The following is a 230,686-nucleotide window of genomic DNA, read 5'->3' on the forward strand; positions in this document are numbered from 1 at the left end:
AAACATCTCTTTGGCTGGTCTTTACCTATCACTTCAATGTTAAAGTCGTTCTCAATAAAAATTTGGGAAGGACTTTTCCCTTTATGATATTCCTTTACTGCTTTTATTTTGAAGTCAGGGTCATAAGAAATAGATCGATTTGAAACACGTATAACATTAGGATTCTTCTCTAACTCTTTAATCTGGTATTCGGTAAATAGATTCTTGCTCATTTTAAATCCTCCGTCCACAATAATTCTTTTATTATAAACGGGTTTTAATTCAGGGGACATAGAAAAACCCGATTAAGGGGCACTTTTTATTTAGTGTCCATTAATCGGGTTATAGTTCATAACAGGGCTTGACGCTTTTTTCTTAAACTTCATTATAGTATTCCTCAAGGGTGATACCTTTGTTCATAATCTCAAGTGCGATTTCTTTACCAACATAGCGAAGGTGCCAGGGTTCGTATTGATATCCTGTAATGCTCTCTTTTCCCTTTGGATATCGAATAATAAACCCGTATTCTGCAGCATGCTGTTCCAGCCATATTGCTTCTTTCGTACCTCCAAAACAATTTTCCGCGGCACATTTTCCATTTCCGCCAGTAACATCAATAGAAAGACCAGTCTCATGTTCGCTCGTTCCAGGCAGAGCACTATACGTTCGTGCCTTTTCATATCCATCACGGTTTACATAGTAGTTAAACAATGTCGTTTGCGTTGCATGAGATCGATAAGCGGATACCCCTAATAGGGAAATACCTTCTGCTTTTGCACCAGCAAATAATTGATTCACCGCCACTGCCGCTTCTTTTCTCATTTTTCGTTTTTCGTTTGTCACACCAGAAACAAAAGGAATTTCAGTATAAACAAGATCAGTAGGATTATAATTATCTGGCAGTTTATTTTGTTTATTAACGAGCACCGGAATGCTTTCTGGATTAAAAACAACCTGGATACCATCATGATTTTTTTCTGCTGGAGCTTCATGCTCCTGTGGTTTCGAGTTTTCGTCAGGTGTATTTTCCACCGGTTGTTCTGCCTGTTCGACATTATTCTGGTTTTGGTCATTTATATTATTAGTGTCCGGCGGTACCTCAGAGGTAACTTCAGACTTATTGGGATTGCCTTTGGCATTCAGAATTTTTTCTGCACAGCCTGATAATAGTAAAATCAGCATGACTAAACTCACAAATATAGAAGAATACTTTTTCACAATAAACATCCTTACTTTTAAAAATAGAATTGAATAACACATCTATTAAAATTAGTTCTAACAAAATTAGACGTCAATAAAATACATTATGTTACATCTTTCGCGATCCAACAACGATTTTTGAAAAAATAGGCTGAGCAGCCTATAGTAAATAAAGGATATGGAATTAAAGTAGGACCTAAGACTCTTTATTATTATGTGGTTGTATCATATAGTTCTATTAAACACATAAATCGTACGAAACGGCAAAACTATTGAAAAATGGTGACGCAAAACTACAGGGGCTAATGTTTTTTACAACGATGCCAGCCAGTTACCGAACACGATGCTCTGCGATTTATGTAGATAAATTGAGGAGGTTTTTTTGTGTTGCTAAAAAATATGTTATTAAGAGGTAAATACTATTATCACTTATTTCAGTACCGTCACATTGAGATGATGCAGTATGATTGCTTAAGTGACGAACTTAAGTGTGAACTCAAGGTGAAGTCTTTGTACCATAATAGTAAAGCATTAGAATTAGGTGCTAGAATATAGAAAAAGGTCTGGGATGCCCCAGACTTTTTATTTTTGTCATTTAATTGTGGATATGTTATTGAGAAATGTGAGTAAGTAATCAACAGTTGTGAATAAGTATGTTGATTCAGTGGATAAGTTTATGAGTTTTGTGGATAATTAAAAACTGAAAGAACCAAAAAACCACTAACCGTGGATAACCTTCAGCAATTTTTTATTATTGTTGATAACTTTCGCCGGAGATCGTGTACAAAAACTTGGACCTTCACTTGAAAAACACCGGAGAATTCCGATGGTTTTCGACAAAATTTAATGTGACATGGTTTTGCCGCCATCGTTCACGCTGTCTTTTGTTACTTTTAATAATATTCATAAGTGATTTAAGTAAAATAAGTATTACTAGTTAATATTCGTGTGGTAAGGAAAAGGAGATAAATAATGTTAATTGAATTTATTGCAGTTACGGCAGAGGATGCAGTATTAATTGAAAAATCAGGTGCTGACAGAATTGAATTAGTATCTGGATTAACAGAAGGCGGCATAACACCGAGCTATGGGTTAATCGAAAAGGTTGTTAATAGCGTTACGATTCCTGTCAACGTTATGGTGAGGCCGCATGGTCAATCCTTTTGTTATTCAGACGATGACTTTGCGATTATGAAAAATGATGTCCGTATGATTCAATCTTTAGGGGCAAATGGAGTAGTATTCGGAATGCTGGATCAGAAAGGGGACATTGATTACCGTCACCTTGAAGAGTTATTAACGGATGTAGGTACTATGGAGGTAACGTTTCACCGCGCCATCGACAGTTCAAATAATATAATGAAAGCAGCTCAACAATTAGATCAATATAAAGAGATTACTGCCATTTTAACCTCTGGAGGATACGGTGACTGGGAAACACGCTTGGAAATCCTGAAAAAAATGAAAGAATCTTGTAAACAAACAGAAATTCTTATCGGCAGCGGCCTGACAAAAGAAAATATCGTGCAGGTACATACACAGGTTGGAACAAATCATTACCACTTCGGTACAGCCATAAGAAAAGATAATAGCATCCTAAAAAGTGTTTCCTTAGAAAAAGCAATTGAAATCGTTCATACCTTGAAATAATTGGGCATATTAAAAATAATCTGACCAATGGAGGAAACCATGGAAAAAGAAAAAGATCAAACAAGCGAAGGACTCAACCAAATCTTCGAAATCATCAACGCCAAAGGTGACACAGGCGAAATAAAACAAATCGTTGAGAACAATGAAACAGAAGGCAATAACGAAAAATAGGTAAAAACGAGGGTGCAAACGAAGGTGCCTGTCACCACACGTGGACACTTTCCACCTCAGGCGGACAGTGTCCACGTAAAAAAGACCTCAAATTTTTAGTTTGAGGTCTTTTAATATTATTTAATTTCACAAAGTTATTTTATCTATTCACAACTAAAGACTCGACTTGAAGTAATTCCCCAGTATCATCTAGCTGTTTAATCATGGCGATAAACGGTTCAACGAATTGGGGGTCGAATTGTTTTCCGGAGCAGGCCCTTAGCTCTACAATAGCTTCCCCGAATGTTTTTGTCTTTTGATATGGGCGTTCGGTGGTCATTGCATCAAAAGAGTCGATAATGCAAAGGATTCGTGCCAGTTTTGGAATTGATTTTCCTTTTAGTCCATATGGATAACCGTTGCCGTCATAACGTTCATGATGAAGTTCAACTAATGGAATTAAATCTTCTAATTTTTTATTGGTCGAAATGATTTCCCTTCCCCATGTTACATGCTTTTTCATCATTTCCCATTCATGTGGCTCAAGTTTCCCCTTTTTATTTAAGATATCCCGAGGGATTTCAATTTTTCCGATGTCGTGGATTAATGCTCCCAGAATTAAGGTCTTTCGTTCGTAATCACTTAAGGATAGTAGCCTTGAAAAATCAACCGCATACTGATATACACGTTTACTATGCCTGTATGTGTAAACATCCTTTGAAAGAAAGATCCGTAACTGCTGTTCTGCTTCCTCTAATTCCTTTTCTAAGGAAAGGGACCGTTGGGCTGAATATTCGGAATACTGATTATAAATGTGAACAAGGTTTTTCCCTTGATCTTTAGCAGCGTACATCGCTTGATCTGCCTTGCTTAAAAGTTCAGATATGTTATAGGTCTCTTTTTCACATTCTGCAATTCCCGCTGAAAAGGATAAGCAGCCATAAGGAAGGCGTTCCACACCTTTATAGTAGGTATCGTTTGTTTTCTTCCGCAACTCATTCATAAAAGAAATAGCCTTCTGACAAGTAGTATTAGGCATTATGATCGAAAATTCTTCACCACCATAGCGGGCGACTGTGAAGTTTTCCGGTTCAGCTGCAGTTTTAATAAGTGAACCGAATTCCTGCAGTAGATGATCTCCTTCGATATGTCCATATAAATCGTTATATTTTTTAAAATCATCGATATCAAGAAGGACGACACATAACGGCTGCTCGTTTTCCTTTGCTGCCGCTACTTCTTCTACTAAGATCTCTTTAAAGTATCCATGATTATTAAGACCTGTTAAAAAGTCTTTGTTTGCTTTCTCAGAAACCTCTTTAAATAAATGGAAGTGCTGCTTAAACGCTAAAGAAAGCAAAAAGGCAATACAGGTAAAAAGGAAAAGTCCAAATATTCTGTCCGAACTCATTAATATAGCAAGTACTAACGACAGCATGAGTGTACTCAAATAAGGGGAAAGTGCCTCCTTAATAAGTTCTTTAAAAACACTTTCAAAGCTTTCAGCAGCTGCTAATATGAAGAAGGTCCCAACAAAAATGACATTCATGACAAAGTAAGAGCTAAAGGAAATTAAATAAGGAACCGAGTTATTGATATGAATGCTGCCGATGGAACCACCAGTTAAAGTGAATATATAAAAAGAACCAGTGATCATTAGTACATAGCTGGAAAAATTAAATATATGTTTCCACCAAACAATTTTTCTTTGTGTGAAGGCAAATAAAATTGAATTAATTAGCAATACTGCCAAAGTTAAGTCCAGTCCAAATAAAAAAAGACTAGCAAGGAATATAGAAGAATCCATAGAAAGTGAGTTACCCTTTGGGGGAAGGACTATAGGATGATGATTTAGAAGTAATATAGCTCCTGCCAGTGCAATAATGATAGACCATTCGGAATTTGAATAGATTTTAAAATCATAAATTGTGATAAAGGCGATGAAGCCCAACACCGAGACGAGAAAAAGGTATTTATTAGTAGTTGTTTTTAAAAACTGCATCTTTTTTCCATCACTCTCATAATAAGATTGGAGAAAGTGAAGAATCACTTCCCCCATTTTCATACAACTTATGGTTATATTAATCTAAATCCAGAAGTTAAAGCAACAATAACAGATCCAATAATGATTGCATTGTATAAAATACCAGTTAATTTAAGGCCATGTTTTTGGTCCTTTTTCATCTTTATTCACCTCCCTTCATTGAAAGGGGAGCTGCATTGCCTCTTTTTGCTAAAGGGTGTTTAACCATTAAATATTGAATAAAAAAGAAGATTCCGATATTCATAATGATATCGCCAATACTAATGATTTGTGTTCGTGGGTAAGGGTCACTAATTGGAATTACATCACCCAAAAATCCAAGATGTGTTGTAGACGTTAACATAGTATGCTTTGCGTACAAGCTTTCCTTTAAAGCTTGGATGTAACCAGGATCTAAAACTGCAGCAGCCTCTACCGAAACAGGCATCCTGCCACCATTGAGAACCATCACTATAAAATTTAGAAAGACACCAATGAAAATCAAGATAAAGCCTGGATTCTTACGATTTAGAAATAAAAAAATCAAACCGATGATATAGACACCGATATAAATAGAACCACTCAGTTGTCCTAAAAATTCACTATCGTTTTGAAGCTTAAATACAGCGAGTTGCACCACTAATAAGAGTGGGAATACCCAACCCCACTTAAGATTTAACTGAGAAAAAGCTCTTAAATTACCTTTCCTGAGTAGTCCTACAATAAACGAAATAAGTATGCCGTCAAAAACCATTAGTCGTACCTGCCTATGCTAGAATATAAATCTAATAAAAAAGAAGATTTAGTAAAGGGTAAATATTTCCACAATACCAATAATATTGTTGGATTTTGTCGAAATCAAGTATAATATGTGAAATATTTGTGTGTTTTTAAAAATTTTAAGGGTGCCTGTCACCGCTCGTGGACAGTGTCCACCTCAGGCGGACAGTAGCGCTCAAAAAGACCTCAAACTTTGATAGTTTGAGGTCTAGATATTTTTAATACATTTCACATAGTTCTTTGTAGTTGCATCGGTCGCATTTTTTGGTGGTTTTGGTTTTGGGGAATAGGTTAAAGTTTAAAGGCTGGTTTGCGCTGATGTCTTCTAAGTAGCGCTGCATTTGAATGACGCTCATGCCAAAGAGTTCGTGAACTTTTTTGAGATCAACTGCAGTTAATTGATAGGTTTTGTGTGTCCCGGTTATCAGATACTCATTTCGGATGATGATCTCATCAATAGAATTCACCTTTAACACTCTCATCAAATATAGGGCATATAATGCCAATTGGTGTCTGTCTTCGAAGGATTCCTTTCCGGTCTTCCAGTCCACAATAATCCATTTTCCTTCATTCATATCACGATACAAAAAGTCCATGACGATAAAAATCTTAACACCGTCGATAAACATAAACCGAAAGCGCTCGGCTTCAACAAATTGCATATCTTTATTCACTCTTACGTCTGTGAAGGTTTTACTCGACAAAAAATTCCCCATACTCACATTTAAGCGTTTTTGGATTTCATCCACTTTATCCTGTGGCAGTTCGCCATTATAGTAAATTTCATGAAGCATTTGAAAATGGTTAGGCCGTTCTCTCCATAGGCCGGCACGGAGCTTAGAATCCTTAAAGGCTGAGTTCAAACTACTTCGCAGGCGCTGAATTAATTCTGCTTCGGGCGGGATAAACCCTGTATTTAAAAAGTTTCCAATGACAGATAGAATCAGGTCATGGACCGCACTTCCAAATAGAATCTCTAAGTTTGTCATTTTCTTAAAACGATAGGCATCTTTTGCGAGAATATTGGAATCCCGCAGCCATCCATTATGGCTGATATAATATTCAAAAGCGTACTTTCTTGGGCATTCCATCAGCGCTTTGTGGCGGGATAATGACCAAGAAAATTCAGGGCAGGGCTTGACTTCAAACATGGATAACAACCCCTTTTAAGTCTACTAAAATCATTATACTACATAGAACTCATATCTCTTTCAAAAGTAAAAAAGCCAGTCACTCCGATAAGAAGGACTAGCGTGCTTTAAATTTTCCATATTTGAAACTATTTACAGCTCTTTATTGCTTTACAAATTGCTGATTCAAATATGCATACGTTTCCGACTGACCTTGATCCCCAAGCAGCTTTAGTGTATTATCCACTAATTTTGCATCAGACATTCCTTTTAATGCCAGGTCAGAACGCAGACTCACACTTCCATTTTCGGAAATCGGGCTGTATACCCACACAAACGATTCAAATGTTTGACTCAGTGCCATAATCACAATTTCCGGATTCCCGTTGGCGTCGAAATCGTATTCTGTGTGATAGAAGGAAAAACCTTCTTTTAGTACACCCTTTTCATCAAAAGCTGACACTTCTGAATCAATCACCAAATCAAATGGGGTTTCACTGTTTTGGCTGTCCGTCAATACTAGACTCTTGCCTCCCGTTGTGTTCGCCGACCCAAAGGTGATATTCTGTTGTTGTCCATTTACATTGAAAACAAAGGGTTCTTCACTAATCCATTCTTTAAATGGTTCTAAATCTAGGTTTTTAGCTGGCTCTGATGCTGCAGCTTTACTCGATTTTGAAACAGCTGCATTGTCCTTTTTATCAGTAAAGAGATCATAACCAAAATATAGTCCGCCTCCAACAGCAAGGGTAATGAGCAGCACGCTGCTTACTTGAACACCATACTTTTTAAAAAACTTACCTACTGGACTTACACTTTCACTCTCAACTTCTTTTACTAATTTTCGAAAGCTGCTCGTTGAAATCATACCCAGCTCTTTTCTAGCCATTTTATTCTTCCAAATTGATCTTGGATGTGATTTCAAATAAGCCTTTAGTGCCCGGTGGTAATGATGATCAAGCTGAAGGTTACTCGCCGTCCACTTGATAAACGATAGCATCACCTTCTCATCAGCGCTTTTACTCAAATAAGCAATAAGCTGTGGATAATGATAACTGCCATCTTCATCATCAAATGCCGCTAGTATGTGCTGGAAATAATCCTCAGAAATGTTATTCCGCAGTACATTTTTTAAAATCTCTCGCAGTTCTTCTCTGCTAGCAGGTGACAACTGTTGAAGAGTCACCCCAACAGAAACGACAGGTGTGTGAAATAGTTCCTGAAGGACCTTCAGAATTTTGTATTTGCTGACGATTTTTTTATCCTTAAGTTCCTTTTCATTAAGTTTACCTGTTGAAATGTGTGCATATGTATCAATATCCTTGAGAGTTACTTTCTGCAATTCAAGCTCATTTAATAATGCAGTTTCACAGTAAACCATCATTTTGTCTTTTATTTTTGAAAAATCAACTTCAGGGTTGGGCACCTGAAATGCTTTTACCAAACTAGCTGCTACAAATAAATCATAAGAATCGCCAACGGCATAAGCGGTCTTTTGGATAACAAGCTTCTGAAAATAACGATTTTTAAGTATAAAGGGTGAAGCTTCAAGTAGTTTATCAATTTGTGCTAAAATTTCTACGACACGGCTAAGATTGAATTTTTCATCCAGATATATTTTTATAAGATTTGTGTAGTCTTGATTCTGATTAATAAATTCGACTACCTGTTTATATGTATGACCCTGATTCTCCATCAATTTCCATAATCTATGAATTGCTGATTGCTCCTGATAATGTTCCAGCGTGTTTAGAACAAAGGCAAGCTCTTCATCCTTAAGGGCATCCTGGTTTGATTCCAGCACAGCTTTAAAAATGTCTATTATCTCTTCCTTATGGTTTTTCTCATAGTACTCACTCAATCCATGGTGTTCAAATGTAAACTCCTGCTGGCCAATTTTTTGTCCACTCAATGTGTTTGTCTCCCTTATGAGTTTCTACTATTATAATGTTTAAATTTAATAAAAAATAAAAAGACCCGTTCTGGTCTTCTTATTTTTCATTTTTAGAAATAGGAATAAACTTATTAAAGATACCGATGCAGGTGACCTGCCCCAAGCCGATCTCGGAAAAATCGGTTTTATAGACTGAAAAAATGAAGTAATCTGATTTCGTTGTTCCCATATCGAAAACCTTTTCCCCAGCTAACGATAGAATCCCTTTCTCAAGGATATTGGAAGACTGATCCATTGTCTCATGAGTAATCCATTCTACGTATTGCGAACGTCCAGGGTTTGTTTCTGATAAGACAAATACAATGACTATCAATAGGATAATAGAAATGATCTTTTTCACTTTTCAACCCCTTATCTAATAATTGTTAATTTTCACCTAATTTAAGTATAAAGCTGGAAGGATATGCTTGTAAATACAATTGGAGAGATTATCACTGGTGCTTATTCTCTATTAATATGATAAATTATTACTAATTACCTTTAAAGGAGATAAGCCCTTGTCAAGAAAATGGAAATGGATCATTGCGTGCTTACTTTTCCTGCTATTATTAAATGGATTTGGAATTTTAGCTGTACAGCTTTTTGGAAGGTAGGAGAGTACAGCCATTATAAGGGCAGGGATGATAAACGATGACAACTAACTTAACTGCGCCAATGTCGAAGCAGCTTTTGTTTGGACTTCTCACGATTACGATAGGGGTTGAACTAATCCTCTATTTAAGCGGCTACAGCCAATTAGCTGGTACCATATACGATGCGATTATGGTGTCTTCCTTTTTCATTGGACTGAAGCTTCATCAAAGACTTAGTAATGGAATTCGAAAAACTAAGGTACAGCATATACGACAATTTATAGGCGCTTTTTTGCTCTTTATTCTCGGCAGTACCATGATTAATATCTATTCATCTTACGCTTTTCAAGATTTTAGCAATGATTATGAGCAATATGTTGAGGCCTATACAGAAGTGGTATCGGATGACAATGATATAGCAGAGCCAAAACAGCCTATTGAACCTGTTGAAAAGATGTGGGAAGTTATCGATGAAATTGACACTGTGGGCTACGATATTTTTACGGATATCCTTGCTGGTCTTGAAGAAGTATGGCGATTGGCGTATATCATACTCATCCTGTTTGTTTTAAAAAAAGTCTTCCCAAAGCGCTGGGAAAAAGGCCGGCGTGATACTTTTGTCTTAATTGCACTCTTCGTCACCTCAGTGCTATTCGGTATTGATCATACGCTAAGCTCGGTTCAATCCTGGCCATATGAAATTGGAGCGATTATCACCTTTGCCAATATGGGTTTATTATTTGGATTGATCTTATTATGGACGAGAAATCTCTGGGTGACGGTGCTAGTACATTCGGTTTATGATATCCTTGCAACGCTTTCCTGGTATTACTTTGAATTTATTGTTGAAATCGCTGCTTTGGTTCTTATACCTGTTTATTTGGTTTTAATAGCAGTAGAAAAGAATCAAAAGACTAGCAACATTGTGGTTTCAGAAGATATAGCCAATTAAATTAGATGAGGTTACCTAATCAGGTGACTTCTTTTTTTTGTAGAAAAGTATTTTACTACTAAAACGGGAAGAGATCGAAATTAGACCCAAAATTTATAAAAAAGGGCATTAAGGATTATATGGGATATAGAAAAAACGAATAAAACGTAAGGATTATAAAAAAGTATCTGAACAGCTAATAGTGCTTTTACACATACATTTTGGTATTATTTAGATGTCTAAAGAGTATCAAAGGTTTTATCCGAGACAAGGATTTTCCATGTGAGGTTCTTATGAAGAACCCGTTAAAAGTAATAACTCTATTTGGGTGAATAATAAAGCTAACTCTTTATGGTTTGTGAAAATACGGAAAGGAAGAGGTATTATGCAAAAGGTAAGAAAGGCCATTATTCCAGCAGCTGGGCTAGGAACACGTTTTCTACCAGCTACAAAAGCAATGCCGAAAGAAATGTTACCCATTGTAGATAAGCCGACGATACAATATATAGTAGAGGAAGCCATTGAATCTGGGATTGAAGATATCATTATCGTGACAGGAAAAGGGAAAAGGGCAATTGAGGATCATTTTGATTATGCTTTTGAACTTGAACAAACTTTATTGGATAAAGGGAAGCTTGAACTTTTGGAAAAAGTTCAAGAACCATCAAGGATGGTGGATATACACTATATTAGACAAAAGGAACCAAAAGGGCTTGGACATGCAGTGTGGTGCGCAAGGAATTTTATCGGAAATGAACCATTTGCTGTTTTGCTGGGGGATGATATTGTTCAAGCCAAAACCCCTTGTTTAAAACAACTAATCAATGAGCACGATCGAACACATTCTTCTGTTATTGGAGTAAAAAAAGTACCTGAAAATGAGACAAACCGTTATGGGATTATTGATCCAATTCATCAAGATGGACGTTCGTATCAGGTTAAAAATTTTGTGGAAAAACCAAAGTTAGGAACAGCTCCATCGAATTTAGCGATTATTGGAAGGTATATTTTTACTCCTGAAATTTTTATGTTCTTAGAAAAGCAGGAAATTGGGGCCGGGGGCGAAATCCAGCTGACAGATGCCATTCAAAATTTAAATCATATTCAACGCGTTTTTGCCTATGAATTTGAAGGTGAAAGATATGATGTAGGAGAAAAGCTAGGTTTTATTGAAACTACAATTGAATTTGCTCTTCAAAAGGAAGAATTGAGGGAAGAATTAATAAAGTTTATGGCGAACAAGCTTGAAACTTTATAGGTAAAAAAATAACTCTCCGGTTATTGAACAGGAGGGTTATTTTTTTTTGTAAAATTTAGGTGTGAATTCATTGAAAATATCAATTAGTTTTTACTATATTGATGGTGAAAAATACTAATTACAAATATTGATAATTTATTACAAAAAATGACTAGTTATGATATCATACTACGTAGAAAGATAGTGTTATAGTTTTATCGCTCTATTTATTATGCTAGACTAATAGTAAGAATATATAAGATTGTCGTTTTAAGTAATAATATGAGTTTTTATGTATTCAAAATTTATATAATGGGAGTATGATACATGCGGGGGAAATTAGTTCTAACAGGAATGCTATTTATGGGTATTACTGTTCTTTCAGATGGATCTATAACTTATGCCATAGAAAATTCGGTTTCATCTTTAGTGGAAGAAGTAAAACCGGAAAAAATTAATGAGCAAAGTACAGTTGCAGCTGAAAACGAAAATGCTGCTTTAATGGAAGAAGCAGAAACAATTGATGAAAAGAGTCCTCCAACAGGAGAAGTTATATCTCCTAAAGAAGAACAAATAGTTGTGGAGGAAAATCCAACCCCAGTCAATGAAGAGGTTACTTCAGAGTCAGTGCAAACTTTTTCAACAGCTTCCATTCAAACTCCTTCTGTGTATTACACAACCCATGTAGAAGATAAAGGGTGGTTAACGGGTGTATCTGATGGGAAAATGTCAGGAACACAAGGTCAAGCAAAACGTCTGGAAGGCATAAAGATTTCATTAAATAATACTCCATATCCTGGAGGCATTTCTTACAAAACTCACGTTGAAGATTATGGCTGGTTAAATAATGTATCAGACGGAGCATTATCTGGAACAACTGGTGAAGCGAAACGTTTAGAAGCGATTCAAATCAATTTGACTGGTGAAATGGCACAACATTACGATATTTATTATCGTGTCCACGCAGAAACCTATGGTTGGCTAGATTGGGCTAAAAACGGTGCATCTGCTGGTACACAAGGACTAGCGAAGCGCTTAGAAGCCATTGAGATTGTCCTTGTGGCAAAAGGTGGAGCTGCACCAGGTGCGACAAATAGACCATTAGTTATTGATCCATCTGTTGTTTATTCAACCCATGTTCAAGATTATGGGTGGTTAGCGGGTGTATCTAATGGAAAAGTGTCTGGAACACAAGGACAAGCAAAACGCCTGGAAGCCATAAAGATTTCATTAAAAAATTCTCCTTATTCTGGTGGTATTACTTATAATACCCACGTTCAAGATTATGGCTGGTTAAAGAATGTATCGAATGGAGCAATTTCTGGTACTTCTGGTCAAGCAAAACGTTTAGAAGCGATTCAAATCAATTTGACTGGCGAAATGGAGCAACATTACGACATTTATTACCGCGTCCATGCAGAAACCTATGGTTGGTTAGGTTGGGCTAAAAACGGTGCATCTGCTGGTACACAAGGACTAGGGAAACGCTTGGAAGCCATTGAGGTTGTCCTAGTCACAAAAGGCGGAGCTGCACCAGGTTCTACTAATAACCCATTAATTATTGATCCATCTGTTGTTTATTCTACCCATATTTCTGACTATGGGTGGTTAACAAATGTATCTGACGGAAAAATGTCAGGGATACAAGGACAAGCAAAACAAATGGAAGCCATAAAGATTTCATTAAAAAATTCTCCATATTCTGGAGGTATTTCTTATAAGACCCACGTTCAAGATTATGGCTGGTTGAATAATGTATCAAATGGAACAATATCTGGAACATCTGGTCAAAGTAAACGTGTAGAAGCAATTCAAATCAATTTGACTGGTGAAATGGCGCAACATTACGATATTTATTACCGTGTCCACGCAGAAACCTATGGTTGGCTCGGCTGGGCTAAAAACGGTGCATCTGCTGGTACAAAAGGACTTGCAAAACGCTTAGAAGCCATTGAGATTGTCCTTGTGGCTAAAGGTGGAGCAGCACCAGGACCGACAAATAAACCGTTTATTGAGCCAGCTTTAACTCATGTAGCGAATAACTATAATATTACGTTAAGTGATGCACTAAATATGCAAATGAAGGTTACTCCGCAGACTGATAAATACAGAGATGCTCCTGCTTATGTTAGCAGTCAATATATCAATGTATTTAATGCTGGTACGATAAGTGGAAGCAGTGTAAACCTTAGAACTTCTCCAGATACAGTTAGTAAAATCGTAGCAAACGTTGGTAAAGGAACAGTATTCAAGCTATTGGATGGTAATGTTACGGGAGAAACGGTTTCAGGTAGTACAAGATGGTATAAAATTGAGTACAATGGAGAAATTTTATACGTGCACAGTTCGCTGGCAGCAGCTAATTTAAGAATGGGTGAAGTAACAGATGGTCCACTTAATATTAGAGCAGACAAGAGTGCAACTAGTCACAGTTACAGTACAGTAAAAACAGGTACTCTTTTAACTATTTTGGAAGAAGATAAGAGTGGCTGGTATAGAGTAAGCTGGGGCAGTTGGCGCAATGCGAAATCTGAAGATGTCGTAACTTATTTGGACCCGACTAAGTTCATAAATGATGAGAAGCAAAGATTTCAATTCATGGATCTTACAAAAGCTAGTGGGGTCTCAAAAGAGACTTTAAATAAATTCCTCGTAGGAAAAGGAATTTTAGAAGGTCAAGGTCAAGCATTTATTGATGCTGGACGTAAATATGAAATTAACGAAGTCTATTTAATGGCACATACTTTGTTAGAAACAGGACATGGTACTTCCACTCTTGCAAAGGGAATAGAATACAAAGGTAAAATAGTTTATAACATGTATGGTGTAGGAGCGCTTGATCATTGTCCAATGGAATGTGGAGCAGAAACAGCTTATGAAAAAGGTTGGTTTACTCCATACGATGCAATCGTGGGCGGTGCTGCCTTTATTGACGATGGTTATTTGGGTGGTAATAACACCTATAATGTAGTACAAAATACTTTATATGAAATGCGTTGGAATCCTGCAATAATGGCTGCTACAGGTGGAGCTGGGCACCAATATGCCACAGATATTGGCTGGGCTTATAAACAAGTTTCGACTATGTATGAAGTATATAAAATACAACCATATTCAATGATCTTGGAAATACCAGTATATAAATAAGATTATAAAGAAGAGCTGCCCTCATAAGTAATTTGAGGGCAGCTTTTTCTATTTTTCAACAATTTATTTGATTTTGGTTGGTTAGGCTGGGCGAAAAATGGAATGAAAGCTGGCTCAGAAGGACTTGCAAAACCTTTAGAAGCTATAGAAATAAAGTTAGTTTCCAAAGGGCAAGGTGCAACAGTCAATGCAAAATCTGCATTTAAGCAGCGATTGACAGTATTTTTAGACCCAGGACATGGTGGATCTGATCCAGGTGCAACTGTAGGTGGATATCATGAAGCGGACTTGAATTTTAACGTTGCGAAAAAAGTTCAAGCATTACTATTAAAACAAGGCTATAGAGTTTTTATGTCTCGAACTGCCGATACCTACGTAGAATTAATAGATCGTCCGCGAATGGCCAATGAATTAACTGCAGATATTTTCGTTAGTATTCATACAAACGCTACAGCAGCAGAACAAACGGCTACTAATGGGGTTGAGTCATACTACTATGAATTTGATCCAAATCACCCTTCAAAAATTAATGGGGATATGCATAATAATCCAGAAAGAATCTTAAAGAGTGTAACACTCACAAACCTAATTCAAGAAAATATTATTAGTTATACAGGTGCGAATGATCGTGGGACGCATGGAGAAACATTTGCAGTCATACGTGAAGCGGCTATGCCAGCAACATTACTAGAGATGGGTTTTATTAACAACTTTAGCGAACGACAAAACCTATTTAAAGATTCTTATCAAAATAAATTAGCAAAAGCCATTGTAGACGGAATACATGAATACTTTAACATTTATAGATAATTTACTAGTTAAATAGGACTAGAAATCAAAAGTTGATTTCTAGTCTTTTTTTGTAAAGTAAAAATCAAATATCCAAATTTGAAGTTTACAATTATTATGCAAAAAAATATAACAAATTTCTACAAAAAATGTTATAATAGGACCTTGGAACTCTATCTTTTAAAAAGGGTGGAATGAATGAATAGACAAAACGTTAAAAAAAAGAAAAGAAAGTCAAAATTTAAAAAAGTATCGTTTATTATTTTAGTCCTTTTTCTAGGACTTTCAGGTTATATATATTATCAATACTCACAAGGTTTACAACAGGCATCAGGTAAATCTACTGTATCGCCAGTTGATAAGGCAAAGACAGAATTTAATGGTGCAGATATAGAAAAAATGGATAAGGTTAATATCCTTTTGTTGGGTGTCGATTCCAGGGGTGAGGAAAAATCACGTACGGATACCATTATGATTGCCCAATATGACCCAGAAAATCAAAAAGCAAAATTAGTATCTCTTATGCGGGATATTTACGTAGAAATACCAGATAAACAAAATTATAAAATTAATACAGCTTACTTTCTAGGTGGTCCTGAGTTACTTAGGAAGACAATAAAGCAAAATTTCGATGTTGATATCCACTATTATGCAGTGATAGATTTTAAAGGATTTGAATCGGTTGTAGATACACTGGCTCCAAAAGGAATTGAAATGGAAGTTGAAAAAAGAATGTCCGAAAATATCGGTGTGGTTTTACAACCAGGTTTACAAAATCTAAATGGTAAACAGATACTAGGATATGCACGTTTTAGAGGTGATGCAACCGGTGATTTTGGCCGGGTAGAGCGTCAGCAAAAGGTAGTGAATGCGTTAAAGGATGAGATTATTAGTGTTAATGGTGTTACAAAAATACCAAAGTTAGTTGGTACCATTCAGCCATACATTGATACAAATTTAGAGGGACTTGACTTACTTGCTGTTGTTAAGGACTTTTTCTTAAATCCTCCAGCCGACATAGAAACCTTGCGTATTCCGGTTGATCAATCGTATACAATGGGAAGCTATGAACATGCAGGGTCCGTTCTGGAAATTGATTTTGATGAAAATAAACAGGCAATTAATCAATTTCTTAATGAAAATACTGTAATCTCACAAAATAATTCTGCGCAGCAACAGGAAGAATAAATAGACAAAAAACTTACTCTATAGAGTAGGTTTTTTGTTTTTAAAAGGGTTTAACCTACTGTTAATATTTACTATGTAAACGAACAAATCCTTGTGATAGACTTTTCATAAAAAGTAATAATAATACTATACTGCGATTCAACTAGGAGAAGCACAATGAATAAACAGTCTTTTCATCAATTTACCTTATTAACTATTGTAAATAGTATTTTGTCTTTCTTGGTGTTATTTAGTTATAAAATCTTTAGTGATGGTATTAAAATAAATGATTTTTTCCTCTGGATGCAGTTTGATACAAAGAAGTTTGCTATTTATTTATTTATTCTTTTTCTTGCCTTTATTTCCACAGCTAAAGGACAACGTAAGATTTATAACAAGTTAAAGGAAAAGTATACTTGGGTTTTGGTTTTATTAAAATATTTATTGATCTTTCTAATTTTATTGGGTGCTTCAATTTTTATAAACTTTTACTTCCAATATTTCCAAACATTAAAGGACCCGCTGTTAACACACCAATGGATTGGGGGTCACATCAAGCCTTTTTTTGCAGGAGTGTTGTATTTACTGATTATATACATTTTAATCTTTGCTTTGGTGGGAAACATCTATATTAGTACGTTAACTACCAGTTTAGTGTTATTGATAATTGGATTTATCCATTACAATAAGCTAAACCTAAGGGGAGAGCCTCTATATCCAGCTGACTATACTCAAATTAATCATCTAAAAGATGTAATCCCCATGGTGAAAGAATATATTTCAATGAATCAAGTTATTTTCCTTGTTTTAATAGTGCTTGTCGTTGGAACTTTAATAGTCTTTCTCCCTAAATTAAGAATTGCTCTTTGGGTAAGAGGATTAATTCTTGTTGCGGCCTTAATCATGATTTATTCTTATACCTATTTCCCTAATACTTTTATGAAAGCGTTTGTCGAAAAAAACAACATCGAAATCGTAAAGTGGAACCAAACTTATAATTATCAAACAAATGGATTTTTATTTGGATTTGTTTCAAATTTGCATGTTGAAGGATTTGAAGAACCAGAGGGATATACGAAACAAAAGGTTGAAGATACGGCTCGAAAATACTTAAAGAGCGCTGACAATTCTAGTGAAACGGGAAAGAAGCCTAACATTATCTATTTAATGAGTGAAACATTTTGGGATCCGACAAAGTTAAATATTTCTTTTAGTGAAGATCCAATTAAAAATGTACGTGAATTAATGACAAAGCATACATCTGGCCAAATCCTTTCCTCAAACTTTGGTGGAGGAACAGCTAATGTTGAATTTGAAGCGTTAACTGGATTTACGATGTCATTCTTAAATGAGGGAGCAATCCCTTACCAAGATTTAGTTCCACAAAAAAAGTTTATTCCAACGTTAGTAAGTGATTTAGAGAATAAAGGATATGAATCCTTGGCCATTCACCCAGGTAGTAAGGTTTTTTACAAACGAAATCTTGTCTATCAAACGTTAGGCTTTGATGAATTTTTAGATGAAGGCACGATGAAGCATACAGAGAGAACGGGCGCCGCACTTATAAATGATGAATCATTTACACAAGAAATATTAGACAATATTAAAAATCATGAAAAACCAATGTTTATTCATGGGGTATCGATTCAAAATCATATGCCTTACAATGAAAAAAATTATCCTGAATATCCAATTGAAGTTTCAGGCCTGCACCCAGATTCAATCTCGCAGGTAAAAGTATATACAGAAGGACTAAGAAGATCAGATTTAGCTTTTAAATATTTAGTAGATCAATTAGAAGAAATAGGCGAGCCTACAGTTGTGGTTTTTTGGGGTGATCATTTACCGGTTCTTGGAGGGGATTACTCTATTTATAAAGAAGCGGGTTATCATGATAAAGACCCAAAGGTTAGAGAATTAAAATATTTTGAAACACCTCTTTTAATCTACTCTAACTTTGAAACGGAAAAATATGATCTCAACACCATTAGTCCATATTATTTAGCTCCTGTTGTTTACGATATGATTGGTCAGGAAAAACCCGGCTTTTATCACTTACTTGATCAAGTTAGAAGTGAAATACCCGCAATGAAAGGTATAACCAAACTCGGAAATGATCAAGAATTACTAACGAAACTGACAAAAGAGCAGGAACAGCTATTGGACGACTATAAGCTGATTCAATATGATTTATTAATAGGTAATCAATATAGTATGGAATTGTTGTTTTCTAAGAAAAAATAGATAAGCACAAGAACTTAGTTCTTGTGCTTATCTTTTCGTTTAGGTACTATTTTACTCTTGACCGTATTCATGATTGTAACAATAAGCGAATCTTTAATCACTATCAATCCAACCAAGTAAACACAAACTCCAATGAATAATTGAATAAAAGTCACCAGCAGCGGGCTTATATTGATAAATTTATCAACAGCACTCACTGAAAAGAAAACAAGTATACTTAAGACGAAATACTTTATAAACATTCCTGCAAAGTTTTTAAATTCAAAATACTTTCTTGCAAAATACATTTGAATAATGGCGCCTACAGCTTCTGCCACTAACAGAGCTATCGTAGCAGCTGTACTCGCAAGATGCGATACAAATAGGAAATTTGTAATTAAACTTAGTATTGCACCAATTGTAATGGCAATCGCATATTTATTTTGCTGGTTTGTTGAAACCAAAATTTGAATGCCAAATATATTAGCTAAGCCAACGAAAAATATGACTGGGCTCATGATTATTAACAAATTAATTACTGCATTAAATTCATTGCCTAAGAACCATGTTACAAAATTGGGGGCGATTCCCATTAATCCCAATGTCATTGGTAATGTAATCAATAATACAAATTGAAGGGCATATTTAATGTATTTTTTCATGGATTCAGTATTGCCTTGAGAAAATTCATGTGCCATTCTTGGAAGTAAAACTGAACCTAGTGATGTAATAAATCCTAAAGCAATTCGCACCACTTTATCTGCTTGGTTATAATAACCAACTTCAACTTCCCCAGAGACGCGTCCTAATACGATTCTATTAACCAGCGTATATACTTGTATCATTATTTGCGGTAAAAACAAGCCAATGATCGGCCAAAAATGTATTTTTATATCACGATAAGCAATTCGCTTAAACGTGATTTCTTTTAATAAAGGAATCCACATAATCAATTGGCCTGCAAAAAGGGTAACGGCATTAATTGTTATATAATAAGATAAATCACCAATATCTTTTACAAGAGTAAAAACCAATACGATGCTGACCAATCTTACTAGTATATTTCGTGTTGTTACGCTCTTAATTTGCTCTTTTCCAATAAAATACCAAGATACATCTAAGGTGGTAGCGACTAGGGTGAAAATATGAATAAAAAATAGTGATTTGTATTCATTGGCAGTCAAAGCAAATAACAGATAGACCACTAAAGTAATAATTGAAATGAAAAGTTGTATGAAATAGATGGACCAGAATTCTTTTGACCGTTCTTCCACAGTTTGCTTTGTGGCAATTTGTCTGCTCCCATACATTGGAATGCTTAAAATTGCAAAAACTAAAAAAAGTTGAACAATAGATAATACATAGGCATCCGTACCAATACCCTCGGGTTTAAGTACGCGAGAGATATACGGCGTCAAAATAAATGGAGTTAATAATAATAATAGTTGGTATATTACTGTATATAAGTAATTCGAGACAAGTTTACCCATAAAATGCTTTCAAATCCTTTAGAAAAATTAATGTATTTATATCATTTTTTCATCAGTTAAGATTAGCATTAAATGTAACCAGAAACAACGTATAATTATGTTTTTTTAAAGAAAATGGCGAGGTGATGAAGATTAAGTGAGGCTGATTTAAATGTTGAAGTAAAAGCAAAGTTTAGGTATAGTACTAATTGTGTTCAGTAGGAGATTAGTTTTGTTCAATAGGGAGAAACGATATGGATCCTAAAATTAGCATTATTGTACCCGTGTTCAATGTTGAAAATTATATTCATGATTGTATGGAAAGTATTCTTAACCAGTCCTTTAAAGATTTTGAAGTTATTTTAGTTAACGATGGGTCTAGTGACCGAAGTGGGGATATTTGTGACGAATATGCGAAGAAGGATAAAAGAATAGCTGTAATACATAAAGAAAACGGCGGTCAATCTTCGGCAAGAAACAGAGGGATCGATATCGCTAAGGGAGATTATATTGGGTTCATTGATAGCGATGATTGGATAGACCTTGATATGTACAAAATCTTGTATGAAAAAGCAATAGAAATAGACGCGGATATAAGTACATGTAATATTGTTGAATATCAAAAAGACTCTTCAAAACGTCTTTTTTGTCTTGATTCGACGGATTGTATATTTGATCGAAAAGATGCAATCGGTGAAATCTATTTAAATGAGAGACTTACCTTTAGTCCATGTAATAAAATATATAAACGGGAATTATTCAATGGGTTGCGCTTTAAAGAAGGATATATTTTAGAAGATATGGATTTTGCATATAAAATCATACATCGATCTAATAAAATTTTTTACACAGGGAAGCCATTATACAATTATCGATATAATGATAAAAGCACGTTACGTAAGACCTTTTCCAAAAAGCGTATCGATGAATATCAAGTTAGAAAGGATATGTATACCTTTTATCTTGAAAATTATCCAGAGCACGCTAATGAGGTATATGCCGAATTGGTATTAAAGGGTTTAGAGTTATATATCAATGTTGAGAAGTATTATAGAAATGAAAAGAAGCAATATAAATATTTAATTGCTGTAGACCGGGAAAAATTAAAATCAGTAGTATCGAAAAAAGATTATAATAGGAAGAAAAAAATTCTATTAACGATTGGCCTTATTTCGCCTGAACTGTTAGTAAAAGTATACCGTTTTTATTGGGATAAAATTAAGCATGAGTTATAAGGATAAGTTCTACTAGTTGTACTTTGGAGTTGAAAAAATAAAATGATAGCCTTTGTTATTTTGAATTATAATACGTGGGAAATGACATTACGTTGTGTAGAGTCAATTTTTGAAACATGCAAACAAAATTACACCATTTATATAGTAGACAACGGTTCAACCAATGACTCCTATTATCAAATTGAAAAAGAATATCGAGGCAATGAGAAAGTCGTTGTGATTAAATCCGAAAATTTAGGATATGCAAGAGGCAATAATAATGGGATTAGACAGGCTATAAAAGATGGCTATGACATCATTACAGTTACGAATAATGATGTTATTTTTTTAGAAGATAGTATCAATCGTATGTATTCATTTCTTGGAAGTAATGAGGATACTGCTGTTGCTGCTCCTTATATTTTGTCACCAGAAGGAGTATTACATAACTTACCTTCATTAAAAAAGGTAAGAAACAGGGATTATCTGCTCCATCATACCAGACTAGAGAAGTTTTTATCGAAAGAGAGTAAGAGACAATATGACCAGCAATACAATTTAACGAGTAATGCTATAGGGAATGAACCGATACCTATCTATAAATTTTCTGGCAGCTGCTTTATGGCAAAACGTGAAATGTTAGAGGAAGTAGGATTATTCGATGAACATACTTTCTTATATTTTGAGGAAGATATTCTTTGTCAAAAAATGATGGATCTAGGCTATCTAGCCTGCTTCCTGCCAGATTCAAAAATCGTCCATCACCATGGTTTAACAACGGGTAAAGATAATTTGTTTGTTGATACCGAAATGTTAAAAAGTGAGATGTATTTTCTTGCAAGATATAACAAGATGAGCTCGTTTGGCAGGCTGATTGTCTATAGTGACCGTGCACTCACATCTTTAATAAAAATAATTAAAAAACGGTACCATCAGGCTTCTCTTAATGATTATATGGTTTTTTTGAAGAAAACGTGGAAACATTTTATTAAATACTCTAGAAGTGAAAAGAATGTAATATAGTAAAAAACACTGGACACCATCTCTTCTAATTATATAGATGGTGTTATTTATTACATCTAAAGGCTTGTGAAATGGGGGGGAATAAAATGAAAAAAAATTTACTACTCATCTTAAGCATGCTGCTCATTTTAAGTATGTTCCTTAGCATGGCGTACGTAAAACTATTTGGCAAGAATATGAATGCTGTCGAGGAGGATGTAAGTGGAAATGTATCACAGCACCTTAAAATAAATATCGGCAGAGAACCACTGACGTTACATCCTGGTCTTGCGAATGATTCAGTTTCAGAATCAGTGGTTTTACAATTATTTGAGGGTTTAACACGAACAGAATTATGGGGTCAGACGGTAAATGCTGCTGCCTCCATCGTAAAAATATCAGATGATCAAAAAACATATACATTTACCATTCGGGAAGCTAAATGGTCAAATGGCGACCCAGTCGTTGCGAAAGATTTTGAATATGCATGGAAATGGGTTTTGGACCCTAAAAATAAGTCGGCCAATGCTTACCAACTTTATTATATCGAAGGTGCCCAAGCATTTAATGAAGGAAAAGGCAGTATTGAAAATGTAGGGGTAAGGGCCGTTGATGAGAAAACATTAGAAGTAAGACTTGTCAATCCAACTCCTACTTTCTATAACATCGTATCATTAGGGGCATATTTCCCTATTAACAGTAAAATAGCTGAAAAAAATCCTGACTGGGCAAATGAGGTTAGTAATCAATACACGACAAATGGTTCTTTCCAATTAAGTGAATGGTCGCATGATAATAAAATTGTTCTTGAAAAAAATAAAAGTTACTGGGATACAAATATGGTGAAATTAGAGAAAATCTCCATGCATATGGTCAATGATCCAGCAAAAGAATTATCTTTATATGAAAATGGTGAACTGGATTTAATAAATTCACCTATTGAGTCCATGATGATTGATGATGAATTGTTTTATACTCAATCCTTAACGGGTACGTATTCATTCAAATTAAATACAAAAGCCGAACCGTTTACGAACAAAAATATCCGAAAAGCCTTGGCTTTAGCGATTAACCGTCAAGAAATCGTTGATAATACGAAGAATAAGAAAATACTTCCAGCTATGGCTGCTGTACATCCAGCGATTTTTTCTGAAAGTAAAAAAGGGTATTTTCAAGATAATGATGTAAACAAGGCACATGAATATTTACAAAAAGGATTAGAAGAGCTGGGCTATCAAGAGGTCTCCGAACTGCCCGCGATTACGCTGTCTATTACCACCAATGAAACGGATGTAGGGATTGCTGAAGCTATTCAAAAGATGTGGTCGGAAAACTTAGGTGTTAAGGTTACGCTTGATTCTTCAGATTGGACTATCCAAAATGAAAAAATTCAAACCCTTGATTATGACGTTGCTCTCATGAAATCATTGAGCTCTTTTAGGGATCCGGTTAACGTACTAGAATTATTTAGTCATGCGAATACTAGTAACAATGGGGCTGGATGGCAAAATGAAGAATTTGAAAATTTATTGAAGCAATCCAAGATCGAGACAGATACAAACAAACGCCTGGAATTATTAAAGAAGGCAGAAGGACTGTTGGTAGACGAAATGCCAATTATTCCAATTTACTTTTTTACAGATGAAGTAATCCAAAGCAAAAAGGTAAATAATGTGGCTTTTCCTTACCCAGGTCAAATTCAACTTAAATGGGCCTCTTTAGAATAACGATATAAATTAGAAATTTCCAAGGGCATAGCTTTTGGAAATTTTTAAGATTGAATGATAATTCATAGGAGGAAAACTAGTGATTGGGAAAGAGAAAGTGACCATTCTAGTACCAGCGTATAACGAAGAAGACGTGTTGCAGCAATTATATTCAAGATTGATAAATGTTTTTAATACATTGCCTTTATATAAATTTGAATTACTATTTGTTAATGATGGAAGCAAGGATGGAACTTTACCGAAAATCAAATTATTAAGAGAAATGGATAATAGAGTTTCATATGTCAATCTTTCTCGTAACTTTGGCAAAGAAACAGCGATGATTGCAGGTCTTGACTATGCTGCAGGTGATGCTGTAATCATTATAGATGCTGATTTACAGGATCCTCCTGAATTAATCCCAGAAATGATTCACTATTGGGAAAATGGATACGATGATGTTTATGCGAAAAGAAACTCTAGATCTGGAGAAACCTGGATAAAGAAGACGACCGCGACAGCTTTTTATAGGTTATTAGAAAAAGTTGCAAGAGTACCGATTCAAAGAGATACAGGGGACTTTAGGCTTTTGGATCGTCGGTGCGTTGATGCTTTAAGGCAATTAAGAGAGACTCAGAGATATACAAAAGGAATGTTTAGCTGGATAGGGTTCAATAAAAAGGAGATTTTATTCGATAGGGACCCGCGTGCAGCTGGAGAAACGAAGTGGAATTATTTTAAACTATTTGATTTAGCCATTGAGGGAATTACATCCTTTACTACTACTCCGCTTCGGATTTCTGCTCTATTTGGATGTATTGTCTCTTTTTGTGCCTTTATTTACATGATTTGGATTATCACAAAGACGATGCTATTTGGGGACCCTGTAGCGGGGTATCCTTCATTAATGACAGTAATCTTATTTTTAGGAGGTATTCAACTTATTTCATTAGGTATTTTAGGAGAATACATTGGCAGGATATTTAATGAAACGAAAAACCGGCCACTTTATTTCGTTGATGAATATAACAATGTTAAAATAAATAACTTTGATACCAATAAACTTCAGGCAGTTAGTAAGGAATGAACGTTCAGGAGGTAGTCTATGGAAAGAAGAAATGAGATTGTTATGTATCTCTTATTTGGTGTACTTACAACCGTTATCAATATTCTATGCTACGTTTTCCTTAGAGAATATCTACATATTGAATATATTTTATCAACAACAATTGCCTGGTTCATATCGGTGGTTTTTGCCTTTTTAACAAATAAAAAATATGTTTTTAAAAGTAATTTCACCGAATTAAATGTCGTCATACAAGAGTTTTTTTCATTTACCTTTTTTCGAGTGGTTTCGTTGGGGATGGATCTCGGCATTATGGTCGTGTTAGTAGAAATAATTAAATTTGATGATTTTATTGCTAAAATTGCTGCGAATATAGTTGTGGTAATTATGAACTATATTGTAAGCAAATATGTAGTTTTTAGGACGAAACGAGTCAATGAATAAATAAGTAAACATGAAAAAATCAGTTGGGTCTTCCTCCTCCCAACTGATTTTTTTACAGAAATGGTTTGAATCCCCACGCTAACCATTTAGCAGTCATCGAAATTAAATTAATAATCGGTATAATGGAATAACCCAATAATCCTAGCTTATTATCAAGCATTTTATGTTTAATTAGAAAATAGACAATGATCACGGAAAACAATACTGAACCTACTGTAAGTACTCTTCTGCCAGAGGCATAAATAGTAGGCGAAAAAAACATTACTGCTATTGATGCGATTAATGCCAGGAAACAAAGTAGGATAAAGAATCTATTTTCGCTTTTTCTCACTACTAAAATAATTAGTATTACGCTAAAGGCCGACCAAAAAAGGTATGGAATCAGTGCAATAATAAGTGAATATTTAACTTCCCATAAATAAGCGAAATTGGTGGTAATATTAATGCTGTTAATTTTACTGAAATTATAAAACAAATTCATTTCATTACCTAAAAATAGTGCACCCAATACGATTGCAAAAAGTAAGGCGAAAAATTTTGATAGCCATAATTTACGTAACTCACTATCTAGCAGATAGCCGGTAACCGTTATTGCAGCTAAGGTAAAAACAAGTATCCTCATTTCATTAAACATCTTATCGAAAAACCACACTACCCCAACATAAAGATGATTCAGAAAAGATAAGTCGTTAAATTCCGGATACCAACTGGCGATTTCGCTTTCCAATCGTACTTGGTTACCTGGAGAAATCAATAAAATAATGGTTCCCATCACCATAATGCCAGTGAATATAAAAAATTTAGTTTCTTGATGTTTATGTTGAAAAAATAGACATATGTGAGCTGCTATTGAAAAACATGAAATACATAAAGCTACCTGTTCATTACTGATAGAAGCTAAGAAACCACAAAATATAAAAATAATAAATGGAAGCCGAGCATCAGAGTTATTTTTATCCCTAAAAACTTTATCTGCTAAAGGTATCATGGCGAACAGACCCAAAGCTATGGGCCATAAGTAATTTAAAGAACCGGTGACCCAGAAAAAACCAGAACTTAAAACGCCTTGGTGTATATAGCCCAAGGTTAAGATTACCAATACTAGATATTTAGTACTTACATGGCCTTTTATAATACGAACGATTGAATAGGCTAATAATAAAATAATAAGCGGATTTAATATACGCCAAATCCATAATTTTCCATCTAATAAATAGTAGGAAAGGATATCTGGTATAAGGCGGCCTGACCATTCAAAATATCTAAATTGTATCCATTCTAAAATAGAATAATTTTGAGACGCTGTTTTATAAAAAAGATCATCACCAGGATAAGGTGACACTGCGAAATGAATTCCATATAAAATTAAAAACAATAAGAATATTAATGATAACTTAGACCGTTGAAATATGTACAAAGTACTTCACTCCAATTATGAATTTACCATGCAAAAATATTTTAGACTTTAAATATAACAGTATTATTTTTTAAAATAAATGACGAAATATGTTACAATACAACCTGACTGGAAATATCTCTGAAGTTTTTTCTGGCGACTTTATTTTAGCTAAGGTTTTTTAACAGGAGGAGTTTGCTATAAAGAATCAACGTTTTGTTCTATCGGTTTTATCTTCATTAGCCGTTTTTTCTTTTTTTCTGTGTGTATTTGCTATAACAAGACAAGTTCCGTTTTATCAACTATCAAAAGTCATCAGTCCGAGTCTCATATTAATTTTCGTTTTCTCCAGTCCCTTCCTGATAAAGGCGTTCTGGGAAAGTGCCAAAAAAATAAAGTACTTATTTATCCTTAATATAATCTGGTTAACGATATTGCTCGTCTATTCCATTGTAATTGAAGATAACAGTGTATCTTTAGCCATTCGCTTTTATGTTATCTTAATCTTACTCCTATCGGCGTTCTTTTTACCTCCTAAAAAAATATACGTTACGATTTTTATTGGATTGGCAGTTTTACATAGTGTTCTCTTAATTGGTTTTGAAACGTATATCGTTTTTTTAGGTGATCCTGATTTTTCAGGGTATATAAGATCAAAAGTAATGGAATATGGTTTTGGGGATATTTATACTTTTAATCAATATTTTTATCGAATTCAAATTAAAGGTAATCCGGTGCTGCCAATTGCTTTTTTAGTAAGTTTATATGCTATCCAATCCAAAAGACTAAAGATTGCGGCCGCTTCTCTTCTTTTTGTGGGAACGATTGTCGCCGGGAATTTTGCTTTTACATTAGCAATCGTTTTCTATTTAGGTATGTACTGCGTCATTTTATTCTTCTCAAACCAAAAAGTATCTGCCTATTTGAAGAACCTTTTTAATAGTCGAAAGCGAATACTCATGGTGGCAGGCTCCCTATTATTCGTATTGGTTCTAGTTGGTGCAATTGTATTTCCATATTTAAAGGAATTGTTCATATTAAAAATGCAAGTCTCCATTCCTACCCGATTTGATCAAGTGAACCACCTGATTGACAGCTTAACTGAAACACCCATCACTTTATTATTTGGACAAGGTCTTGGAAATGTAATCAGTGTTATATCGGACTACCGTGACTATAGAACTTACTACTACTTTGAACTACAAACCATCTATATTATCAACCAGGTGGGTATTCTATATTTCTTGGTGTTTTTATTTACAAAGATCACATATGTGATCAAATTTTGGAAAAACAAATATATCTACCTACTTTATCTTTCTTACGTTGTATATGCATTTACCAATCCCTATTTATTTGATACAACAAATATTGTGGTTTTAATTGTATTAAGTTCATTAGGTAAACTATATTTAAAAGAAGGTAACAATAGTGAATCAAAAATTTAAGGTTTGTGCGGTTATGGTTTGTTTCTACCCAAACTTAGAAGAGTTATCGAATAATATTAAATCGATAGTTGCGCAAGTAGATAAATTAATCATTGTGGATAATAGTGAACAACCAGTTACAAACAACTTTTTAACCGAAGAGGAACAAGTAAGTAAAATTGAATGGATTTCTTTAAAGGAAAATATGGGGATTGGAGCAGCGCATAATGTTGGAATAAAATTGGCTATCGAACAAAACTTTGATGGTATTTTACTTCTTGACCAAGACAGCAATCCCCCAGAAAACCTTGTAAGTACTCTGGCAGAAGGAGTTCAATTTCTACAAGACCAAGGGATAAAAGTTGCGTGCCTAGGTCCTGATATCTTTAATAAAAATACAAATGAAAATTATAAACCTTTAGTCAACAAAGGGATAGAATTAAACGAAGACTTTGTTGAAAAAGATGTTTTAATTAGTTCCGGTAAATTAATAGTCGCGGAGGCTGTTAAAGATGTTGGGATGATGGATGAGAGCTTGTTTATTGATTTAGTCGATTTTGAATGGTGCTGGCGAGCTAGAAAGGTTGGCTATCGAGTATTTAGCAGAAAGCGAGCTAGAATGGGCCATATGGTTGGGCAGAAAAACGTAAAAATCTTAAAAGTGTATAATTTATTAATCCCTTCTCCTATCAGGCACTATTATCAATTTAGAAATACACTTTTTCTCTTAAAACGAGACTATGTTCCAACTTACTGGAAATGTAAAGCGGTTGTTGAAAGAAGTATTGAGTTCTTTCTTTACCCTATTTTTATATCCCCAAGAATAACAAGAATTCGCTATATTATCAGTGGAATACGCGATGGCTTATTCAATAAGAAAGGGAAATTTACAAATGGCTGAGAGCATACTAACGAATCAAAACGTCTGCGGTATATTAGTTACTTATAACCCTAATATTGTTGAGCTTAAGGAAAATATAGAATCTGTTATTCACCAAGTAGGCGGGATTTGTATTGTAGATAATTCAACGGATGCTGCCCTTCAAAAAAAGGTATTCGATTTTCAACAGGAAAAATCCCTCCATGTTATATCGAATAGAGGAAACTTTGGTATTGCGGCTGCCCAAAATATTGGGATGAAATGGGCTTTAGACAAAGGCTTTGATGCATTTTTTTTCTTGGATCAGGATAGCAAATTAATGGAAGAAACGGTATCCAAATTAGTAGGGGAGTATAATCATATCCTAAGTCAAAATCAAAATGTTGCCTGTATCGGTCCATTGGCTTTTGATCGAGATAAAACGGAAGAAGATGTCTATCACAGCTATGGCAGTGGTGAAGAAAGAATCATAAAAGTTCAACAAACCTTAAGCTCAGGATCATTAATTCCTAAACATGCATTTATGCAAATAGGCGGTATGGAAGAAGATTTATTTATTGATTTAGTTGATTATGAGTGGTGCTGGAGAGCAGAACAAATGGGGTACTCGACGTATGTTACACAGGAAGTAAAGATGGCCCATCGACTAGGTGAAGATCGGTACCACTTTTTAGGGAAGAGCATTGGCGTACCTTCACCGATAAGACATTATTATCAATTTCGGAACACCCTTATCATGTTTACTAGGTCCTATGTGCCGTTAAGTTTTAAACTTAAATATATACCCATCTTATTGTTTAAGTTTTTCTTTTTCACTCTTTTTGTAAAGCCTAGATCGGTACGCTTAAGAATGATATCAAAAGGGATTAAGGATGCTTTAAAGGGTGTAAAAGGTGATATTAATGGGGAGAGACCTAATATGGTTTATGAATCAAAGTCATAACCATGAAAAATGGAGGTGAAATGATGAAATTTTCAGTTCTAATGTCGGTATATTTTAAAGAAAAGCCGGAGTTCTTAAAAGAATCCATTGAAAGTTTATTAAAACAAACATTAAAACCTACTGAAATTGTCATTGTTTTTGATGGTAAGCTCACTGATGAATTATATGGTTTATTAGATCAATATAAAAATGCTCATCCCGACCTTTTTAACTATATCCAACTCGAAAAAAATATGGGATTAGGTAAAGCGTTGGAGATCGGTATTACTAAATGCAGTTATGATATTATCGCAAGAATGGATAGCGATGATATCTGTCATCCAGAGAGATTTGAGAAACAAATAAACTTTTTGAAAAATAACCCAGATGTTAAAGTACTTGGTTCTTGGATTGCCGAGTTTGAAAAAAGTCCTGAAAAAATAGAATCGATCCGTAAAGTCCCCTCTACTTATGAGGAGATAAGAGAATATGCTAAAAGACGCTGCCCGGTAAATCATATGACTGTGGTTTATTGGAAGGAAGCCGTTTTAGAAGCAGGAAGCTATCAAACCTTAATGTGGAATGAAGACTATTTTTTATGGGGAAGAATGTTGAATAGTAATATTAAGTTTATGAATATACCTGAAGTTTTAGTATATGCTCGTGCAGGGGCAGATATGTTTAATAGACGCGGGGGATTAAAGTATTTCAATAAAGAGGTAGAACTGCAAAAAGAATTTTTGAAAATGAATTTTATTGATAGAAGTACATTCTTAAGGAATATTTTATTGAGAGGTTCTGTCAGAATTCTTCCCAACGCTCTAAGGGGTTTTATATATAAGAATATGCTTAGACGTTAATGATTTAACTTAAATGAATAAGTAAAGGAGAACTGAATATGAAGGGTATAATATTAGCGGGTGGCAGCGGTACAAGGCTTTATCCTTTGACAAAAGTAGTTTCGAAACAATTACTTCCAGTTTACGATAAACCAATGATTTATTATCCACTTTCTGTTTTGATGTTGGCAGGAATTAAGGATATCTTAATTATTTCTACACCAGAAGATATTTCACGGTTTGAGCAAATTCTTGGGGATGGAGCGGATCTAGGAATGAATTTTTCTTATAAAGTTCAGCCGCACCCAGGTGGATTAGCACAGGCATTTTTAATTGGTGAAGAGTTTATTGGAGATGACAATGTTGCCTTAGTTCTAGGTGATAATATTTTCTATGGCCATGGTTTAACGGATTTATTAAGAAAAGCTGCTTCAAGGGAAACGGGTGCATCTGTTTTTGGATATTATGTAAATGACCCAGAGCGTTTCGGAGTGGTTGAATTTGATGAGGAGGGTAAGGCGATTTCGATTGAAGAAAAGCCTTTAGTTCCTAAGTCAAACTATGCCGTAACGGGTCTGTATTTTTATGATAATCGAGTAGTTGAAATTGCAAAAAGCATCAAGCCTTCTGCGCGTGGTGAACTTGAAATTACAGACATAAATAAAGCCTATCTTGAGAAAGAAGAGCTCAATGTAGAATTACTTGGACGGGGCTTTGCTTGGCTGGATACAGGAACTCACGAGTCTCTCCTAGAGGCATCGCAGTTTATTGAAACAGTTGAAAAACGTCAGTCCTTAAAAATTGCCTGTTTAGAAGAAATTGCATATAAAATGGGCTATATTACAAAAGATAAGTTATTAGAATTAGCTGAGCCATTAATGAAAAATCAATATGGGCAATACTTAGTAAAAGTTGCGGCTCAAGGATTGAAATGAGGTATATGAAATGAATGTAATTGAAACGAAACTTTCAGGTGTAAAAATTTTAGAACCTAAGGTATTTGGTGACCATCGTGGTTACTTCATGGAAAGCTATAATAAAAATATTTTTGGAGAACTCGGCTTAAACTTTGATTTTATCCAAGACAATCAGTCCCTATCAGCTCCTGTTGGAACGTTGCGCGGGCTGCATTTTCAATTGAATCCTAAGGCGCAGACAAAGGTTGTCCGTTGTGTCACTGGGGCAATTTATGATGTTGCGGTAGATATTAGACAGGGTTCACCTACATATGGACAGTGGGTTGGTGTAATTTTAAGTGAACATAATAAGCGTCAGCTGCTTGTTCCAAAAGGGTTTGCCCATGGTTTTTGCACATTAGTACCTGATACCACGGTTGCTTATAAAGTAGATGAATATTATTCACCAGAACATGATGGCGGTATTCTTTGGAATGATCCTGAATTAGGCATTGATTGGCCTGCAACAAATCCAATTCTTTCTGATAAAGATACAAAGCACCCAACATTGAGTGCAGCAACTCATCTAAATTTTGTGTACGAGAAATAGGAGGCATTACAATGAAGTTATTAGTTACAGGCGGAGCTGGATTTATTGGCAGCAACTTTGTCCGTTATATGGTAAACAAATATCCTGAATACACTATCGTTAACTTAGATTTGTTAACGTATGCTGGAAATCTTGAAAATCTTAAAGATATTGAAAATGCAGCTAATTATAAATTCGTTCGTGGAGATATCGCAGACCGTGAATTTATCAATGGTCTCTTTAAAGAAGAGAAGTTCGATTATGTGTTGAACTTTGCTGCTGAATCCCATGTTGACCGCAGTATCACGGATCCAGGTATCTTTGTACAAACCAATATACAAGGAACTTTGGCGTTACTTGATGCGGCAAAGACATTCGGAGTTACAAAATACCTTCAAGTATCAACAGATGAAGTCTATGGTACTTTAGGTGAGACAGGCTATTTCACGGAAGAGACTCCTTTAGCAGCAAACAGCCCGTATAGTGCTAGTAAGGCTGGTGCAGACCTGCTCGTTCGTGCATACCACGAGACATTTGGTCTGCCTGTGAATATTACACGTTGCTCTAATAACTACGGACCGTTCCATTTCCCTGAAAAGCTTATTCCACTGATGATTATCAATGCTCTACATGATAAGGAACTTCCTATTTACGGAGATGGATTGAACATTCGTGATTGGCTTCATGTTGAAGACCATTGCCAGGCGATTGATCTTGTACTTCACAAAGGACGTAATGGAGAAGTGTACAATGTCGGCGGCAACAATGAACGTACAAACATTGAGATAGTAAAAACCATTCTAAAGCATTTGAATAAGCCAGAGTCATTAATGAAGTTTGTTACGGACCGTCCGGGTCATGACCGTCGTTATGCGATTGATGCAACGAAGCTTCGTACTGAACTTGGCTGGTCACCAAAATATAATTTTGATACTGGAATCGAACAAACGATTAACTGGTATTTAAATAACCGTGAGTGGTGGGAAAATATCATTTCTGGGGAATACCAAGATTATGTGAAATCCCAGTATGGCGACAGATTAGAGGTAGAATAATGAAGGTTGTTGTAACAGGTGCAGCAGGTCAATTGGGGCAGGATGTTATTTTGGAGTTAGAGCGAAAGAATCATCAAGCATTCGGAGCAGACCGGCAGCAATTAGATATTACCAAAGAAGAGGAAGTTCTTGCTTTTATTAGTGAAGTAAAGCCAGACGTGATTCTGCACTGTGCCGCCTACACGAATGTCGATGCTGCAGAAGAGAACGAAGAAGCTGCCTATCAAGTCAATGCAGCAGGTACAGAATATTTAGCTAAAGCAGCCAAGCTGAATGGCGCAAAAATGATGTATATTAGCACTGATTATGTTTTTGATGGTACAGCTAATGAGCCCTATGAGGTTGATGAGCCAACAAAACCCCTAGGTGCCTATGGAAGAACGAAACTCGCTGGTGAACAACTTTTACAAAAGCACCTTGAGAAATTTTTTATTGTCCGGACAGCTTGGGTGTTCGGGATTTATGGGAATAATTTTGTAAAAACGATGATTCGCTTAGGCAAAGAGCGGGGAGAAGTCGGTGTGGTTCATGACCAAGTCGGTTCACCTACCTATACCGTCGATCTAGCCCAGTTTATGGTTGAGTTAATGGAGACTAATAAGTATGGAATTTATCATGCTACGAACAGTGGTATGTGTTCTTGGTATGAATTTGCAGTGGAAATATTCAAGCAGGCTGATATGAATGTAACTGTGAATCCATTAACAAGTGACCAATTTCCACGCCCAGCTGCACGTCCGAAATATTCAGTCTTAAGCAAGAAAAGGATTGAACAGCAGGGCCTTAAACCTCTTCGTGATTGGAAAGAGGCACTTGCTGCCTATTTAGCCGAATCAAACAGATGATGTACTTAAATTGTAATGCCCCTTTCATAAAGAAGGGGTTTTTTTATTATGAAAAAATTTTGTGAATGAGGGAACATTCTTGTAACTTAATGAAATGGTTAACCGTCTATAACAGTGGAAGAAGGATTAAAATAAATGTTGTAATTTGTCATTCATGTGAGCTCTTTTCTAAGTGAAGAATTCGCTTTCATTACTATTACATTGGTGTTGTAGTATTTTTATTTATGTTTCAATCCTATTAAAAGGGAAATAATTGTCGTATAACCTAGTTTATTTCTATAATGGACTATGCTATAATCCATTAGGATATGTTTATCGTAAATGTTCATCATAATTAATCAAACTATTAAAATAATAAAAATATAGATACGTAAAACTTGGAGGGCATATGCTTTATATTACTCTAGCTATCTGTTTTTTTGCGTCAATATTACTCACTCCGTTAGTTAAGAAACTAGCCTTTAAGATTGGAGCAACAGATAAACCAAATCAAAGAAAAGTTCATTCACGTATTATGCCTCGTCTAGGAGGATTAGCGATCTTTTTAAGCTTCCTGATTGGTATCCTGATAACGAATCCTACTGATGAATTATTAGGTGAATACCATTTATCAATTGTTATTGGAAGCTTTATCATTATTTTGACAGGTATGTTTGATGATGTAAAAGAAATTTCTCCAAAAGTAAAACTGGCTGGACAGGTTGCCGCAGCCGCAGTGGTAGTCATTTATGGCGGTTTGAAGGTGGAATTTATTAACATCCCCTTTGGCGGTATTATTGATTTTGGCTACTTAAGTATTCCATTAACGATGATTTGGATTATTGGGATTACTAATGCCATTAATCTTATTGATGGTTTAGACGGTCTAGCTGGCGGTGTTTCCTCTATTGCATTAGTGGCAATTGCTGGAATGTCATTTATTACTGGTACTCCTTATGTTGCGATAATGGCGTTAATTGTTGCTGCTAGTACAACAGGTTTCTTATTCTATAATTTCCATCCTGCTAAAATTTTTATGGGAGATACAGGGGCCCTATTCCTAGGGTATATCATTTCTGTATTGTCATTATTAGGATATAAAAATATTACGTTTGTTTCGTTGATTATTCCTATAATCATTCTTGGTGTTCCGATTTCTGATACATTCTTTGCGATTATTCGCCGACTAGTGAACAAGCAGCCATTATCAGCACCAGATAAATCACATCTCCACCACTGCTTGTTGAAATCAGGGTTTACTCATCGTCAAACCGTCTTGTTAATTTACTTTATGGCAGCCCTTTTCGGCTTAGCTGCATTCATTTTCTCGCAAGCAACGGTTTGGGGTTCAATTATCGTCATCATAGCCCTGTTAATTACTATAGAGCTTGTCGTTGAGAGTATAGGACTCATTCGTGAAGATTACAAGCCTCTCTTGAAATTGCTAAAAGGTTTTAAAATAGTTAATGTAAAAAATAGGTAATGCTTTATCGTGGAAAAGTCTAAAACACTGTTTTAGGCTTTTTATTTTCTTGAAAATTCTTTTTAGTGTTGTTTCCTGTGTTTTACTAACATATGGTGTTTTCGAAATTACTTTTATGGACAAGATACTATCGAGGAGGTTCACTATGCTTTTTATAACCTTGATAGTATGTTTTACCATCTCAATTTTAATTACTCCAATGGTAAAAAAGTTAGCTTTTCTCATTGGAGCTACGGACAAGCCAAATCGCCGAAAAGTTCATCAATCAACAATGCCCCGTTTAGGCGGATTGGCGATTTTTATCAGTTTTATCATCGGTATGGTCATTTTACAACCTGAAAACCCAGCTTCAACTGCGATTCTAATCGGCTGCATCATTATTGTTATTACAGGAATTTGTGATGATTTATTTGAGCTTCCTGCTAAGTACAAACTAATTGGACAGTTAGCTGCTGCCTTTACGGTTGTTTTCTTAGGTGATCTTCAAGTGTTTTTCATTAATTTGCCTTTTGGAGGACAGCTTGAATTTGGTTATCTAAGCATTCCCTTTACGATTCTTTGGATTGTTGGGATTACGAATGCTATTAATTTAATTGACGGACTAGACGGACTTGCAGCTGGTGTATCCTCGATTGCTTTGGTCACCATTTCTGGCATGGCACTTATTCAAGGCAGCTTATATGTGGCCATTGTCGGGACAATTGTTTTAATTAGTACACTTGGATTTCTTTTCTACAACTTCCATCCTGCAAGTATTTTTATGGGTGACACTGGGGCACTATTTTTAGGTTTTGTAATATCTGTTCTTTCATTGCTTGGATATAAAAACGTCACATTTATATCCTTTATCATCCCGGTTATTATTCTTGGCGTACCAATTTCGGATACATTTTTTGCAATCCTGCGCAGGATTATTAATAACCAGCCTTTATCTGCTCCTGACAAATCACACTTGCACCACTGCCTGTTAAGGCTTGGTTATACACATAGGCAAACGGTGTTATTGATCTATGCAATGGCTGCATTCTTTGGTCTGGTGGCTGTTATTTTTTCTCAGGCAAGAATCGGCGTCTCAATCTTCTTAATCTGCGTGCTTATTTTATTAATGGAGTTTATTGCTGAAAAAATTGGTTTGATGGGGAACAACTTTCATCCATTATTAAAGATTTTGCGTATGTTTGGAATTACAACGGCAAAGGATCGATCCTAAAAAAGGTGACTGACTCAAATGGCATAAGCTGTGGCATTTGAGTCAGTCACTTTTTTTAAAGTAAAACTTCCAAGTAATCCGTTTGCCCTTTATTTAGGTCGGCCTGTCCGTTTGTAAGTTCAGTTAACCAATCGACAAACACCGTTACTTGGTCCTCGTTTACGTATACTTCCACTTCAACAATATCTAGATAATGAATTTCCTTGATGATATATTCAGACTCCCGGAGCTCTTTTTCAACTTTTCCAAGCCAAGTATAATCAATCTTAACGTGAATAACCTGTACAAGTCTTCTTTCAACGATTCCTGCTGTTTCTAGACCTTCTGAAGTAGCTTTCCCATACGCACGAATCAATCCGCCTGCTCCTAATTTAATCCCTCCAAAGTAGCGGGTAATGACAACTACTGTATCTTTCAACTTCTTTTTTTTCAACACCTCGAGAATGGGAACGCCTGCAGTCCCGCTGGGTTCACCATCATCATTGGCCTTTTGAATTTGATCATTTTCTCCTATTAAATAGGCCGAACAATTATGAGTGGCGTCCCAATACTTTTTCTTTAGAGTTTGGATAAATTCTTGCGCTTCCCCTTCATTTTCTGCTCTTTTAATATGGGCGATAAAACGTGACTTTTGAATGACAATTTCATGTTCGGAAACTTCTTTTCTTACTGTAAAATACCGAGATAGCATGGTTTCTCCCTCCATCATTCTGTTACAAAAATATAAAAAAAACATCGGTGTAATATAACTTTAATATAGAAATAATTTTCCCGTGTTATAATAAATAATGTTCAAATAGTGATAATCAATTTTCTTAAAATAGTAGTTTTGCTATTAAACATTATACTACTTAGGTACTATACAGTTGGGAAATTTTTTGGTTTAATGCTTAGAGATAGTAAAAACTTACAATTCGCGTTAAACTAGAAAAAAGGTCTCTGGAGGAGAGCATGGCGAAAATTCAGAAGATTAATGTGAAATCGATTGATGAAATCCGTGAAGAGATGATTGAAACGGTCACGAGCAGTAAAAGTGATATCTTTCAAATAAGTGAGCAATGCCGAAAAGACTACGAAAATATGACAACTGAATTACGCACCATTAAAGAAATGATGGTGAAATTGAATGCTGAAGAAGAACGCCTCGAAGAACTAGTACTTAAGGCTAGATTAACCCTTTCAGAGCTTAGTATGAATTTTAAAGCATACACCGAAGCTGAGGTTAGAGAAGCCTATGAGAAGGCACATCAGCTGCAAATGGACCTGTCCATCAATTGGCAGTATAAAAAACAGCTATTGGATAAACGAGCGGACCTGGAACGCAGGCTGCTTGGGCTGGACGAAACGATTGATCGAGCCGACCAGCTTATTTCGCAGATTTCAGTGGTCATGAATTATCTCATGAGCGACTTAAAACTTATGGGGGAAGAATTGCAGAATGCAAAAGCCAAACAGGACTTTGGCTTGAAGATCATCGAAGCCCAGGAAGAGGAGCGAAAACGCCTGTCTAGAGATATTCACGACGGTCCAGCACAAATGCTTGCAAATGTTATTATGAGATCTGATTTAGTTGACCGCGTTTATCGGGAGCAAGGGCCGGAGGAAGCTTTTAAAGAGATTGGAAGCTTTAAAAAAATGGTTCGTGCTGCACTCTATGAGGTCCGGAGAATTATTTATGACCTTCGTCCGATGGCGCTTGATGATTTAGGCCTAGTGCCTACACTCAAAAAATATTTACAAACCATCGAAGAATATCATAACCAGTCTAAAATTGAGTTTATTCCCGTTGGTATAGAACGCAGGCTTCCACCTAAGTATGAAGTAGGTTTATTCCGATTAATTCAAGAATCGGTGCAAAATGCATTAAAGCATGCCAATGCTTGTGAAATAAAAGTCAGACTGGAAATGACCAAAAATGAATTAACCGTTCTAATTAAAGATAATGGCTCTGGATTTGATACCAATCATAAAAAGCCTGAGTCATTTGGAATTATAGGTATGAGAGAAAGAGTAGAGCTTCTTGAAGGAAATATAACGTTTGAATCTAAAATAGGAAAAGGAACAGCTGTTTTTATTGTCGTTCCATTACCATCTTAAACGAAAATAAAATGCATTACATTGGAGCAGGAGGGGAAATAAATGATGACGAAGATTGCGATTATCGATGACCATCAGCTATTCAGAGAAGGGGTTAAACGAATTCTAGAATTCGAAAAAGCATTTCAAGTTGTTGCCGAAGGTGATGACGGAAGTGATGCGATAACGATTGTAAATGCCTATAATCCGGATGTAGTGATTATGGATATTAATATGCCTCAAGTGAACGGAATCGAAGCTACTCGTGAGCTTTCTGAAAAATTTCCAGATACTAAAATTATCATCTTATCCATCCATGATGATGAGAATTATGTAACTCATGCACTGCAAACTGGGGCAAGAGGATACTTATTAAAGGAAATGGATGCCGACGCACTTATTGAGGCAGTCAAGGTTGTGGCTGAAGGCGGCTGTTACTTACATCCAAAGGTTACTCATAATTTAGTAAACGAATATCGCAAGCTGACAGCGGGCCGTACTGGCGGTGGTGCATTTGTTCAAACACTTGAATTACGCCGTCCGCTTCACCTGTTAACACGCCGCGAATGTGAAGTACTGCAAATGCTGGCTGATGGTAAGAGTAACCGCGGAATTGGGGAAGCTTTATTTATCAGTGAAAAAACGGTTAAAAACCATGTAAGTAATATTTTACAAAAAATGAACGTTAACGATCGTACACAAGCTGTTGTAGTAGCCATTAAAAACGGCTGGGTTGAAGTTCGATAAGATTTATAGGGAGGGCATGCTCTGGAAATGAGCGTGCCCTCTGTTTTTCTCATTGTTTTTTAGATAGAATAGAACAAAACATATAATTAAGGATGGTCCCAATATGAAAACGGCAGTTGTTACGGATAGTACCGCTTACATACCCAAAGAAATACGCGATAAATGGAAGATTGAAATGATCCCGTTAAATGTTATCTTCGGCAATGAGGCTTATCAGGAAGAAGTGGATATTACAGCAGAGCAATTTTACCAGCAGGTGAAAGAGGAAGATCTTCCAACCACCTCACAGCCTCCAATCGGACAGTTTGTTGAGCTGTTTGAACGATTATCTAAAGAATATGACGCTGTCATCAGTATCCACCTCTCTAGCGGGATCAGCGGGACTTTTGCTGGAGCTGTAACAGCTAGTACGATGGTAGAACATATTAAGGTCTATCCGTTTGATTCAGAAACGAGTTGTATGCCACAGGGGTTATATGCGATTGAAGCGGCCAAAATGGCTTTAGATGGTGAAGATGCGGTTAAAATCATGTCCCGTCTTGAGGAATTGAAGAAAACGGCACGTGCCTATTTTATGGCGGATGACTTGTCCCATTTACAGCGTGGCGGACGTCTTTCCAGCGCACAGGCGATTATCGGCAGCCTGCTTCAAGTCAAGCCGCTGCTTCATTTTGAAAATAAGGTCATCGTCCCATTTGAGAAGATCCGTACTCGTAAAAAAGCCATGAAACGAATTGTTGACCTGTTAGGAGAAGACGCAGCCAGCGGCGAGCATTACCAAGCCGTAGTTATCCATGCTAACCGTGAAGAAGAAGCACTGGAATGGAAGTCTGAGCTCGAAACCTTGTATCCAAACGTCGAATTTACGATAAGCTACTTTGGCCCTGTTATTGGAACTCACTTAGGAGAAGGCGCCATGGGCCTCGGCTGGATGAAAAAATAATGTATGCGGAAGCCAGGCTTAGCCTGGTTTTTCAACTTTGCTTGTGCAATTTTCAAATAATTTTATTCGACAAAAAGCAGGTAATTTGACGATCTTTGTGGAACTTTCCTAAAAGGTAATTCAATCATAACAAAGAAAGGGTGCTGTTTTTGTGCGTTTTCTTGTAAAAGACAATTGTTTAATTCCTCTAAAAGATCGTCAAGACTCACTTCCCATCTCACAAATCAAAATCATCCCACAGCCATCATTAAACCCTAATTTCCCCTACAACCCTGACATACAGCTGCTTCTAACGGGCAAACAGCTTTTGCTGGATGACCTGCCATTCCCTATTGAAGAAATCCAAGATCATTATGAAAATGGCTATATCACTTATCGTAAAGGAATTGAATTTAGGAGAAACCAACCGATTTGTACTCGTTGTGGTAACAAGGCTGAGAATTGGTTTGCACGTTTTTCATGTGCCAGGTGTGGAGAAATATGCCTTTATTGCCGTAAATGCCTGATGATGGGAAGAGTCAGTGCATGCACACCATTACTTGGCTGGAACGGACCAGCACCAGATCACCATTTGCCTGAAAATATACTCGGATGGAAAGGGCAGTTATCGCCTGGTCAGCAAACCGCATCAAATAGAGTAGTAGAGACAGTTCAGAACATGACCGATCTGCTTGTATGGGCAGTTTGTGGAGCGGGAAAAACCGAGGTGCTTTTTGCTGGAATTGAATCAGCTCTTGCAGCCAAAAAAAGAGTTTGTATTGCTACACCACGGACAGATGTAGTCCTAGAGCTTACACCGCGACTGAAATCAGCCTTTCCTGGAATTAGTGTTGCTTCTCTATATGGCGGAAGTGAGGAGCGACACCTTTATGCGCCGCTTACGATTGCGACTACCCATCAGCTGCTCCGTTTTTACCATGCCTTCGATACGATTATTTTAGATGAGGTCGATGCATTTCCATATACAGCGGAGGAATCGCTCCAGTATGCTGCTGTTCAGGCAAGAAAGCCTGAATCAGCCATGATTTACTTAACCGCCACACCAAATGAAAAGTGGCAAAGAGAGTGCCGGACAGGAAAAAGAGCCTTTGCTACCATCCCAGCCAGATTCCACCGTCATCCACTTCCCATACCACACTTCACGTGGTGCGGCAATTGGCAAAAGCAATTAAAAAAAGAGAAGCTACCAGCAAATGTTCTCGCATGGATAAAAGAACGGCTTGAGAATCATAAGCAAGCCTTATTGTTTTTCCCGCACATACGCTTAATGGAAAAAGCCCTCCCTATCCTCCGAAAGTTAGCTCCAGAAATTGAAGCTGTCCACGCCGAGGATCCAGACCGTAAAGAGAAGGTTCAAAAAATGCGAAATAAAGAAATCCCTTTATTACTAACCACAACGATTTTAGAACGGGGTGTAACATTTCCCAACATCGATGTTGCTGTTGTTGGTGCGGAAGATGACATATTTACCGAAAGCGCACTTGTGCAAATTGCCGGAAGGGCAGGAAGGAGTAAGGACTTCCCCAATGGAGTAGTAACATTCTTTCATTATGGTAAAACGGAGGCAATGCTAAAGGCACGAAAACAAATAAATACAATGAATCTAGAAGGAGTAAGGAAGGGGTTAATCGACAAATGAATTTATTCTCTCAATCTCAATGTCTGATCTGCCATGAAATCATCCAGCCTAAAATGGGGTGGAAGGCTATTTTTTCAGAAGAAAAAGAGCTGATCATTTGTTCAGCTTGTGAGGGGAAATTTGAATTAATTGAAGGGGAAAGATGCAGGATATGCACCCGCCCGTTTCAATTTTTGGATGAAAGGTTTCGCCACGGTGATATGTGCCATGACTGCAAACGGTGGGAGGAGGATGACGATTGGAAGGGCTATCTTGACTCCAATCAATCCATATATCTGTATAACGATTTTTTTAAGGAAGTGATGGCTACCTTTAAATATCGCGGAGATTATGTATTGGCTATCATTTTTGCTGAAAAAATAAAGGATTTCCATAGAATGATCCAGCCTGACTTACTTGTACCTATCCCATTAAGTAAAGAGCGTCTTTATGAGCGGGGATTTAATCAAGCAGAAGCCGTATTGATTGAGTCAGGTTTAACCCCAACAATGCCTCTAACCAGAATACATTCAGAAAAACAATCGAAAAAATCTCGATCAGACCGAATTCATATTCCACAGGTTTTTATAGTCGACCAGCAAATAGAAATAGTAGGAAAAAACATTCTGCTGATTGATGATATCTATACCACTGGTTCAACGCTTAGGCATGCTGCAAAACTGTTGAAAGAATCGGGAGCGAAAAGAGTTCAATCCTTAACGCTCGCACGATGAACATTACTTATACTTCATCCTTAAGGCTTTTTGGGCATTTTCAATATCAAGTCCAAGCAAGCGTCCTAAATCATACGACGGATAAAGTCCATGTCTATACATATAATTAAAAATTCGTTCATGTCCTTTAATGCCCGCGTTTAATTGCTTGGTTAACACATTCCTTAAAGCCGGTGTGGCTGTTTCAGTAATGGCAACAGACAAGTTCCGGACTAACGCTTTGGAAAGACTTAAAAGGTCACCGGCATAAAAACCAACATCCTCACGAAGATCTTCGTCATCATCCCTGCCTGGGTAGCCCGGGGCGGAAGGATAAAACTTTAATAGCTCACTAAGGTTATGTTCAAGTTCGTGAATGCTTTTATTATAGATTTCCTTTAGCTCTTGATCAGGAACTTTTCTATACGATAATTTTAACTTCATTAAGCCTACAGATTGAAATGCAACCAGTTCATGAAGTTCTAATGTTTCATGCCATGCAAGTGTTTTTCTCTCTTGTTGTTCCATGCATACTCCTCCAATCATTTTTCATCTCAGTACTTTATTCCTAAAACATATAAGTGGTAAATTGTCCCTGATGATAATAGACTAAAGATGTAGGAAACTTTAAAAAGTTCTACCGGTGTCGTGGATTGGTTGTCACTATTTTCCCTGTGTTTTTGTCAAAATTCCGACAAAATTTTAATTCTGATTTAGCAGGATTATCAAAGGGGAAAATAGAAATGTAATACATAGGAATATAAAGGAGGAGTCCACAAATGAATTATAACGTTCGTGGTGAAAACATTGAGGTAACTCCAGCAATTAGAGATTACGTTGAAAAGAAAATTTCTAAATTGGAAAGGTATTTCACAGAAGCACCTGAAGCAAAGGTAAATGTGAATCTAAGATTCAATCAAGATAAAAGTTCAAAAGTAGAGGTTACCATCCCACTTCCAAATTTGGTTCTTCGAGCAGAAGAAACAAATGTTGATATGTATGCAGGCATTGACTTAATCTCAGACAAGCTAGAGCGTCAAATCCGCAAGCATAAAACAAAAGTTAATCGTAAATTCCGAGAAAAAGGTGATTTCCCGATTACGTTTGCAACTTCTGAAAATACTGAAGTTCTAGAACAAGATGAAGAAGACTTAGAACTGGTTCGTACAAAGCGCTTTGATCTTAAGCCAATGGACAGTGAAGAAGCTATCCTTCAGATGAATCTATTAGGACACAGTTTCTATGTGTTCAACAACTCTGAGACTAACCGCACAAACGTTGTTTACAAGCGTAAAGACGGCCGTTATGGCTTAATTGAAACTCATTAATAAGAACGTATCGCAGTTCCGGAAAATCGGGACTGCGTTTTTTAAATAATTGAAGAGTAAATAATATCCGATAGGAGGTTTTAATTTTGACGTTTTCTATCGTAGGTTATGATCCGATCGAAAAAGAATGGGCTATAGCGGTTCAATCAAAATTCTTAGGAGTAGGCGCGGTGGTGCCTTGGGCAAAGGCTGGAGCAGGTGCAGTAGCAACTCAATCTTATGCCAACACCGCTTATGGACCAAAAGCACTAGAATTAATGGAACAGGGTAAATCAGCCCAGGAAACACTCGATCTGCTGTTAGCTGAAGACCCTGAAAAAGAAATGCGCCAAGTTGGACTGATTGACGCTTCGGGTAACTCAGCTACTTTTACAGGAAAAGAGTGTTACGATTGGGCAGGCGGGGTGACAGGCACCCACTTTGCGGCGCAAGGGAATATTTTAGTGGATGAAAAAACTGTACAGGCAATGGCATTTATGAAAAGATCATAATATTTTTCCTCCTAATACTTTTTAGGAGGTTTTTTTATGCCATAAATACTATTTATATAATGGTAATATTGTTATTTTATTGAAATATAGTATAATAGTTGTAAATTTTAATCTAAGGAGGTAGGTACAAAGTGGGAAAGACTTATATAAAAGTAGCAAGTGTTTATTTTACAATTGGGGTTTTGGCCGGTCTTACTATGGGAATTATTCATGATTTCCGTTTTACATCCGTCCACACGCATGTTAATTTACTTGGCTGGGTATCGATGGCATTGTTCGGAATTATTTATCACTTTTATCCAAATGCTGCGAATTCAAAGCTTGCTAAAATACAATTCTGGTTACACAACATTGGGGTTCCGGTCATGCTTGGAGGGATTGCACTTCAAGTATTGGGTGTTTCCGCAGCTCTTCCACCAACCATCATTGGTTCATTAGCCGTGGTAATTGGGGTTATCTTATTTATGGTCAATGTTTTTAAATATGTGGGGAAAGATTCAAACTACAATTCTGATAAAAACGTATCGCTATAATTCATTTTTGCACACCTGGTTTCCAAATCAGGTGTGCTTTTTATATTCAAGTAATTCAAGTAAAGATTGTCGATACTGAAATATTAAGTATATTCGATACTAATCTGTCAAAAATGGTACTATTTAATAGATAGTAATAAGATACATAGAGGAAGAAAGGGGCGAGTGTTGATGACGGAAACGATAGGTCGGAACGAACCTTGTCCATGCGGGAGCGGGAAGAAGTATAAAAAGTGCTGTGGGGCAAAGGAAGCTGTGTCGATTACACATGTTATTGAAAATGAAATTGATGATTTGCAAAAGAAATTGCTTCATTTTGCTCTCGATCACTATGAAGAGGAACTATATCAGGGTCTTGATGAATATGAGGAATACTTTGATATTGAGGATGAGGAGCGCGAGTTTTACGAGTTTGTTTACACAGTATGGTTTTCGCTGTTTAATGTATTGGAAGATGGAGAAACCATTTTAGAAAAATTTATTTTATCAGAGGCTGTCAAAAATAAAAGACCAAAATTAAAACAGATTCTTCAATCTTGGACAGGAGCAAGAGCGATTGCAGGGGAAATTACTCATGTTGAAAATAATAAACTTATCGTGGTTGATGGATTTTCCGCTGAACAATTTGAAGCGATTGTCACAAATGCACGAAGATCGTTTGATATAGAGTCATTTTTTATTGGAATCCTTCTGCCATTTAACGAAAAGTATGTCTTTTTCCCAGCACCGTTTGATTTGCCCGAATTACCAGCCTATCAAGCGGTAGATTACATAAAGCAAAAAAGCCAATCTGCTGGGTATCATTCTCCACAGGAGTTTTTCACAGACTTTTTCATGGAAATCATGAGAGATCTTACTATGGTTGGAGGATTGGTTGATGCTGATAGCATGGAGTGGCAATCCCCTATTTATAAGGAAGTAGCGGAGTTACTAAAGAAAAACTTGGAATTACTTGGTGAACTGCCGCCGATTGTGGATTTAGGCATCATACTTTGGTTCCAATTTTGTGAGAAAAAGCCAAAGAAGATAAAAAAACCAAACCTATATGCAGCTGCACTGCATTATTTACTTTCAACTTTCAACCATTTGGTTTCTGGGCTTACTCAAAAGGAAATTGCCAAGCTGTATGATGTACCGGTAGGATCCCTTTCTTCCACCTATAGAGAAATGGATGACGAATTAGAGGAAGAGATAAATAAAGTTATTGAGATTGCATATGAAGAAGATGAATTAAATAACCCATTTACTGCACGCCCATTTAATCCGTTACAGGGGCCAATGCCGACAGAACAAGCTCTGCAGGAAGCGTTAGCAGAGATTCAGGACCAAAATCTTGAAACAGTTGACGAAATAAATGACTATCTTAATAGGAAATTAAATACTCCTGCCCCTAAAAAAGTACCACGAACGAATAAAGAACGGGCACAGCAATTGGTATATGACGCAATGGAAGTTCAAGGTCTTAAACGCTATAAACTTGCTGAGGAAGCGATAAACCTAGATCCGAACTGTGTGGATGCCTATGTTATTCTCATTGAAAATTCAACAAGCCTGCAAGAAGCTTTAATGCTTTCAGAAAAAGCAATGAAAGTCGGGGAGAAAGAACTTGGAAAAGCGTTCTTCGTAGAAAATAAAGGTCATTTTTGGGGCATGTTTGAAACGAGACCCTACATGCGTGCTAAAGCACAATATGCAGATGCCCTATATCAATTAGGGAAAATAACGGAGGCCATACAGCAATATGAGGAAATTCTTGTGTTAAATCCAAATGATAACCTCGGTGCTCGTTATATGTTATTTGCACTTTATTTGGACAAGGGAGAGTTGTCTAAAGCAGAGAAACTTCTGAATCAATATGAAGAGGAAACCGCCCCTGGACTTTACAACAAGCTTTTGCTGGAATTATTTAAAAAAGGTTTCAGTACAAAAGCAGGCAAAATGCTGAAAGAGGCAAAAAAGCAAAATCCATATGTGATTCCATTTCTAACAGGTAAAAAACGTCTGCCTAACCATATGCCAGAATATCACAGCTGGGGCGATGAAAACGAAGCTGTCATCTATGTAGACGAACATCTGCGTCTATGGAAGAATATTGAAGGAATACAAGAGTGGCTGATGAAGCATTAAAAATTGAGAGGGAAAACCTCTCGATTTTTTTGTACCTATAGTTATCGAAAAATGAAATGGAAAGAGGTTTCGGTAACATAGTATAGTAGTGAGTGCCAAAATGAAGAGGGACAGCAAATTGCTGTCCCTCATGATTTTATTTCCCTGCCCCATGGCAGTTTTTATATTTCTTTCCGCTACCGCAATAGCATGGATCATTGCGGCCGATGTCCATTTGGTTTACTTTTGGTTTCTTTTTAACGGCTTCTCCATCTTCTTTCGGATTAACAGCCTGACCTTTTGCAACCTCTTGGCGCTCGAGGTTATTACGGATTTCAGCTTTCATAATATACATGGAAGCTTCTTCTTCAATAGAGAGAATCATCGACTCAAACATCGCAAATCCTTCATGCTGGTATTCACGAAGCGGGTCAATTTGTCCATACGCACGAAGGTGGATCCCTTGGCGAAGTTGATCCATCTGGTCGATATGGTCGATCCACTTGCTGTCAACGGCACGCAGCGTAACTACTTTTTCGAATTCGCGCATTTGCTCTGGAGAAAGGATTTGTTCTTTTTCATCGTAACGTTCCTTCACTTTTGCAAAAATCGCTTCTGTCATTTCTTCTGGATCTTTCCCTTTTAATTGCTCGACCGTAATGTCACCTTCATGAAGCAGGTTAGCATTTACGTAATCAATAATACCCTGCAGGTTCCATTCTTCTTCATCCTCATGCTTATTCGCATGTGCTTCAACATTTCGCTGGATGGTTGAAAGGATCATTTTTTCAACAATTTCACGAAGGTTTTCAGATTCTAACACTTCGTCACGCTGCGTGTAGATAATCTCACGCTGCTGGCGAAGAACATCATCATATTGTAAAAGCTGTTTACGTGCGTCGAAGTTATTGCCCTCTACACGTTTTTGTGCAGATTCAACTGCTCTTGAAACCATTTTACTCTGAATCGGCTGAGTATCATCCATCCCAAGGCGTTCCATCATCGCTTTCATGTTATCTGAACCGAAGCGGCGCATTAGTTCATCTTCCATTGATAAGTAGAACTGAGTTACCCCAGGGTCTCCTTGACGTCCGGAACGTCCGCGAAGCTGGTTATCAATTCGTCGGCTTTCATGACGCTCTGTACCGATAACGGCAAGACCGCCTAAATCGAGAACACCTTCACCAAGTTTAATGTCTGTACCACGTCCAGCCATGTTGGTCGCGATGGTAACAGAGCCTTTATGACCTGCCTCAGCAATAATTTCTGCTTCTCGTTCATGGTTTTTTGCGTTCAAGACATTATGTTTGATTCCTTTTTTTAACAAATACTTAGAAATTAGCTCTGATGTTTCAATTGCCACAGTACCAACCAAAACCGGCTGTCCCTTTTTATTGCGTTCAGCAATATCCTCTACAACTGCACGGAACTTGCCATCCATGGAAGCATAAATTAAATCTGGGCGGTCATCACGTGCAATCGGTCTATTGGTAGGAATCACGATTACGTTCATATTATAAATGTTACGGAATTCTTCTTCTTCCGTTTTCGCTGTACCTGTCATACCAGCAAGCTTTTCGTACATACGGAAGTAGTTTTGGAAGGTAATGGTTGCCATGGTCATGCTTTCGTTTTGAACTTCCAAACCCTCTTTTGCTTCAATCGCTTGGTGCAAACCTTCGCTATAACGACGGCCCTTCATTAAACGGCCCGTAAACTGGTCAACGATGACGATTTCACCATCTTGAACCACATAATCAACATCTAAGTGCATGCTGACATTTGCCTTCAAGGCTTGGTTGATATGATGGTTTAAGGTTACGTGCGAAATATCAAAAAGATTTTCTATCCCAAAAGCACGTTCAGCTTTGTTGATACCATCCTCCGTGAGCATAACGCCTTTTGTTTTTTCATCATAGGTGAAGTCTTGATCTCTTGTCAGTGTACGTACGAATGCATTTGCTTGAATATAAAGAACGGCAGACTTTTGAGCAGAACCAGAGATAATCAACGGTGTACGGGCTTCATCGATTAAAATCGAGTCAACCTCGTCAATAACTGCATAGAACAAGGGACGCTGTACTTTTTGTTCCTTATAAAGGACCATGTTATCACGCAAATAATCGAAGCCAAACTCATTGTTTGTACCGTATGTAATATCACAGGCATATGCATCTTGTTTTTCTTCCTTAGACATGCTGTTTAAATTTAAACCAACCGTAAGTCCGAGAAATTGATATAACTGTCCCATTTCGTTGGCGTCACGGCTAGCCAAGTATTCGTTGACCGTAACAACGTGTACACCTTTTCCAGAGATAGCATTTAAGTAAACAGGCATAGTCGCGGTTAATGTTTTACCTTCCCCGGTCTTCATTTCTGAAATATTTCCTTCATGGAGAGAAATACCCCCCATTAATTGAACATGGTATGGATATAAACCGAGTACCCTGCGTGCTCCCTCACGAACAACTGCAAAGGCTTCTGCGAGCAGGTCATCAAGTGTTTCACCTTTTCGATAACGAAGCTTAAACTCTTCTGTTTTTTCACGGAGCTGGTCATCGCTTAATTTTTCCGTTTCTGCGGCCAGTGCCTCAATTTGATTTGCCATTTTGTCCAGCCGTTTCAGCTCGCGTTTATTAAGATCGAATACTTTATTTAAAATCCCCATCATATGATGAAACGCTCCTTTTATGTCTGATTTTCTTACCTAAGAAATTCGCTATATATACAAAAAATCCTATCAAAAACATCGATAAATATCCTTTATATCTTACCACTTCCATAATAGAGTGACAACATTGTTACCGTTTTAGCCATATTTACAAAAAGTGAATCTTTGAAGTCTATCAGTTCACAAAAATCTCCTATTTCAAAATTGTCAAATTTTTGTATGCAACTATCATTCATGTTTCATGACGAATGAGTCATGATGATGAATAAAAATAGCGTATTTTGTATAAAAATTAATTTTATAAGAGGTTTACAACTTGGTGATATTGTTAATTAAACCTTTAGTTATCAATGTTTATATGTTGTTTTTGGGAAGAAGGTCACGCCATAAAAGTATGAAAAAATATTCACAAATTGTACATTGGAAAATACTTTTACAATGTTAGATACTACCATTAGAGAGGTTAACTTAGATAAATATAGAGAGATAAAAATTTATAATGGGAAGGGTGAGTCAAGTGGCTTTTTGGGGGAAGAAAAAGAATAAAGATATAGATCCTGAAACGAGAGAAAATAAAAAGAAGCCTGGGCTTTTTCGCAGACTTTGGCAGAAAGTTAGAAACATAGACTGGAAGGATCCAGTAACTAGATGGAAAGCATTATTTGTCGGCCTAATTGGGTCTATTGTTATTTTTGGCGGAGGATATGGAGTTCTTTCCTTTACAAACTCGCCAACCTTCTGTGCTAATTGTCACGAAATGGCGCCGGAAGTAACAACATTTACCGCAAGTGCACACAGTGAAATCACCTGTGTTCAGTGTCACATCAAACCTGGTTTTGTAAACATGATGACTCACAAAGTGATCTCATTAAAAGAGGTTTATCACCACGTAATGGGGATACCGGAACAAATTGTTCAAACCGAACATGAGGCGGTTTCTGATGAAAACTGTTTACAGTGTCACTCTAAAAACCGACTTGTTACAGCGTCCAAAGATTTAATTGTTAATCATAAAGGGCATATCGAAGAAGGCGTTCCTTGTATTAGCTGTCACTCTGGTGTTGCACATGCCAAAATCGCAGCTCGTGGGATCAATACAGAAGAAGTTCGTGGTCACTGGACAAATGAAGTGGCACAGCAGATGATGGAACAAAAATATCTAGCACCAAACATGGGTACTTGTATTGACTGTCACGATAAAGTGAATAACGGTGAAAAACCATGGAAGGACGTAGCTTATCTCGTTCCGCCAAATCCAGAACATTTAGAAGAAGCAGCGAAAGAGGAAGAAAAGAGCACTACCAGTGAAGTAAAACATGACGCAACAACTGAAGAAGAAGCGGCAGAGGCAGTGATAGCACATGATGAAAAAACACAAGCGATTATTTTAGAAGCAGTAGGAAAACAACAAAAAGACGTAAAGCTTTCTATGGCATGTGAAACTTGCCATCAGCGAGTTAAAGTTCCACAAAATCACAGAGTTGCAAACTGGGGAGGCGATCACGGTGGTACAGCCCTTCAAGAGTTAGACACATGTGTCGACTGTCACCAGGATTCAAAGTGGATTAGGGACATTCCGAAAGAAGACCTAATGTCATTGTTAAAAATGGCCGAGGTTAAGGAAGAAGATAAAGAACACAAATATACAGCCAATATTAACGTTGTAAGAGAACAATCTCGAATCAATAAATTCTGTAGCACATGCCATGGTGAACGCCCTGAAAGCCACGTGGAAAGTGATGTTTGGTTAACTGCTCACGCTGATAAAGCACAAACTCCTGAAATGAAAGCAGAATGTTTTGTCTGTCACGATCGAGATGAACCAAAAGCTGATTCTACAGATGTTAAAGCACCAACAGATGTTTATTGCCAATACTGTCACAGAACTGGCTTTAAAGATGATGTAAAGAAATAATCAAACTTTAAAACTGGAGGGACGCTTTTATGGATGAGGAGCACAAAGAGCTGCCGGCCCCTCCCCGTTTCCGTAACCGAATATTTAAAATTATGACTCTTACTGTGTTGTTTTTAGGCCTGTTCTTTTTCGTAAGTTTTGCAGGCCTAAAAGGAACATCAGGCTCTGAGTTTTGCTCATCCTGTCATGAAATGAAACCAGAGTTCTATACATGGAAAGCGTCCTCTCACAGTGAGGTGGACTGCGTTAGTTGTCATATCGAACCGGGGTTAGAAAACCTAGCAAAAAGTAAAGCCGAAGGGGTAGTCGAGCTTTATAAAAAAACAACAAAACCCTATACAGCACCCATTCGAATGCCTGATGAAATCCCGGACAGTGCATGTGAAACTTGTCACAATGTATCGAAGCGTGAAGTAACAGCTTCTGGAGATATAATCATTCCCCACGACAAACATAAAACCGAAGGTGTTGAATGTATTCAGTGCCATAACGGCACAGCACATGGCAAAATTGCTGATCGTAAAATGACCTTCCAAGCAGATTATTTAAAGTGGGATGAAAAAGTCGGAACTGCTGCTATGTCTGAAATCAAATGGATTCGTCCTGATATGGATACCTGTATGGAATGTCATAAAGCACGAAAAGTTACGACTGAATGTACAGCATGTCATACGACTGGAATGGTTCCAGATAGCCATAAGAAAGAAGAATTTAAACTCGAAACTCATGGAAAACAAGCTAGTACTGATTTAAAAGATTGCGATGTATGTCATAAAGATATGTCATCAGAGCCTTTAACTGATTTTGAGGAAGTTTCTACATTAACCAAATATCTTAACACCAATAAAGAGCAGGTAAAGAAAAAAAATCATTATGATTATGCAAAAGCGAATACCTTTTGCCGGGATTGCCACAGCCTCAGACCACAAAGTCACGGGAGTTATTTCTTAAAGGAACACGGCGAATTAGCATCACAGAACAGGGAAAAATGCTTGGCTTGTCATGAAATCCAAAGGTCAAGTAACTCAGCTATTACACAAGTTGCTTGTGGTACTTGCCATCCAAGCAGTCATACAAGGAATAAAGAGTGGCGTAACAGACACCCTGTACCGGTTTCTGCTAATCAGAAATTAACAGAATCCTGCTTTACGTGTCATTCTGAAACTACCTGTAAAGCATGCCATCAAGATAAAAAAGATCCGGAATAGAAACATGGAGGAGGGATCATATGCAAAATCAAGAAGCTTCATTTCATAAAGAAAAAGAGGTTAGCCAGGAGACCGAGCAAAAAGGAAAGCTGCCAAAAAAGCCCAAAAAGGAAAAGTTCACATGGTGGCAGACACTCTTAATCTTATTTCTAACTTTAGGAATTTCAATTGGAGCCGGTTACTTCATTAGTGATAAATACTTCTGGTCTGGCTTTGACCAAAATCAATTAAAAAAACAGTTTGAGCACTACAAGAATCAAGTTGACGCTCAGCCAAATGATCCACAGCACCGAGTAAATCTAGGATACAGTTACTTCTTATTAGGAAAAAATGAAGAAGCTATTAAGCAATTTAAAGTAGCCCTAGATTTGGATAAAAACTTTTACGATGCTTATTTAAACCTTGGAATTGTTTATCTTGATGAGGAAAGGCTTGATGAGGGATTAAAAATGGCTACAAAGGCATCCGAAATTGCTCCAAGAGATTACAAAAGCCAATTATTAAAAGGGACAGCCTACCGAAAACTTAAAATGTATGATGAATCACTTGAAACCCTAAGTAAGGCCAATGAGCTGATGCCTGGAAATACAGATATTATCACAGAACTTGGTAAAGTAGCAGAAGATCAGGGTGATAAAAAGAATGCAGAAGAGCTCTTTAAAGAAGCGTTAAACTATGATCCTCTTTACAAACCAGCACTAGAGGGCCTTGATAGAGTGGCTGCAAAATAATTATAACAACACCTAAAGGGGTTGAAACCAGTGAAAAAAAGAAATGTATATATTCTGAGTAGCCTCATTGTGTTACTCACCGTTGCAGCTTTTATCCTCATTTATTTTCTAAACTTACAGGACAAAGTAAAAGTTGCAAGTCCCGTTGATCTTGATGGTGCTCCTGAGTTCAGTCATTTGATCTATGGTGACTTTGATAATGCTTTAGATAAGCCTATGGATGCAGCGAAAATTGGTGAATTCTTATACGTATCTGATACAAATAACAAACAAGTACAAGTTTTTGATACATCAGGCACCTTCATTTTCAAATTTGGAAAAGAGGGAGACGGTGAAGGCGAGTTTATGTTTCCTTATGGAATCACAGGAGATAAAAAAGGAAACATTTACGTAGCCGATCTATATAACGGAAATATCTCTATCTTTGATAAAAAAGGTAAATTTATATCTTACTTTAAGGAAACAGATGAGAAGAATTCAGTAATTAAAGCGCCAGGCGGGATACGTATTTTTGATGAAAAGCTTTACCTTGCAGATATCGAACAAAACAAAGTATTCATCTTTGATCTAAAAGGAAAGAAGCTGCAGGAAATTGGAACTCCAGGTACGGAGGATGGTCAATTACGAGCCCCCAATGCTGTGACGGTTGATAGAGATGACAATATCTATGTAGCAGACTCTGGTAATCAAAGAATCCAGATTTTCACGAAGGATGGAAAATATTTAAGAAATGTTAATGGTTCAAAAGATGGCACTGGCTCTTCCGTTTTCGTAAACCCAAGAGGAATTGCAGTAGATTCCCGCGGTATTTTATACGTGGTAAATAACTTAACTCATTTTGTTTACGGATTTAATGAAAAAGGTGAAAAGGTATTTGAATTTGGTGGTATGGGTGATGCTAACGAGCAATTCTACCTGCCGAACGGTTTATTCGTTGATCAGGATGACCAAGTCTATATTACTGATACATTAAACCAAAGGGTTGTAGTCTACCGCTAATTTTTAAAAATTTCTTTAGGAAAAAGTAAATGTGAAACTAGCATTCTCTGTTATAACAAAATCTACCTTTAAGGAGGTGGTGCCTCTAAAGAGATAGCTGTATCGTTTTTCCGCATAGTTAGAAAAAAAGAGAGAGAAAGAGAAAGAGAAAGAGAGAAGTACTTAGGGAGGTTTTTAGAATGTGTAAAATGAAAATTAGCGTTTCTACGTTACTAATGCTCATCGTCATGAGTTTGTTTAGTATGGTAGCATTCGCTGCTGCGCCTGATGCAACTACATCATTAAGGGCTACAATTGATACTAACAAATCTGTTAAAGTTTTTTGGTCTCAAGTCATTGGCGCTACTTCTTACAAAGTATATGTCGATGGAACTGAAGTTCATCAAACAGCTAATGGAACCACAGTAACTTATACCTATATAGCTGCCGACACTGCTGCAAAGCAATGGAACATCGAAGTTTCTGCAGTAAATGCTGATGGTGAAGGAGCAAAAGTTTCTTACAAACTTGCTACTGGCCCAGCCTATAACGCAGACTTTGGAAAAGCTTCTACAGACAAACAAAATGATAATGACATTACCAACGCAAACCAATCTGGTGGTGGCGTTGGTGGTCAAGCAGTAAACACTGGTGTTCTTCAATCTAACAACATGGTTGATAACAAAGGACATAAAGGTGCTCAAAGAACTCACGGTGAATACCAAAACAACACTAACTCTTGTGCAAGTTGTCACCAAACACACACCGCTGCATCTAAGAGCTTATTGTTTAAAGATGGTGTATACAGCACATGTACTGCTTGTCATGACGGTACATTAGGTTTCTATAACGTATTTGGAAATGGTGAACAAGCTTCTTCTGCTGGTACATTCGGTGGAACTCATGATGGTAACATGTCCGTTCACATGGCTGATGGAGCTGTTAAAATGAAAGCTGCTCCTGGTGGTAACCCTAACGGAACTGGTACTTGGGATAAAGAATTTAACTGTGCAAGCTGTCACGCACCACACGGTTCTTACTCTGACCGTTTATTGCACTACAGTCCAAACGGCATGGGATCTTCCACTCCCGCGGAGGGCGGAATTAAAGCTGGTGGATATAAAGCTGGTACTCAAGTTGCTGTTCTTGATTACGCTCAAAAAGAAACTGGAACTACAAGATTCATTGGCGTTAAAGGAACAAAAGCTCAACATGGTTTAACTGAAGATAAATATCCATATAACGAAATCGGTGATACTGACGTTGTTATCATGATTTATGAAAAGGCACCTGGTAAAACAACATACTCTAAGACAACTAACCCATGGATTTACGGTTACCCAACTCGTGGTTCATCTGGTAACAACCATCACTACTATACTCGTTTCTTTACAAAAGACCCTGCTACTGCAGGCTTCGTGAACGCAAATGGTACTTACCCTACTGCTCAAGCAGCTGATGTAATTGACCATTATGATTACCTTGCTGATACAGCACACATCAAATATGGTTACGGTTTAGTTTGGGGCGCCGCAGGCAGCGATGTTTCAAAAGCTACTTTTGCTGAAGTTTCTCGTGCTTATGTTGTAAAGTTAGACCTAATGCCAATCTTAGATCCTACAAAAGATACAACTAACATTGGAAAATTTGATCCAGGTGAAGAATTAACATTTGGCGGAGTTAAGATTACAACTGTTAACCAACGTGCTCTTTACGCTGGTGAAACAAATGAGTTCTCTACAAACATTAAAGATCGTTGGGGAGTTACAACTCCTGGTACTGACAAAGTATCTGGATGGGGTGTTGCAATGTCTGGCTACTGTTCATCTTGTCACACTGACTACTTAGCTTCAACAAGCAACAAAGCTGCAGGTACTGAAGGAGAAGGAACATGGGATAAGGCATTCCGTCACACTACAACTTCTGACTCTTACACTTGCGTACGTTGTCACTTTGCACACGGAACTGACGTTGAAGTTATGACTGATGCTCACTTACGTAATAAAGCTGAAGTCGCTACAGATCTAAAAGCTTATAACCCTGCTTTGACTGATGATCAAGCAAAAACTCTTGCAAATGATTACCTATTAGACAAAGGTGCATCTTCTGCATTAAAACGTTTCACAAACATGGCTGTTTGTTGGTCTTGTCATACAAGCTCAAAAGCTGAACAGTTAAAGAACACTGATTCCTACAAGTATATGGATGGAGATACAATGTACGATCCACGCGGCATTCCAACTACTGAAGGAACAACTAACTGGCCTAAAAAATAAAAAAAGCTACCAAATAGCCCCACTATTTGATAGCCCTGTACGGAATATGTAAATATAAAGATAGCAGCCTTGACTTACAGTCAGGCTGTTATCTTATTTCTATTTTAAGATAAGTTCACAAATTCGTCAATTATCCACTTCACGAATTTGTCAAACATTCCTCACATTTTATCTATTCAAATTAAGGTTGATAAGGACTATATTCATATTAGAAACAATTAGTTATTTATAGTATTATATTGAATTTTTAACTTTTGATTCTGTGACTTACTTCACTTTGCTAATTTATTAATAAATGTCTCTAAAAGGAAAAGAAAAGGATGACTAGTTATGAAGAAGCCCAGCTTAAAACACATTATTGCCAGTAACGTATTCCTTTTAATTTTATCTATCCTTTTTGTATTACCTATTCAAGTTGTGGAATCGGCCGGTGAAAACTTAACATTAGAAATCTCTTCTCCACAGAACAATTCTTCTCATAAAACCCCTACTGTGACTTTTAACGGGACAGTAAATAATGGGACTTCACCTATCTCGGAAATAACCCTTATTCCATTTATAGATGATCAAGAGGGTTTGCCTATTAATATTTCAACTGAAGGTAAATGGAGCTTCGATTTCCAATTTACTGATGGGCTACACAATGTTTCATTTAAAGCAACTGTCTCAGACGGATTACCAGTTGAAAAAACAATTTCCCTTATTGTCGATACTACTAGACCTATTATAAAAAGTATCATGATAGTTCCTCCAGGAATAACGGATGCAAAATATTATTTACCGGTGGAGGATATGACTGGAGTACCTTTAGAGTCTAAAATACTTGTAACTGTCGAAGAGAGTAACACATTAGATCTAAACGGACTTCTTTCAGCTATTTCTGAGAACGGAACTTCACTACAATTTATTGAAGATGAAAATAGTAGATTCCCAAACAGGAATGATAAAGGAGAATATGAAATTTTATATAAACCTGAACAATCATTAGTAAAAAGCACTACATATCACGTTTATGTAAATCCTTTTACTAGTGACACTGCTGGAAATTTTCTTTACCCAAAATACTTTAAATTTTCAACAAATAGTAACGAAAACCCTGAAGATGTACACGGAAAACAAATGGGGAATACCCAGGCCTGTGCGAACTGTCATAGTACTCACATTGCAAATAATAAAAGTTTACAAGGTGGTAAATATGGGGAAGTGTCAGCAACAAATTATTGCATGGCGTGCCACGATGGGACATCAGGTGCGCCTGTCATCCAAGATTTTAAGTCACACAAGCATAAGAATATTGGAGAGAAAACTGACACATGTACCAGTTGTCATAACCCACATCTATCCTGGTCAATGCAAAACCCTAATCGTCTAAAAGATCATTTTGTTGTTAATCACGAAGATACAACTATGGACCCACTAAGAGAGATAGACAGTGATAAAGAATTATGTGAATCTTGTCATGAATTTGGTGACCCGGCTAATGCTCAATTCAAATCTCATTATCGTATTTTGACTTATAAAAAGTCCTTAACTGCAACAGGAACTGTTGAAGATTACTCACTCTGTCTTCGTTGCCATGACGGTAATAAAGGAAGTGATATCAAATCCTTTTATTCTAATCCTACCTTCGTTGCCAACTCCGGTCATAATATCACTGCGACTGATGGCAGCCTATTAAACGGGCAGATGCCTTGTGCTGATTGCCATGTAACACATGGGTCCGATAACATAAAAGGTCTAAAGAAAAAATTGGGTCACTCAGATAGGGATGATGAGTTTATTACAACTAGCACTACTTGGACTGATGGGAAGGAAGAGCGTGAATTTTGTTTGAAATGTCATAATAATATTACTACCATGTATGGGAAAACAGCTGCTCTCTCTACATTAGATAGGAACGGTGAGGAAATTCCAGAACATCTTCCTGCTAATGAAACTGCTTGTTTTAGCTGCCATGGAACAGGTGAAACGCTTGAAGAAAAGGCAATTTCTGCTGCTCATGCACCGAAAAAGTAAACCCATGTGTAGCAACATAACTGTGCATAATATATAAGCAAAAGGCTTGTCAAACATGTCCTACTGACCCTATCCATCAAAATCAGCATTTGGATTGTATTACATGTCATAAGGAGCCACTGCCTAAAATTAACATCCCAGCACATTAGACTAGAGATTACTCAAATAAGCAATAAAAACGAGAGGATTCGTCCTCTCGTTTTTATGTGGATAAGTTTAAATTTTTTTTGAGATTCGGTGTTTAATTGTAGATAACTCCTGTTTATATGTAGATATGTGGATAAAATATTAAGAAAATTTTTAAAACTTGTAGATAACTTTACTTATCCACATAAGTAATTAAAAACTTTTTCCCTTAGTTGTGGATAAGTGATGTTGTCCACAGGATATATTGTGTAATCCTCGAGACTTTCCTTCATTATACATTCATTTTTGATATTCCCCCTCTACTCAGGCTATAATGGATAAGGAACATACGAACGCCCATGACATATGTTAGGTATAGACCGTAATTTTTATAGAGGTGAAGAAAAATGGAATTAGCAGAAATTCGAAATGAACTTGAGAAAACAGCTAAACGTTTAGCGGACTTTAGGGGGTCTCTTTGACCTTGAAAATAAGGAAGCACGTATAGCAGAACTTGATGATCAAATGCTTCATCCTGATTTTTGGAATGACCAGCAGGCTGCCCAAACCGTAATAAGTGAAGCCAATGCATTAAAGGATCAGGTGAATGAGTTTACCCAGATGTATGAAACATTTGAGAATCTAGAAGTGAGCTACGAGCTTGTAAAAGAAGAAAGTGATGCGGAATTACAAGCAGAGCTTGAAGAAGAATTAACAAACCTAACTTCGAGACTAAATGATTTTGAACTTCAGCTGCTTCTAAGTGAAGAATACGATAAACATAATGCGATTTTGGAGCTGCATCCAGGTGCTGGTGGAACCGAGTCCCAGGATTGGGGCTCGATGCTGCTGCGTATGTATACACGCTGGGCTGAGAAAAAGGGCTTTAAGGTAGAAACCCTTGATTATCTTCCAGGTGATGAAGCAGGGATTAAAAGCGTAACCCTCGCAATAAGAGGTCATAACGCTTACGGTTACTTAAAAGCTGAAAAGGGTGTACACAGATTAGTGCGAATTTCGCCGTTTGATGCTTCAGGACGCCGCCATACTTCGTTTGTATCATGCGAAGTCATGCCGGAGTTTAATGATGAAATTCAAATTGATATCCGTACAGAGGATCTTAAAATAGATACGTATCGTGCGAGCGGTGCCGGCGGACAGCATATCAACACAACGGATTCCGCAGTAAGGATTACTCATACACCAACCGGGGTTGTGGTTACCTGTCAATCTGAACGTTCGCAGATCAAGAACCGTGAAGCAGCCATGAAAATGCTAAAAGCGAAGCTTTATCAACGCGAAATCGAACAGCAGGAAAAAGAATTACTCGAAATTCGTGGTGAACAAAAGGAAATCGGCTGGGGAAGTCAAATTCGTTCCTACGTTTTCCATCCTTATTCGATGGTTAAGGATCACCGTACAAATACCGAAAGCGGAAACGTTCAAGGAGTTATGGATGGAGACTTAGATCCGTTTATTGACGCTTACCTGCGTTCGAGAATTTCATAATAAAAATAAAGGCCTTTGCCGGATGAGTCGGCAAAGGCTATTCTTTTTGGATTTTATTTACCGCTCATGGTGGGATGATTGAGGATTTTCGGGGTGGCTGCGTTACTCCGATAATTACGGCTACCTTTTACCACTCAGTTCCTCAGAGACCAATTCAAACATCCTGTCATGGTGGTCGAGCTTTTCTTCTATATGCCTAAAATGACTCCTAAACTCTGTAGCGTTATTTTCAACCGTTTCCTGAAGAGACTCAATTTTCGACTCTACATTATCAAATCGAAGATCCATCCCATCAAATCGACTATCCATTGCATCAAATCGACAATCCATTGCATCAAATCGACAATCCATTGCATCAAATCGATTTTCCATTGCAGCAAATCGAAGATCCATTTTTTCAAACTGTTTATTTATTTGCTCCATCATTTTCATTAATTGATGTTCCATATGTTCACCTCCTCTATTCGACAACTATACCATTTTTTAAAATAAATAATCCTATTCTTAGAATCCCTCATGAAAATAATTTTAATGACAAATACTATTAATAATTTATTCCTTTAATGCGTTATCTGAATGCCATTTACAGCAAATTATTGCCATGCTATACTCACTTCGGATAAGTAAGAAAATTATAGCAAAATGGTAATATAGAGGGGAATCGCACTATGAATAAAAGAAGAAACAATCAGCCTGCACCAAAATTAGCAAGTGCCTTAGAATACATAAATGTCCTAATCGGTTCAGCGATAATCGCGCTCGCCTTTAATGTATTTCTCCTGCCAAATCAAATTGCGTCGGGAGGCGTTAGCGGCATTAGTACGATTTTATTAAGCGTATTTGGATGGGAGCCAGCTTATGTACAATGGGCCTTTAACATCCCATTATTCATTGCAGGAGTTATTTTATTAGGAAAACAATTTGGAGTAAAAACACTTGTCGGAACAATATTTTTACCTTTTGTTGTTTTTTTAACAAAGAATGTTGATCCTTGGACAAATGATGCCTTGCTGGGAGCACTATTTGGGGGGATTGTCGTAGGTCTCGGACTCGGAATTGTTTTCAGGGGGAACGGATCAACCGGTGGTACCGATTTAGCAGCTCAAATAATTACTAAGTACACAGGGCTTACTCTTGGCACGAGTGTCGTTCTGATTGACGGACTCATTGTACTCTCAGCAGCCCTTGTGTTTGATATTGAACGAGGATTATATGCATTGATTGCCTTATATGTAACAAGCAAAACAATAGACTTAGTTCAGGTTGGTTTTGGCAGATCAAAAACCGCTATGATTATTACAAACAAGCAAGAAGAAGTACGAGAGGGAATATTGAATAAAATTGATCGAGGTGTGACAAAACTATCGGCTTATGGGGGTTTTACAGATAATGAGCGACCGGTGCTAATGTGTGTAGTCGATCAGCGGGAGTTCACAAAATTGAAACAATTGGTTAAATCCCTTGACCCGTCTGCATTTGTCGTCGTTATGGATGCATCTGAAGTGTTGGGAGAAGGTTTCAAAAGGGTGTAACACTGCTATACTATTCCTTGTATGGTATTTTTTTCTGAAGGGGGAGTAGTAATGAAGAAAAAGCTGCTAAAAATGGTATTGGGTACAGCTCTAGTAATGGGTCTAGCTGCATGTGGCGGCGGAGATGATGAAGCTGGAGGAGACACAGCTACAGCAGGGGATGCTGAAAAAATTTATTCACAAAAATGCTCCAGCTGTCATGGCGGTGACTTGAAGGGTGGTATGGGTCCTGACCTAACAGCAGTAGGAGCAAGCAAATCAAAAGATGAAATCGCCGGCATCATTAAGGATGGTACTGATGGCGGAATGCCAGCAGGCCTTATCGAAGGCGATGATTTGGACAAGGTTGCTGACTGGCTGGCAGCGAAAAAGTAATTATGTAAACGTTCTGTAAATTTTTGCAGAACGTTTTTTATTTTGTGAGTCTATGTTACTTTATTAAGATATTATTAATTTTTGTCGAAAAATCTTAGGGTAAATATAACAATTTATGTAGGTTTTGAAAAGAAACTGTAATATTTTTACCGCTTTTTTTACTTGTATAGAGTGTTATAATGAAATTGTGCGAAATCCTGCAGTATTTTGTCTAGGATTTTGTTTTTGTGTAAGAAAATAAGAGGTTATTGTCGAATCTTATTGTTTCGAAACTAACTTATAAAGGTGATCTAAATGATAGAAATGCAAGATGTATTTAAAAAGTACCCAAATGGGGTTACCGCGATAAATGGAATAGATGTACGGATTAATCAAGGTGAATTTGTTTATGTGGTTGGTCCCAGTGGTGCAGGAAAATCTACGTTCATTAAAATGATGTATCGTGAGGAGATTCCGACCTCAGGAACGATTACAATGAATGGGGTTAACGTTGCAAAAATAAAGAACAAAAAGGTACCGATCTTCCGACGCAACCTTGGTGTGGTTTTTCAAGATTTTAAACTATTGCCAACGAAAACTGTTTATGAGAATGTAGCCTTCGCACTGGAGGTTATTGAAGCGCAGCCTAAGTTTATTAAGAAACGCGTAATGGAAGTCCTTGATCTCGTTAACCTTAAGCACAAAGCAAGAATGCTTCCGACTGAGTTATCGGGAGGGGAGCAGCAACGTGTTTCGATTGCACGTTCCATTGTTAACTCGCCTAAGATTGTCATAGCAGACGAGCCTACAGGTAACCTTGACCCAGAGACATCATGGGAAATCATGAATATTTTTGAAGAAATTAATAACAGGGGTACCACAATCGTCATGGCAACCCATAATCGGGAAATTGTCAACACAATTAAACATCGTGTAATTGCGATCGAGGCTGGAAAAATCGCACGTGATGAACAAAGAGGTGATTACGGTTATGAAAATTAGAACTCTTGGTCGTCATGCGCGTGAAAGCTTTAAGAGTATTGGCAGGAATGGCTGGATGACGTTCGCCTCGGTGAGTGCCGTAACGGTAACGCTCATTTTAGTCGGTGTCTTTTTCGTTATTATGATGAATCTCAATAAAGTGGCCCAAACCATTGAAGAGGACGTACAAATTCGTGTTCACATCGATTTGGCTGCTAATGCAGAGGACCAGCAAAAGTTAAAAAGTGAGATTGAAAGTATTTCAGAAGTACAAAGTGTTAAGTTTTCATCCAAGGAGCAGGAGCTTGAGGAGCTAATTAAGAGCATGGGTGAGGATGGACAAGCATTTAAACTTTTTGAACAAGATAATCCACTTAACGATGTATTTATCGTAAAAACGAAAAATCCGCAGGATACAATGAAGGCAGCGAACCAAATCGGTAAACTCGAGTATGTCACAAAGGCTGTTTATGGCAAAGGAACAGTTGAAAAACTATTTAACTTTATAAAAGCAAGCCGAAACGTCGGTATTGTATTAATCGCAGGATTATTTTTTACCGCAGTATTCCTAATTTCGAACACGATAAAAATTACCATTATTGCAAGACGTAGAGAAATTAAGATTATGAGACTAGTAGGAGCAACGAACAATTTTATTAGGTGGCCATTCTTCTTAGAGGGATTATGGCTTGGCATACTTGGTGCCATTCTGCCGATTATCTTAATTTCGATTGCTTACTATAACGCTTATGAATATCTTGCACCAAAGTTAATGGGGAACTTTATTCAAATTCTTCCATTTAATCCGTTTGTTTACCAGGTATCTGGAGTCCTTATTTTAATGGGCGGCTTGATTGGAATTTGGGGCAGTGTTATGTCGGTTCGAAAGTTCTTAAAGGTATAAATTGATTTTTTCAGGAAGGGCAGTGAAAAGATGTCCTTCCTGATAACTGTTATGGATTCACTCGTACATAAATATGAATGGGAAGGAGAAATTGGACTTTGAAAAAACCAATACTAACTTTAGCAGCTGCAGGAGCGATTCTGTGGAGCAGCTTTTTTGGAGGATTTGCTCAAGCAGCTTCCATTTCAAGTTTAAAGGATCAGCAAAATCAAATTGAAAAAGAAAAATCTGAATTATCATCTACTATAAATGATGCCGATCAACAGATTAATAGTTTAAATGAGCAGCAGTCACATGTGAAAGAAGAAATGACACGCCTTGATTTTGCAATTGATGATACGCATAAAAAAATTAGTGAGAAAACAGCTGAATTGGAGGAAACCAAGGCAGAAATTACTAGACTTCAAGAGGAAATAAAAGTTACAAAAGAGCGAATTGAAAAGCGAAATGAGCTCTTGAAGGATCGCGCCCGCAACTATCAAGAAACAGGCGGAATGGTTAGTTACCTTGATGTATTAATGGGTTCACATAACTTTAGTGACTTTATTGACCGTGCAAGTGCGGTGGCAACGATCATGCAGGCGGACCAGGATATTTTAAAACAGCATGAAGCGGATAAAAAGAGTTTAGAGGAAAATCAAGCTAAGCTAGAAGAAGAGCTTGCGAGCGTCCAAACTATTCTAGCTGATTTAGAAAAAATGAATCAGCAATTGAATGCGCAAAGGGCTGAAAAGGATAGATTATTAGCTTCTCTAGAACACCAAGAAGAAGAAATTCATGAGCACAAAATGGAACTTCAAGAAGAGGCACAATTACTTGCTGCCCAATCAGCAGCCCTCCAACAAGCAATTGCACTTGAACAGAAACGTCAGGAGGAAGCAGCAGCAGCCGCGGCCGCTGCTGCTGCTCAGGAAAACAATAACTCTGGGTCAGGTAACGGCGGAGGGGATAGTACCCCGCCACAACCAACTGCACCTGTCTCTAGTGGGGCATTCACATTGCCGGCGAATGGAACTTTTACATCAGGTTTTGCTCCTAGATGGGGCTCATTCCACTATGGTGTGGATATAGCTAATCGTGCTGCAAACGTACCAATTTGGGCAGCTGCTGATGGTGTTGTTATTCAATCCTACTATTCAAGCAGTTATGGGAATGTTGTTTTTATTGCCCATTCTATTAATGGACAAACTTATACTACCGTTTCTGCTCATATGGAAACGCGATTTGTCAGCTCTGGTGCAGTAGTTAAAAAGGGTCAGCAAATTGGAATTATGGGTAACACCGGTGATTCTCAAGGGAAACATTTACACTTTGAGCTTCATAGAGGGGAATGGAATGGAAGCAAAAGTAACGCTATCAATCCAGTCGGAATTGTACCAATGCCATAATAGGAAAAAGGAAGAAGCCACGCTTCTTCCTTTTCTTTTTGCTTAAAAACTGGACTCAATTTTTGAGGCATAACTCGTCCAACCCTTACATAATAGTTAATAAACGGGCAGGAAAGAGACACTTTTTTCAATAATGATAGTCAATAGATGCTGCACATGAGGGGGAACGGGATGAATAGAAAATGGATTGCCCTAATGATGGTTGGATCGCTTCTTACAGGGGCGGGGGGCACATATGCGGGAATGCAATGGTTTGATCGAACAGAGGAAAACACAGCCCTTGAACAAACATTAACGAAAACGGAAACAGTTGTAACAGGTCAAGCTGAAATTGAGGACCTTGCTAAGGTAAATCAGGCCTATGAGTTAATCTTGAGCCGTTATGTTGAAAAGGTAGATAGTGATACCCTGGTGGAGGGAGCCATTCAAGGAATGCTCACCGTCTTAGATGACCCCTATTCCGTTTATATGAATAAGGAAACAGCACAGCAATTTAGTCAAGCTTTAGAATCCTCCTTTGAAGGCATCGGAGCAGAAGTGGGGATGGTGGATGGAAAAATTGTGATTATCTCACCATTTAAAAATTCCCCAGCGGAAAAAGCAGGACTAAAGCCAAATGATGAGATATTGAAAGTAGACGGCAAAAGTGTTGAAGGTCTTGACCTCAATAAGGCGACGTTAAAAATACGCGGTAAAAAGGGGACAAAGGTAAAGTTGGAAATCGAACGGAAGGGTTTGAAGGAACCTCTTACCATTGAAGTCACTCGTGATGAAATTCCACTTGAGACCATTCATGCCTCTGTGAAAAAACAAGGTGGGAAAAAGATCGGTTACATTGAAATTACCTCGTTCTCACAAGAGACAGCTGCTGATTTTAAAGAGGAACTAATCGATTTAGAGAAGAAAGATATTGAAGGCTTAATCATAGATGTACGTGGAAATCCTGGTGGATTACTCGTAAGTGTTGAGGATATCTTAAAAGAATTTGTTACGAAAGAAAAGCCATTTATCCAAATTGAAGAACGAAATGGGAAAAAGGAACGGCACTTCTCTACTCTTACAGAGAAGAAAGAATATCCAGTAGCTGTCCTGATTAACAAAGGCAGCGCATCCGCATCAGAAATATTAGCAGGAGCATTAAAAGAAGCCTCCGGTTACCAATTGGTCGGAGAGACAACATTTGGTAAGGGAACGGTACAACAGGCGGTACCAATGGGAGATGGCAGCAATATTAAGTTGACACTCTATAAGTGGCTGACACCAGATGGTAACTGGATACACAAAAAAGGGGTTAAACCGGACGTAGAAGTCAAACAACCAGCCATCTTTGATACACATCCGATTCAAGTTGATGAACCGCTTAAAGAGGATATGAACAATGAACAGGTCAAAAATGCGCAGGAAATATTGGATGGTTTAGGGTTTACTCCAGGACGCACAGATGGTTATTTTAGTGCTGAAACAAGCACGGCGGTTAAGGCCTTCCAGCAGAACCACGACCTGCAGCCAACCGGGAAAATTGATGCAAAAACGGCTGCTAAGCTTGAAGAAGAGGCAATAAAAGAAATGAAAAAAGAGAAAAACGACATTCAGCTGCAAACAGCATTGAGATTAATCTCAAAATAACAAGTGAACAGAGACATATGTCTCTGTTTTTCTTTGCGACAAAAAACCTAAGAACTAGTTGAATATGTCGAGAATTTCCATGGAAATATTGTTGAATACCAAAGAATTAACAGATAACCCGGATAAACTAAAATAAATGAACATCACTTTCTCCTGATCATTCGACATTTTTTTATTTTTTCAAGAAACTAGCAATAGGTTTTATTCCTCTATTTTGGTAAAATAATCATTAGAGCTAGAATAGTAGAATTTATGATAGAGGCAGGTGGCAGAAATTGTTGCAATTATGGCTTTTTGAGCTGATAAAAGGGACAGGAAGACTCTTTCTTCATCCTGTTTTTTACTATCTCATTTTCCTTTCCGGAATTCTGGGAGTTTCAAGAGTAAAACGAGAGCGAAAAAATTTCCATAACAGGACGTTTGATGCTTATTTTGAACTTCGGCAGTTTTTTCCGTTAGGATTGATTTTGGGTCTTGTGCTATCCATTGTCACAGTTACCGCTGGTCTAAGCGTTCCATTTGCAGCCATCCTTCTAATCGCTATCTTTACGCTATTATGGAGTTTAACAACTAATATACGGTTAATGTCACCAGTCTACACAGTTGGTGCAGCATTTTTCGGAGTTATTTTAATCGCTGAAAATGACTGGAATGTCCCATTCTTCAAAGAGGCATTTCAAGGTATAGATGAAAAGGTCTATCCTTCTATGGTGATCCTGCTGGCACTCTTATTAATTTCTGAAGGAATTCTTATTAATAGAAATGCCAGTAAAGGATCCTCTCCCAAACTTGTAAAAAGCAAGCGAGGGCAGCGTGTCGGTGCCCATGAAGTGAAACGACTTTGGATGCTGCCTGTATTTCTGCTGATTCCTGGGGATGTTCTGACGCTGCCATTTTCGTTCTGGCCAGTCTTTCGTATTGGAGCGGAGTCTTACTCGCTGTTCCTTGTTCCGTTTGCTGTCGGCTTTAACCAGCAAATTCAAGGCATGCTGCCAAAACAGTCGATTCAGCTGCATGGACGTAAAGTAATAACATTGGGAATCGTAACATTGATACTGTCTGTTATTGGTTATTGGTATCCGCTTATCTCTATTGTCGTGGCAGCCTTGGCGATTATCGGTCGTGAACTCATATCCCTAATGCAGCGATTGAAGGATGATAATTTACCGTTTTACTTTTCAAAGAAAAACAACGGTTTAATGATTATTGGAATTATACCTGAATCACCTGCTGATAAAATGGGACTTCAGGTAGGAGAGTTAATTTCAAAAGTTAATAGTGTTGCCATACGTGATGAACAGGTTTTTTATGAAGCATTACAAAAAAATCGAGCTCACTGTAAGCTTGAAGTTTTAGATATAAATGGCGAGGTTCGATTCGTTCAGCGGGCATTGTATGAGGGTGATCATTACGAGTTGGGCATACTTTTTGTACAGGATCAGAAAAAATATGATGAAAAAATTGGATAAAGAAGAATGAAGTCAAAGGATGATTTCCTTTGGCTTTTTTTCTCGATAATAGGATTCTAAATCATCGTATTTCCGTATAATTGGGGTCTGGTGAGTTAAACCTAAAATGGGAAATTCATAACCAAGAAAGGTGGTTTAGCCATATGATTAGTTTCTTAGATTTTTACACTCCTATGAATATTAACTTTGAAGGAGTTTCTGCCGTTGTTTTTTATTTCACGATTTATTCATTGATGGGGTGGCTGCTAGAAAATAGCTACAGTTATATTACCAAACGTAAATTCTTTAAACCGAATTTTTTTCATGGACCCTTTAAGCCAATGTATGGTTTTGCCCCTGTAATCTTGGTTTATTTAATAGGTCCTGAAACAAATTGGGGTATTGTCCTTTTGCTATGTTTTTTCATACCTACCTTCATTGAGTATATAAGTGGGGCATTACTTCAAAAGTTTTTTCAACGTCAATGGTGGGATTATTCGAATATGCCCATGCAAATACACGGACATATTTGTCTGCCATTTTCTCTATGCTGGATTCTGCTATCGTTCGCCTGTTTAAAGTGGGTTCACCCTGCAGTAGTTTCTTTTTACGGAGCAGCAGAATTATTGTGGACATGGATTTGGCCTGCGATTATTTTATATTTCATTGCTGAACTGGCTTTATCTATTCGCAGACACTCTACCCAAGTTCTCGATGAAGCAGAATCGCCTAATCCAATTCAATAAAAATTCAAACTCCTTCTGCTTAATAAAGAAGGAGTTTTTCGTTTAGTTATTTTTTTTTAAAAAAATAATAATGTTTGACATTCAAATATCGGTTTGAATATCATATAATCAAATAAAGATTTGAATGTATGAGGTGAAGGAATGAAGGAACGGGATATTTGCGAGGAAACTTGCGTTGATGACCATAAAACCACAAGATTGCAGCCGCAGGTTGAAAAGAGCAATATTTTTGAGGTAACCAAGATATTTAAAGCTTTGTCCGACGAAACGCGAGTGAAAATAGCTTATGCGCTTACACTTCAAGATGAACTATGTGTTTGTGATGTGGCCAATATTGTCGGTGCGACAACGGCAACAGCTTCCCATCATTTGCGTCACTTAAAAAGCTTGGGTCTTGCAAAATATCGGAAAGAAGGAAAGTTAGTCTATTATTCTCTTGATGATGATCATGTGAAACAGCTCATTCACATTGCCTTTGAACATCAACAAGAGGTGGCAGGTCGAGAGTAAATGATTGAAAAACGTATCTCAAAAAAGAGATATGAAAAAACTACAGAGACCACTCTAGTTGGGAGAGATATTTATGGGACACCATCATCACCACCATGGACATTCTCATGGGCACTCACATGGCCATGGACACGGTCATTCACATACAAGTAATAAAAAAGCACTGTTAAGTTCATTTATTTTGATAGCGGCATTTATGGTGGTTGAAGTCATTGGGGGCTTTCTAACCAATAGCTTAGCTCTATTGTCTGATGCTGGGCATATGCTTAGTGACGCAGCTGCGCTTGGTCTTAGCTTTTTCGCAATCAAGCTTGGGGAAAAACAGGTATCACAGGAAAAAACGTATGGATACAAGCGCTTCGAAATCATTGCTGCGGCATTAAATGGGATTACACTAATCGTCATTTCCTTATATATATTTTACGAAGCATTTCAGCGTTTCTTTGCTCCCCCTGAGGTTCAAAGTACAGGAATGTTAATGATTTCGATTACAGGATTAGTGGTAAATATTATCGCTGCGTGGATATTAATGAGTGGTGATAAGGATGATAATCTCAATGTACGAAGTGCCTTTTTACACGTGCTAGGTGATATGCTTGGATCCGTCGGAGCCATTGTAGCCGCCTTGCTGATTATGTTTTTCGGCTGGACGATTGCCGATCCAATAGCCAGTGTGATTGTCGCTGTATTAATCATTATTAGTGGTTTCCGTGTTACAAGAGATTCATTTCATATCCTAATGGAGGGTGCACCGACACAAATTGATATCCAGCAGGTTAAAGAGGCACTTAGTAAAATACCATTGGTAAAGGAAGTCCATGATTTACACATTTGGACGATCACTTCCGGATATCCAGTATTGAGCTGCCATATTACTATTTTAGATGAAGCGATCCATGACGAAATTCTCGCTAGGTCACAAAAAATCCTTCATGATGAATTTCATATCGAGCATAGTACAATACAAGTCGAAAAGGCTGAAGTTGGCTGCCCAAGCCCGCATGGCACATGTAACTAACCAGAGGGTGTCCCTCTTTTGGGACACCCTCTGGTTTTTCTAAAGGACCTTTACGCTAATCGGATAGAGATAAGGTTCTCTAGGCTCATCGATTTTCTTCCAGTTGGTTATTTTAATTATTGGATACTCGGTTCCATTATAGTTCGTGATATCCACAACGCCTTTCGCTTCAATCCAGGTATTTACTTCTAGTGACGAGGCTTCTGGTAACTCAGATATAAATCCAATAATGCCAGCATCTGCTACACAATGTGTTATCAAAAATCTTGCTAGCACAAGCTGGTTTTGTTCAAGCCCATCTTCTTTATAAACAAATCCTTTTAAAGTGATTTCTCTACCTTTAAATTTATCGAGGTCCATATGCATTTCTTCATAATAGGTTGAAAAAACATGATCGTTCATCTCAATAGTTGGACTTTGTTCTAATTGCTGTATTAACTGTTCGTATTCTTCATTTGTATAAACGTTGTCTTCGATACGTGAAAGATCTACAAGATCCTCATTAATAACTGGATCTTCCTGTTGATTATTGGTAGGTCCAACCTTTTCCTCTTGTTTCTTCTCTGTCTTTTGATTTGATAATACGGCCAAACCGCCTTTTTTATCAACAATTGAGGCGTCGAGAACCTTTGCTGGAAGCAGAAAACCCGTGACCAACGGAAAAACAATAACAAGATAAGAGATTAATTTTTTTGTATTAAAAGGTGAATCTCCATGATCGTGACTACAGGTATGGTCGTGAGAATCATCATGACATTGGTGATGGTGGTTGTTTTCCTTAACTGTCCATATTCTTGTCGTTTGGATAATAAATAATATAATAAATAATACAGCTGCTGACTGGCTTAGTCCTTCATATTTAGGATTAATAAACTTCGTAATTTCTCCGGTAAAATGAAGCTTCAAAAGCATGACTGAAAAAGCTAGTAAAATAAACGCTCTGACAGCCTGCTGAAAATGGAATCTCACGACGTTTCCCCCTTAAATAAAGCTTTGCGTAAGCATGATCGTAATAAAGATAATCGAAATAATTAGAGCCAAAACACTGAAAACAAACTTCGTGCGGAATACGCTCAGCATCATAAAGGTGTTTTTTAAATCCATCATTGGACCAAAGATTAAAAACCCTAAAATGGCTGAAGTAGGGAAAATATTACTGAAGGACGCACCGATAAACGCGTCTGCTTCAGAACAAAGTGATAAAACATAAGCTAATCCCATCATGACAGCTAGGGACGATACTGTTCCGCTTCCAGCTTCCAAGAGGGCTTTTGCCGGTAGATAGGTTTGTACAAATGCAGCTAAAAAAGCTCCCATTACTAGGTACTTACCCATATCAAAAAACTCATCAATGGAATGGGTTAACATCGACCAAAACTTTGTTGAAAAAGATTCCTTTTTTGTTAATGTGTCTAAAGATCTTGTATGAATAGAAGACTTTAATTGATTTCCTTTAAAAATGATGCCGACAACCAATGCCACCATTAAAGCGACAAAAAATCCTAATCCCATCCTTAATCCTGCAATCTTAAAATCATTGCCAAAAGCCATATAAGTAGAGGCAATCACAATTGGATTAATTAGTGGACCTGTTAACATAAAGCCAATAGCTGCAGGTATGGGTACTCCTTTCCCAATAAGACGACGGACGATAGGAACAATACCACATTCACACGCTGGAAAGAGGGCACCAATTATACAGCTCATGATTATCGCTAAAACCTTATTTTTGGGAATCCAGCGTTTAATATGTTCTTCGGTCACAAAAATTTGGATTATACCCGCGATAAGGACTCCTATCAATACAAAAGGGAGCGCCTCTATTAAAATACTTAAAAATATCGTGTTTAAATTTAATAAAGACGGAGGTAAATCGAATGTAACCTTTAAATTAGTGCTAAAAGAAAGCAGTAATAGTGCTAAAACAATGATAATTATACCCGTGAATTCTATGATATTGCTGCGGACAATACGATACATAAATACCTCCTGTTTCTATTAAATTAATTTGTACATTTAATAGAGTATGAATGAGAAATTATAAAAATACCTATTGCTAGATATGTAATGGGAAACCAGGCCACAAAAAATGGAGGGAAAAGTCTAAAATTTAAAGCTTTTTTTAAATAAATCGTAATTGTTTCGTTTTACATTCTAAAACATGTCTATGAGTTTGTAAATGAAAATATGAATCTTTTAAATACCAGATTTGGTCAAATTAAAAACCCTTTGGAATTAACCTAAGGATTCATTTATATTGTTTAACGGCATATATAGCAAGTTGGACACGATTTTCAAGCTCTAGTTTTTCTAATAGATTTTTGATATGATTTTTTACCGTATTTTCAGAAATGAATAATTGATCAGCAATTTGTTTATTGGAAATACCTTCACTGATTAAGAGAAGGATTTCCTTTTCCCTCCTGGTGAGTGAATTGGTTTGGGAAGAATTCTGCAGATCCTTTTCCCTAAATTGGTAGAGAAGCTTCCCAGCCAATCCGCGGGTTGCATCACTTTTTCCTTCGACAACGGAGTGTAGATATTGGAGCCATTCGTCGGGGTCCATATTTTTTAGAAGATACCCTTGAGCGCCATATTGAATGGCAGTAAACAAATCGGCGACATTATCAGAAACACTTAAGATAATTACTTTAATAAAAGGGGATGTGTCCTTAATTATTTTTGTTGCTTCTAAGCCATTTAAAACAGGCATGTCAATATCCATTAAAATAATATCTGGATGAAGCTGCTGACTCATTTCCACTGCTTCTTTCCCATTATGTGCTTGTCCGACGATGTCGAAATAGGGATCATCCTCAAGCATTGCTAATATCGCTTTCCGAGCATGTGGATGATCATCAGCAATTACTATCCTAAATGGATTTATCATATTCTTTATTACCTCGCAAACTGATTTTTGTTCCTCGATTCAATTGTGTATCAATCTCTAAGCTACAGTTCAACTTTTCTGACCTTTCCTTTAGCATGGCAAGTCCATAATGATTTGAACTAATTTCGTTTATGTTAAAGCCTCGCCCGTTATCTTCTATATTCATCTCCCATTCATTATTACGGGTATGCAGCTTGAAGATAAGAGTATTAGCTTCCGAATGCTTTCTAATGTTTATCAAGGCCTCCTGAACGACTCCAAAAAGCTGCACTTCTTCTGCAGTAGTAAAATACCCATTCTGTAATTGAATATCAGATTCTATGTCAATTCCTGATACCGTAATCCAGTCGTCTAACCAATTTTGGAGTCTGTTTGAAAAATTAACATGTTCAGCTGGGTTCATCCGTAAGTTAAAAATTGCTTGCCGTAATTGGGTATCGATTGAATTAACGAGAGAAGCAGCTTCTTCACTTTTCCCCTTTTTTAAATAGACTTTTAGTAAAAATAGAGTTTGTGCAATGCTATCATGTAATTCTTTTGCTAACCGTTCCCTTTCTTCATATATTGCCCGCATTTCCCTTTCGTTTGTTATTCTTTGGTTTTTCAGTTCAATCGTTTTAAACATCCACGAAGCAAAGGCATAGGAGATGATCAAAGTTAAGATTGTGATTAAATAGTTCCCAGTTTCCATTGAGAGAAGATGATGAATCACACTATGACGAAAGAATTCAAAACCGCCAATTAGAAGAGTTGGTATTAAAACGGTGAAGAGCTTCATTAGTCGGTATGACAAAGTGTTAATCTCCTTTAATATATTGCTTTTATCATTCTACATGATATATCCATCACTGTGACAGTTCTATGAACATTTTAGTCTAATATAAAAAAAAATAGCCCCAAAGGGTCATATAAAGAAGGTGTAAAAATCTTTAATTTTATAGGTAAGGAACTTATTAATGTAATAAAAAATTTTAAATGAATGGAGATATTAAAATGAAAAAATTATTAACTTCACTGTTAACAATGATTGTTGCTTTATCGCTTTTTGCTGGGATTGCTAGTGCTCATGTTACCGTCGGACCAAAGGAAACGTCACAAGGAAAATATGAAATGTTTACTGTAAAAGTTCCTTCAGAAAAAGAAGATGTTCTGACAACAAAAATTCAAGTGGTAATTCCTGAAGATGTTAACATTACTCGTTTTGAACCAAAGCCAGGATGGACCTATGAAATTCAAAAGGATGATTCTGATAAAATTACATCCGTTACCTGGACAGCTGAAGGTGAAGGCCTATCTGCGACTGAATTTGGTCAGTTTAACATGAATGGAAAAGTTGGCGACAAAGCAACAGAAATCGTTTGGAAAGCGATCCAAACTTACTCGGATGGAAGTGTAGTAGAATGGGTAGAAGCAGAAGAGGAAAATTATCCTGCTTCTGTAACGGTTGTCAATGCAGCTGCTGCTTCTGCACATGGCCATGGAGAGACAACAACTGATAAGGATAATTCGTCAGAAGAAAAAGTAACGGAAGAAGTGAAAGAAACGAGTGCATCAAACACAACGCTTTATCTTTCCATCGCAGCATTAGTAGCAGGATTAATAGCTTTAATAATATCTCTTAAAAAGAGAGGATAATTGCTTCGAAGACAAGAGTGTAGAATCTCTTGTCTTTTTTCTTGCAATTTTGAGAATAAATTTCTAAAATTAATAAACAGAAATGAATAAATGAGGTGGACCCATTTTGGAGATGGTTATTAGATATTTGTCTGCGCTTATTTTGCCAGGTTTACTCGTATTGCTATTTACCCGGGTCACATACAATCGTCTTATCGGGCTTGCCCTGACCGTCGGGCTCATTGCTGCCTCTGCTTTTAAAGGGTATACCAACACTTTACCGCTTATCGTTGTAGATGCCTTTTCGCTTACAGCTGGATTTTGGCTGGCTTCAAAAATGAAACAAAGAGTTTTCAAAAAAACGTAATCATCCATCTAGATATTAAGTCTGTCAAACCTAATGGCAGGCTTTTTTGCTTTTCGAGTAAAATAGGGAGTTTCGCGTATAAAAAGCTGAATTTTACGAGTAAGCTCTTACTTTTCGTGAGCAAAATCCAAATTCCACCAGAAAACAGAATGTTCGTTCGCATATTAGTGGTTTGTTTTGGAGGAATTGTGTTAGAATGATACTATTAGAATTTCAGAATACATTTTCTAGCACCATCCCGGTCAACTTGCACGTTTTTCTTGCTAGAAAGTGATTATTTATCGGGAGGAAAACCAGTGAAAGATCAATTTGAATTGGTTTCGAAATACTCACCTCAAGGCGATCAGCCTGAGGCGATTCGACAGTTAGTTCAAGGAATAAAAGAGAACAAGCGCTATCAGACATTGCTTGGAGCAACAGGAACAGGTAAGACGTTTACGGTTTCAAACGTGATAAAAGAAGTAAACAAGCCGACACTCGTTATTGCTCATAATAAAACGTTAGCAGGTCAGCTTTACAGCGAATTTAAGGAATTTTTCCCAAATAATGCTGTTGAGTATTTTGTTAGTTACTATGATTACTTTCAACCAGAAGCCTATGTGCCATCGACAGATACATTTATTGAAAAAGACTCCAGTATCAATGATGAAATTGACAAACTTCGGCACTCCGCAACATCCGCCTTATTTGAGCGGAAAGATGTTATAATCATCGCCAGTGTTTCATGTATATACGGTCTCGGTTCACCTGAAGAATACCGGGAAATGGTACTGTCACTTAGGACAGGTATGGAGATTGAACGTAACCAGCTGCTACATCGTTTGGTCGATATTCAGTATGAAAGAAATGATATTGATTTTAAACGTGGTACGTTTCGCGTTCGCGGTGATGTGGTGGAAATATTCCCTGTGTCACGTGATGAGCATTGTGTTCGCGTAGAATTTTTTGGCGATGAAGTAGATCGCATTCGTGAGGTTGACGCCTTAACTGGGGAAATTATCGGCGAACGTGAGCATATAGCCATTTTTCCTGCCTCCCACTTCGTAACGAGAGAAGAAAAAATGAGAATCGCCATCGAGAACATTGAACAAGAACTCGAAGAACGCCTAGAAGAGCTCCGTGAAGATAATAAATTGCTCGAAGCACAGCGCATCGAACAGAGGACACGATATGATCTCGAAATGATGCGTGAGATGGGCTTTTGTTCAGGGATTGAAAACTACTCACGTCATTTGACATTGAGACCTGCTGGTTCCACACCGTATACGTTGCTCGATTATTTTCCAGAAGATTTTCTCTTGATCGTGGATGAGTCACATGTTACCCTGCCACAAGTAAGAGGGATGTTCAATGGTGATCGAGCACGGAAACAGGTGCTTGTTGACCATGGCTTCCGTCTGCCATCAGCGCTTGATAACCGACCGTTGACCTTTGATGAATTTGAAAAACATATTCACAATGCCATCTTTGTCTCGGCAACACCAGGTCCATATGAGCTTGAGCATACTCCGGAAATGATTCAGCAAATCATTCGACCAACAGGGTTATTGGATCCAACGATTGAAGTACGTCCTATTGAGGGACAAATCGATGATATCATTGGTGAAATTCAGGAGCGAATCAAGAAGAATGAACGGGTGCTTATTACGACGCTGACAAAGAAAATGTCAGAAGACTTAACGGACTATCTAAAAGAAATAGGAATTAAAGTCCAATATTTACATTCAGAAGTAAAAACACTTGAACGGATTGAAATTATCCGCGAGCTGCGGCTTGGTAAGTATGATGTGTTAGTCGGGATTAACCTGCTTAGAGAAGGACTGGATATCCCTGAGGTTTCGCTTATTACGATTCTTGATGCCGATAAAGAAGGCTTCCTCCGTTCAGAACGTTCATTAATCCAAACCATCGGACGTGCTGCCCGTAATGCTAATGGGCATGTCATCTTGTATGCGGACAAAATAACAAATTCGATGGAAATTGCGATTAATGTAACGAGAGAGCGCCGCAAAATCCAAGAAGAATACAATAAAAAGCACGGAATTACGCCTATGACCATTCAAAAGGGAATCCGCGAGGCAATTCGTGCCACTCATGCTGCCGAGGAGCAGGAAGAGTACAAACCAGCAGCTTCTTTTGGTAAGATGTCGAAGAAGGAAAGAGACAAGCTGATTGCGACGATGGAAAAAGAAATGAAAGCAGAAGCAAAAGCGCTTAATTTTGAACGTGCTGCGGAACTTCGTGATTTATTATTAGAGTTAAAAGCGGAAGGATGACGTAACCATGGCGATGGATAAATTGATAGTTAAAGGCGCCAGAGCCCATAACTTAAAAAATATAGATGTCACCATTCCGAGAGATAAGCTTGTTGTTTTAACGGGACTTTCAGGTTCTGGAAAGTCCTCACTTGCTTTTGATACGATTTATGCAGAAGGGCAGCGCCGCTATGTTGAATCACTGTCTGCCTATGCAAGACAATTCTTAGGACAGATGGATAAGCCTGATGTTGATTCCATTGAAGGATTATCTCCAGCGATTTCAATCGATCAGAAAACAACAAGCCGGAACCCCCGTTCAACAGTAGGGACGGTGACGGAAATTTATGATTATTTGCGATTACTTTTTGCCCGTGTTGGCAGACCAACTTGTCCAATCCATAATATTGTAATCTCCTCGCAAACGATTGAACAAATGGTAGACCGAATCATGGAATATCCTGAGCGGACAAAGATGCAAATTCTTGCTCCTGTCATTTCAGGACGAAAAGGAATGCATGTTAAAGTTTTTGAAGATATAAAAAAACAAGGATTCGTTCGTGTTCGTGTTAACGGTGAAATGCTGGATCTTGGTGATGAAATTGTTCTAGATAAGAACAAAAAGCATTCCATTGAGGTTGTCATCGATCGTATTGTCGTGAAAGAAGGGATTACTGCGAGGATTGCTGATTCTCTTGAAACGGCCTTACGACTTGGAGAGGGAAAGGTGATCGTCGATGTAATCGGAGAAGAGGAACTTCTTTTCAGTGAAAACCATGCATGTCCTCTTTGTGGTTTTTCAATCGGAGAGTTAGAACCGCGAATGTTTTCGTTCAATAGCCCATTTGGTGCTTGTACTGAATGTGATGGACTGGGATCCAAGCTTGAGGTAGATGTTGATCTTGTCATTCCGAATAAGGAATTAACATTAAAACAGCATGCCATAGCTCCCTGGGAACCAACAAGCTCGCAATATTACCCACAGCTGCTAGAAGCTGTCTGTAATCATTATGGTGTCGATATGGAAATGCCGTTTAAGGATATCCCTAAACATCTTATCGATAAAGTGCTTTATGGTTCCGAAGGTGACAAAATTTATTTCCGCTATGAGAATGATTTTGGACAAATTCGTGAAGGTCATATTGAATTTGAGGGTGTTATACGGAATGTGGAACGCCGTTATAAAGAGACCAGCTCTGATTGGATTCGGGAGCAAATGGAGAAATATATGGGGGAGCAGCCATGCCACGTCTGTAAAGGTCATCGTTTGAAGAAAGAAACTTTAGCTGTGTTAATCTCAGGCCGTCATATTTCCCACGTAACAGGGTTATCCATTGAAGAAGCTCACCACTTTTTTAATGAACTAACCTTAACCGAGAAAGAACATCAAATTGCCAAATTAATTTTAAATGAAATTAATGAGCGCATCGGTTTCCTAATGAATGTAGGACTTGATTATTTAAGCTTAGGGCGTGCCGCTGGAACCCTTTCCGGAGGAGAAGCACAGCGGATTCGTTTGGCCACTCAAATTGGTTCAAAGTTAACAGGAGTCCTTTACATTTTAGATGAACCGTCCATTGGACTTCATCAGCGTGATAATGACCGCTTAATCGGAACACTTCAAAATATGCGTGATATTGGAAACACGTTGATTGTGGTTGAGCATGATGAAGACACCATGCTTGCGGCAGATTATTTAATCGATATTGGGCCAGGAGCTGGGGTGCACGGCGGGCAGATCATTTCAGCGGGTTCACCTCAAGAAGTAATGGCGGACCCCAATTCGTTAACAGGCCAGTATCTATCTGGTAAAAAGTTTATTCCGCTGCCTATCGAACGCCGTAAGCCAGATGGCAGGTATATCGAGATAAAGGGTGCTGCTGAGAATAATTTGCGAAATGTAAATGTGAAGATTCCACTAGGGATGTTTATCGCTGTGACGGGTGTGTCAGGATCAGGGAAAAGTACGTTAATCAATGAAATCCTCCTTAAAACACTAGCCCAGAAGCTTAACCGTGCCAAAACAAAGCCTGGTGAACATAAGGATATCTTGGGAATGGAGTATTTAGATAAGGTAATCGACATCGACCAATCTCCAATCGGCAGAACACCTCGTTCTAATCCGGCAACGTATACGGGAGTATTTGATGATATCCGTGATTTGTTTTCGACAACGAACGAAGCGAAGGTCCGCGGTTATAAAAAAGGACGTTTTAGTTTTAATGTGAAGGGCGGGCGCTGTGAGGCTTGCCGCGGTGATGGAATTATCAAAATTGAAATGCATTTCCTGCCTGACGTCTATGTGCCATGTGAGGTGTGCCAAGGCAAACGCTATAATCGTGAAACGCTGGAAGTGAAGTATAAAGGAAAGAGTATCTCGGAAATTCTTGATATGACTGTCGAAGCTGCAGTAGAATTTTTTGAGAATGTTCCTAAAATCAGCCGAAAGCTGCAAACCATTAAAGATGTTGGTTTAGGTTATATAACACTTGGTCAGCCTGCTACCACGCTATCCGGCGGGGAAGCTCAGCGTGTGAAGCTGGCTTCTGAGCTTCATAAACGTTCAAACGGTAAATCTTTTTACATTTTAGATGAACCGACAACAGGACTTCATGTCGACGATATTTCTAGATTATTAGTTGTCCTTCAGCGTCTAGTTGAAAATGGCGACACGGTACTCGTGATTGAGCATAATTTAGACGTGATTAAAGCAACGGACCATATCATTGATCTCGGACCAGAAGGTGGAGACAAAGGTGGTACCATTGTCGCTGCAGGAACACCAGAAAAGGTGGCTGAATTACCTGGATCTTATACAGGCAGATACTTAAAGCCAATCCTAGAGCGTGACCGGCTGCGAATGAAAGAACAAATACATGAAAAAGAAACCATCGTAAAAAGCTAAAACCTTGAGTTTTAGCTTTTTAATTTGTAAAAAAATTGAATCTTTCTCCCATTCCATACGTAAATAACGATTAAGGGGAGTGATGAAGGATGGATACTAGAAAAGTTCTTTCAGGATTATGTTACTTTAGTATTTTCTTTGCAGGAATTCTTTTTCCGCTTGTTGTGATGTTTGCTTCTGGGGATGATATAACAAAAAGTCATGCGAAAAAGGCATTCTTATCTCATTTAATACCGCTAATTCCAGCACCGCTGCTACTATTCGCTATTTTTAGTGATATAAACACCATTAACAATGAAGGAATACCTGTTTTTACACTCGTGACGGCAGGAATTTTGGTCTTAGTTAGTCTAATTGTTACTATCTGGAATGTGATAAAAGGCGTAAAAGCCTTGATGATGGAATAGGATTTTAATGAAAACTTTTATTGGGGTGGATATGATGAAGGAAGAACGTAAAAGGATTTTAAAGATGGTGGAAGAGGGAAAGCTGAATGTTGACGAAGCCTTGACTTTATTAGAGGAGCTTGAGAAATCTGGTCAAACGATGGAACAAAAACAGAAACAAATTGCTCAAGAAATTTCAACAGCTTTCAAATTTGAAGAAGCAAAAAAGGAAGAATCCGCTCAAAACAAAGCTCACTCAACAAAGGAAAAGATTTTTGATTTTGTCGACACAGCATTGAAAAAAATTAAGGATCTTGATTTTGATTTGAATATTGGTCAGTCCGTGGAGATTTCGCACATCTTTCATCAGGGCGATGTATACTTACGTGATATGGATATTGACCTCGCCAACGGGTCGCTTAAACTTGTTCCTTGGGACCAAAACGATGTCAGGATCGAGTGTCAGGCAAAAGTGTACCGTGTAGAAAACGCTGACCAAGCACGGGAAAATTTTTTGAAGGATGTAATGTTTGCGATAGATGGTCAACAACTGCGGTTCATGACACAGCAAAAATGGATGAAGGTCGACGCGGTGGTTTATGTTCCTCAGGCAGAATATGAACGGGTCCGAGTTAGAATGTTTAATGGTCCTATATCAGGTGAAGAATTAACAATTAGTGATCTTCGTATGAAAACGGCAAATGGAAAAATTGAGCTTTCACGCTTAAATGGAAAAAAGGCCGAAGTCGAGACAGCCAATGGCCATATTTCATTGCAAACCAGCACGATTGATAATCTTGAGGTAGAAACGATCAACGGTGCCATTAAGCTTGATGGTGATTTTAGAAAGGTAGAAACACAGACATTAAATGGGAACACTACCTATAACCTAACCGGAAATCGATGTGAATTAATTGCAGCGAAAGCGACTACAGGCGGGGTTGATTTATTTATTCCCGATGGAGTGGCTGCCAGTGGTGAGTTAAAGACAAATCTTGGCGGCTTCAATATTAAGCTTGATGGAATTCAGGTTCTTGAGGAAAAAAGTGAAATGATTCAAAAATTGCTTCGTTTTCAGTCCGTTAATCATCCTGACCGCATGTTAAAGATATTTGTCGATACAAAAACGGGGTCCATTACACTGCATAAATCCGATGAGGTTAACAATTAATAGGAGACTTGATAAATGAAATGGTTGATTGGAATCTTAATCAATGCGGTATTGTTCATGGCCATAGCGGGCTATTTTTCTGAGAGTTTTGTACTAGAAGGCTTTGTGGCTGCAGTTAGCGCAAGCTTCTTACTTTCGATCATTAATATCATCGTCCGCCCGATTCTAATTATTTTAACCTTACCCGCAACAGTTTTAACATTAGGATTTTTTCTGTTTGTCATTAATGCGATAACCCTAGAAATAACCGATTACTTAATGGGTGATTCATTCGAAATCGCAGGATTTGGCATGGCGCTGCTGGCAGCCGTCATCATGTCGATTGTCACGCTGGTTCTGAACAAAACAATACTTAAATCCTCCAAGGAAAAATAAAAAGCAAATGGCGGGGTGCACTGCACCGGGCCATTTGCTTTTTTACCGTTTCATCGTATGAACAAAGCGATATCGATCTGCCCGAAAAGTAGATTTAACCAATTCGAAAGGAACTTCATTTTGTAAATAAGATATTCGCTCAATCAAGAGGATTGGATCCCCGATAGTAATTCCCAGTGTTTCTGCGTCATGACTACTGGCAATAGAAGCTTCGATTTCCTGCGTCGCTTCACTTATCGAGAGTGATAGATGTTCCTCAATGTATTGATAGAGAGAGAGGTTGCTGTTTTCCTCTGTCAGTCCCGGAACAAGCTCAACTGGAATATAGGCTGTTTCCAGCGCCATTGGGGCACGATCGGCTAAACGAATCCGCTTGATTTTATAAACGGAGTCATTTTCTTTTATTCTAAGGTTAGAGGCTGTTTTTTTATCAGCAGGGATGATTTGAAAGGATAAAAGGGTGCTGCTGGGGCTCATTCCTCTTGAAAGCATATCCTCGGTAAAGCTTGTCATTCCCTGAAGTTCTTGTTCAACCTTTTTCTTATTTACAAATGTTCCTCTGCCTTTTTGCCTTGTTAGATAGCCTTCCGAAACCAAATTGTTGATAGCTTGTCTAACTGTCATCCGGCTTATTTGAAAACGCTCCGCATATTCCCTTTCAGAAGGAATGGCAGCCTCTTCCAGTAAAATACCATTCTCGATTTGTTGTTTAATGTACTCTTCAAGTTGATGATAGATGGGAACCGGTGAATTTTTATTGATCATCCAAACACTCCTTGCGAAAAGGACTAGATATATTTTAACGCATCTCTATCAGCAATGACAGTAACATTTTCATGGTGCTTTAGGGCAGAAGCAGGGAACTCTTCGCTAATTTCTCCATTCATGAACTTGAGTAGTGCTTCTGCTTTTTTTTCTCCTGATACAAGCAGAAGAATTTCCTTGCTTTCTAGTATGGTTGCAATCCCCATCGTTATGGCGTGTGCAGGCACTTCTTCAAAAGAGTTGAAAAATCTAGAATTTGCTTCTCTTGTATTTTTAGCTAGTGTGACGATATGTGTCCGGCTCGAAAAGGGTGTACCAGGTTCATTAAAACCAATATGACCATTTTGTCCAATTCCTAGAATTTGCAGGTCGACCCCTCCAAGCTCTTTTATTAGCTGTTCATAACGAAGACATTCCTGTTTTAAATCACTGGCGGCACCATTTGGAATATGCGTATGATGTTCACTAATATCCAAATGCTTAAACAAATTTTGCCTCATGAAATAATGATAACTGTTAGGATCCTGTGCTTTCAGTCCGATATACTCATCTAAATTAACCGATTTCACCTGTTGATATCTAGTCCCGTTCGTCCCATGATCCTGGATTAAATAATCATAAACACCTTTTGGTGTGCTTCCAGTTGCCAATCCCAGCGTAAGTCTTGGGTTAGACCGGATTTTATCAACGATGATTTTTCCAGCCTCTAAGCTCATTTCTGCATAATTTTCAGTCCGAATTAGTTTCACGTCATTACCCCTTTTTATATGCTATTTCTCCGCGGCAGAAGGTCATTTCAACCTGATATTCATTCGATAAAATCGTTATATCCGCATCTTTTCCTGCCGAAATACTGCCTTTTCGGTCATATACGTTTAATTGCTTGGCAGGATTCACACTTGCCATTTGAACAGCTTCGGATAGGGAAATATCTGCTGCTTCCAGGATGTTTTTTATAGAGTCGTTCATTTTCAAAATACTGCCCGCCAGTGTACCGTCGGCGAGAAGTGCCTTTCCATCTGCGACAGATACATCTTGTCCACCAAGATCATAGACCCCGTTTTTAAGGCATTTTGCCCTCATAGCATCTGTTATTAGTATCATGCCTGCTGTTCCTTTAGCATTGATAACTAGCTTCATAACCTCAGGACGTACATGTATGCCGTCTGCAATCATTTCAACCATTAGTTCTTTAAAAATAAGAGCAGACCCAGCGACACCTGGTTCGCGGTGGTGTATCCCGCGCATGCCATTAAACAAGTGTGTCACCTGTTTTGCACCTGCTTGAACGGCTTTTTCCATTTCCTCGTAGATTGCATCACTGTGACCGATCGAAGCAATCACACCAGTTTCATGTAAATAGCGGACAAAGTTTGTCCCATTCTCTAGTTCAGGAGCTACGGTTACCAACTTAATGCTGCCTTCTGCCAGCTCCTGCCAGTGTTGAAATAATTCAATATCAGGATCAATAATGTATTCCTTTGGCTGAGCGCCGGCACGTTTTTTATTAATAAATGGTCCCTCTAAATGAACACCGAGTACATCTGCTTTACCAGAGTCATTATGACCTTTAAGATACTGTGCTGCATTTTTTAAGGCGTATTCGATACTTTCATGTTTTTGGGTAATCGTTGTCGCTAAAAAGCTCGTCGTTCCTTCAGCAGGGAGTGCTTTAGCCATCGTTTCTAACGCCTCTATTGTTGCATCCATCGTATCCGCACCCGCAGCCCCATGAATATGCACGTCTATAAAGCCTGGAACAACAGTTTGATCCTCAGCAATTTCTATTTTTTTTACATCGTTTAAATGGGAAGGAAGGGCATTAATAGGGCCAATCTCTTGGAATTTTCCATTTTCTATAAAAATATAGATCGATTCTGCCACTTCATTTTCTAGTACTACCTTGCCATGAACCATTAAAAGTAGGCTCAATATTGTCATCTCCATTTCAAAAGGATTACCTCTATGGGATTATTATAACTTTAAGTGGAATAGTTGTCTATACCAGTTGTAAAACATACTCTTATTTATTTTCCCAATAAAAAAAGAATATATGAAAAAACGTATAACCTTCTATTTGGTTATGAAAATAAATTAAATAGTGCTAAAATAAGAAGAAATTAAATCAAATTTAGCATGATAACCGTCAAGCTGCTGCGCCTAGGGTGCTATTAGCTTTTCGATAAGGAGGAAAACTTTTGCCAAAGGTACGTACGAAGGATATTTTTGAAAGATTCCATCTGGAATTGATTAGCGGTGAAGAAGGAATTAATCGTCCGATTACGACAAGTGATATTTCCAGACCTGGAATTGAAATGGCTGGATACTTCGAATATTATCCCGCAGAACGAATTCAACTATTAGGAAAAACGGAGCTTTCTTTCTTCTCGGAATTACCAGAACATGAACGTATCTCAAGGATGGAGCGTTTATGTACAGACATCACACCTGCGATCATCGTTACTAGAGGTTTGGATATACCGAGAGAGCTCATTGAAGCCTCAGAGCGTGAATCTGTTCCAGTACTCCGTTCAAACATGAAAACCACTCGTTTTTCAAGTCGTCTAACGAACTTTTTAGAAAGTAAACTCGCACCAACAACGGCAGTTCATGGAGTGTTAGTAGATATTTATGGAATTGGTGTTTTAATTACAGGAAAAAGCGGCGTTGGTAAAAGTGAAACGGCATTGGAGCTTGTTAAACGCGGGCACCGCCTTGTGGCTGACGACTGTGTTGAAATTCGTCAGGAAGACCAAGATACGCTCGTTGGTACCTCGCCAGATTTAATTGAGCACTTATTAGAGATTCGCGGACTCGGCATTATTAATGTCATGACTCTTTTTGGCGCTGGTGCTGTCCGCAGTAATAAACGAATTACGATGGTCATCAATCTCGAAATCTGGGATGCAAAAAAGCAATATGACCGTCTTGGTTTAGATGAAGAAAAGATGAAAATTATTGATACTGATATTACAAAGATCACCGTTCCCGTTCGTCCAGGGCGAAACCTGGCTGTCATCATTGAAGTAGCTGCAATGAATTATCGCTTAAAAAGAATGGGTGTCAATGCAGCACAGCAATTTACAGAGCGTCTATCAGATGTAATTGAAGATGGAGACCATGATGAATAATTTAATAAAGGAGAAATGGTATGAATTCAACTATACAGCCGCTTGATCCGATTGCATTTAGCTTAGGACCGATTCAAGTGCACTGGTATGGCCTTATTATTGGCTGTGGTTTAGCATTGGCACTGTTTCTAGCTATTCGAGAAGGAGATAGGAGGGGGCTCCCAAAGGATACATTTGCGGATTTAATGCTTTGGGCGATCCCGATTGCTATCCTTTCTGCACGTTTATATTACGTTATTTTTGAATGGGGTTATTATTCCGAACATCCAGGTCAAATCATACAGATATGGAATGGAGGCATTGCGATCCATGGTGCTTTAATTGGTTCCGTCGTAACAGCGTACGTTTTTGCTAAAAAGCGCGGGATTTCTTTTTGGAAAATTGCCGATATTGCAGCGCCAAGTATTATTTTAGGTCAAGCCATCGGCCGCTGGGGAAACTTCATGAATCAGGAAGCCCACGGAGGCGAAGTAACTAGAACCTTCCTCGAAAATCTGCAGCTGCCTGAGTTTATTATTAATCAAATGTATATAAATGGTGCGTATTATCATCCAACTTTTTTATATGAATCAGTTTGGAATATCGCAGGCTTTATTCTATTAATTTTACTCAGACGTGTGAATCTGCGCCGCGGAGAGCTATTTCTATCTTATGTGATTTGGTATTCTATTGGACGTTTCTTCATAGAAGGCTTAAGAACAGATAGTTTAATGCTTGGAGGTCTTCGAATGGCACAGACGATTTCCATCGCATTGATTCTCGGTGCACTGTTCATTCTGATTTACCGCAGAAAAAAGAATTTAGCTGAAGACAGATACTTAGACAAAAACAATCAAGCTTTTACTCACTAAAGAAGGAGACTTATGGAGAAATGATTAACTCGATTAAAAAGGGTTTACAGGTGGGACTTAAGACAACATGGACCTTAGGGAAAATTATTTTTCCAGTAACCCTTATTGTAGCAGTGCTGCAATATACACCTATTCTGCCGTGGGTAATTGAGGCGATCGCACCATTTATGAAGCTGCTAGGCTTGTCAGGGGACGCTGCCATCCCACTCGTTTTAGGGAACTTCCTCAATCTTTATGCAGCGATTGGCGCTATTTTAACCCTTGATTTTACTGTGAAAGAAGTATTTATTTTAGCTGTTATGCTCTCATTTTCTCATAATTTAATAGTAGAATCGGGCGTTGCCTTGAAAGTGGGAGTAAAGCTTTGGCTGGTCCTCGTGACGAGGCTGGGACTTGCGTTTGCTTCTGCAATCGTGATTAACCTAGTTTGGCAGGGAGGCAGCGAAACGGCCAAATACGGGATGATTCAAGCACAAAGTGATGAACAAGTTTCAGGAATTGGTTCCATTTTACTCGCTGCGATTGAAAAAGCAGGTCTGGGAATTCTGCAGTTAGCAATGATTGTCATTCCGTTGATGATTGTTATTCAAATTTTAAAAGACTTGCAATGGCTTAAGAGGTTTTCAAATGGGATGTCTCCCATCACTAGGAGTCTGGGAATGAATGAAAATACTTCTACCACAATGGCAGCAGGCTTGTTATTTGGGCTTGCCTATGGTGCAGGTGTTGTGATACAGGCAGTGGAGGAAGATGGAGTAAGTAAAAAGGACTTAACGCTTGCTTTTATTTTTCTAATGGCCTGCCACGCGGTAGTGGAGGATACGCTTATCTTTATCCCGCTGGGTATTCCCGTCTGGCCGCTCTTTTTAATACGTCTGGGTACAGCCATTACCTTAACTTTGATCGTTGGATTCATCTGGAAACGGTCAGGCATCATGAGCAGAAAGGGAGCAGAACCAACATATGAAAAGTAATATTACTACCATTTTATTTGATTTAGATGGAACATTAATCGATACAAATGAACTTATCATTTCTACTTATTTACACACACTTGAAAAATACTTTCCAGGTAAATATACACGAGAGGATGTCCTGCCATTTCTAGGCCCAACCCTTCATGAAGTTTTTGGGAATATGGATCCCGGCCGTGTCGAGGAAATGGTGCTAGAATATCGTACCTACAATCTAGCGAATCACGATGCACTGGTGAAGGAATTTGTAGGAGTTATGGAAACCATAGAGACATTAAAGAAAAAGGGTTATAAACTGGCCATTGTGACGACGAAACGTGAGGATGTAGCTTTTAAAGGACTTCGCCTACTGAAACTTGATCCGTTTTTTGATGTCATGATTGCTTACGATCATGTGAAAAAAGTGAAGCCAGATCCAGAACCGATATTTTTAGCGCTTGAAAAATTAGGTTCAAAGCCAGAGGAAGCCTTAATGGTAGGCGATAATTTTCACGATGTACTAGCCGGGAAAAATGCAGGTACGAAAACGGCAGGGGTGGCTTGGACAATCAAGGGAAGAGAGTATCTCGCAAAATATGAACCAGATTACATGTTAGAGAACATGAAAGATTTGTTAACGATTCTCGGAGAGGGATAAGAATGAGGAACACGACCCGCTACCCTGTTGAAGGGGCAAACTCCTTGTGGCATGTTTATAAAACTGTTCCTTTCTGGAAGGTTGTAAAGAATTTTATTGTCATCCAACTTGCTCGGTACACCCCTTTTCTTGGGATGAAAAATTGGCTTTACCGTACTTTCTTAGGTCTGAAGATCGGCGAGCAAACATCTTTTGCCTTAATGGTCATGCTTGATGTGATGTTTCCTGAGAAAATCAGTGTCGGGCGTAACACGGTGATCGGCTATAACACAACGATACTGGCTCATGAATATTTAATAAAAGAATATCGCCTTGGTCCAGTTGATATTGGCAGTGAAGTGATGATTGGTGCGAATTCAACGATCCTGCCTGGGGTAACCATTGGTGATGGGGCCATCGTTTCAGCTGGAACACTGGTTCATAAAGATGTCCCAGCTGGTGCATTCGTCGGAGGCAACCCTATGCGGGTCATCTATTCAAAAGAAGAAATGGAAAAAAGATGGGCCGAGGACCCGATTTATGGGAAGACAAATAAAAATTAAATGGAGGCCTGGTTTTCGAACCGGGCTTTTTTTTACATAATCTAAGATATTCCGGTTGACGAATAATCCACGAAAAGGTAAACTTTATTTTATTAGCACATTAGCGAACTAAAGGATTCTGAAAATAAAGGATGATTGAAATGAGCCGTTTATTTATGTTTGAAAAGCCTTTAGGCATGAGAGATACGCTTCCGGAACTATATGAAAAAAAGCACCGTGTACGTACTTTGATGGAAGACGCGATTAAACAATGGGGATATCAATTTATCGAAACACCTACCCTAGAATATTATGAAACCGTTGGAACAGCCTCCGCGATACTTGACTCGGAGCTTTTCAAATTACTCGATAAAGATGGGCATACCCTCGTACTTCGGCCAGATATGACTTCACCGATTGCCAGGGTGGCAGCATCACGCCTGTTAGAAAATGATCTTCCGCTTCGATTAGCCTATGCCGGAAATGTATACCGGGCACAGCAGCGAGAAGGCGGCAGACCCGCTGAGTTTGAGCAGATCGGTGTGGAATATATTAATGACGATACTGTTTCAAGTGACGGCGAGGTAATCGCGCTGCTTGTCTCTTCGTTAAAAAAGGCCGGGCTGAGTCAATTTCAGGTTTCAGTAGGACATATTGGCTTTGCACAAGAATTATTTAAGCAAATCTTAGGAACCAATGGACGTGCCACCGCACTCAGAAGGTTCTTATATGAAAAGAACTTTGTTGGTTATCGTGAGCAAGTTAACTCTTATTCACTATCCTCGATCGATAAAAAAAGGCTGCTGCAGCTGCTGGAATTACGAGGCGGCGATGAGGTAATTGGGAAAGCACTTGATATTGTTGAAGATGGCTATGGAAAAGAATCACTTGTACAGCTGAAGGAATTGTGGGATGTGATCACGGATTATGGTCTTGAGGACTTTGTGAAATTTGATTTTACGATTGTCAGCCATATGAGTTATTATTCCGGAATTTTATTTGAGGCCTATGCTGGAAATGTCGGATTTCCGATTGGAAATGGTGGCCGTTACGGCTTGATCGAGAAATTTGGAAAAAAAGCCAGTGCCACTGGTTTTGCAGTTAGACTCGATAAACTTTTGGAGGCTATTGGCCCACAAGAGGTCAGCAATACTGTAGAGTGTATCTTTTTCAGCCAGGAACGACGAAAGGAAGCTTTTCAATTGGCCGAAACCATGAAGGCAGAAGGAAAGCAAACCGTTCTGCAAGACATTAATGGTGTGAAGAATCTCGATGCTTTTACAAAGAAGTTTGCTAATACCACCTTTTTAATCGGGGGAGCTTAAGATGAATACGAAATTAACGATTGCGATGCCAAAGGGGAGAATTTTTGAAGAAGCTCTAGAGTTACTCCGGAAAGCAGGCTACAACCTGCCTCCCGAATTCGATGATTCGCGAAAATTAATCCTTGATGTTGAAGCGGAGGACATACGTTTCATACTAGCAAAGCCTATGGATGTCGCTACATACGTTGAGCATGGGGTTGCGGATGTCGGGATTGCCGGTAAGGACGTATTACTTGAAGAAGAACGAGATGTATACGAACTGCTAGATTTAAGAATCAGTGCCTGCTACCTGGCTGTTGCCGGCCTGCCTGGGACAAAAATGAACGATGTTGCACCAAAAGTGGCAACGAAATATCCTAATGTGGCTGCTGCTTATTTCCGCGAGCAAGGTGAACAGGTTGAAATCATTAAATTGAATGGATCGATCGAGTTAGCGCCATTAATTGGATTAGCGGACCGAATCGTTGACATTGTTTCGACCGGAAGAACACTGGTTGAAAATGGGCTAGTTGAATATGAAAGAATTAAAGATGTTACATCAAGGCTTATCGTTAATCCTGTTAGTTACCGGATTAAAGATCAACGCATTAACGAATTGGTTACAAGGTTAAGCACCGTTGTCTCCTTGGAGGTAAAATAGTATGAAAATTGTAAAAGTGAACGACCTAATCTCTATAAAACGGTCAATTGAGTCGGGTACCACTGAACAATTAGCCGTCGTTAAAAATATCATTTCGGACATTCGCTCCTCAGGTGACAACGCCTTGCGTAATTACACTGAAAAATTTGACCGTGTAAAGTTAGATTCGTTTTTGGTTACGGAAAGTGAAATAAATGAAGCCTATGGGAAAGTTGACTCTGAGTTTATCTCTATCGTTCGAGAAGCAGCTGACAATATTAGAAGTTTTCATGAAAAACAATTGCGCCCTTCATGGATGACGACCGAGGAAAATGGCAGTATTCTCGGTCAAAAAATAACACCGCTTGATTCCGTAGGTGTGTATGTCCCTGGAGGAACAGCGGCCTATCCTTCCTCGGTACTTATGAATGTTATTCCTGCAAAAGTGGCGGGCGTTAAACGAATTGTGATGGTATCACCACCTGACAGCGAGGGAATTCTTCCAGCAGCTGTACTTGTTGCAGCGAAAGAAGCAGGTGTGGAAGAAATCTATAAGGTTGGCGGAGCACAGGCCATTGGTGCTTTAGCATACGGTACAGAATCAATTGCATCTGTTGATAAAATTACAGGCCCTGGAAATATCTTTGTAGCGTTAGCAAAGCGAGAGGTTTTCGGTGATGTGGATATCGATATGATTGCGGGTCCAAGTGAAATAGCAATCATTGCCGATGAATCTGCTCGTGCCGACGAGATCGCTGCTGACTTGTTATCGCAGGCAGAACACGACCCGCGTGCTTGCAGTGTACTTGTTACCCCTTCAATGAAATTAGCAGAAGAGGTGGCTGTGGAAGTCGAAAAGCAACTGGCTATATTGCCGAGAAAGGATATTGCCTCTCGGTCGATTGAGGATTTTGGTGTTATCTACGTGACTTCTTCTATAGAAGAAGCGGTAGAAACTGTTAATCAGCTGGCACCGGAGCACCTTGAAATCTTAACCGAGAATGGTATCGAGCTGCTTGGAAAAATCCGGCACGCTGGTGCTATTTTTATCGGACGTTATAGTTCAGAGCCAGTAGGCGATTATTTTGCGGGACCGAATCATGTCCTGCCAACCAATGGGACTGCACGATTTTCAAGTCCGTTGAATGTGGATGATTTTCAAAAGAAATCAAGTGTGATTATATACAGTGAAAAAGCGTTAAAAGATAATGGAGAAAAAATTGCAAAATTTGCCCGTATGGAAGGTCTTGAGGCCCATGCGCGTGCAGTTGAGTTAAGGCTTAAAAATCAATAATTTATTGCTAGGGGGCCCTTCCGTGGAAAGATACTCGAAGCTTGAACGAAAAACAAATGAAACTCAAATCAGTTTATCACTAGATATTGATGGCGAAGGAAAGTCTGAACTTGAAACAGGGGTTCCTTTCATGAGCCATATGCTCGATTTATTCACGAAACATGGACAATTTAACCTCACGGTAGATGCAAAAGGGGATATTGAGGTAGATGATCATCATACTACGGAGGATATCGGAATTGTTTTAGGACAGGCATTGCGAGAAGCACTTGGCGATAAAAGAGGGATTAAACGTTATGGAAATGCCTTTGTACCGATGGATGAAGCTTTAGCGCAGGTAGTTGTCGACTTAAGCAATCGGCCGCACCTTGAAATGAGAGCAGCGTTCCCGAGTGCTAAGGTGGGTACGTTCGATACGGAGCTTGTTCATGAATTTTTATGGAAGCTTGCTCTCGAGGCGCGTATGAACCTTCATGTCATTGTTCATTACGGACACAATACGCACCATATGATTGAGGCTGTTTTTAAAGCACTAGGCAGAGCGCTTGACGAAGCAACAACAATTGACCCTCGCATCAAAGGAGTTCCGTCAACGAAAGGGATGTTATAGATGATTGGTATTGTCGATTATGGTATGGGCAATCTGTTTAGCGTAAGTAAAGCCCTTGAACGGTTGAATGCGGCTTATTTTATATCAGGTGACAAGGAGGAGCTCCTGCGTGCAGATGCCTTACTGCTCCCGGGTGTTGGCTCTTTCCGGGATGCAATGGAAGTTTTACAGGCAGACACCATAAAGGAGTTTGCAGCAAGTGGGAAACCACTTCTTGGGATATGTCTTGGTATGCAGCTATTATTTGAAGATAGTGATGAGAATGGATTTACGAAAGGCCTCGGCTTATTGCCTGGTCATGTGCGGCGTTTTTCTGGTACAAATGCGGAAGGCGAAACATACAAGGTACCACATATGGGCTGGAATAAACTTGAATTTGTAAATTCATCTCCGTTGTTAAAAGGGTTAGAAGAAGATTATGTTTATTTTGTTCATTCTTACTATGTAAGTGCAGAAAACTCAGAGGTTTTACTGGCAAAAGCCAATTATCAGGAAGAAGTTTCTGCTGTTGTTGGCAAAGATAATATATTTGGAATGCAATTTCATCCTGAAAAAAGCAGCAAGCTTGGAATGGCACTGTTGAATAATTTTTTGAAATTGGTTGAAGAAAGGAAGGCTGTACGATGACACTGACATTATATCCAGCGATTGATATGCGCGGCGGGAATTGCGTACGCCTCCTCCAAGGTGATTATGATAAGGAAACCATTTATGGTGATTCACCTTTTGACATGGCTCGAGCGTTTGCAGCGGATGGGGCAGAATGGATTCATATGGTTGACCTAGACGGTGCTAAGGATGGCAAAAGGGTCAATGATCGCTATGTTATTGAGGCTGCGAAACAGTTAAAGTCAAAAATCCAGATTGGCGGGGGGATTCGTTCTGAGGCGGACATTCTTCATTATTTGGATAATGGAATTACTCGCGTGATTATTGGGAGTATTGCTGTTTCAAATCCAGAATTTGCGATTGATATGATTCAGAAGTATGGGAAGCAAATTGTTGTAGGAATCGATGCGAAAAATGGCTATGTGGCTACCCATGGCTGGCTGAATACCTCAGAAGTGAAAGCAGTGGAACTGAGTAAACGCTTTGCTGAGGCAGGTGCGGAGACCTTTATTTTTACCGATATTGCTACAGATGGGACGCTTTCCGGACCTAATATTGCTGCTGTATGTGAAATGGATGAAGTGACAGGAAAAACCGTCATCGCCTCTGGCGGCGTAAGCAGTTTAGCGGATTTGCGTGCTTTACATGCAGAAGGGGTTAAAGGAGCCATTGTCGGAAAGGCTCTTTACGAGAACCGTTTTACATTGAAGGAAGCGCTGGATGAGGTGAGAAAATGACACTGACAAAACGAATCATTCCTTGCCTTGATGTAAAAGAAGGAAGAGTTGTGAAAGGTATTCAGTTTGTACAGCTTCGGGATGCCGGAGACCCTGTAGAATTGGCTAGATTTTATGACGAACAAGGAGCGGATGAACTCGTCTTCCTTGATATTTCTGCATCTGTTGATGGCCGAAAAACGATGGTTGAAGTGGTTAAGTCTGTTGCTTCGGAGCTTGCCATCCCTTTTACTGTTGGGGGCGGGATTAATTCTTTAGAGGATATGAAACGAATTCTTCGTGCTGGAGCCGATAAGGTATCATTAAATACGGCAGCGGTAATGAATCCTGAACTTATTTCTGAGGGAGCAGGCTACTTTGGAACACAATGTATTGTCGTAGCTATTGACGCGAAATATGATGAAGAACTTGGAACATGGCGTGTTTATACACATGGCGGCAGGACACCAACGGATCGTAAGGTGATTGAGTGGGCAAAGGAAGCAGCACGACTAGGAGCAGGAGAAATTTTGCTGACAAGTATGGATAGCGATGGCGAAAAAAGCGGCTTTGACCTCAAGCTGACTGCAGCGGTAAGTGAAGCCGTGACGATTCCAGTGATTGCTTCAGGCGGTGCCGGAAACGCCGGTCATTTTAAGGATGCATTTGTAGATGGAAAAGCCGATGCGGCGCTCGCAGCTTCAATCTTTCACTATAAAGAAACTTCCGTCCATGAAGTAAAAAGTTATTTGCTAGAGAGAGGAGTGACGGTGCGATGAACATTCGTTTTGATGAAAAAGGGCTTGTACCTGCAATTGTCCAGGATGTAGAAACAAAAGAGGTATTAACATTAGCGTATATGAATCAGGAATCTCTGACAAAGACGCTGGAAACCGGGGAAACATGGTTTTACAGCCGTTCTCGTCAGGAGCTTTGGCATAAAGGCGCGACAAGCGGGAACACTCAGTCTGTCGTAAGTGTGAAGTATGACTGTGACCAGGACGCAGTCCTTGTGCTCGTTGAGCCAAAGGGACCTGCTTGCCATACAGGAGCCGTTAGCTGCTTCACAGAGGGTGTTGTGACGGAAAGAACTGTCTCTAGTCTTGCAGACTACCAGATTTTGCAGTCATTAGAGAAGTTGATTATCGAACGGGAAAAAGAGCGTCCAGAAGGGGCGTATACTACCTATCTATTTGAAAAAGGCGTAGATAAAATCTTGAAAAAAGTCGGTGAAGAGGCCTCAGAAGTCATCATCGCCGCCAAAAACCGCGACAAAGAAGAACTAAAATGGGAAGCCGCCGACCTCCTCTACCACCTGCAAGTACTATTGGTCGAACAAGGCCTTCCGTTTAAAGAAGTACTTCAAACATTAGAAGAAAGACACAAACGATAAAAACCTTTGGTGCCTGTCACCAAATATGCAAAAACACGCTGTTATGCAGCGTGTTTTTGCATATTTGGAATATCTTCCAATGTGCTGGAATTGGTTCTAAGCCTTCTCGTACGGGCTTTGGTTGTGGTATACTACATAAGTTAGTTTATTGTATAGATGGAGGTCTCGATGGTTAAAGACTCGAAAGCAAGAATTCAAAAGGGAAAGATCCTGTCATTTGTTCCGACTGGGGAATATTATTTCACGAAGGGTATTAAGGCATACCATCGCCGTGATTTTAAAAAAGCTAAAAAATATCTTCAACGGGCGATGCAGCTGGAGCCGGGTGAACCGATGATAACCTGTCAGCTTGCCATAGTTTCAACAGAACTTGGTGAGTTCGAAAATTCTAATCGACTCTTGCATTTAATCCTTGAAGATCTTGACGAAGAAATGGCAGAATGTCATTATTTTTTAGCAAATAATTATGCGCATATGGGTTTCTTTAAAGATGCGTATCATCATGCAAATATGTATTTGGAATTGGACCCAAATGGGGATTTTAATGAAGATACACACGACCTTCTAGAGCTTCTTTCGTTCGAGGCGGAGGGTTTAGAAGATGAGCTTTATGAACAGGACGATCTGATCATAAAGCAGGAACAGGCTCGTGACTTATTGGAATCAGGGTATTTTCCGAAAGCCATCGAACTGTTGAATGACGTTGTGGAAGCATATCCGGAATACTGGTCTGCCTATAATAACTTAGCTCTCGCTTATTTTTATTTAGGAAAAACAAAAAAGGCAGAATCGATTCTTGATGATGTGTTAGAAAGAAATCCTGGAAATCTGCACGCATTGTGTAATCGGCTCGTATTTGCCCATTACCAAGGTAAGACGAAAGCTGTCGCACGTTTAATGGATTCGTTAAAGAAAATTCAGCCTATGCTCATTGACCATCAATTTAAGCTAGGCGCAACCTTTGCGCTAATTGGTGAGTATGAGTCGGCATACTACTGGCTGAAAAAGCTGTATAAAAAAGGTTTTGAAGGTGACGGTCCTTTTTATTATTGGCTGTCCTATTCCGCTTATCATACTGGCCATGAGAACTTTGCACAAAGCATTTGGAAAATGGTCCTTGAGCATACTCCAGATAAAGAGGGGTTTGAACCATGGAATGTGGAAAAGCCGATTGCAAATGGGTTTGAAGATCACTCGGGTTCTATTTTTCAAAAACTAGAAAGTGATTACTTGGAAGAGCGGTTATTTGCTGTATTCCTAGCTTCTATCTCTGGAAAAATAGATGAAATTTCTACTTCCAAACGTTTTTATCAAAATCAAAAGCTTACAGCTTTGGAAAAAAATTATGTCTCATTAATAAAATCGGGAACTCCTTCAGCGATTGTCGACGCACAGGAAATTGCCGAGGTTCTTTATGAAAAACATCAGCCAATCGGAACGGTTGAATCAGGTCTATATTTAATGTGGTTTTCCGTGTTTGTTGAATTGTCTAAGTCTGAGATTAACTTGAATAACAAACGGGCTTGGGCAGGCGCAATGGAATATGTCTGGTATAAGGCAAGCAATGAAAAGGTATCACAGCAAGAAATTGCCAAACGCTACGATATCTCACCAGCAACCATTGGCAAATATGTAAAGTTAGTGACTAAACATCTAAATTGAGCAGATTTTTGGACTATATAGCAATTGTTTAATACGATTAAGTAGGTAATACTAAACTTAATCGTTTTTTTTATATATAAGGAGTGAAAACCATATGTCTGAGGAAAAAATTTATGATGTGATTATTGCTGGTGCTGGTCCTGCTGGGATGACGGCTGCTGTTTATACATCTCGTGCGAATCTTTCTACACTAATGATTGAACGTGGTATGCCGGGTGGTCAAATGGCTAACACGGAGGATGTTGAAAACTATCCTGGCTTTGAAAGTATCCTAGGACCTGATTTATCTACGAAAATGTTTGAGCATGCGAAAAAGTTTGGTGCTGAATATGCATATGGTGACATAAAAGAAATTATCGATAATGGTGATGTGAAAACCGTTGTTGCTGGCTCAAAGCAATACAAAGCCTATTCGGTTATTATTTCAGCTGGTGCTGAATATAAGAAAGTAGGGGTACCTGGCGAGAAGGAACTTAGCGGCCGTGGTGTATCCTATTGTGCAGTTTGTGATGGAGCGTTTTTTAAGCAAAAAGAATTGTTTGTCATTGGCGGCGGGGATTCTGCGGTTGAGGAAGGTGTTTATTTAACTCGTTTCGCTTCTAAGGTAACGATTGTACATCGCCGTGATGAGCTTCGTGCACAGAAAATCCTTCAAGACCGTGCCTTTGCCAATGAAAAAGTAGATTTCATTTGGAATCACACGATTAAATCGATAAATGATAAAGAAGGAAAAGTGGGAAGCGTCACACTTGTTTCTACTCAAACTGGAGAAGAACAAGAGCTGCCAGCAGACGGTGTATTCATTTATATTGGAATGATCCCACTTTCAAAACCTTTTACAAATCTAGGGATTACCAATGAAAATGGCTATATTGAAACAAACGAGCAAATGGAAACAAAAGTGCCGGGAATTTTTGCTGCCGGCGATATTCGTGAGAAAACATTAAGACAAATTGTTACCGCTACTGGTGATGGCAGTATCGCTGCACAAAGTGCCCAGCACTATGTAGAGGAACTGAAAGAAGAATTGAAAATTAAGAAGTAAATTTACAATTTCTTCATAAACGTAACCCGGTTTTAATTCTCTTGTAACAGTGGTGAAATATTAATAAGGTATTATGATTATAAGAATTGACCCCCTTTAAAATATTCACTTGGTGCACAGGCTGAAAATGCCTGTGCTATTTTTTTACATATTTTTAACAGAAGAAAGAAATCCGATTTCATTGTGACCGCTTACCAAAAGGAGTATAATAAAAAGAATAAATATACGCTATTTTACTACTATGAGCTTGTTATATAGATGAGAAAGACATATTTAACTTTGAGAATGGTCTAAGCTCCAGCATTAGGGGCTTCCGCTGTTCTTGTTAGAGGGTGTTTGTTGTGCAGCGAGTCACTAATTGTGTATTAATTAGAGACAATCAAGTATTAATGTTAAAAAAACCGCGCCGTGGCTGGTGGGTAGCACCAGGCGGCAAAATGGAGCCTGGAGAGTCAGTAAGAGATTCCTGTATCCGTGAGTACCGGGAGGAAACCGGAATCTACTTGAAAAACCCGCAGTTGAAGGGGATTTTTACATTCATTATGAAAGAAAATGACCAAGTTCTATCCGAATGGATGATGTTTACCTTTTTTGCAACGGATTCTGATGGGATGCGCTTCGACGAATCGGATGAAGGTAAGCTTGAATGGCAGCAGCTTGATCAACTTAAAAACCTGCCAATGGCGGCGGGAGACTATCATATTATCGATTACATGATTCATGGAAACGGGATTATTTACGGTACTTTTACTTATACCAAGGATTTCCAGCTAATCAGTTATCGATTAGATCCAAGTTAATATGAGGGGGAAAAATGATGAGTACCGGATCAACAAATGAAACACAAATGGTCATTATTACGGGGATGTCTGGAGCAGGAAAAACGGTTGCTATCCAGAGTTTAGAGGATTTAGGTTTTTTCTGTGTGGATAATCTGCCGCCGACGCTACTGCCAAAATTTCTTGAACTTATGAAGGAATCTGGGAATAAAATGAATAAAGTGGCATTAGTTATGGACCTAAGGGGAAGAGAGTTCTTTGATCATTTGTTTAAAGCGCTTGATGACCTTGCAGAAACTTCATGGGTAAGCCCGCAAATCTTATTCTTAGATGCTGACGATGCTACTTTGGTGCGAAGATATAAAGAAACAAGAAGATTTCATCCGCTGGCACAATCAGGTTTGCCATTAGAAGGAATCAAATTGGAACGGGAGCTTCTTGATGAATTAAAAGGCAGAGCCCAGCTTATTTATAACACTTCACAAATGAAACCGCGCGAATTACGCGAAAAGATTATAACGGAATTTACTACGAATAAAAAATCAATTTTTACTGTCAATGTCATGTCATTTGGATTTAAGCATGGAATTCCAATCGATGCCGACCTTGTTTTTGATGTACGCTTCCTGCCAAATCCTCACTATATCGATCACATGAGGCCAAAGACAGGATTGGATCAAGAGGTTTCAAGCTATGTTTTAAAATGGAATGAAACGCATAAATTCATAGAGAAGGTTACAGACTTGCTAAGCTTTATGCTTCCGCATTATAAGCGGGAAGGAAAAGCGCAGCTTGTGATTGCAATCGGTTGTACCGGAGGGCAGCACCGCTCCGTCACTTTGGCAGAATATCTTGCTAAATACTTTGAAAATGATTACAAGACACTGGTTTCACACCGTGACATTGAGAGGAGAAAGGAACAGACAACATGAGGGAGTTAGGACAGCCAAGAATCGTCATCATTGGCGGAGGAACAGGATTGCCGGTTTTATTACGAGGATTAAAACAGTATCCAGTTGATATTACCGCCATTGTGACGGTTGCTGATGATGGCGGCAGTTCAGGAAGGCTCCGTGACGACCTGCAAATCCCACCGCCTGGGGATATAAGAAATGTGTTAGCTGCACTATCGGATGTTGAACCGCTTGTGGAAGAGATGTTTCAACATCGTTTTAAGACCTCCAATGAATTATCGGGACATTCGCTTGGTAATTTGATTTTGGCAGCGATGACATCGATTACCGGGAACTTTGTTCACGCGATTCAAGAAATGAGTAAGGTATTAAATGTTCGCGGTAAGGTTTTGCCTGCAGCCAACCAAAGTGTTGTGCTTCATGCGGAAATGGAGGATGGGACAGTAGTATCTGGTGAATCGAAAATCCCTTACTCGGGTAAAAAAATAAAAAAAGTTTTTCTAACACCAGAGGTTATCACTCCTTTGCCAGAATCCATACAAGCCATTAGACAAGCGGATCTAATTATTATAGGACCTGGAAGTTTATATACGAGTATTCTGCCTAATCTGCTTGTACCGCGATTAGGTGAAGAAGTTTGCCGCTCACATGCGAAAAAGGTGTATATATGTAATTTAATGACACAAGCGGGTGAAACCCACGGATACACAGCAAGTGACCATGTAAAAGCCATTTATGATCATATGTCATGTGCTTTTATGGATACCATTCTTGTGAACGATAAAGAAATTCCTGAAGACATTCAGCTCCGCTACAATGAAGAGCTGGCTGATCCTGTCAATTATGATTTGGAGCGCATATTTGAACTTGGACTTGAAGTGGTTCATGCGGACATTGCCATCCAGGAAAATGGGGCACTGCGGCATGATCCGAAAAAAGTGGCAAAAATTTTATATAATTTACTTTTAAGTGAAACCAAACGGCGATATGAAGCGTAAATACTAATGCCCGTGCAAAAAGGGCAAAAGGGGGTGAAGGGATGTCTTTCGCTTCGGAAACGAAAAAAGAATTAACGAATTTGGAAATAAAGCCATGCTGCACGCAGGCGGAGCTCTCCGCACTTATTCGAATGAATGGTTCCATGTCCTTTTCTAACCGAAAGTTAATAGTTGATATCCAGACTGAAAATGCAGCGATTGCGAGAAGGATTTATACGTTAATTAAAAAAAGCTATGATGTTCCAGTGGAGCTGCTTGTTCGGAAGAAAATGAGATTAAAAAAGAACAATGTTTATATTGTCCGTTTGTCTCAGCAAGCTAAGGAAATACTAGAGGATATGAAAATCCTTGGTGAAGGATTTACCTTCATCCATGACATAGCTAGTGATCTTGTGAAAAAGAAATGTTGTAAACGTTCTTATTTACGTGGGGCGTTTCTTGCTGGAGGCTCCGTTAATAATCCGGAAACTTCATCTTATCATTTGGAAATTGCTTCACTCTACAAGGAACATAACGAGTCCTTGTGTGAATTAATGAATAAATTTGGACTTAACAGCAAGACACTTGAGCGAAAAAAAGGCTACATTACTTACTTAAAAGAAGCAGAAAAGATTACCGAGTATTTAAATATTATTGGTGCCGTCAATGCACTTCTTCGTTTTGAAGATGTGCGGATTGTAAGAGATATGCGAAATTCCGTTAATCGTTTGGTTAATTGTGAAACTGCGAACTTAAATAAGACAATTGGCGCTTCCATCCGGCAGGTTGAAAATATTCGCTATATTAACGACACGGTTGGATTGCATATTTTACCCGAAAAGTTAAGAGAAATTGCTGAACTCCGGCTCCACTATACGGATGTAACCCTAAAAGAACTAGGGGAGATGGTTGCCGGAGGTACAATTAGTAAATCGGGAATTAATCATCGGTTAAGAAAAATAGATGAAATTGCGGAAAAATTACGGATTGGTGATTTAGCTTCAAGAAAATAGAGGAAGAACATAAGGAGGATTTTGTAATGGTAGAGAAACAAGTGGAAGTTAAATTGAAAACGGGTCTTCAAGCACGACCAGCAGCATTATTTGTTCAGGAAGCAAACCGTTTTTCAGCAGATATTTTTTTAGAGAAAGATGGTAAAAAGGTAAATGCGAAAAGTATTATGGGTCTTATGAGCTTAGCTGTCGGCTCAGGAGTTTTAGTTAATATTGTTGCGGACGGCGATGATGAAGAAAAAGCAATTGATGCACTGTCTACATTTGTCCAAAATGAACATTAAAATAAAAAGAGTTTGACCTGAAATTGGTCAAACTCTTTTTACTATTACTTATCTTTTTTATCTTCTTTAAGGCTTCTTGTGATGATATGGTCAACGAGGCCGTATTCTTTTGCTCTTTCTGCTGTCATAAAGTTATCGCGATCAGTGTCCTTTTGGATCACTTCTAGTGGCTGGCCAGTGCGCTCTGCTAAGATTCCATTCAATTTTTCACGAAGGAATAGAATACGCTTAGCTGCAATTTCAATCTCAGTTGCCTGCCCTTGTGCTCCGCCTAATGGCTGATGGATCATTACTTCAGCATTTGGCAACGCATAACGCTTACCTTTTGTACCTGCTGCAAGTAAGAAAGCGCCCATTGAAGCGGCCATACCGATACAAATCGTTTGAACATCAGGCTTAATGAACTGCATGGTGTCATAAATGGCCATTCCAGCAGTAATACTGCCGCCAGGGCTGTTAATATAGATGGATATATCTTTTTCTGGGTTTTCTGCTTCTAGGAAGAGTAATTGTGCTACAATGCTATTAGCCACATGATCGTCAATACCACTGCCAAGCATAATAATGCGGTCTTTTAAAAGACGAGAATAGATGTCATATGCTCTTTCCCCGCGGTTTGTTTGTTCAATAACTGTAGGAATCAAATTCATGTTTCTTCCTCCTTTAAGTATGAAAGATTTTAATATGTATAGTTAATGATACACTGATGGTCAATTAAGGTCAAACAATTCGCCTTCATATTTGTTCGACAACTTTCCCTATACAATTCTAACCACTGAGAGTTTTTTTAAACCTATCTAGCTTGCAAAGTTTCATAAATTAGCATATAATATTAAAGTCGCATATATGCGCTCGTGGTGCAACGGATAGCACGTAAGATTCCGGTTCTTAAAATGGGGGTTCGATTCCCTCCGAGCGCGTCAATAAAAAATGCCCTCACGCTTTAAAGCGTGGGGGCATTTTTTATGTTTAGGAATTTGAACCATGAATAAAACACAAAGGAAAGGAAATACCTGGAAAGTAGTATTGGATGATCGTGGCTGGGCCCAACAGCCTCCAATAGCACCTAATCGAAAAGAACTTAAAAAAATGAAATGAGGATCAAAAATAAAGTCAATTTACTCAGATTTTTTCCATTCACCAAAACTGTTTTATCCTGTAAAATAGGGAAAGGGGGGTTATGAAATGGATTTAAAAGCAGGTTTATGGCAGCAACAATCATTGAAATTAGCTATGACGCAGGAATTGACCCAAGCCATTGCGCTCTTACAATATTCGGCACAAGAGCTTTCAGCATTTTTAGAAAACAAAGCACTTGAAAATCCCCTGCTCCAGGTTGAGAATAACCATATTCAGCCGATTAACCCATTAATCGACCGTAATCGGCGGAAACATACGAAAACTACAGAAAACGATTGGATTGAGCAAATTGCAGCAAAGTCATCTTCTATAGAAGAACAGCTGCTAAATCAGCTTAATCTTGGCAAATACTCTAGTATCCAATTAAAAATAATTAAGCACTTGATTGAGAACCTTGATGTAAACGGATACTTAACCTCTGAACCAAAGGAAATCGCAGATAAACTAGGAGTTCACTTAGAACTGGTTGAAGAGAGCATTATTGTGATTCAAACCTTGGAACCAGCTGGAATCGGGGCCAGGGATCTTCAAGAATGCTTGCTAATTCAGCTCGAACGGGAAAATTTAAAGGATGATTTAGCGCTGACAATTCTTACTCACTACTTCATCCCATTTGCGGAGAAGAAATGGAAGCAGCTTGCGAAGGAACTGCAAATACCCTTACAGAAAATTCAAGAGATATTTGATAAGGTACAGCAGCTTAATCCAAGACCAGGTGCAATCTTAGAGCAGGAAAATGCCTCCTACATTATCCCTGATGCCATTGTTGAACGCTTTGGGGATGGATTTTCTGTCAGACTGTGTGATGACATTCTTCCCAAAATAAGTTTTAACGATCATTATTATCAAAAAATGACTACCACGAGGGATTCGCAAGTATGCCGCTTTTTGCAGGAAAAAGTGCAAGATTATCAATGGATCATGAAAAGTATTGAGCAACGGAAGGAAACTTTAACGAGGGTTGTCAGTAAAATCGTGGAAAAGCAAACTCGTTTCTTTGAAAATGGTAAAGAATATTTAGTTCCGATGACCATGAAGGAGGTAGCGGGCGAACTTGAGATCCATGAATCAACGGTCAGCCGTGCAGTAAAAGAAAAATACGTGCAGACACCGATCGGTACTTTCCCGTTGAAGTCGTTCTTCACCAGTACTATTCAAACAGTGACAAATGAAAATACCTCCTCGAGTCAGGTGAAAAATGAAATCGCTTCGATGATTGAAAGGGAAGATAAACAACATCCACTATCAGACCAGGAAATCGTTGAGAAGCTGAAGATCAGTCAGGGCATCGTTGTTTCTAGAAGAACAGTTGCGAAGTATCGGGACCAACTAGGAATTCCATCCTCATCTAAAAGAAAAAGGTTTGATTGAAAGGAAACCAACAATGGCACAAACAATAATCACTTTATATACAAGGCAACGCTGTTCACTATGTGAAAAAGCAAAACAGGCCATCCTTGAACTTAAGGAAGACTGGAATTTTACATTAGAAGAAATTGATATTGATGAAAGCGATGAACTAACAGAACTATACGGAATCATGATTCCAGTGGTTCAAATTGACGGAGAAGAAGTGGGTTTTGGAATTATTAACAAAAATGACATAAGTAAACGTTTGCAAGAAAAATCGGAAAACTTTTAAGTTGAAATAGATTTACACTCCTGTTAAAATGTAAATTGTTAGCAGGGGTGATTTTTTTTCGATGAAGTGGGACATAATTTGTCTATGGTGGACATTTTGTGACCAGTTACATATAATAAAGGAGCAGGACGTTATGCAATCACTCATCGATATTCAAAAAAGATTATTACCTGATCTCCTTCAGGTTTTACATAAACGATATTCTATCCTCAGACATATCGGTTTTATGCAGCCAGTGGGAAGAAGGAGTCTTGCTTCCAACCTTGGGTACACAGAAAGAGTTCTTCGCAGTGAGGTAGATTTCCTTAAAGAACAAAATCTTGTTTCTATTAACAATATTGGAATGAGTTTAACTTCTGAAGGGAAGCATTTGCTAGAGGATTTAGAAGGACTAATCCGAGAATTAATCGGCATTGACGTAATGGAGCTGGAACTAAAACACCGGCTTAAAATTCAAAAAGTTATTATTGTACCTGGAAACAGTGATGAATCCCTTATGGTAAAAGATGATTTAGGTAAGGCCTGTGCCTTTTGTATGAAAAAATATCTTACTGGGAAAAATATAATCGCTGTAACTGGCGGCTCAACGATGGCTGCTGTCGCAAACGTACTTACACCCGAGCTTGGCAAAAAGGAATTACTCTTTGTTCCGGCACGCGGCGGTATTGGTGAGGATGTTCAGAATCAGGCAAATACGATTAGCTCGATTATGTCAAAAAATACGAAATCGAAGCACCGTGTATTCTACGTACCTGATCAGGTTAGTAACGAAATTTATCAATCCCTGATTAAAGAACCTGAAATTCATGAAGTCTTAGACTTGATTAAATCTGCAAGCATGGTTCTTCATGGAATTGGGGATGCTATTACAATGGCTGAACGAAGAAAAACAAAACCCGAGATTATGCAGAAGCTAGAAGCGAATGCTGCAGCAGGGGAAGCATTCGGCTATTATTTTAATGAAAAAGGTGAAATTGTCCACAAAGTTTTAACGATTGGACTTCAGCTTGAAGACCTTGCGCAGATTCCAAATGTGATTGCTGTTGCAGGCGGCGCCTCTAAGGCGAAAGCCATTAAGGCTTATATGAAAAAAGCACCTGCCTCGACGATTTTAATTACCGATGAGGGTGCAGCAAGAAAGTTATTAAAAGGTTAATCCCTTTTTATATAAGGCTGTTTTCTTAAGAAAGTTGTTAAAATCTTAAAGCCGATTTTAACGTGAAAATAGTCATTTTGTACTTATAATTTATTTTGTAAGCTCTTTTCTAAGAAAAGAGCCTAAATAAAAAAACCTTTTTTCAATACAAGGAGGAAATGAAAATGACAGTAAAAGTTGGTATTAATGGATTTGGTCGTATCGGCCGTAACGTATTCCGTGCGGCATTAAATAATGCAGATATGGAAATCGTAGCAATTAACGATTTAACTGATGCAAATATGCTTGCGCACCTCTTAAAATACGATACTGTTCATGGAACTCTTCAACAAGAAGTTACCGTTGACGGCGAATATTTAGTTGTTGGCAACCAAAAGGTAAAAGTAATTGCTGAGCGCGATCCAGCTCAATTAGGCTGGGGAGAACTTGGTGTTGAAGTAGTAGTTGAATCTACTGGACGTTTCACAAAGCGTGAAGACGCGGCAAAACACCTTGAAGCAGGTGCGAAGAAAGTTATCATTTCAGCTCCAGCAGATAACGAAGATATCACTATCGTAATGGGTGTTAACCAAGATCAATACGATGCGGCAAACCACCATGTATTATCAAACGCATCATGTACAACAAACTGTCTAGCTCCTTTTGCGAAGGTTTTAAATGATGAATTCGGAATCAAGCGTGGAATGATGACTACTATCCACTCTTACACTAATGACCAACAAATCCTTGATTTACCACACAAGGACTACCGTCGTGCCCGCGCAGCAGCTGAGAACATGATTCCTACATCAACTGGTGCAGCGAAAGCAGTTTCTTTAGTTCTTCCAGAACTTAAAGGTAAATTAAATGGTATGGCTGTTCGTGTACCAACTCCAAACGTATCAATCGTGGATTTAGTTGCTGAATTAGACAAAGAAGTAACAGCTGATGAAGTAAATGCAGCATTAAAAGCAGCTGCTGAAGGTCCATTAAAGGGAATCTTACACTACAGCGAACTTCCATTAGTGTCTACAGACTATAATGGCAGCCCAGCTTCATCTTCAATTGATTCATTATCTACTATGGTTCTTGAAGGTAACATGGTAAAAGTATTATCTTGGTACGATAACGAAGTTGGTTATTCTAGCCGTGTAGTTGACCTTATTGGATATATCGCTCAAAAAGGACTTTAATCTTTAGTTAGCTGAGGTTGGAAAATTCTTCATCAAAAGGCTATAATGATTTAGGGTATTCAAAGGGGAGCGGGGAACATTCCCCCCTCCTTTTTTTATGTAAATTAGGGTTTTATTACTAGCTTTTTATTAATTAGGAGGCTTCGCATGAACAAGAAAACATTAAAAGATGTAGATGTAAAAGGAAAACGCGTTTTCTGCCGTGTTGATTTTAACGTTCCTATGCAGGATGGAAAAATCACGGATGAAACAAGAATCCGCGCTGCAGTACCTACTATTCAATATTTAATCGAGCAAGGTGCTAAAGTCATCTTAGCGAGCCATTTTGGACGTCCAAAGGGTAAAGTAGTAGAGGAAATGCGTTTAACTCCAGTGGGTGTAAGACTTTCTGAGCTTCTTGGCAGAAACGTGCAAAAAGCAGATGAAGCATATGGTGATTCTGTTAAATCTATCATTGAATCTATGAATGCAGGCGATGTTCTTCTTCTTGAAAACGTTCGTTTTTACCCAGGTGAAGAAAAGAATGATCCAGAATTAGCAAAATCCTTTGCCGAACTCGCTGACGTCTATGTAAATGACGCATTTGGTGCAGCTCATAGAGCACATGCTTCTACAGAAGGTATTGCTCACCATCTTCCTGCAGTGTCTGGTCTATTAATGGAGAAAGAGCTTGATGTACTAGGAAAAGCTCTATCAAATCCAGAACGTCCATTTACCGCAATCATTGGCGGAGCGAAGGTTAAGGACAAGATTGGTGTTATTGAAAACCTATTAGAAAAGGTTGATAACCTAATCATTGGCGGCGGCCTTGCTTATACTTTTATTAAGGCACAGGGTCATGAAATTGGTAAATCTCTTCTTGAAGCAGATAAAATTGACTTAGCGAATTCTTTTATAGAAAAGGCAAAAGAAAAAGGTGTCAATTTCTATATGCCGGTTGACGCTATCGTTGCCGATGATTTCTCTGCGGATGCAAATTCTAAAGAGGTAGCAATCGAAGAAATACCGGCAGATTGGGAAGCACTTGATATCGGACCTAAAACAAGAGAAATCTATCGTGAAGTAATCAAAAAATCAAAATTAGTCATTTGGAACGGACCAATGGGTGTGTTCGAAATTGATAAATTTGCTGGTGGTACGAAGGCAGTTGCTGAAGCACTTGCAGAAGCAGAAGGTACATATTCAGTAATTGGCGGCGGAGACTCTGCGGCAGCGGTAGAAAAATTCAATTTAGCAGAAAAAATGAGCCATATTTCAACAGGCGGCGGCGCTTCACTTGAATTCATGGAAGGCAAAGAACTTCCAGGCGTTGTAGCTTTAAATGATAAATAATAAGAACTTTCTATTTTGAAAGGTTGTGTAACAATGCGTAAACCGATTATTGCAGGTAACTGGAAAATGAATAAGACATTTGCTGAGGCGAAAAGCTTTGCCGAGGAAGTAAAAGGTCTTGTTCCACATCATGAAAAAATGGATTCTGTTATTTGTGCACCAGCTTTATTTTTACAAAGTCTTGTGGAACAAACAGAAGGAACTGATGTCAAAATAGGCGCACAAAACATGCATTTCGAAGAAAGCGGAGCTTTTACAGGAGAAATCAGTCCAAAACCTCTAGCTGAAATTGGTGTTCAATATGTGATTCTTGGACATTCTGAACGTCGTGAAATGTTTAATGAAACCGATGAAAGTGTTAATAAAAAGACACTTGCAGCTTTTAAATATAACTTAACTCCAATCGTTTGCTGCGGTGAAACATTAGAGCAGCGTGAAAACGGTGAAACCAATGAACTAGTTGGTTCACAAATTCAAAAAGCTTTAGCTGGCTTAACAGATGAGCAAGTAAAACAAACGGTTATTGCTTATGAACCAATCTGGGCGATTGGAACAGGCAAATCTTCGACTGCACAAGATGCAAATGAAGTATGTGCTCATATCCGCCAAGTGGTTTCACAACAATTCAATGAAGAAGTTGCTAATGCTGTGAGAATTCAGTATGGCGGTAGTGTAAAACCAGAAAATATTAAGGAATACATGGCACAGCCTGATATAGACGGTGCACTTGTTGGCGGGGCCAGCCTTGAGCCAGGTTCATTCCTGCAGCTATTGGAGGCAGGCAGCTATGAGTAAGTCTCCCGTTGCCCTCATCATTCTCGATGGATTTGGATGCAGGGATGAACAAAAAGGGAATGCAGTGTATCATGCAAAAAAACCGAATTTTGATCGGTATTGGAGTACGTTTCCGCACTCGCATTTAACGGCTTCCGGTGAAGCAGTTGGTCTTCCTGAGGGACAAATGGGCAACTCCGAAGTAGGCCATTTAAATATCGGTGCTGGCCGGGTTGTATACCAAAGCTTAACACGTGTGAATATCGCCATTCGTGAAGGTGAATTTGTAAAAAATGAAACCATCTGCAGTGCGATGGACCATGTGAAGAAAAATGGAACAAACCTGCATTTATTTGGTTTATTATCCGATGGAGGCGTACACAGCCATATTAACCATATGTTTGCCCTATTGAAGATGGCAAAAGAGGAAGGCGTAGAAAAGGTATATATTCATGGCTTCCTTGACGGACGTGATGTTGGTCCGAAAACAGCGGCAACATATATTAAACAAACTTTGGATAAAATGAATGAGTATGGCGTTGGTGAGTTTGCTACCATCTCTGGACGTTATTATTCAATGGACCGTGACAAGCGCTGGGATCGCGTTGAAAAATCTTACTGCTCTATGGTTTATGGTGATGGACCAGCCTACACCAATCCATTAGACGTGGTAGAGGATTCCTACCAGCATGGAATTTTTGATGAATTCGTGATTCCATCCGTGATCACAAAGGAAGATGGTCAGCCTGTTGCGACAATCAAAGACAATGACGCCGTCATTTTCTATAATTTCCGTCCAGACCGGGCAATCCAAATTTCTAATGTATTCACAAACGAAGATTTCCGTCCTTTTGACCGTGGAGAGAAACATCCGAGGGATTTATTCTTCGTATGTTTAACACATTTCAGTGAATCGGTAAATGGATACGTTGCGTTTAAGCCTTCTAACTTGGATAACACATTAGGAGAGGTATTAGCGCAAAACGGATTGAAGCAATTAAGAATTGCCGAAACCGAAAAATATCCTCATGTTATGTTCTTTATGAGCGGGGGCCGTGAGGACAAGTTCCCTGGAGAAGAGCGCATTCTTATCAACTCACCTAAGGTTGCAACCTATGACCTGCAGCCTGAAATGAGTGCTTATGAAGTTACAGACGCGCTGCTTAAAGAAATTCAAGATGATAAATTTGATGCCATTATCCTAAACTTTGCTAACCCTGATATGGTTGGACATTCAGGAATGCTCGAACCAACGGTTAAGGCAATTGAAACAGTTGATGAATGCTTAGGTAAAATCGTTGATTTAATTCTTGAAAAAGGTGGTACGGCTATTATTACAGCTGACCATGGTAACGCAGATGAAGTGATGACTCTTGAAGGCGAGCCAATGACAGCCCATACCACGAATCCAGTTCCAGTTATTATCACAAAGAATGACGTGGAGCTGCGAGAAGGCGGAATCTTAGGAGATTTAGCTCCGACGATGTTAAAATTGCTTGGTGTACAACAGCCAGAGGAAATGACAGGAAAATCGTTAATTAAATAATTTTTATATTAAAAGGAGAGAAATTAAATGCCATTTATTGCAGATGTATACGCACGTGAAGTATTAGATTCCCGCGGTAACCCAACAGTTGAAGTAGAAGTTTTTACTGAATCCGGAGCTTTTGGCCGTGCTTTAGTTCCAAGTGGTGCTTCTACAGGTGAATATGAAGCAGTTGAACTTCGTGATGGTGATAAAGAGCGTTACCTTGGTAAAGGTGTATTAAAAGCCGTAGATAACGTGAACGAAATTATTGCTCCACATCTTGTTGGTGAAGAATTCAGCGTCTTAGATCAAGTTGCTGTTGACCAAGCTTTAATCGAGCTTGATGGAACTGAAAATAAAGGTAAATTAGGCGCCAATGCTATTCTAGGTGTTTCTATGGCTGTAGCTCATGCTGCTGCTAACTACTTAGATATTCCTTTATATCAATACCTTGGCGGATTCAACTCTAAGCAGCTTCCAGTTCCAATGATGAATATTGTTAACGGCGGAGAGCATGCTGATAACAACGTTGATATTCAAGAATTCATGGTTATGCCTGTAGGAGCTCCTAACTTTAGAGAAGCACTTCGTATGGGTACAGAAATTTTCCACAGCTTAAAGTCTGTTCTTAAAGAAAAAGGACTTAACACTGCTGTTGGAGATGAAGGCGGATTTGCTCCAAACTTAGGATCTAACGAAGAAGCACTTCAAACGATTGTACAAGCAATCGAAAAAGCTGGCTACAAGCCTGGTGAAGAAGTATTCTTAGCAATGGACGCAGCATCTTCTGAGTTCTATAACAAAGAAGATGGAAAATACCATCTTGCAGGTGAAGGTGTTGTTAAAACTTCTGCTGAAATGGTTGATTGGTACGAAGAGCTTTCAAGCAAATACCCAATCATCTCAATCGAAGATGGTTTGGATGAAAACGATTGGGAAGGACACAAGCTTCTAACTGAACGTCTTGGTAAAAAGGTTCAATTAGTTGGGGATGACCTATTCGTTACAAATACAAAGAAGCTTTCTGAAGGTATTGAAAAAGGAATCGGGAACTCAATCCTTATCAAAGTTAACCAAATCGGTACATTGACTGAAACATTTGACGCAATTGAAATGGCGAAGCGTGCTGGTTACACTGCAGTTATTTCTCACCGTTCTGGTGAAACGGAAGATAACACAATCGCTGACATCGCTGTTGCAACAAATGCGGGTCAAATCAAAACAGGTGCACCTTCACGTACAGACCGTGTTGCGAAATACAACCAATTACTTCGCATTGAAGACCAATTAGGTGAAACAGCACAATACAACGGTTTAAAATCTTTCTATAACCTAAAAAAATAATCAACTAAGAGAAGGCACTCATTGACGAATGGGTGCCTTTTTCCTGTCTGGAGTGGCCGTATGTTGATTGAAAAAATGGATTTGGGTCTATGCACTAGCACCGGGATGGAATGCCGTATTGGTTAAAAAGGTAAACTCCTAAAAGCTGACACAAACACTGGTATTGTTAAAAGGGTGAGAATATGGTACATTAAAAATACTGTGAAATGTACGAACTAACAGGAGGTGGCTTACATGCATGCATTGGTTGTAACATTATTAGTAATCGTGAGTATTGGACTTATTCTAGTTGTTTTATTGCAATCAGGTAAAAGTGCTGGATTATCTGGTGCCATTTCAGGTGGTGCAGAAACATTATTCGGTAAGCAAAAAGCACGTGGTCTTGATTTAATTTTACATCGTATTACTGTTGTATTAGCAGTTCTTTTCATTATTCTTGCTGTTTTAGTTGCATACTTCGAAGTTTAATAAAGAATGCTCAAAAACCTGGCTTATGTCAGGTTTTTTTTATGTACAAAAAAAACGAAGGCTTTTTTCTGGAATGTTACCCAATTGTTTGCTTAAACTAAGGTATCGGATTTTTTGAGTAGAAGGAGTTTTTATGATGAAAATTGCAGCACCTAAGCCCTTTACTTTTAAAGGAGGAAAACGAGCAGTTCTATTGCTTCACGGATTTACTGGTAATTCAGCTGATGTTCGGATGTTGGGACGATTTTTAGAAAAACGGGGATATACCTGTCATGCCCCCCACTATAAAGGGCACGGAGTTCCGCCAGAAGAGCTCGTACATACAGGTCCAGAAGATTGGTGGCAGGACGTTATAAATGGCTACAATTTCTTAAAAAACCTAGGCCATGAAGAAATTGCAGTTGGGGGACTGTCACTAGGCGGCGTATTTTCTTTGAAATTGGGTTACACTGTACCTATAAAGGGTATTATACCGATGTGTGCACCTATGTATATAAAAAGTGAAGAAGTGATGTATCAAGGAATTCTCGAATATGCCCGCGAATATAAAGTACGGGAAGGGAAAACGGATGAACAAATTGAATTGGAAATGAACGAGTTTGCTAAATCGCCAATGAAAACCTTAAAGGCGCTGCAATCTTTAATTTCTGACGTCCGCAACCATGTGGATATGATTTATGCTCCAACCTTTGTCGTCCAAGCACGCCACGACAAAATGATAAACACAGATAGCGCAAACATTATATACAATGAAGTTGAGTCCGTGAAGAAAGAAATTAAATGGTACGAGGAATCGGGACATGTGATTACGTTAGATAAAGAACGTGATCAGCTTCATGAAGATATTTACGCCTTTTTAGAAAAATTAGATTGGCAAAACTAATCCTTTGAGGAGGGATTTTATTGGAAGATAATATTCAACTGCACGTTGATAAACTATTACAATATATGAAAGATGAGGCTTACAAGCCTTTGACGGTACAAGAGCTAGAAGCAGCATTTGGAATAGCTGATTCAAGCGATTTTAAGGAATTTGTAAAAGCGCTCGTTCAAATGGAAGAAAAAGGACTTGTTGTCCGTACGCGCAGCAACCGTTATGGCTTACCGCAAAAAATGAATCTTATTCGCGGTAAGTTGACAGGTCATGCAAAAGGATTTGCCTTTGTGATCCCAGATGAACCGGGTATGGATGATATTTTTATACCGCCAAATGAGCTGAATAATGCCATGCATGGTGATACAGTTCTAGCTCGAATTGCTTCCGAGACTTCTGGTCAGCGAAGAGAAGGAAGTATTATTCGCATTTTAGAAAGAGGCGTGCAGCAAATCGTCGGTACCTATGTGGAAAGCAAAAGCTTTGGCTTTGTTATCCCGGATGATAAAAAATTTGCTAGTGATGTTTTTATCCCGAAGTCAGCATCTAAAGGTGCGGTAGAAGGCCATAAAGTAGTGGTTAAGCTTACTACCTATCCAGAGGGACGTAAAAGTGCTGAAGGAGAAGTTATCACTGTACTAGGCCATAAAAATGACCCGGGTGTGGATATTCTTTCTGTTATTCATAAGCATGGACTGCCAATGGCATTCCCAGATGAAGTATTAAAGCAGGCAAATGAAACACCGGATACGATTGATGAAAGCGAATTGGCGAACCGCCGTGATCTCCGAAATGAAACGATTGTTACGATAGACGGAGCTGACGCGAAAGACCTTGATGATGCGGTAACTGTAACGAAGCTTGAAAATGGCAACTATAAGCTTGGCGTACATATTGCAGATGTCAGCTATTATGTAAAAGAAGGAACACCAATTGACCTTGAGGCAGAAGAACGTGCTACAAGTGTTTATTTAGTCGACAGGGTTATTCCAATGATTCCACATCGTTTATCCAATGGAATTTGTTCGCTTAATCCAAGAGTGGACCGTTTAGTATTATCATGTGATATGGAAATTAATCCGGAAGGTCAAGTTGTTAATCATGAGATTTTTCAAAGTGTGATTAAAACAACCGAGAGAATGACCTATTTTGATGTAAATAAAATATTAGTTGATAAAGACGAAGAAACACGTACCCGGTATGAATCTCTTGTTCCGATGTTTGAACAAATGGAAGAACTAGCTCAAATATTGCGTGAGAAGAGAATGAGGCGAGGAGCCATTGATTTTGATTTTAAAGAATCTAAGGTCTTAGTCGATGAGGATAGTAAACCGACTGATGTAGTGCTTCGCGAACGTTCAGTAGCGGAAAGATTAATTGAAGAATTTATGTTGGCTGCCAATGAAACAGTGGCAGAGCATTTTCACTGGATGGAAGTACCGTTTATTTATCGAATCCATGAAGATCCAAAAGAAGATAAGCTAAGAAGATTTTTTGAGTTTATCACCAATTTTGGCTACATCGTTAAAGGAACAGCGAATGATGTGCATCCGAGGGCGTTGCAGGAAATTATCGAAGAGGTTCAAGGGAAGCCGGAAGAGATGGTTATTTCGACCGTTATGCTTCGGTCCATGCAGCAGGCAAAATACGATCCTGAAAGCCTGGGTCACTTTGGGTTATCAACAGAGTTTTATACGCATTTCACATCGCCAATTCGACGGTATCCAGATACCATTGTCCATCGTTTAATACGGACATATTTAATTGAAGGAAAGCTGGATGAGGCGACAAGGGAAAAATGGAATGCGAGATTGCCTGAAATCGCGCAGCATTCATCGAAAATGGAGCGCCGGGCTGTTGATGCAGAACGTGAAACGGATGAGCTTAAGAAAGCTGAATATATGGAAGATAAGATTGGGGAAGAGTATGATGGTATCATTAGCTCTGTAACTAATTTTGGGATGTTTGTCGAGCTTCCAAATACCATTGAAGGTCTCGTCCATGTGAGCTATTTGACAGACGATTACTATCGTTTCGACGAGCGTCATTTTGCCATGATTGGCGAGCGGACAGGGAATGTATTCCGGATTGGCGATGAAATTACCGTTAGAGTTGTAAAAGTTAATAAGGATGAACGATCTATCGACTTTGAAGTCGTCGGTATGAAAGGTACACGTCGCGAGCGTTCTGAGACTCCGAGAGTGTTTAAAACAGGCAGCGATACGAAAAAGCCACGTCGTAATAAACAAGAAGGTCGTAGCGGGCAAAAGTCAGAAGGATCTGGCCAGGGCTCAGGTACGAGAAAGAAAAAAAAGTTTTATGATAATGTTCCTAAGAATAAAAGCACTAAGCGGAAAAATAAGAAAAGATAATTTTGGAGAGGGCCTTCTACGAGGCTCTCTTTCAATTGTTATGAATACAGTTTTCTGCTAAAATTAACCCATAACGAGGTGAGAGACATGCCAAAAGGTGAAGGAAAAGTTGTTGCGCAAAATAAAAAAGCATACCATGATTACTTTATTGAAGAAACATATGAGGCTGGTATTGTTCTTCAAGGTACGGAAATCAAATCTATACGTGCCGGAAAAGTGAATTTAAAGGATTCCTATGCAAGAATTCACAATGGTGAAATGCATTTATTAAATATGCATGTAAGCCCATATGAACAAGGGAATCGCTTTAATCATGATCCTTTGAGACAAAGAAAGCTTTTGCTTCATAAGAGGGAAATTAGCAAGCTTTTTGGTGAAACAAGGGAAGCAGGTTATGCATTGATCCCATTAAAGATTTATTTAAAAAATGGATTTGCCAAGGTTTTATTAGGGTTGGCAAAGGGTAAAAAGAATTATGATAAACGTGAAGTCCTTAAGCAAAAAGAGGCTAAGCGTGATATCGAACGTGCATTCCGTGACCGCCAGAAAATATAATTACAAATACTTACAATTGAAAAATTCGCTCAGTGTGTTATAATAAGTTTGTCGCTAAGGAGCGATGATAACTTTTGCTCAAACTATTGTTGAGCATCCTAACGTCTGCAGCTTTAATCTTTAAGTAGATTTCAGCTCATTTTTAATGGGGGCGCTAAGGATTCGACAGGGGTAGTTCGAGCTTGGGTTGCGAGTCGAGGGGATCGGCCTCGTTAAAACGTCAACGCCTATAACTGGCAAAACTAACAACAACCTAGCTTTCGCAGCTTAATAACTGCTTAGCTGTTCGCCCCTCCATCGCCTATGTGGTAGGGTAGCGGACTCACTCTTAGTAGGCTACGCCGGAGTCCACCGTCTGAGGGCGAAGGAAGAGAACAACCAGACTAGCTGACCGGACGCCTGTCGATAGGCAAAAGGATCAGCGAAGCGCCAATATGTCGACTACACTCGTAGAAGCTTAAGTGCCGATATCTTTGGACGCGGGTTCGATTAATTATTAGTCGCCTTATGTGGTAACACATAAGTGAAAATTCGGCTTTATCGGTGAAACCTAAGTCGCTTAAATGGCGATAGGGCAATGCCGAGCGGTATGTGGAGTAATCCAACAGCCGTGTATCGACTTATAGGCTGCCACTTAAAAACAATGGTAGTACTAGGATGCGAAATCCTGCCTGCTGAAGGTAAAAATTATATTTCGCATAAGACGCCGAAGGACCTGTAAATTCAGGTTCAAGATATAGTCAGTGCCATGACGAAAGCATGGAAACGCACGTCCCGCCGCTTCCACCATACATAAGGTGGATTACAAGGCTAGCAGAAATGCTAGCCTTTTTTATATTGAAAAAAAAAGCTTCTTCAAATGCTATTTTTCTGTTTAGTAATTCTGTATTATATTTACCGTTCCGTGGGGTTACTTCGTCATACTTCTTAAGTATCAATTGAGCACGTTTTCTTTTTTTATCTACTCGCAGATAAGGGGAGATAAATTTTAGTAAAGATAACACAGCATCTTTTTTCTTAATATTTTATGTCCCTCCCAATTGAATTGATAAGACAGAAACGTATGTTCCTAAATTTATTATACAATAATCTAGTTCAGTTTTTAAAAAATAACAACAAAAAGCTATCCTTTCGAAATGAGAGGATAGCTTTTTTAAAGTGGCATGGTATTTTCAAATATTTCTTTCTGTTAAGGTGTTACTTTTTGAATACGGCCTTCTGCTTTGTATTCAAATGGTAATGGAAGTGTTTTTACATATTCAACCGTTGCTTCTAAGTCTTCAGGACCTACTTCTAATCCTGTTGCCAAGGCACCAATACCATAGCTGGCATTACCATACATGTAATTGTTTACTACAACCGAATATTCTTGGGCTGGATCGATTTTGCTTCCATCAGGTAAGAAGATGTCAACAACCTGACCTGTTTTTGCTGTATCATCCCAAGTGTAGGTGTATTTGAATCCAGCAATATGGTAATCAAGACCTTTTGGTGTAATTTGCTTGTTTAATACTTCTTTTAAATCTGCGCCACTAAGGTTAATTTTATTTAATACATTCCCAAATGGTTGAATGGAGAATAAATCCCCGAATGTTACTTCACCAGCATCAAGTTGTGCACGAACACCACCGCCATTCATCAAGGCAAAATCAGTGTCCATTGCTGCTTTCATACCATCAGCGATTAAGTTGCCAAGGCCATTGTCGGCAAACTCCCCAGCAGTTGACGGATATCCTTTAGCTAATGTAGTTGCGGAGTTACCTACTACTTCTGCCTTCATTGGCGCTACTAAATCTTCGTACTTTTTCATAATCGCTGAAACTTCAGGATCAGGAGTGTAATCTGATTGATATACGGTTACTACTTCTGCTTCTTTTTTGACAATATCTCCTGTTTCAGGATTAATTACTAGATCGACATCAGAGAATGCTGAACCATAAGAATAAGCTTGAACGATTAACTTGGTATCTACTACTTTATCATTGAAAACATGGTTATGAGCAGCAAAGATTACATCTACTTCATCATCTACTTTTTCAGCAATTCTTGAAGCGTCAAATCCATCAGTGTAGCCTTCTTGACTAGTAGGGTTATGCGCTAAAACAACGATTGCTTCAATACCTTGATTTTTTAACTCTGCTGTATACTTGTTAATTGCTTCTGCTTCATCTGTAATTTGAAGATTTTCGTTCCCTTTCGTCACGATCATATCAGGAGTTTCTTGTGTAACGACTCCAATAAATCCAATCTCTTGACCAGCAACTTCCTTGACTACGTATGGTGTACCTGTAATTAATTCGCCTGTTGATTTGTCAAAAGCGTTGGCCGCAATAACGGGGAAATCCATTCCGTCATAGCCTGTCGTGCCTTTTCCAAGTGGATGTTGACCACCATTGATCATGCGGCGTAATTCGGAAATCCCTTCGTCGAATTCATGATTTCCAAGTGTACCGACATCCATACCGATTGCTTCCATCACTTCCACCGTCGGCTCATCCTGGAATAGTGCTGACACTAGCGGGCTGCCGCCAATCATGTCACCAGCATGAACAACAAGAGTGTTTTCGTTTGTGGCTTCACGTTGCTTGATTGCTGCAGCTGTGTATTCCATGCTGCCAGCCAATACATCTTTTCCATCTCTTTTTACTTTTGTGTCAGTATCCAGCTGGCCATGTAAATCGTTTAAGCCTAGTAGCTGAATATTAACAGGAGTAAAACCAATGTCTAATTTAAAAATTCCAAAGCCAGAAGGGTCAGTTTTACCGGTATAAGAAATGTTACTTCCTTCTTTAAGATACTTTTCAGCTGCTGGTGATGTTGTAAAGGTAACGTTCACATCTCCAGGGATTGGAGCAATTGACCAGTTGTTATCAGCTGTTGGAGTGATTTCTTTTATCTCGGTAATATAATCCATCAAAATTTGACGGTTTTCATCAGCAGAGTCAACGACTATTTCGCTTCCTTTTACTCCTGGGAAGTTACCGCCGCCGCCAGCACGATAGTTATTGGTGACCACAATGAAGTCTTGATTAGGATCTACAGGCTGGCCATTATAAGTTAAGTTCACTACACGGCTAGAATCTGGGTTAATAAGATTTCCAGCAGGGTCATACTTAGCCATAGCTGTAACATCTATTTGATATTGAACTCCATCAATTACATCAAAGTTATATACTTGGAACTTTGGATTTAATAACTCTTGATCCTCAGTTTTATTAGGGTCGATTGTATTGAACTTCCCGGCAGTCATTTCAATCCATTCTTTAACTACAGAGCCTTTGACTTTAATCGCTTTCAATGTATTGTCATACAAGTATAAGTCTCCCGCACTGCGAATGGTTAAATCACCTGCTTGGATTTCAGTGTATTCTGCCACACCGTTACGGCCTGCTTTGAAAGGAGCTCCTACAGAAAGGATTGGCAGGTCCTGATATTCCGGCTTGCTTTCGGCAATATACTTTTCAACATACCATTTTTGTGCATTTGTCACTACTTGGATGGAAGGATCATCTTGTACGAGTGAGAAATAGCTGTGTATGTCATCAGTTGTTTTTCCAATTGGAGTATTTACATAGTCCACCGTTGCTTCGTGGTCAGCCTTAACCGCATCGACGATGGATTGAACAGGCTTAACTTGTGTTGGTGAAGATATCTCACGTGTTATAGATTGTGAGTTTACTACAGACCATTTCCCTTTTTCCTTTTTTAAAGATAGGTCAATAATTCCTAATGAACCGCCGCCGTATCCTGCTTGTACCGCTGGAACTCCATTAATGGTCCCTTTCGCGTTGTCTACACCAGGAAGTGGCTTACCGTCGGCACCCTTGAACAATCCATCAAGTGAAGCCTCGGTTTTTGCCGGGAACAATTTATGAGTATGCGAGAAAGTGATGGCGTCAATTCCTTGTACTTCACTTAATGCATAAATAACATCTTCTGAATTGTCTTTATTACCGCTAAATCCGGAGTGAGTCATAGCTACAATAACATCTGCACCTTCTTCTCTCATTTGCGGTATAAATTTCTCTGCCGTTTCAACAATGTTTTTTGTGATTACTTTACCGTCAAGATTTGCCTTGTCCCACTCATTAATCTGCGGAGGAACGAATCCGATAAACCCGACTTTGATTACATGTTTTTTTCCTTGTTTATCGACCACTTTTTTGTTGATAATTTTGTAAGGAGTAAATTTATTTACGTCATTATCGGGATTACTATCATGGTCATCCACATAAACGTTTGCGTTGATAACAGGAAAATTCGCGTCATCATAGGCCTCTTCTAGAAATTCGAGACCATAGTTAAACTCGTGGTTACCTAATGTAGCAATATCATAGTTCATTTGGTTCATCGCTTTAAATACTGGGTGAACTTCTCCATCTTCAAGCGGATCTATTTTTGCCTTATACGTTCCTAATGGAGTTCCTTGAATTAAGTCACCATTATCAACCAATACACTGTTCGCTGCTTCAGCACGGGCAGCTTCCACAAGAGCAGCTGTACTAGCTAAACCAACTTTCAGGTACTCTGCATTTTTGTAATAGTCATAGTTTAATAGGTTTGTATGTATATCTGTTGTTTCCATAAGCCGAAGATCCAAAACAGGGCTGTTGTCAGTTTTAGGTGCTGCGTTTACTTGAGTTGATGAAAAGAATGGAAATGCAAGAAGTGATACAGCTAGAGATGATGATACTATTTTCTTCGCATTACGTAATTGTTTCTTTTTCAACATGTTCACCTTCCTAGTAATATAGTATTTTTTTACTCAGAAAACTGCAGAATCCCCCCTTTAAAAGTTTAAAAGAAGGATAGGGATGTCTGTGTTCTCGGTTCAAAACAGAAAATTACAAAAACTACACACAACATATTAATTCGTTCTCTATTGAGTACAATCCTTCTTTTAAAAAAATATTTTTCTATAATATGGGGGCATTCCTTCCTAATAATAAGAAAATTATTTGTGTTCTGTAAGGGGAATAAGTCATAGGTAAAAAAGAGTGGAGATGGAATTTATTGTACGTGGCAGCAAATAAGTTCTTAAATGGAAAGAAGCCATCCTTCAAATTGAAGGATAGCTTCTTATTATTAATGCGGCATATTGTTGTTCATATTATTATTTGGCATTTGTCCCATTGGCTGTCCCATCATTTGACCTTGTGCAGGTGCGAATGCATTTCGGTAATTATTCATGTCTTGCTCAGCAAGCTGAGGCACTTGATAGTAATGGTGTTTATTTTGATAAATAGAGAGTTCATAGCCCATTTCTATACAATTTGGTATCGAATCTGCCAGCACACGGCGAACAACTGGATTCGTTGTTTCTAGTGCTGCCATCGTTTTCATTGAAGCACTAGCTTTACAAGAAGATAGCATACAGTGAGAAATGTATTCGTCATTAATTTCCGACACAGATTGGAAAGGCTTCTTCGGCTGAGAAGGCTTCATTCCATAAATAAAGTCATTTCCTTGGTTCATCATATATTTGGAAGTTGGATGCGATGGGTTTTGACCTGACTTAAAGCACTCTACCGTGATGTTATATTCGTCCTGCATAAATTTATATTGGCGGTCAAGAATGTCCAATAGTTCAGGGTCTTTTACATGTTGGCGTAATAACATGTAAGAATTCATGGTACCAATAGCTGCTCCTAAAACTTCATTTAAGTCTATTACCTCATGACCTCCATGATTAAGCTGTGGAGGTACATTCCCTGTATGCATATTTTCGTGCATTTGTCCTTGTTGACCTTGCTGGTTTTGCATCATATTCTCTTCTCCTCCTAATTGATTGATAATAGCCACTGTTATTATGTATCAATCGACCAGAGTTATTCACATAAACAATTTGTTCAAAAGATTGTAGGTTAAAGGTTTTAGAAAAACAAACAACGTCAATAATGACAGGTAGTGAGTATAGGAGGTGCGTGAAAAGTGCAAGAAGAATTAAGGATTTTTTATCAGATATTTACAACAACCAAAGATGCCATTGAAAAATTTATGAATATGCTTGACCCAGTCATTCAAAATGCAGCTGATGAACATGAAAGACTGTACTATCACCATATTTATGAAGAAGAGGAACAGCGTTTATCCCGTTTAGTCGTACTGATCCCACTTATTCAGAAGTTTCAACAAGTCAAAGATGAGAAAGAGTTTTCTCCAGCCAACAACGAATTCAATCGACTATTACAGGAACTCAACCTAGAAAAGTTTGGTTTACATAATTTCGTCGAACACCTTGATTTAGCGTTATTTCGCTTTACCGACCAAGAGCGAAGCAGTCTATTAAATGGATTAAGGGAAGTATCGTATAAGGATTACCAGCAAGTAAAACAAATGCTACTCGATATTAACAGTCGATTTGACACTAACTTTGTGGACCCGCATGCCCATCATGATGAGCACCATGATCATTTAGACCGAACAGCAGCAGCAACAGTAATTACCCATGCTCCTCAGACAAAACAAAGAAGAGGATTTACGGTAGGAAGCTTAATCTAAGGAAAAGAGAGGATAGACAATGAATAAAACACAATTATACCCTGATTCACCGTTATCAAGTCAGGAGTTTACACAATTGGATCAAACAGTGATCGATGCAGCACGAAGACAGCTTGTAGGACGCCGTTTTATTGAATTATATGGTCCATTAGGTCGTGGTGTCCAAAGTATCTTTAATGACATTTTTTCAGAAAACTTAGAAGCAAAAATGGATTTCCAAGGGTCCTTCGATACGGATATTGAAGCAAGTAAAAGGGTGAATTATACCATTCCATTGCTGTATAAAGACTTTGTATTATATTGGCGTGACCTAGATCAGGCAAAGGTATTAGATATCCCGATTGATTTTTCTGCAGCAGCTAATGCAGCCCGGGATGTAGCGATCTTAGAAGATCAAATGATATTTCATGGAACGAAGGAATTTGATATCCCAGGTTTAATGAATGTACCTGGCCGTTTAACACATTTAATCGGTGAATGGTATGAATCCGGAAATGCTTTTCAGGATATAGTAGACGCAAGGAATAAACTGCTTGAGATGAACCACAATGGACCATTTGCCCTTGTACTTTCCCCACAGCTATATTCTCTCGTTCATCGTGTTCATCGTGATACAAACGTCTTAGAAATTGAACATATTCGGGAGTTGGTTACGGATGGGGTGTTCCAATCACCTGTGTTAAAGGGAAGATCGGGCGTGTTGCTAAATACTGGAAAAAATAATCTGGATTTGGCGATTTCAGAGGACTTTGATACAGCTTACCTGGGTGTAGAAGGGATGAACCATCCATTCCGTGTTTACGAAACAGTTGTTTTACGAATTAAACGCCCTTCTGCCATTTGCACTTTGGAATCCATGGGGGATTAATGATTAATCGCGTATTAACAGTCGGATCCCTTATTCCAGGAAGGATGACTGTAAAACCTCCAGCGCCAGTACAAACGGAGAATAAAGAAGTCAAAACAGAAGGCATTATTGTAGAGCAAAACGGCAATAGGATGGAAATTCACCCTGTAAAAGGAAAGTTGTTGGATATTGCCCTGATTCAAGGGAAGCAAATAAATTATAAGTGCCGCAAAGGAACGTGCGGTCAGTGTACAGTCAAAGTCATAAAAGGTACAGGATTATCTGTACCGAACGAGCAGGAGCAGAAAAAGTTAAAGAATGAACTAATGAACGGGTATCGCTTGGCTTGTCAGGCAGAAATACTATGAAAAATTCCGATTAAAAGCAGGGTTTCGCGGGATTAAAAATACACTCCACATAAAAACGAGGTCCCATTTCGACAATAGGACCTCGTTTTTATTATGCTAATTTTACTACCTTGTCTTCAACAGGGAATGGCAGTGAAATATTGTGTTTGTTTAATTCATTTACACTAATATCCTGAACAAGTCTCAATGCTTCTTTTTTAAAGGTTTTTGTGACAAATCCAGCATTAACTTCACATAGCTTTTGTAAGTATTGTAGTGTATCACGAACGAGCATTTGTTTAATATATGTGTTATTCAACTGACAGATTAATTTATGCTCTAATCCTTTTATGACTGCAATTTGGTCAACATGGGTAATGATATTTTGTCCTTCTCCATCGATAAAACCAACAGAAACATATTGTCCTTTAGAGAAATCAACATTCGTAAACACGGGGTTTAAATAGGTTTCACCTGAAGAAAGACGGATAGAGTCTGCTTCTGCAGCACCGCCAATTTTACGTTGATTAGCAATAACTGTGTGAATATCCTTTAACCCAAATAGCATGTTAAACATAATGATGTTCCCCCATTTCCGAAGTAGTTTATACTGATAATTCTATAGATAATGAGAATCATTGTCAATGGAATTTATGGTCAATTTTTGACGAAAAAATGAACTCCAATTAATGGGAAACCCCTTAAAATATTCGTTTCAAAGAGATAATGAAAGGATCTTTATATGTGCTAATGACAGAATGCTAAGGAATGATAAACTGACAAGTATTGAAAAAGTAAGTCTTACCCATACTCTACGAATGAATGGAAAGAGAAAGGAAGCCAATAGACTAAACCAACTTATGACTGAAAAAATAACAAAGCCATCAAGAACGGTATGAGATGGTTGTCCTAAATAAAATAATCCACCTAAAAAAATACTCAGCACAAGCGGAATGAAGAAATCCAGACTCTTGCTCAGTACAGGGACACTCCCATGTTCAAGGGATTTTTTCGAGAGCAGCGGATAAATAAAATAAGGCAGTACGAATCCAAAGGCAATCCCGGTTATTAATCTCCGAAGATTATTGGAATCAAAAAGGTGTGTGTATGACCCTAAACCGTCTATTATTAATGGAACAAGAAATGACAGGAGTAAAAAGCTTATTTTAATAGAAGGTATCGTTACACTCTGTTTACGCTTAGAAAAATGTAAATAAATGATTGTAGAAAAAATACCTATATAAATCCCTGTATCTCTTGCACAAACTGCCAATGTCTCACCGGAAACTTGGAGCGAACGTTCTTCCAACTGGTGACAAATCGCCCTCCCGAAAAAATGCAAAACTTCATGAAGCAATCCAATCACTCCTAAAACTGAGAACCCAATTCAATCATATGAACTGGGTTCTGATCAAATTAGTACGTCATAAAGGCAGGGATCACTGACAGTGCAGAAGCGGCAAACCAGCAAATACAACTAAGGACAATGGAAACAATACCAACAATTAAACAGGTTTTTCCGATAGCTTTCTTTTCTAAGTCTTGATCATTCATCCAAACGATCCCCAAGATGATTCCAACAACAGGTATGATAAAGGACAAAATGTATAAAAGAGCTCTTTGACCTCCCGACAAATAGATCCCCTCCGTATAAAAAAATACCACCAACATTTAAATTCAGGCTCTTTGGATATGTATGTGAAGGGGAAGGATAATTTGCCTGTCTACTTTTAGAAATTTCTATAGATTCCTGGATCTTAAGAATGAATCTTTTTTATAAAAGATTCATTCTTAAAAGTAACAATCATGTACTTATTTGTTATAATAAAGTTAATACATAGTTCATCAGGACATAAAAATGGGGTTTGGTAAATTAATATGATAAATAATCTAATTAAAAGCAGCGGTTTTAAGAGAATTTCTATTTTTGTCTTACTTGCATTAGTTCTTTATGGACTAAAGGATATGATTAATTTAATTTTATTCACCTTTATTTTCACCTTTTTAATGGACCGATTAGTTATTTTCTTGAACAGAAAAATACCGCTTAATCGGAAAATACTTGTTATTGCGTCCTATTCCACCATTGTAGGCCTTCTATCTTATGGACTTGTGAAATACTTACCAATGATAATAGGTGAAATAACAGCATTAATAAGACAGATTACAGCATTTTATACGAAAGAGCACGATAACATCATATTAAATTATTTGGTAAGCCGTCTTGAGGAAATTCAGATATCAAATTATTTGGAGAGAGGCTTTACCTTTTTAATTACCTATTTTACAGATATTAGCACCTTTGGATTGCAAATCCTTATTGCTCTTTTAATGAGCTTATTTTACCTATTAGAAAAACCTCGTTTAATTGAATTTACGAAAAAATTTAAAACGAGTAAAATCGCATCTATTTATGCAGAGATAGAATTCTTTTCACTAAAATTCGTCGGTACCTTCGGAAAGGTAATCGAAGCTCAATTAATCATTGCCGTTGTTAACTGTATTCTGACAACTATTGCCTTATGGATTTTTGGCTTCCCGCAATTGGGTGGACTGTCCATCATGATTCTATTCCTGGGATTGATTCCTGTTGCCGGTGTAATCATTTCTTTGATTCCCCTGGTTATCATAGGGTATAGTATTGGCGGTATTATGACCGTACTATATGTTTTTATTGCGATTATGATCATCCATGCAATCGAAGCCTATATTTTGAATCCGAATTTAATGTCGTCTAAAACAAACTTACCGGTTTTCTATACTTTCCTAGTATTAATCTTTTCTGAACATTTCTTTGGAGTTTGGGGTTTAATCATCGGTATTCCAGTCTTTGTATTCATATTGGATGTTTTAGAAGTAACTGATCATAAGAAAGTATAGAGGGTGATGTAATGAGCGAATGCAAACTTAATCATTCACAGGAAGATGTAAGAAGTAAGTATGAATCACAAGAAGTGTTTATTCCGGAAGACATGGTGCCGTTATTTGAACAATTCTTCTCAAAAGAACATACACAAGATCTATTAAATGAAGTGTTTCATCTGCTAAAAAAATATGACCTAGCTTCAGATGAAGACAGAATTGAGAGAAATAACCGATTATATATGGTATTGAAAAACGTATAACATCTCAAACCTCCAGCAATGGGGGTTTTTGTTTTGGGAAAATCTCTCTAAATAGGAAAGTGGCTATGTTCATGAAATTTGTCCTTTTTGAAAATAGTAAAGGTAACTAATAATGCAGGTGAAAGAAGGGATATAATGGGAGAATTATTGAGATTATTAAGAAAAGGTAACAAGTCTGCTCTGATTGCCACAATCGTTAATACGATCATTTCCATCGCTAAAGGTGTTGCTTATATGTTTACTGGAAACGTCGCGATGTTTGCAGAGACGATGCATAGTCTTGGCGACGCCGCAAATCAGTTTTTCGTATTTGTTGGTTCTGCCTTAAGCAAGAAGTCGCCAACCAATCGCTTCCCAAATGGCTTTGGCCGATTGGTAAACTTGGTCTTATTGGGTGCCGTCCTAATCGTTGGTATAATGGCTTTTGAAACAATCCAAGAAGGTTATCATCATATTCTTCATCCGGCTGAATCAGAAGGGTTCTTCATTAATGTAGGCGTACTGGCATTTGCCCTCATACTTGAGATATATGTTCTTTATAAGGCAATGAAGGAAGTTATGCATGAAGTCGGTGAACCAGCAAGTGGTCCAAGTGTTTTTTTAAAGAGTTTTGCCCATCTCGGCAGGGCTAAGCCAGCCACAAAGCTAGTGTTCATGGAAGATTTAGTAGCGACAAGCGGGGGCTTGCTCGCTATTATCGCTGTCGTGATTTCGCATTTTACCGATCTACATTGGATTGAAGGAGCCGCATCGATTCTCATTGGTTTAATGATGTTCTTCGTTGTCGGCCGAGTCTTTTTGGATAACGCTGCCGGTGTACTTGGCAGGGCAGATGAGGAAATGGAAGAGAAGATTGGTCAAGTGGTGATGTCAGACCCTGATGTTAAAGATATCCAAGACCTTGCTGTTATTAAGGAAGGGGAAGATTTACATGTGGAATTGGAAATCGAGATTGACCCTAGTTTAACGATCGCGGTTGCAGATGATATAAAAGACCGTTTACAGGAGAAAATCATGGCAGAAAAAGGCGTAGTTGATGTCACGATTGAGTTTGATGAAGAAGATGGAGTATTGACCTGGAACAATGAATCCACGGTGAAAAAATAAGATAGGCTGGCTAAAGTAGCAGCCTATCTTCATTCCCAAGGTTTTTCAGTGGTAAAGAAACTCGCAAGTTCCTTACTGTTTTTTCGATGTTCTTTTCGTTTTTCCGCACGATCTTTCCCTGTTTCAAACAGCTTTTTTTCTTCTTTCGTTTCAGGAATAATCCCAGGAACCTTAGTTGGTTTTCCATCTTCATCCAACGCCACAAAGGTTAAAAAAGCGGTAGCTGCAATTTTTCGGTTACCTGTTATTAAATTTTCTGCAATCACTTTGACGAAAACTTCCATTGAACTCGTTCCAGTATAGGTAACGAAAGATTCAATACATATAGAGTCTTGTTGAGTAATTGGACTTAAAAAATCAACAGAATCTGTTGAGGCCGTAACAACTTCTTTTCTAGCATGTCTTACAGCCGAAATGGAGGCAACCATGTCCATGTCACTCATTAACTTGCCTCCAAATAAGGTATTATGATTGTTTACATCATTCGGAAAAATTCTGCCCGTGCGAACCACTCGTGATTCATTACATGTTTTTGCGTCCATTTTCTTCCTCCATTATCTAGGATAAGTTTATTTTAAACTAGAATTATAGTACATAATCATTAAAATGGAAAAGAATAGAGTTCAAAATTAAGCGAACAATAAGCAATTATGATAAATTACATATATGATGACATAGGATGGGGGTTAAATAGTGACCATACAAAAAGAAATTATGCAGACATTAAATGTGAGACCTGAGATTAATCCAAAAGAAGAGATTCGAAGCCGAATACAATTTTTAAAAAGCTATTTGTTAAGAGCAAAGGCAAAAGGATATGTGCTGGGAATTAGCGGAGGACAGGATTCAACACTAGCAGGAAGGCTATGCCAATTGGCAGTTGAAGAACTTCGTCAAGAAGGAAATGATGCATTATTTATTGCAGTTCGTTTACCTTATGGTGTTCAGCAGGATGAAGCGGATGCAAAACGTGCACTAAACTTCATCCGCGCAGACCGTGAATATACATTTAACATACAAGGTGCGGTGGACAGTGTTCAGGCTGAATATAATACGGTTACGAAGGAAAAGCCATTAAGTGATTATCATAAAGGAAACGTGAAGGCAAGAATGAGAATGATTGCGCAATATGCCTTTGGCGGTATGGAAGGCCTGCTAGTCATTGGTACAGACCATGCAGCAGAAGCGGTTACAGGATTCTTTACAAAATACGGCGATGGCGGAGCAGACGTCCTGCCATTAAGCGGACTAACAAAACGTCAAGGCAAAGCATTGCTAAAAGAGCTTGGGGCAGAGGAAAAGCTTTATCTCAAAGTACCCACTGCTGATTTACTCGATAAGAAGCCAGGTCAAGCGGATGAGACAGAACTAGGAATTACGTATGATGACATTGATGATTACTTGGAAGGGAAACCTGTTTCAAAAGACATTGCAGAAAAAATTGAACAGCGTTATCTGGTTACAGAACATAAACGTCAGCTGCCAGCAACTATGTTTGACCACTGGTGGAAGTAAAAAGGAAGGAATCCCACCCTTCTTTTTTTATTTGAAAAATTTCTGCTGTTGACGAATTTGGTCAAGATGTTATACTAGGAACGGCAATGGACATGACAGGAGTGTCTCCACGGAGAGTCAATCCAAAGCAAAAAAGGCAAATAAAAATTTCAAAATAGTAATGTAATCAACTCATAGGATTACTTACTATTTTTTTTTGTTGATTGTGATATATATTTCCATTGACTATGATATTTACGACTCGTATTATTATTACGTTACTATAATAATTATTCGTATTAATCCGCATTACTCAATAGGGGGTTACATCTTGGGGATTTCAAATAAATTAGGCTTTTGGGTATTAACGGCACTTGTCGTTGGAAATATGGTTGGTTCAGGTATTTTTATGCTTCCACGCTCATTATCCGAAGCAGCAAGCCCAGGTGGTGTTATGTTAGCTTGGCTTTTTACTGGAATTGGTGTACTAATGATTGCACTTGTTTTCGGCAACTTGGCTATTCGGAAACCAAATTTAACAGGAGGCCCGCAAATTTATGCGAAGGAGCTTTTTAAACCAGAATCACAAGCTTCTATCCTTTCAGGTTTTATGGCTTCATGGGGTTACTGGATTGGAAACTTGGCTGGGAATGTGGCAATTATTACAACGTTTGCCGGATACTTATCAACCTTTTTCCCTATTTTAACTAGTCAGGCTGATTGGTTTACCATTGGCGGTTACACGTTAAAAGTTGGTAATGGGTTAACGTTTATTGTTTGTACCTTTCTATTATGGGGTACACATTTTATTATTTTACAAGGATTAGAAAGTGCAGGAAAATTGAATTTCGCAGCAACAGCTGCAAAGGTCACAGGGTTTTTACTATTTATCATTGTTGGACTTTTTGCCTTTGATAAAACGAATATCCTACCAATAGTAGACACGAGAATAAGTGATTCAGGTCAAACATTTGGTTTAATGTCACAGGTAAATAATGCAGCATTAGTGACGCTTTGGGCATTTTGTGGATTAGAATCTGCTGTTGTGTTTGCATCCCGCGCTAAAAGAAAAATCGATGTAAAACGGGCAACGATTGTCGGACTATTTATCGCTCTAGGTATCTATATTGGGATAAGCACACTCGTAATGGGGATGTTGGACCAAAATACACTTATCCATTCAGAAAAACCATTAATTGACGCGATTCAAACTGTAATGGGACCAATCGGCGGAAAAGTATTAGCAGCTATTGGGTTAGTCAGCTTATTTGGATCCACGATTGGCTGGGTAATGTTAAGTGCGGAAGTACCCTATCAAGCTGCAAAGCAAGGATTATTCCTACCTGTCTTCTTAAAAGAAAATAAAAAAGGACTGCCAATTTTTTCACTTGTTTTAACAAACGGAATTGCACAGATCTTTATTTTTTCAACCATATCTAAGTCAATCTCCGGAGCTTTTGATTTTATTATTATCATTGCAACTTTGGCTTATTTAGTACCTTATTTTATTGCCTCTGTTTATCAGTTAAAATTAGTTATTAAAGGTGAATCTTACAACAATTCAAAATCAAGAATTATAGATGGAGTCATTGCAACTGTTGCCACCATCTACTCAGTTTGGGTCATTATATCAGGAACTTCTGACCTAAAGACCTTTATATTTGGAATTGTGCTTTTATCAAGCGGAATTTTCTTTTATGGTCCTCTTAAGAAAAAACGTGCTAAAGATGAGCAAGAGCTATTATCAGCATAATAAAAAATGTAACACCTGCTGGGATTTTAGCAGGTGTTTTACATTTTAGTTGAGAAAATAGGGAATGATAGAATTGTGTACATATTATATTTTCCTTTACATCTACAAAAGATTATATTAAGATAATCAAATCCGAGAAAAACAATCAGAATTAGGAGGATAAGTAGAAATGAAGAAATTAACTATTGTTTTTGCGCTTTTGGTCAGCTTTATGTTGATTTTATCAGCATGTGGAAAAGATGATAAGGCAAATGAGGATAAGAAGGAAGACAACAAAGCAGCCGATAAGGCTGATGATCAAGATTTATTAGCGAAGATTAAGGATGATGGCAAACTCTTAATTGGAACTGAAGGTACATATGCTCCATTTACTTTTCATGATGAGAGTGGTAATCTTACCGGATTTGATGTTGAGATTGCGACAGAAGTTGCAAAACGTTTAGGGGTAGAACCTGAGTTTAAAGAGACGCAGTGGGATGCTATCTTTGCAGGGCTCGATGCAAAGCGATTTGATATGATTGCTAACCAGGTTGGAATCCGCCCTGACCGTCAAGAAAAATATGATTTTTCTGACCCATATATTACATCTGCAGCTGTTCTGATTGTGCACAAAGATAATAATGAAGTAAAGACTTTTGAGGACATAAAAGGCTTAAATGCTGCTCAGTCGCTGACAAGTAACTATGGAGATTTGGCAAAAAAATATGGTGCCAATTTAGTAAGTGTGGAAGGCTTTACCCAGTCTGTTGAACTACTTGCTTCTAAACGTGTTGACGTTACGATTAATGACCGAATTTCGTTTTTAGATTATACAAAGCAAAGACCAGAGGCGCCAATAAAAATCGCTGCGACAAGTGAAGACGCGTCAGCCAGCGGCCTTATGTTTAGAAAAGGCAGTGATAAGCTCGTAGCAGAAGTGAATAAGGCGTTAACAGGAATGGTTGAAGACGGGACATACAAAAAAATCTCTGAGAAATGGTTTGGTGAAGATGTACTTAAATAGTATTTTTACTGACCCAGAGCGAACCGCCCGATTAATCGATATTGCTCAAAGTTCCTTTCTGCCCCTTCTGAAAGGGGCTATTTTTTATACAATCCCGTTAACGATTATTACCTTTATTGTTGGGTTGGTTTTAGCCATTTTAACTGCCTTGGCTCGAATCTCTCATGTGAAGGTTTTTCAAATGATAGCAAGAGTCTATGTTTCAGCCATTCGTGGAACACCGTTATTAGTACAGCTTTTTATTATATTTTATGGTCTTCCGAATATCGGGATTATTATTGATTCCTATATTGCAGCCGTAATTGGTTTTTCTCTCAGTGTCGGGGCGTACACTTCCGAAATTATTCGTGCAGCGATTCTTTCAACCCCTAAAGGACAGTGGGAGGCAGGCTATTCCATTGGAATGAGTTATTCCCAAGTATTGAGAAGAATTATCCTGCCTCAGGCAGCAAGAGTATCGATTCCACCACTTGCAAATTCATTTATTAGTCTCGTGAAGGACACTTCCCTTGCATCCCTGGTGCTTGTATCCGAGATGTTTCGCAAGGCCCAAGAAATAGCTGCAAGCAATTATGAATTTTTATTGGTTTATTCTGAAGCGGCCCTTATATATTGGGTAATTTGCTTTATTCTATCCGTCATACAACAGATAATGGAAAAGAAACTTGACCGTTATGTGTAAAAGGAGGGAGGGGATTTTTCGATGATTTCAATTCAAGGACTTTTTAAGCAATTTGGAACATTAGAGGTTTTAAAAGGTATTGATCTAGAAGTAGGAAAAGGAAAAGTGGTTGTTGTTATTGGTCCATCTGGCTCAGGGAAAACGACCATGCTCCGGTGTTTAAATGTGTTGGAAACGCCAACCAAAGGTGTTATAAGTATTGAGGGGAATATCTTAGATTTTTCCAAGGGTGTACCGAAAAAAAACATTGCAGAATTTCGCCGCTTAACAGGTATGGTGTTTCAAAGTTACAACCTGTTCCCACATAAAACAGCTCTCGAGAATGTGATGGAGGGTCCAATCATTGTTAAAAAAGAGAACAGAGACACCGCACGAAAAAAGGCGCAGGCATTACTTGAAAAGGTCGGTCTAGGGGATAAAATAGATTTTTACCCTTCACAGCTTTCAGGCGGGCAGCAGCAAAGGGTTGGAATTGCCAGGGCATTAGCAATGGAGCCCAAGGTAATGCTGTTTGATGAACCGACTTCAGCATTAGACCCTGAGCTGGTAGGGGAAGTTTTAAAAGTAATGAAGGACCTCGCAAACGAAGGAATGACGATGATTGTGGTAACACACGAAATGCGCTTCGCGAGGGAGGTGGCGGATGAGGTTATATTTATGGACCAAGGTGTAGTGGTCGAGAGAAATAAACCAGAAGAAATCTTCACCAATCCAAAAGAAGAGCGGACAAGGAAATTTTTAAATATGATTCAGTAAGTGCTATGGCAAAAGTCATAGCACTTTTTTTGTCATTTAGGTAAAATTTAGTTAGAAAAGTGAAACTTTTCCAATTTTTAACCGTATTAAAGTTACATACATAAGGAAGGGAGTGGTGCCGATGGAAGTATTCAACCTGCCATTAGAAACTATTTATTTATATGGATTAATTGGTTCAGGTATTTTGACCATTTTGTATGTATTCTTTGCGGATGTCGTTCATTTTGACGGACCAGATTTTCTTAATCCGGTGATTATCTTGGCTTTTGTAACCCTTTTTTCAGCCAGCGCGTATTTATTTGAGAGGCTTTCTGCGATTCATTTCTTGGCTATCGCAGGAATATCAGCAATTATAGCTTTTATCCTTGTTACGTTTTTAAATGTATTTGTACTAATTCCATTGTCTAATGCCGAAGAATCACTCGTGTACAAAGAGAGTGATTTAAGAGGCAGAATTGGAACCGTCATCACCGTGATTCCAGCGGATGGGTATGGGGAAGTGATGATTGAAAGTATTAGCGGCAGAATTGCAAAACCAGCGACAAGCTTTGATCGTGTTGAAATTGCTAATGGCACAAACGTGCTTGTGGTTGATATAAAAGATGGGGTCCTTCAAGTATCGTCCCATCAAGAGATAGAGAATTATTTACTATAGGGAGGCTGGTTAGATGGAATTTGGTTTTTGGATTGTTATTGGGATTGTTGCATTTATATTAATTGCTTTAATTGGTGTATTTATAACAAAGTATCGAACAGCTGGACCAGATGAGGCACTAATTGTTACGGGTAGTTTCTTAGGAAACGGAAACGTCCATGTTGATGAATCAGGAAATAAAATTAAGATTATCCGTGGTGGCGGCAGCTTCATATTACCAGTGTTTCAACAAGCAAAGCCGCTTAGCTTACTGTCTAGTAAGCTTGAAGTAACGACACCTGAAGTATATACAGAGCAAGGTGTACCTGTAATGGCTGATGGTGTTGCGATCATTAAAATTGGCGGTTCGATAAGTGAAATTGCTACAGCAGCCGAGCAATTCCTTGGTAAAGCGAAGGATGACCGTGAAAATGAAGCGAAGGAAGTTCTTGAAGGTCATTTACGATCCATCCTTGGTTCGATGACTGTAGAAGAAATATATAAAAACCGTGATAAATTCTCGCAGGAGGTTCAACGAGTTGCCTCTCAGGACCTAGCGAAAATGGGGTTAGTCATTGTTTCCTTTACAATTAGGGATGTTCGCGATAAAAACGGATACCTCGATTCCCTTGGTAAACCGCGTATTGCCCAAGTTAAACGGGATGCGGATATTGCTACAGCTGAAGCAGACAAAGAAACGAGAATTAAAAAAGCCGAAGCAGCAAAAGAAGCCAAGCGTTCTGAACTAGAACGGGCAACTGAAATTGCTGAGGCAGAGAAAGTTAATCAGCTAAAGGTTGCCGAGTTCCGTCGTGAACAAGATAGTGCGAAAGCACGGGCTGACATGGCATATGAATTGGAAAGTGCAAGGGCGAAGCAGGAAGTAACGGAGCAGGAAATGCAAGTTAAAATTATCGAAAGACAAAAGCAGATTGAACTTGAAGAAAAAGAAATTCTGCGCCGTGAACGTCAATACGATTCTGAAGTTAAGAAAAAAGCGGATGCGGATCGATACTCCGTTGAGCAGGCCGCAGAAGCAAATAAAGCAAAACAAATTGCTGAGGCGGAAGCAAATAAGTACCGTATTGAAGCAATGGCAAAAGCCGAGGCAGAACGTGTTCGACTTGATGGTTTATCCAAAGCGGAAGCCCAAAAGGCACAAGGTACAGCAGAGGCAGAAATTATCCGCCTGAAAGGTTTAGCAGAAGCAGAAGCGAAAGAAAAGATAGCGGAAGCGTTCGAGCAATTTGGTCAAGCGGCTATCTTGGATATGATCATCAAAATGCTTCCTGAATATGCGAAGCAGGTGGCAAGCCCGCTTTCTAATATTGATAAAATTACCGTGGTCGACACCGGGGGTTCAGGAGAAAATGGCGGTGCCAATAAAATTACCGGTTATGCAACAAATCTAATGGCCACACTTCAGGAGTCTTTAAAGGCCTCTAGCGGAATCGATGTTAAAGAACTAATCGAGAACTATTCAGGTAAAGGAAATGTAAAACGAAGCATAGAGGAACTAACAGATACACTTAAAAAGCCAGAATAAAACAAGAAAATCCTTATCTAAACGATGATAAGGATTTTTTTAATGCAAAAAAATAAGGATTCCCGTCGGAGGGAACCCATATGTAAAAAAGAGAGATTAAAATTTGGGAGAGCAAGTTGGTTAATACCATGTATAAACCTAAGAAAGATTATTACCTCTTTCATTGCTACACGTACATCTTATCGAGAAATATTGTAGATGTTATGAAGAACTTGTGATGAATTTGTGAAGATGAAAAAAGCCATTCCCCAACATGATATATTAAAGCTAAGGGGAGTGAGAAGGATGAAAATACTGCTCGTTGATGATGAAAAAAGAATTATAGAAGTCCTCGAAGCCTACCTCGAAAGAGAAGGCTATGAAATTCATTGTGCAGATAATGGAATAGATGCCTTGAAAAAAGCGAAAACGATAAATCCAGATTTGATGATATTAGATTTAATGCTTCCGGATATTTCTGGTGAAGAGGTATGCCGGCTAGTAAGAAAAGAATCGGATGTTCCGATTCTCATGCTGACCGCTAAGTCTGCGGAGGATGACCGCATTAACGGGATTGTGATGGGAGCAGACGATTATTTAACGAAGCCATTTAGCCCGCGGGAAGTGGTTGTAAGGGTACAAGCTATTTTAAGAAGAGTGAAGAAAACAGAGAAAGTAGAACGAATTGAATTTAATAATAATCAACTGGCGATTGACCTGAGTAAAAAAGAAGTAACGGTTAAAGGGCAGGATGTTATTTTGACCCCGATCGAATATAAGCTGCTTACCAATATGGCACTTAATCCGGGAAGGGTATACAGCCGAATGGACTTACTCGAAAAAATCCAGGATGAAGGAATGTATTACGAAGGCTACGAGCGCAGTGTCGATACGCATATCAAAAATCTTCGAAAAAAAATCGAATTAGATTCTAGACAGCCAACGTTTATCCTTACAGTATTTGGAATGGGTTATAAATTTGGAGGGGTACTAGATGTTTCAAACACTGCGGTCTAGAATCCTCTTTTATTTATTACTCAGCTCGATGATTGGAATTCTCTTTGTGAGCTTTTTTATGCAGTGGGGATTTGAAGAGAGCTTTACGAATTATCTAGATCGTAACCGAGATAAAAAGATTGATAGAATCATTACAGAAATAGAAAAGGGTTATCAGAAGAATGGACATTTTACCAGAGACCCAGTCTTTGGTTTCCTTCATGAGCATGCGATGACTGATCAGCTTTACTTCGATTTGTATGATAACCGTGGTCAATTGCAAATGGGGACCTCTAATATTGTGGGCTATTTAAACAGTCTTGGGTTGACCGAACCGGAACCCAATGATGAGGAGTGGCATTCAGCTTCCTATACGCTGAGAGCAGACAATAAAGTGATTGGTAAATTAGTAGCCATTTACCCAATAGGCTTAATCGATGATGAGTATAATTTTTTACAAACGATTCAGTTATACATTTATGCAGCCGTTTGTTTAACGATTTTGTTATCAATTCTATTAAGTATGTTATTCTCAAAAAAATTAATCTCTGGTCTAAATAAAGTTTCCTTTGCAGCAAATGAGCTGCAGCAGCATAATCTATCAATCCGAATTCCTCTGACTGGATTGCCTACAGAGGTTAAGCAGCTAGCTATCTCTTTTAATAATCTAGCAGAATCATTGGCAAAGGGTGAAATGTTAAGAAAACAATTTACGGGTGATTTAGCACATGAACTACGTACACCGCTAGCCACGTTAAGAAGTCAAATTGAAGCATACCAGGATGGAATATGGGAGCCGACACCAGCCCGATTACAATCAAGTCATGAAGAGCTGATGCGGCTTGTAAGGCTAGTGAACGAGCTTGAGAAGCTGCTGGCTGCCGAAAACCCGCAAATTAGATTGGAAAAAGTTGAGGTAGAGGCTGGCAGTGTTCTAGCTGCTTTATGGGAAATGTTTGTACCATTGTTTAAGCAAAAGGGTGTATTCCTTCATATTGAGGAGCCTGATAAGGAATTGATTTTCCCAGCCGACAAGGACCGATTAATGCAAATTCTCTCTAATGTTCTAAACAATGCCCTAAAGTATACGCCAGAAGGAAAGAATGTAACCATATCTATATTAACTGAAAAAGAAGGATACGTTGGTTTTAAAATCGAGGATGAAGGTTCCGGTATGGCAGAGGATGATATTCCCCATATATTTGAACGCTTTTACCGTGGTGATAAATCACGCGATCGAAAAACAGGCGGAGCTGGTATTGGACTATCGATTGTGAAAGCCTTAATGGAGGCTCATAAAGGCATGATTAAAGTAAAAAGCCGAACAAATAAGGGCACAAGCATTATTTTATGGTTTCCGGAAGAGGACGATTAAAAAAACGGCTGCTATCTCAATAGGGATAGCGGCTTTTCATTTCTAAAGCTCATTGGATAAAATTTCTTCCATTCATTAAGAAATGGAGATACAGCAGAATTGGGATGTTCTAAGACCCTCTGAGTAGGTCCATATTGCTTTACTTCTCCATTCACAATAATAGCAAGGTGATTCGTTAGATAATTGATTTCCATCAAGTCATGACTAACGAAAACGGTTGTCGTTCCCGAACTTTTAATAATCGCTTTAAAATCATCCATTAATTTAATTTTTGTTGGAAAATCCAATGCCGAAAATGGTTCATCTAGAAATAGAATTTCTGGCTCGACAATCATGGCTCTAGCAAGGTTTACCCGTTGTGCCTCCCCGCCTGAAAGGAAATGGGCATTTTTTTTCGCGAGATGGCTGATTTGAAACTGCTCCATCCATAAATTTACCTTCTCTTTGATCACTGATTTTGGTACTTTTCTTAGCTTTAAGCCAATCGCAATATTTTGAAAAACAGTACCCTCTAAAAGTAGTGATTGCTGCAATGCTACTGAGAACTTTCTCCGCAGGTCAAGTGAGGGAGTTCCATTTGGAATAACCTGCCCGCGGTAGAGAATTTCACCACTAATAGAACTGTCGAGCAATGCCATTACTTTTAGCAATGTACTTTTCCCTGCACCATTGGGCCCCATGATTCCAAGAAATTCACCAGCTAGAATCTGAAAATGGGGGATGGAGAGGATGTTTTTATCATGTGCTTGATAGGTTATGTTTTTAAGCTCAATCATTGGTTTCATGAAACCCGCCTCCTTTGCTGTAACAGTGTTAAGGCTGCCGTTATCAATAAAGCAACAGTCAATAATATGAAGGAAATCGCAAGGGCTACATCGAAATTACCTTTTGAAACTTCCATTACAATCGAAGTGGTTAAAATTCGCGTATCTCCCTGAATATTCCCTCCTACCATCATCGCAGCGCCAACCTCAGCGATTACACGGCCAAAGCCTGCCATTACGCTCGCGACAATGGCGATTTTGGTTTGTTTTAATAGAATCAGTGTCGTTTGTATCTTTGTTGCACCCAAAGCTTTTATTTGTAAAAGCATTTTTTCGTTGATTTGTTGAAAGGCAGAGCTCGTTAAACCGGTGACGATCGGTAACGAAACCAGCACTTGTGCCATAACAATAGCAGTTGGGGAATACAGCAAGTGTAAATGACCAAGAGGACCAGAGCGCCATAAAAGCATGGAAATCCATAACCCGGCAACCACAGGGGGCAGGCCCATACCGATATTGATGAATGTAAGGATGATTTTTCTGCCTTTAAATCTCGTTAGACCAAGTAACATCCCAAGAGGCAAACCAATAAGGGAACTAATTAGGATGGCCATAAAACAGACTCTTAGAGTCAGCCAAGTAATTTCGAGAATCTCTCGATCGCCAGTGAGAATCATCTCTATCGCTTTCCTGAAGCCATCAATAATTAGTTCCATACCGCCTGCACCCTTCCGTTTGACCTATTCTGTGTATTTAAAGAATAATGATTGTCCGTAATCGTCTTTACCAAAACTTTCGATTACATCTTGTGTCTCACTGCTAACCATAAACTCAACAAACTTTTCTGCATCCTTACTATTTACCATGCTGTGCTTCTCTGGATTAACCTGCATGACATGGTAGATGTTCATTAAATCTTTACCGCCTTCTACAACGATTTCAAGGCTAGTTAAGTTTTTCTCTTGCGCCAGCCATGTAGCACGGTCCGTTAATATATACCCATTTTTTTCGTTGGCAATTTGTAAAGAAGCACCCATTCCTTGGCCAGTTGAGATATAGTTTTCACCTGCAGGCTGGATATTGACCGCTGTCCAGATTCCTAGTTCTTTTTTATGTGTACCAGAGTCATCGCCACGGGTAACAAAGATAGCTTTTTCTTCCGAAATCGTTTGGAAAGCTGCGTTAATATCTTCTCCGCTCACGCCAGCTGGATTATCTTTTGGACCGACTAAAATAAAATCATTGTACATCACGCGTTTGCGATTAACCGCATCACCGCTTGTTACCAGTTCTTCCTCTGATTTAGGAGCGTGAACTAAAAGGACATCTGCTTCACCTTTTACGCCCATTTCTAATGCTTGTCCTGTACCAACAGCAATGGTTTTTACTTTTACATTGTTTTCTTCTTCAAAGATTGGCACTAAAACATCTAATAAGCTGCTGTCTTGTGTGCTAGTTGTAGTTGCAAGGATTAATTCAGTCGGTTCTGCCTTTGGTTCTGACTTTTTCTCTTTTGCGTCAGCCTGGTCATGGTTGGTATTGCCGCAAGCTGCTAAGAAAAGAATCATGAATACAAATAGCGTTGCAAGAAAACGATTTTTTAACATGGTGTTTCCTCCGGTTTACTAGTTTGATAGATTATAGTACCTAAATCTTGAATATCATATCCGTCTAAATCGGTTAAGCTGCTTTTAAATCCAGGGGACTGAAGATAATTGATTAGATTGGAAAGTTTCTGTTTGTTTTCATTTGTAAAACGGAACACAAGGTCGAATTGTTCTTTTGCAACAGGTATGAAATCGAGTCCTAAATGGCTTGCGGCAGATTGAATTCCGAAGGCCACATCTGCCATGCCTCTGCTTATATAAGAAGCTGTCGACAAGTGGTTCCATTCTTCATTTGAATAACCATTTACATCGGCTGGGGCAATCCCGTTTTTTGACAGCATGGAATCAAAAAGAAATCTGGTCCCAGCCCCTTTTTGTCGATTAACAAACTGAACATTTTTACCTGCCAGGTCGTAAAAGTCATAGATTCCTTTTGGATTTCCCTTTGCTACAATAAATCCCTGCTCCCTCGAGACAAATCGAACAACCGAGATAGACTCATAAACAAAGAGCTGATGAATAAAAGGTAAATTGTATTCTTGGGAAGCGGGATCTAAGAGATGGATTGCTGCGATGTCCGATTGACCACGGTACAGCATCATCAATCCTTCAAGGCTGCCTATGTAAGTTGGCTGGATTTGCAGTTGTAAATCTTTTTGTGTTTGTTTAACAAAATGCTCTATAAGAAAGTCATGACTGCCGGATAATCGAATTGGTAATGAAGTATGTGTACCTATGTGCTCAACTTGAATTTTTTTCGCAGGGGCTTTTGTACTTTCTTTATATCTTTCAATCTCTTCATGCTCAATTCTCATTTTGTTGCCAACCTTAAATGCCTGTAATTCACCTCGCTTAATCAGTTCATAAACGGTATGTTTTGAGATTTGGAATAGTTGAGCCACCTCATCAGGTGTGTAAGCCTTTCCATTCATCCGAATGCCACCTCTCTATCAGCAAATTAAATATAATACAAATATACTATGATTCACGTGACTATTGTTAAGTTCCGTTTAGTTTTGTTAGGTTTTATTTAGAATTGTAACGTTTTGTTCAATAGGAATGGATAATGTTCACACTTTCTTCAAAAACTTCACTGATTGTTCATCGGTGAACAAAGAAGTTTGTTGTACTATATGGATAGATGAAAAATTATAAAAAAAGGGATGGGATCAGATGGCAAAACTTCTATACATTACTGTTAACCCTAAAAATGATATCAAGCTATCGAAGGGGATGCAGCTAGGTGAGGCTTTTTTAGAAGAGTTTAAACAACAAAAGCCTGATGTCGAAATAGAACATATGCATTTATACGATATGGATATCCCGCAAATTGATATGGATTTGTTATATGCACGTGCTAAATTATCCTTCATGGGCAAGACCTTCGATGAATTAACAGAAGGTGAGCAAAAACAAATAACTGCTATGCATGCACTGGCTGACCGCTTTATTGCAGCGGACTACTATGTGTTTGTTACACCAATATGGAATTTTGGATCGCCAGCTATTTTAAAAGCTTTCCTTGATAATTTATTTATCGTGAACAAGACATTTGTAAATACACATGAAGGAGCAAAAGGGCTGCTTACAAACCGTAAAGCACTTCATATCCAAACGCGCGGCGGTATTTACTCTACGGGACCTATGGCTGACTTTGAATTCGGTGATCGTTTCTTAACAAAAGTACTCGGCTTCTTAGGAATGGAAGTCATGCCAACTGTGTTTGCTGAAGGGATGGATCACTTTCCAAAGCAAGTTCCAGAAATTATGGCGAAGGCAAAAGAACAAGTCATCGAAGCTGCAAGAGAAATGGCAAAAGAAACAGTTACAGTTTAATATAAAAAAATGCGGCGCGAGTATCGAGCCGCATTTTTCTTATTCTAGAACTTTCCTGTAAACTGGAAAAATAATACCGCAAACCCTAGAACCCAGACATAAATCGCAAATGGTTTTAAGGAACGTTTCTTTAAAAAACCGATCATCCATTTCACGGCTAAATAACCGAATAAGGCGGAAGAGGCAATCCCCACGAGCAGGGCAGAAAGGGAGATTTGTTCACCTGCACCGCCAACTAAATCCAAGGATTGCAGCACAACTGCGCCAGCAATCGCTGGTGTAGATAAAAGAAAAGAGAAATAGGCTGCGGTTTCGCGGTCTAACTTCCTCCATAATGCAGCAACAATCGTGAACCCTGAGCGAGAAATCGCTGGGAAAATCGCAGCTGCCTGAAAGGACCCAATAATTAGAGCATCGGTATAACTAATATCATCCATCTTTTTATAGCCATTTTTTGCTGAATCAGCAATCCATAGAAATAAACCAGTCACTAAAAACTCCCATCCAATCGTAACTCCTGTCTTCGATATCTCCTCAAAATAGTCTTTAAAAAGCAGACCTATCACGACAGCAGGAATGGTTCCGACGATTAAAAGGAAGGTAAGCTTGCTAAAGGGGTTTTTAATCATCTTAACAAACTCGTCCTTATAGAAGACAAAAACGGCTAGCAGGGTACCGACATGAAGCATCGTATCAAGTAATAAACCTGCTTCTTGTAAACCAAATAAATTCCTTCCTAAATATAAATGTCCTGTAGAGCTAATGGGTAAAAATTCAGTTAATCCTTGGATAATTCCTAATATGAGTGCTTCTAATTTACTTAACATATTCAACCTCACTTTCTGTGCTGTAAGCGCCTGTACATAGTAAAGATATGCACGTCCCTCAGCAAATAACCAATAAATTTTTAAATATTAGTAAGGCAAAAATAGTGCAAAGGGAGTGAAATCTCCCATAAAATAGAAGTAAGTATTTAGGAGAGGAGCTGCACATTTGAAAAATCACCATCTACATTTCAATACATCCATCGGAGTGAAGAAACCAGAAAGTATCAGAAATAAACAGCAGGCATGCCCTTTTTGTGCACGGGACGAGTTGACAGATCTTATTGAAGTGGATGGACCAATCATACTTTTGAAAAATAAATATCCTGTTCTAGAGAATGCCTACCAAACTGTTTTGATTGAAACAGATGAATGTGAGGGTGAATTATCTACCTATGAGCTTCCCTTTCTACATAGACTCTTACAGTTCGGGATAAGGAATTGGCTTGACTTAGATGAAACCGGAATTTATGAATCGGTCATTTTTTTCAAAAATCATGGTCCGTTGTCTGGAGGGACCATTGCGCATCCTCATATGCAGATCATCGGCTTAAATGATATTAACTATAAGGAAAACATATCTGAAGAAGTATTTAAGGGTATTCTTATAGAAGAAAAAGATGGGGTCACATTTACTTTATCGACAAAGCCGAAGGTAGGCTTTTATGAATTTAATATAGCGATGGATGACTCAAGGTATAATGAAACCTTTGGAGTTAATCTTCAAAAAGCGGTACATTACATTCTTAAAAACTTTCCATTTAAAGCAAGCAGCTACAATCTTTTCTTTCATCACTATAATAGGAGAATATATGTGAAAATTGTTCCCCGATTCGTAACCACGCCGCTGTATATCGGCTACGGGATCCCCCAAGTGCCGAATAATTTACATTGGATGGCAGATGATATTAAAAGTAAATACTTTACCAGTGGAAGCGCCTGACGACAGGGGCTTCCACATTTTTGCCTGTCTAGCTCTAGTGCCCAGCGACTAGTAAACTTCGCTCTCCTCCCTGCGATAAGTCAACATCGAATCACTACGTTCTTCGTGTTTCCTTTATCTTAGTCGGAGCGCTCCAGTTTATACGTCGCTAAACGGGCCCTTCCGCTTTTCTATATGTAAATTAACCCATTCTCACTTTATAAGTTGTACTTTATTCATATTAAAAATATAATGAAATAATGTACAAGTTCCTTTTTGAAGCTTTCACCTAAAGGAGTGTGAATGATGACATCATCTAAAAATACAACTTCAAAACTTGATTATAGCCTTGTTTTTATCTTACTTTTATTATTTTTGGCCAGCTGTCTATCGATTTATAGTGCGCAGGCGAGCGGTCAATATGACAGTAACTTCCTTATTAAACAAATTATCTTTTATGGAATTGGCTGCGGAATTATTGCTGCCGTTATTAGGCTCGACTCCGACCAATTAAAAAAATTAACTTGGTATGCTTATGGAGTGGGAATATTCCTGCTTATTTTATTAATCATAGCGCCAGAAAGCATTGCACCTGTAATCAATGGGGCAAAAAACTGGTTTAAGGTCCCTGGAATCGGTTCACTTCAGCCGTCGGAGTTTGTCAAAATCTTTATTATCTTAGCCTTAGCAAAAGTAATTGAAGATCATCACCAAAAAAATCCTGTTAAAACAATTTCCTCTGACTTTTGGCTATTAATAAAGCTGGGAGTCATCACAATGGTTCCTTTAATACTAATTATAAAGCAAGATTTAGGGACGTCGCTCGTATTTATCGCCATTCTTTTAGGGATGATTTTTATTTCAGGCATTACATGGAAATTACTAGTACCAATCTTTTCAATTGGAACTGCACTTATTTCTGTTATTTTTTATTTTGTTTTGTTGAAGCCAGAAATTCTTGAAAAATATTTAGGTGTGAAGCAGTATCAATTTAGCCGTATCTACTCCTGGTTAGATCCTTATAACTTCCAAAGCTCAGCAGGATACCAGCTGACACGTTCACTCTTAGCGATTGGCTCAGGACAAACGGGAGGTAAGGGATATGGGAATAGAGAAGTTTATTTACCCGAAAGCCATACCGATTTTATCTTTAGTGTCGTCGGCGAAGAGTATGGTTTTATTGGTGCCAGTGTGCTCGTAAGTTTATTTTTCTTGTTGATTTATCATATTACCAAGGTTGGTATGGAAACTAAGAACAATTTTTATACGTATATTTGTGTGGGAGTCATTAGTATGATTACCTTCCATGTATTCCAAAATATTGGGATGACGATAGGAGTACTGCCGATTACGGGTATTCCATTACCATTTATCAGCTATGGAGGAAGTTCTCTAATGGGGAATATGCTTGGGCTGGGATTAATCTTCTCAATTAGATACCATTATAAAAAATACATGTTTTCAACAACTGATTAATAAGAAGTGAAAAACGCCTCATTGGCGTTTTTTAATTTGCATAGAAACGGGATAGTAAGTACTTGTTCTCGAGAACAGCATAAGGATAAAAAAGAACGAGGTCATGGCAGCCTCGTTCTTTTTTCATTCTATTCTATTGGAGAAGTATTCTTTTATTTTTCTAGCATGATTTTTTCAAGGTCATCGAGCATGATGTTTGCCGCAAGGACGCCGCCCGCAGTATTCCAAGTAGCATCACTAACTTCATAGGCTTTTCCATTTTTTACGGCATTTAAATTTTTCCATAGTGGATCATTTGTCCATTCTTTTGCTGTATCAAGGGCTGCTTGATCACCATTTGGAGCATATGTGAAATAGAAAAGGATGTCACCGTCCATTTTCGGGATAACTTCTTTTCCAACTTCGATAGCAAGGTTACCCAGCTTGTTATCAGGAGTAAAAAGCTCTGCCTGTTGCGAAGCGCGTTTTAGACCAACTTGATCAAATATAATACCAGAGAAAGAATCAGTATAATAAATACGAGACTTTCCGGCCATAAAACGGACAACCGATACTTCTTGATTTACTTTATCACCAAGTTTCTCTTTCAAGTCCGCAACGTGGTTATCAAAATCAGTAAGTACTTCGTTCCCTTTTTCTTCTAGGTTTAAAGCTTTTGCATATAGTTTAAAGTTTTCTTTCCAATCACCTCTAAGGGTTTCGGAAAAAACAGTAGGAGCAATTGCACTTAATTGGCTGTAAACAGCTTCTTGACGAAGCTTGTTTCCGATAATTAAATCAGGTTTAAGTGTAGCGATTTTTTCTAAATTCACTTCACTCTCTACGCCAACAACTTCAACACCGTCCATATCCTCTTTGATATGATCATACCATGGATCTCCAAGCCAAGATTGAACCGCACCAACTGGCTTAATTCCAAGTGCAAGTAAAGCTTCAGTACCTTCATTGGTTAAAATAACAACTTTTTTAGGCGTTTTTTCTAATGTTGTGGACCCCATTGCATGTTCTACCGTATAGCTAGTGTCTTCTGTTTTAGTGTCATCATCATTTTGTGCGGCCGGTTTTTCTTCCGTATTACCGCAGGCAGCAAGAAGGAAAATAGCAATTAATGAAATGACTGCAAACAAATTTTTAAAACCTTTCATCTTATGTAACCCCCAAATAATCTTATTGTTAATGATAATCATTTTCATTTACAAAATTATCATAAAACGTTTTCGCTAGCTTGTCAATCACCAAATTGAAAATGATTATCAACTCATTGACAGTTCTCCGCTATTCAAATAGACTGATACATGAAAATACTGATATACAAGCGTTTTATATATATATAGATTAGAAGGGATTAACGATATGCTGCTAAAACAAACTGGCCAAAGGTGGGTTGGACTTTTTATTGCTATTATTATTTTGCTTCTCTTAATGGCAGCAAGTATTGTCTACGGGTATACAGATACCACATGGAAAATGGCTATAGAAGCCTTAACCAATTTCGATGGATCTAATGAACATATTGTTATTCAATCTGTTAGAATCCCACGTGCGTTTATTGCCGCAGCGGTGGGTGCGAGTTTAGCGATTTCAGGTGTCTTAATGCAGACAGTAACCAAAAATCCTCTAGCCTCCCCGGATATTTTTGGGGTAAATGCCGGAGCTGGGGTTGCTGTTGTTATAGCCGTAACAGTCTTTAGTGTTGGAAGTCTTCAACTGTTTACTTGGTTATCCTTTTTTGGTGCAGCTGTAGCTGCAATAAGTGTCTATGCAATTGGGTCAGTCGGAAGAGAAGGGTTGACCCCAATGAAACTGACTTTAGCGGGTGCTGCAATGACAGCATTATTTGCCTCTTTTACACAAGGAATACTTGTCTTAAATGAGGCAGCCTTGGAGCAAGTATTATTTTGGCTTGCGGGATCAGTGGCAGGAAGAAGCCTTGAAAATTTAATAGCTGTACTTCCTTATTTAATTGGAGGCTGGATTATTTCGTTGATTATGGCAGCAAAAATGAATGTCTTATCGATGGGGGAGGATGTAGCCAAAGGTCTTGGTTTAAACACAGCTCTATTAAAAATTACAATTGGAATAGTAGTAATCCTCCTTTCAGGCGGGGCAGTTGCTGTTGCAGGACCAATTGGATTTATTGGTATTGTCGTTCCACATCTTACCCGTTCTATAGTGGGAATAGATCATCGCTGGGTAATCCCATTTTCCGGCCTTTTAGGAGGAGTGCTTTTACTGGCAGCGGATATTGCCTCCCGATATATCTTAATGCCTCAGGAAGTCCCAGTCGGCGTTATGACGGCAATTATTGGAACCCCATTTTTTATTTATATTGCTAGAAAGGGGTTCAATGGGCGATGAGTAAATACAAAATTTTTAGAATCAAACAAGGGAAGATCTCTTATTTAATTGATAAAAAGGCATTATTTGTGTTTATCGGATTGTTATTTGGAACCGCAGCTGTTTTTGTTATCAGTACAGGGTTGGGAGAAATGAAAATAAGCCCTTTAAATGTATTGAAGGTATTTTTTGGCGGAGGGTCTGAAATGGAGGCCCTTGTTATTCAATCGTTTCGATTACCAAGAATCATTGTTGCCTTGATGGCAGGGATGGGATTGGCAGTAGCAGGAGGGATTTTGCAAGGAATGATACGGAACCCGCTAGCCTCTCCTGATATCTTAGGGATTACAGGCGGTGCATCGGTAGCTGTTGTAGGTTTCTTGGCAATTTTTAGTGATAAGAATCATGTATTAACGGTAAGTATTCACTGGCTGCCCTTAGCCGCATTTATCGGTGCAGCAGTTGTGGCATTTCTCGTTTATACTTTGGCATGGAAAAATGGGGTTTCTCCTATTAGATTAATTTTAATTGGAATAGGATTGATGAGCTTAACAAAAGCTTTGACTACCTTTATGATGGTGTTAGGTCCCATTTATCAAGCAAGCCAGGCGAACATATGGATTACGGGCACCGTCTACGGTTCCACTTGGAAAAATGTAGGTGCCCTAGTTCCATGGATAATCGTACTGATTATCATTGCATTCATCTATGCAAGAAATGTGAACATTCAGGAACTTGGTGATGAAGTAGCAACAGGCCTTGGTGGACGGGTGCAAAAACAACGCTTAGTTTTAATGCTGCTAAGTACTGGCTTGGTTGGGGGTTCAGTAGCTTTCGCTGGAGGGATCGGTTTTGTGGGCTTAATGGCGCCGCATATGGCCAGGAGATTAGTGGGTTCTGCTTTTGGTGCGTTGCTGCCTGTATCAGCACTCCTAGGTGGTATTTTGGTAATGCTTGCAGATTTAGTTGGGCGAACATTATTTTCACCATTAGAAATTCCTGCGGGGGTTTTTACGGCAAGTATTGGGGCACCATACTTTATCTATCTATTATTTAGAACGAGAAATACTTAGTTTTCATATAAGAGAAGCCATTTCATTTGGAATTGGCTTCTCTTTTTTTACGCAAATACACTTTGTAACACAGTAGTAAATACAAATGAAAATGATTTTCATACTCATTGACAATCATTATCAATTAATTATAAACTTAGAACTGTAGAGAATATTAATACTATATTAGACGTAAATACAACCCTATATAGGGTCTAATTCATATACTAAAAACAAGCCTAATAAACATAAACTTGATTGATTTCAAAAGGAGATGGCAGATGATGAATGCGGTTGAAACGAAAAATTTATCACTTTCATACGGGGATACACTCATCATTGATGAATTAAATTTAAAAATTCCTAAAGGTGAAATTTCGGTTTTTATTGGAGCGAATGGCTGCGGAAAGTCAACTCTCCTTCGTTCAATCGCTCGTCTTCTTAAGCCAAAATCTGGTGCTGTTATTTTGGAGGGAGAAGCCATTGCAAAGCTTTCTACGAAAGAAGTAGCAAGAAAAATGGCGATACTTCCACAATCACCGGCCGCTCCTGAAGGACTGACAGTGCTTCAACTCGTTAAACAGGGGCGTTATCCTCATCAATCCTGGTTAAAACAATGGTCGGAGGAAGATGAGAAAAAGGTTAATGACGCACTAAAAGCTACCCGGTTAGAAGATTTGAAAGAGCGAACGGTTGATTCTCTTTCAGGTGGTCAGAGGCAGCGCGCTTGGATTGCGATGACCCTGGCACAGGATACGGACGTTATTCTCTTAGATGAGCCAACGACCTATTTAGATATGACACATCAAATTGAAATACTTGACCTCCTATTCGAACTCAATGAAAAGAAAAAAAGAACGGTTGTAATGGTTCTTCATGATCTTAATCTTGCTTGCCGTTATGCACATAATATCGTTGCACTGAAAGATCAAAAGGTGTATTCCTCAGGAAAACCAGAGTATGTTATCAACCGCAATCTTGTTAAAAATGTATTTGGCATGGAATGTGAGGTAACAATGGATCCTATTTTCGGAACACCGCTTTGCATTCCTTATGGAAAAGGAAGACGTATTCTCCAAAAGGCGGCTGTGTCCAATGGGTAATATACTGAAAGAAAATGATCTGAGTGCTTTACAAAAATATAGGCTCACATCAGAAACTGACCGGGCTTTTAACGTTGCAAAACTAATGGATAAGTCTTTTGCATTGCAATTCATGAAGAATTTAGCGGATTCAATTGGTTCGCCTTCCGAAAGAACCGCAGCTTCGATATTTATTAAAAGATATGCATTTATTGCCGTCATTTCTCTTTTTGCCATGACGACCTCTAATAAGAAACTGAATTTATCCTTGGATAATATTGAAATGGAAGAAGCTGAACGCGGGAAAGACTGGCTCCCGATGATTTCATTAAAGGATACTTCTATCCAGGAATGGAATGGTCAAAACCGGGATGAATGGCGGGAAGGTGTTTACCGGGATCTTTTTGCTAACAATATCTACCCGATTATTGAGCATTTTGAAAAGACATTTAAGGTTTCAAAACTGATCCTGTGGGAAAATATTGCCGTTTACCTATTCTGGCTTTATGAGACGGAGTTAAAAGAGAGTGAAAATCCAACCGTTCTAAGTGATTTCCGTTTTTTAATCATGGAAGCAGAGGGCAATCTATTTGGTAAATACAACCTTAATCCAATAAAAAAGTATTATTCTAGGAAGAATTCCCCTGATGAGATACGAATGAGAAAAACATGTTGTTTTACCTATCAGCTAGGAAGCAAAAGATGTAAAACATGCCCATGTTCACATATTTCTAACGATGGAGTGTGCTTTGATGGAGAAAGTATTTGTGGAGCAGTTCAGAGCGTTACTTGAAAAATATAGTGACTTACTCGTAGGCGAATCGAGCGAGGAGACAACGGAAAAGGTAAAAGCTTGGGCCCTATATACTCATATTGCGAAATCAATGCCAGCCTTAGCAAAGCACTGGAATGAACTCTATCCGGAAGCAAAGGAAGAAATGAAAGAAATCATTAATGAGATTAAGCTGCTGAATGAACAGCATAGACAATCCAAGTAATATACAATTAATTGAATATTTATGAATTGTTTGGTCGCTTCAATGAATGAGGCGGCCTTTTTCTATTGTATTAAAGAAAACGCTTTCTTAAATAATATACATAAAATATTCAAAAAAATGATAAAAAGGTGTTGTCAAAATTAAATATTCACAATATAATAAATTCAATGTTAGGTTAAGTGACATGATTACGGGAGGAGAAATAACATGACTGAGGCTATTCTTTCAAATGTAAAAGATCAATTTGCAATTATCGAGGAAATTAAAGAAGTAATAAATAAAAAGAATGTTGAACTTCTTCACCTACAGTTTGTAGATATAGAAGGAATCTTGAAACACATAACCGTCACAAGTGAGCAATTGGAAGATGTGGTTGAAGGAAAGATCATGTTTGATGGATCGTCTATTAAAGGATTTTCGCCGATAAATAAATCTGACCTATATTTACAGCCAGATTTAACAACATTCTCCGTTTTACCATGGACAGTAGAGGACGGATATTCTGAAGCACGTTTTCTATGTTCTGTTAAAAATCCTGATGGATCGTGGTATGAAGGTGACACAAGAAATGTATTAAAGAAAACAGTGGAACGTGCTGCAGATAAAGGATACACCATTTCTGTAGGTCCTGAGCTGGAATTTTTCCTGTTTAAAACAGATGAAAATGGATATCCAACACAGGAACTTAGTGATAAAGCAGGATATTTTGAACCGTCGCCTAAAGATCTTGGAGAGCGAGTGCGGTTAGAAATTTATCGTGCGCTAAAGGCTATGGGTTTCACTATCGAAGCGTCTCATCATGAAGTTGCTGAAGGACAGCACGAAATTAACTTTAAGTATGCTGACGCTCTGGGCGCAGCAGATCTTTCCACTACATATAAGTGGGTTGTAAAAACAATTGCAAAGAAATATGGACTGCATGCTACGTTTATGCCTAAACCGGTTTTTGGCATAAACGGATCTGGAATGCATGTAAACATGTCATTTTTTAAAGGAAATGAAAATGCGTTTTTTGATCCGGCTGATGAATTACAACTTTCGGAAAAAGCATATCAATTTATTGCAGGTTTAATTGAAAACGTAAAGAGTTTTACAGCTGTAACCAATCCACTTGTAAACTCTTATAAACGTTTAGTACCTGGATATGAGGCACCGTGTTATATTGCTTGGAGTGCTTCAAACCGTTCTGCATTAATTCGTATTCCTGCTAAAAAAGGGATGGCCACTCGTGTTGAGTTAAGATGTCCGGATCCGTCAGCAAATCCATACTTAACCTTTGCCGTTATTGCTTCTGCTGGTTTGGATGGTATTGAACAAGGGTTAGCAGTTCCGTTTCCAATCAATGAAGATATTTTCCATATGACTGAAGATCGCCGCGGTGAACTTGGTATTGAAAGTCTTCCTGGAAGTTTAGCAGCTGCTTTACAAGCATTAGAGGATGCAGAGATCGGACGTAAAACATTGGGTGACCATGTTTATGATGAGTTTGTTTCTTTGAAAAAGGCTGAATGGGATAGTTATCGTACAGCTGTTCACACTTGGGAAATCGAAAATTATCAAGCTAAGTTTTAAATCAAAGTTAAGCAGGCTGAATTATTTCAGCCTGCTTTTTTAATTATCTTTTGAACTGGTTATTTTGACTGTTTACTTTGTCTTTTTGTGACTGTTCCCCGCCAGGACCGGCGTTTCCTTGAACGCTAGCGGCGCTTACGCCTCTTTTAGATGGGTTTTTCTTCATTTTACCCATGCATCATCACCTCATTAATAGGATGCCCAAATCCATTTTATTATGTAAAGTTGACAGGAAAATTCACTTGATAAAAAATTTATTATTTTTCGCTTTTATTTATTGCGCAAATTTTTGAAATATTCTATAGTAGTAGATAGCAGAACTCATTCATTTGTGAATTTTTTTTGACAAAAAAATGAATGAGTATTCATTCAAAATATGTGAAGGGGGAGACAATGTTGAACCAACTTATTAAAAAAGCAGCTGTTCTAGGATCAGGAGTCATGGGATCGGGGATTGCAGCGCACTTAGCAAACATCGGTATACCAACATTATTATTGGATATTGTGCCTCGTGAGTTAACCGACGACGAAAAAGCAAAAGGACTGACGTTGGAAGATAAGCAGGTCCGTAATCGCATTAGCAGCCAATCAATCCAAAAATTATTAAAGCAAAAACCAGCTCCTTTAGCGGTTAAAAAGAACTTGGCACTAATTGAAGCAGGAAATTTAGAAGATGACCTAGTGAAATTAAAGGATGTCGACTGGGTAATTGAGGTTGTCGTTGAGAATCTAAATGTTAAGAAACAAGTATTTGAAAAAGTGGATCAATATAGAAAACCTGGAAGTATTATCAGCTCCAATACATCGGGTATATCTGTTGAAGCGATGGCAGAAGGAAGGTCAGAGGATTTTAAGAAGCATTTCCTTGGCACCCACTTCTTTAACCCGCCAAGATACTTAAAATTACTTGAAGTCATTCCTACACAATATACGAGCCAAGAAGTGATTTCATTCATGAAAACGTTTGGTGAAGATGTTTTAGGAAAAGGTGTTGTTCTTGCAAAAGATACACCGAACTTTATTGCCAACCGGATTGGAACCTATGGTCTCCTAATCACTGTCAAAGAAATGCTAAAGGGCGGTTATAGTGTAGGGGAAGTTGATTCTGTTACTGGGCCGATAGTCGGGCGCCCTTCAAGCGCAACCTTCCGTACGTTAGATGTAGTTGGGTTGGATACATTCGCACATGTAGCAGGTAATGTTCATGAAAAAGTATCCGGAACAGAAAAGGAAGTTTTCGAAGTTCCTGCATTTATGAAATCCATGCTTGAAAAGGGCTGGCTGGGAAGTAAATCTGGTCAAGGCTTCTTTTTGAAAAAAGGGAAAGAAATCCTTGAACTTGATCCTGCTGCCTTAGAATATATACCACGTAAAAAGCTATCAACTGCTGCAACTGAAATGAGTAAGCAGGAAAAAGGCACTGCAAATAAATTGAAAGCGCTTGTATATGCAAATGATCGAGCAGGTGAGTTACTGTGGAATATCTTTAGTCCGGTCCTAGTATACTCTGCACAGCTTTTAGGTGAAATCGCTGACACGGTAGTCGACATTGACCGTGCCATGAAATGGGGCTTTGGCTGGGAAATGGGTCCTTTTGAAACGTGGGACGCGATTGGGGTAGAAAAGTCAGTCGAGAAGATGAAGGAAAATGGATTGGAAATTCCCGCTTGGGTAACAGAGATGCTTGCCAAGGGGCATACATCTTTCTATATAGAAGAAAATGGCGAACAATTTTTCTTCAATAATGGCGAATACCGTCTAGTGGAAAGTAATCCAAAAGTGATTGACCTGAAAAAATTAAAGAAACAAAAAGGTGTTATTAAAAAGAATGGCGGTGCCAGCTTAATCGATTTAGGAGACGGAGTGGCTCTCCTAGAATTCCATTCTCCGAATAATGCCATTGGTCTTGATATTATTCAAATGATTAACTTTGCGATAGACGAAGTAGAGAAGAACTACAAAGGACTTGTAATTGGTAATCAGGGTAAAAACTTCTGTGTCGGCGCAAACCTCGCGATGATGCTAATGGAAGCACAGGATGATAATATCTATGAACTTGAAATGGTAGTCCGTCAGTTCCAAAATGCAATGATGAAGGTAAAATACAGCGCAAAACCAGTGGTTGCAGCGCCATTTGCGATGACACTTGGAGGCGGAGCAGAGGTATGCTTACCTGCTGCGCACATCCAAGCATCAGCAGAAACCTATATGGGACTTGTTGAAGTCGGAGTAGGATTACTGCCTGGCGGCGGCGGTAATAAAGAGTTATATATTAAGCACTTAGAAGGTCTGCCAAATGGCGTACAAATTGACCTTCAAGCTGTTGCAAATAAAGTGTTTGAAACGATTGCGACTGCAAAGGTTTCTACTTCAGGGGCAGAAGCACGCGAGAACAATTTCTTAGGCTTAGCCGACGGAATAAGTGTAAACGGCGATCACTTGTTGTATGACGCAAAGCAGGCTGTTTTAGCATTGCATAAGCAGGGATATGTACAAAAAGCCCGCAGAAAAGTACCGGTAGTCGGTGAAACAGGTTACGCAACACTCTTACTAAGGGCACAATCTATGTTTTTATCAGGATATATTTCTGAACATGATTTGAAGATTGCTAAAAAAGTCGCCTATGTGATTGCAGGTGGAAAAGTACCATACGGAACCGAGGTAGATGAGCAATATTTATTGGAATTAGAAAGAGAAGCATTCTTAAGCTTAATAAGAGAAGGTAAAACACAACAGCGTATGCAGCACATGCTTGTAAAAGGAAAGCCTTTGAGAAATTAATAGATTGATACTATACGAGGAAAGAGAGGGAACGAAATGAGAGAAGCGGTAATCGTGGCCGGAGCTCGGACCCCGGTAGGTAAAGCGAAGAAAGGAACGCTTGCCCATGTTCGCCCTGATGATTTGGGAGCATTGGTTGTAAAAGAAACATTAAAGCGTGCTGGTAACTATGAAGGAAATATAGATGATTTAATCATGGGCTGTGCAATGCCTGAAGCAGAGCAAGGTAACAACATGGCTCGTAATATTGGTGCTTTAGCAGGCCTGCCGCACGCTGTACCAGCCATTACGATTAATCGTTTTTGTTCATCGGGACTCCAAGCGATTGCCTATGCAGCGCAAGGGGTCATGCTGGGACACACTGATACTGCAATTGCAGGTGGAGCCGAGTCAATGAGTTTGATTCCGATGGCAGGGCATGTGATACGACCCAATGTAAAGTTAGCTGAAACAGCTCCAGAATATTATATGGGAATGGGTCATACAGCAGAAGAAGTAGCCAAGAAATATGGTATTACTCGCGAGGATCAGGATGCATTTGCAGTTCGCAGTCATCAGAAAGCGGCAAAAGCCATGCAAGAAGGAAAATTTGTAGACGAAATCGTTTCCGTTGATGTTACTTTCCGTTCAGTTGGAAAGGACAATAAACTTGTTGAAAGAACCGTCCAGTTCTCGCAAGATGAAGGTGTTCGCCCTGATACAAACGTACAATCGCTGGCAAAACTCCGCCCAGCCTTTTCTGTGACTGGTTCCGTTACGGCAGGGAATGCCTCGCAAACAAGTGATGGGGCTGCAGCCTTAATGATTATGGATCGTGAAAAAGCAGAATCTCTTGGGCTAAAGCCATTGGCTAAATTCAGATCATTTGCCGTAGGAGGCGTACCACCGGAAATAATGGGAGTTGGTCCTGTAGTTGCAGTACCAAAGGCAGTGAGATTAGCTGGATTAGAGATGTCTGATATTGACCTGTTTGAATTGAACGAAGCATTTGCATCACAGTCCCTTCAAGTCATTCGTGAGCTGGGATTGGATGAAGAAAAAGTAAACGTAAATGGAGGCGCCATCGCGCTGGGTCATCCACTAGGATGTACAGGTGCAAAACTCACCTTAACCCTTATACATGAATTAAAACGTCGTCAGCAGCAATTTGGCGTAGTAACCATGTGTATTGGCGGCGGAATGGGCGCTGCCGGAGTATTTGAACTTTTATAAAAAGAATAGGAGGAATATTAAATGGCACAGCAAACTGAAAAAATTATTAAAGGCGGAAGCTTTTTAATCGATGATATTTCCTACGACCGAATTTTAACACCAGAGGATTTTAACGAAGAGCAATTAATGATTGCCAAAACAGCAGAAGACTTTATAGAAAAAGAAGTACTTCCACAGTTAGAACATCTGGAAAACCACGAATTTGATCGTACTGTAAAATTATTAAAACAAGCGGGTGATCTTGGCCTGTTAGCAGCCGATGTCCCTGAAGAATACGAAGGTTTAGGTTTAGATAAAGTGACTTCCTCGCTTGTAACTGAAAAAATGTCAAAGGCTGGCGGCTTCTCATTATCTTATGGTGCACATGTTGGAATTGGCTCGCTGCCAATCGTTTTATTCGGAAACGAACAGCAAAAGAAAAAATATTTACCGGCACTTGCTTCAGGTGAAAAAATTGCGGCATACGCGTTGACAGAGCCAGGTTCAGGATCTGACGCTCTTGGTGCAAGAACAACAGCAAAATTAAATGCAGAAGGCACCCATTATATTCTTAACGGTGAAAAACAATGGATTACCAATGCTGGTTTTGCGGATGTATTTGTCGTCTATACAAAAATTGATGGCGAACACTTTACTGCTTTCATTGTTGAAAGAGATTTCCCTGGCGTTTCTACAGGTGCTGAAGAGAAGAAAATGGGGATTAAGAGCTCCTCAACTCGTACTCTTATTCTAGAAGATGTACCTGTTCCTGTGGAAAACCTATTAGGGGAATATGGAAAAGGGCACGTCATTGCGTTTAATATCTTAAATATCGGACGTTATAAGTTAGCTGTCGGCGGTGTGGGCGGTTCTAAAAATGCATTTGAGTTAGCTATTAAATATGCAAATGGCCGTAAGCAATTTAACACACCAATCTCTCAGTTTAATTTAACTAAAGAAAAGTTTGGAACGATGGCATCCAAAATCTATGCAGCAGAAAGCTCTGTCTACCGTACGATTGGACTATATGAAGAAAATCAAGGAAAGCTTACAACTGAAGAACAGAAGGATATTAAATTAGTAGCAAATTCTATTGCTGAATATGCAATTGAATGCTCTGTTAATAAATTCTTCTGTAGTGAAGTTTTAGATTATGTGGTTGATGAAGGTGTACAAATTCATGGTGGATACGGCTTTATGCAAGAGTATACCATCGAGAGAGCTTACCGTGATTCACGCATTAATCGTATTTTCGAAGGTACAAATGAAATTAACCGTCTCCTAGTACCAGGAACCTATATTAAAAAGGCATTCAAAGGAGAGCTTCCATTATTCCAAAAAGCCATGGCGCTCCAAGAAGAAATTATGATGTTAATGCCTGAAGAGCCAGGTGATGAGCCTCTTGCTCAAGAAAAACATTTAGTAAGCAATGCGAAGAAAATCGGTTTGCTGGCTGCCGGGTTAGCAGCACAAAAATTTGGTAAGGCACTTGAGAAAGAACAAGAAATCTTATCTAATATTGCAGATATTGTTTCTAATGCTTATGCAATGGAATCTGCTGTGTTACGAACAGAAAAGGCAATTGCCAAGACTGGTCTTGAGAAAAATAAACAAAAACTTCTTTATACGCAAATTTTCTGTCAAGAAGCTTTCAACGAAATCGAGCAGCATGCGAAAGAAACTTTGGTTGCAACTGAACAAGGAGATACCCTCCGTATGCTCGTATCAGCACTTCGTAAATTAACTCGCCATACGCCAATCAATGTGATTGGTAAGAAACGTGAAGCGGCTGAAGTTCTGATTGAAGCAGAACGCTATATCGTTTAAATTATAAACTTTAGGCCCCCAGTGGTTTTACGGGAGTCTAAAGTTTTTCTAGTTGTTTAGCAGGATTTTTGCAGAATTCGTCGAAATTTTAACTGAAGCATTTTTACTTTTTTCCCCGTTATGTTACTATCAAAATGACGAGAAATGTCATGAATGTTTAAGAGGAGGGTGGGAAGATGCCGCTTACTTTTTACTGGTATCCTAAATGCGGGACATGCCGAAATGCAAAGAAATGGCTAGATGAACATCATCTTTCCTACAAAGAAATACATATTGTTGAAAATCCGCCATCTCGCGCTGAACTTCAGGATATCTATGAAAAGAGCAGCCTTGAGTTAAAGAAGTTCTTTAATACAAGCGGGCAAAAGTATCGTGAACTGGGTATTAAGGATAAAATATCCACTGCTTCTGAAGATGAGCTGCTAGATTTGTTAGCCTCAGATGGGATGTTAATCAAAAGACCATTATTAACGGACGGAGAAAGAGTGACTGTTGGCTTTAAAGAAGAAGAGTATGAGAAAATGTGGCTATAACGCTTCATCATATCGATCTATTTCGATAACCGATTTTTAGAAAATAATGGAGGGATTTTGTAATGACTACACCAAAGGAATTGCGTTATTCTGAAGAACATGAGTGGGTAAAGGTTGAAGGAGAAACAGTTCGAGTAGGAATCACACACTTTGCTCAATCTGAGCTAGGCGATATTGTTTTCGTTGAACTACCTGAAGTTGGTGACGAAGTGACTGCTGATGAGCCATTTGGCAGTGTTGAATCCGTTAAAACAGTTTCAGAATTATATGCACCAGTAAGCGGAAAGGTTGTTGCAGTTAACGAAGATTTAAGTGACAGCCCTGAATTCGTAAACGAATCTCCTTATGAAAAAGCATGGATGATCGTGATTGAGCCTTCTGATAGCAGTGAAATGGACAACCTAATGACTGCAGAACAATACGAAGAAATGATTAAGGAAGACTAATTTTTGGTAAACACCTTGTTATGCAAGGTGTTTTTTATATGGGAAAAATTCGCACCTTGAATATTCTAATTCCAGGGGATACTAGAATAAACTTTACTTAAAGGAGCTCTTGGTATGACATTGAAGCAGCAAAAGGTTGATGTGACAGATCGAGTAATTGGAAAAATGAAAAATGGTGAAATGGAATTATTCCTAGATAATACCCCCATTGGTAAAATACAGTTACCAGGGGACATGACTTTTCAGTTAGATCAACGATTTGAGGTAGAACAACGAAAGATTTTTCAAAATGTAACAGTTACGGAACAGCCAGACGCAAAATATACGGATTGTGATGATGGTGGATGGTGTTAGGGAATATTGTGTAAGCAAACACCTATTATCAAAAAGACAATCGTGGTATAGTGAACATATTCACACGTTATTAAATTTATTGAATATGTTAACATCAAACAAATAAATTCTCTTTCGTATAGGTGATGAATGATGAATGACACGTATGGTGATAAAGTTCTGATTGTCGAAGGAAAATCAGATAAGAAAAAGGTTAAAAGTATCCTGAAGGAACCAATGGAGATTGTCTGCACAAATGGTACAATCAGTATGTCTAAATTGGATGAATTAATTGATACCCTCGAAGATAAAGAGGTCTATATCCTTGTTGATGCAGATGATGCAGGTGAGAAACTTCGCAAACAACTGAAAAGGGAATTCCCACAAGCGGAACATATTTATATAGATAAGATGTACCGTGAAGTTGCCACTGCACCAGTGTACCATCTTGCAACAGTCCTTTTAGGTGCAAATATCGATGTTCATACTCAATTTTTAGAAATGGGTTAACAAATGAACGATTGGAACCTAGATGAGGTATCATCATTCTTTAATAGTCATTCATCCGGACTCATTTACTTCTATACGCCTTTATGCGGTACTTGCCAGGTAGCATCCAGAATGCTCCAAGTCATAGAAAATATGGTTGATGTGAAAATAGGGAAAATGAATCTGAATTTTTATCCTGAGCTGGCAGAAAAATTTCAAATTGAAAGTGTTCCCTGCCTGCTTTTTATAAAGGATGGAGAACTGGTTGAGATGATTTATGCATTCAACTCTGTTCCTTTCTTATATGAAAAAATTAAACAATTATTACGATAAAACAGATGCCGATTGATGCGTCTGTTTTTTTTTTATTTCTCATCAAAAGCAGAAATTTGTCGGTAAAATTATAAAGGAATTCTACTTAACTGACTTGAATATATAACAGAATGGAGTGGAATCGGAGTGATGGAAAATGGAAGAAATGATACAGATTTTCCTTGCTGCTATCAAGAACAACGGTCACGTTCTCAAGTTGATTGAAAAATTGGAAGGTCTAACAATAAAGCTGGTTTGCGAAGGTCAAGAGGACTTCCTCATGTTTCATCGTGGCGAGGTTATTTTCCTTGTTGATTCTACCGACAGGGCTGTCACGTGCGATATAAGTGGTCAACGGGATTCCATTTATAGTCTGCTTGAAGGAAAAGAAAAATTAAGAAATCTTATTAACAACGGACAGCTAAAAGTTAAAGCTCCATTTCGTACCATTTTACTTATCGAATCAATCTTTTATTTAACCAAGTCAGAGGAACGGTATAGAAAATTTATTTCATAATAATTGAGGAGTGTTTAGTATGGGGGAAAATCATAAAAAATATCGTTTTGAAACGTTGAGTGTTCATGGAGGGTTAGCACCAGATCCAGTAACAGGAGCAAGAGCAGTACCAATCTACCAAAATAATGCCTATCAATTTAAGAATACCGAACATGCGGCAAATCTTTTCGCCTTGAAAGAGACCGGATACATATATACTCGAATCCACAACCCGACAACAACCGTTTTTGAAGAAAGAGTTGCCTTGTTAGAAGGCGGCGTTGGAGCCCTTGCAGTAGCAAGTGGAATGGCTGCGATTACCCTGGCAATATTAAATATTGCAGAAGCTGGTGATGAGATTGTTTCAGCTTCAACATTATATGGGGGTACCTACAATTTATTTGCCGTTACACTCCCGAAATATGGGATTAAAGTTAAGTTTGTAGATCCCGAAGATCCAGAAAATTTCCGTGCGGCTATCAATGAAAAAACAAAAGCGGTGTTTGCCGAAACGATTGGGAATCCGTCTTTAAGAATCCTTGATATTGACAAAGTTGCGGATATCGCCCACGCGGCAGGAGTTCCATTAATTATTGATAATACATTTGCTACACCGTACCTTTGCAGACCAATAGAATATGGTGCTGATATTGTTATTCATTCAGCAACGAAATGGCTTTTAGGGAATGGTACAACAACGGGAGGAATTATTGTAGACGGTGGTAGGTTCGACTGGAATTCACCTAAATTCCCAGGTTTTACAACTCCAGATCCAAGCTATCATGACCTTGTTTATGCTGAAGCATTAGGTGCTGCTGCCTATATTATTAAAGCGCGCGTACAACTTTTACGTGATTTAGGACCTTCTTTAAGTCCACAAAACGCTTTTCAGTTTACACTTGGACTAGAAACACTTCATGTTCGAATGAAGGAGCATGTAGCCAATACGAAGGAAGTAGTTGAGTACTTAGTCAAGCATCCTGCTGTTGAGTGGGTATCCTATCCTGGTCACGCTTCTCATCCTGATTATGAATTGGCAAGCAAGTATTTGCCTAAAGGTGCCGGGTCGATGATCGTTTTTGGAATCAAAGGCGGCAGAGAAGCCGGAGCAAAATTAATTGACTCCATTAAACTTTTCGCCCATGTAGCGAATGTTGGCGATGCGAAAAGCTTAATTATTCACCCTGCCAGCACTACTCATCAGCAGCTTGATACAGAAGGACTGAAGGCAGCTGGAGTTTCTGAGGATTTAATTCGACTCTCCATTGGTATTGAAAATGTAGAGGATTTAATTGAAGACCTAGAAGCAGCGATTGAGACCGCCACAGGTGTCGCTTCTTTAAAAGCAAAAGCCTAAAAAAGTTTATTCAAAATTTGAAGAAAATTTCGTTGACATCACTTTTTATCCATGTTACGATAATTTTCGTACTAAAATAATTTCTTTAATCAATGAACGTACTAATTGAATATAGATTGCTTTTAACTCTTATCAAGAGTGGTGGAGGGATGTGCCCGATGAAGCCCGGCAACCGTCAATATTATTATTGAAATGGTGCCAATTCACACAAAGCGGATGCTTTGGAAGATGGGAGAAAGGTCCTTATTTATGATGCCTTTCTGCCTATGCAGAAAGGCTTTTTAATTTTTCTACTATAGAATGTTTTTCTGGAATCAATCAAACCCTATATTTAAGCAGTCCGCTCTAATTGAAATTGTTGCAACTACACATTTTATTGGATAAAGAAGGTGATGGAATGATTTCTATAAAAGATGTCCGAAAGGTTTTCCCTTCTAAACAGGGGCAGCTGAAGGCAGTTGATGATGTTAATTTAGAAATACAAGAAGGGGAAATTTTCGGGGTAATCGGTTATAGTGGTGCGGGGAAAAGTACCTTAATTCGAATGCTTAATGGACTAGAGCTCCCGACAGAAGGATCTGTTACCGTTGCTGGCCGTGTTATTTCAAAAATTAAGGGCAGTGAGCTTCGGAAAGCACGCCAGGAAATAAGTATGATATTTCAGCATTTCAATTTGCTTTGGTCAAGAACGGTTAGCGAGAATATCTCGTTTCCTTTGGAGATAGCTGGCGTGGGTGGTTCTGAAAGACAAAGAAGAGTAAATGAATTGATTAAATTAGTGGGTCTTGAAGGAAGAGAAAATGCTTACCCGTCCCAGCTTAGCGGCGGTCAAAAACAACGTGTTGGAATTGCGCGGGCACTGGCCAACAATCCCAAAGTACTGCTTTGCGATGAAGCAACTTCAGCCCTAGACCCACAAACTACCGATTCTATTTTGGATTTGTTAGTTGATATCAATAAAAGGCTGGGATTAACAATTGTCCTGATCACTCATGAAATGCATGTCATCCGTAAAATCTGTCATCGGGTAGCGGTTATGGAAAGTGGCAGAATTGTGGAGCTTGGACAGGTGTTAGATGTGTTTAAAAACCCGCAGCAGAAGATTACGAAGCGTTTTGTTCAACAGGTTACCGAGCCAGAAGAAACAAAAGAAACGGCTGAGCATTTGTTAGAGCACTGTAAGACTGGACGGGTGGTACAATTAACGTTTATTGGTGAAGCAGCAGAGCAGCCAATTATTACGAATTTAATTCGAAATAATAATGTCACTGTTAATATCCTGCAGGGAAAGATCTCGCAGACTCAAAGCGGATCCTATGGATCGCTGTTTATTCATCTAGACGGTAATGACACGGAAGTCGATAAAGCAGTAGACTACATTCGTTCTCAACAGGTGGGAGTGGAGGTGGTTACGAATGAATGAGGAACGTTACTTTCAGGATATTGATTGGGAAGAAATGTGGGAGGCTACACTTCAAACCTTATATATGACAGGGATTTCTGTAGTCGCAACATTTATTTTAGGTATTTTACTTGGTATGCTGCTTTTCTTAACCTCAAAAGGGAACATTTGGGAGAACCGGCCAGTAAACATCGTAATCAGTGCAATTGTTAATATATTTCGCTCCATTCCCTTTATTATCTTAATTGTATTATTAATACCATTTACTATGTTCCTTGTTAAAAGCATGATCGGTGAAAATGCGGCTCTTCCAGCATTAATCATAGGTGCTGCGCCATTTTATGCAAGAATGGTTGAAATTGGTCTTAGGGAAATAGATAAAGGTGTAATTGAAGCAGCTAAGTCCATGGGGGCTACAACGAGCACGATTATCTGGAAGGTGTTACTTCCTGAATCAATGCCAGCCTTAGTATCAGGCATTACAGTTACCGCGATTGCGCTTGTAGGTTATACGGCCATGGCAGGAGTCATCGGTGCGGGAGGATTAGGAAACCTTGCATATCTAGAAGGGTTCCAGCGAAATCAGAATGATGTAACATTAATCGCGACTATCATTATTTTGATCATTGTGTTTGTAATTCAGTTTATCGGTGATATTATCACTTCAAAATTAGATAAAAGATAAAGGAGAGGGCAACATGAAAAAATTATTCAGTTTCGTTTTAGCATTATCATTCGTATTATTATTAGCAGCATGCGGTACTTCCGAAGAGAAGTCAACAGGTGGAGATGAAAAAGCAGAAACAACGGAATTAGTGGTAGGGGCATCTAATGTTCCTCACGCAGAAATCTTAGAAGAAGCTAGTGCGCTTTTAGAAGAAAAAGGTATCGAATTAAAGATTGAAACTTTCCAAGATTATGTATTACCAAACAAGGCATTGGATTCTAAAGAACTTGATGCAAACTATTTCCAGCACATTCCATATTTAACAGCTCAAATTAAAGAAAATGGTTATGACTTTGTAAACGCTGGCGGTATCCACATTGAGCCAATCGGAGTTTACTCTAAAAAATACAAAGATTTAAATGATTTACCTGATGGTGCACAATTAATTATGAGTAACTCTGTAGCCGACCATGGACGTCTTCTTTCCCTTCTTGAGGCAGAGGGATTAATTAAATTAAAAGAGGGCATTGATAAAACAACCGCAACAACGGAAGATGTTGTAGAAAATACAAAAAACCTTAAGTTTGATACAAATTATGAAGCAGCATTATTACCACAAATCTACAACAATGGTGAAGGAGACGCCGTACTAATCAACTCAAACTATGCGATTGACGCTGGTCTTAATCCATTAGAAGATTCCATTGCAATTGAAAATAGTGAGTCACCATATGTTAACGTAATCGCAGTTCGTAAAGGTGATGAAAACAAAGAAGCGATCAAAACATTGGTGGAAGTGCTGCGTTCTAAAGAAATTCAAGACTTCATCCTAGAAAAGTACAAAGGTGCAGTTGTACCAGTTTCAGAATAAGAAATATAATATATAAGAAAGACGAAAAGCCAGTGAAAAATAAACTCACTGGCTTTCGTCCATTTAAATTTTAGGCTGTACATGAAACAACGTTATTAGGTAAAAATAGGCAGGAAATAATAATGCTGATATCTTGGCAAAATAGAGATAAATACGATATGATTTAGTTCGTATGTGAATACATAAAGCGTTCACAAGTTTTAAAATTCCGAATTTATTATAGTACAAACACATCTTGTCTACCTATTCATTCTCATTTGGTTTGGGTTCAGTGAAAATAAAAATTCTTTCGTTATTCTAGAATGTTATTACTGTTTATGAGTTGCTAACAGATTCTATTTGTTATAAGATTGTAATGAGAATAAAGTGAGAATGAATTTTGGGGCTAAGTGTTTTAGGCTACAAGATACAAAATTATCTTTGCGGAGGTATATATATGGCTGGGTCAACATTAACGATCAAAGATTTACATGTAGAAATTGATGGAAAAGAAATTTTAAAAGGTGTAAACCTCGAAATAAAAGGTGGAGAAATTCACGCGATCATGGGACCAAATGGTACTGGTAAATCTACTTTATCTTCTGCTATCATGGGTCATCCGAAATATGAAGTAACAAGCGGTTCCATTATGTTAGATGATCAAAACGTACTTGAAATGGAAGTAGATGAGCGCGCACGTGCTGGTCTATTCTTAGCCATGCAATATCCAAGCGAAATTAATGGTGTAACAAATGCTGATTTCTTACGTTCTGCCTTAAATAGCCGTCTTGGCGAAGGCAATGAAATTTCACTTATGAAATTCATCCGTAAAATGGATAAGCAAATGGAATTCCTTGAAATGGATCTCGATATGGCACAGCGTTACCTAAATGAAGGATTTTCTGGTGGAGAGAAAAAGCGTAATGAAATCCTGCAATTAATGATGCTTGAGCCAAGGATTGCGATTTTAGACGAAATCGACTCTGGATTGGACATTGATGCATTAAAGGTTGTTTCTAAAGGAATCAATGAAATGCGCGGAGAAGAATTCGGTTGCTTAATTATTACTCACTATCAAAGACTTTTAAATTATATCACTCCTGACTATGTGCACGTAATGATGCAGGGCCGTGTTGTAAAATCAGGCGGACCAGAACTAGCACAACGCTTAGAAGCAGAAGGATATGACTGGATCAAGCAAGAGCTCGGAATCGAAGATGAAACAGTTGGGCAAGAAGCGTAAGAGTTAGCGTTAGGAGGATAATGATGACAACAGAAACGAATTTATCATATGATAAAGATTTTGTTCGTTCATTTTCTAAAGAATTGAACGAGCCTGTGTGGATGGAAGAATTGCGTTTAAAAGCATTAGAATTGAGCGAATCTCTTCCAATGCCAAGACCGGATAAAACAAAAATTGATAAGTGGAACTTTACTCAATTTGATTCCACTACCGTGAAAAGTGAAACTTTTTCTTCACTAGCTGAGCTTCCAGAAGAAGTAAAAGCATTAATTGGTGATGAATCGACAGCAAAAAATCTTTATATTCAACGAAATCATACCCCTGCCTATATTTCTTTAACACAGGAATTAAAGGGGCAAGGCGTCATTTTTACGGATATCTTTACTGCCGTTCGTGAACATAGCGAGCTGGTACAGAAGTACTTGTTAACAGACGCAGTTAAAACAGACGAACACCGCCTGATTGCCCTTCATGCAGCACTTATGAATGGCGGAGCATTCTTGTACATTCCTAAAAATGTTGAAATTAAAGAACCGATTCATTCCATTTATTTACATGATTCTGCAGAAGCAAACCTTGTTAATCATGTTTTAGTTGTAGCTGATGATAACAGCGCAGTTACGTACGTAGAAAATTACCTATCAACTCTTGAAACTGCTAATAGTGTCTTTAATATCGTAACAGAGGTCATTGCAAAAGCTGGTGCAAAAGTTCAGTATGGTGCAGTTGATACTCTTGCAAAAGGGATCACCACGTACGTGAATCGTCGTGGATCAGCTGGAAGAGATGCTAGAATTGAATGGGCACTTGGATTAATGAATGAAGGAAATACCATTTCTGAGAATACAACCAACTTAGTTGGTGATGGTGCTTATGGTGATACAAAAACAGTGGTTGTTGGACGTGGTGAGCAGATTCAAAACTTTACAACAAAAGTTGTTCATTATGGGAAAAACAGCGAAGGTTATATTTTAAAGCACGGTGTTATGAAGGACAGCGCTTCTTCCATTTTTAATGGAATTGGTCATATCCTGCATGGTGCTTCAAAATCCAATGCTGAACAAGAATCACGTGTACTTATGCTAAGTGAAAAAGCTCGCGGTGACGCAAATCCTATTCTTCTCATTGATGAAGATGACGTAACAGCAGGTCATGCTGCTTCAGTTGGCCGTGTGGATCCTGTGCAGCTATACTACCTAATGAGCCGCGGAATTCCGAAAAAGGAAGCAGAACGTTTGGTTATTCATGGTTTCCTTGCTCCAGTAGTAAACCAGCTGCCAATTGAAGGAGTAAAGAAGCAGTTAACAGCTGTAATTGAAAGGAAAGTACGATAATGAATGTCCTGGATATTCGTCGTCAATTCCCTATTTTAGATCAAGAAGTAAACGGTAAACCTCTTGTCTATCTCGATAGTTCAGCAACATCTCAAAAACCAATCCAAGTCATTGAGACAGTGGAGAAATATTATAAAGAAATCAATTCCAATGTTCATCGTGGTGTTCACACGCTTGGAACACGCGCAACGGATGCCTACGAAGGTGCACGGGAAAAGGTTCGTAAATTCATTAATGCAAAATCAACCCAAGAAGTTATTTTTACCAGGGGAACCACGACAGCTTTAAATACAGTTGCTGCAAGCTATGCAGCTGTAAACTTAAACGCTGGTGACGAAATTGTCATTACGTATATGGAACACCACAGTAATATTATTCCTTGGCAGCAGGTGGCAAAACGAACTGGAGCAGTGTTAAAGTACATCCCGCTTCAGGAAGATGGCACAATATCACTTGAAGATGTAAAAGCCACCATTACAGCAAATACTCGTGTTGTTTCTGTTATGCAGGTTTCAAATGTACTAGGTGTTATTAATCCTGTTAAGGAAATTGCTAAAATTGCACATGAGAATGGCGCGATTATGGTAGTCGATGGGGCCCAAAGTGCGCCTCATATGAAAATAGATGTTCAAGATTTAGATTGTGACTTCTTGGCTTTTTCCGGACATAAGATGTGTGCTCCTACGGGTATCGGAGTTCTTTACGGGAAAAAGCATTTGTTAGAAAATATGGAACCAATCGAATTCGGCGGGGAAATGATTGATTTCGTTCATTTACAAGAATCAACATGGAAAGAGCTGCCGTGGAAGTTCGAAGCGGGAACACCGATTATTGCAGGTGCGATTGGTCTTGGAGCTGCAATCGACTTTTTAAATGAAATTGGCTTAGATAATATTGCAGAACACGAGCATAAGCTTGCTGCCTACGCTTTGGAAAAAATGTCTTCTGTACCTGGGATGACGATTTATGGACCGTTAGACGCCGCAAAACGTGCAGGTCTCGTTACTTTTAATATTAGTGATGTACACCCGCATGATGTGGCAACTGTCCTTGACGCGGAAGGTATAGCTGTCCGTGCAGGACACCACTGCGCACAGCCGTTGATGAAATGGTTGAAGGCTTCAGCTACTGCTCGTGCAAGCTTTTATTTATACAACACAGAAGACGATATTGATAAGCTGGTTGAAGGACTTGTTAAAACAAAGGAGTATTTCAGCGATGTCTTCTAATTTAGATGCACTTTACCGTCAAGTTATTATGGATCACTATAAAAAGCCGCGTAACCGCGGACTGTTAGAGGATGGCAGTCACACCATCAATATGAACAATCCTACTTGTGGCGACCGAATTCAATTGACATTTAAAGTTGAAAATGGAATCGTTAAGGATGTAGGATTTGAAGGAGAAGGCTGTTCAATATCGATGTCATCTGCTTCGATGATGACCCAAGCCATCAAGGGGAAAAAAGTAGAGGAAGCGATTAGGCTTTCAAAGATATTCTCCGATATGATTCAAGGGAAAGACTACGATGATGATGTGGACTTAGGTGACATCGAGGCACTTCAGGGTGTCTCTAAATTCCCAGCCCGAATCAAATGTGCTACGCTTGCATGGAAGGCAATGGAAAAAGGATTGAATGAAGAGGAACAACAATAGAACAACCTAGGGATCCTTCCCTAGTTGTTTATGAAATGGAGGAATACGACGATGGCGAAGAAAATGCCGGAAATCGGTGATTATAAATACGGATTTGCCGATAAGGACGTTTCCATATTCCGATCAAAACGTGGTCTAACAAGTGAAATTGTTGAAGAGATTTCAAAACTTAAAAATGAACCACAATGGATGCTAGACTTCCGTTTAAAATCACTTGAGCATTTTTATAAAATGCCAATGCCTCAATGGGGCGGAGATTTAGGCTCATTGAATTTTGACGAAATCACTTATTATGTAAAACCATCTGAGAAATCGGAAAAATCATGGGATGAAGTCCCTGAAGAAATTAAAGCAACGTTTGACAAACTAGGGATTCCTGAAGCAGAGCAGAAGTACCTTGCTGGTGTATCTGCTCAGTACGAATCTGAGGTTGTTTACCATAATATGAAGGAAGAACTTGAGGATTTAGGTATCGTCTTTAAAGATACTGATTCTGCTCTTAGAGAGAATGAGGATATCTTCCGTGAGCACTGGGCAAAGGTTATTCCGCCAACAGATAACAAATTTTCTGCCTTGAATTCTGCTGTTTGGTCTGGCGGTTCTTTCATCTACGTACCACCAGGTGTAAAAGTAGATACACCTTTACAAGCGTACTTCCGAATTAACTCTGAAAATATGGGGCAATTTGAGCGTACGTTAATCATCGTTGATGAAGGCGCACATGTTCATTATGTAGAAGGCTGTACTGCACCTGTTTATACAACAAATTCACTTCATAGTGCGGTTGTTGAAATTATCATTAAAAAAGACGCTTATTGCCGTTATACAACGATCCAAAACTGGGCAAACAATGTATTCAACTTAGTTACGAAGCGTGCTGTTTGTGAAGCGAATGCAACAATGGAATGGATAGATGGGAACATCGGTTCAAAATTAACGATGAAGTACCCAGCTGTTATTTTAAAAGGTGAAGGTGCACGTGGTATGACTTTATCCATTGCGATCGCAGGTAAAGGTCAGCACCAGGATGCAGGAGCAAAGATGATTCATTTAGCTCCTAACACTTCTTCAACCATTGTTTCAAAATCGATTTCAAAGCATGGCGGTAAAGTTACTTATCGTGGTGTTGTTCACTTTGGACGTAAAGCGGATGGTGCTCGTGCAAATATCGAATGTGATACGTTGATTATGGATAATCAATCAACTTCCGATACAATCCCTTACAACGAAATCCTAAACGATAACATTTCACTTGAGCACGAAGCAAAAGTTTCAAAAGTATCTGAAGAACAGCTCTTCTACTTGATGAGCCGTGGTATTTCAGAACAAGAAGCAACTGAAATGATCGTAATGGGCTTCATTGAACCATTTACGAAAGAATTACCAATGGAATACGCAGTCGAAATGAACCGCCTGATTAAGTTTGAAATGGAAGGTTCTATCGGTTAAACCACTAAAGGAGACGAACTTTTCAGTTCGTCTCCTTTTCTTTCAAAGCCACAGGACAAACAACATAAATGTTAACCATACATATTTTTTGCCCTTTTGACCTATACAAAAGTGAATATTAGTTCATTTAATATACTAAGGGAGATGATGATAATGGTAAAAATTATGTTAGATCCTGGCCACGATATTAACACGCCTGGAAAACGTGCTCCAGATGGGAGTATGCGCGAATTTGAATTTAATAAGGCAACAGCTATTCATACAGCCAACCTACTTGCTCAATATAATGGAGTAGAGGTATTCTTCTCTCACGATTTAAACGATGCTATTGATACGAGTCTAAATGCACGTGCAGACTTAGCCAACCGCTTACAAGTAAATTGTTTGGTAAGCATCCACGCAAACGCTGGAGCAGCTTCTGCAAGAGGGATAGAAACCTATATTTACCTCAATACACCTACAAGCACCGATAATCTGGCACGAATGATTCATGATAATACAATAAATATAACCGGCATGCCCAATCGCGGTGTGAAGCGTGCTGACTTTGCTATCTTACGTCAAACCAACATGGACGCACTTTTAATTGAATGTGGGTTTATGACCAATAATGAGGATTTAGCATTGCTTAAATCTGATGAATACCGAAGGAAATGTGCACAAGGTATCGTCAATGGTTTAGTTCAATTTTACGGTTTGACTAAGAAACCAGCACCAGTAGGACCGCCTGGACCCTCTGTTGTGTATGAAGCACATGTGGAAAACATAGGCTGGCAAGGACCAAGGAGGAATGGAGAAACAGCAGGAACTACGGGCAGGTCTTTAAGGCTTGAGGCATTAACGGTAAGATTAGAAAATTCTAATGCAAGGTTAGAAATGGAAGGTCACGTTGAAAATAAAGGATGGACAACTGTAAGAACAAATGGTGAAATTTTTGGAACTGTGGGGGAAGGATTACGCCTAGAAGCAATCAAAATAAAAAGTGATCAACATACTATTTTATATAGGGTACATGTGCAGGATGCTGGTTGGACGGATTGGAAGAAAAACGGTGAAGTAGCAGGTACCACAGGGCAAGCGTTACGGATTGAAGCGGTTCAGATTAAACTAGCTTAATAACAAAAGCCTTCCCTTCTATCAGTTGAAATATGGGCTGAAAATAGTAATCCGCTTGCCCTATAGGCAGGGGGATTTATTTTGTTTTTCGAACTACTTAGCTGGGGCAAGAAATACTGGCGGATGGCGAGAAATACTGGAGGATGGCGAGAAATACTGGCGGATAGCAAGAAATACTTGCGGATAGCAGAAAGTCCCAACTAGGGGTATATTATTATTACGCAGGTGGAGGTGATATAGGATGATTTACATCGGTGTAACAGGTTGGGGAGATCATGATAGCTTATATCCTGGTCAAGTGCCTCCACGTGATAAGTTAAAAGAATATGCAGGTCATTTTCCAACAGTTGAAGTGGATAATGCTTTTTATGCGATTCAACCGAAGCGGAATGCAGCTAAATGGGTGAATGATACCCCTACCTCGTTTCAGTTCGTCGTGAAGGCCTACCAGGGGATGACAGGCCATCAGCGCGGAGAAACTCCATTCGCTACCAAACAAGAACTGTTTCAGGCTTTTAAAGAATCTCTAGAACCATACATAGAAGCAAACAAATTGGCAATGGTCCTTTTTCAGTTCCCGCCTTGGTTCGATTGTAAGCGGGAAAACGTTGAATATTTACGTTGGTGCAAAAATGTTATGGGAGATGTACCCTGTGCGCTTGAGTTCAGGCACCAATCTTGGTTTACACCCCGAATTCGCCAGCATACATTAGATTTTATGAAAGAGGAAAAATGGATACATAGTATTTGTGATGAACCCCAATCAGGGGCGGGCTCCATTCCAGCCATATTAGAGGCGATTAACTCTGAAAAACTTCTCATTCGATTCCATGGACGAAACGTGCATGGCTGGCAAAAACGTCAGGCTGAAAATTGGCGTGAGGTTCGCTACCTCTATCGTTATAATCAACAAGAACTCCAAGAATGGGCAAATATTATTAGGAAATTAGCCAAGGATTCTGCTAATGTCTATGTTCTCTTTAACAATAATTCAGGCGGAGACGCGGCAGATAACGCCAAAGCAATGATTAACCTTTTAGATATAAAATATGAGGACCTAGCTCCTAGACAACTGGATCTATTTTGAATTAAAGGAGAAATAGTATGGAGTGGATTGTTTTAATACTGATAGGAATAGCAGGCAGTTCATTAGGAAGTTTAATTGGATTGGGAGGAGGGATCGTAATTGTTCCTTCTTTGCTCTTTTTAGGCTCTCTGTCTACATTTGGTTATATTTCCCCTCAAACAGCTGTGGGCACCTCCCTTTTTACAATGATTTTCACCGGACTTTCCTCCACTTTAGCTTATATGAAGCATAAAACGGTGGATTATAAAAGTGGATTGATATTTTTAATTGGGAGTGGTCCGGGAAGTATCCTAGGGGCATGGGTAACGGAAATATTAGATTTAAAATCATTTAATTTATTTTTTGGCATTTTTATCATATTTGTTTCTTTTGTACTGTTATTAAAAGATAAAGTAAAACCGGTTCCTTATCGTAAAGATAAGGGGATTGTCCGAAGCTTTACGGATAACTCAGGAAAAATCTTTGAGTATGGATTTAACCCTGTGATGGGAGTCATTATTTCGTTTGTCGTCGGCTTTTTATCCGGTATCTTAGGTGTTGGCGGGGGATCGTTGATGGTGCCAACCATGATTCTGTTCTTTTTCTTTCCGCCACACGTCGCAACAGCCACATCCATGTTTATGATATTACCAACATCCATCCTAAGCTCGATTACCCATATCACTCTAGGAAATGTTGATTGGCTGCTTGCACTGGCATTAGTTCCTGGAGCATGGATTGGTGCAAAGGTCGGTGTCTATTTAAACACAAGGCTAAAAAGCAAAACCATTGTTTTTTTACTGCGAACCATATTAATAATTGTCGGCATACGATTAATCTATCAAGGTATTATTGGTTAAAAAGGATGCGAGTTATCCATGGAATTCATTCACATATATCATACAAATGACCTTCATAGCCATTTAAAGCGATGGTCGCGAATTCAGCATTTCTTAACTAGCCGAAGAAAATATCACGAAGAAGCGGGGGAGGAATTTTTTCTCTTTGACATTGGTGATTTTATTGACCGGTGGCACCCGCTTTCTGAGGGAACCCAGGGGCAAGGAAATATTGAGTTGTTAAATGATAGCGGTTATACCGCCGTTACGATTGGTAACAATGAGGGTATCAACTTCCCTTATGAAGGGCTGAATCATTTGTATGACAACAGAAAATTTGATGTTATACTGGCTAATCTCTATAACAGTAACAGGCAGTATCCAGCGTGGCTGGAACCATACAAAATTTATCAGACCCAAAAGGGTACGAGAATTGGTGTGATTGGATTAACAGCCTATTATTCGCTCTTGTATGAGTTATTAGGCTGGCAGCTTACAGAACCTCTTGAAGAGTTGAAAAAATGGATACAGCCACTTAGATCTCAATCAGATGTCATTATCTTGCTATCTCACCTAGGACTGAACCATGATGAACAAATTGCAAGGGAATTTCCAGAGGTCGATATCATTCTTGGCGGTCACACCCACCATAAACTTCCTGAGGGAAAGTTGGAGGGAGATACATTACTTGCTGGGGCTGGTAAGCATGGAAGATTTGTAGGGCATGTTTCCATTCAAGTTGATGAGAGACAAATAAACAGCAAACAAGCGGTATTATATAATGTAATGGAGCTTCTTCCGGTACCAAATGAGAAAATGATTTATAAGGAGCTTTACCGTAAAGGTAAGAAATTGTTAAATCAAAAAATTAAAACGGTTCCTAATGAATACACGCATGATTTATTCCAAGAAACGGAACTTGCACAGCTCCTTTGTCAAGCGCTAAGAGAATGGTGCAGAGCAGATTGTGCATTTATGAATAGTGGTCTTATTTTGGGTCCATTATCAAGTAAGGTGACATTGTATGATTTGCTTTCTATTTGTCCACACCCGATTAATCCTTGTAAAATTGAACTAACAGGCAGTGAATTAAAGAAGGTATTACTTGAAACAAGGGATGAAAACTGGGCACAGCAGCAAGTGGCCGGGCTTGGTTTTAGGGGAACAGTGATGGGAGCAAGTATATATGACAGGATTACCTTTAATGAAAACAACGACATCTATGTCAATGGTCATCCACTAGATTTAACCCAACGCTATACGCTTGCGGTACCAGATATGTTTACCTTCGGACATTTTTTCAAAGAGGTTTTTCCACAGAAGAAAAAGGAATATTTTCTTCCTGAATTTTTACGGGACATACTGAAATGGAAATTAGAAAAGTAGTCCTAAAATGTATACACGCTTTTTCTCTCGCTTTCATAAGTTGATAGTGAGGAAGGGAGTGTGTAAATTGATTGAGTTATCACCGGTAGAGATTAATGGTCACACGTTCTTGGCTGTTACTGTCTTGCTGCCGAAAACTACACTGCTCTCAATAAGCAATGATAAGGGATATATCATGTGCGGTGCTTTAGATGTTGGGTTATTAAATGAAAAGTTAAAGGATCGCAAAATCATTGCCGCTAGAGCAGTGGGTGTAAGAACGATTGAACAGCTCCTTAATGCTCCAATGGAGTCGGTTACAGCTGAGGCAGAAGCAATCGGGATTACAAAAGGAATGATCGGAAAAGACGCCTTGTTGAAAATGGTATGAAAGCTTGCATTCGTGCAGGCTTTTTCTTATGTCAAGCAAGCTAGTATAAATTTATAGGCTAGTTCATCCCTTTCCCGCATACATATAACATGTAAGGGGGGATCATATTTGGCTAAGTTTCGAGTGCGTCACCGAAAACGGGGACCGTTACCTTTCCGATACGTTTTGTTATTATCGTTTGTCTTTTTTATTTTATCTACTGCAATGGGAATATGGCTGGTTAATAAAGGTATTGAGCCTTCCCTGATGAGATATGCGGAATCAAAAACGAATCAAATCGCCTCGCAGGTAATCAATAAAGCCATTAATAAAAAAACCGTAGAGGTAGGGGATGTCATCGCAGTAGAGCCGGGAGAAAATGGTGCGCAGCCGAGCGCTAGTTTAAATACAGAAGTGATCAATCAAAAGTTATCTGAAATCACCAATGAGATACAAAAAAACTTAAATGCGGCAGAGAAAGGGGATCTCGCCTCATTAGAGCAATTAACAGACGTTGATATTGAGGTGAATGAGGAAAGAGAGGATGGGATTGTTTGGAATGTTCCATTGGGGCAAGCCACCAACATGGCTTTGTTAGGAAATTTAGGTCCTAAAATACCCGTTAGATTTCATGCGATTGGTGAGGTACGACCTGATGTAAAAATCGACCCAAAACCGATGGGCATCAATAATACATGGATTGATGTTGCTATTCATTTAGAGGTGTCCGTACAAATTATAACTCCGTTTGCAACTGAAATTACCAAACTAGAGCAGAAAATTCCTGTTGGAGGAAGATTAATTCAGGGCGATGTACCACAATTTTATAATAATGGTGGGAATGGTGTTACACCATCCATTGAAATACCTTCTCCTCAGAATTAGAAGGACTGTCAAAAGGACAGTCCTATTTTTTCGATTTTAATGCTTGTCTTTCTTGCTGTTTCCACAATCTTAAATGCGGGGTTGGGTCAAAAGACCATTCGGTATAACCGTTATCTTTATACATACCATAGTGCAAATGAGGTGGAAACTTTCCAGATGTTCCCGGAGGTCCATATCCGGAACTGCCCACTCCGCCAATCAAGGTTCCGGGTTCAACGATTTGTCCAACCTTTAAATCTTTAGCAAAACCGCTAAGATGAGCAAAATAATGATACGTATTATTAATATCACGAATTCCAACTCTCCAGCCGCCGAACTTATTCCAGCCCTTCATTTCCACTATGCCATAGTTTGTAGCACGTACTGGAACACCGTAACCTGCAAAAATATCGGTACCCTCATGAATTCTTCTGCCGCCCCAGCCCCTTGCATCGCCCCACGTACTGCGATAACTGTGATTGCTGCGTAAGGGCAGCGGGAATACATGGGTATCTAAATCTAACCGGCCAAAATGGCGGTACATTTTCGCCTTCCCAACTATAATGCTAACTGTTTTGTCACGGTGATAATAATTCCATAACCCAATTTTAATATTATCATCGTCTATTCCATATGAAAGAAGATAATTGGCGAAAGTATATAAGACATCTTCGTCACTCTTTAAACTAGCTTTTCCATCTCCATCCCCATCGACGCCCATACCATTGAAAAATTGGATAATTGCTGGGTTTTCTTCTTCAGGATTTGGATTTGTGGGTCCAGCCCATTTCTCCGGAGTGAAATAAATGCCAATTACACTTTCTGCTTTAGGTAAATCTTTGCGTACCTGCCGAATAGTCCTTTCATACTGATCCACAGCAGCTAAGTAATACCAAGGAATGAGTGTAACAGTTTCAACCTTTTTGTATAGCTTCATTCTTTCCTGATATTCATCAGGACCTTTAGCATGAGCATCCCTGAGAGAAAAGCTCATAAATAAGAGGATTGTTCCAATTATCAGAAATGCCCGCACAGGAATCCTCCTTCCGATTATTGTACGCTTTTAGTTTATGATTTCTAGGCAATTTCATTATGGACAATAATTGGAAATAGAGCTTACGAAGTTGTCTGCTTGTTGTAGTGACAAAAAGTATGGTAAAGTGACAAGGAGCAAACTCATTTATAGGGGTGGAAAAGTGAGCAGGAATAGTGAATACCTAAGAAAACCGGAATGGTTGAAAATAAAATTAAATACGAATGAACATTATACAGGATTAAAAAAAATGATGCGCGAGAAAAATCTACATACGGTTTGTGAAGAAGCGCGCTGCCCTAATATTCATGAATGCTGGGCTGAGAGAAGAACGGCTACCTTCATGATCCTTGGTGATACATGTACACGTGCCTGCCGTTTCTGTGCCGTTAAAACAGGATTGCCAACAGAATTAGATTTGGCTGAACCAGAACGCGTGGCAGACTCTGTTCAATTAATGAACTTAAAACATGTTGTGGTCACTGCAGTGGCGAGGGATGATTTAAAAGATGGCGGTGCAGCTGTTTTTGCTGAAACCGTTAGAGCGATTAGAAGAAAAAATCCTTTTACAAGCATTGAAGTTCTTCCTTCAGATATGGGCGGGAAAGAAGAAAACCTAGCCTTATTGATGGATGCAAAACCTGACATTCTGAATCATAATATTGAAACGGTAAGACGACTAACACCAAGAGTTAGAGCACGTGCAAAGTATGACCGTTCATTAGAATTTTTACGTAGAGCAAAAGAAATGCAGCCAACTATCCCAACTAAATCCAGCTTAATGGTTGGACTGGGCGAAACAAAAGAAGAAATTATTGAGGTCATGGATGACCTTAGAGCAAATCATGTGGATATTATGACGATTGGACAATATTTACAACCGTCAAAAAGCCATCTGAAGGTTGAAAAATATTATCGCCCTGAGGAATTCGCTGAATTACGCGAAATTGCCCTCACAAAAGGTTTTAGTCATTGTGAAGCAGGTCCATTAGTCCGTTCATCCTACCATGCAGATGAACAAGTGAATGCTGCTGCCAAACACAAACAATTGCTTGGTGAAACAGAAGCCAAAGAAGCTTAGTCTAAATAGTAAAAGAGTTCAGTCCGCTTGGGCTGAACTCTTTTTGTTAGCGGGTTGTATTCATATTATCATCTGCGGTAGCACCGTTTTCGTCTTCGTTATCGCTTATGCGATTTCCTTGCGGCGATTTCTTCATTTGTGTAATTAAACCATTCACTAAATTTCTGGCATTGTGACTAGTGGAATCCAGATTTGCCAAATTTTCTACATCGCGCATTAATTTTGTATTGTCTGAAACATATACATGATAGTATCTAGGGACCACAGACATAGCCGTTCTCTTTACTTGGTCTGCGGTCCGGTTACGGTCTTTTGAATCTGTATCATAGGAAACGAGAACTTCCTGGTCGGTCACAAGAGTGGCAACATCATCAACATTCGGAATATCTGTGCTTAACTGACTAATAATATTAGCCACTTGTTCACGGTCTATCGCTGCGTAGTGTTGAGTTCCACCCCTGTCACCTTGAATCGGGCTTTTTTGATGACGGACAAAGCCATAATCATCACTTACATTTCGAACACCCTGGCTGCCGCCTTCATTATAAAGCTCTTCACGTTTGTTATTGACATTTATGGTATCTCCATTTTCTTTATAAACGTCACGATTTGCCATATCCCTTGCGCAGCCTGCTGCTGTTAGGAGTAAACAAAAAACAATCATTATCGGCCATTTTTTCACTTTAAGCACCTCCTTTTTATAGAATAGCCAAATAACTGATTTTTTTTCTTAGTAATTGATGGTGAATCGGTTATAATGAAAGAAAGATTGACTGGTAAATTTGAGGTGATAACATGATCAATATAAACGGCGCCACGTATGAAATCGTGCAGGAACATAGAGATGCCTTTAATGAGGAGGCTCTAAAGGCGAGATACAGTGATATATTATCCAGATATGATTATATTGTCGGGGATTGGGGATATGGACAACTCCGGCTTAAAGGCTTTTTTGAAGATCAGAATCAAAAAGCTACTTTTGATACCAAAATCAGTACATTAAGTGAATATTTATATGAATACTGTAATTTTGGCTGTGCTTATTTTGTCTTGAAAAAAGTCAAAAAGTAATAAAAAAGGGCTGGCCAAAATGGCAAGCCTTTATTATGGTATCTGCAAGCTTCAGCGCTGGTTAACGTGCTGAGGCTTTAATGCGTATAAGGAGGTTGTTCCTCTTTATTTGGGTCGTCATGTGTCGGGTGAGCCCCTTCCATTTGACGAGGAATATCCTGATGAAAGGTCTTATTCTCATAATTAAAGTTGCTATAATAACGCTGCCCTTCCTGCCATGGAGTACTTTTATTTTGAACAGGTTCATCTTTACGAATTGGAGATCCAAATGGGCCATCTGGAAATTCCTCTGCGGTCAGAAAGTTCTTCCGTTTTTCAACATTAGACAGATCAAAATAACTTCTTGATTCTTTTTCCGCCATACTATCACTCCTTTTGTTTTTATTATGTAGTAAGGAGTGATAAAAAATTAAATTAATTCTAATAAAAAGGAACGTAACTCTTCGGCGTCCTCTTCATTCAATTGGAAAGCGTATTCTATATACCCTTCCTCTTTCAAGTCATCCTCACCGATAATCGCAAAACGATTCCCTTGTAAATCGAGTACAAGACTCTTTCCATAATGACGATCTGTTTTAACAATCGCCAAATCAAAGCGCTGGTTGTCACCAACAAAACTTACAAATCGTGTCTTTGTATCCTCTGTATCATCATATAAGAAAAAACGTTCTTTCATGTAATGTGCTCCTTTAATTAATTTATTGGATCCTTTTTATATTACCAAATAATCAGGAAATGGGGGAATATTTGGCGTTAATAGAAAATTGCTAAAAATTTACTGAAAGAAAAAACGGATTTTGTCAAATTGTGTTACAATAGACTTATTATTGTCGTATGTTGTTTTTGAGAGGGATGGATTCCGTGGACTGTCGTTACATGAAAAAAGTTAAGAGTGTAATGCAATGGGGAAAGATTATTTTACCTCTTTCGTCCATGCGGTATTACCCTCCTCAATTTAACTTGCGTAATCCTTTATTGGAAGGGGTAACGAACGCTTTTGAGGCAGGGCATGAGGTAGTGGTAATTGTTTTTAAATTAAGTAACCTACATGATTTAATAGAACAAGCAGACGCCCGCCAGCATTCTAAATTGTTGAAAAACATAAAGAAACTTTTTCAAAACGCCGTCGAACAGACCGTTAACCCAAAGGAGTTAATTACTCTTAATGATTATTATGGGGAAGGAATTACGCTATTAATTACCGTTGACCACGATAGACATTCTATTTCAAATATTGATATCCTGTTGAAAAAATTAACAGACGAGGTATCGAATAGCTACATGAAACTGTATTCTTCTGTGTATCCAACTTTTGAGGTTGGGTATATGTTTGTGGATAAATATGATTATTCTATCCAAGAATCTATATTTAAAGCACATAGACAGGCAATTGGTATGGCAGAAAAGCGGGAGCAGCTAGAGATTAATGAAATGATCTTGGCGATTAATAAAATTATTACCAAAAAGAATATTACTTTGTTTGCGCAGCCTATTATCGATGTTGCCACAAGTGAGATACGGGCATGGGAACTGCTTACTCGTGGACCTAAAGGGACCGTTCTAGAAGCTCCTTTACAGCTTTTTTCAGTTGCTAGACAAACAGGACGTTTGTACGAATTAGAAATGATTGTAATGGAAAAAATGCTCCAGCAAGTAAAAGCGTCCCGCTGCCATCAAGATATATTTGTTAATTGCACCCCTTTAACTTTAGGGAATATTAGATTTACAAGTGATTTGAAAAAACTGCTTCAGAAATATAGGGGAATATCCCCGAAACAAATTACTTTTGAGGTCACAGAACGGGATTCCATTGAGGGATTGAAGAATTTTGCGTTTAATATTAATGTATTGCGCTTAATGGGTTTTAAGATTGCTGTTGACGATACAGGAGCGGGTTATGCAAGCTTAAATACCATTAGTGAACTTATGCCCGACATAATAAAAATAGATCGTTCCGTGATAGAAAATATAGATAAAAACTCTGTTAAGGAGTCTATGTTAAAGGGATTGCTTCTTGTTGCAAAAGAGGCAGGATCTTTAGTGGTGGCTGAAGGTATTGAAAACCAAGAAGAGGCATCCGTATTAACGAGAAATAATGTTGACTTGGCACAGGGTAATTTTTATGCCCGTCCAGCGATGTTTTTTGATGAAATTGCAACATAAGTGATTATGAAAGAGGAAGTGGATGAAATGTATTTTGTAGACCGCGAAAAGTTGGAGACCACATTGGTGTTTCTAGAAAAGCAAATCAGTCTATTTTCTAATCAGGACCAATGGTCCACACCGATAGAAAAAGCAGCATTAGAACGGATTACGCATTTAATGATTGAATCAGTGTTAGATGTGGGTAACGCAATGATAGATGGGTTTATTATGAGGGACCCTGGGAGTTACGAAGATATCATTGAGATTTTAATCGATGAAAAGGTTATTACAGAGGAAACGGGTAAAAGCTTAAAAACACTCGTCCATTATCGTAAGGTTCTCGTCCAGTTGTATACGGAAATTGATCATAATGACCTTGAATATCAGTTCTCCAGTCTTCTTAACGAGTTAGCTTTATTCCCTAAGAATGTGCGAGACTATCTTGAGAATGAACTGGGTCCTGTATCTGCATTTATTTAAGAATTTACTAACCGCTTTTGCGGTTCTTTTTATTTATCGGATATGATACATATAGGGGTGATTACATGAAAAAGTATAAAGGTTATTTAATTGATCTTGATGGAACGATGTATAAAGGTTCGGAAAAAATTGAAGCAGCAGGAGTTTTTGTGAAAAAATTAAAGGAAAAGAGTATTCCATATTTATTCGTAACTAATAATTCATCACGGACACCAGCCCAAGTAGCTCAAAAGCTATTAGATTTTGATATTCCTGCTCATGAGGACCTTGTTTTTACAACAAGCCAGGCAACAGCTAATTATATCTATAGTCAAAAGCAAGATGCGTCCGTTTATGTAATAGGTGAGGAAGGTCTTCGTATGGCTATGGAGGAAAAGAAATTCACATTTGCCACGGAGAATGCAGAATATGTTGTCATCGGTATTGACCGCGAGATTAGCTATGAAAAATTAGCAGTAGCATGCCTGGCTGTCCGTAATGGCGCTTCCTTTATCTCTACAAACGGAGACATAGCGATACCCACGGAAAGAGGCTTAGTCCCTGGAAATGGTTCGCTTACCTCTGTGATTGCCGTTTCAACACAAACCAAGCCGACTTTTATTGGAAAGCCTGAGTCGATCATTATGGAGCAGGCGTTAAAGGTGTTGGGCGCTACTAAAGAAGAGACACTCATGGTGGGCGATTATTATGATACCGATATTTTAGCGGGGATGAATGCAGGGCTTGATACCTTGTTAGTTCACACGGGTGTCACAACGAAGGAATTACTTGCAGGATATGACCGAAAACCTACATATGCCATAGATTCATTGGATCAATGGGAGCCGTAAGAAAAGGATGTAATTTTCGACTTTGAGAATTGTCTAGCTTCAGCGCCTAGGGGGCTCGGGGTCATAAGCCAATCCGTCAGGAAGGTTAAAGAACAACCTTCCCGCCGGCTCGTCTTAAGCCTGTCGCCCCTGGACAAGGCGCTTCCGCTTTTCTATTCCACATGTGCTGCTCGGTGAGCAAGTCGGCTTGAGGCTGCAGCTGCGATTGCACCGACAATGTCGTCTAAAAATGTATGGCATTCTCCTGTTGATTTATCATTTAAACGGGCTAATATTCCAGGCTTTTGCTTATCGATATAGCCATAATTCGTAAAGCCAATGGACCCGTACACATTCACGATGGATAGTGCTAGAATCTCATCGACACCATAAAGGCTTTCATCTGTTTTAATAATGGATTGGATCGGTTCTTCCAGCATGTTTTTCTCGGCTAACATATCCAGTTGAATTCCTGTTATGATGGCATTTTGAACCTCACGTTTTGATATGACGCGTTCTACATTCGCAATACAGTCTTCCATTTTTAGGTTCTCATGGTATTTTTCCTGCAAGAAATAGACTAAATCCGCGATATCCTGAATATCAACGCCTCTTTCTTTAATCCATCTTCGTGCCGTTTCTTCTGTTAAATCCATTTTTTTATCTTCTGCCATCCATTTATCACCTTTTCCTTGGAATTTTTCACTATTCTTGTTTTTTAACATATGCACCGTATTTTGAAAAGGAACGAATAAACCATCACCCTCCTTACAGATTTCTCCTATAACGTTTTTCTTATACTTTTATTACGTAAGAAGACAACAAGTTTTTTGGGCTACTACATATATATGACATAAGAGTAGAAAAGAGAAGAGGTGGAAGGGTGCTTCAAAAATTACTTGAAAATAAATTTGGAATACAAGTCAATGAATACGTAAAACTAGACTCCTACGATGCCCTGAGAGGAAATGGATGGCTTTATTTGGTTGCGAAATCTGATGGAAGGGAAGCAGAGGATATCAATGAATTAGAGAGAATAGCAGAACATTTGAGGAATAATGGGGATTCTCATGTGCCAGCATTTCTACAATCTATTGAGGGCGGATTTATTACATCCTGGGAAAATCACCAATATTGTGTTCTGGCAAATCGGCAAACAGAAAAACACGCGAAAGTGAAACTAGGGAGAAAGTTAGCTAAATTTCATGAGCGGGGGAGAACAGTCCCATTCAAAATTGAAAGAACAAGCAGAATTGGACAATGGAAGCAATTATGGGAGAAGCGACTTGATCAAATTGAAAAGGTATGGAGTGATCTTTTGTTCCAAACACCTGACGATGATTTTGAAAGGATGTTTATTGATTCTTTTCCATACTATATTGGTTTAACCGAAAATGCCATCCAATACTTAGTGGATACCGAGCTTGATGATGAGCCGAAAGAATCGGATAGCGGAACGGTGTGTCACGAACGTTTTTCAAATGACTCTTGGGGAGCTAACTATTACATTAAGGACCCATTCGACTGGGTTTTTGATCATGGCAGCCGTGACCTTGCAGAATGGACGAGAGAGCGATACTTCCGAAACACACAAACTTACCAGAATGATGTGAGGCAGTTTTTCGTCGATTATCAAAGTATTGCCCCCTTAACCTCTTTTTCATGGCGGTTATTATTTTCTCGTTTATTATTTCCGCTTCATTACTTTGAGTGTATTGAAAATTACTATATAACTCGGTCTGAGCAGGAAAAGAAGCTTTTGGAAGAACAGTTAAGTAAGATGTTAAAGCAATCAACAGAGTATGAGCGTTTTTTGGGCCATTTTTTTCATACTGTAGGTGCCCCGTTAAAACCATTAAAAATACCTCAATTAGACTGGCTGCTGATGAGGTAATAAAAAAAGCGATTGCTCATTGAAGCAATCGCTTTTTATCTTAATTAAAATACTTGTTCTACTTCGACTACGCCAGGAACTTCTTCTAATAGTGCTCTTTCGATTCCTGCTTTTAGGGTAATTGTTGAGCTCGGGCAGCTACCGCATGCACCTAGTAAACGAAGTTTTACAATACCATCCTCAACATCAACTAATTCACAATCTCCTCCATCGCGAAGAAGAAATGGACGCAATTTATCTAATACTTCCTGAACCTGCTCAAACATTTCTTGTACTTGTTCTGCCATATTTATCGTCTCCTTCCTACCTTATATTATAATGTCATTGAAGGGAAAAATCCATTCTCATGAAATGGGAATTCGCACATTTACAACCATATGTTTATGTTTAATAGTTTAAATGTTGTAAAATAAAAGAAAAAGGCAGGATTGATGGAATGACAAATACGACAGTTGAAATTATCCTTTATGGTGCAGAACAATTATGTCCGAGCTGTGTTAATTTACCCTCCTCAAAGGAAACATTCGAATGGCTTGAGGCTGCTATTTCAAGAAAGTTCCCTGATCAGCCATTCAAGATGATGTATGTTGATATTTATCAACCACCCCAAGAAAGTGAAAAAGAAGCTTTTGCGAAAAGAGTTATTGAAGAAGATTTGTTTTATCCCGTTGTTGTGATTAAAGATAAAATTGTCGGGGAAGGCAATCCAAGATTAAAAACAATATTTAATGAGCTGGAGAAATACGGTTACAAAGCCGTTGTCTCAGAATAAACATAATTGAATGCGATTTGGCTTAAATGCGATGAGAGCCCGAAGACTGTAAAAAGAAGGACGGACGGTCATTCATAAAGGTGATGGTTACCAATTATTAAGAATAAATCGAAACACGGTCATCATGAACCCATCATGGTGACCACTTTTTATGAAAAAATGGAAATACGGTCATCATGGACCCTTCATAGTGACCACTTTAATAAAAAAATTGAAATACGGTTATCACGGACCCTTCATGGTTACCAATTTTCATTAAAATATGAAATATGGTAACCATAGCCTCCTCATGGGACCACTTCTCTGGACTAAACAAAAAACAGTGCAAAATGCACTGTCTGAATTATATCCTCTTGAAAATCACCCGTTATGGTACTTATAGAGCCAAAGGACCCCGGATTTTAGTAAGCGGGCAACACGTCCGGTAATGGCTCTGTCCGCCATCATCCCAAAACCATGTTTCTTACCAAGAGAACCAAGAACACCTTTTAACTTAATAGTTGGGAATTGAACTGGAGGCTCCTCGCCATTCCAGCGCTTTTTCAACACTTCTACAATTTGTTCTGCCTGACCCTCTGCTAATTGAGCGCTTGGGGCATGTGGAAGGCTTGCACAATCTCCTAATATAAAAACATGCTCATCATTTGGTAAATGATGACGAGGTGTAATGATGAGCCTTCCTGAGCGGTCCATTTCTTCCCCTAATTCACGAACAACCTTATTCGCCTGGATACCAGCAGTCCAAACAATCACATCACACGGGATCGGCTTATCGTGATTATAAAGTAAATTTTCTTCCACTTTTGTAATATTAGAGTTGTTGATAATCTCAACATTATTTTTATGAAACCAATTTTCAACATATTTACTTAAACGATCAGGAAAGGCAGGTAGAATGTGTTTACCACGGTCAAATAGCTTAATTTTTAGGTCCCCGCGGCTTTCGCTTAATTCACTGGCAAGCTCCACACCACTCAGACCAGCACCTACGATGCCTACCACTGACCCAGGTCCTAAATTGTTTAGTACTGAGTACGTCTTACGGGATTTTTCAATGCTTTGAATGCTGTAGGTGTATTGATCAGCGCCAGGGACTCCATGATACTTATCTTCACAGCCGAGACCGATAACTAAGTCGTCATAGGAAATCGGCTCCGAATCTTTAAGGAGGACTTTTTTATTATCTTTTTCAATTCCTATAACTTCTCCATATTTAATTTCTAATTGAGGATGCTCTGGAAAGGATACTCGCAGTTCCTTATCCGAAACAGTTCCTGCCGCTAAGGCATAGTATTCAGTTTTCAAGCAATGGTACGGAACGCGGTCAACAAGTGTAATTCTTACATCCTCAGGTAAATCGTTTGGAAGAAGTTCACTCAAAATCTTCATTCCACCGTATCCGCCACCGAGAATTACAAGGTTTTTCATTTTTTATATCCCCTTTTGTAAACCAGTAATTATGTCTATATTTTAAGTTAAAAATGATAGTAATATAGTCTTTAAATCCATTAAAAGTATAGCTGAATTATGACAAAATAACAACACATATGACAATTTTATTGACATTTAGACATGAAACATGGTATTTGACGTGGCTAAAGAAAAATAGTAGGATATTGTGTTGTGGAGAGGTGATAGCCATGTTAATGCCAATTATTGAATTTTGTATGAGTAATCTAGCCAGTGGTGCCCAAAAAGCCCTGGAAATGTTAGAAAAAGACCCGAATCTTGATATCATTGAATATGGATGTCTTGGGTATTGCGGGAAATGTGCTTCCACCCTTTTTGCACTTGTAAATGGTGAAGTTGTAACTGGCAAAACACCTGATGAACTTGTGGAAAACATTTACCAATACTTAGATGACAATCCAATGTTTTAATATAGTGCAGCACAACTGGGGAAGCGTAAATTGCTTCCTTATTTTATTCTAATCATATAATACTCATAAGAAACGTATTAGTTGAGTCATGTTGAAACAGTGTATATACTATAAGAAAGACCTCAAATAAAGGAGGAAGTAATGAATGAGTAATGATGTTGTAATTTTAACGGAAGCTGCGGCTCTTCATATACAAGAAATGATGAAACATAATGAAGAAGAAGGTGCGCTATTACGCGTTAGTGTTAAGGGCGGCGGCTGTAGTGGTTTATCATACGGTATGGGGTTTGACCATGAAGTGAAGAAAGACGATCTTCATTTTGCTCAGCATGGAATTCAAATTCTAGTGGCCAAAGAGGACGCCCCTATATTAAATGGTACAAAAATTGATTATAAGCAATCGATGATGGGCGGCGGATTTACGATTGATAATCCTAATGCAATCGCGTCTTGCGGCTGCGGCTCATCCTTCAAAACGGCAACAGCAGCAGGTACACCAGAAGAATGTTAATAAAAAAGAAAAGGCGCCGTAAACGGCGCCTTTTGCTTTTACTTTCCAAACATAGATGAACTGTGAAGAGGCTGAATTTTTGCTTTTGGATCGATAAATGCTTTTGCGTTGTTAACAGCCGTTGGCGCTTCACCAAATCCACAGGCAATCAATTTTACTTTCCCTTCATAGGTACAAATATCTCCAGCAGCATAGATTCCTGGTACAGTTGTTTCCATTTTAGAATTCACGACAATAGAATTCTTCTCGATTGCTAAGCCCCATTCTTTGATTGGACCTAGAGAGGAAACGAAACCATAGTTACAAATAACAGCATCAACATCAATCGCTTCCTTGCCATCTCCATTCACCCCAGTAAGGACAACTTGCTTGATGCCGCTGTCATCCCCAATTAATTCAGCTGGTACAAAAGGAGTTTTAACGATCACTTTTGAGTTATGCAAGTTTTCAACACTATGCTCGTGTGCTCTGAATTTATCTCTCCGGTGAACGATCGTAACTTCCTTCGCAATCGGTTCTAACATTAATGCCCAGTCCACAGCTGAATCGCCGCCGCCAAAGACGACAACTTTTTGACCTGCAAACTTGTTAAGGTCGTCAATAAAGTAGTGAAGATTTTTCCGCTCATATTGTGCAGCACTTTCAAGCTCTAAACGGCGTGGCTGGAATGCACCATTACCTGCTGTAATAATGACTGTTTTTGAATAGTGAACTTCCGAATTAGTTGTTAATTTGAAAGTACCATCCTCTTGTTTTTCCAATTTCTCGACAGATTGCTCTAAAGCAACAGCTGGTTCAAACTTCGCCATTTGCTCCTTTAGGTTATTAATTAGTTCTTGTGCACGGACTTTTGGAAACCCTGCAACATCGTAAATATATTTTTCCGGGTATAGTGCTGATAATTGACCACCTAATTGTGGTAAGCTTTCAATAATTTTTACGGAAGCTTGTCTCATTCCGCCATAAAAGGCTGTAAATAGACCGGTAGGACCGCCCCCGATAATGGTAATATCATAAACTTTTTGATCTTCTTGCACTCTGTATCCCCCTAACTTATGTAGTAACAGACTCCATTCCTTATAATATCACAAAAACAGAAAATCCTCACAACTTTTGGGGAATATTCAGAGTAGTTAATCAAGGAAAACTCAAACTATTTTTTATAAAAATAATCATATAAACCACTTGATAATGTGAAGAGTTTAGCATAATATGTATTGAGGATAGATGTTAATTTTGTGTGACAAAAAAAGGAATCTTTCGTGTCGCTATACGTGAATTATATCACAAACTTTTTTCCTCTAAACAAAATAAAAATGTAACATGCTGAGGAAGATAAGAACAAGTATATTACTCAAAATTATAAAAGGGTGGTAGTGATCACTTTGAAAAAGCCTAAAATTGTTATTGTTGGTGCGGGGTATGGCGGGCTTATGACAACTGTAAGGTTGCAAAAGCTTGTTGGTGTAAATGAAGCTGATATCGTGTTAATTAATAAAAATGATTACCATTATGAAACGACATGGCTGCATGAGGCTTCTGCAGGTACACTTCATCATGACCGTGTACGTTATGACATTCGCGATGTAATTGATAGAAGTAAGGTTGATTTTGTACAGGACACAGTTGTAGAAATCAAGAAAGAAGAGAAAAAGGTAATTTTAGAAAAGGGCGAAGTAGAGTATGACTATCTAGTTATTGCTCTTGGTGGAGAACCTGAAACCTTTGGAATTAAGGGATTAAAGGAATATGCCTTTGGAATTACCAATGTAAACTCTTCACGTCAATTACGTGAGCATATTGAGTATCAATTTGCCACTTATAGTATGGAAGAAGAAAAGAATGATAATCGTTTGGTTATTGTTGTTGGCGGAGCAGGCTTTACCGGTATTGAATTCTTAGGTGAATTAACCAACCGAGTCCCTGAGCTTTGTCACGAATATGATGTAGATTTTCACAAAGTAAAAATTCTTTGTGTAGAAGCAGCACCAACCGTTTTGCCAGGGTTTGATCCTGAGCTAGTTAACTACGCTGTATCACAATTAGAGCGTAAAGGAGTAGAATTCTTAATTGGAACTGCGATTAAAGAATGTACACCTGATGGAATCATAGTAGCAAAAGGTGAGGAAGAACCACGTGAAATTAAAGCAGAAACGGTCGTGTGGGCTGCTGGTGTACGTGGGAATTCAATCATCGAAAAATCAGGTTTTGAAGCAATGAGAGGTCGTGTGAAAGTTCAGCCTGACCTTCGTGTACCAGGATTTGATGATGTGTTTATAATCGGTGACAGCTCACTTGTTATCAATGAAGAAATCAACCGCCCATATCCTCCAACTGCACAAATTGCTATGCAGCAGGGTGAAGTAGTTGCTCGTAACATAGCTGCATTGGTACGAAACAAACAGGATCTTGAAACCTTTACGTTTGATAATAAAGGAACAGTTTGTTCACTTGGTCATGACGATGCCATTGGAGTTGTGTTTGGCAAAAAAGTAACTGGTGCTAAGGCGTCCTTTATGAAAAAAGTAGTCGATAATCGTTCTCTTTACATGATTGGCGGCGCTGGGCTTGTATTAAAAAAGGGTAAATTTAATGTTTTCTAAATAGGAATTTGAAAAAGGACAGAGAAATCTGTCCTTTTTTTGATACTATATACATAAGTAGGCAGGGTGAGGGGGTTTATAATGAGTAATAAAGCGAAACGAGGAAAGGTTTGGTTAGCAGTGGGCGGGTTAGTCAAATCTTCTCAAGGGCATTGGCTGGTTGTTAAAAAGCGTTACGGCGGTCTAAAGGGAAAGTGGTCACTTCCTGCAGGATTTGTAGACGAGGGTGAAACGGCAGATGAAGCAGTAGTTAGGGAGGTAAAGGAAGAAACCGGTATAGATTGCGTTGTTAAAGGATTGATAGGGCTGAGAACAGGGGTCATTTCAGAAGAAATTAGTGATAATATGCTCGTCTTTTTACTCGAACCATTAGATGAAGGGAAAATCCAACATCAGGAAAATGAACTGTATGAGGCAAGGTTTATTGCACCTGAAGATCTTCTTCAAGAAAAAGAGGCCTCGATTATGCTGCATTACCTTATCAACCAAAATCTCACTATAACCAAGCCAGGATACGATGGACTAAACCCTGGGGATCAGTTTAAATATAGTGCTTATAAATTATTTTTTTAATTTTTTGATAATTTAAGTAACACTTAGAAAATGAAAGAAAACTTATGATGTATCCGTTTTCTCATCTGAATTTGATTAAATTTCGTCCTTTTCTTTCTCTGAAATTCTTGATATATTATCAGAAAATTTAAATAATATTTTAGGGAGTTGATTTGAATGAAAACGACTAGTGTAGATACTAAAAATTGTGATTATTGTTCAGGTACGGGATATTTTCAATTACTGCTTGGGGGATCTGAAACATGTACCTGCTGCGAGGGCTCTGGCGAGAAACGGGAAAAAAAGTAAATCGACGAGCTTCTAAGATCAACTAGAGCTGCTTCCACGAGAAACTTCGGGAAGCTATTTTTTTTGAATATTTTTCCTTGTATAGGTAACGATAATCTGATATGTAAGGATTGACTCCCTTTTGGACATTAAGTAAACTATAAATGGATGTGTAAAGGAGGTATTTCCATGCAGATGAGTATTGTTGTTTTAATCATATCGATTTTATTATTCTTTGTGTTGTTTTTTGGAATTGGTTTTATACTTAATATGCTTTTAAGAATGTCCTGGATTATGGCAATTATATATCCGATTATTGCTATATTTATCGTTGATAAGATAAAGTTTATCGAATATATTACAAATAGTAAAATAGCGTTTCAAGAACTTGGTCAAAAATTAGGATCATTGGCAACAGCAGATGTCCTGATATTACTTAGTGGATTAGCTGGTGCGATTGCTGCTGGTGTTACAATCAAAATGTTACGAAAAAATGGATATCAAATGTTTTAAGCTTTTTGCCTGGGTTACTCCGCTTTCGGTTTAACTTAGGTAAAAAGCTTTTTTTATGATTAAGATTTTACTCCTTTTTGAATATTTCCTTGCAGGTTGGGAAATGAATATTTTGGGAGGAGTGAAAATTTTAATGAATAAAATCAAAAATTGGACAAAGCGTTTTGCGATGACCGTTCTTTTCCTGATTGCCTTACTAGTGACTCTTCAATCCATTACAGGTATTGATCTTAAGTTGTTCATTAAACAAACGGTGGAACTTGAAGCCCATGCTGCTTCAAACGCCAAAACTTCAGAGACACCAAAAGCGCTAGAGGATGCCTTTGATTGGTCGAAATATCCGAAAAAAACAGTAATCGCAACAGGATATACAGCAGGTTATGAATCCACAGGTAAAAATGAAAGCCATCCGGAGTATGGAATCACCTACTCAGGAGTCAAAGTAAAACGAGATTTATATTCAACTGTAGCTGCAGACCTATCTGTGTTTCCGATTGGCACCATTCTATTTATTCCTGGATATGGCTACGGGGTAGTAGCTGATAAGGGTGGCGCTATTAAGGGAGATAAAGTTGACCTTTATTATGAAACGGTTGAGGATGTTTATAACAAGTGGGGGAAAAAGGAAATCGATGTTTATATCATTGAGCAGGGAAATGGAAATCTTACGGAAGCGGATTTGCAAGCTTTAAACGAAGATAAATCCATGCAGGTGTTCCGTCAGCAGTATATTGGTTCAGAGAGAAAATAGTGCAGGCATAGAGCCTGCTATTTTTATGTTGTAACGTAATGAAATACTTAGAAAGTCGAAATATATTCATTTTTTCGATATAATAAACTGGTAGTTTACACGGAGGTGGAAAACCATGTTTGATGTTAAAAATGAAATGGACCTTTCAGCAGGTCACGAAGGTTTGATTATTGGACTTTTTGATAAACCAGAAAAGTTTACAGGTACCCTAGAGAAGCTGGATGAACAATTTGAAGGTCAATTAAGAGAGCTTGTCAAAGCTGGTGATATTTCAGCAAAGTTTAAAAATATTAGCAAAGTACATAGCTTCGGGAAAATCGGAGCAAAAAGAATTTGGTTTGTCGGTCTTGGAAAAGAAAAGGATTTCAATTTTGAGAGGCTGAGTGAGGCTTTAGGAAAGGCATTTAAAGCGTTAAAAGCAAGCAAGCTCCAAGAATGTGGAGTTCTTTTGGATTCCTTTACGGCGGGGTCTGTAAGCGGGCAGGAAGCAGCACATGCTGTGAGTGAAGCGTTTTCGCTGGCCACCTACCAATTCCATGGCTACAAGCAAAAATCAAATGAGCCAGAGAAAAGAATCGAAAAGATTACCGTCTATAGTGAGAGTACGGATAAGGAAGAAATTTCTGCTTCGCTGACAGTAGGTCTGGCTTTTGGAAAAGGCACCAACTTTGCTCGTACACTAGTAAATATTCCAGGCAATCTCCTTACAGCAAAGGACATGGCGGAATATGCCCGAGAGCTTGCTGCTAAATATGACTTTGAAGTTGAAATTCTTGATAAAGAGGAAATTGAAAAGTTGGGTATGGGAGCTTTTCTTGCGGTTAACCAAGGATCTACAGAGCCTCCTAAGATGATCGTTCTCAAGTACCAAGGGAAAGAACAATGGCAGGACGTTATTGGACTCGTTGGAAAAGGTATAACCTTTGATACAGGTGGCTATTCTATCAAAACGAAGGCTGGCATTGTAGGTATGAAATCGGATATGGGCGGAGCTGCGGCTGTTCTAGGTGCCATGGAAATCATCGGGGAATTAAAACCGGAACAAAACGTTGTCTCGGTTATTCCTTCAACGGATAATATGATTTCAGGCAATGCCTTTAAGCCGGATGATGTCATCACCTCGATGAGCGGGAAGACAATCGAAGTGTTAAATACTGACGCAGAAGGCCGGCTTGTTCTAGCAGATGCTGTCACCTATGCGAAGCACCAGGGTGCGGAATATTTGGTTGATGTCGCAACCTTAACAGGTGGCGTTATTACGGCACTTGGATTACATACAACCGGTGCGATGACGAATCACGAAACATTGTATGAACAAGTATTAGAAGCTTCAATGGAAGCAGGAGAGCCGATTTGGCAATTACCGTTGTTTGAGAAGGATAAAGAACGAGTTAGAAACAGTAAAGTAGCAGATTTAAACAACTCCCCCGGCAGTGAAGGTCATGCCATTGTAGCGGGTGCCTTCATTGGTGAATTTACAGAGGGTACTCCTTGGGTTCATTTGGATATTGCAGGAACTTCTACCACATCAAAGGAACATGATCTTGGTCCTGCAGGAGCAACAGGTGTAATGACTCGTACACTAGCCCTATTCGTAGAACGCTTTGAACCAATCGAAAAATAGACCCCTGATGAAGATCGGGGTTTTCTCATTAAGCAATTTTTCGCAACGATTGTTTTACAAATAAGTTTACTATTTGGACACGAATTCCTTTGAGATCCTCTAAGCTGTCCGAATGAGGCAGGGATTCAGACAAGGAAAGTCATGAAAACCTCAGAGCTGTCCGAATGCAGAGCTGAACAGCAAAAGAGGTTACGAAAAGGGCCTTTTATTAAGAGTTGCTAAACGGGCGCTTCTGCTTTTCTATTTGCCCAACCCATTCTCTCTCTTTTCGCATATGAAGTAGTGTAGGCAAGTATTGTGAAAGGGAGGTTTGGCTGCATGTATTATTATAGAAGCCCATATCCAAAACATAACCAAAGATTCATTGGCTTTGGGCTGCCGTTTCTAGGTGGGTTAGTAGGAGGTCTATTAGGTAGTGCATTGATTTATCCTCGTCCATTCTATGGATATCCTCGACCATTTTATGGCTATCCAGTTTATGCCCCGCCCGTATATGGTTACCCGGGATATGGCGCACCTTATTACTATTAAAATGTTTAAAAAAACAGCTGATACGGCTGTTTTTCTTTGTAAATACATAAATATAAAGGAAATTCCAAGATAAAAGAGAATATACACATTACCGGCAAAATGTTTTTTGAAAGGGAGAGAGTAATGATTAAAAACACATTAATTGAAACATTAGGTATTGAAATAACGCATTTAGAACCGGGAAAGGTTATCGCAACCATGCCTGTGGATGAAAGAACCCGCCAGCCTTTTGGTTTATTACATGGCGGTGCTTCCGTTGCCCTAGCAGAAACAGTGGCAAGTATTGGTGCCTATGAATTGGTTGATAAAGAAACAGAAGGTGCTGCTGGTTTAGAAATTAACGCTAACCATGTTCGACCAATTACAGAAGGAACCGTAACAGCTGTAGGGACCATCCTGCACCAAGGCAAAACAACCATGGTTTGGGATATCAAAATTACGGATGAAAAGGATCGTCTCATTTGTATTTCAAGATGTACAATCGCAGTTATTAAATTAAAAAAGTGACGTCTAAAAAGATGGGATATTTTCCATCTTTTTTTGGTTTAATTGAAAAAATATTTAAAAAATTTATGTTAATTTCATGATATAATGTAAGAAATATAGAGAATTAGTACAATACTTTGTACAGGTTTCTTTATATAATGGTAGTAAGAAACCTGAAAAAGGTGGTGAAAAAATGAAGGAAAAGAGACAAACTATCTTTATTGATTTTGAATTTACAATGCCTGAACGAAATGTCCGGATGAAAGATTTTTACGCAGAGATTATTGAGGTTGGACTCGTGGCAGTTGTTGATGATCAAATTACAGAGCAATTCTCATCCTATGTAACACCACTAAAATTCCCGATTTTAACTGAACGCTGTAAATCATTCTTACATATTTCACAGCAGCAGGTTGACCAGGGAATTTCATTTTATGAACTCGTCCGGAAATTAGGAGAATTCAATAATCAGTATGAAACTACCATTGTCACTTGGGGAAATATGGATATGAAGGTACTAAGGCATAATTGTTTAGAAGCAGGGTTGGCATTTCCATTTAAAGCTGCAGAATTAGATTTATCCATGGAGTATAAACGGTTCTTTGGGGACCAAAATCAGACAGGATTATGGAAAGCTGTACAGGAGTATGGTAAGGAAGGAACAGGAAAGCATCATAGAGCGCTGGATGATGCGTTGACTACTTACAACATATTCCGTCTTGTTGAAAAGGATAAGCGTTATTTAGAAAAGCCGAAACCAACTACGATTGGGGACCGCGTTGATTTTTCAAAACTATTAAATGAATTCGCATAAAAGGCCAAATCATTCAATCTGATTTGGCCTTAAATTATTTATTTGAAATAATCCTTTTCTAGGGAAGCTATACTTTTTAGACTCATTTCTGCCCAATCAGTTGCATTTTCTGTTAATTCATTTTTCATTTTTTCAACCGCTTGTCTCAATGACTCAAGATAGTCAGGAACTTCCTCCGTGAAAAGCTTGACCATTTGTTTTGGAATATTGGCTTGCTCTCTATATGAAAGAGCTTTTCTTTCATGGAAAATTAGTACATCCGCTTCTTTTGGATTGTGTAAATCTCCTTGCATCGGATGTTTAAGCACAGCTAAAACTCTGACTAAATAATGCTGCGGACGAACTTCGGTTATTTCCCCAATATATTTTCCCGTTTTATAAATTCCGGTAACAATTTCACCAATCTGCAATTCTGACAAAAAAACCACTCCTCAATCTTCTGTAACCTTTATCCTATTATATAAAAAACGAAGTGCAAAAAACAAAAATATCGGTTAAATTAATAAAATGGAGGGATGATAGTGATGAAGAAAGTGCAATTTTGGTTAGTATTACTGATTGGTGTGCTTATCCTGGCTGGATGTGGGACAAGCAAAGAGACAGAGGAAGCAGCTCCTAAAAGTACTGCTTCAAAAACGGAGGAAAAGGAAGGGAGTGATCAAGTGGCAAACGCAGATTACCCTCAACTTTCAAATGAGGTATCCGAAAATGAAAAACTGGTTGAAATGGAAACGTCAATGGGAAACATTAAAATTAAGTTATTCCCTGAATATGCTCCAAAAGCGGTAGAAAACTTTGTAACACATGGTGAGGAAGGATACTATGATGGACTGATTTTTCACCGGGTAATCAATGATTTCATGATTCAGGGCGGCGATCCGAATGGCGACGGAACTGGTGGAGAAAGTATTTACGGAGCGCCATTCAAGGATGAATTCTCAACAAATCTTTTTAATTTACGCGGAGCATTATCGATGGCTAATTCAGGGGCCAATACAAATGGGAGCCAATTTTTTATTGTAACGAAAAAATCAGTAGACCCGTCAATGAAAACTGAAATGGAAAAAACCGGATTCCCAAAAGAAATTATTGAGGCTTATGATGAAAGAGGGGGCACACCTTGGCTGGATCAGCGCCATACTGTTTTCGGACAAGTGGTTGAGGGAATGGATATTGTTGATAATATATCAGAAACTCCAGTCGATGCTAAGGATAAACCAGAAGAAGATGTCATTATTAAAGGTATTAAGGTAATAAAGTAACCCTTTGGGCTTCAAATAATGGCAGGATCTACTTTTTGTTGCTATAATAAATCTTTAGTGACATTCCTTTAAAGAAAGGGAGAAAAAGATGATCCAGTCATTTGTATTATCGTTATTTCTATACTTTCCAGAAGATAAATCAGAATACGGGCCAGCTGCCATTACATTTTTGATTTTTATGATAGGAGCCCTATTAACCATGCGGTTCATTATCAAGGTCTCTAAGCGGGAAGCGATGAAAGCAAAGGAACTCGAGGAAAAATTACTTTCTCAACAACATAGCCAAGGAAACAGTGAACATTAAGCCGCTGTTTCTTTTTTTTTACATAAATTTTCCACTTGAAGTTGATACTATGACAAAATGTCAAACTTAGGGGGATACTTATGAAACGAGGTTGGATTATCATCCCACTTATACTACTCACGGGTTGTTTGGAAAAGGATATTACAAAACTTGATGTGAAAATGATAAATGATAAGGGAGATTCTGTCGGGACAGTTAAAATTCATGAGGTATCCAGCGGAGTAAAATTAACTTTTGATTTAAAGGGACTTCCTTCTGGAGAGCATGCCGTTCACATTCATGACAAGGGTGAATGTAAGACTCCAGACTTCAAATCATCTGGAAAGGATTTAAACCCCGATGATAAAAAGCATGGTCTTTTGCACCCGAAAGGCGCGCACCCTGGAGATCTTCCTAATTTAATTGTAGAGGATGACGGAACAGTAAAAGCAGAATTAATGGCTCCGAATGTAACTTTAAAAGAGGGTAAGGCGACGCTGATTAGAAAAGATGGAACTACCATTGTCATATATGAAGAAAAAGATGACGGTATGACCCAGCCAGAAGGAGGTTCTGGTGATGGAATTGCATGCGGTGAAATCTCTAAAGAAAAATAACCGTTCGCAGTCTCTTTAAGACAGCCTTATTTTTTGAGAATTACTACGGATAATAGGTCATTTATCCAAGCTTATCCAAATAGTCAGACATACACTAGCATGTAGACTAAGGAGGCGATAAATAAATGGCAAAAAGACAATTTTTAGGCAGCTTTTTTGGACAACCTGGTAATCCACAAATGGGGGGCTATCAACAGGGTTACCCACAAATGGGGGGCTATCAACAGGGTTACCCACAAATGGGGGGCTATCAACAGGGTTACCCGCAAATGGGGGGCTACCAGCAAGGCTACCCGCAAATGGGAGGCTACCAGCAGGGTTACCCACAAATGGGAGGCTACCAGCAAGGCTATCCGCAAATGGGAGGCTACCAGCAAGGCTATCCGCAAATGGGAGGCTATCAGCAGGGTTATCCACAAATGGGGGGCTACCAACAGGGCTATCCGCAAATGGGAGGCTATCAACAGGGTTTCCCACAAATGGGCGGTTTTCAGCAATATAGAAATTCAAAAATGAACAAACAAAATGGTAAGCGCAATAAATAAGCCTGAAAAATTAGACGTTTTAAGCCTGTTTCTTCATAATTGAGGGGACAGGCTTTCTTATTATAAAAACTAGGAGAATGTAAATATGGAAAATAAACTATTTTATCAAGACCCTTACATAAAATCATTTTCAGCAAGAATAGTAACACAAGGAAAAGATGAAAATGGAAATTACTATATAGTGTTGGATCAAACCGCATTTTATCCGACCGGTGGAGGACAACCGCATGATGTTGGAACAATTGAAAAGATTAAGGTCCTAAATGTGGAGGAAGCTGAGGGAGAAGTTCGTCACTACCTCGAAACAGAATTAGATGATGTAAACGCAGTTGTGCATGGCGTTATTGATTGGGAAAGACGATTTGATCATATGCAGCAGCATGCAGGTCAGCATATTCTCTCCGCCGCTTTTGAACAACTGTTTGGGTACAAGACAGTAGGCTTTCATTTAGGAAACGAAACGCTGACCATTGATTTGGAAACTGAGAATCTTTTGGAATCTGAAGCGTTACGAGTAGAGGAACTTGCCAGCCAAATCATTATCGAAAATAGGCCGATAGAAACGAAGTGGATAACTGAAGAGGAGTTAGTGAATTATAATCTTCGAAAAGAGACCAAAGTAAAAGAGGATATTCGACTGGTTATTATTCCGAATTTTGATTATAACGGCTGTGGCGGTACTCATCCGAAAGCGACCGGAGAAGTGCAGGCAATAAAAATATTAGACTGGGATAGGCAAAAGAAAAAAATACGCGTACAATTTGTTTGTGGCAACCGCGTTATGAAACAGTTAAGCCAAAAACATAAGGTGCTAATGGAATTAACGAAACTACTTAATGCACCAGAAAAAGATATGCAGCAAGCGGTCATTCGTCTGCTAGAAAGTGGGAAACTTGCTGAGAAAGCGCTGGAACAAACACAAGAGACTTTACTGCGCTATGAAGCAAAGAGTTTATTCAAAAATAGTAAAAGTAATTTGGACCAAAACATTGTAAGTGAGGTGTTTCAAAACAGAACCATTCAGGAGCTGCAAAAATTAGCCCGATTCATTGTAACAGAGGATGAAGACGTGATAGCGTTATTTGTTTCCCAAAATGAGGACCGGTTACAGCTAGTTTGTGCGAGAGGATCCGCATCGAATGTAAATATGAAAGAGTTAATAAGTCATGCACTTTCTACCATTAATGGCAAGGGCGGCGGAAATGATTCATTTGCACAAGGCGGAGGAGAAGCAGTGATTTCAGGGGAAGAAATGCACAAGCATTTATTAAACTTAATCCAATAGACTGGGATGTAACTGAACTGGGCGTGATGTCACGACTAGCTTTTTATTGTAAGCATAAATGAGTATAATAAAGTTAAAGGCTAGGAAAGGTGTGGGGTTGATGGGATTTTTTGATGGCATGATGGGAAATGCCTCTGAGGTAAACCCAGCAGAAGCACAAAGAGAATTTTCTAGAATTCTTGCCAAAGATGAAAGAATTGAAAAAGCATATAAATTAATTAGAGACTTATTTATATTTACAGATAAACGGCTGATTCTAGTGGATAAGCAGGGATTAACAGGGAAGAAGGTAGAATATCACTCCATCCCCTATAAAAGTATTACTCATTTTAGCATAGAGACCGCAGGAAGCTTTGATTTGGACGCAGAATTAAAAATCTGGATTTCAGGTAACGCGCTCCCACTTCAAAAACAATTTAATAAGAACCTAAACATTTATGAACTTCAAACCGTACTAGCAGAATATGTTCTAAAATAGAAGGCTGTATGAAGGTAAAATAGTGATATTTGCACACTGTTGATTTGCGCGGAAGGCACGAAGACTCCTCGAAAATGCTATCGCATTTCCTTCGTGCGTGGGCGAATTCGAGGATGTCATTCAATGTCCTGCAGGAGTACGGAGCAGGTGAGACCCCACAGGCGCTTGCGCCGAGGAGGCTCACCGCAACGCCTGCGGAAAGCGAAGTGCCTCGTGACAGGCAAAGACCGCCTGTCCCTGCGGTGAATATTCAAAGAAGCTTTCCTTAGTGGAGTGCAAACCAACAGACCAATCTCACGCAGCCAAATAAAGTAGGAGAGAATGAAATGGAAAGTGAAATGAAAACAAATCTGCAATTTGTGGACTTATTAAATGAATGGGACCCTTTCAAATTAAAAAATGGCCATTACGATACCGAGATTGCTGATACCATACAAGCCATACATGAATTAGACCAACCAGACAAACTTGCAAAAAGAATACAAAGCATATACGAATTCTCCTTCGAGAAAACCATTCCTATCGACCAATGCTTAAAAATAGCGAAAGAGCTGCTGGCGATAAAGGATAACGATTCCTGTAAGATATAAAACGACAGCATCCTGCTGTCGTTTTTTCATGCCAAGAATTGTTTAATATGCTGGAAGACATCTTCCGGACGTTCCTCTGGAACTAAATGACCAGTTTCTTTTAAAATAATCAGTTCTGATTTCCTTAAATCATTTTTTAAGCGCTTCCCCACTGATAGTGGGACAACTCTGTCATACTCGCCCCAAATTAATAAACATGGATGAGTGATTTGGCTGAGTGTCCCAGTTGATAGATCCCCTTCGTGGTCACGAATCATTCTGGTTAAGGCTAAGAAAATTTCATCCTCTAAAAATGGCTTTAGATAGCCAAAAAGCATTTCGTCATTAAGCATAGTATGATCGTGAACGACATTCTGAAGATTTTTCATTACACCTGAACGGGCGAGATGAAACTTTACATACAAGTGAAAGTAGGGAATATAACTGCCCATGATTAAAGGCAGTCTCGAACGTTTTGCATAGGACGAACTGCAAAGCAGGACTGCATTTTCGGCTATATTGGGCTGTTGATGCAGGATATTGAGGGCAATTTGTCCACCCATTGAATGCCCAATAAGCGTAATATCTTTTAAATCAAGTGCCGAAATAAGCTGAATAACGGTTTGTGCAAGATTACGATAGGAATAAACAAATTCGCTGCTTTTCCCACTTTTACCAAAGGGAGGAAGATCAATGGAAACCACCTGATATTCTTTGTTTAAAAAAGGAATTAACCTTCTATAGCTAAAGGTGGAAGATAGAAATCCATGAAGTAGTACAAGTGTCTTATTTGAATTAGGATTGGGATAGAATTCATAATAAATATTTATATTATTGACTAACTGATTACGATAAAAAACCGTCTCTTCCACGTATTCAACCCACCTTCTGCTGATATGTTAGTGATAATAATTTCTCCAGTAGTTTCTTATTTAACACCTAGTAAACCATTTTTTTCAAAAAAAAGAGGACAAACCATATGTGGTTGTCCACTTCAAAAAAGGGGGGAATACTAGAAAGCTTATATAATAGTGATTTCCTATTTTTTTATATTCTATACAGTGTTTTTAAAAATTTAAATATGTTGATCTAGTTGGTCTAATAATAGTTCAGAAGCGGGAATATCAAGAACAGTAGACAATTTAAGAAGGGTTTGAGTACTAGGGATTTGTTCGCCAGATTCATATCTTTCAATGGTATGAATTCCCACCCTTATTTTTTGAGCTAATTCCTCTTTCGTCATTTTCAAATGCTCACGATAATTTTTGATCGTACTGCCAATTGTGTTCAAAGTGATCACCTCTCCTAATTAGACATTATCTCGATTTTATTCTAACATAAAAATCTTATTTCTTGAAAAAATCGTATTAGAACATTATGTTGACGTTTTCTTTTTACTTCAAGAAAAACCTTTTTTGATTATATGTTCAGGATGTGCTATAATTTCTTATTGCGTATATAGAAGATAAAATAATTATTTCTTAGGAGTGTTTTCATGACAGAAAAGATCGAAACTGGAAGTGTATTAACGGGTAAAGTAACAGGAATTCAACCATATGGTGCGTTCATAGCATTAGATGAAAATACACAGGGTCTTGTGCATATTTCCGAAATTACACATGGTTATGTTAAAGATATTAACGACCATTTGAAAGTCGGAGATGAAGTAAAGGTAAAGGTATTATCAATTGATGAAAACGCAGGGAAAATTGGTTTATCGATTCGTGCAACGGAAGAAGCTCCTGTACAACAGGCAGCTGCTAAACCTAAAAAGCCTCGTAAGCGTCAAGCTGCTGCAATCGTACCAGAAGTTGAAGGCCAACAAGGTTTTAACACATTAAAAGACAAGCTTCAAGAATGGATTGACCAATCCCAGCGTGAAGATCTAATTAAGAAATAATAACAGATTAAGAAGCCTAGTACCTTGCTATTCATTAGCGGGAACTAGGTTTTTTTTATTACTTTGAAAAGATTTTTTCGTAATGGTTCATTCTTTTTGCAGGCTCGGCTACAATAGGTATGTACATACTTCCCTTTGAATGGAGGATAAAGTGTTATGGCAGCAGAAATGAAAACAGAGGAATTAATTGAACAAACCGAGAAATACGGGGCAAATAATTATCATCCACTTCCAATTGTTATTTCACGAGCTGAAGGAGTTTGGGTAGAAGACCCTGAAGGCAACAAATATATGGATATGCTAAGTGCTTATTCAGCAGTAAACCAAGGTCATCGGCATCCCAAAATTATTCAAGCATTAAAAGATCAAGCAGATAAAGTAACGTTAACTTCTCGTGCCTTTCATAATGATCAATTAGGTCCGTGGTATGAAAAGATTTGCAAATTAGCGAAAAAGGAAATGGCGCTTCCTATGAATACAGGCGCGGAGGCAGTCGAAACAGCGGTTAAAGCAGCACGCCGCTGGTCTTACGATGTAAAGGGGGTCGCTGAAAACCAAGCGGAAATTATCGCTTGCACAGGAAACTTCCATGGCAGAACGATGACTGCTGTTTCCTTGTCGTCAGAAGCCGAATATAAACGTGGATTTGGACCCATGCTTCCAGGTATAAAACTAATACCCTATGGAGATCTAGAAGCTTTAAAATCAGCCATTACTGCCAATACCGCAGCCTTTTTAATAGAGCCTATTCAAGGCGAGGCTGGTATCGTTATTCCTCCTGAAGGTTTTATGAAAGAAGCCTTTGAATTATGTAAGCAAAACAATGTTCTATTTATCGCCGATGAAATCCAGGCTGGGTTGGGCCGTACTGGAAAAATGTTTGCCTGTGAGTGGGAAGGAATCGAGCCAGATATGTATATTCTTGGTAAGGCGCTAGGCGGCGGTGTATTCCCAATTTCCTGTGTAGTCGCAAACCAAGATATTTTAGGTGTATTTAATCCAGGATCCCACGGTTCTACCTTTGGGGGAAATCCACTGGCTTGTGCAGTATCAATCGCTGCTTTAGATGTACTGATTAACGAGAAACTTTCCGATAAATCATTAGAGCTAGGTGAATATTTTGTAAGTAAATTAAAAGAAATTCAGAACCCTAGAATTAAAGAAGTAAGAGGCCGGGGGTTGTTTATCGGCGTAGAATTAAATGAGCCGGCACGAAAATATTGTGAAGAATTAAAGGAACAAGGTCTTTTATGTAAGGAAACACATGATACCGTAATTCGTTTTGCCCCTCCGCTGATTATTAGTAAAAATGAATTAGATTGGGCGATTGAACGCATTAATAAAGTACTTAGTTAAAAGAAAAACTTGAGGTGCCAAAATGGGGAAGAATGATGTAACAAATAGTGCAGGTGAAAACGATAAAGATAAAGAAACCTTAAATCTACTTACATCCACACAGATTGTTATTCATGATGCATTGCAAAGACTAGGACTTCCAGAAGCTGCATTTGAGCTGTTGAGAGAACCTGTACGGATGCTTCATGTGCGAATTCCGGTTCGGATGGATGATGGTTCAGTTAAAATTTTTAGCGGCTATAGGGCACAACATAATGATTCCGTTGGACCGACGATTGGTGGTGTTCGCTTCCATCCTAAGATAAATGATGATGATATTAAGGCTTTGTCGATGTGGATGAGCATGAAATGTGGAATTGCTGATTTACCATTTGGAGGCGGAAAGGGAGGTATTATATGTAATCCTCGGACCCTTTCATTTGGTGAACTTGAGCGCTTAAGCCGCGGATATGTTCGCTCCATTAGTCAAATTGTTGGTCCAACCAAAGATATCCCGGCACCGGATATGTATACTAATTCTCAGATCATGGCCTGGATGATGGATGAGTACAGTCGTCTGAGGAAGTTCGACTCTCCTGGTTTTATAACAGGGAAGCCCCTTGTCCTAGGGGGGTCAGAAGTTAGGGAAGAAGCGGGGGCACTGGGTGCAGCCATTTGTATCGAAGAAGCTGCAAAATTACGAGGACTTCCTATTAAGGGGGCCCGGATGATTGTTCAAGGTTTCGGTAATGCAGGCAGTTACATCGCAAAATTCATGCATAAATCGGGAGCAATTATCGTTGGGATTTCGGATGTATATGGTGCCCTTTATGATCCGGATGGCTTAAATATTGAATATTTACTTAGCCGCCGCGACAGCTTTGGTACTGTTACCTCCTTATTTGATGGAACGATTACCAACGAAGAATTACTCGAACAAGAATGTGATATTCTCGTACCCGCGGCTATTTCAAATCAAATTACAGCCAAGAATGCTCAAAATATTAGGGCAAAGATTATCGTGGAAGCTGCTAATGGTCCTACAACGAATGAGGCAACAAGAATTCTTTCTGAACGAGGAATACTGCTTGTTCCCGATGTTCTAGCTGGAGCTGGAGGAGTTACTGTCTCATATTTCGAATGGGTTCAAAATAAGCAGGGGTTTTATTGGGATGAAGAGGAAGTTGCAACGAAATTACGTGAAAAAATGATCAGTGCGTTTCATCAAATAAATGAAATTTCAATCCGTAGCCATGTAAATTTACGTACAGCTGCCTATATGGTCGGTGTACGAAAAATGGTAGAAGCCTCTGAGTTTAGGGGATGGATATGAAAAAATCCTTGCAAAAGTAATGCAAGGATTTTTTTTGCTTATCGATTTGTATCTGTTTGTGGTTCTCTAACATGCTGTTCATTTGGCTTGAACAGCAGCCCTAGGTTAATAAGTCCAGCGATTCCGACTAAGCCATATATAATTCTAGATAGTGCTGAATTATCGCCAAAAATGGCTTCAACTAAATTAAATCCAAAAAAACCAATTAATCCCCAATTAATAGCACCAATGATCGTAAGGATTAGAGCAATTCTTTGAATTGTACTCAAGGTAAATTCCTCCTATCAGTATACTTTCAATAATAGGTTGCTGAAATTGAGAAGAAATATTCATCTGTGTAACCTTTGCAAAAATTTTTTTTTTCAATAATAATGGGTTGTGGAAAGGATGTGCATATCATGCAAAATTTTACGTTTTGGAATCCAACCAAATTAATTTTTGGTAAAGGACAACTTGAACAGGTAAAATCTGAAATTCCTCGTTATGGAAAGAAAGTACTTGTGGTGTACGGCGGTGGGAGCATAAAGCGAAGCGGTCTCTATGACAAGGTTATCAACTTATTGAATGAAATCGACGCACAAGTGTTTGAATTACCTGGGGTGGAACCGAATCCTCGGATTACAACGGCTCGTAAAGGGGTAGAAATCTGTAAAACCGAGGGTATAGATGTACTTTTAGCTGTTGGAGGCGGCAGTGTGATTGACTGTACGAAGTTAATTGCAGCAGGTGCAAAGTATGACGGTGACGCTTGGGACTTGGTTACTAGAAAAGCAGCGGTAAATGAAGCATTGCCATTTGGGACAGTCCTTACATTAGCGGCTACTGGTTCAGAAATGAATTCTGGCTCCGTTATTACTAATTGGGAGACAAATGAAAAATATGGGTGGGGAAGCCCTTTTACTTTTCCGAAATTTTCGATTTTGGATCCTGTACATACTTTTTCCGTTCCACGGGATCAAACTATTTATGGAATTGTCGATATGATGTCCCATGTATTAGAGCATTATTTCCATTTGGAAGAGAATACATTATTCCAAGATCGCATGTGTGAATCATTACTCATTACTGTTATGGAAACTGCACCTAAATTGCTTCAGAATCTCGAAAGCTATGAACATCGAGCTACCATCCTTTATAGCGGGACTATGGCTTTAAACGGTATTTTAAATATGGGCTATCGTGGGGACTGGGCGACACATAATCTTGAACATGCTGTATCAGCAGTTTATGATATCCCGCATGGCGGGGGGCTTGCGATTTTATTTCCACACTGGATGAAACATAACCTTAAGGTAAAACCAGAACGTTTTAAACAGCTTGCTGTAAGAGTCTTTGGGGTTGATCCAGAAGGTAAAACAGCTGAAGAAGCCGGACTGGAAGGTATACAAAAATTACGTGAATACTGGAACAGTATTGGTGCACCTGCTAGCCTAGCAGACTATAACATCGATGACAGCAAACTAGAAATAATGGCAGACAGAGCAATGGTTTATGGTGAATTCGGAAACTTCACAAAACTAAACAGAGAAGACGTATTAACCATTTATCGTGAGTCACTTTAATTATTGGCTGTGTTAAAGGAGACTATTGATTTTAGAACCTGTTGATTGGAGCGGAAGGCGCTTGACTCCTGCGGGATGAACGAGCTGAGTGAGACCCCGCAGGTCGGAACGACCGAGGAGGCTCACGGGCGAGCCCGCGGAAAGCATAGCGCCTGGAGCGCAAATCAACAGCCAAATTTAACACAGCCTAATTAGTAGAAACGGGCACTTATTGGTGTCCGTTTCTTTTTTCGACAAAATCTGATGAATGTAAAAAAAATGGCGAAAATGGGTACGCTTACATAGGGAGACCCTTCTTGATAATCTGTCCAGCTTTCGTTAAAGTGAGAATTGAAAATAAATTTATTGGAGGATTACATACATGACACACATACGTTTTGATTACTCAAAAGCGTTAACCTTCTTCGCAGAGCATGAAATTACATACTTGCGTGATGCCGTAAAGGTTGCCCATCATTCCCTGCATGAGCAGACAGGTGCAGGAAGTGACTTCTTAGGCTGGATTGACCTTCCTACAAACTACGATAAAGAAGAGTTCTCACGCATTAAAAAAGCGGCGGAAAAAATTAAATCAGATTCAGATGTACTCCTCGTAATTGGGATTGGCGGTTCCTATTTAGGAGCAAGAGCTGCAATTGAAATGCTGCAGCACAGCTTCTATAATGCCCTTCCAAAAGAAAAGAGAAAAACACCGCAAATTATTTTTGTAGGTAATAACATTAGTTCAACCTATATGAGAGATGTTATGGATCTTCTAGACGGGAAAGACTTTTCTATAAACGTTATTTCAAAGTCGGGTACGACTACAGAACCGGCTATTGCCTTTAGAATTTTCCGTAAGCTTCTTGAGGAAAAGTATGGGGTGCAAGAAGCACGTAAGAGAATATATGCTACAACTGACAAGGCCAGAGGTGCTTTGAAAACCTTAGCCACCGAAGAAGGTTATGAATCTTTTGTGATTGCAGATGATATTGGCGGACGTTACTCTGTATTAACTGCGGTTGGGTTACTGCCAATTGCTGTGAGTGGTGCTGACATTGATAAAATGATGCAGGGAGCCGCTAAAGCTCAAGAAGAATACAGCACTTCTGAACTTGAAGAAAATCAAGCCTATCAATATGCTGCTGTAAGAAATGCTCTTTATAATAAAGGGAAAACAATTGAAATGTTAATCAATTATGAGCCTGGACTTCAGTACTTTTCTGAATGGTGGAAACAGTTATTTGGAGAAAGTGAAGGAAAAGACCAAAAAGGAATTTACCCTTCTTCCGCTAATTTCTCAACTGATTTACATTCATTAGGACAATATGTACAAGAAGGCCGTCGTGATTTATTTGAAACAGTCATTAAGGTAGAAAAACCTCGCCATGAATTGACCATTGAAGAAGCTGAAAGTGATTTAGACGGTTTAAATTATCTTGCAGGACAATCCGTAGACTTTGTAAACAATAAAGCATTCCAAGGAACCATGCTTGCACATACAGATGGAGGCGTACCAAACTTAATCGTATCCATACCTGAAATGGATGAATACACATTTGGCTACCTAGTCTATTTCTTCGAAAAGGCATGTGCAATGAGTGGATACCTGCTAGGAGTAAATCCATTCGACCAGCCAGGAGTTGAAGCTTACAAGGTCAACATGTTTGCATTATTAGGTAAGCCAGGATTCGAAGAAAAGAAAGCAGAACTTGAAAAAAGACTGTAATAAAAAAGTAGAGTACTGAGAAATTCAGTACTCTATTTTTTATCTTTTTTGGGAAAACTAATAAATAATGATGAAAAGGGGGCTGTATGATGATTGAAATACCATCAAGTGTAGAAGGTAAGCAGTTTGATTTGTATAAGCTCGAACAAATGCTAAAACCAATCGGATATTCAATCGGCGGTAACTGGGATTATGATCACGGTGCCTTTGATTACAAAATAAATGATGAAGTAGGCTATCAGTTTTTAAGGCTGCCGTTTTCCGCCATAGACGGTCAATTAGACGCACACAGCTGTACAGTTGAGCTTGGAAGACCATTCCTGTTGTCTCATAAGTATCAAATCGGTCTTGATGACCAAGTCTCAGCAGGCACCTTGAATCAGTTCTCTGAACCCGTTGATAAGGATGCAAGCTTTCCCGAGCAGTATATTGAAACAGGAAAAGTCCTTGTCAAAGAACTTGAATCTATATTGAGTTCTGAACAATCCTCATAGAAGTATGAATATTGTACTAGTATAATGTTCACGAAAGATACAATTTTTTTTATTTAGACTACTTGTTTTAAAGTGAAAAATTTCTTAAATTAAGGTTAATAATATAAATAAGTTATAAACATGAAAAGAGGTTGAGCCGTGGAAACGAGCATGAACTATTTGTTATCTGATATTGAAAAAACAAGAATTGAAATGATTGATTTAGCACGACAATATGGATATTCAAACCCAAATGTGGTTCAATGCAGCCAAAAGCTCGATCTTCTTTTAAATGTTTACGAAAATAAACAGAGATAAAACACTAAAACCCATACTAAAAGTACCTTCCACTAACATGGAAGGTATTTTTTTAGCTATAACGAGTATTTCGTATTAACACTTAAATTAGGAAAACATTTGTTTAAAAGGAATAATTTCCATTCCAAATGCAAACTTTATTAAACAAGAAAGAAGGCTTACGAGGTGTAATGAGTGTTCACTGAAAAGAAAAAAGAGCTAAGATGGATCATTTTTGCTTTACTAATTTTAACAATATATCTCTCCCCACTCTTTATTCTCCAAGAAAATGCTCATATACGTGTTCATGATAACTTGGATTCGAATTTAGCATGGTACAAAGTTCTTGCCAAGAGTGGTCAACTGTTTGGTGAAGTTAATGCTGTAATCCCCCAAATAATTAACGGGGTCCCAAGAAATGCATTTGGAACGGAATACAGTATTATCGTCTGGCTTTATGCCTTGTTCCCAACCATGATTGCTTATGGTCTCAGTCAAGCTTTAACCAGGGTAGCTGCCTTTATCGGTATGTATTTACTATTAAAAAAACATTTCCTTCCTGGTGAAAGATGGGGCTTCCTGCAAGTAGGGGTATCGCTGGCATTTGCATTAACCCCCTTTTGGCCATCAGGCATGCTTAGTACGTTGGGAATGCCGCTGGCACTGTGGGCTTTCCTTAATATCCGAAATGGAGAAGGCACTAAGAAAGATTACATAGTTCTTACGCTAATTCCTTTTTACGCTAGCATCGTCTTAGGTTTTTTCTTTTTCCTAAGTGCAATGGGGATCTTTTGGCTCACGGATGTTCTTAGAGGAAAAGGGTGGAATCTTCGTTTCTTTTTATCTATTGCCTACATGACTTGTATTTTTATGCTGGTAGAATATCGATTGGTTAATTCCTTTTTATTTTCGACAGAACCAAACAGCCGTGATGAATATTTTCACGCGTCCTTACCCTTATGGAGGGTAGTCAGGCTGACCTTTAAAAATTATGTTTTGGGGCATACGCATGTTATGACTGTACACGGACTCTTTATTCTGCCTGTGATGTTTATAGCACTTTATTTTGTCTACTCCAAGAAACTCTGGAAACAGGAAAAACTATTTGTCTTTTTATTTGGATTAAACTTTTTGTTATCACTGTGGTATGCGTTTTGGTTTTATAAAGGCTGGTTACCTTTAACTAAGAAATTCCATTTTATGGATACCTTCAATTTTGCCCGCTATCACTTTTTAAGACCGATGGTTATTTATGCTGGATTTGCCCTATCATTAAAAATTCTTTCACTTCAAGGGCGCAGCTGGGCGAATACTGCCAAATGGTTTGCCGCCGCTCAAATTCTTTTGCTTTGTTTATTTAATGATGAGATCATCTATCACAACAAACCAACAGTAGGAGAATTTTATGCAGAAGAATTATTTACAGAGATCAAAGAACACATTGGTGAAGAACAAAAAAATTACCGGGTGGCCAGTATTGGCATTCATCCTGCCATATCCCAGTATAATGGTTTTTATACATTGGATACTTATAATAATTTTTACCCATTATCCTACAAGCACCAATTTAGGAAAATAATTGAGGGAGAGCTGGAGAAAAATAAAACCATTCGCAAATATTTTGATCAGTGGGGAGGCCGCTGTTACATCTTTACTGCACAGCTTGGAAAAAAATATATGATAAAAAAAGACTCCAAAAGGAAATTAAAGGACCTGCACTTAAATACAACCGTATTTAAACAGATGGGTGGTAAATACATACTATCGGCACTGCCTATTGCTAATTCAGAGAGAATTCAACTAAAACTGGATAAAATATTTGAATCAAAAAACGCTGCATGGAAGATTTATTTATACAAGACTATGTAAACATCGGGGGTTATAACAGATGATCGAACCTGTCTTGACGATTGTTGTGCCTTGTTATAATGAAGAAGAAGTATTACCTGAAACCATGAATCAGCTCGACCAGCTCGTAAAACAGTTAATAAGCGAACAGCTCGTTTCTAACCGCACAAAGATTTTGTTTGTGGATGATGGGAGTAAGGACCGGACCTGGGAAATGATTTATAAAGCAGGATTAAGAAATGAGCATTTCCGAGGTTTAAAACTATCAAGAAATGTGGGCCATCAAAACGCGTTATTAGCAGGCTTGTTCGCTGCTAAGGAGATTTCAGATTGTGTTGTCTCTATCGATGCTGACCTACAAGATGACATTGAGGTTATTCGTGAATTTATCCATAAATTTAATGAAGGCAATGAGATTGTTTACGGCGTCCGAAAGCGCAGGGACACAGATACCTTTTTTAAGCGGAGCACTGCTCAAGGTTTTTATAAGATTATGAAAAAAATGGGTGTCGATCTTGTTTATAACCATGCGGATTTTCGTTTAATGAGTAAACGGGCAGTAATGGAATTAGAAAAATTTAAAGAAGTAAATCTATTTTTACGCGGAATAGTTCCACTCCTCGGATTTCGCTCAGATATCGTTTACTATGATCGTAAAGAAAGACAAGCAGGTGAAACGAAATACCCATTAAAAAAAATGCTTGCGTTTGCTTTTGATGGAATTACATCTTTTTCAGTTTCGCCGATCCGGTTTGTATTGTTTATCGGGTTTGTTTCCTTTTTCCTAAGCCTGTTATTTGGGTTATACTTCTTAATGTTAAAAGTATTGGGGGAAACTCAGACAGGCTGGACGTCAATGATTACTTCTATCTGGTTAATTGGCGGCTTACAGCTAATTGCGATAGGATTAATTGGAGAGTATGTAGGGAAAATTTATACAGAATCAAAGCACCGTCCCAAGTTCATCATTGATATTGATACCTTCTCACTGCCGGCTGCTCGTCATCATTTAATGAGAGATAGTGAAGGGGAAGAGTTCTATAAAATTGAGCATAGATAAATATCTGAGTCAAACTAAATCCTATAGTATGATCAAATGAAGAGTTTTCTTTCTAAAGAAGGCTCTTCTTTTTTGAAATAAAAGTGGTACAAACCCTCCTTCCTGAATAGAAATTGAAAGACAGGCTTGTATTTTTCAATTCAGGGAGAGATTAGGATGAATGTATTTTTGAGTTATATTTTACTAGGATTGTCACTAGCTGCTCCGATTGGTCCGATAAATGCAGCTCAAATTGATAAGGGAATAAGGCATGGTTTTATGCATTCATGGCTTATTGGGGTAGGGGCCGTTGTAGCAGATGGTGTTTATATGTTGGTTGTTTATTTGGGAGTTGTTCACTTTCTTGAAACTCCTTTTATGAAAACTTTTTTGTGGTTATTTGGCTGCTTTGTCTTAACTTATACCGGAATTGAGACCATGCTTTCAGCAAATAAGCTGAAAATAGGAGATAATAGGAAGGATGAACCATTAGTAAAATCCTTTTTATCTGGCTTCTTTATGTCCATATCGAATCCGTTGACGATTTTATTTTGGCTCGGGATTTACGGCTCTGTTCTTGCCAAAACAGCTGCGACCTATGAAACGAGTCAGTTAATACTTTATAGCAGTGCCATCTTTATTGGATTATTACTATGGGATATCACAATGGCAGGTATTGCAAGTAATTTCCGGAAATACTTAACATCTCGGCTGCTTGTAGGGATTTCCCTTTTATCAGGCGTATCCTTGATTGGATTTGGTATTTACTTTGGGTTTCAAGCATTCAATGTATTATTTGGATAACAAAAAAAGCCAGCATAGCAAAACGCTGGCAATCAAGATTTTAAGCGGTTGGCCAAGGGCTAAATACCTTGCCTTTTTTCTTTTTCTTTTTCCATTTAAGATTCATGATCAAGGTTATGCACCCAATAATACCAACGAATGCTAGGCTGATGAAGAAGCCTGGTCTGCTTGTGCCATGAAATAAGGTACCACTAACTGCGATTAATATGAACAGAATACCCAATGAGTATTTGATTTTATCTTTTGCGGTGACCTCTAATAGTTTCCATGATGAAGCTAAAATAAAAATCCAATTGTAGAGAAGCATTAGCCCAGCAGCAGTAGTAATGTACTCATACACATGTCCAGGCATTAATAATGCGCACACAATGGATGCTGATATTCCTAGTACTGTAATGAGCAAAGTGGGGATTGGGACCTTTAGTTTTCCTTGTTTGCAAAATAATCCAGGTGCGTCCCCTTCTTCAGAGAGTGTAACAAGTATGCTGGTAACGGCAAAAAGGGAGGCTACCATGGTTGAAAAACCGGCAATAATTAATGCTCCATTAAAAAGATGTGGAATAAAAGTCAAATTGTAATTATCTAATGCGTTAACAAAGGGACTTTTCTCGCCATTAAATTGATTCCAAGGCACCATTAAGACAGCGAGACCAATCGAAAGCATATAGATAATCATAAGCGTCAATAACATTACCTTTCCAGCTTTTGGAGCTTCCTTCGGATTCTTTAACTGTGTGGCCATTAATCCTAAAATTTCAATGCCTCCAAACGCATAAAAAGCAAAAATAACACCAGACCATAATCCTAAAACACCATGTGGAATTAAATCCTTTTGGCTATCAGGATATTGTATTGGTCTGTCTCCATCAATGACTCCAAATATCGCCAGTAAAGCAATAATCACAAACATTAATATCGCTGCTATTTTTAAAATGGCAAGAACATTCTCTAATTTGTTTAGAATACTTACACCGATTAGGACCACAACAAGTCCAAGCAGGGCATATATACCAGCAAAGACCCATAGTGGGATTTTTGGGAACCAAAAACGTGAAAAAATAGAAAGTGCCGTCATTTGACTCCCCATAATTAATACTTCTGATATCCAATAGACCCATCCGCTGCTAAAACCAGCCCATCTCCCAAAGGCTTTTTTCGCATAGGACCGAAAACCGCCTTTTAAGGGTTCTTTTGCCGTCATTTTTGCAAGGGCATCAAAGACAAAATAGGTTCCAGCAGCTGCAAGAATGAAGGCAATTAAGATGGCTGGGCCCGTCATTTTTATAGCGATACTTGACCCTAGGAAGAATCCTGTACCAATGGTACATCCCACCCCAAATAACGAAAGCTGCCACCACTTCATATTGCCTTTCTCTTTTGCAGCGCTACTCGACTTTCCCATTAGTACTTCTCCCAGTTGCTCCTACCGATTTATCCGTAATTTCCTGATTATTATACTCAGGGTCATTCTTTCCACGCTGCCGATTGGCACCACCTAAATAGACGCTTTGATGTTCCTGCTGTTCTTTTCTGAATTTATCAAAATTTTCATTTACCATGTATGTCCCCTCATTTCCTTTCTAATATCTTTCTATATGTTAAGATACACGCTCACAAAAAACTTATTCAGTGAGTTCATTGGAGTAATTTAGGATTTTGTTGGAATCAAGAAATTCATTACATAATCGCCGCCTAAATCAATGAAAATAAAAAGGTACAAGACAAAGTTGAAATATATAAAATAGGCGATAAAGAAGGCAATAGACCTTGAAAGGGGTTACCTATATGTTAACGACAGAACAACTTGCTGGGTTTCGTTTGCAATTATTAAAGGAAAAAGAGGAAATCGAAGAGCGTCTCGAACAAAATGATCACTACGGTTTTGAACGAGGGCATTATCATGAATCGATGGGGGAGTTATCAAGTTATGATAATCATCCTGCTGACGAAGGTACAGATTTGTACGAGCGTGAAAAGGATATTGCATTAAATCAACATACAGATTTGCAGCTATTGAATATAAAAAGAGCGCTAGAAGCAATGGAAAATGGGACATATGGAAAATGTGAGGTATGCGGGAAAGAAATCTCTTATGAACGTTTAGAAGCTTTACCTAATACAACCTATTGCAAAGAACACAGTCCAGATCAAGATATCTCACATGACCGTCCTATCGAAGAAGGCGTGTTAATGCCGCCATTTGGAAAGTTTGACATGGATTCCAAAGATGAGAATGTTGCCTTTGATGCGGAGGACTCCTGGCAGATTGTTTCTCAATGGGGGACATCCGATACACCATCGGACCTAGCTTTTCCTCAAGAACATTATAATGATGTTAATAATGAACCCGATGAAAATGAGGGGTATGTGGAAGACTTTGAAAACTTTGTTGGAAATGATATGTATGGAAACAATATAACGGTGTATCCAAATCCACAACATCAACGGTATGAAGAACAGCTGGATGAAGAAGGGATTATGACAAGCTTTGGAGATTTGCCAGCATACGAACATGATCCATATGTGGATGATGATAAATAAATAAAGAGAAAACAGCTTTCGCTTGGAAAGCTGTTTTCTCTAATTTTTAAATATAAGTGAGCATATGTTCTACTTTGAGAATTGTCTAGCATCAGCGCCTAGGGGCTCGGGGGCATAAGCGTGTCTAGTTGCGGCTCCTTGGGACTCGAGTAATAAGCCACCCCATGAAGAAGGCAAAAAGCGCCTTCTTGCATGGTTCGTCTTATTCCTTCGTCCCAGGTCAGTCGCCTCCACTTTTCTGACAATCCGTCAAGAAGGTAAAGACCAACCTTCTCGCCGGCTCGTCTTATGCCTGTCGCCCCTGAACAAGGCGCTTAAGCTTTTCTATTTGTTTCTGTAAGGTTTTTGGGCAATCTTTAAATCTTTACCGTTTAAATCATCATCAATATCTGCGCCTATTTCGCCTTCGGTATAAGCGTCACTTGCCTGTTCGTGTGTGGTTGCTAAACCTGTGGAAATTACGTCGTTTTTTTGGTAATCGCTGGTTTCGTAAATTCGTCCAGCGAGATCAGTACTATTGTTGGCAGAATTTTTTTTATCCATGCTGTACACTCCTTTTTAATAAAATTGGTACAACCGTATTTTCTACTTATTATTCGAGGATTACTCATAAAAATATCAGGAGCTGATTTATATGAACAAAGATAAATATCCATCGAGGGAAGAATTGGACGAAGCGTTTCATTTTCTCCATGATGCCATTAATAGGATTACAGTCGAAGAAGAAGAGGAAGAAATGAAGATGGAGGCAAATGGGAATAATCAGATGGAGAAATAGAATTTTTTTGAGGTGGACTTGAAGGATGAGGGAATCCCTAGCGAAGAAAATTGCCTGGATTAGCGTGATTAGTAATATCATCTTAACATTAGGAAAACTTTTTATCGGCTGGTATGGAAATAGTGATGCGGTTTTTGCGGATGGTATTCATTCCGCTGCAGATGTTTTTGCATCGGTCATCGTCCTGCTGGTGATTAAAATTGCAAACAAACCAGCTGATAATGAGCACCCCTATGGTCATGGCAAAGCAGAGGTCATTGTATCAGGGATTGTAGGGATTTTGCTTTTTCTCGTTTCGATATATGTTGTATATGAGGGGATCTTGGGCTTCTTCCATGAAGTAGAAACACCAAGCTTCTTAGCCATGTGGGTAGCCATCATTTCTTACATTACAAAAGTTATTTTGTATCGTTCATCATTAAAGGTGGCGAACGAACATAATAGTAAGGCAATCGAAGCAATTGCTTTTGACCACAAAGCAGATATTGTTGCTTCGATTGCGGCAGCTATTGGGGTTCTCCTTTCAATTATTGGGGAACGCTTTGATATTTTATTCCTGCATTATGGCGATAAAGCAGCCAGTATATTTGTAGCCTACTTAATCTTTAAAATTTCAAAAGAGATGTTAATGGAAGCTTTTGATATCTTACTCGAAAGGAACATTGACGCCGGAACGCTGCAGGAATACATTAATGTAGTGAATGAATTCCAAGAGGTAAAGAGGATTGATCGAATTAGAGCGAGAGAACATGGCCATTATATTTTAGTTGATCTTAGAATATCAATTGACCACTTTAAAACCATTAAGGAAGGTCACGATCTTGCTAAGTTAATAAAGAGGAGATTGATGGAGAGGTACGACAACATCGACGAGGTATTAATTCACTTAAATCCTTATTTTCCAGAATAAATCTTGTTTGTGCTTTTTTGATTTTGGGTTTATGATAATGAAGTAATTAAATGTTGAGGAGTTGATATTTTTGAGTTATGCAATAGACCCGGACCCTAGTAGTAAGGGGGAAGTCAGCGTTATCTTTGAATTGGATTCTTCAGGAATATCAGCTCTTAAGAAGGTAGTATGGCTTCCTCAGAAAAAGTGAGTGAGGAGGTTTTATCATGTTGGAGATTTACAAAAGCACTGAAACAAAAGTACTTGAACAGGTAGAGAAAATTTCAAAGGGCTGCTGGGTAAATATGTATGCCCCAACCGAAGAAGAAATTAACAGAATTGCAGATGAAGCTAACATTTATGTTGACTTTATTAGAGATGCCCTTGATGACGAAGAACGCCCAAGAATTGAGCGTGAAGATGGGCAGGTTTATATCATTGTCGATTACCCCTATATTACGCATGACGATGCAGGGTTCCCCATCTATGAGACCATCCCAGTTGGGATTGTTTTAACGGATGAATGTATTTTGACTGTATCGTTAAAGGATACGCCAATCCTAGAAGTTTTTAAGAATAATAAAATAAAAGAGTTTTATACTTTTAAAAAGAACCGATTTGCCCTCCAAATCCTGGCAATCATTACATCCTATTATCTCCGGTATTTAAAACAAATTAATAAAAGAACAAACGAGATCGAGCGAGAACTTCATCAATCGATGAAAAATAAAGAACTTTATGCCTTTTTAGCATTAGAAAAGAGTCTTGTTTATTTCACGACTTCCTTAAAGTCGAACAAAGTGGTGTTAGATAAAATTCTTCGTTTTAGTTATATTAAAATGTACGAGGAAGATAAGGATTTATTAGAAGATGTTATGATTGAGAAAATCCAGGCGATTGAGATGGCGGAGACGTACAGTTCTATCCTTAGCGGGATGATGGACGCATTTGCTTCCATTATTTCTAACAACGTAAATATTGTGATGAAATTTTTAACATCTTTCACGATTATTCTTTCGTTTCCAACGATTGTTTTCAGTTTTTACGGGATGAATGTTGATTTACCGCTGCAAAATAGTCCACATGCCTTTTGGATATCAATAACCGTCGCATGCGTATTATCGACGTTAACCGCATTAATTTTTTGGAAAAAGAAATATTTTTAATGTATTAACAATCCGTCCTCATAAGGGGACGGGTTTTTTTACTTCTCTAAAAATTTCCCAACTTTTCTAGGTAGATTCTCATGTTTTTATTCTGAAAATTCTAAATATAATAAGAGAACAGGTACAAGCCTGAAGTTGAAAGAGTAGGGGAGAATAGAGATGAAAAAGAGAAGAGTCGTAGGAGCATCAGTACTTAGCCTTGTTATGGGGGTATCCATGTTCGCAACAGGTGCCTTTGGTCAGCAGCCGAACAGCCAGGAAGAGTCTTTGCGGGTTATCATTCAAGGACCATCCGCTGATAAGGCGCAAGCAAAGAAAAATGTTGGGGTACGCTGGGATTTTGGGTCAGACGGATTTACTACAACTGTTAACAGCAAGCAATACCAGGCATTATTAAAAAACAAAAATTTAACCATTGAAAAAGTAGAGGAAGTTCAGCTTGTCCCTAACAAAGAAGCAGCAGCTAAGCCAGGTGGTTCCACAACTTCTGGACCAAGCGATCAAACACCATGGGGGATTCAAGCCATATATAATGATTCTGCTATTCAGGCAACCTCAGGTGGCAATGGAATAAAGGTAGCCGTCCTTGATACTGGTGCAGCTACTAGTCACGCAGATCTATCAAATAGAGTTGAGCAGTGTAAGGATTTTACACAGAATAAAACACCGCTTATCGATGGAAGCTGCTCAGATGGAAATGGTCATGGAACGCACGTTGCGGGTACAGTACTTGCAGATGGCGGAAGCACGGGACAGGGGATATATGGTGTTGCTCCAGAAGCTGACCTTTGGGCATATAAAGTATTAAATAACCGCGGCTCCGGCTACTCAGATGATATTGCCTCCGCGATTCGTATGGCAGCAGATGAAGCCACTCGTACTGGTTCAAAAGTAATCATTTCTATGTCATTAGGATCTAGCGCCAAAGACACCCTAATATCAAATGCTGTAGATTACGCCTATAGTAAAGGGGTATTAGTGATTGCAGCTGCTGGAAATGATGGCCCAACAAGCAACACAATTGGATATCCGGGAGCATTAGTTAATGCAGTAGCAGTAGCTGCCTTAGAAGATGTTCAGCAAAACGGTACATATCGTGTCGCTGATTTCTCTTCACGAGGAAATCCAAATACAGATGGTGACTACATCATTCAAGAACGTGATGTAGAGGTTTCTGCCCCGGGAAGAGCCATTGAGTCGACTTGGAATGATGGTTCCTATAACACAATTAGCGGTACTTCAATGGCTACTCCGCATGTTTCAGGTTTAGCTGCAAAGATTTGGGCAGCCAATCCTTCATTAACACATACACAACTTCGTACAGAGCTTCAGAACCGAGCTAAGATTTATGATATTAAAGGCGGAACAGGTGCCGCCACAGGCGATGATTATGCTTCGGGATTTGGTTTTCCAAGAGTGAAATAAGTAACAAAAGCCATCTGGTTTTACTGACAGGTGGCTTTTTACTATCTAGTTTATAATTTTTAAAATAGTCTGAACAAATAGATGGAAGAGGTGGCTTGGATGTTATAAAATGATAGGAAAGGAAGAGCTTCTAGAGGGTGGTTTTGCTATGGAATTTGGACCATTAATCAAATATTACAGGACCCAAAAAGGGATAACACAAAAGGAACTTGCTGCTGGAATCTGCTCTATCCCTCACTTAAGTAAAATTGAAAACAACTCAAAAGACGCTAATGAAGAGACTATTTCCTTATTACTTGAAAGGCTGGAAGTCAGTTTTGAAGAAATGGAGGAAAAAGAGGAGTTAATAAAAAGCCTGCTAAAAGATTTTGGTGAGAAAATTAACTTTTACTTACGTGAAGAAATAGAAATAATATTTAATAGGTTAAAAGAAATAGAACATGTAATCCCGTTTTCTGCTCATATGTATTCATATGAATTATATAAATATCGTTATCTATTATTCAAGGGGTTACTTGGAGAAGCAGATGCTCAGCGGGATATTTTATCAAAGCAAAAGAAAAATTTTTCCCAACATGAGAAGTATTTATTTCGCTATTATAATGCTGTATCCTTAATGTATAAGGGTCATTATAAAAAGGCTGATGAAATTTTCGATGAATTATTTATAGAAAATAATAATGAGACAACGAATGGGGAATTCCTTTACCACTGGGCTTTTGTAAAGAGTTCACTTGATCAGCCGGGACATGCCATACACTTTGGCAGGTTAGCGCTGCAAATCTTTATGAATCAGCATAACTTTTATCGAATTCTTCATACATTAATGCTTCTAAGTATTAACTATACCAATTCAAAAATTTATGAAGAAGCGCAGGTTTGTTTTAACCATTTAATTCGAAATGCCGAATTGTTAAAGGAAGAAAGAATACTTCCCCAAATCTATCATAATATGGGTTACCTGCAAGATAAAATGAATAATGTGAAAGAGGCATTAACCTATTACGAAAAAAGCTTATCTTTACAACCAGTAAAAAACCAACACTATGTAGTAACTTTATATGGAATTGGTGAAATTTACTACAATTTAAATCTAATTGAGAATGCTAAGGAATGTTTTCTTCAAGTCAAATCTCTTTCAAAAGAAATTGGTATAAAAAAACAAGGTCTTTTAGCCGAATTTTATTTAATGCATATGGATTCTCCTGATAAAGCAATGAAATATTTAGAAATGAAGGTCATTCCTTATTTAGAAGGATCAAAAGAACACAAGGAAGAAATGGTCCGGTATTACAAGCTGTTATCTGAGTATTATAATCAGCAGGGGAAATATCTTGAGGCAGTAAATTATTTATTAAAAGTTACTTGAGGAGGAAGAAAATGAAAAAGGCTATTATCTTATTATTCTCACTCTCATTACTTGTTTTTGGAACACCCGTAAATGATGCTAACGGTCAAAATACTTCGGTTGATGTGGCAAAGGTTCAAATAAATGAAGCGCAAGCAGATCCTATTTATCCACCAATAGGATAATCGTGAATCAATCTCGACAGCTTTTAGCGGTCGAGATTTTTTTATTTTCTTCCATAACGTTAATGAAAACTATAAATAAGGGGCAAAGTAGTTTATATGTGTTTAACAAGGAGGAAAAGAATATGAAATCATTTGTTGTTGGCTTTCATCAAGAAGACAATGTCGATTCGATGCAGATTCAAAAGCTAAGCCAGGAGGATTTTGAAAAAGCAACGGAAGGGGGCACAAGGCATCTATTTGATTTAGATACTAACATTGGCTTTTTTGTCTTTTTTGACGCAGAGGACGCAGATGGAGATGTGTCCTATATGGTTCTTCAGTATGAGGATCCGACTGGGGAGGATGGAAGTGAAGATCCAGTGGCCTGCTATTCCTTCCAATTGAAGGATTTTTATGAATTTACAGCCCTTTATCTAAATGATCTTGAATTCAATGAAGAGGTAAGTGAAGAGGAAGAAGATTATGGGCCGATACACCATCTAGCCCATCTTCTGTTCCATATTGTTGAAGAAGGAAAAGATTTAGAGGTGTAAAGAGGGTGTCCCAAATCGGGACACCCTTCTTATAAATGAACTTAAGCTTTTAATACATCGTGGTCAACATAGCGCTCACCGTTTAATTCGCTAATCACATTGATTGCGACTCTCGCGCCGTCTCCAGCAGTAACAATGGTATGTACGCTCACACCAGCCACGGTTCCAGCTGCCCAAATGCCATCAACGTTTGTTTTGCCTTGAGCATCTACAACAAGGATAGTTTTTACTCTTGGCTCAGTTCCAGGCTTGGTAGTTAAACCTGCTTTTTCAGCTAGGTCTACAAGGAAACCAGTAGCAACAATTACATGCTTTGCTTCATAGTCACCGTTTTCGGTTTCCACCTTAAAGCCTTCTCCAACTTTGCTAATATTCGTAACAGTAGCCTGGACGATTTCTCCGCCAAATTTACTTACCTGCTGCTTACCAATTTCAACGAGATCAGGTCCAGAGATTTCCATCACGCCATAGTGGTTCTCCACCCAAGCACGTTTTGTAACTGTTTTATCATTATCAAGCACCAATGTTTTCTTTCCTGCTTTAGCAGTCAATAAGGCAGCACTTGCTCCTGCTGGTCCAGCACCAATTACAACAACATCTAACATGTAAAAACCTCCATTCGAAAATAAATATACAAAAAAAGTGTAACCTAATAAATCAGAAAAGTAAAAATCACTGCTCAGAATGTAGAAAAGAACCATCAAGTAATGATGGTTCTAGTTAATTATTGCTCTTTTACTTTTAAATATTGCTGGCGTTTTATTTCTCGTTTTCGAACTTGCATGAAATAGTAAAGTACGGCTCCAACAAGAATATAGAAAGAACATAAAAAGTACAAGGAGCTGAAGTCCATTTTTGCTGCGATTAATCCTACCAAGAATGAGCCTAATGCAATACCAATATCATAGATTGATAGAAATGTAGCGGTAGCTAGACCACGTTTTCTAGGAGCGGCGTTTTGAATGGCAATCGTTTGAAAGGTGGGAAAAAGAGTACCCCAGCCTAATCCAATCATCCCGGCTGAAACAAGGAAAGTAACTGCTCCTCCACTTTGACTTAAGACAAACATTCCAATTGCAAACAAGATGATCGAAGGGAACACAATCACATTAGGACCATATTGATCCAGCCATTTGCCTGTAAATGGTCTAGACATTAATAAAATAATTGCGTACACAACAAAGAAAAGACTTGAAACTTCGGAAACATGGATTTCATTCGCATAAACGGATACGAAAGAAAGCAGGGCAGAATATACAATGGCTAAAAAACCACCGACAATCGCAATGGATACTGCTGAAGGTTCAATAAAGTTTTTCAATGAGAAAGCCGGAAGAATAACCTGCTTTTTAGTTTCCTTAGGCATTGATAACTTGACTGTGAGCCCAGTAATAAGCGCCCCGATGGCTACAATTACCGTTAGGATGAACATTGTTTTTGCTCCCCACTGTTGGATCGCAGTCAAGCCTACAAACGGTCCTAAAACCATTGCCATGTTTGTCGACATTACGAAGTATCCCATTCCTTCTCCTCTACGGGAGCTGGGAATAAGGTCGGCAACAATGGCTCCTACTGCAGTTGTGGCCATTCCAAACCCAATTCCGTGTAACAAACGAATAACAAGAAATCCTGTTACCGATTTTGGGAAAAAATATAAAAGGGAAGCTGCTGCGAAAATAAAAAGTGCCGTTAATAGAACTTGTTTATTGCTCCCTCGCTCGAGCCATTGGCCAGCGAGTGGACGAGATATGATGGCTGATAGCAAGAATACAGTTGTCATTAACCCGGCCTGTGAAGCATTACTGTCAAATTCCTGTAATGCGTATATAGGCAGCGTTACGAGTAAGATATAAAAAGTTAAAAATAGGAAAAAGTTACTTAAGGAAATATTAATAAAATCCTTCGTCCATAATTTAGGTTTGTTCATGTTTTGCACTCCTTTACAAAAGCTGTTTTAACCAAACACTTTGCAGTTTTAATAATTCTTGTTGTGAGGTTTCTGGGAATTTCTTTAATAAGTCGTTATTGCACTCCGAAACAGCGTGTTCCCATTTAGGGAACTCTTTCACGGCTTCCTCCGTTAATTGAATGTACTTCTCCCGTTTGTCTTTTCCTGGAATTTGTCTTACAAACCCTTGTTTAACTAGCCGTTGAATGGTACGGGTCATTGGAGGAGCTTCGACGAACAGATACTCAGAGAGTTCTTTTTGAGTTAGTGAGCCTTTGGTATGTAAAACAAAGAGGACAGACCACTGGGCACTATATAATCCATATGGTTTTAGAGCTTCATTAAGACTATTGGTCAATTGTCGGGAAAGTTGATGCAGCGTATGAAATAATGCGTGGTTGGTCAAAAGCGTTCACTCCAAAATTAATATTTGCACATTAGTTACCTGGGTAATTAAAATATTTACCTAGGTAACTATATCGGTTTTGGAGTGAAATGTCAAGGAAGCAATGGGGACGGTTCTCTTGGTCTAAACTAAAACCAAGAGAACCGTCCCCATGGACATGGACATTTATCTTAATACATTAAAGTATCTTGCTTCAGGATGGGCAAATACCATGGCTGATACGGAAGCTTCAGGCTCCATCATACAGCCTTCTGTTAATTCAATTCCAATTTCCTCAGGATGAATCAAAGCAAATAGTTTCTTCTGATCCTCTAAATCAGGACATGCCGGATATCCAAAAGAGAAGCGCTGACCCTGATACTTCGCTGTAAAACGATCCTGCATTGTAAACGATAGCGGATCCGGGAATCCCCAGCGATCGCGCATTTGGCGATGGATTAATTCTGCAAAACCTTCCGCGGTTTCGAGTGCTAAGGCTTGCAGGGCATGACTCTCAAGAAAACGGCCTTCTCCCTTTAACTGGTCCGCTTTTTCACGGATTCCTCTGCCAGCTGTTACCGTAAAGAAACCAACATAATCTTTCTCTCCACTGTCAACAGACTTAACAAAATCAGCCAAGCATAAATGCGGTGCCGATTCCTGGCGTGGGAAATCAAACGTTTCAATGATCGTATTAGGCTCTTCTGGGTCATAAATAAAAATTTTATTTCCATCCGACTGGGCAGGGAAGAACTGATAAACCGCAGCTGGTAAAATCCAGTTGCCTGCCTTAGCGTCTGCTAATAACCCATCTACGACTTCTTTTACCTTTACCGCTTTTTCATTTTTTTCAGCAAGGAGATTTGCAATTTTCCCTTTCACTCCTAAGTGGTGTCCGATTAACATTTGCATATTGATATAAGGCTCAATATGGGATAGAGAGTAGGATTTTAAGATATGTTTCTTCGTATCCATCGGTGTGAAAACTGGGACTTCGGTTGAAACAGATGGTCTGGTTTTAACTGCTGTGGAGACCGCAGAACGACTTGGCAGTTCCCGAGGCACTTCTAAAGCAGCGAGTTTTTCATTTTTTTCAGCAATTAGTTTTTCATGCTCTTCTGGAGATTGAAGCTGATTCGCTAATGATAATCCCGTCATAGCGTCCTTTGCATAAAGAACGAGTCCATCATATTCTTTGGCAATTTTTGTATCGGTGAACTTCCTAGAAAGTGCAGCGCCGCCTACAAGTATAGGCGTTGAAATTCCTGCTTCTTTCATATCCTGTGCAGTTAATACCATTTGCTGTGCAGACTTGACCAGCAAGCCGGATAAACCAACAATGTCCGGTTTTTCTTTTTGAATCGCTTGAACCAATTCAGTTGGTGATACCTTGATTCCTAAATCCCGGACATCATAACCGTTATTGCTAAGAATAATGTCAACCAGGTTTTTCCCAATATCATGAACATCACCTTTTACAGTTGCCAGGATGACCTTACCTTTGGAGGCAGAAACATCTCCTTTTTCCATATAGGGTTCTAGATAAGAGACGGCAGCTTTCATTACTTCAGCACTCTGGAGAACCTCGGCAACAATTAGCTGATTGTCATTAAATAGTCTTCCAACCTCTTTCATGCCTTCCATTAATGGCCCATTGATAATATCGAGTGGAGCAGGATAATTTTCAAGTGCTAAAGCCAAATCAGGCACTAAACCTTCCTTTGTACCCTCTATCACATAGTAAGAGAGGCGTTCTTCTAAACTCATGTTTGGCACTGTACTTTTTGACTCTTTCTTTTTACCTCGATAAAATTCAGTAAAAGTGGCTAACGTTTCATCTGTTGTATTAAAAAGAAGGTCCTCTGCTAATTGAACTTCTTCCTTGGAAATGGATGCGAATCGTTCTAGTTTTTCAGTGTTAACAATCGCATAATCAAGTCCAGCTAAAGTACAGTGGTATAAAAACACAGAGTTTAAGATTTCTCTGCCGACAGGCGGAAGACCGAAAGAGACATTGCTTATACCAAGAATGGTTTGTGTCTTAGGAAGATGTTCTTTAATTAACTTAATACCTTCCACCGTTGCTTTTGCAGACCCAATATATTGTTCATCACCAGTCCCTACTGGGAAAACAAGCGGGTCAAAAATTAGATCCTGCGGCTTCAATCCATATTTATTGACGAGAATGTCATGAGATCGTTTGGCAATCTCCAATTTCTTTTCAGCTGTAACACCCATACCTTTTTCATCAATTGTACCGACAACGACAGCTGCACCGTACTTATGAATAAGGGGAACGACCGCCTCAAATCTTTCTTCGCCATCCTCAAGATTAATCGAGTTAATGATGGCTTTTCCTTGAGAATATTTAAGTGCTTTTTCGATTACTTTTTCATCTGTGGAATCAATAACAAGCGGAACTTTTATTTTCTTAACTACCTCTGGAATGAAATTCTCCATGTCGCTAAGCTCATCACGGTCAGGATCTGCAAGACAAATATCAATAACATGTGCGCCGCCTTTAACTTGTGCCCGTGCAATCTCTGCTGCTTCTTCAATCTTACCTTCGTTAATGAGACGTTTGAATTTACGGGAGCCAATCACGTTCGTACGTTCTCCAACCATGATTGGACGCAGTGTCGGGTCATCGTAAACAAAGGGTTCAATCCCTGATACCATATGGAAATCAGAATGTTGTGCTTCCCGCGGTGAATATTTTTTCATTTCTTCTGAAATCGCACGGATATGATTTGGTGTCGTTCCACAGCAGCCGCCGACAATATTTAACCAGCCATGGGCTGCAAAATCAGCAAGCTTTTTCGCTAACGTTTCTGGTGTTTCATGATAATGACCTTCTTCATCAGGCAGCCCAGCATTTGGATAACAAATAATCGGCGTTGATGAAAGATTGGAAAGGGAACGGATATGCTCCTGCATAAATTCCGGACCAGTCGCACAATTTAGTCCCACTGCAACAGGATTCATATGCTCTAAAGAAATGTAAAAGGATTCAATCGACTGTCCAGCAAGGGTTGTGCCCATCGGTTCAATGGTTCCTGATACAATTAATGGAAGAACTTTTCCAGTTTTACTAAAAGCATTTTTTATCCCAATAAAACCAGCCTTTACATTCAGCATATCCTGACTAGTTTCAAGAAGCAGAAGGTCGACACCACCGTCAATCAGTCCGATTGCTTGTTCTTCATAGGATGCGGCGAGTGCTTCAAAAGTTGTCCCGCCCGTAACGCTTAACGTCTTGGTGGTTGGTCCCATTGACCCTGCCACATACCGAGGCCATTCAGCCGTAGAAATTTTATCTGCTTCTTTTTTGGCAATTTGTGCGGCAATTTTATTTAATTCATACGCCCTAAAGCCAAGATTGTATTCATCGAGAACGATGCTTGTGGCCCCAAAGGTATTGGTTTC

The 230,686-nt window shown here is 38.6% G+C and carries 230 protein-coding genes, 1 tRNA gene, 1 other RNA gene, 3 pseudogenes and 2 riboswitches (1 of these 237 cut by a window edge); of the genes and pseudogenes, 182 read left to right on the forward strand and 53 right to left on the reverse strand.

Annotated features, from left to right (window positions below; genetic code table 11):
* Both ACIQAA_RS10730 and ACIQAA_RS10735 read right to left on the reverse strand, forming a co-directional pair.
* A pseudogene (locus ACIQAA_RS10730) lies at positions 1 to 212 on the reverse strand (IS3 family transposase); the annotation flags it as partial.
* A 142-nt stretch (positions 213 to 354) separates the two neighbouring features.
* Positions 355 to 1,206 carry a M15 family metallopeptidase gene (locus ACIQAA_RS10735; RefSeq protein ID WP_402618749.1) on the reverse strand — a complete coding sequence of 284 codons (852 nt, stop codon included), beginning with the start codon at positions 1,204 to 1,206 and terminating at the stop codon, positions 355 to 357.
* Positions 1,207 to 1,431: 225 nt separating this feature from the next.
* A riboswitch (cyclic di-GMP riboswitch) is annotated at positions 1,432 to 1,518 on the forward strand.
* Between the two features lie 633 nt (positions 1,519 to 2,151).
* Between ACIQAA_RS10735 and ACIQAA_RS10740 the strand changes: the two genes are divergently transcribed.
* Positions 2,152 to 2,829 carry a copper homeostasis protein CutC gene (locus ACIQAA_RS10740; protein WP_402618752.1) on the forward strand — a complete coding sequence of 226 codons (678 nt, stop codon included), beginning with the start codon at positions 2,152 to 2,154 and terminating at the stop codon, positions 2,827 to 2,829.
* A gap of 39 nt (positions 2,830 to 2,868) precedes the next feature.
* Positions 2,869 to 3,000 (forward strand): hypothetical protein, encoded by a 132-nt coding sequence (locus ACIQAA_RS10745; RefSeq protein WP_402618755.1) that lies wholly within the window; start codon positions 2,869 to 2,871, stop codon positions 2,998 to 3,000.
* Between the two features lie 139 nt (positions 3,001 to 3,139).
* Here the strand turns inward: ACIQAA_RS10745 and ACIQAA_RS10750 are convergent, their stop codons facing one another.
* From ACIQAA_RS10750 to ACIQAA_RS10770, 5 genes are all read right to left on the reverse strand, one after another.
* On the reverse strand, positions 3,140 to 4,981 hold the full coding sequence (locus tag ACIQAA_RS10750; RefSeq protein ID WP_402618757.1) for a diguanylate cyclase: 1,842 nt from the start codon (positions 4,979 to 4,981) through the stop codon (positions 3,140 to 3,142).
* 184 nt (positions 4,982 to 5,165) lie between these two features.
* A complete protein-coding gene (locus ACIQAA_RS10755; protein ID WP_402618760.1) occupies positions 5,166 to 5,756 on the reverse strand; it encodes a DUF5317 domain-containing protein in 591 nt (196 codons plus the stop codon).
* A gap of 244 nt (positions 5,757 to 6,000) precedes the next feature.
* Positions 6,001 to 6,933: a PD-(D/E)XK nuclease family protein gene (locus ACIQAA_RS10760; RefSeq protein WP_402618762.1), complete on the reverse strand. Its 933-nt coding sequence runs from the start codon at positions 6,931 to 6,933 to the stop codon at positions 6,001 to 6,003.
* Between the two features lie 142 nt (positions 6,934 to 7,075).
* Complete coding sequence (locus ACIQAA_RS10765; RefSeq protein WP_402618765.1) at positions 7,076 to 8,824, reverse strand: hypothetical protein; 1,749 nt, start codon at positions 8,822 to 8,824, stop codon at positions 7,076 to 7,078.
* A gap of 79 nt (positions 8,825 to 8,903) precedes the next feature.
* Positions 8,904 to 9,206, reverse strand: a complete 303-nt coding sequence (locus ACIQAA_RS10770) for a DUF4359 domain-containing protein (RefSeq protein WP_402618768.1) — start codon at positions 9,204 to 9,206, stop codon at positions 8,904 to 8,906.
* 290 nt (positions 9,207 to 9,496) lie between these two features.
* Here ACIQAA_RS10770 and ACIQAA_RS10775 point away from each other — a divergent pair, with 290 nt between their 5' ends.
* The 7 genes and pseudogenes from ACIQAA_RS10775 (at position 9,497) to ACIQAA_RS10805 (ending at position 18,953) form a co-directional block, all read left to right on the forward strand.
* The gene (locus ACIQAA_RS10775; protein WP_402618770.1) at positions 9,497 to 10,390 is read left to right on the forward strand and encodes a CPBP family intramembrane glutamic endopeptidase; all 894 of its coding nucleotides are present in this window, start codon (positions 9,497 to 9,499) and stop codon (positions 10,388 to 10,390) included.
* A gap of 364 nt (positions 10,391 to 10,754) precedes the next feature.
* On the forward strand, positions 10,755 to 11,627 hold the full coding sequence (galU, locus tag ACIQAA_RS10780) for a UTP--glucose-1-phosphate uridylyltransferase GalU (protein ID WP_402618773.1): 873 nt from the start codon (positions 10,755 to 10,757) through the stop codon (positions 11,625 to 11,627).
* Between the two features lie 306 nt (positions 11,628 to 11,933).
* On the forward strand, positions 11,934 to 14,753 hold the full coding sequence (locus ACIQAA_RS10785; RefSeq protein ID WP_402618775.1) for an SH3 domain-containing protein: 2,820 nt from the start codon (positions 11,934 to 11,936) through the stop codon (positions 14,751 to 14,753).
* 81 nt (positions 14,754 to 14,834) lie between these two features.
* Positions 14,835 to 14,903, forward strand: a pseudogene (locus ACIQAA_RS10790) (hypothetical protein); the annotation flags it as partial.
* 63 nt (positions 14,904 to 14,966) lie between these two features.
* Positions 14,967 to 15,563 (forward strand): N-acetylmuramoyl-L-alanine amidase family protein, encoded by a 597-nt coding sequence (locus ACIQAA_RS10795; protein WP_402619528.1) that lies wholly within the window; start codon positions 14,967 to 14,969, stop codon positions 15,561 to 15,563.
* 177 nt (positions 15,564 to 15,740) lie between these two features.
* On the forward strand, positions 15,741 to 16,730 hold the full coding sequence (locus ACIQAA_RS10800) for an LCP family protein (protein ID WP_402618777.1): 990 nt from the start codon (positions 15,741 to 15,743) through the stop codon (positions 16,728 to 16,730).
* 156 nt (positions 16,731 to 16,886) lie between these two features.
* Complete coding sequence (locus tag ACIQAA_RS10805; protein WP_402618779.1) at positions 16,887 to 18,953, forward strand: LTA synthase family protein; 2,067 nt, start codon at positions 16,887 to 16,889, stop codon at positions 18,951 to 18,953.
* 14 nt (positions 18,954 to 18,967) lie between these two features.
* Here ACIQAA_RS10805 and ACIQAA_RS10810 read toward each other — a convergent pair whose 3' ends face one another.
* Positions 18,968 to 20,422 (reverse strand): flippase, encoded by a 1,455-nt coding sequence (locus ACIQAA_RS10810; protein WP_402618782.1) that lies wholly within the window; start codon positions 20,420 to 20,422, stop codon positions 18,968 to 18,970.
* Between the two features lie 233 nt (positions 20,423 to 20,655).
* On the opposite strand from ACIQAA_RS10810, the gene ACIQAA_RS10815 reads away from it, so the two are divergent.
* From ACIQAA_RS10815 to ACIQAA_RS10835, 5 genes are all read left to right on the forward strand, one after another.
* Entirely contained in the window at positions 20,656 to 21,636 is a 981-nt protein-coding gene (locus ACIQAA_RS10815; RefSeq protein ID WP_402618785.1) for a glycosyltransferase, read from the forward strand.
* Between the two features lie 42 nt (positions 21,637 to 21,678).
* Complete coding sequence (locus ACIQAA_RS10820; RefSeq protein ID WP_402618786.1) at positions 21,679 to 22,638, forward strand: glycosyltransferase family 2 protein; 960 nt, start codon at positions 21,679 to 21,681, stop codon at positions 22,636 to 22,638.
* Between the two features lie 86 nt (positions 22,639 to 22,724).
* On the forward strand, positions 22,725 to 24,344 hold the full coding sequence (locus ACIQAA_RS10825; protein WP_402618789.1) for a peptide ABC transporter substrate-binding protein: 1,620 nt from the start codon (positions 22,725 to 22,727) through the stop codon (positions 24,342 to 24,344).
* Positions 24,345 to 24,423: 79 nt separating this feature from the next.
* The gene (locus ACIQAA_RS10830; RefSeq protein ID WP_402618791.1) at positions 24,424 to 25,410 is read left to right on the forward strand and encodes a glycosyltransferase family 2 protein; all 987 of its coding nucleotides are present in this window, start codon (positions 24,424 to 24,426) and stop codon (positions 25,408 to 25,410) included.
* An 18-nt stretch (positions 25,411 to 25,428) separates the two neighbouring features.
* Complete coding sequence (locus tag ACIQAA_RS10835) at positions 25,429 to 25,833, forward strand: GtrA family protein (protein ID WP_402618793.1); 405 nt, start codon at positions 25,429 to 25,431, stop codon at positions 25,831 to 25,833.
* A gap of 52 nt (positions 25,834 to 25,885) precedes the next feature.
* On the opposite strand, the gene ACIQAA_RS10840 is transcribed toward ACIQAA_RS10835, so the two are convergent.
* Positions 25,886 to 27,250, reverse strand: a complete 1,365-nt coding sequence (locus tag ACIQAA_RS10840; RefSeq protein WP_402618795.1) for a DUF6056 family protein — start codon at positions 27,248 to 27,250, stop codon at positions 25,886 to 25,888.
* Positions 27,251 to 27,663: 413 nt separating this feature from the next.
* Here ACIQAA_RS10840 and ACIQAA_RS10845 point away from each other — a divergent pair, with 413 nt between their 5' ends.
* The 10 genes from ACIQAA_RS10845 to ACIQAA_RS10890 all read left to right on the forward strand — a co-directional run bounded on the left by ACIQAA_RS10845 (position 27,664) and on the right by ACIQAA_RS10890 (position 37,354).
* Positions 27,664 to 28,677 carry a hypothetical protein gene (locus ACIQAA_RS10845; protein WP_402618798.1) on the forward strand — a complete coding sequence of 338 codons (1,014 nt, stop codon included), beginning with the start codon at positions 27,664 to 27,666 and terminating at the stop codon, positions 28,675 to 28,677.
* Positions 28,661 to 29,557 carry a glycosyltransferase family 2 protein gene (locus ACIQAA_RS10850; RefSeq protein ID WP_402618800.1) on the forward strand — a complete coding sequence of 299 codons (897 nt, stop codon included), beginning with the start codon at positions 28,661 to 28,663 and terminating at the stop codon, positions 29,555 to 29,557. Before ACIQAA_RS10845 ends, ACIQAA_RS10850 begins: the two co-directional genes overlap by 17 nt.
* Entirely contained in the window at positions 29,550 to 30,479 is a 930-nt protein-coding gene (locus tag ACIQAA_RS10855; RefSeq protein ID WP_402618803.1) for a glycosyltransferase family 2 protein, read from the forward strand. The genes ACIQAA_RS10850 and ACIQAA_RS10855 overlap by 8 nt, the downstream gene beginning before the upstream one ends.
* Positions 30,480 to 30,502: 23 nt before the next feature.
* A complete protein-coding gene (locus ACIQAA_RS10860) occupies positions 30,503 to 31,318 on the forward strand; it encodes a glycosyltransferase (RefSeq protein ID WP_402618806.1) in 816 nt (271 codons plus the stop codon).
* Between the two features lie 38 nt (positions 31,319 to 31,356).
* Entirely contained in the window at positions 31,357 to 32,232 is an 876-nt protein-coding gene (gene rfbA / locus ACIQAA_RS10865; RefSeq protein WP_402618809.1) for a glucose-1-phosphate thymidylyltransferase RfbA, read from the forward strand.
* Between the two features lie 10 nt (positions 32,233 to 32,242).
* Positions 32,243 to 32,803, forward strand: coding sequence for a dTDP-4-dehydrorhamnose 3,5-epimerase (gene rfbC / locus ACIQAA_RS10870; RefSeq protein WP_402618812.1), 561 nt, complete (start codon positions 32,243 to 32,245; stop codon positions 32,801 to 32,803).
* A gap of 11 nt (positions 32,804 to 32,814) precedes the next feature.
* The gene (gene rfbB, locus ACIQAA_RS10875) at positions 32,815 to 33,837 is read left to right on the forward strand and encodes a dTDP-glucose 4,6-dehydratase (RefSeq protein ID WP_402618815.1); all 1,023 of its coding nucleotides are present in this window, start codon (positions 32,815 to 32,817) and stop codon (positions 33,835 to 33,837) included.
* Complete coding sequence (gene rfbD, locus ACIQAA_RS10880; RefSeq protein ID WP_402618818.1) at positions 33,837 to 34,682, forward strand: dTDP-4-dehydrorhamnose reductase; 846 nt, start codon at positions 33,837 to 33,839, stop codon at positions 34,680 to 34,682. The genes rfbB and rfbD overlap by 1 nt, the downstream gene beginning before the upstream one ends.
* A gap of 388 nt (positions 34,683 to 35,070) precedes the next feature.
* Positions 35,071 to 36,144, forward strand: coding sequence for a glycosyltransferase family 4 protein (locus tag ACIQAA_RS10885; RefSeq protein WP_402618820.1), 1,074 nt, complete (start codon positions 35,071 to 35,073; stop codon positions 36,142 to 36,144).
* 145 nt (positions 36,145 to 36,289) lie between these two features.
* Positions 36,290 to 37,354, forward strand: coding sequence for a glycosyltransferase family 4 protein (locus ACIQAA_RS10890; RefSeq protein ID WP_402618823.1), 1,065 nt, complete (start codon positions 36,290 to 36,292; stop codon positions 37,352 to 37,354).
* Between the two features lie 55 nt (positions 37,355 to 37,409).
* Here the strand turns inward: ACIQAA_RS10890 and ACIQAA_RS10895 are convergent, their stop codons facing one another.
* The gene (locus tag ACIQAA_RS10895) at positions 37,410 to 38,045 is read right to left on the reverse strand and encodes a YigZ family protein (RefSeq protein ID WP_402618826.1); all 636 of its coding nucleotides are present in this window, start codon (positions 38,043 to 38,045) and stop codon (positions 37,410 to 37,412) included.
* Positions 38,046 to 38,305: 260 nt separating this feature from the next.
* Between ACIQAA_RS10895 and ACIQAA_RS10900 the strand changes: the two genes are divergently transcribed.
* From ACIQAA_RS10900 to ACIQAA_RS10920, 5 genes are all read left to right on the forward strand, one after another.
* Entirely contained in the window at positions 38,306 to 39,451 is a 1,146-nt protein-coding gene (locus ACIQAA_RS10900; RefSeq protein ID WP_402618829.1) for a sensor histidine kinase, read from the forward strand.
* Between the two features lie 45 nt (positions 39,452 to 39,496).
* Positions 39,497 to 40,177 carry a response regulator gene (locus ACIQAA_RS10905; RefSeq protein WP_402619531.1) on the forward strand — a complete coding sequence of 227 codons (681 nt, stop codon included), beginning with the start codon at positions 39,497 to 39,499 and terminating at the stop codon, positions 40,175 to 40,177.
* A 103-nt stretch (positions 40,178 to 40,280) separates the two neighbouring features.
* Positions 40,281 to 41,120 (forward strand): DegV family protein, encoded by an 840-nt coding sequence (locus tag ACIQAA_RS10910; protein ID WP_402618831.1) that lies wholly within the window; start codon positions 40,281 to 40,283, stop codon positions 41,118 to 41,120.
* 151 nt (positions 41,121 to 41,271) lie between these two features.
* Positions 41,272 to 42,759: an ATP-dependent helicase ComFA gene (locus ACIQAA_RS10915; RefSeq protein ID WP_402618833.1), complete on the forward strand. Its 1,488-nt coding sequence runs from the start codon at positions 41,272 to 41,274 to the stop codon at positions 42,757 to 42,759.
* The gene (locus ACIQAA_RS10920; protein ID WP_402618835.1) at positions 42,756 to 43,472 is read left to right on the forward strand and encodes a ComFC family protein; all 717 of its coding nucleotides are present in this window, start codon (positions 42,756 to 42,758) and stop codon (positions 43,470 to 43,472) included. The genes ACIQAA_RS10915 and ACIQAA_RS10920 overlap by 4 nt, the downstream gene beginning before the upstream one ends.
* Positions 43,473 to 43,475: 3 nt before the next feature.
* On the opposite strand, the gene ACIQAA_RS10925 is transcribed toward ACIQAA_RS10920, so the two are convergent.
* Positions 43,476 to 43,979 (reverse strand): spore coat protein, encoded by a 504-nt coding sequence (locus tag ACIQAA_RS10925; RefSeq protein ID WP_402618838.1) that lies wholly within the window; start codon positions 43,977 to 43,979, stop codon positions 43,476 to 43,478.
* Between the two features lie 251 nt (positions 43,980 to 44,230).
* On the opposite strand from ACIQAA_RS10925, the gene hpf reads away from it, so the two are divergent.
* From hpf to ACIQAA_RS10945, 4 genes and pseudogenes are all read left to right on the forward strand, one after another.
* Positions 44,231 to 44,779, forward strand: a complete 549-nt coding sequence (hpf, locus tag ACIQAA_RS10930) for a ribosome hibernation-promoting factor, HPF/YfiA family (protein WP_402618841.1) — start codon at positions 44,231 to 44,233, stop codon at positions 44,777 to 44,779.
* 86 nt (positions 44,780 to 44,865) lie between these two features.
* A pseudogene (locus tag ACIQAA_RS10935) lies at positions 44,866 to 45,249 on the forward strand (DUF1028 domain-containing protein); the annotation flags it as partial.
* A 152-nt stretch (positions 45,250 to 45,401) separates the two neighbouring features.
* A complete protein-coding gene (locus ACIQAA_RS10940; RefSeq protein ID WP_402618844.1) occupies positions 45,402 to 45,803 on the forward strand; it encodes a cytochrome-c oxidase in 402 nt (133 codons plus the stop codon).
* 171 nt (positions 45,804 to 45,974) lie between these two features.
* On the forward strand, positions 45,975 to 47,930 hold the full coding sequence (locus ACIQAA_RS10945) for an SEC-C metal-binding domain-containing protein (protein WP_402618847.1): 1,956 nt from the start codon (positions 45,975 to 45,977) through the stop codon (positions 47,928 to 47,930).
* A gap of 136 nt (positions 47,931 to 48,066) precedes the next feature.
* Here ACIQAA_RS10945 and secA read toward each other — a convergent pair whose 3' ends face one another.
* Positions 48,067 to 50,580 carry a preprotein translocase subunit SecA gene (secA, locus tag ACIQAA_RS10950; RefSeq protein ID WP_402618849.1) on the reverse strand — a complete coding sequence of 838 codons (2,514 nt, stop codon included), beginning with the start codon at positions 50,578 to 50,580 and terminating at the stop codon, positions 48,067 to 48,069.
* Positions 50,581 to 51,097: 517 nt separating this feature from the next.
* On the opposite strand from secA, the gene ACIQAA_RS10955 reads away from it, so the two are divergent.
* From ACIQAA_RS10955 to prfB, 7 genes are all read left to right on the forward strand, one after another.
* Complete coding sequence (locus ACIQAA_RS10955) at positions 51,098 to 52,495, forward strand: NapC/NirT family cytochrome c (protein ID WP_402618851.1); 1,398 nt, start codon at positions 51,098 to 51,100, stop codon at positions 52,493 to 52,495.
* A gap of 29 nt (positions 52,496 to 52,524) precedes the next feature.
* On the forward strand, positions 52,525 to 53,703 hold the full coding sequence (locus ACIQAA_RS10960) for a cytochrome c3 family protein (RefSeq protein ID WP_402618854.1): 1,179 nt from the start codon (positions 52,525 to 52,527) through the stop codon (positions 53,701 to 53,703).
* 20 nt (positions 53,704 to 53,723) lie between these two features.
* On the forward strand, positions 53,724 to 54,434 hold the full coding sequence (locus tag ACIQAA_RS10965) for a tetratricopeptide repeat protein (RefSeq protein ID WP_402618857.1): 711 nt from the start codon (positions 53,724 to 53,726) through the stop codon (positions 54,432 to 54,434).
* 30 nt (positions 54,435 to 54,464) lie between these two features.
* Positions 54,465 to 55,433, forward strand: a complete 969-nt coding sequence (locus ACIQAA_RS10970; RefSeq protein ID WP_402618860.1) for a 6-bladed beta-propeller — start codon at positions 54,465 to 54,467, stop codon at positions 55,431 to 55,433.
* A 179-nt stretch (positions 55,434 to 55,612) separates the two neighbouring features.
* Entirely contained in the window at positions 55,613 to 57,688 is a 2,076-nt protein-coding gene (locus ACIQAA_RS10975) for a cytochrome c3 family protein (RefSeq protein WP_402618862.1), read from the forward strand.
* Positions 57,689 to 58,018: 330 nt separating this feature from the next.
* On the forward strand, positions 58,019 to 59,704 hold the full coding sequence (locus tag ACIQAA_RS10980; RefSeq protein ID WP_402618864.1) for an Ig-like domain-containing domain: 1,686 nt from the start codon (positions 58,019 to 58,021) through the stop codon (positions 59,702 to 59,704).
* A gap of 533 nt (positions 59,705 to 60,237) precedes the next feature.
* Positions 60,238 to 61,339, forward strand: a protein-coding gene (gene prfB / locus ACIQAA_RS10985; RefSeq protein ID WP_283862149.1) for a peptide chain release factor 2 whose coding sequence is annotated in 2 segments (ribosomal slippage) — positions 60,238 to 60,309 and positions 60,311 to 61,339 — 1,101 coding nt in all. Because the reading frame shifts where the segments join, the coding sequence is not laid out codon by codon here.
* Positions 61,340 to 61,459: 120 nt separating this feature from the next.
* On the opposite strand, the gene ACIQAA_RS10990 is transcribed toward prfB, so the two are convergent.
* Positions 61,460 to 61,786 (reverse strand): hypothetical protein, encoded by a 327-nt coding sequence (locus tag ACIQAA_RS10990; protein WP_402618867.1) that lies wholly within the window; start codon positions 61,784 to 61,786, stop codon positions 61,460 to 61,462.
* Positions 61,787 to 62,007: 221 nt separating this feature from the next.
* Here ACIQAA_RS10990 and ACIQAA_RS10995 point away from each other — a divergent pair, with 221 nt between their 5' ends.
* The 10 genes from ACIQAA_RS10995 (at position 62,008) to ACIQAA_RS11040 (ending at position 71,846) form a co-directional block, all read left to right on the forward strand.
* The gene (locus ACIQAA_RS10995) at positions 62,008 to 62,871 is read left to right on the forward strand and encodes a YitT family protein (RefSeq protein WP_402618869.1); all 864 of its coding nucleotides are present in this window, start codon (positions 62,008 to 62,010) and stop codon (positions 62,869 to 62,871) included.
* 51 nt (positions 62,872 to 62,922) lie between these two features.
* Positions 62,923 to 63,246: a cytochrome c551 gene (cccB, locus tag ACIQAA_RS11000; RefSeq protein ID WP_402618872.1), complete on the forward strand. Its 324-nt coding sequence runs from the start codon at positions 62,923 to 62,925 to the stop codon at positions 63,244 to 63,246.
* A 294-nt stretch (positions 63,247 to 63,540) separates the two neighbouring features.
* Positions 63,541 to 64,227 (forward strand): cell division ATP-binding protein FtsE, encoded by a 687-nt coding sequence (gene ftsE, locus ACIQAA_RS11005; protein WP_402618874.1) that lies wholly within the window; start codon positions 63,541 to 63,543, stop codon positions 64,225 to 64,227.
* Positions 64,217 to 65,110, forward strand: a complete 894-nt coding sequence (gene ftsX / locus ACIQAA_RS11010; RefSeq protein ID WP_402618877.1) for a permease-like cell division protein FtsX — start codon at positions 64,217 to 64,219, stop codon at positions 65,108 to 65,110. The genes ftsE and ftsX overlap by 11 nt, the downstream gene beginning before the upstream one ends.
* A gap of 98 nt (positions 65,111 to 65,208) precedes the next feature.
* Positions 65,209 to 66,498 (forward strand): murein hydrolase activator EnvC family protein, encoded by a 1,290-nt coding sequence (locus ACIQAA_RS11015; RefSeq protein ID WP_402618880.1) that lies wholly within the window; start codon positions 65,209 to 65,211, stop codon positions 66,496 to 66,498.
* Between the two features lie 171 nt (positions 66,499 to 66,669).
* Positions 66,670 to 68,124: a S41 family peptidase gene (locus ACIQAA_RS11020; protein WP_402618883.1), complete on the forward strand. Its 1,455-nt coding sequence runs from the start codon at positions 66,670 to 66,672 to the stop codon at positions 68,122 to 68,124.
* A gap of 275 nt (positions 68,125 to 68,399) precedes the next feature.
* Positions 68,400 to 69,593 carry a PDZ domain-containing protein gene (locus tag ACIQAA_RS11025; protein ID WP_402618886.1) on the forward strand — a complete coding sequence of 398 codons (1,194 nt, stop codon included), beginning with the start codon at positions 68,400 to 68,402 and terminating at the stop codon, positions 69,591 to 69,593.
* 143 nt (positions 69,594 to 69,736) lie between these two features.
* Complete coding sequence (locus ACIQAA_RS11030; RefSeq protein ID WP_402618889.1) at positions 69,737 to 70,318, forward strand: putative ABC transporter permease; 582 nt, start codon at positions 69,737 to 69,739, stop codon at positions 70,316 to 70,318.
* A gap of 141 nt (positions 70,319 to 70,459) precedes the next feature.
* A complete protein-coding gene (locus tag ACIQAA_RS11035; RefSeq protein ID WP_402618892.1) occupies positions 70,460 to 70,828 on the forward strand; it encodes an ArsR/SmtB family transcription factor in 369 nt (122 codons plus the stop codon).
* 73 nt (positions 70,829 to 70,901) lie between these two features.
* Entirely contained in the window at positions 70,902 to 71,846 is a 945-nt protein-coding gene (locus ACIQAA_RS11040; RefSeq protein ID WP_402618895.1) for a cation diffusion facilitator family transporter, read from the forward strand.
* Positions 71,847 to 71,885: 39 nt separating this feature from the next.
* Here ACIQAA_RS11040 and ACIQAA_RS11045 read toward each other — a convergent pair whose 3' ends face one another.
* The 4 genes from ACIQAA_RS11045 to ACIQAA_RS11060 all read right to left on the reverse strand — a co-directional run bounded on the left by ACIQAA_RS11045 (position 71,886) and on the right by ACIQAA_RS11060 (position 75,529).
* Positions 71,886 to 72,815 carry a TIGR03943 family putative permease subunit gene (locus tag ACIQAA_RS11045; protein WP_402618898.1) on the reverse strand — a complete coding sequence of 310 codons (930 nt, stop codon included), beginning with the start codon at positions 72,813 to 72,815 and terminating at the stop codon, positions 71,886 to 71,888.
* Between the two features lie 12 nt (positions 72,816 to 72,827).
* Positions 72,828 to 73,826: a permease gene (locus ACIQAA_RS11050; RefSeq protein ID WP_402618901.1), complete on the reverse strand. Its 999-nt coding sequence runs from the start codon at positions 73,824 to 73,826 to the stop codon at positions 72,828 to 72,830.
* A 268-nt stretch (positions 73,827 to 74,094) separates the two neighbouring features.
* Complete coding sequence (locus ACIQAA_RS11055) at positions 74,095 to 74,733, reverse strand: response regulator (protein WP_402619533.1); 639 nt, start codon at positions 74,731 to 74,733, stop codon at positions 74,095 to 74,097.
* Positions 74,720 to 75,529 (reverse strand): sensor histidine kinase, encoded by an 810-nt coding sequence (locus tag ACIQAA_RS11060; protein WP_402618904.1) that lies wholly within the window; start codon positions 75,527 to 75,529, stop codon positions 74,720 to 74,722. Before ACIQAA_RS11060 ends, ACIQAA_RS11055 begins: the two co-directional genes overlap by 14 nt.
* Before the next feature lie 200 nt (positions 75,530 to 75,729).
* On the opposite strand from ACIQAA_RS11060, the gene ACIQAA_RS11065 reads away from it, so the two are divergent.
* The 7 genes from ACIQAA_RS11065 to ACIQAA_RS11095 all read left to right on the forward strand — a co-directional run bounded on the left by ACIQAA_RS11065 (position 75,730) and on the right by ACIQAA_RS11095 (position 83,809).
* The gene (locus tag ACIQAA_RS11065) at positions 75,730 to 76,371 is read left to right on the forward strand and encodes a YcnI family copper-binding membrane protein (RefSeq protein WP_402618907.1); all 642 of its coding nucleotides are present in this window, start codon (positions 75,730 to 75,732) and stop codon (positions 76,369 to 76,371) included.
* A gap of 112 nt (positions 76,372 to 76,483) precedes the next feature.
* Entirely contained in the window at positions 76,484 to 76,717 is a 234-nt protein-coding gene (locus ACIQAA_RS11070; protein WP_283865746.1) for a DUF2198 family protein, read from the forward strand.
* A 296-nt stretch (positions 76,718 to 77,013) separates the two neighbouring features.
* Positions 77,014 to 78,993, forward strand: a complete 1,980-nt coding sequence (gene uvrB, locus ACIQAA_RS11075; RefSeq protein ID WP_402618910.1) for an excinuclease ABC subunit UvrB — start codon at positions 77,014 to 77,016, stop codon at positions 78,991 to 78,993.
* A 7-nt stretch (positions 78,994 to 79,000) separates the two neighbouring features.
* Entirely contained in the window at positions 79,001 to 81,877 is a 2,877-nt protein-coding gene (uvrA, locus tag ACIQAA_RS11080; RefSeq protein ID WP_402618913.1) for an excinuclease ABC subunit UvrA, read from the forward strand.
* Positions 81,878 to 81,966: 89 nt separating this feature from the next.
* Positions 81,967 to 82,284, forward strand: a complete 318-nt coding sequence (locus ACIQAA_RS11085; RefSeq protein WP_402618916.1) for a magnetosome magnetite crystal formation protein family — start codon at positions 81,967 to 81,969, stop codon at positions 82,282 to 82,284.
* A gap of 34 nt (positions 82,285 to 82,318) precedes the next feature.
* Positions 82,319 to 83,434 (forward strand): DUF4097 family beta strand repeat-containing protein, encoded by a 1,116-nt coding sequence (locus tag ACIQAA_RS11090; RefSeq protein WP_402618918.1) that lies wholly within the window; start codon positions 82,319 to 82,321, stop codon positions 83,432 to 83,434.
* A 15-nt stretch (positions 83,435 to 83,449) separates the two neighbouring features.
* A complete protein-coding gene (locus ACIQAA_RS11095) occupies positions 83,450 to 83,809 on the forward strand; it encodes a phage holin family protein (RefSeq protein ID WP_402618921.1) in 360 nt (119 codons plus the stop codon).
* 42 nt (positions 83,810 to 83,851) lie between these two features.
* Here ACIQAA_RS11095 and ACIQAA_RS11100 read toward each other — a convergent pair whose 3' ends face one another.
* Genes ACIQAA_RS11100 through nagA form a run of 3 tightly spaced genes read right to left on the reverse strand, consistent with a single transcriptional unit; the run spans position 83,852 to position 86,506 of the window.
* Complete coding sequence (locus ACIQAA_RS11100) at positions 83,852 to 84,574, reverse strand: GntR family transcriptional regulator (RefSeq protein WP_402618924.1); 723 nt, start codon at positions 84,572 to 84,574, stop codon at positions 83,852 to 83,854.
* 23 nt (positions 84,575 to 84,597) lie between these two features.
* Positions 84,598 to 85,323: a glucosamine-6-phosphate deaminase gene (gene nagB, locus ACIQAA_RS11105; protein ID WP_402618927.1), complete on the reverse strand. Its 726-nt coding sequence runs from the start codon at positions 85,321 to 85,323 to the stop codon at positions 84,598 to 84,600.
* Positions 85,324 to 85,327: 4 nt separating this feature from the next.
* On the reverse strand, positions 85,328 to 86,506 hold the full coding sequence (nagA, locus tag ACIQAA_RS11110; protein ID WP_402618930.1) for an N-acetylglucosamine-6-phosphate deacetylase: 1,179 nt from the start codon (positions 86,504 to 86,506) through the stop codon (positions 85,328 to 85,330).
* A 266-nt stretch (positions 86,507 to 86,772) separates the two neighbouring features.
* Here nagA and hprK point away from each other — a divergent pair, with 266 nt between their 5' ends.
* The 20 genes from hprK (at position 86,773) to ACIQAA_RS11210 (ending at position 103,928) form a co-directional block, all read left to right on the forward strand.
* Positions 86,773 to 87,705 carry an HPr(Ser) kinase/phosphatase gene (gene hprK / locus ACIQAA_RS11115; protein ID WP_402618933.1) on the forward strand — a complete coding sequence of 311 codons (933 nt, stop codon included), beginning with the start codon at positions 86,773 to 86,775 and terminating at the stop codon, positions 87,703 to 87,705.
* Between the two features lie 20 nt (positions 87,706 to 87,725).
* Positions 87,726 to 88,556, forward strand: coding sequence for a prolipoprotein diacylglyceryl transferase (gene lgt / locus ACIQAA_RS11120; protein WP_402618936.1), 831 nt, complete (start codon positions 87,726 to 87,728; stop codon positions 88,554 to 88,556).
* 20 nt (positions 88,557 to 88,576) lie between these two features.
* Positions 88,577 to 89,530, forward strand: a complete 954-nt coding sequence (locus tag ACIQAA_RS11125; RefSeq protein WP_402618939.1) for a nucleoside recognition domain-containing protein — start codon at positions 88,577 to 88,579, stop codon at positions 89,528 to 89,530.
* Positions 89,520 to 90,167 (forward strand): pyrophosphatase PpaX, encoded by a 648-nt coding sequence (gene ppaX, locus ACIQAA_RS11130; protein ID WP_402618942.1) that lies wholly within the window; start codon positions 89,520 to 89,522, stop codon positions 90,165 to 90,167. The genes ACIQAA_RS11125 and ppaX overlap by 11 nt, the downstream gene beginning before the upstream one ends.
* Positions 90,168 to 90,169: 2 nt before the next feature.
* Entirely contained in the window at positions 90,170 to 90,709 is a 540-nt protein-coding gene (locus ACIQAA_RS11135) for an acyltransferase (protein ID WP_402618945.1), read from the forward strand.
* 140 nt (positions 90,710 to 90,849) lie between these two features.
* The gene (locus tag ACIQAA_RS11140; RefSeq protein WP_402618948.1) at positions 90,850 to 92,013 is read left to right on the forward strand and encodes an ATP phosphoribosyltransferase regulatory subunit; all 1,164 of its coding nucleotides are present in this window, start codon (positions 90,850 to 90,852) and stop codon (positions 92,011 to 92,013) included.
* A 1-nt stretch (position 92,014) separates the two neighbouring features.
* Entirely contained in the window at positions 92,015 to 92,653 is a 639-nt protein-coding gene (gene hisG, locus ACIQAA_RS11145; protein WP_402618951.1) for an ATP phosphoribosyltransferase, read from the forward strand.
* 1 nt (position 92,654) lies between these two features.
* Complete coding sequence (gene hisD / locus ACIQAA_RS11150) at positions 92,655 to 93,926, forward strand: histidinol dehydrogenase (RefSeq protein WP_402618954.1); 1,272 nt, start codon at positions 92,655 to 92,657, stop codon at positions 93,924 to 93,926.
* A 22-nt stretch (positions 93,927 to 93,948) separates the two neighbouring features.
* Complete coding sequence (gene hisB / locus ACIQAA_RS11155) at positions 93,949 to 94,536, forward strand: imidazoleglycerol-phosphate dehydratase HisB (protein WP_402618957.1); 588 nt, start codon at positions 93,949 to 93,951, stop codon at positions 94,534 to 94,536.
* Entirely contained in the window at positions 94,537 to 95,163 is a 627-nt protein-coding gene (gene hisH / locus ACIQAA_RS11160) for an imidazole glycerol phosphate synthase subunit HisH (RefSeq protein WP_402618960.1), read from the forward strand.
* Positions 95,160 to 95,882 carry a 1-(5-phosphoribosyl)-5-[(5-phosphoribosylamino)methylideneamino]imidazole-4-carboxamide isomerase gene (gene hisA, locus ACIQAA_RS11165; RefSeq protein ID WP_402618963.1) on the forward strand — a complete coding sequence of 241 codons (723 nt, stop codon included), beginning with the start codon at positions 95,160 to 95,162 and terminating at the stop codon, positions 95,880 to 95,882. The genes hisH and hisA overlap by 4 nt, the downstream gene beginning before the upstream one ends.
* Positions 95,879 to 96,640 (forward strand): imidazole glycerol phosphate synthase subunit HisF, encoded by a 762-nt coding sequence (gene hisF / locus ACIQAA_RS11170; protein ID WP_402618966.1) that lies wholly within the window; start codon positions 95,879 to 95,881, stop codon positions 96,638 to 96,640. Before hisA ends, hisF begins: the two co-directional genes overlap by 4 nt.
* Positions 96,637 to 97,254, forward strand: a complete 618-nt coding sequence (gene hisIE, locus ACIQAA_RS11175; RefSeq protein ID WP_402618969.1) for a bifunctional phosphoribosyl-AMP cyclohydrolase/phosphoribosyl-ATP diphosphatase HisIE — start codon at positions 96,637 to 96,639, stop codon at positions 97,252 to 97,254. The genes hisF and hisIE overlap by 4 nt, the downstream gene beginning before the upstream one ends.
* A 168-nt stretch (positions 97,255 to 97,422) precedes the next feature.
* Entirely contained in the window at positions 97,423 to 98,916 is a 1,494-nt protein-coding gene (locus ACIQAA_RS11180; protein WP_402618971.1) for a tetratricopeptide repeat protein, read from the forward strand.
* A gap of 94 nt (positions 98,917 to 99,010) precedes the next feature.
* Positions 99,011 to 99,961, forward strand: a complete 951-nt coding sequence (gene trxB, locus ACIQAA_RS11185; RefSeq protein WP_402618974.1) for a thioredoxin-disulfide reductase — start codon at positions 99,011 to 99,013, stop codon at positions 99,959 to 99,961.
* 341 nt (positions 99,962 to 100,302) lie between these two features.
* Positions 100,303 to 100,761, forward strand: coding sequence for an NUDIX hydrolase (locus ACIQAA_RS11190; RefSeq protein ID WP_402618977.1), 459 nt, complete (start codon positions 100,303 to 100,305; stop codon positions 100,759 to 100,761).
* Positions 100,762 to 100,778: 17 nt separating this feature from the next.
* Entirely contained in the window at positions 100,779 to 101,672 is an 894-nt protein-coding gene (gene rapZ, locus ACIQAA_RS11195; RefSeq protein ID WP_402618980.1) for an RNase adapter RapZ, read from the forward strand.
* Positions 101,669 to 102,652 carry a gluconeogenesis factor YvcK family protein gene (locus ACIQAA_RS11200; RefSeq protein ID WP_402618982.1) on the forward strand — a complete coding sequence of 328 codons (984 nt, stop codon included), beginning with the start codon at positions 101,669 to 101,671 and terminating at the stop codon, positions 102,650 to 102,652. Before rapZ ends, ACIQAA_RS11200 begins: the two co-directional genes overlap by 4 nt.
* A gap of 41 nt (positions 102,653 to 102,693) precedes the next feature.
* Positions 102,694 to 103,644, forward strand: a complete 951-nt coding sequence (gene whiA / locus ACIQAA_RS11205) for a DNA-binding protein WhiA (RefSeq protein ID WP_402618985.1) — start codon at positions 102,694 to 102,696, stop codon at positions 103,642 to 103,644.
* A gap of 26 nt (positions 103,645 to 103,670) precedes the next feature.
* Entirely contained in the window at positions 103,671 to 103,928 is a 258-nt protein-coding gene (locus ACIQAA_RS11210; protein WP_034674249.1) for an HPr family phosphocarrier protein, read from the forward strand.
* Between the two features lie 44 nt (positions 103,929 to 103,972).
* Here ACIQAA_RS11210 and clpP read toward each other — a convergent pair whose 3' ends face one another.
* On the reverse strand, positions 103,973 to 104,578 hold the full coding sequence (gene clpP, locus ACIQAA_RS11215) for an ATP-dependent Clp endopeptidase proteolytic subunit ClpP (protein ID WP_034674247.1): 606 nt from the start codon (positions 104,576 to 104,578) through the stop codon (positions 103,973 to 103,975).
* 198 nt (positions 104,579 to 104,776) lie between these two features.
* On the opposite strand from clpP, the gene ACIQAA_RS11220 reads away from it, so the two are divergent.
* From ACIQAA_RS11220 to ssrA, 14 genes are all read left to right on the forward strand, one after another.
* Positions 104,777 to 104,848: transfer RNA gene (locus ACIQAA_RS11220), tRNA-Arg, on the forward strand.
* Between the two features lie 265 nt (positions 104,849 to 105,113).
* Entirely contained in the window at positions 105,114 to 106,439 is a 1,326-nt protein-coding gene (gene rpoN, locus ACIQAA_RS11225) for an RNA polymerase factor sigma-54 (RefSeq protein ID WP_402618989.1), read from the forward strand.
* A gap of 13 nt (positions 106,440 to 106,452) precedes the next feature.
* On the forward strand, positions 106,453 to 106,710 hold the full coding sequence (locus ACIQAA_RS11230) for a glutaredoxin family protein (RefSeq protein WP_402618992.1): 258 nt from the start codon (positions 106,453 to 106,455) through the stop codon (positions 106,708 to 106,710).
* 133 nt (positions 106,711 to 106,843) lie between these two features.
* The gene (locus ACIQAA_RS11235; protein ID WP_402618995.1) at positions 106,844 to 107,866 is read left to right on the forward strand and encodes a sugar-binding transcriptional regulator; all 1,023 of its coding nucleotides are present in this window, start codon (positions 106,844 to 106,846) and stop codon (positions 107,864 to 107,866) included.
* 164 nt (positions 107,867 to 108,030) lie between these two features.
* Entirely contained in the window at positions 108,031 to 109,038 is a 1,008-nt protein-coding gene (gene gap / locus ACIQAA_RS11240; protein ID WP_402618998.1) for a type I glyceraldehyde-3-phosphate dehydrogenase, read from the forward strand.
* A 147-nt stretch (positions 109,039 to 109,185) separates the two neighbouring features.
* Complete coding sequence (locus ACIQAA_RS11245) at positions 109,186 to 110,370, forward strand: phosphoglycerate kinase (protein WP_402619001.1); 1,185 nt, start codon at positions 109,186 to 109,188, stop codon at positions 110,368 to 110,370.
* A 33-nt stretch (positions 110,371 to 110,403) separates the two neighbouring features.
* Complete coding sequence (gene tpiA, locus ACIQAA_RS11250; protein ID WP_307308422.1) at positions 110,404 to 111,165, forward strand: triose-phosphate isomerase; 762 nt, start codon at positions 110,404 to 110,406, stop codon at positions 111,163 to 111,165.
* On the forward strand, positions 111,158 to 112,690 hold the full coding sequence (gene gpmI, locus ACIQAA_RS11255) for a 2,3-bisphosphoglycerate-independent phosphoglycerate mutase (protein ID WP_402619004.1): 1,533 nt from the start codon (positions 111,158 to 111,160) through the stop codon (positions 112,688 to 112,690). The genes tpiA and gpmI overlap by 8 nt, the downstream gene beginning before the upstream one ends.
* A gap of 27 nt (positions 112,691 to 112,717) precedes the next feature.
* Positions 112,718 to 114,016 carry a phosphopyruvate hydratase gene (eno, locus tag ACIQAA_RS11260; protein ID WP_307308427.1) on the forward strand — a complete coding sequence of 433 codons (1,299 nt, stop codon included), beginning with the start codon at positions 112,718 to 112,720 and terminating at the stop codon, positions 114,014 to 114,016.
* A 234-nt stretch (positions 114,017 to 114,250) separates the two neighbouring features.
* Positions 114,251 to 114,484 carry a preprotein translocase subunit SecG gene (gene secG, locus ACIQAA_RS11265; protein WP_063252070.1) on the forward strand — a complete coding sequence of 78 codons (234 nt, stop codon included), beginning with the start codon at positions 114,251 to 114,253 and terminating at the stop codon, positions 114,482 to 114,484.
* A gap of 136 nt (positions 114,485 to 114,620) precedes the next feature.
* Positions 114,621 to 115,367, forward strand: a complete 747-nt coding sequence (locus tag ACIQAA_RS11270) for an alpha/beta hydrolase (protein WP_402619536.1) — start codon at positions 114,621 to 114,623, stop codon at positions 115,365 to 115,367.
* Positions 115,368 to 115,387: 20 nt separating this feature from the next.
* Positions 115,388 to 117,730 carry a ribonuclease R gene (gene rnr / locus ACIQAA_RS11275; protein ID WP_402619009.1) on the forward strand — a complete coding sequence of 781 codons (2,343 nt, stop codon included), beginning with the start codon at positions 115,388 to 115,390 and terminating at the stop codon, positions 117,728 to 117,730.
* A gap of 87 nt (positions 117,731 to 117,817) precedes the next feature.
* Positions 117,818 to 118,285, forward strand: coding sequence for an SsrA-binding protein SmpB (smpB, locus tag ACIQAA_RS11280; RefSeq protein WP_402619012.1), 468 nt, complete (start codon positions 117,818 to 117,820; stop codon positions 118,283 to 118,285).
* 155 nt (positions 118,286 to 118,440) lie between these two features.
* Positions 118,441 to 118,777, forward strand: a transfer-messenger RNA (tmRNA) gene (gene ssrA / locus ACIQAA_RS11285).
* Positions 118,778 to 119,474: 697 nt separating this feature from the next.
* Here ssrA and ACIQAA_RS11290 read toward each other — a convergent pair.
* Both ACIQAA_RS11290 and ACIQAA_RS11295 read right to left on the reverse strand, forming a co-directional pair.
* A complete protein-coding gene (locus ACIQAA_RS11290; protein ID WP_402619015.1) occupies positions 119,475 to 123,017 on the reverse strand; it encodes a bifunctional 2',3'-cyclic-nucleotide 2'-phosphodiesterase/3'-nucleotidase in 3,543 nt (1,180 codons plus the stop codon).
* A 353-nt stretch (positions 123,018 to 123,370) separates the two neighbouring features.
* A complete protein-coding gene (locus ACIQAA_RS11295) occupies positions 123,371 to 124,051 on the reverse strand; it encodes a spore coat protein (RefSeq protein WP_402619017.1) in 681 nt (226 codons plus the stop codon).
* A 165-nt stretch (positions 124,052 to 124,216) separates the two neighbouring features.
* Here ACIQAA_RS11295 and ACIQAA_RS11300 point away from each other — a divergent pair, with 165 nt between their 5' ends.
* The 3 genes from ACIQAA_RS11300 to ACIQAA_RS11310 are packed head-to-tail and all read left to right on the forward strand — an operon-like array spanning position 124,217 to position 126,001.
* The gene (locus tag ACIQAA_RS11300; RefSeq protein WP_402619019.1) at positions 124,217 to 124,786 is read left to right on the forward strand and encodes an IMEF encapsulin system ferritin-like cargo protein; all 570 of its coding nucleotides are present in this window, start codon (positions 124,217 to 124,219) and stop codon (positions 124,784 to 124,786) included.
* Positions 124,787 to 124,805: 19 nt separating this feature from the next.
* The gene (locus tag ACIQAA_RS11305) at positions 124,806 to 125,654 is read left to right on the forward strand and encodes a family 1 encapsulin nanocompartment shell protein (RefSeq protein WP_402619022.1); all 849 of its coding nucleotides are present in this window, start codon (positions 124,806 to 124,808) and stop codon (positions 125,652 to 125,654) included.
* Positions 125,654 to 126,001 (forward strand): 2Fe-2S iron-sulfur cluster-binding protein, encoded by a 348-nt coding sequence (locus ACIQAA_RS11310; protein ID WP_402619025.1) that lies wholly within the window; start codon positions 125,654 to 125,656, stop codon positions 125,999 to 126,001. The genes ACIQAA_RS11305 and ACIQAA_RS11310 overlap by 1 nt, the downstream gene beginning before the upstream one ends.
* Before the next feature lie 91 nt (positions 126,002 to 126,092).
* On the opposite strand, the gene ACIQAA_RS11315 is transcribed toward ACIQAA_RS11310, so the two are convergent.
* The 3 genes from ACIQAA_RS11315 to ACIQAA_RS11325 form a co-directional block, all read right to left on the reverse strand.
* Positions 126,093 to 126,557 (reverse strand): hypothetical protein, encoded by a 465-nt coding sequence (locus tag ACIQAA_RS11315; RefSeq protein ID WP_402619028.1) that lies wholly within the window; start codon positions 126,555 to 126,557, stop codon positions 126,093 to 126,095.
* Between the two features lie 138 nt (positions 126,558 to 126,695).
* Positions 126,696 to 127,337: a DUF2085 domain-containing protein gene (locus tag ACIQAA_RS11320; RefSeq protein ID WP_402619031.1), complete on the reverse strand. Its 642-nt coding sequence runs from the start codon at positions 127,335 to 127,337 to the stop codon at positions 126,696 to 126,698.
* A 59-nt stretch (positions 127,338 to 127,396) separates the two neighbouring features.
* Positions 127,397 to 127,615, reverse strand: coding sequence for a hypothetical protein (locus ACIQAA_RS11325; RefSeq protein WP_402619034.1), 219 nt, complete (start codon positions 127,613 to 127,615; stop codon positions 127,397 to 127,399).
* Between the two features lie 237 nt (positions 127,616 to 127,852).
* Between ACIQAA_RS11325 and ACIQAA_RS11330 the strand changes: the two genes are divergently transcribed.
* The 3 genes from ACIQAA_RS11330 (at position 127,853) to ACIQAA_RS11340 (ending at position 130,212) form a co-directional block, all read left to right on the forward strand.
* On the forward strand, positions 127,853 to 128,860 hold the full coding sequence (locus ACIQAA_RS11330) for an AI-2E family transporter (protein ID WP_402619539.1): 1,008 nt from the start codon (positions 127,853 to 127,855) through the stop codon (positions 128,858 to 128,860).
* Between the two features lie 11 nt (positions 128,861 to 128,871).
* Positions 128,872 to 129,105 carry a hypothetical protein gene (locus tag ACIQAA_RS11335; protein ID WP_402619036.1) on the forward strand — a complete coding sequence of 78 codons (234 nt, stop codon included), beginning with the start codon at positions 128,872 to 128,874 and terminating at the stop codon, positions 129,103 to 129,105.
* Between the two features lie 135 nt (positions 129,106 to 129,240).
* Positions 129,241 to 130,212, forward strand: coding sequence for a cation diffusion facilitator family transporter (locus ACIQAA_RS11340; RefSeq protein WP_402619039.1), 972 nt, complete (start codon positions 129,241 to 129,243; stop codon positions 130,210 to 130,212).
* 29 nt (positions 130,213 to 130,241) lie between these two features.
* Here the strand turns inward: ACIQAA_RS11340 and ACIQAA_RS11345 are convergent, their stop codons facing one another.
* Positions 130,242 to 130,754, reverse strand: coding sequence for an acyl-CoA thioesterase (locus tag ACIQAA_RS11345; protein ID WP_402619042.1), 513 nt, complete (start codon positions 130,752 to 130,754; stop codon positions 130,242 to 130,244).
* A gap of 151 nt (positions 130,755 to 130,905) precedes the next feature.
* On the opposite strand from ACIQAA_RS11345, the gene nadE reads away from it, so the two are divergent.
* From nadE to ACIQAA_RS11390, 9 genes are all read left to right on the forward strand, one after another.
* Complete coding sequence (gene nadE / locus ACIQAA_RS11350) at positions 130,906 to 131,727, forward strand: ammonia-dependent NAD(+) synthetase (RefSeq protein ID WP_402619045.1); 822 nt, start codon at positions 130,906 to 130,908, stop codon at positions 131,725 to 131,727.
* Between the two features lie 310 nt (positions 131,728 to 132,037).
* Positions 132,038 to 133,459 carry an amino acid permease gene (locus ACIQAA_RS11355; RefSeq protein ID WP_402619047.1) on the forward strand — a complete coding sequence of 474 codons (1,422 nt, stop codon included), beginning with the start codon at positions 132,038 to 132,040 and terminating at the stop codon, positions 133,457 to 133,459.
* Between the two features lie 169 nt (positions 133,460 to 133,628).
* Positions 133,629 to 134,462: an amino acid ABC transporter substrate-binding protein gene (locus tag ACIQAA_RS11360; protein WP_402619049.1), complete on the forward strand. Its 834-nt coding sequence runs from the start codon at positions 133,629 to 133,631 to the stop codon at positions 134,460 to 134,462.
* Entirely contained in the window at positions 134,449 to 135,144 is a 696-nt protein-coding gene (locus tag ACIQAA_RS11365; RefSeq protein WP_402619052.1) for an amino acid ABC transporter permease, read from the forward strand. Before ACIQAA_RS11360 ends, ACIQAA_RS11365 begins: the two co-directional genes overlap by 14 nt.
* Positions 135,145 to 135,165: 21 nt before the next feature.
* On the forward strand, positions 135,166 to 135,900 hold the full coding sequence (locus ACIQAA_RS11370) for an amino acid ABC transporter ATP-binding protein (protein WP_402619054.1): 735 nt from the start codon (positions 135,166 to 135,168) through the stop codon (positions 135,898 to 135,900).
* A gap of 121 nt (positions 135,901 to 136,021) precedes the next feature.
* On the forward strand, positions 136,022 to 136,555 hold the full coding sequence (locus tag ACIQAA_RS11375; RefSeq protein ID WP_402619057.1) for an NfeD family membrane protein: 534 nt from the start codon (positions 136,022 to 136,024) through the stop codon (positions 136,553 to 136,555).
* A 13-nt stretch (positions 136,556 to 136,568) separates the two neighbouring features.
* Complete coding sequence (locus ACIQAA_RS11380) at positions 136,569 to 138,080, forward strand: flotillin lipid rafts scaffold protein FloT (RefSeq protein WP_402619059.1); 1,512 nt, start codon at positions 136,569 to 136,571, stop codon at positions 138,078 to 138,080.
* Positions 138,081 to 138,365: 285 nt separating this feature from the next.
* Entirely contained in the window at positions 138,366 to 139,076 is a 711-nt protein-coding gene (locus ACIQAA_RS11385) for a response regulator transcription factor (RefSeq protein WP_402619062.1), read from the forward strand.
* A complete protein-coding gene (locus ACIQAA_RS11390) occupies positions 139,054 to 140,430 on the forward strand; it encodes a HAMP domain-containing sensor histidine kinase (protein WP_402619065.1) in 1,377 nt (458 codons plus the stop codon). Before ACIQAA_RS11385 ends, ACIQAA_RS11390 begins: the two co-directional genes overlap by 23 nt.
* A gap of 11 nt (positions 140,431 to 140,441) precedes the next feature.
* Here the strand turns inward: ACIQAA_RS11390 and ACIQAA_RS11395 are convergent, their stop codons facing one another.
* Genes ACIQAA_RS11395 through ACIQAA_RS11410 form a run of 4 tightly spaced genes read right to left on the reverse strand, consistent with a single transcriptional unit; the run spans position 140,442 to position 143,733 of the window.
* A complete protein-coding gene (locus tag ACIQAA_RS11395) occupies positions 140,442 to 141,215 on the reverse strand; it encodes an ABC transporter ATP-binding protein (RefSeq protein ID WP_402619068.1) in 774 nt (257 codons plus the stop codon).
* Complete coding sequence (locus ACIQAA_RS11400; protein WP_402619071.1) at positions 141,212 to 141,910, reverse strand: ABC transporter permease; 699 nt, start codon at positions 141,908 to 141,910, stop codon at positions 141,212 to 141,214. Before ACIQAA_RS11400 ends, ACIQAA_RS11395 begins: the two co-directional genes overlap by 4 nt.
* 24 nt (positions 141,911 to 141,934) lie before the next feature.
* Positions 141,935 to 142,801 carry an ABC transporter substrate-binding protein gene (locus ACIQAA_RS11405; protein WP_402619074.1) on the reverse strand — a complete coding sequence of 289 codons (867 nt, stop codon included), beginning with the start codon at positions 142,799 to 142,801 and terminating at the stop codon, positions 141,935 to 141,937.
* On the reverse strand, positions 142,795 to 143,733 hold the full coding sequence (locus tag ACIQAA_RS11410; protein ID WP_402619077.1) for a substrate-binding domain-containing protein: 939 nt from the start codon (positions 143,731 to 143,733) through the stop codon (positions 142,795 to 142,797). The genes ACIQAA_RS11405 and ACIQAA_RS11410 overlap by 7 nt, the downstream gene beginning before the upstream one ends.
* Before the next feature lie 241 nt (positions 143,734 to 143,974).
* Here ACIQAA_RS11410 and ACIQAA_RS11415 point away from each other — a divergent pair, with 241 nt between their 5' ends.
* Positions 143,975 to 144,637, forward strand: a complete 663-nt coding sequence (locus tag ACIQAA_RS11415; RefSeq protein WP_402619080.1) for an FMN-dependent NADH-azoreductase — start codon at positions 143,975 to 143,977, stop codon at positions 144,635 to 144,637.
* A gap of 44 nt (positions 144,638 to 144,681) precedes the next feature.
* Here the strand turns inward: ACIQAA_RS11415 and ACIQAA_RS11420 are convergent, their stop codons facing one another.
* Positions 144,682 to 145,464 carry an undecaprenyl-diphosphate phosphatase gene (locus tag ACIQAA_RS11420; protein ID WP_402619083.1) on the reverse strand — a complete coding sequence of 261 codons (783 nt, stop codon included), beginning with the start codon at positions 145,462 to 145,464 and terminating at the stop codon, positions 144,682 to 144,684.
* 166 nt (positions 145,465 to 145,630) lie between these two features.
* On the opposite strand from ACIQAA_RS11420, the gene ACIQAA_RS11425 reads away from it, so the two are divergent.
* Positions 145,631 to 146,404: a DUF4931 domain-containing protein gene (locus tag ACIQAA_RS11425; RefSeq protein WP_402619086.1), complete on the forward strand. Its 774-nt coding sequence runs from the start codon at positions 145,631 to 145,633 to the stop codon at positions 146,402 to 146,404.
* Positions 146,405 to 146,689: 285 nt separating this feature from the next.
* Complete coding sequence (locus tag ACIQAA_RS11430) at positions 146,690 to 147,859, forward strand: FtsW/RodA/SpoVE family cell cycle protein (RefSeq protein WP_402619089.1); 1,170 nt, start codon at positions 146,690 to 146,692, stop codon at positions 147,857 to 147,859.
* A 152-nt stretch (positions 147,860 to 148,011) separates the two neighbouring features.
* Here the strand turns inward: ACIQAA_RS11430 and ACIQAA_RS11435 are convergent, their stop codons facing one another.
* A complete protein-coding gene (locus ACIQAA_RS11435; protein ID WP_402619092.1) occupies positions 148,012 to 149,004 on the reverse strand; it encodes an ABC transporter substrate-binding protein in 993 nt (330 codons plus the stop codon).
* Positions 149,005 to 149,212: 208 nt separating this feature from the next.
* Between ACIQAA_RS11435 and ACIQAA_RS11440 the strand changes: the two genes are divergently transcribed.
* The 6 genes from ACIQAA_RS11440 (at position 149,213) to glnA (ending at position 154,900) form a co-directional block, all read left to right on the forward strand.
* Positions 149,213 to 150,217: a FecCD family ABC transporter permease gene (locus tag ACIQAA_RS11440; RefSeq protein ID WP_402619096.1), complete on the forward strand. Its 1,005-nt coding sequence runs from the start codon at positions 149,213 to 149,215 to the stop codon at positions 150,215 to 150,217.
* Positions 150,214 to 151,269, forward strand: a complete 1,056-nt coding sequence (locus tag ACIQAA_RS11445) for a FecCD family ABC transporter permease (RefSeq protein ID WP_402619099.1) — start codon at positions 150,214 to 150,216, stop codon at positions 151,267 to 151,269. The genes ACIQAA_RS11440 and ACIQAA_RS11445 overlap by 4 nt, the downstream gene beginning before the upstream one ends.
* 260 nt (positions 151,270 to 151,529) lie before the next feature.
* Positions 151,530 to 152,351 carry an ABC transporter ATP-binding protein gene (locus tag ACIQAA_RS11450; protein WP_402619101.1) on the forward strand — a complete coding sequence of 274 codons (822 nt, stop codon included), beginning with the start codon at positions 151,530 to 151,532 and terminating at the stop codon, positions 152,349 to 152,351.
* Entirely contained in the window at positions 152,344 to 153,123 is a 780-nt protein-coding gene (locus ACIQAA_RS11455) for an IucA/IucC family C-terminal-domain containing protein (RefSeq protein WP_402619103.1), read from the forward strand. Before ACIQAA_RS11450 ends, ACIQAA_RS11455 begins: the two co-directional genes overlap by 8 nt.
* Entirely contained in the window at positions 153,083 to 153,328 is a 246-nt protein-coding gene (locus tag ACIQAA_RS11460) for a DUF2573 family protein (RefSeq protein ID WP_402619106.1), read from the forward strand. Before ACIQAA_RS11455 ends, ACIQAA_RS11460 begins: the two co-directional genes overlap by 41 nt.
* A 207-nt stretch (positions 153,329 to 153,535) precedes the next feature.
* On the forward strand, positions 153,536 to 154,900 hold the full coding sequence (glnA, locus tag ACIQAA_RS11465) for a type I glutamate--ammonia ligase (protein ID WP_402619109.1): 1,365 nt from the start codon (positions 153,536 to 153,538) through the stop codon (positions 154,898 to 154,900).
* A 43-nt stretch (positions 154,901 to 154,943) separates the two neighbouring features.
* Here the strand turns inward: glnA and ACIQAA_RS11470 are convergent, their stop codons facing one another.
* Positions 154,944 to 155,075, reverse strand: coding sequence for a YuzL family protein (locus tag ACIQAA_RS11470; protein WP_402619112.1), 132 nt, complete (start codon positions 155,073 to 155,075; stop codon positions 154,944 to 154,946).
* Positions 155,076 to 155,293: 218 nt separating this feature from the next.
* Between ACIQAA_RS11470 and ACIQAA_RS11475 the strand changes: the two genes are divergently transcribed.
* From ACIQAA_RS11475 to yunB, 24 genes are all read left to right on the forward strand, one after another.
* Positions 155,294 to 157,681, forward strand: a complete 2,388-nt coding sequence (locus tag ACIQAA_RS11475) for a 3-hydroxyacyl-CoA dehydrogenase/enoyl-CoA hydratase family protein (RefSeq protein WP_402619115.1) — start codon at positions 155,294 to 155,296, stop codon at positions 157,679 to 157,681.
* Positions 157,682 to 157,717: 36 nt separating this feature from the next.
* Positions 157,718 to 158,893, forward strand: coding sequence for an acetyl-CoA C-acetyltransferase (locus ACIQAA_RS11480; protein ID WP_402619118.1), 1,176 nt, complete (start codon positions 157,718 to 157,720; stop codon positions 158,891 to 158,893).
* A gap of 21 nt (positions 158,894 to 158,914) precedes the next feature.
* Positions 158,915 to 160,699, forward strand: coding sequence for an acyl-CoA dehydrogenase family protein (locus ACIQAA_RS11485; protein ID WP_402619120.1), 1,785 nt, complete (start codon positions 158,915 to 158,917; stop codon positions 160,697 to 160,699).
* Positions 160,700 to 160,875: 176 nt separating this feature from the next.
* Positions 160,876 to 161,232: an arsenate reductase family protein gene (locus ACIQAA_RS11490; protein WP_402619122.1), complete on the forward strand. Its 357-nt coding sequence runs from the start codon at positions 160,876 to 160,878 to the stop codon at positions 161,230 to 161,232.
* A 62-nt stretch (positions 161,233 to 161,294) separates the two neighbouring features.
* The gene (gene gcvH, locus ACIQAA_RS11495) at positions 161,295 to 161,678 is read left to right on the forward strand and encodes a glycine cleavage system protein GcvH (RefSeq protein WP_402619125.1); all 384 of its coding nucleotides are present in this window, start codon (positions 161,295 to 161,297) and stop codon (positions 161,676 to 161,678) included.
* 114 nt (positions 161,679 to 161,792) lie between these two features.
* Positions 161,793 to 162,032, forward strand: coding sequence for a YusG family protein (locus ACIQAA_RS11500; RefSeq protein ID WP_402619128.1), 240 nt, complete (start codon positions 161,793 to 161,795; stop codon positions 162,030 to 162,032).
* A 132-nt stretch (positions 162,033 to 162,164) separates the two neighbouring features.
* Positions 162,165 to 162,521: a toprim domain-containing protein gene (locus ACIQAA_RS11505; protein WP_402619131.1), complete on the forward strand. Its 357-nt coding sequence runs from the start codon at positions 162,165 to 162,167 to the stop codon at positions 162,519 to 162,521.
* 3 nt (positions 162,522 to 162,524) lie between these two features.
* Positions 162,525 to 162,833 carry a thioredoxin family protein gene (locus tag ACIQAA_RS11510; RefSeq protein ID WP_402619133.1) on the forward strand — a complete coding sequence of 103 codons (309 nt, stop codon included), beginning with the start codon at positions 162,525 to 162,527 and terminating at the stop codon, positions 162,831 to 162,833.
* A 136-nt stretch (positions 162,834 to 162,969) separates the two neighbouring features.
* On the forward strand, positions 162,970 to 163,329 hold the full coding sequence (locus tag ACIQAA_RS11515) for an SCP2 sterol-binding domain-containing protein (protein ID WP_402619136.1): 360 nt from the start codon (positions 162,970 to 162,972) through the stop codon (positions 163,327 to 163,329).
* A gap of 19 nt (positions 163,330 to 163,348) precedes the next feature.
* Positions 163,349 to 164,665 (forward strand): O-acetylhomoserine aminocarboxypropyltransferase/cysteine synthase family protein, encoded by a 1,317-nt coding sequence (locus ACIQAA_RS11520; RefSeq protein ID WP_402619139.1) that lies wholly within the window; start codon positions 163,349 to 163,351, stop codon positions 164,663 to 164,665.
* Positions 164,666 to 164,791: 126 nt separating this feature from the next.
* Positions 164,792 to 164,900: riboswitch (SAM riboswitch) on the forward strand.
* Between the two features lie 162 nt (positions 164,901 to 165,062).
* The gene (locus tag ACIQAA_RS11525; RefSeq protein WP_402619140.1) at positions 165,063 to 166,088 is read left to right on the forward strand and encodes a methionine ABC transporter ATP-binding protein; all 1,026 of its coding nucleotides are present in this window, start codon (positions 165,063 to 165,065) and stop codon (positions 166,086 to 166,088) included.
* Positions 166,081 to 166,752, forward strand: a complete 672-nt coding sequence (locus ACIQAA_RS11530) for a methionine ABC transporter permease (protein ID WP_402619142.1) — start codon at positions 166,081 to 166,083, stop codon at positions 166,750 to 166,752. Before ACIQAA_RS11525 ends, ACIQAA_RS11530 begins: the two co-directional genes overlap by 8 nt.
* A gap of 13 nt (positions 166,753 to 166,765) precedes the next feature.
* A complete protein-coding gene (locus ACIQAA_RS11535) occupies positions 166,766 to 167,605 on the forward strand; it encodes a MetQ/NlpA family ABC transporter substrate-binding protein (protein WP_402619145.1) in 840 nt (279 codons plus the stop codon).
* 436 nt (positions 167,606 to 168,041) lie between these two features.
* Positions 168,042 to 168,827, forward strand: a complete 786-nt coding sequence (gene sufC / locus ACIQAA_RS11540; protein WP_402619148.1) for a Fe-S cluster assembly ATPase SufC — start codon at positions 168,042 to 168,044, stop codon at positions 168,825 to 168,827.
* 23 nt (positions 168,828 to 168,850) lie between these two features.
* Positions 168,851 to 170,161, forward strand: a complete 1,311-nt coding sequence (gene sufD / locus ACIQAA_RS11545) for a Fe-S cluster assembly protein SufD (RefSeq protein WP_402619150.1) — start codon at positions 168,851 to 168,853, stop codon at positions 170,159 to 170,161.
* A complete protein-coding gene (locus ACIQAA_RS11550; RefSeq protein ID WP_402619153.1) occupies positions 170,161 to 171,390 on the forward strand; it encodes a cysteine desulfurase in 1,230 nt (409 codons plus the stop codon). The genes sufD and ACIQAA_RS11550 overlap by 1 nt, the downstream gene beginning before the upstream one ends.
* Complete coding sequence (gene sufU, locus ACIQAA_RS11555; protein ID WP_402619155.1) at positions 171,380 to 171,817, forward strand: Fe-S cluster assembly sulfur transfer protein SufU; 438 nt, start codon at positions 171,380 to 171,382, stop codon at positions 171,815 to 171,817. The genes ACIQAA_RS11550 and sufU overlap by 11 nt, the downstream gene beginning before the upstream one ends.
* Before the next feature lie 51 nt (positions 171,818 to 171,868).
* Positions 171,869 to 173,266 carry a Fe-S cluster assembly protein SufB gene (gene sufB, locus ACIQAA_RS11560; protein ID WP_402619158.1) on the forward strand — a complete coding sequence of 466 codons (1,398 nt, stop codon included), beginning with the start codon at positions 171,869 to 171,871 and terminating at the stop codon, positions 173,264 to 173,266.
* 153 nt (positions 173,267 to 173,419) lie between these two features.
* On the forward strand, positions 173,420 to 174,382 hold the full coding sequence (locus ACIQAA_RS11565; protein WP_402619161.1) for an N-acetylmuramoyl-L-alanine amidase: 963 nt from the start codon (positions 173,420 to 173,422) through the stop codon (positions 174,380 to 174,382).
* A gap of 241 nt (positions 174,383 to 174,623) precedes the next feature.
* Positions 174,624 to 175,469, forward strand: coding sequence for a DUF72 domain-containing protein (locus tag ACIQAA_RS11570; RefSeq protein ID WP_402619164.1), 846 nt, complete (start codon positions 174,624 to 174,626; stop codon positions 175,467 to 175,469).
* Positions 175,470 to 175,486: 17 nt separating this feature from the next.
* Entirely contained in the window at positions 175,487 to 176,308 is an 822-nt protein-coding gene (locus ACIQAA_RS11575; protein ID WP_402619167.1) for a sulfite exporter TauE/SafE family protein, read from the forward strand.
* 18 nt (positions 176,309 to 176,326) lie between these two features.
* Positions 176,327 to 177,673, forward strand: a complete 1,347-nt coding sequence (locus tag ACIQAA_RS11580) for a bifunctional metallophosphatase/5'-nucleotidase (RefSeq protein ID WP_402619170.1) — start codon at positions 176,327 to 176,329, stop codon at positions 177,671 to 177,673.
* A gap of 67 nt (positions 177,674 to 177,740) precedes the next feature.
* Complete coding sequence (locus ACIQAA_RS11585; RefSeq protein ID WP_402619173.1) at positions 177,741 to 178,043, forward strand: YunC family protein; 303 nt, start codon at positions 177,741 to 177,743, stop codon at positions 178,041 to 178,043.
* A gap of 108 nt (positions 178,044 to 178,151) precedes the next feature.
* Entirely contained in the window at positions 178,152 to 178,907 is a 756-nt protein-coding gene (gene yunB / locus ACIQAA_RS11590) for a sporulation protein YunB (RefSeq protein WP_402619175.1), read from the forward strand.
* Between the two features lie 22 nt (positions 178,908 to 178,929).
* On the opposite strand, the gene ACIQAA_RS11595 is transcribed toward yunB, so the two are convergent.
* Complete coding sequence (locus tag ACIQAA_RS11595; protein ID WP_402619541.1) at positions 178,930 to 179,880, reverse strand: M23 family metallopeptidase; 951 nt, start codon at positions 179,878 to 179,880, stop codon at positions 178,930 to 178,932.
* A 184-nt stretch (positions 179,881 to 180,064) separates the two neighbouring features.
* Here ACIQAA_RS11595 and lipA point away from each other — a divergent pair, with 184 nt between their 5' ends.
* The gene (gene lipA / locus ACIQAA_RS11600) at positions 180,065 to 181,000 is read left to right on the forward strand and encodes a lipoyl synthase (protein ID WP_402619544.1); all 936 of its coding nucleotides are present in this window, start codon (positions 180,065 to 180,067) and stop codon (positions 180,998 to 181,000) included.
* 46 nt (positions 181,001 to 181,046) lie between these two features.
* Here the strand turns inward: lipA and ACIQAA_RS11605 are convergent, their stop codons facing one another.
* Entirely contained in the window at positions 181,047 to 181,682 is a 636-nt protein-coding gene (locus ACIQAA_RS11605; protein ID WP_402619178.1) for a YhcN/YlaJ family sporulation lipoprotein, read from the reverse strand.
* Positions 181,683 to 181,795: 113 nt separating this feature from the next.
* Here ACIQAA_RS11605 and ACIQAA_RS11610 point away from each other — a divergent pair, with 113 nt between their 5' ends.
* Positions 181,796 to 182,071, forward strand: a complete 276-nt coding sequence (locus ACIQAA_RS11610) for a YutD family protein (protein ID WP_283862024.1) — start codon at positions 181,796 to 181,798, stop codon at positions 182,069 to 182,071.
* 77 nt (positions 182,072 to 182,148) lie between these two features.
* On the opposite strand, the gene ACIQAA_RS11615 is transcribed toward ACIQAA_RS11610, so the two are convergent.
* Positions 182,149 to 182,433: a cytosolic protein gene (locus ACIQAA_RS11615; protein ID WP_402619181.1), complete on the reverse strand. Its 285-nt coding sequence runs from the start codon at positions 182,431 to 182,433 to the stop codon at positions 182,149 to 182,151.
* A gap of 47 nt (positions 182,434 to 182,480) precedes the next feature.
* Positions 182,481 to 182,747, reverse strand: a complete 267-nt coding sequence (locus tag ACIQAA_RS11620) for a DUF3055 domain-containing protein (RefSeq protein ID WP_402619183.1) — start codon at positions 182,745 to 182,747, stop codon at positions 182,481 to 182,483.
* Positions 182,748 to 182,947: 200 nt separating this feature from the next.
* Here ACIQAA_RS11620 and ACIQAA_RS11625 point away from each other — a divergent pair, with 200 nt between their 5' ends.
* The 3 genes from ACIQAA_RS11625 (at position 182,948) to ACIQAA_RS11635 (ending at position 185,526) form a co-directional block, all read left to right on the forward strand.
* The gene (locus tag ACIQAA_RS11625; protein ID WP_402619185.1) at positions 182,948 to 184,234 is read left to right on the forward strand and encodes an EAL domain-containing protein; all 1,287 of its coding nucleotides are present in this window, start codon (positions 182,948 to 182,950) and stop codon (positions 184,232 to 184,234) included.
* A gap of 27 nt (positions 184,235 to 184,261) precedes the next feature.
* Positions 184,262 to 184,696, forward strand: a complete 435-nt coding sequence (locus ACIQAA_RS11630) for a DUF86 domain-containing protein (protein ID WP_402619187.1) — start codon at positions 184,262 to 184,264, stop codon at positions 184,694 to 184,696.
* A gap of 65 nt (positions 184,697 to 184,761) precedes the next feature.
* Complete coding sequence (locus ACIQAA_RS11635) at positions 184,762 to 185,526, forward strand: TIGR01457 family HAD-type hydrolase (RefSeq protein ID WP_402619191.1); 765 nt, start codon at positions 184,762 to 184,764, stop codon at positions 185,524 to 185,526.
* Between the two features lie 152 nt (positions 185,527 to 185,678).
* Here ACIQAA_RS11635 and ACIQAA_RS11640 read toward each other — a convergent pair whose 3' ends face one another.
* Positions 185,679 to 186,179, reverse strand: a complete 501-nt coding sequence (locus tag ACIQAA_RS11640) for a phosphatidylglycerophosphatase A family protein (RefSeq protein ID WP_402619194.1) — start codon at positions 186,177 to 186,179, stop codon at positions 185,679 to 185,681.
* A 209-nt stretch (positions 186,180 to 186,388) separates the two neighbouring features.
* On the opposite strand from ACIQAA_RS11640, the gene yutH reads away from it, so the two are divergent.
* Positions 186,389 to 187,399: a spore coat putative kinase YutH gene (yutH, locus tag ACIQAA_RS11645; RefSeq protein ID WP_402619197.1), complete on the forward strand. Its 1,011-nt coding sequence runs from the start codon at positions 186,389 to 186,391 to the stop codon at positions 187,397 to 187,399.
* A 44-nt stretch (positions 187,400 to 187,443) separates the two neighbouring features.
* Here yutH and ACIQAA_RS11650 read toward each other — a convergent pair whose 3' ends face one another.
* Positions 187,444 to 187,686 (reverse strand): NifU family protein, encoded by a 243-nt coding sequence (locus ACIQAA_RS11650; protein ID WP_034674824.1) that lies wholly within the window; start codon positions 187,684 to 187,686, stop codon positions 187,444 to 187,446.
* 149 nt (positions 187,687 to 187,835) lie between these two features.
* Between ACIQAA_RS11650 and ACIQAA_RS11655 the strand changes: the two genes are divergently transcribed.
* Positions 187,836 to 188,171, forward strand: a complete 336-nt coding sequence (locus tag ACIQAA_RS11655) for a YuzD family protein (RefSeq protein WP_402619200.1) — start codon at positions 187,836 to 187,838, stop codon at positions 188,169 to 188,171.
* A 360-nt stretch (positions 188,172 to 188,531) separates the two neighbouring features.
* Here ACIQAA_RS11655 and ACIQAA_RS11660 read toward each other — a convergent pair whose 3' ends face one another.
* Positions 188,532 to 189,599, reverse strand: a complete 1,068-nt coding sequence (locus tag ACIQAA_RS11660; protein WP_402619202.1) for an NAD(P)/FAD-dependent oxidoreductase — start codon at positions 189,597 to 189,599, stop codon at positions 188,532 to 188,534.
* A 212-nt stretch (positions 189,600 to 189,811) separates the two neighbouring features.
* Here ACIQAA_RS11660 and ACIQAA_RS11665 point away from each other — a divergent pair, with 212 nt between their 5' ends.
* Both ACIQAA_RS11665 and ACIQAA_RS11670 read left to right on the forward strand, forming a co-directional pair.
* Positions 189,812 to 190,051 carry a YuzB family protein gene (locus ACIQAA_RS11665; RefSeq protein WP_402619204.1) on the forward strand — a complete coding sequence of 80 codons (240 nt, stop codon included), beginning with the start codon at positions 189,812 to 189,814 and terminating at the stop codon, positions 190,049 to 190,051.
* Between the two features lie 145 nt (positions 190,052 to 190,196).
* Positions 190,197 to 190,562, forward strand: coding sequence for a HesB/IscA family protein (locus ACIQAA_RS11670; protein WP_402619207.1), 366 nt, complete (start codon positions 190,197 to 190,199; stop codon positions 190,560 to 190,562).
* Positions 190,563 to 190,600: 38 nt separating this feature from the next.
* Here the strand turns inward: ACIQAA_RS11670 and ACIQAA_RS11675 are convergent, their stop codons facing one another.
* Positions 190,601 to 191,599: an NAD(P)/FAD-dependent oxidoreductase gene (locus ACIQAA_RS11675; protein ID WP_335528932.1), complete on the reverse strand. Its 999-nt coding sequence runs from the start codon at positions 191,597 to 191,599 to the stop codon at positions 190,601 to 190,603.
* A 348-nt stretch (positions 191,600 to 191,947) separates the two neighbouring features.
* Here ACIQAA_RS11675 and ACIQAA_RS11680 point away from each other — a divergent pair, with 348 nt between their 5' ends.
* The 9 genes from ACIQAA_RS11680 (at position 191,948) to kapD (ending at position 198,724) form a co-directional block, all read left to right on the forward strand.
* Entirely contained in the window at positions 191,948 to 193,165 is a 1,218-nt protein-coding gene (locus tag ACIQAA_RS11680; RefSeq protein WP_402619211.1) for an NAD(P)/FAD-dependent oxidoreductase, read from the forward strand.
* Positions 193,166 to 193,246: 81 nt separating this feature from the next.
* A complete protein-coding gene (locus ACIQAA_RS11685) occupies positions 193,247 to 193,738 on the forward strand; it encodes an NUDIX hydrolase (protein ID WP_402619214.1) in 492 nt (163 codons plus the stop codon).
* Between the two features lie 156 nt (positions 193,739 to 193,894).
* Positions 193,895 to 194,026 (forward strand): YuiA family protein, encoded by a 132-nt coding sequence (locus ACIQAA_RS11690; protein WP_402619217.1) that lies wholly within the window; start codon positions 193,895 to 193,897, stop codon positions 194,024 to 194,026.
* A gap of 168 nt (positions 194,027 to 194,194) precedes the next feature.
* On the forward strand, positions 194,195 to 194,518 hold the full coding sequence (locus ACIQAA_RS11695) for a YuiB family protein (RefSeq protein ID WP_402619220.1): 324 nt from the start codon (positions 194,195 to 194,197) through the stop codon (positions 194,516 to 194,518).
* A 133-nt stretch (positions 194,519 to 194,651) separates the two neighbouring features.
* Positions 194,652 to 195,269, forward strand: coding sequence for a 3D domain-containing protein (locus ACIQAA_RS11700; protein WP_402619223.1), 618 nt, complete (start codon positions 194,652 to 194,654; stop codon positions 195,267 to 195,269).
* A gap of 115 nt (positions 195,270 to 195,384) precedes the next feature.
* The gene (locus tag ACIQAA_RS11705; protein WP_402619226.1) at positions 195,385 to 196,893 is read left to right on the forward strand and encodes a leucyl aminopeptidase; all 1,509 of its coding nucleotides are present in this window, start codon (positions 195,385 to 195,387) and stop codon (positions 196,891 to 196,893) included.
* Between the two features lie 318 nt (positions 196,894 to 197,211).
* The gene (locus ACIQAA_RS11710) at positions 197,212 to 197,424 is read left to right on the forward strand and encodes a hypothetical protein (RefSeq protein WP_402619229.1); all 213 of its coding nucleotides are present in this window, start codon (positions 197,212 to 197,214) and stop codon (positions 197,422 to 197,424) included.
* Positions 197,425 to 197,547: 123 nt separating this feature from the next.
* On the forward strand, positions 197,548 to 197,931 hold the full coding sequence (locus tag ACIQAA_RS11715) for a hotdog fold thioesterase (protein ID WP_402619231.1): 384 nt from the start codon (positions 197,548 to 197,550) through the stop codon (positions 197,929 to 197,931).
* A gap of 172 nt (positions 197,932 to 198,103) precedes the next feature.
* Positions 198,104 to 198,724, forward strand: coding sequence for a 3'-5' exonuclease KapD (gene kapD / locus ACIQAA_RS11720; RefSeq protein WP_402619234.1), 621 nt, complete (start codon positions 198,104 to 198,106; stop codon positions 198,722 to 198,724).
* 38 nt (positions 198,725 to 198,762) lie between these two features.
* Here the strand turns inward: kapD and kapB are convergent, their stop codons facing one another.
* Positions 198,763 to 199,143 (reverse strand): kinase-associated lipoprotein KapB, encoded by a 381-nt coding sequence (gene kapB, locus ACIQAA_RS11725; RefSeq protein ID WP_402619237.1) that lies wholly within the window; start codon positions 199,141 to 199,143, stop codon positions 198,763 to 198,765.
* A 105-nt stretch (positions 199,144 to 199,248) separates the two neighbouring features.
* Here kapB and ACIQAA_RS11730 point away from each other — a divergent pair, with 105 nt between their 5' ends.
* From ACIQAA_RS11730 to ACIQAA_RS11760, 7 genes are all read left to right on the forward strand, one after another.
* A complete protein-coding gene (locus ACIQAA_RS11730) occupies positions 199,249 to 199,986 on the forward strand; it encodes a peptidylprolyl isomerase (protein WP_402619546.1) in 738 nt (245 codons plus the stop codon).
* A gap of 88 nt (positions 199,987 to 200,074) precedes the next feature.
* Positions 200,075 to 200,290 carry a hypothetical protein gene (locus tag ACIQAA_RS11735; RefSeq protein ID WP_402619239.1) on the forward strand — a complete coding sequence of 72 codons (216 nt, stop codon included), beginning with the start codon at positions 200,075 to 200,077 and terminating at the stop codon, positions 200,288 to 200,290.
* An 80-nt stretch (positions 200,291 to 200,370) separates the two neighbouring features.
* Positions 200,371 to 200,886, forward strand: a complete 516-nt coding sequence (locus tag ACIQAA_RS11740) for a superoxide dismutase family protein (protein WP_402619242.1) — start codon at positions 200,371 to 200,373, stop codon at positions 200,884 to 200,886.
* 125 nt (positions 200,887 to 201,011) lie between these two features.
* Positions 201,012 to 201,431, forward strand: coding sequence for a hypothetical protein (locus tag ACIQAA_RS11745; protein ID WP_402619245.1), 420 nt, complete (start codon positions 201,012 to 201,014; stop codon positions 201,429 to 201,431).
* 85 nt (positions 201,432 to 201,516) lie between these two features.
* The gene (locus tag ACIQAA_RS11750; RefSeq protein WP_402619248.1) at positions 201,517 to 202,716 is read left to right on the forward strand and encodes an alanyl-tRNA editing protein; all 1,200 of its coding nucleotides are present in this window, start codon (positions 201,517 to 201,519) and stop codon (positions 202,714 to 202,716) included.
* A 100-nt stretch (positions 202,717 to 202,816) separates the two neighbouring features.
* Positions 202,817 to 203,194 (forward strand): PH domain-containing protein, encoded by a 378-nt coding sequence (locus ACIQAA_RS11755; protein WP_402619251.1) that lies wholly within the window; start codon positions 202,817 to 202,819, stop codon positions 203,192 to 203,194.
* Positions 203,195 to 203,520: 326 nt separating this feature from the next.
* Positions 203,521 to 203,784, forward strand: coding sequence for a DUF1871 family protein (locus ACIQAA_RS11760; protein ID WP_402619254.1), 264 nt, complete (start codon positions 203,521 to 203,523; stop codon positions 203,782 to 203,784).
* A 26-nt stretch (positions 203,785 to 203,810) separates the two neighbouring features.
* Here ACIQAA_RS11760 and ACIQAA_RS11765 read toward each other — a convergent pair whose 3' ends face one another.
* Together ACIQAA_RS11765 and ACIQAA_RS11770 are read right to left on the reverse strand one after the other, a co-directional pair.
* On the reverse strand, positions 203,811 to 204,635 hold the full coding sequence (locus ACIQAA_RS11765; protein WP_402619256.1) for an alpha/beta fold hydrolase: 825 nt from the start codon (positions 204,633 to 204,635) through the stop codon (positions 203,811 to 203,813).
* 203 nt (positions 204,636 to 204,838) lie between these two features.
* Positions 204,839 to 205,054, reverse strand: a complete 216-nt coding sequence (locus tag ACIQAA_RS11770; RefSeq protein ID WP_402619258.1) for a helix-turn-helix domain-containing protein — start codon at positions 205,052 to 205,054, stop codon at positions 204,839 to 204,841.
* Positions 205,055 to 205,258: 204 nt separating this feature from the next.
* Here ACIQAA_RS11770 and yugI point away from each other — a divergent pair, with 204 nt between their 5' ends.
* The 3 genes from yugI to ACIQAA_RS11785 all read left to right on the forward strand — a co-directional run bounded on the left by yugI (position 205,259) and on the right by ACIQAA_RS11785 (position 208,331).
* Positions 205,259 to 205,663, forward strand: a complete 405-nt coding sequence (gene yugI / locus ACIQAA_RS11775) for a S1 domain-containing post-transcriptional regulator GSP13 (protein WP_402619261.1) — start codon at positions 205,259 to 205,261, stop codon at positions 205,661 to 205,663.
* Positions 205,664 to 205,819: 156 nt separating this feature from the next.
* On the forward strand, positions 205,820 to 207,019 hold the full coding sequence (locus ACIQAA_RS11780; RefSeq protein WP_402619264.1) for an ornithine--oxo-acid transaminase: 1,200 nt from the start codon (positions 205,820 to 205,822) through the stop codon (positions 207,017 to 207,019).
* Positions 207,020 to 207,041: 22 nt separating this feature from the next.
* Positions 207,042 to 208,331 (forward strand): Glu/Leu/Phe/Val family dehydrogenase, encoded by a 1,290-nt coding sequence (locus ACIQAA_RS11785; RefSeq protein WP_402619267.1) that lies wholly within the window; start codon positions 207,042 to 207,044, stop codon positions 208,329 to 208,331.
* Positions 208,332 to 208,369: 38 nt separating this feature from the next.
* Here ACIQAA_RS11785 and ACIQAA_RS11790 read toward each other — a convergent pair whose 3' ends face one another.
* Entirely contained in the window at positions 208,370 to 208,600 is a 231-nt protein-coding gene (locus ACIQAA_RS11790) for a DUF378 domain-containing protein (RefSeq protein WP_402619270.1), read from the reverse strand.
* Positions 208,601 to 208,729: 129 nt separating this feature from the next.
* Here ACIQAA_RS11790 and ACIQAA_RS11795 point away from each other — a divergent pair, with 129 nt between their 5' ends.
* From ACIQAA_RS11795 to ACIQAA_RS11825, 7 genes are all read left to right on the forward strand, one after another.
* On the forward strand, positions 208,730 to 209,893 hold the full coding sequence (locus tag ACIQAA_RS11795; RefSeq protein WP_402619274.1) for an iron-containing alcohol dehydrogenase: 1,164 nt from the start codon (positions 208,730 to 208,732) through the stop codon (positions 209,891 to 209,893).
* 361 nt (positions 209,894 to 210,254) lie between these two features.
* Positions 210,255 to 211,601, forward strand: coding sequence for a glucose-6-phosphate isomerase (locus tag ACIQAA_RS11800; protein ID WP_402619277.1), 1,347 nt, complete (start codon positions 210,255 to 210,257; stop codon positions 211,599 to 211,601).
* A gap of 89 nt (positions 211,602 to 211,690) precedes the next feature.
* Positions 211,691 to 212,095: a YugN-like family protein gene (locus tag ACIQAA_RS11805; protein WP_402619279.1), complete on the forward strand. Its 405-nt coding sequence runs from the start codon at positions 211,691 to 211,693 to the stop codon at positions 212,093 to 212,095.
* Positions 212,096 to 212,233: 138 nt separating this feature from the next.
* Complete coding sequence (locus ACIQAA_RS11810) at positions 212,234 to 212,392, forward strand: Spo0E family sporulation regulatory protein-aspartic acid phosphatase (RefSeq protein ID WP_402619282.1); 159 nt, start codon at positions 212,234 to 212,236, stop codon at positions 212,390 to 212,392.
* Positions 212,393 to 212,566: 174 nt separating this feature from the next.
* A complete protein-coding gene (locus tag ACIQAA_RS11815; protein ID WP_402619285.1) occupies positions 212,567 to 214,240 on the forward strand; it encodes a DUF6044 family protein in 1,674 nt (557 codons plus the stop codon).
* A 19-nt stretch (positions 214,241 to 214,259) separates the two neighbouring features.
* On the forward strand, positions 214,260 to 215,279 hold the full coding sequence (locus ACIQAA_RS11820) for a glycosyltransferase family 2 protein (RefSeq protein ID WP_402619288.1): 1,020 nt from the start codon (positions 214,260 to 214,262) through the stop codon (positions 215,277 to 215,279).
* 156 nt (positions 215,280 to 215,435) lie between these two features.
* The gene (locus ACIQAA_RS11825) at positions 215,436 to 216,062 is read left to right on the forward strand and encodes a LysE family transporter (protein ID WP_402619291.1); all 627 of its coding nucleotides are present in this window, start codon (positions 215,436 to 215,438) and stop codon (positions 216,060 to 216,062) included.
* A 40-nt stretch (positions 216,063 to 216,102) separates the two neighbouring features.
* Here the strand turns inward: ACIQAA_RS11825 and ACIQAA_RS11830 are convergent, their stop codons facing one another.
* Positions 216,103 to 217,464: an amino acid permease gene (locus tag ACIQAA_RS11830; RefSeq protein ID WP_402619294.1), complete on the reverse strand. Its 1,362-nt coding sequence runs from the start codon at positions 217,462 to 217,464 to the stop codon at positions 216,103 to 216,105.
* Positions 217,448 to 217,621: a hypothetical protein gene (locus tag ACIQAA_RS11835; RefSeq protein ID WP_402619297.1), complete on the reverse strand. Its 174-nt coding sequence runs from the start codon at positions 217,619 to 217,621 to the stop codon at positions 217,448 to 217,450. The genes ACIQAA_RS11830 and ACIQAA_RS11835 overlap by 17 nt, the downstream gene beginning before the upstream one ends.
* Positions 217,622 to 217,847: 226 nt before the next feature.
* On the opposite strand from ACIQAA_RS11835, the gene ACIQAA_RS11840 reads away from it, so the two are divergent.
* Positions 217,848 to 218,603, forward strand: coding sequence for a TraR/DksA C4-type zinc finger protein (locus tag ACIQAA_RS11840; protein ID WP_402619300.1), 756 nt, complete (start codon positions 217,848 to 217,850; stop codon positions 218,601 to 218,603).
* 324 nt (positions 218,604 to 218,927) lie between these two features.
* Here ACIQAA_RS11840 and ACIQAA_RS11845 read toward each other — a convergent pair whose 3' ends face one another.
* Positions 218,928 to 219,146: a YozQ family protein gene (locus ACIQAA_RS11845; RefSeq protein WP_402619303.1), complete on the reverse strand. Its 219-nt coding sequence runs from the start codon at positions 219,144 to 219,146 to the stop codon at positions 218,928 to 218,930.
* A 91-nt stretch (positions 219,147 to 219,237) separates the two neighbouring features.
* Between ACIQAA_RS11845 and ACIQAA_RS11850 the strand changes: the two genes are divergently transcribed.
* From ACIQAA_RS11850 to ACIQAA_RS11880, 7 genes are all read left to right on the forward strand, one after another.
* On the forward strand, positions 219,238 to 219,381 hold the full coding sequence (locus ACIQAA_RS11850) for a hypothetical protein (RefSeq protein ID WP_179595354.1): 144 nt from the start codon (positions 219,238 to 219,240) through the stop codon (positions 219,379 to 219,381).
* Between the two features lie 25 nt (positions 219,382 to 219,406).
* Positions 219,407 to 220,291 (forward strand): cation diffusion facilitator family transporter, encoded by an 885-nt coding sequence (locus ACIQAA_RS11855; protein ID WP_402619306.1) that lies wholly within the window; start codon positions 219,407 to 219,409, stop codon positions 220,289 to 220,291.
* Between the two features lie 206 nt (positions 220,292 to 220,497).
* Complete coding sequence (locus ACIQAA_RS11860; RefSeq protein ID WP_402619309.1) at positions 220,498 to 221,436, forward strand: magnesium transporter CorA family protein; 939 nt, start codon at positions 220,498 to 220,500, stop codon at positions 221,434 to 221,436.
* A 159-nt stretch (positions 221,437 to 221,595) separates the two neighbouring features.
* Positions 221,596 to 222,861, forward strand: coding sequence for a S8 family serine peptidase (locus ACIQAA_RS11865; protein ID WP_402619312.1), 1,266 nt, complete (start codon positions 221,596 to 221,598; stop codon positions 222,859 to 222,861).
* A gap of 109 nt (positions 222,862 to 222,970) precedes the next feature.
* Positions 222,971 to 224,230 carry a helix-turn-helix domain-containing protein gene (locus tag ACIQAA_RS11870; protein WP_402619315.1) on the forward strand — a complete coding sequence of 420 codons (1,260 nt, stop codon included), beginning with the start codon at positions 222,971 to 222,973 and terminating at the stop codon, positions 224,228 to 224,230.
* Positions 224,231 to 224,241: 11 nt separating this feature from the next.
* Entirely contained in the window at positions 224,242 to 224,394 is a 153-nt protein-coding gene (locus ACIQAA_RS11875) for a hypothetical protein (RefSeq protein WP_402619318.1), read from the forward strand.
* Between the two features lie 122 nt (positions 224,395 to 224,516).
* Positions 224,517 to 224,927 carry a cytosolic protein gene (locus ACIQAA_RS11880; RefSeq protein WP_283861974.1) on the forward strand — a complete coding sequence of 137 codons (411 nt, stop codon included), beginning with the start codon at positions 224,517 to 224,519 and terminating at the stop codon, positions 224,925 to 224,927.
* A gap of 41 nt (positions 224,928 to 224,968) precedes the next feature.
* Here the strand turns inward: ACIQAA_RS11880 and ACIQAA_RS11885 are convergent, their stop codons facing one another.
* The 4 genes from ACIQAA_RS11885 to metH all read right to left on the reverse strand — a co-directional run.
* Positions 224,969 to 225,532: an FAD-dependent oxidoreductase gene (locus ACIQAA_RS11885; protein WP_402619321.1), complete on the reverse strand. Its 564-nt coding sequence runs from the start codon at positions 225,530 to 225,532 to the stop codon at positions 224,969 to 224,971.
* 119 nt (positions 225,533 to 225,651) lie between these two features.
* Entirely contained in the window at positions 225,652 to 226,854 is a 1,203-nt protein-coding gene (locus tag ACIQAA_RS11890; protein WP_402619324.1) for an MFS transporter, read from the reverse strand.
* A gap of 13 nt (positions 226,855 to 226,867) precedes the next feature.
* Complete coding sequence (locus ACIQAA_RS11895; protein ID WP_402619327.1) at positions 226,868 to 227,281, reverse strand: MarR family winged helix-turn-helix transcriptional regulator; 414 nt, start codon at positions 227,279 to 227,281, stop codon at positions 226,868 to 226,870.
* 165 nt (positions 227,282 to 227,446) lie between these two features.
* On the reverse strand, positions 227,447 to 230,686 hold the 3' portion of the coding sequence (gene metH, locus ACIQAA_RS11900; protein ID WP_402619330.1) for a methionine synthase. 210 nt of this gene lie beyond the right edge of the window; the window shows 3,240 of its 3,450 coding nt (coding positions 211-3,450); its start codon lies off the right edge, out of view — the gene reads right to left on this strand; it ends in the stop codon at positions 227,447 to 227,449.

The sequence above is a fragment of the Neobacillus sp. NPDC093182 genome (assembly GCF_044754045.1).

Excerpts from the sequence above, each read along its gene's own strand:
- ACIQAA_RS11515 (WP_402619136.1), top strand. The coding sequence starts at position 162,970 with ATGGAAGAAATGATACAGATTTTCCTTGCTGCTATCAAGAACAACGGT.
- ACIQAA_RS10885 (WP_402618820.1), top strand. The coding sequence starts at position 35,071 with ATGCTTTATATTACTCTAGCTATCTGTTTTTTTGCGTCAATATTACTC.
- ACIQAA_RS10735 (WP_402618749.1), bottom strand. The coding sequence starts at position 1,206 with ATGTTTATTGTGAAAAAGTATTCTTCTATATTTGTGAGTTTAGTCATG.
- hisD (WP_402618954.1), top strand. The coding sequence starts at position 92,655 with ATGAAAATTGTAAAAGTGAACGACCTAATCTCTATAAAACGGTCAATT.
- ACIQAA_RS11760 (WP_402619254.1), top strand. The coding sequence starts at position 203,521 with ATGGAAAGTGAAATGAAAACAAATCTGCAATTTGTGGACTTATTAAAT.
- ACIQAA_RS11065 (WP_402618907.1), top strand. The coding sequence starts at position 75,730 with ATGAAAAAATTATTAACTTCACTGTTAACAATGATTGTTGCTTTATCG.
- ACIQAA_RS11475 (WP_402619115.1), top strand. The coding sequence starts at position 155,294 with ATGTTGAACCAACTTATTAAAAAAGCAGCTGTTCTAGGATCAGGAGTC.
- ACIQAA_RS10755 (WP_402618760.1), bottom strand. The coding sequence starts at position 5,756 with ATGGTTTTTGACGGCATACTTATTTCGTTTATTGTAGGACTACTCAGG.
- ACIQAA_RS11035 (WP_402618892.1), top strand. The coding sequence starts at position 70,460 with ATGAAGGAACGGGATATTTGCGAGGAAACTTGCGTTGATGACCATAAA.
- ACIQAA_RS11735 (WP_402619239.1), top strand. The coding sequence starts at position 200,075 with ATGATCCAGTCATTTGTATTATCGTTATTTCTATACTTTCCAGAAGAT.
- rapZ (WP_402618980.1), top strand. The coding sequence starts at position 100,779 with ATGAGTACCGGATCAACAAATGAAACACAAATGGTCATTATTACGGGG.
- ACIQAA_RS11840 (WP_402619300.1), top strand. The coding sequence starts at position 217,848 with ATGTTAACGACAGAACAACTTGCTGGGTTTCGTTTGCAATTATTAAAG.
- trxB (WP_402618974.1), top strand. The coding sequence starts at position 99,011 with ATGTCTGAGGAAAAAATTTATGATGTGATTATTGCTGGTGCTGGTCCT.
- ACIQAA_RS11245 (WP_402619001.1), top strand. The coding sequence starts at position 109,186 with ATGAACAAGAAAACATTAAAAGATGTAGATGTAAAAGGAAAACGCGTT.
- sufB (WP_402619158.1), top strand. The coding sequence starts at position 171,869 with ATGGCGAAGAAAATGCCGGAAATCGGTGATTATAAATACGGATTTGCC.
- ACIQAA_RS11700 (WP_402619223.1), top strand. The coding sequence starts at position 194,652 with ATGAATAAAATCAAAAATTGGACAAAGCGTTTTGCGATGACCGTTCTT.
- ACIQAA_RS11370 (WP_402619054.1), top strand. The coding sequence starts at position 135,166 with ATGATTTCAATTCAAGGACTTTTTAAGCAATTTGGAACATTAGAGGTT.
- ACIQAA_RS10900 (WP_402618829.1), top strand. The coding sequence starts at position 38,306 with ATGGCGAAAATTCAGAAGATTAATGTGAAATCGATTGATGAAATCCGT.
- ACIQAA_RS11635 (WP_402619191.1), top strand. The coding sequence starts at position 184,762 with ATGAAAAAGTATAAAGGTTATTTAATTGATCTTGATGGAACGATGTAT.
- ACIQAA_RS11090 (WP_402618918.1), top strand. The coding sequence starts at position 82,319 with ATGAAGGAAGAACGTAAAAGGATTTTAAAGATGGTGGAAGAGGGAAAG.
- ACIQAA_RS11630 (WP_402619187.1), top strand. The coding sequence starts at position 184,262 with ATGTATTTTGTAGACCGCGAAAAGTTGGAGACCACATTGGTGTTTCTA.
- ACIQAA_RS11410 (WP_402619077.1), bottom strand. The coding sequence starts at position 143,733 with ATGAATGGAAAGGCTTACACACCTGATGAGGTGGCTCAACTATTCCAA.
- smpB (WP_402619012.1), top strand. The coding sequence starts at position 117,818 with ATGCCAAAAGGTGAAGGAAAAGTTGTTGCGCAAAATAAAAAAGCATAC.
- ACIQAA_RS11375 (WP_402619057.1), top strand. The coding sequence starts at position 136,022 with ATGGAAGTATTCAACCTGCCATTAGAAACTATTTATTTATATGGATTA.
- ACIQAA_RS11875 (WP_402619318.1), top strand. The coding sequence starts at position 224,242 with ATGAAAAAGGCTATTATCTTATTATTCTCACTCTCATTACTTGTTTTT.
- ACIQAA_RS10995 (WP_402618869.1), top strand. The coding sequence starts at position 62,008 with ATGAATAAAAGAAGAAACAATCAGCCTGCACCAAAATTAGCAAGTGCC.
- ACIQAA_RS11405 (WP_402619074.1), bottom strand. The coding sequence starts at position 142,801 with ATGTTAAAAAATCGTTTTCTTGCAACGCTATTTGTATTCATGATTCTT.
- gpmI (WP_402619004.1), top strand. The coding sequence starts at position 111,158 with ATGAGTAAGTCTCCCGTTGCCCTCATCATTCTCGATGGATTTGGATGC.
- ACIQAA_RS11085 (WP_402618916.1), top strand. The coding sequence starts at position 81,967 with ATGGATACTAGAAAAGTTCTTTCAGGATTATGTTACTTTAGTATTTTC.
- ACIQAA_RS11825 (WP_402619291.1), top strand. The coding sequence starts at position 215,436 with ATGAATGTATTTTTGAGTTATATTTTACTAGGATTGTCACTAGCTGCT.
- rfbA (WP_402618809.1), top strand. The coding sequence starts at position 31,357 with ATGAAGGGTATAATATTAGCGGGTGGCAGCGGTACAAGGCTTTATCCT.
- ACIQAA_RS10890 (WP_402618823.1), top strand. The coding sequence starts at position 36,290 with ATGCTTTTTATAACCTTGATAGTATGTTTTACCATCTCAATTTTAATT.
- ACIQAA_RS10810 (WP_402618782.1), bottom strand. The coding sequence starts at position 20,422 with ATGGGTAAACTTGTCTCGAATTACTTATATACAGTAATATACCAACTA.
- ACIQAA_RS11855 (WP_402619306.1), top strand. The coding sequence starts at position 219,407 with ATGAGGGAATCCCTAGCGAAGAAAATTGCCTGGATTAGCGTGATTAGT.
- ACIQAA_RS11740 (WP_402619242.1), top strand. The coding sequence starts at position 200,371 with ATGAAACGAGGTTGGATTATCATCCCACTTATACTACTCACGGGTTGT.
- ACIQAA_RS10775 (WP_402618770.1), top strand. The coding sequence starts at position 9,497 with ATGACAACTAACTTAACTGCGCCAATGTCGAAGCAGCTTTTGTTTGGA.
- ACIQAA_RS11610 (WP_283862024.1), top strand. The coding sequence starts at position 181,796 with ATGATCAATATAAACGGCGCCACGTATGAAATCGTGCAGGAACATAGA.
- sufC (WP_402619148.1), top strand. The coding sequence starts at position 168,042 with ATGGCTGGGTCAACATTAACGATCAAAGATTTACATGTAGAAATTGAT.
- ACIQAA_RS10820 (WP_402618786.1), top strand. The coding sequence starts at position 21,679 with ATGATAGCCTTTGTTATTTTGAATTATAATACGTGGGAAATGACATTA.
- clpP (WP_034674247.1), bottom strand. The coding sequence starts at position 104,578 with ATGAATTTGATTCCTACAGTTATTGAACAAACAAACCGCGGGGAAAGA.
- ACIQAA_RS10925 (WP_402618838.1), bottom strand. The coding sequence starts at position 43,979 with ATGGAACAACAAGAGAGAAAAACACTTGCATGGCATGAAACATTAGAA.
- ACIQAA_RS11865 (WP_402619312.1), top strand. The coding sequence starts at position 221,596 with ATGAAAAAGAGAAGAGTCGTAGGAGCATCAGTACTTAGCCTTGTTATG.
- ACIQAA_RS11665 (WP_402619204.1), top strand. The coding sequence starts at position 189,812 with ATGTTAATGCCAATTATTGAATTTTGTATGAGTAATCTAGCCAGTGGT.
- hpf (WP_402618841.1), top strand. The coding sequence starts at position 44,231 with ATGAATTATAACGTTCGTGGTGAAAACATTGAGGTAACTCCAGCAATT.
- ACIQAA_RS11830 (WP_402619294.1), bottom strand. The coding sequence starts at position 217,464 with ATGGGAAAGTCGAGTAGCGCTGCAAAAGAGAAAGGCAATATGAAGTGG.
- ACIQAA_RS11440 (WP_402619096.1), top strand. The coding sequence starts at position 149,213 with ATGCTGCTAAAACAAACTGGCCAAAGGTGGGTTGGACTTTTTATTGCT.
- ACIQAA_RS11880 (WP_283861974.1), top strand. The coding sequence starts at position 224,517 with ATGAAATCATTTGTTGTTGGCTTTCATCAAGAAGACAATGTCGATTCG.
- ACIQAA_RS11625 (WP_402619185.1), top strand. The coding sequence starts at position 182,948 with ATGAAAAAAGTTAAGAGTGTAATGCAATGGGGAAAGATTATTTTACCT.
- ACIQAA_RS11235 (WP_402618995.1), top strand. The coding sequence starts at position 106,844 with ATGCAATCACTCATCGATATTCAAAAAAGATTATTACCTGATCTCCTT.
- ACIQAA_RS10860 (WP_402618806.1), top strand. The coding sequence starts at position 30,503 with ATGAAATTTTCAGTTCTAATGTCGGTATATTTTAAAGAAAAGCCGGAG.
- glnA (WP_402619109.1), top strand. The coding sequence starts at position 153,536 with ATGACTGAGGCTATTCTTTCAAATGTAAAAGATCAATTTGCAATTATC.
- ACIQAA_RS11200 (WP_402618982.1), top strand. The coding sequence starts at position 101,669 with ATGAGGGAGTTAGGACAGCCAAGAATCGTCATCATTGGCGGAGGAACA.
- hisH (WP_402618960.1), top strand. The coding sequence starts at position 94,537 with ATGATTGGTATTGTCGATTATGGTATGGGCAATCTGTTTAGCGTAAGT.
- ACIQAA_RS11850 (WP_179595354.1), top strand. The coding sequence starts at position 219,238 with ATGAACAAAGATAAATATCCATCGAGGGAAGAATTGGACGAAGCGTTT.
- secG (WP_063252070.1), top strand. The coding sequence starts at position 114,251 with ATGCATGCATTGGTTGTAACATTATTAGTAATCGTGAGTATTGGACTT.
- ACIQAA_RS11730 (WP_402619546.1), top strand. The coding sequence starts at position 199,249 with ATGAAGAAAGTGCAATTTTGGTTAGTATTACTGATTGGTGTGCTTATC.
- ACIQAA_RS11420 (WP_402619083.1), bottom strand. The coding sequence starts at position 145,464 with ATGTTAAGTAAATTAGAAGCACTCATATTAGGAATTATCCAAGGATTA.
- ACIQAA_RS10975 (WP_402618862.1), top strand. The coding sequence starts at position 55,613 with ATGTGTAAAATGAAAATTAGCGTTTCTACGTTACTAATGCTCATCGTC.
- ACIQAA_RS10855 (WP_402618803.1), top strand. The coding sequence starts at position 29,550 with ATGGCTGAGAGCATACTAACGAATCAAAACGTCTGCGGTATATTAGTT.
- ACIQAA_RS11595 (WP_402619541.1), bottom strand. The coding sequence starts at position 179,880 with ATGAGCTTTTCTCTCAGGGATGCTCATGCTAAAGGTCCTGATGAATAT.
- ACIQAA_RS11785 (WP_402619267.1), top strand. The coding sequence starts at position 207,042 with ATGGGGAAGAATGATGTAACAAATAGTGCAGGTGAAAACGATAAAGAT.
- ACIQAA_RS11140 (WP_402618948.1), top strand. The coding sequence starts at position 90,850 with ATGAGCCGTTTATTTATGTTTGAAAAGCCTTTAGGCATGAGAGATACG.
- ACIQAA_RS11505 (WP_402619131.1), top strand. The coding sequence starts at position 162,165 with ATGAATGACACGTATGGTGATAAAGTTCTGATTGTCGAAGGAAAATCA.
- ACIQAA_RS11315 (WP_402619028.1), bottom strand. The coding sequence starts at position 126,557 with ATGTTTAACATGCTATTTGGGTTAAAGGATATTCACACAGTTATTGCT.
- hisF (WP_402618966.1), top strand. The coding sequence starts at position 95,879 with ATGACACTGACAAAACGAATCATTCCTTGCCTTGATGTAAAAGAAGGA.
- galU (WP_402618773.1), top strand. The coding sequence starts at position 10,755 with ATGCAAAAGGTAAGAAAGGCCATTATTCCAGCAGCTGGGCTAGGAACA.
- ACIQAA_RS11070 (WP_283865746.1), top strand. The coding sequence starts at position 76,484 with ATGGTTATTAGATATTTGTCTGCGCTTATTTTGCCAGGTTTACTCGTA.
- ACIQAA_RS11805 (WP_402619279.1), top strand. The coding sequence starts at position 211,691 with ATGATTGAAATACCATCAAGTGTAGAAGGTAAGCAGTTTGATTTGTAT.
- ACIQAA_RS11460 (WP_402619106.1), top strand. The coding sequence starts at position 153,083 with ATGGAGAAAGTATTTGTGGAGCAGTTCAGAGCGTTACTTGAAAAATAT.
- ACIQAA_RS11125 (WP_402618939.1), top strand. The coding sequence starts at position 88,577 with ATGATTAACTCGATTAAAAAGGGTTTACAGGTGGGACTTAAGACAACA.
- ACIQAA_RS10895 (WP_402618826.1), bottom strand. The coding sequence starts at position 38,045 with ATGCTATCTCGGTATTTTACAGTAAGAAAAGAAGTTTCCGAACATGAA.
- ACIQAA_RS11485 (WP_402619120.1), top strand. The coding sequence starts at position 158,915 with ATGGCACAGCAAACTGAAAAAATTATTAAAGGCGGAAGCTTTTTAATC.
- ACIQAA_RS11530 (WP_402619142.1), top strand. The coding sequence starts at position 166,081 with ATGAATGAGGAACGTTACTTTCAGGATATTGATTGGGAAGAAATGTGG.
- ACIQAA_RS11345 (WP_402619042.1), bottom strand. The coding sequence starts at position 130,754 with ATGGACGCAAAAACATGTAATGAATCACGAGTGGTTCGCACGGGCAGA.
- ACIQAA_RS11395 (WP_402619068.1), bottom strand. The coding sequence starts at position 141,215 with ATGAAACCAATGATTGAGCTTAAAAACATAACCTATCAAGCACATGAT.
- ACIQAA_RS10990 (WP_402618867.1), bottom strand. The coding sequence starts at position 61,786 with ATGGAACATCAATTAATGAAAATGATGGAGCAAATAAATAAACAGTTT.
- ACIQAA_RS10825 (WP_402618789.1), top strand. The coding sequence starts at position 22,725 with ATGAAAAAAAATTTACTACTCATCTTAAGCATGCTGCTCATTTTAAGT.
- lgt (WP_402618936.1), top strand. The coding sequence starts at position 87,726 with ATGAATTCAACTATACAGCCGCTTGATCCGATTGCATTTAGCTTAGGA.
- ACIQAA_RS10805 (WP_402618779.1), top strand. The coding sequence starts at position 16,887 with ATGAATAAACAGTCTTTTCATCAATTTACCTTATTAACTATTGTAAAT.
- ACIQAA_RS11340 (WP_402619039.1), top strand. The coding sequence starts at position 129,241 with ATGGGAGAATTATTGAGATTATTAAGAAAAGGTAACAAGTCTGCTCTG.
- ACIQAA_RS11890 (WP_402619324.1), bottom strand. The coding sequence starts at position 226,854 with ATGAACAAACCTAAATTATGGACGAAGGATTTTATTAATATTTCCTTA.
- ACIQAA_RS11615 (WP_402619181.1), bottom strand. The coding sequence starts at position 182,433 with ATGGCGGAAAAAGAATCAAGAAGTTATTTTGATCTGTCTAATGTTGAA.
- ACIQAA_RS11525 (WP_402619140.1), top strand. The coding sequence starts at position 165,063 with ATGATTTCTATAAAAGATGTCCGAAAGGTTTTCCCTTCTAAACAGGGG.
- ACIQAA_RS11650 (WP_034674824.1), bottom strand. The coding sequence starts at position 187,686 with ATGGCAGAACAAGTACAAGAAATGTTTGAGCAGGTTCAGGAAGTATTA.
- ACIQAA_RS11380 (WP_402619059.1), top strand. The coding sequence starts at position 136,569 with ATGGAATTTGGTTTTTGGATTGTTATTGGGATTGTTGCATTTATATTA.
- ACIQAA_RS11030 (WP_402618889.1), top strand. The coding sequence starts at position 69,737 with ATGATTAGTTTCTTAGATTTTTACACTCCTATGAATATTAACTTTGAA.
- ACIQAA_RS11430 (WP_402619089.1), top strand. The coding sequence starts at position 146,690 with ATGACATCATCTAAAAATACAACTTCAAAACTTGATTATAGCCTTGTT.
- ACIQAA_RS11580 (WP_402619170.1), top strand. The coding sequence starts at position 176,327 with ATGGAATTCATTCACATATATCATACAAATGACCTTCATAGCCATTTA.
- rfbD (WP_402618818.1), top strand. The coding sequence starts at position 33,837 with ATGAAGGTTGTTGTAACAGGTGCAGCAGGTCAATTGGGGCAGGATGTT.
- ACIQAA_RS11480 (WP_402619118.1), top strand. The coding sequence starts at position 157,718 with ATGAGAGAAGCGGTAATCGTGGCCGGAGCTCGGACCCCGGTAGGTAAA.
- ACIQAA_RS11685 (WP_402619214.1), top strand. The coding sequence starts at position 193,247 with ATGAGTAATAAAGCGAAACGAGGAAAGGTTTGGTTAGCAGTGGGCGGG.
- ACIQAA_RS11270 (WP_402619536.1), top strand. The coding sequence starts at position 114,621 with ATGAAAATTGCAGCACCTAAGCCCTTTACTTTTAAAGGAGGAAAACGA.
- ACIQAA_RS11670 (WP_402619207.1), top strand. The coding sequence starts at position 190,197 with ATGAGTAATGATGTTGTAATTTTAACGGAAGCTGCGGCTCTTCATATA.
- ACIQAA_RS10945 (WP_402618847.1), top strand. The coding sequence starts at position 45,975 with ATGACGGAAACGATAGGTCGGAACGAACCTTGTCCATGCGGGAGCGGG.
- hisIE (WP_402618969.1), top strand. The coding sequence starts at position 96,637 with ATGAACATTCGTTTTGATGAAAAAGGGCTTGTACCTGCAATTGTCCAG.
- ACIQAA_RS11535 (WP_402619145.1), top strand. The coding sequence starts at position 166,766 with ATGAAAAAATTATTCAGTTTCGTTTTAGCATTATCATTCGTATTATTA.
- ACIQAA_RS11470 (WP_402619112.1), bottom strand. The coding sequence starts at position 155,075 with ATGGGTAAAATGAAGAAAAACCCATCTAAAAGAGGCGTAAGCGCCGCT.
- ACIQAA_RS11335 (WP_402619036.1), top strand. The coding sequence starts at position 128,872 with ATGAGCGAATGCAAACTTAATCATTCACAGGAAGATGTAAGAAGTAAG.
- ACIQAA_RS11820 (WP_402619288.1), top strand. The coding sequence starts at position 214,260 with ATGATCGAACCTGTCTTGACGATTGTTGTGCCTTGTTATAATGAAGAA.
- ACIQAA_RS11295 (WP_402619017.1), bottom strand. The coding sequence starts at position 124,051 with ATGATGCAAAACCAGCAAGGTCAACAAGGACAAATGCACGAAAATATG.
- ACIQAA_RS11210 (WP_034674249.1), top strand. The coding sequence starts at position 103,671 with ATGGTAGAGAAACAAGTGGAAGTTAAATTGAAAACGGGTCTTCAAGCA.
- ACIQAA_RS11050 (WP_402618901.1), bottom strand. The coding sequence starts at position 73,826 with ATGTATCGTATTGTCCGCAGCAATATCATAGAATTCACGGGTATAATT.
- ACIQAA_RS10980 (WP_402618864.1), top strand. The coding sequence starts at position 58,019 with ATGAAGAAGCCCAGCTTAAAACACATTATTGCCAGTAACGTATTCCTT.
- ACIQAA_RS11020 (WP_402618883.1), top strand. The coding sequence starts at position 66,670 with ATGAATAGAAAATGGATTGCCCTAATGATGGTTGGATCGCTTCTTACA.
- ACIQAA_RS11490 (WP_402619122.1), top strand. The coding sequence starts at position 160,876 with ATGCCGCTTACTTTTTACTGGTATCCTAAATGCGGGACATGCCGAAAT.
- ACIQAA_RS10740 (WP_402618752.1), top strand. The coding sequence starts at position 2,152 with ATGTTAATTGAATTTATTGCAGTTACGGCAGAGGATGCAGTATTAATT.
- ACIQAA_RS11570 (WP_402619164.1), top strand. The coding sequence starts at position 174,624 with ATGATTTACATCGGTGTAACAGGTTGGGGAGATCATGATAGCTTATAT.
- ftsE (WP_402618874.1), top strand. The coding sequence starts at position 63,541 with ATGATAGAAATGCAAGATGTATTTAAAAAGTACCCAAATGGGGTTACC.
- rfbB (WP_402618815.1), top strand. The coding sequence starts at position 32,815 with ATGAAGTTATTAGTTACAGGCGGAGCTGGATTTATTGGCAGCAACTTT.
- ACIQAA_RS11870 (WP_402619315.1), top strand. The coding sequence starts at position 222,971 with ATGATAGGAAAGGAAGAGCTTCTAGAGGGTGGTTTTGCTATGGAATTT.
- ACIQAA_RS11100 (WP_402618924.1), bottom strand. The coding sequence starts at position 84,574 with ATGATCAATAAAAATTCACCGGTTCCCATCTATCATCAACTTGAAGAG.
- ACIQAA_RS10920 (WP_402618835.1), top strand. The coding sequence starts at position 42,756 with ATGAATTTATTCTCTCAATCTCAATGTCTGATCTGCCATGAAATCATC.
- ftsX (WP_402618877.1), top strand. The coding sequence starts at position 64,217 with ATGAAAATTAGAACTCTTGGTCGTCATGCGCGTGAAAGCTTTAAGAGT.
- ACIQAA_RS11135 (WP_402618945.1), top strand. The coding sequence starts at position 90,170 with ATGAGGAACACGACCCGCTACCCTGTTGAAGGGGCAAACTCCTTGTGG.
- ACIQAA_RS11365 (WP_402619052.1), top strand. The coding sequence starts at position 134,449 with ATGTACTTAAATAGTATTTTTACTGACCCAGAGCGAACCGCCCGATTA.
- ACIQAA_RS11780 (WP_402619264.1), top strand. The coding sequence starts at position 205,820 with ATGGCAGCAGAAATGAAAACAGAGGAATTAATTGAACAAACCGAGAAA.
- ACIQAA_RS11640 (WP_402619194.1), bottom strand. The coding sequence starts at position 186,179 with ATGGCAGAAGATAAAAAAATGGATTTAACAGAAGAAACGGCACGAAGA.
- ACIQAA_RS11575 (WP_402619167.1), top strand. The coding sequence starts at position 175,487 with ATGGAGTGGATTGTTTTAATACTGATAGGAATAGCAGGCAGTTCATTA.
- ACIQAA_RS10785 (WP_402618775.1), top strand. The coding sequence starts at position 11,934 with ATGCGGGGGAAATTAGTTCTAACAGGAATGCTATTTATGGGTATTACT.
- ACIQAA_RS11845 (WP_402619303.1), bottom strand. The coding sequence starts at position 219,146 with ATGGATAAAAAAAATTCTGCCAACAATAGTACTGATCTCGCTGGACGA.
- ACIQAA_RS11520 (WP_402619139.1), top strand. The coding sequence starts at position 163,349 with ATGGGGGAAAATCATAAAAAATATCGTTTTGAAACGTTGAGTGTTCAT.
- ACIQAA_RS10745 (WP_402618755.1), top strand. The coding sequence starts at position 2,869 with ATGGAAAAAGAAAAAGATCAAACAAGCGAAGGACTCAACCAAATCTTC.
- ACIQAA_RS11755 (WP_402619251.1), top strand. The coding sequence starts at position 202,817 with ATGGGATTTTTTGATGGCATGATGGGAAATGCCTCTGAGGTAAACCCA.
- ACIQAA_RS11095 (WP_402618921.1), top strand. The coding sequence starts at position 83,450 with ATGAAATGGTTGATTGGAATCTTAATCAATGCGGTATTGTTCATGGCC.
- ACIQAA_RS11885 (WP_402619321.1), bottom strand. The coding sequence starts at position 225,532 with ATGTTAGATGTTGTTGTAATTGGTGCTGGACCAGCAGGAGCAAGTGCT.
- ACIQAA_RS10910 (WP_402618831.1), top strand. The coding sequence starts at position 40,281 with ATGAAAACGGCAGTTGTTACGGATAGTACCGCTTACATACCCAAAGAA.
- kapD (WP_402619234.1), top strand. The coding sequence starts at position 198,104 with ATGAAGGAAAAGAGACAAACTATCTTTATTGATTTTGAATTTACAATG.
- ACIQAA_RS11800 (WP_402619277.1), top strand. The coding sequence starts at position 210,255 with ATGACACACATACGTTTTGATTACTCAAAAGCGTTAACCTTCTTCGCA.
- ACIQAA_RS11455 (WP_402619103.1), top strand. The coding sequence starts at position 152,344 with ATGGGTAATATACTGAAAGAAAATGATCTGAGTGCTTTACAAAAATAT.
- ACIQAA_RS11510 (WP_402619133.1), top strand. The coding sequence starts at position 162,525 with ATGAACGATTGGAACCTAGATGAGGTATCATCATTCTTTAATAGTCAT.
- ACIQAA_RS11415 (WP_402619080.1), top strand. The coding sequence starts at position 143,975 with ATGGCAAAACTTCTATACATTACTGTTAACCCTAAAAATGATATCAAG.
- ACIQAA_RS11360 (WP_402619049.1), top strand. The coding sequence starts at position 133,629 with ATGAAGAAATTAACTATTGTTTTTGCGCTTTTGGTCAGCTTTATGTTG.
- yugI (WP_402619261.1), top strand. The coding sequence starts at position 205,259 with ATGACAGAAAAGATCGAAACTGGAAGTGTATTAACGGGTAAAGTAACA.
- ACIQAA_RS11750 (WP_402619248.1), top strand. The coding sequence starts at position 201,517 with ATGGAAAATAAACTATTTTATCAAGACCCTTACATAAAATCATTTTCA.
- ACIQAA_RS11305 (WP_402619022.1), top strand. The coding sequence starts at position 124,806 with ATGAATAAAACACAATTATACCCTGATTCACCGTTATCAAGTCAGGAG.
- ACIQAA_RS11550 (WP_402619153.1), top strand. The coding sequence starts at position 170,161 with ATGAATGTCCTGGATATTCGTCGTCAATTCCCTATTTTAGATCAAGAA.
- gap (WP_402618998.1), top strand. The coding sequence starts at position 108,031 with ATGACAGTAAAAGTTGGTATTAATGGATTTGGTCGTATCGGCCGTAAC.
- ACIQAA_RS11290 (WP_402619015.1), bottom strand. The coding sequence starts at position 123,017 with ATGTTGAAAAAGAAACAATTACGTAATGCGAAGAAAATAGTATCATCA.
- rfbC (WP_402618812.1), top strand. The coding sequence starts at position 32,243 with ATGAATGTAATTGAAACGAAACTTTCAGGTGTAAAAATTTTAGAACCT.
- ACIQAA_RS11695 (WP_402619220.1), top strand. The coding sequence starts at position 194,195 with ATGCAGATGAGTATTGTTGTTTTAATCATATCGATTTTATTATTCTTT.
- gcvH (WP_402619125.1), top strand. The coding sequence starts at position 161,295 with ATGACTACACCAAAGGAATTGCGTTATTCTGAAGAACATGAGTGGGTA.
- ACIQAA_RS10905 (WP_402619531.1), top strand. The coding sequence starts at position 39,497 with ATGACGAAGATTGCGATTATCGATGACCATCAGCTATTCAGAGAAGGG.
- tpiA (WP_307308422.1), top strand. The coding sequence starts at position 110,404 with ATGCGTAAACCGATTATTGCAGGTAACTGGAAAATGAATAAGACATTT.
- ACIQAA_RS11655 (WP_402619200.1), top strand. The coding sequence starts at position 187,836 with ATGACAAATACGACAGTTGAAATTATCCTTTATGGTGCAGAACAATTA.
- ACIQAA_RS11745 (WP_402619245.1), top strand. The coding sequence starts at position 201,012 with ATGGCAAAAAGACAATTTTTAGGCAGCTTTTTTGGACAACCTGGTAAT.
- uvrA (WP_402618913.1), top strand. The coding sequence starts at position 79,001 with ATGGCGATGGATAAATTGATAGTTAAAGGCGCCAGAGCCCATAACTTA.
- whiA (WP_402618985.1), top strand. The coding sequence starts at position 102,694 with ATGTCTTTCGCTTCGGAAACGAAAAAAGAATTAACGAATTTGGAAATA.
- ACIQAA_RS11710 (WP_402619229.1), top strand. The coding sequence starts at position 197,212 with ATGTATTATTATAGAAGCCCATATCCAAAACATAACCAAAGATTCATT.
- ACIQAA_RS10760 (WP_402618762.1), bottom strand. The coding sequence starts at position 6,933 with ATGTTTGAAGTCAAGCCCTGCCCTGAATTTTCTTGGTCATTATCCCGC.
- ACIQAA_RS10750 (WP_402618757.1), bottom strand. The coding sequence starts at position 4,981 with ATGCAGTTTTTAAAAACAACTACTAATAAATACCTTTTTCTCGTCTCG.
- ACIQAA_RS11400 (WP_402619071.1), bottom strand. The coding sequence starts at position 141,910 with ATGGAACTAATTATTGATGGCTTCAGGAAAGCGATAGAGATGATTCTC.
- hisG (WP_402618951.1), top strand. The coding sequence starts at position 92,015 with ATGAATACGAAATTAACGATTGCGATGCCAAAGGGGAGAATTTTTGAA.
- ACIQAA_RS10835 (WP_402618793.1), top strand. The coding sequence starts at position 25,429 with ATGGAAAGAAGAAATGAGATTGTTATGTATCTCTTATTTGGTGTACTT.
- ACIQAA_RS11500 (WP_402619128.1), top strand. The coding sequence starts at position 161,793 with ATGACATTGAAGCAGCAAAAGGTTGATGTGACAGATCGAGTAATTGGA.
- ACIQAA_RS11860 (WP_402619309.1), top strand. The coding sequence starts at position 220,498 with ATGTTGGAGATTTACAAAAGCACTGAAACAAAAGTACTTGAACAGGTA.
- hisA (WP_402618963.1), top strand. The coding sequence starts at position 95,160 with ATGACACTGACATTATATCCAGCGATTGATATGCGCGGCGGGAATTGC.
- ACIQAA_RS11310 (WP_402619025.1), top strand. The coding sequence starts at position 125,654 with ATGATTAATCGCGTATTAACAGTCGGATCCCTTATTCCAGGAAGGATG.
- ACIQAA_RS10960 (WP_402618854.1), top strand. The coding sequence starts at position 52,525 with ATGGATGAGGAGCACAAAGAGCTGCCGGCCCCTCCCCGTTTCCGTAAC.
- cccB (WP_402618872.1), top strand. The coding sequence starts at position 62,923 with ATGAAGAAAAAGCTGCTAAAAATGGTATTGGGTACAGCTCTAGTAATG.
- ACIQAA_RS11565 (WP_402619161.1), top strand. The coding sequence starts at position 173,420 with ATGGTAAAAATTATGTTAGATCCTGGCCACGATATTAACACGCCTGGA.
- ACIQAA_RS10800 (WP_402618777.1), top strand. The coding sequence starts at position 15,741 with ATGAATAGACAAAACGTTAAAAAAAAGAAAAGAAAGTCAAAATTTAAA.
- ACIQAA_RS11435 (WP_402619092.1), bottom strand. The coding sequence starts at position 149,004 with ATGAAAGGTTTTAAAAATTTGTTTGCAGTCATTTCATTAATTGCTATT.
- rpoN (WP_402618989.1), top strand. The coding sequence starts at position 105,114 with ATGGATTTAAAAGCAGGTTTATGGCAGCAACAATCATTGAAATTAGCT.
- ACIQAA_RS10815 (WP_402618785.1), top strand. The coding sequence starts at position 20,656 with ATGGATCCTAAAATTAGCATTATTGTACCCGTGTTCAATGTTGAAAAT.
- ACIQAA_RS11390 (WP_402619065.1), top strand. The coding sequence starts at position 139,054 with ATGTTTCAAACACTGCGGTCTAGAATCCTCTTTTATTTATTACTCAGC.
- sufD (WP_402619150.1), top strand. The coding sequence starts at position 168,851 with ATGACAACAGAAACGAATTTATCATATGATAAAGATTTTGTTCGTTCA.
- sufU (WP_402619155.1), top strand. The coding sequence starts at position 171,380 with ATGTCTTCTAATTTAGATGCACTTTACCGTCAAGTTATTATGGATCAC.
- secA (WP_402618849.1), bottom strand. The coding sequence starts at position 50,580 with ATGATGGGGATTTTAAATAAAGTATTCGATCTTAATAAACGCGAGCTG.
- ACIQAA_RS11230 (WP_402618992.1), top strand. The coding sequence starts at position 106,453 with ATGGCACAAACAATAATCACTTTATATACAAGGCAACGCTGTTCACTA.
- ACIQAA_RS11795 (WP_402619274.1), top strand. The coding sequence starts at position 208,730 with ATGCAAAATTTTACGTTTTGGAATCCAACCAAATTAATTTTTGGTAAA.
- ACIQAA_RS11385 (WP_402619062.1), top strand. The coding sequence starts at position 138,366 with ATGAAAATACTGCTCGTTGATGATGAAAAAAGAATTATAGAAGTCCTC.
- ACIQAA_RS11040 (WP_402618895.1), top strand. The coding sequence starts at position 70,902 with ATGGGACACCATCATCACCACCATGGACATTCTCATGGGCACTCACAT.
- ACIQAA_RS11705 (WP_402619226.1), top strand. The coding sequence starts at position 195,385 with ATGTTTGATGTTAAAAATGAAATGGACCTTTCAGCAGGTCACGAAGGT.
- ACIQAA_RS10965 (WP_402618857.1), top strand. The coding sequence starts at position 53,724 with ATGCAAAATCAAGAAGCTTCATTTCATAAAGAAAAAGAGGTTAGCCAG.
- ACIQAA_RS11835 (WP_402619297.1), bottom strand. The coding sequence starts at position 217,621 with ATGGTAAATGAAAATTTTGATAAATTCAGAAAAGAACAGCAGGAACAT.
- ACIQAA_RS11660 (WP_402619202.1), bottom strand. The coding sequence starts at position 189,599 with ATGAAAAACCTTGTAATTCTCGGTGGCGGATACGGTGGAATGAAGATT.
- ppaX (WP_402618942.1), top strand. The coding sequence starts at position 89,520 with ATGAAAAGTAATATTACTACCATTTTATTTGATTTAGATGGAACATTA.
- ACIQAA_RS11690 (WP_402619217.1), top strand. The coding sequence starts at position 193,895 with ATGAAAACGACTAGTGTAGATACTAAAAATTGTGATTATTGTTCAGGT.
- ACIQAA_RS11180 (WP_402618971.1), top strand. The coding sequence starts at position 97,423 with ATGGTTAAAGACTCGAAAGCAAGAATTCAAAAGGGAAAGATCCTGTCA.
- ACIQAA_RS11715 (WP_402619231.1), top strand. The coding sequence starts at position 197,548 with ATGATTAAAAACACATTAATTGAAACATTAGGTATTGAAATAACGCAT.
- ACIQAA_RS11450 (WP_402619101.1), top strand. The coding sequence starts at position 151,530 with ATGATGAATGCGGTTGAAACGAAAAATTTATCACTTTCATACGGGGAT.
- ACIQAA_RS11620 (WP_402619183.1), bottom strand. The coding sequence starts at position 182,747 with ATGAAAGAACGTTTTTTCTTATATGATGATACAGAGGATACAAAGACA.
- ACIQAA_RS11445 (WP_402619099.1), top strand. The coding sequence starts at position 150,214 with ATGAGTAAATACAAAATTTTTAGAATCAAACAAGGGAAGATCTCTTAT.
- eno (WP_307308427.1), top strand. The coding sequence starts at position 112,718 with ATGCCATTTATTGCAGATGTATACGCACGTGAAGTATTAGATTCCCGC.